Genomic DNA, 210,878 nt, shown 5'->3' on the forward strand with positions numbered 1-210,878 from the left:
GAAGAGATGGCTGAAATCCGGCAAATGGAAGCCAGAAACAGGCATTAACTGGACACAACGGGCCGTCCCGGGGGAGAGCCCATGACTACAGACTCTTTAGTCCACTTCAGCCACCGCCACCACCTGCTGGCGGTGAAGGGCTGTGAGGCAGGGCTCGACGTGCTGGCGTTTGAGGGCGACGAGGACCTGAGCAGGCCGTCCCGCTGACGATATTGATATTCCAACGCAGGGCCGTCTGCCGTCACAGGCTGCGCTGGTCGGAAAAAACTGCCGGCAGCAGGAGAGCCTGGAAAGGGCCTGCCGCAATAAACGCTGTCAGGCCGAAAACAGGCTGGCAGATATGCCGCACTGAAAAGTGCTGTAATGACCCGCCCGGTCCATGGGATCCCCTCTGCGGGCCGCAGCATTCAGTTTTTCCGCAAAGCTCTTCATCAGTCCTTTGGCAGTATCGAAAATAAGCTGAATAAAGATTTATCACGAGTGAAGATGATTTAATTCTGTCAGTCAGCGCCACAATGAAATTTTTTTAACTTTTACCCGGGCGAAAAAATAAAAGGGAGATAAGGATGAAGATAACGATATATAGCATGATGCTGGGTCTTTTTTTACTGAGCGGATGCAGTCAGCCCAAGGCTGAAGCGCAGACGCAAAGCGGAGGTACGGGAACAATAAAAGCCATTAACCACACCCGGTGGGCCATCAACCACTTCAGCGTCAACGGACAGTCGGGTATTGATATTATCGGCCCTTTTGATGGCGGCGGCGGTGGATGCTGCTACGGCGTGCCGGATGTCTGGAAGCCGGGAATGACAGTTCGAGTAGACTGGGAAACTGGACGTGGAGATACCGATGGGTTTCCTGGATTTGGAGATGACGCTAAGTATCTTGCTTGGGAAAAAAAAATGAAGGCCGAAAATCGGCAACATAGCAAAACAGTGCCGCTGCCTGATTATACCGGGCAGGAAACCTGCGGTATTACGGTCCACTTTTTGCCCTGCGATGAGGTCAAAGTCACCACCAGCTGCTGGTCCCCCGCCAGTGCTAATTATCCGATAAAACTGCCGCTGAAAATGAAGGAGCCGAAAGTATGTCCGAAGTAACCACGGATCGGGTCTGGTACCTGCCGGAATTTCCAACGCAGGGCCGTCTGCCGTCACAGGCTGCGCAGGTCGGAAAAAACTGCGGGCAGCAGGAGAGCCTGGAAAGGGCCTGCCGCAATAAACGCTGTCAGGCCGAAAACAGGCTGGCAGATATGCCGCACTGAAAAGTGCTGCAATGACTCGCCCGGTTTATGGGACCCACTCTGCGGGCCGCAGCATTCAGTTTTTCCGCAACGTTCTTCATCAGTTTTTTAGCAGTATCGAAAATAACCTGCATAAAGATTTATCATGAGTGAAGATGATTTAATTCTGTCGGTCAGCGCCACAATTAAATTATTTTAGTTTTACCTGGAAGAAAAAATAAAAGGGAAATAAGGATGAAGATAACGATATATAGCATGATTCTGGGTCTTTTTTTATTGAGCGGATGCAGTCAGCCCAAGGCTGAAGCGCAGACGCAAAGCGGAGGTACGGGAACAATAAAAGCCATTAACCACACCCGGTGGGCCATCAACCACTTCAGCGTCAACGGGCAGTCGGGTATTGATATTATCGGCCCTTTTGATGGCGGCGGCGGTGGATGCTGCTACGGCGTGCCGGATGTCTGGAAGCCGGGAATGACAGTTAGAATTGACTGGGAAACAGGGGTTGGAGGATCGAAAGGTTTTCCGGGTTTTGCTGATAGAGAAAAATACAAAGCTTGGAAACGCCAGATTGATTCACAAAAAAAGCAACATAGTACAGTTGCGTCAGTTCCTGATTATACCGGACAGGAAACCTGCGGTATTACGGTCCACTTTTTGCCCTGTGATGAGGTCAAAGTCACCACCAGCTGCTGGTCCCCCGCCAGTGCTAACTATCCGATAAAACTGCCGCTAAAAATGAAGGAGCCGAAAGTATGTCTGAAGTAACCACGGATCGGGTCTGGTACCCGCCGGAATTTCCAACGCAGGGCCGTCTGCCGTCACAGGCTGCGCTGGTCGGAAAAAACTGCCGGCAGCAGGAGAACCTGGAAAGGGCCTGCCGTAATGAACTCTGTCAGGGCGAAAACAGGCTGGCAGATATGCCGTGTTGTAAGACACTGCATATTAGTCTTTTCTTTGACAGAACCGGAAATAATCTGAACAACGATCTCTACAAGTCAGAAATAAAACACCCAACCAATATTGCTCGCCTGTTTCGTGCCTGGGCCGCCTGTTTATGCGCGCCGGCCAGATCAGCGACTGGACGTTTATTTCGCCCGAGGGCAGGCCACGACAGCGGTTTGATGAAGAGCGGTTTTTTGAGCTGATCGCCCGTCTGCTGCCTTAGCGGGTGAACAAGTCTATCTTTTACGGGTGATGACAAAAGGGTGAACTGGCGAGACGGTCCCGCAAATAAGGATATTAATAATGGATAGCGCGATAAAAAAAGTACTGCTTATTGTGTTGTTAGGTGTATTTGCCACGCTGCCGGCTGATGCGGCTCGTGGCAGGCAACCCTGTTCAGGCGCAAAAGGCGGCATAGCCTACTGCACATCGGATGGGCGTTTTATGTGTCATGACGGCACCCTGAGTCAGTCAAAACGGATCTGTTCCGGGTATGGTGGCGCAGGAAGTCGCCAGCCGGAAACTACTCGCAACGCGCTGAAAGCGCATAAGAAGAAGAGCACCGCCGTGAAAACGCAACAACAGCCGCGCGTAGTAGAAAATGAGCAGGCGGTCGATACGCCGCAGCTTCGACAACCTTCATGTGCGCCTGTTTATATGGCCAGCAAGCCCGGCTTCACCCATTTACCAGTCTGTTCCGGCGATCAATATTGAGCAATATTGCCGGGCTGGTTTTTACCGGATGGCTGCTATTTCGGAGATGCCAGAATAGCGGCAATTCGGCATCAGCGCCTTATCCTGTTGCCGCAACATCCGGGGAATCAGTAGTTGCCTGTCAGATTGATTTGCGAGGGGAAAAGGTCAAGATCCCTGCGCTCAGCGCAAACAAAAACGGACCTCCGAGGAGGTCCGTTCATATGAATTTTGGTGCCCGAACCCGGAATCGAACCAGGGACACGGGGATTTTCAATCCCCTGCTCTACCGACTGAGCTATTCGGGCAACGGGGCGCATTAAACCGTAAAGGCCGCGGGCCGTCAACGGCTTTCACTAAAAAACCCCGCAAAACGTGACTGATTGCCTGCTTTTCAGTCAAAGCGGGTAAAACCTCAGGCCAGCGCACCATTTTTCCGGCACAACGCGATGCTGTAAACATCCTCCGCCAGCCGCTGCGCGGTCGCCACATCCTGCACGTTACGCTTCACCAGTAACTTGCTGAGACAGCCTTCCAGGATCAGCTCCATCTGATCGGCCACCATGCTGGGGTTATCCAGCGCCTGATCCAGCAGGATGTCATGTGTAAACTGCCAGGAAGCGCGCTTCTGCTGTTCGGCCAGCTGATGGATGGGCTGGTCGGGCTGGGGATAGAAGCTACAGGCGGCGATAAACAGACAGCCCGGAAAGCGTCCTTTGCTGACATGCTCGCTGAGCACTTCATAACGCGCCATCAGCTTCTGCTCCGGCGACAGCGCCTCATTCAGCAGGATCTGACGTCGCCAGGTATCAATCTGCTGCGCGTGATAGCGCAGCGCATCATAGAGCAGGGCGTCGCGGTCGGGCCAGAACTGCCGGAGCTGTTCTGGTTTTAACTCCGCCCCTGCGAGGGTTTCCAATGAGAGGGTGGCGGCGAGGCCGTTCTGTTCAAGCACATTCAATGCATGCTCGAGTATCTGTTCACGCTGCAAGTGACTCTCCTCTGGTATGCAGGCCCGGCAATCTCACCGGGCAATGACCTGTCCAGTGTTGTTTACGGGGTGAGTTTCTGCAAATGCGCCTGGAAGTCGGCGGCATTGAGAAACCCGGTGATGCGCGAACCGGCGATTTCCCGGCCCTGCGCGTCAAAGAACAAAATAGTGGGTAAGCCCAGCACCTGAAGATGCTGCAACAGCGCATTATCGCTGGCGCTGTTGGCGGTGACGTTGGCCTGTAACAGCTGTAGCTGATCCAGGCGGTCACGCACCGCGCTGTTGCTGAAGGTATATTTTTCAAACTCTTTGCAGGCGACGCACCAGTCAGCATAGAGATCGACCATGGTGATGCGGCCTTTAGCCTGCTGAAGCGCGCTGTCCAACTGCTGCGGCGATCCCAGCGGCTGGAACGACAGCGATGCAGCGGCCTGCTGCGCTGCTGGCGCGCCAAAGGCCCAGTCCTGTAACGGACGGGCGCTGATCAGCGCAGCGGCCAGCATGGTAATCTGCACCAGCCGCCATTTACCGCCGCTGGCGCGCAGGCTTATGCTGAAGGCCCAGCCAAAGAACGCCACGCCGAGCAGACTCCAGAGCCGCACTCCCCAGGCTTCACCCAGCACCCGCTCCAGCAGGAACACCGGCAGCGCCAGGATGACAAAGCCAAAACCCTCTTTCACCGTCTGCATCCACGGACCGCTCTTTGGCAGCAGCTTATTGCCAAACAGGGTGACAGCGATCAGCGGTAATCCCATCCCGACCGCATAGAGCCAGAGCGTGCCGGCACCGGCCCACAGATTACCGCTCTGAGCGATATAGAGCAGGATGGCGCTGAGCGGGGCGGTAGTGCAGGGCGAGCAGATCAATCCCGCCAGCGCCCCCATGAAAAAGACGCCAGGCAGCGATCCGCCCTGCTGGCGATTACTCCACAGCGTCAGGCGGGTTTGCAGGCTGGCGGGCAGTTGCAGCGAAAACAGACCAAACATCGACAGCGCCAGCAGGATAAACAGCAGCGAGAGCGCCATCAGCACATAAGGATGCTGCAACGCGGCCTGGAAGCGCAGGCCCGCCGCGGCGACCACCAGCCCCAGCAGCGTGTAGGTCAGCGCCATCCCCTGCACATAGAGCATCGCCAGCGCGAACAGTCGGCCCAGCGAATAGTGGCGCGATCCGCCAAGGATAATGCCGGAGATCAGCGGGTACATCGGCAGCACGCAGGGCGTAAACGCCACGCCAATGCCGATCAGCAGCGCCCAGAGCGGCGAGAAGGGCAGCGGGCTGGCGGGCGCGGGCGATGCGCTGACCGGCGCGGCGACGGTGCTGCTGGCTGCCACCGCACTCAGCGGAACGCTGCGCGTCTCCGGCGGATAACAGAATCCGGCGGCGGCACACCCCTGATAGGTAACGCTGAGCGTGGCCCCACTGCCCGCCTGTTGCAGCGTCACCGGCAGCGTCAGATCCTGCGGGTAGATCTCACTTTTGCCAAAAAACTCATCCTCATGGGGCTGACCGGCTGGCAGCGTGAAAGGCGCGAGCGTCGCCTTCTGCGGCGTGATGTGGATCTGCTGACGATAGAGGTAATAACCCGATTTCACTTTCCAGTGCAGGTTGAGCTGCGCGCCCTGCTGGTCGAAGTCGAAAGTAAAGGCCTGATCGACCGGCACAAAGCGGCTGGCGGCCGGGCTGGAAAAGAGTGACGCCTGCGCCTGCATGCAGACAAACAGCGCCAGCAGTAGCGTAATTAAGCGAGAGATGCGTGCAGCCATGACAAGTATTCACTGTCTCCATGTTGAACCGGCAGCGCCAGCAGTTCGGGCACCACGTAAGGATGCGCGCCTTTAAGCAGATCACACAGCGCCTGCTGATGCTCGCTGTCACTCTTCAGCAGCATCTGCACTTCGCTGCTCTGCTCAGGCTGGCCCTGCCAGAGATAATATGAGGTCGCACCCGGCAGCAGTGTGACGCAGGCCGCCAGTCTGGCGGTCAGCGCCAGGTCAGCCAGACGCTGCGCGGTGGCCTGGTCAGGTGCGGTGCAAAGGATCACAACGGCGTTCATCCTGTGGCTCCTGTTTAAAAGAGCGCCGATGATAGCACGCTCAGTCAGCAAGGCGGTTATTGCGCTAGAGCATGATCCCGCCGAAGATAAACCCGGCCAGCACCGAAAGCGTGATGGCAAGGACGCCCGGAATGATAAAGGCATGGTTAAACACAAACTTGCCAATCCGGGTGGAGCCGGTGTCATCCATCTCGACGGCGGCCAGCAGGGTCGGGTAGGTCGGCAGCACAAACAGCGCCGAGACCGCGGCGAAGGAAGCGATGGCGGTGAGCGGCGTCACGCCCAGCAGCAGGGCGGCGGGCATCAGCGCTTTGGTGGTCGCGGCCTGTGAGTAGAGCAGCATCGAGGCGAAAAACAGCACCAGCGCCAGCGTCCACGGATAGGTCTTCAGCGCGTCACCCGCCAGCATCTGAATATCCGCCAGATGCGCCTTCACAAAGGTATCACCCAGCCAGGCGACGCCCATCACGCAGATACAGGCGCTCATGCCCGATTTAAAGGTGCTGGCGCTGAGGATCTCGCTGGTATCGAGTTTACAGGTCAGGCTGATCAGGGTGGCGATGGTCAGCATAAACACCACAATCGCTTCATTACGTGGCAGCGGCGGATTAGCGATCAGCCCGACGCTGGCGCTGGTGGCCGTGGCATAGAGCACCACCGCGACAATGCCTGTCAGAAATAGCAGCACCGATTTTTTCGCACCCGGTTTTGCCTGATAAACGCTGGCACCGCGCAGCATGACTTCCCCTTTGGCGAGCCGCGCCTGATAAACCTCATCATCCTTAAGCTCCTTGCCGAGAAAGTTGGTCACCAGCGCGGCCAGGAACAGGCCAACCATGGTTGAGGGGATGGCGATCGCCAGCAGCGTGATGTAGCTGACACCGCGCGGCTCCAGCAGCGTGGCGAAGAAGACCACCGCGGCCGAAATCGGCGAGGCGGTAATGGCAATCTGCGAGGCGATAACGGCGATCGACAGCGGACGGGAAGGGCGGACGCCCTGCTCTTTCGCCACTTCCGCAATCACCGGCAGCGTAGAGAAGGCGGTATGACCGGTTCCGGCCAGTAGCGTCATCAGATAGGTCACCAGCGGAGCCAGCAGCGTGACGTGGCGCGGATGGCGACGCAGCAGCCGCTCCGCCAGACTCACCAGATAATCCATGCCGCCCGCCACCTGCATGGCGGCGATAGCGGCGATCACCGCCATGATAATTTCAATTACATCAAACGGGATCGCGCCGGGTGCCAGACCAAAACCCAGCGTCAGAACCAGCACGCCCATTCCGCCGGCGAACCCGATGCCAATGCCGCCAAGGCGCGCGCCCAACCAGATCGCCATCAGGACGATAAGCAGCTCAACAACAAACATGAATGACTCCTGAAAATGAGGCCGGTGAAATCCGGGAGTGCTGTGTAGCAAAAAAAAAGGCACACCATGTTGATCGCGGTGTGCCTTTGGTTAAGCTGCGCCAGTTAAACCTTACTGCTCGTTTTCATCGGTATAACGTTTCGCTTTATAAACCGGGTACATCAGATTCTGTACCGAGAAAATATCGTCCAGTTCACTTTCGGTCAGCAGGCCGCGTTCCAGCACCACCTCACGCACGCTTTTCCCGGTTTCAGCACAGATTTTGCCGACGATGTCGCCGTTGTGGTGGCCGATGTAGGGGTTGAGGTAGGTGACGATACCAATGGAGTTGAAAACGTAAGCCTCACACACCGCGCGGTTGGCGGTAATGCCATTGACGCACTTCTCCAGCAGGTTGTAGCAGGCGTTGGTCAGAATGCTGATTGACTCAAACAGCGCCTGGCCAATCACCGGCTCCATCACGTTCAGCTGCAACTGTCCCGCCTCAGACGCCATGGTGACGGTAATGTCGTTGCCGATCACTTTGAAGCAGACCTGGTTGACCACCTCCGGCACCACCGGGTTCACTTTAGCGGGCATGATAGAGGAACCCGCCTGCAACTCAGGCAGGTTGATTTCGTTCAGGCCCGCGCGCGGACCGGAAGAGAGCAGGCGCAGATCGTTACAGATTTTGGAGAGCTTCACCGCCAGGCGTTTCAGCGACGAGTGCACCATCACATAGGCACCACAGTCGGAGGTCGCTTCAATCAGATCTTCCGCCGGCACTACCGGCAGGTTGCTGACCTCCGCCAGACGCTGCACTGCCAGGTGCTGATAGCCATCTGGCGTGTTCAGCCGGGTGCCGATAGCCGTGGCACCAAGGTTCACTTCCAGCAGCAGTTCAGCGGTGCGCAGAATACTTTTGGTCTCTTCGTTCAGCAGCACGCTGAAGGCGTGGAACTCCTGGCCGAGCGTCATTGGCACCGCATCCTGCAACTGGGTACGGCCCATCTTCAGGATGGTCTGGAATTCATCCGCTTTACGCTCGAACCCTTCGCTCAGCTGCGTGATGCCATCCAGCAGTTTCAGCAGCGAACTGTAAACCGCGATGCGGAAACCGGTCGGATAGGCGTCGTTGGTGGACTGGCATTTGTTCACATGATCGTTGGGGTTAAGGTACTGATATTCCCCCTTCTGGTGGCCCATCAGCTCAAGACCGATGTTCGCCAGCACCTCATTGGTGTTCATGTTGACCGAGGTACCGGCGCCGCCCTGATAGACGTCGACGGGGAACTGATCCATGCAGCGGCCCTTGTTGAGCACTTCGTCGCAGGCCTGAATAATGGTATCAGCGATATTGCGCGGAATGGTTTGCAGCTCTTTATTCGCCATCGCCGCCGCTTTTTTCACCATGACCATACCGCGGACAAATTCAGGTATGTCGCTGATTTTGCTGTTGCTGATGTAAAAATTTTCAATCGCACGCAGAGTATGAACGCCATAATAGGCATCCGCCGGAACTTCGCGCATACCCAGCAGGTCTTCTTCGATACGAATGTTGTTCGCCATGATAACCTTCTTGTTATTGCCGCTAACCCTCACACCGGAGGGGTTTATTTCGTCGTGGTGAGCCCGTGCCGACATGGTATCCATCTTCACATTGGCGAGCACGATCATATTCTGATGCACCAGAAAAGCACGCACGCAGATCGCTTAATGCTGCCGTCTGGTTAACGATATGTGAAGTTGGTTACAAAATTAACCCCACAGGATAAATTTGGCAGCATCGGTTGAAAAGGACGGCGCGAATGCCCATCTCTTTTCTTATCATCACTCAGATGAACGCTTTCTGCTGACCGGCACGCTGCCGTTCAGCCCTACTTACAGGAGAATACGGTGCGCTGGATACCGTTATTAGTTTTTTTTGTCCTCGCCTGGATTGAGATTTCACTCTTCATTCAGGTCGCCCACGTCATGGGCGTGCTGCTGACCATGCTGCTGGTGATCTTCACCTCCTGCATCGGGGTGTCGCTGGTCAAAAATCAGGGTATGAAGAACTTCATGCTGATGCAGGAGAAGCTGGCGCGCAACGAGAGTCCGGCCAGTGAGATGATCAAAAGCGTGTCGCTGATCATCGCAGGCTTCCTGCTGCTGCTGCCGGGGTTCTTTACCGATCTGCTCGGCCTGCTGCTGTTGCTGCCGCCGGTGCAAAAGCATCTGACGCTGAAGCTGATGCCGCATCTGCGCGTCTGGCGCGGACCGGGTGCCGGCCCGGACAGCGGCTACACCATGGATGGCGAGTTTGAGCGTAAAAACAGCGATCGGCTGGAACACCGTGACGATCCTGACGATCGCTGATTGCCGCCATGATCGTTCAGAACGCAACCTCCGGGTTGCGTTTTTGTTTCCCGCCGCCTTTCTGCCGCAATTGCTCGAAAAGCCATCACTTATCATTTCTGGTTAAAAAATTTGTTGTCGGCCCCCTTGAAAGTGGGTGGGGGCGGCCCTATCTCTTTGGTCACGAGGCCGGAAGCCATGCAGCCCGGTGTTCAACCCCAAAACTGAATGATTGGACTTCTCAAAGGAGAGCTATCAAATGAAAATTCGTCCATTGCACGATCGCGTTATCGTCAAGCGTAAAGAAGTTGAAGCTAAATCAGCTGGCGGCATCGTGCTGACCGGTTCCGCAGCCGGTAAATCCACCCGTGGTGAAATCCTGGCTGTCGGCAACGGCCGCATCCTTGAGAGTGGCGACGTTAAGCCGCTGGACGTGAAGGTTGGCGACATCGTGATCTTTAACGAAGGTTACGGCGCGAAAACCGAAAAAATCGATAACGAAGAGGTGCTGATCATCTCTGAGAGCGACATTCTGGCGGTTGTTGAAGCGTAATTTTTTCGCGTAATTCACTGAACGAAACGAATTTAAGGGATATTTAAAATGGCAGCTAAAGACGTAAAATTCGGTAATGACGCACGCGTAAAAATGCTGCGTGGCGTGAACGTACTGGCAGATGCAGTGAAAGTTACCCTGGGTCCAAAAGGCCGCAATGTGGTACTGGATAAATCTTTCGGTGCACCCACCATCACCAAAGATGGCGTTTCTGTCGCACGTGAGATCGAACTGGAAGACAAGTTCGAGAACATGGGCGCGCAGATGGTGAAAGAAGTAGCCTCTAAAGCGAACGACGCGGCGGGCGACGGTACCACCACAGCGACCGTGCTGGCGCAGTCTATCATCACCGAAGGCCTGAAAGCGGTCGCAGCGGGCATGAACCCGATGGATCTGAAGCGCGGTATCGACCAGGCGGTTATCGCTGCGGTTGATAAGCTGAAAACGCTGTCTGTGCCATGTTCAGACTCTAAAGCGATTGCGCAGGTCGGTACCATCTCTGCTAACTCCGATGAAACCGTGGGCGAACTGATTGCTCAGGCGATGGAGAAAGTGGGCAAAGAAGGCGTGATCACCGTTGAAGAAGGCACCGGCTTGCAGGATGAGCTGGACGTGGTTGAAGGTATGCAGTTCGATCGTGGCTACCTGTCTCCTTACTTCATTAACAAGCCAGAAACCGGTGCGGTTGAACTGGAATCTCCGTTCATCCTGCTGGCTGACAAGAAGATTTCTAACATCCGTGAAATGCTGCCAGTACTGGAAGCCGTTGCGAAAGCGGGCAAACCACTGCTGATCATCGCGGAAGATGTTGAAGGTGAAGCGCTGGCGACGCTGGTGGTCAACACCATGCGCGGCATCGTGAAAGTGGCTGCGGTTAAAGCGCCAGGCTTCGGCGATCGTCGTAAAGCCATGCTACAGGATATTGCTATCCTGACCGGTGGTACCGTGATCTCTGAAGAGATCGGTATGGAGCTGGAAAAAGCGGCGCTGGAAGATCTGGGTCAGGCAAAACGTGTCGTGATCAACAAAGACACCACCACCATCATCGACGGTGTGGGTGAAGAAGCGACAATCCAGGGTCGTGTTACCCAGATTCGTCAGCAGATCGAAGAAGCCACTTCTGACTACGACAAAGAAAAACTGCAAGAGCGCGTCGCGAAACTGGCAGGCGGCGTAGCCGTTCTGAAAGTGGGCGCAGCGACTGAAGTTGAAATGAAAGAGAAGAAAGCCCGCGTTGAAGATGCCCTGCACGCGACCCGTGCTGCGGTTGAAGAAGGCGTGGTTGCTGGTGGTGGTGTGGCGCTGGTTCGCGTTGCAGCTCAGCTGGCCGACCTGCGTGGTCAGAACGAAGATCAGAACGTTGGTATCAAAGTTGCGCTGCGCGCAATGGAAGCTCCACTGCGTCAGATCGTTTCTAACGCCGGTGAAGAGCCATCTGTGGTTGCCAACAACGTGAAAGCGGGCGACGGTAACTACGGTTACAACGCGCAGACTGAAGAGTACGGCAACATGATCGACTTCGGTATCCTGGACCCAACCAAAGTCACCCGTTCTGCTTTGCAGTACGCGGCTTCTGTTGCCGGTCTGATGATCACCACCGAATGTATGGTCACTGACCTGCCAAAAGGCGACGCACCTGATTTAGGCGGCGGCGCTGGCGGTATGGGTGGCATGGGCGGTATGGGCGGCATGATGTAATTGCCGTTGACTGCTTAAGTCAGCAGAAACCCCCGATCGGAAACGGTCGGGGGTTTTTCTTTTGGGCCGGAAAATAGTATAAGTAGTGGCGCAATCGTTCGTCTTTCCTCTCGATATTTCCCGCTGTCTGCACGCTGACTGTTATGGATTCACTGGTTTCATTCATTGTTTGAGACGGGCAGTTCCGCCAGCTGACAGCCGGTATGAAATATTGAGACGATATAACGGGAGTAAGGCAATGAATGTTCAGAAAAATAAGATCTTTTTCTGCTACGCTGCCACCCGACTCTGATGATAATAAATGGGGATTACAATGCGGATTAACCTCTTGCTCGGACTGACGGCTGGCGCGTTGCTGCTGGCGGGCTGTAGCAGCTCTACGCAACTCTCTTCGGCAGGCCAGCGCGTGACCTTTACCGATCAGCAGCCTGGCAACAACTGTCAGCTGCTGGGCAATATCACCGGCTCACAGAGCAACTGGCTGAGCGGGGCAGGTGGTGAAACCAGCGCGCTGCGCGGCGCGGCAAACGATCTGCGTAACCGGGCGGCGGAGATGGGCGGCAATGTGATTTATGGCGCAACCAGCCCGACGCAGAATCTGCTGTCGGCGTTCGCGCCACTCGACAGCAAAATGACCGGACAGGTCTACAAGTGTCCCTGAGATAGTACCCGCCAGCGCCAGCCTCTCTGGCGCTGACCTTCTTAGCGGGCCGCCTCGCGCCGGACCTCTGGTGTCGCGGGCACAAAGTCAGCACGCACAATCGCCCCCAGCGTCGGCACCACTTCCAGCCGGCTGACCTCCATTTTCGTCTCTTTCGCCATCGCTGAACTGTCCAGCGTGATGTTATTGACGCGCCACGGCGTCAGATAGCTGACCACCATGCGGCCCTGGCTATCGGTAGTGGTGCCGAACTGATTGTAAACTCCGCCCTGTGCGCTGGCGGGCATGGTCACTAACCCCATGGTTTCGCCCAGCGTTTGCCCGGCGGTGATACCATCCGCATGCCACATCAAACTGCCGCTCACGTCACCATGTAACAGACGCTGCCGGCTGCCATTTTCAAAACTGACGTTGGCTTCGCCCGCGTTATAGCGGTAACCCGCGTTGCCTGTGAGCCGCTCGCTTCCCTCGCGCGTGGTATAGGCACCCATACCATAGCGCAGGCTGAAATCCCGGAACGCCGTGCCGTCCAGTTCCACCCCCTGCGTCACCGCACCGGCCCGCTCTATCTGCGTGACGTGGCTGGCGGTAAGGTAATTGGTACCAAAGGTGAACGGCATGCTCAGGCTGAGCGCCAGGCTATTTTCGGCCAGCGCGTGGCCAAAACGGCTATGGCTGGCGCTGAGTGTGATGTCGACCTCGCCCCAGACGGCGCTGAGATCGAGGCTGGCGCTGCGGGTGTGGCTGCCGGGCGCTCGTCCTGACTGCTGCGCCCAGCCCAGGGTCAGCGTGGCGTCTTCAGTGAAATTACGACTGAGATTGAGTTCAGCGCGCCAGCGCCGGTTATCCAGGCTGTCGCTGCGATAACTCGCCTGACTGATCTTCTCTCCCAGCGTATGAAAGTGACTGCCAGCGGGATAGTAAGCCACCACACCATTCAGGCTGGTGTTGTTGCTGAAAAAGGCTTTGGCGTAGCGCAGACGCCAGATGCTGCCTTTACCCGCGGTCTGCTCGCTGCTGTCGCGGGACTGGGTCACATCAAATGAGAGAGTGCTGTCACTGCGCAGGGCGAGACCCATTCCGCCCGCCACGCTGTAATAGCCGGCAGAGGATTGCACGCCGCCAAACAGGGTTAAATCCTGGGCGACACCGGTGGAGAGTGTGCCCTGCCAGAACGCTGGCTGCGGCAGGCTGGTTTTGTAGGTGGTGCGGTAGTGACCCGCCAGGGCTTCGTAGTTAATGACGTCCTTATGCACCAGATTGGGCAGCGAGACCCAGGGCAGCAGCCGGGTATGCTCTGTCCCGTCACTCTCTTCAATTTGCAGGGTAATTGTGCTGCTACTGCTGGTACTGACGGGCAGGTAGTCACGGATAGTAAACGAGCCGGGCGCAACCTGGGTGCGATAGATCTGGGTGCCGCCCTGATAGAGCGTGACCGTTGCGGCGGAGCGCGCATACCCGGTGATCCACGGTGCCTGGCGTCGCCAGCTATTGGGATACATGCTCTCATCGCTGACCAGCGACACTCCGCGCCAGGGCAGTGAGGCAAACACCGCGTCAGAAGAGGTGGCGTCACCCAATGTCAGCCGGGCGCGCAACGGGGTAATGCTGCGCCAGAGTGCGGCCGAGCGCGTATAGGAGCCGTGATCGCTGGGGTCGTTCCACAGCGTATTCTGATAGCGTACCCGCCACGGACCCACGTTCAGACCACTGTTGAAATCCAGCGTCGTCGATTCACCGCCTTCATCCCACTCGCTTAATGCGCGCTGGCGATCGACGTTCAGGCTGTAACTGGTGAACAGGGCGTTGATACCATCATCCCAGCGGCTGGTGGTCACGCCGCCAAGCTGGGAGTCAAACCAGTTTTCCGGCAGCGTCAGCGTCAGCATGCTGAGATCGGCCCGGTAACGGAACACCTCATTTTCCAGCGCAGGTGAGTGAGGATCAAGACAGCCTTCTGCGGTCCAGATCGGTTCAGCCAGTTGAGTATCCAGCACATTCCACTCTTCCAGCAGTGCCCGCCGCAGACAGGGGCGCTTATTGATCACCTGCAACGCAACGTTCCCTTTATAGAGATGGTTGACGAAGATGGTGATTTTTGCGGCGCTATCGGCCATTGCACTCAGTGGCAACAGCAATAAAAGCAGGATGAGGGGTAACATGCTGAGCAGAATGTAAAAAACGGAAGCCATAGCTTCCGTTTTTGCCGTCAGACGCGGGATAATTAGCTGTTCAGCGCAGCAAGGCTGGCGCGAGCACTTTCCAGCTCAGAAGTGATTTGTTCAACTTTCGCCTGTTTTTCAGCGATTTTGTTCTGATATTTAACGATTTTGCTGGTTTTACCCTGAGCCTGAGCTTTCTGCAGGTCAGCCTGGGCTTCAGCCACTTCTTTCTGGGCTTTAACCAGTTTCTTCTCAAGTTTGGTCACTTTTTCCTGCGCTTCTTTCAGCTCTTTAGCTACGCAGCTGGTTTCGATATTGGCCAGTGCTTCTTCCAGCGCCGCGGCTTTCGCGGTGTTGCCATATTTATTGGCCATGGTGATCTCTTTCTTCAGCTTGGCGCTATTGATAGCGGTACAGGCTGAGACAGAGGCCTGTGCAGCGCTTGCTGCGCCCAGTGCCATAATAAGAGTCAGTGCAATAGCGGTTGATTTTTTCATGATCGTGCTCCTGATTAGGTTCCTTGAGGGCCACCCTGGCTTCCTCTGGTGAGCACGATAATAGGCGGCTGCCTGCGGCGTCTCAATGTCAGACCAGACTCACTTTGCTGTCAGACTCTCCCGGATTTTTGTAGTCTCCTCGATCAGTTCCTGACGCAATGCCCGGGTGATGCCGATCAGTTCCTCCAGCACTTCGGGTGGATAGCTGGGCTGCTGGCAGCAGGCGGCCAGCTGGGTTGCGCCCAGCAGCGAAACGCCACCATAGAGACGATGCAGCGTGGCGTTGAGAGGCGGCTCTCCGCTCTGCTGCCAGCGGGCCAGATCCTCCAGCGCCTCATCCAGCGCGGTGATTTGCATCTGAAGGAAGGGAAGATAATTCTCGCCAGAAAGCAGGGCGGCGGGCAGTGCGTCGGGCGACCAGAGGGTCGCCACAGGCTGAATGAAGTGATTCAGTTGCTGCTGTAGGGCTTCCAGCGTCAGCGGTTTGGCGAGACAGAGCGCCATACCGGCCGCCGCCGCCGCTTCCGGCAGCGGTTTATCGCGGTCGGCGGTTATCCCCCAGATGGTGAGGTTCGGCCAGCGCTGCTTCAGATTGCGCGTCAGCGTGAAGCCGCTGAGCTGGGGCATATGGCAGTCGGTGATCACCAGTTCAGGAGCGTAGCGGGTAACATACTCCGCCACGTGCTGCACATCGGTACATTCAATCGCCTTATGGCCCAGCCAGCGTAGCTGTTGCAGCAACAGAAACCGGTTCGCTGGCTGATCGTCCACCACCAGGACGCAGAGGGTACGCCGGGCTGAAGAGGCGGGAGAGGGTGGCGGAATAACCGACGCTGCGGTGTCAGACTCCTCCACCAGCCGCAGCTGTAAGGTGACAATAAAAGTCGATCCCGCTCCTGGTTCGCTTTGCAGGATGAGATCGCCGCCCATCATGCGGGCCAGTGATCGGGCGATATAGAGCCCCATCCCGCTGCCCTGAGCCGGCCCCTCGTTCTCCCCCTGAGAAAAAGGCTGAAACAGACGCTGGGCGGTGGCTGGATCGATGCCTGCGCCACTGTCCCGGACCCGTAGCGTGACGTGCAGCAGCCCCTGCGGCTGCTCATCGGCCAGTGCTTCCAGCCTGATGTCACCCGCTGAGGTAAATTTTATGGCGTTGCCCAGCAGGTTGATCACAATCTGCCGCAGGCGCAGGGGATCGGCCAGCACTTTAGGGTTCAGTGCGGCATCGATCGCCAGCAGCAGGCGCAGATTTTTCTGGCGGGCGATGGTCTCATAGATCGCCGCGATCGATTCCAGCAGCGCCCGCAGTGACAGCGGCTCCGGTCGCAGAATAAGGCGGTTCGCTTCCAGCCGGGTGAAGTCGAGAATTTCGCTGGTCAGACTCAGCAGCGACTCGGTCGCCTCATGAGCGACGCGCAGGGCGTCATCATCGCCGCGGGCTTCGGCACGCTGCTGACGCAGCAGCTCCAGCATCCCGCTAATCGCGCTGACAGGATTACGGATCTCATGGCTGAGCGTGGCCAGAAAAGCGTTTTGCTGGCGGATGCGATGCCGGGCCTGCTGCAACATCGTCTGCTGACGCTGATAACGCCAGAGCAGCCAGCTGACGCTGATTATTGCTGACAGCACGATCAGCAGCAGCCAGCCGAAGGGGATCGCGCGCGGCAGATGTAGCGCGGGTGCCGGGGCGGGCAACCGGGCGTTGTCACTGCTGATGATGGCGTTCATCTCCTCGGGCGGCAGGCTCATCAGCGTTTTGTCGAGAATACTGGCTAACGTATATTGTTTATCTGAGGTCGCCAGCACCAGCCGCAGCGGTTCATGCCACAACCCCTGCACCAGCCGGAGCTGTTTCGCGTAACGCGCTTCAATCAGCGGCTTCGCCACGATCAACGGCATGTGCATGGCATCGGCTTCGCCGCGCACAATTTTATCCAGCCCCTGCTGCCAGCCCTTTACCGCAATTAACTGGCTGGTGGGATAGTACTCACGCAATTTATCTTCCGGCTGCTCGCCATCCAGATAGACCAGGCGCCGGGGCGGGGCATCTGAAGCCGCGTCCTGGCGGACCACCAGAGTGCGGGAGGAGTAAAAGATGGCGCGCGAGGCCAGCAGGCCCTGCTGTTGCGCGCTATAGAGGGAGGTTCCCGCCAGCACCTGACTCTCATCCCTGCGTAGCGAGGTAAACGCATCGCTGAGATTTTTTTCGCGGTGAATCACAAACTCCAGGCCGGCGCGTCTCTGCACTGCCGCCAGCACATCGGCGATAATGCCCTGAAGCTGTCCCTGCTGGTCGGTGTAACTCAGCGGGAAGTTGTTATCGAGCACCGAAACCGTCACCTGCGGATGCTGGCTCAGCCATTTTTGCTCAAACTGACTGAGTTGCGGTCTGAGGGCTTTGCCGTCGCTGGCGGCCGATCCGCCACGCCAGCGCCGCTGAATTTCCGCCTGGGTTGAGGCAGGGATGCGGGCCAGAAGTTTGTTGATAATCTCGATCCATTGCCGCTGTTCCGGCAGGGCGGCAAAGGCAAAGGTCCGCGCAGGCGCACCGTCCCGGACCTGCATATCAAACTCTTTCAGGTTCTCCTGATTAATCAGATATTGCGTCGCGGTTCGGTTGCCGAGGTAGAGATCGATTTTGTCATACGTCAGCGCCTCCAGTGCCTCGCGCGTATAGTCAAAGGGAATGAAGCGGGCGGCGGGAAACCGCTTTTTCTCCTTCTCCGCATCGCTGTCATCGTGATCAACGCCGATCCGCAGCGCCGCGTTTGGCGTCGCATCGCTGCCTTTTCTGCTGACCAGCACCGGCAATGAGGTGCTCCACGGCTGGCTCAATGCCAGATGGGAAAACGGCGCGTCACGCTGGGCAAACGCGATCACATCGGCGGTACCGAGCCGCAGCGCGCGTAACGCCTCTTCACGGTTGTCATACAGCGTCACCGTCACCGGCAGACGTAGATTAAAGGCGATAATGCCGAGGTAATCGGCAACGATGCCGCTGTAGTCCTGACGTCCGGGGATCAGGGCAAAAGGGGGACTCACGGGCCGCCAGGCGGCATATCGCAGCGCCTTCTTGCTATAGATCCACTGCCATTCCTGCTGGGTCAGCCCCGGATTCTCCAGCGAGAGTTGCGTGTGCGACAGGAGCTGGCGTGGCTCGGCAGCCTGCGCCACGTGGCAAATGCATAACAGCAGCCAGAGCAGCACAATGCTTTTCATTATGACGCGCCATCCCCTTCAAGCCATGCCGTTAGCTGCTCAATTGAGCGCGCGCCGCTTTTTTCCAGCAGCCGGGCTTTATAGGTGCTGACGGTTTTATGGCTCAGGGCCAGCTGATCGGCAATCTCTTTCTGGCTTTTGCCCTCCTGTAACAGTCGCAACACCACCAGCTCGCGATTGGAAAACTTCGCCAGCAGCTGCTGCTGATCGTGCGTCGTGTCAGTCTGTGAGGTGAGGGCGATCGCCGCCGGGAAAACCGCATAACCATTCAGCAGCAGATGACAGGCCGGGACCAGGTGCAGCAGGGCAGTTTGTTTGCTGATAAAGCCATCGGCGCCAGCGCGCAGGGCGCGTTCCGCGTAGCATTGCACCGGCAGGCCGCTATGGATCAGGACTTTGCAGTCGGGATGATGCTCCCGGATACGGGGCAGCAGCAGCAGCCCATCTTCTTTATCCAGCGCGATGTCGAGGATAAGCAACTGGGGCGTCTGCTGATGGAGCTGGGAGAGCACCTGGCCTCCCCGCGACGTCACCACGGTAAAGCCCGGCTCTTTTTCCAGCACGGCTTTGACGGCAAAGCAAATTGCCGGATGGTCATCAATGACCAGAATTACGCACATAAACATCCTTGTTTAATCGGGCAGTACTGTAGCCGCCAGCGCGGCTACAGGGCAGTTACTCCTGACGTAACTGTAAATCTAACGGCGTTTTACTCGGCTCTCCACCGATTTCACGCGCCAGCTTCGGCACCAGGTAGCCTGATACCTGCGACAACAGGGCGCGGACCAGCTGACGGGCCTCTTCATCTGAGACAAAAAAATGCGCTGCGCCCTGCACCTTGTCAAGCACATGCAGATAGTAGGGCAGAATGCCGGCGTCGAACAGCGCATTGCTCAGCGCCGCCAGCGTCTGCGCGTCATCATTGACGCCGCGCAGCAGAACGCTCTGGTTCAGCAGGGTAACGCCGGCCCGCTTCAGGCGGCTCATCGCCTCGCGCAGCTCCTCATCAATCTCCTGCGCATGGTTGATGTGCGTCACCATGATCACCTGCAAAGGGGTGTGACTCAGCATGTCAGCGAGCCGATCGGTGACACGCGCCGGGATCACCACCGGTAAACGGCTGTGGATGCGTAACCGCTTCAGATGCGGGATCTGCTCCAGCGCCGCGATCAGCCAGGCGAGTTCATGATCTTTCGCCATCAGCGGATCGCCGCCGGAGAAAATGATCTCATCCAGTTCGGGATGATCGGCGATATAGTCCAGTGCCGCCTGCCAGTTGCGCTTGTTACCCTGATTATCCTGATAGGGAAAATGACGGCGGAAGCAGTAGCGGCAGTTGACGGCGCAGCCGCCTTTTACCAGTAGCAGGGCGCGGTTGCGATATTTATGCAGCAGGCCGGGGACAACGTTGCTTTGTTCATCCAGCGGATCGGTGCTATAACCTGGCGCATCGATGAATTCCTGGCGGCGGGTCAGCACCTGAAGCAGCAGCGGATCGTGGGCATCCCCTTTTTTCATCCGGCGGATAAACGCATGGGGAACGCGCAGGGCGAAAAGACGCCGCGCCTCCGCACCTTCAGCCAGTCCGGGGTGCTGATCAAGGGCTAAAATCCGCAGTAATTCATCAGGTTCAGTGACAACATCCGCAAGTTGCTGCAACCAATCTTCTCTGGAAGGTGTTTTTAGGGTTACAATGTGTGCCATTTTTTTGGCTTAGTACCAGTATCAATTTTCGTAGAGGGCCTTCATGGCGACTTATTCTAGCAACGATTTCCGTCCCGGTCTTAAAATCATGTTCGAAGGCGAGCCTTATGCCATCGAATCCAGTGAGTTCGTTAAACCGGGTAAAGGTCAGGCATTCGCACGTGTGAAAATGCGTCGCCTGCTGACGGGTTCTCGCGTTGAGAAAACTTTTAAATCTACCGACTCCGCCGAAGGTGCAGACGTAGTCGATACTAACCTGAACTACCTGTACAACGACGGTGAGTTCTACCACTTCATGCACCCGGAAAGCTTTGAGCAGTTCCAGGTTGAAGAGAAGACGGTAAACGATGCGGCCAAATGGCTACAGGATAACGCTGAGTGTATCGTGACGCTGTGGAATGGCCGTCCAATCGCCGTTCAGCCGCCGAACTTTATCGAAGCTGAAGTAGTTGAGACCGACCCAGGCCTGAAAGGTGATACCGCAGGTACCGGCGGCAAGCCAGCTAAACTCTCTACCGGCGCAGTGGTGAAAGTGCCATTGTTCGTGCAGGAGGGCGAGGTGGTGAAAGTTGACACCCGCTCTGGCGAATACGTGTCACGTGTGAAATAAGTTTCGCAGGCGCATCCTCTGATGCGCCTTTTTCTTGTCTGAGAGAAAAAATGATCAAGCTGGCAAAATTAATCGCGTTCGCGTTGCTGGTCTCCTCTGCGCTGAGCGCCTGCAACACATTCCACGGTTTTGGCGAAGATGTCTCCCACCTGGGTGGTGCCATCTCGCGTGCGGCAAACTGACGTTAACTGATTGTTACTTTTGTGGGGATGCCAGCGGCAAGCGTCGGAAATCCGGCTATGCTTAAAACGCTGTACTTTACATCCATCAAAAAGGACATTGTCATGTTAAAGAAAAGTATTGTCACAATCTTCTCTGTACTGGTGCTCTCTTCACTGCTGACGGCCTGTAATACCACTCGTGGTGTCGGTGAAGATGTCGAAGCGGGCGGCCAGGCGATTCAGAACAGCACGAAGTAACCTGTTATTCCGGCCGGTACGAAAGGCTTTTCATACCGGCTTGCCCGCCTCTGTACTATTTCTGTTTGACCCAGATTAACTCTTCGACCGGGAATCCATCCCGACGCGCCTGATCCACCAGCTTCTCTTTCACGCCCGGCTCCAGTTGTGGGGTGCGTGACAATATCCACAGATAGTGGCGATTCGGGCCGCAGACCAGCGCATAGCGGTAGTCGGGATCGAGGGCGATGACGTTATAGCCGCCGTAGAAGGGGCCGAAGAAGGAGACTTTCAGTGCGGCACGCTGAGGCTCACCGGTAAAGTAGGCTTTGCCGACGCTCTCCTGCCAGCGCTGTTTTTTCGGGTTGTAGCCGCGATTAATCACTTTCAGACCGCCATCTTCGCGCGGGCTGTAGTTTGCCGTCACCTGTTCCAGACCGCGCTCAAAAGGGTGGTTGAGGCGGGCGATCTCATACCACTGGCCGAGGTAGCGCTGGCTGTCGAAGTTTTCCACCACCGTGACGTTCTTTGGCGGCGTGGTGCTACAGGCGACGGAAAGAAAGGCGCTCAGGCTGGCAACAACTGTTTTCCATGGAGACATAGTGGGATTCCTTTGTGATTTAACCGCTTAAGTATAGAAGCCGACGCGCTGTTTTTGGCAGCGCGGGTGCGAGATTGTTTGCCGCAGGCATTGCAGGTAGACTTCCACCCCTTATTTGTATCAGGAGTCATCACCATGAGCGAAACGGCAAGCTGGCAACCAAGCGCATCTATCGCCAATTTGTTAAAACGTGCGGCGATTTTAGCGGAAGTGCGTCGTTTCTTTGCCGATCGCGGCGTACTGGAAGTGGATACGCCGGCGATGAGCCAGGCGACGATTACCGACATCCATCTGGTGCCCTTCCAGACTCGCTTTGTCGGGCCTGGTGCTGCGCAGGGGCGCGATCTCTGGCTGATGACCAGCCCGGAATATCATATGAAACGCCTGCTGGCGGCGGGCAGTGGTCCGATCTACCAGATGGCGCGCAGTTTCCGTAATGAAGAGGCGGGACGCCACCATAACCCGGAATTTACCATGCTGGAGTGGTACCGGCCGCACTATGACATGTATCGCCTGATGAACGAAGTAGATGATCTGATGCAGCAGGTACTGGAATGTGACAGCGCCGAGTCGCTCTCTTATCAGCAGGCGTTTATCCGGCATCTGGAGATCGACCCGCTGTCAGCGGATAAAGCGCAGCTGCGTGAAGCGGCAGAGAAGCTGGGCGAGGGCGAACTGGCGCGGGCTGAAGAGGATCGCGATACCCTGCTGATGCTGCTGTTTATGCTGGGCGTGGAGCCGAAGATTGGCCAGGATAAGCCCTGCTTCGTCTATCACTTCCCGGCCAGCCAGGCCGCACTGGCGGAGATCAGTACCGAAGATCACCGGGTGGCCGAACGCTTTGAGGTTTACTACAAAGGCATTGAGCTGGCGAACGGTTTCCGCGAACTGACCGACAGCCGTGAGCAGCGTCAGCGCTTTGAGCAGGATAACCGTCGTCGTGCGGCACGTGGCCTGCCGGTGCATCCTATTGATAGCTATCTGCTGGACGCGCTGGCTCACGGTATGCCCGCCTGCTCCGGGGTGGCACTGGGCATTGATCGTCTGATTATGCTGGCGCTGAAGGCGGAGTCACTGAGTGAGGTGATCGCGTTTCCGGTGGATCGTTGCTAGAGATTCGGGAGAAAAGGCAGGGCTGGCCCAGCCGATCGCAAAGGAAACCTACATCCCTGTAGGTCGGCCTCGCCATCCCTGGCTCGGACGCTTTGCTCTTCAGCCGGGCCAGCCCTGCCCGTCAGGCTATGTCATGGCTGTTAGCCTCAGACACGGCTATCAGTTGCTATTATCGGGAAACTCCTGAATCGTCACCGGCAGCGTCAGCTTCTGATCGTTACGCAGTACCTGCACATCAATCACCGAACCCGGACGAATCTCTGCCACCTGGTCCATGGTCTCCTGCGCGGAGATCGCCGGCTTACCGTTAACGCTCAGCAGCACATCGTTGGCCTGAATCCCCGCTTTATCTGCCGGTCCATCGGGTGTCACCTCGCTGACAATAATGCCCTGAACCCGATCCAGACTGCTGCCCTGGCCGTGCAGTGGCGGTATCTCGCGGCCGGTAATGCCGATGTAGCCGCGGATCACCCGGCCATCACGAATCAGTTTATCCATGATTTTTGAAGCTAAGGCGGTAGGGATCGCGAAGCCAATCCCTTCGGGCGTTTCGCCATCGTTACTTTTATCAAAGGTCAGGGTGTTAATGCCCATCAGCTCGCCAAGCGAGTTAATCAGCGCGCCGCCTGAGTTACCCTGGTTGATGGAAGCGTCGGTTTGCAGGAAATTCTGGCGTCCCGATGAACTCAGTCCCACCCGTCCGGTGGCGCTGATGATGCCCTGAGTCACCGTCTGCCCCAGGTTGTAAGGGTTACCGATCGCCATCACCACATCACCGATATGCGCCTGACGGTCGGGATTAATCGGGATAACCGGCAGGCTGGAGGCGGTAATTTTCAGTACCGCCAGATCGGTCATGCCATCGGAACCCACCAGCGTCGCTTCAAAGAAGCGGCCATCCTGCAACGCCACGATAATCTGGTCGGCATTATTGATCACGTGCTTATTGGTGAGGATGTAGCCTTTGGCATTCATGATCACCCCGGAACCCAGGGTGGTGATGCCACGATTGTTGTTGCCGTGGGCACTGCGGTTATAAACATTCACCACGGCAGGCACGGCGCGGCGCACCCCCTGATTGAAGCTGAAGGGCGTTTCGTCGTTGATATTTTCGTGGTTGTAGAGGGCGTTGCTGCCCATACGCAGCGCAGGCAGTGCAGCGAGCAAAATAGCCGCCACAATCAGGCCCAGCACTACGGCACGCAAAAGTTTAGGAAACATGGTGTTAAATCACGCCAGGGGAGATCGCTGGGCAGAATAACATGAGAGCGGCGGACACACACGCGCTTGTGTCCGCCGTAACGCGAGGTTTATCTCAGCAGCAGATAGATACTTTCATCGCCGCGCACCACATTCAGTGCCAGAACCGGCGGTTTACCTTCCAGAATTTTGCGCATCTCAGCGATGCTCTGAACCCGGTTGCGGTTAACGCCCACGATCACATCCTCTTTTTGCAGGCCAACCTGTTCAGCCGGTGTGCCTTTTTCGATGGAGTCGACTTTGACGCCTTTATCGCCGGTTTTGGTCTGGCCGTCGCTCAGGGTCGCGCCCTGTAACGCCGGTGACATCAGCTGGGCGCTGGCGGTGGTCTGGGCGCTCTGCTCCAGCGTCACGGTCACCGTTAACGGCTTGCCGTCGCGCAGCAGGCCGAGTTTGACCTGTTCACCTGGCGCGGTGGTGCCTACTTTGACGCGCAGCTCCGCAAAGCTGGTAATCGGCTTATCGTTGATCGAGGTGATAATATCGCCTGACTTCACGCCCGCTTTTTGTGCCGCCGACTGTGGCAGTACTTCAGAGACAAAGGCCCCGCGCTGCGCATCCACGTTGAACGCTTTCGCCATGTCGGCGGTCATTTCCGTGCCTTTGATGCCGAGCTGACCGCGCTTCACTTCACCATATTTAATCAGCTGCTGAGCGAGGTTGATCGCCATATCGCTGGGAATGGCAAAGCCGATACCGATATTGCCGCCGCTGGAGGCCAGAATCGCGGTGTTGATACCGATCAGCTCGCCGTTCAGATTGACCAGCGCACCGCCGGAGTTACCGCGGTTAATCGCGGCATCGGTCTGGATAAAGTTTTCCAGCCCTTCCAGATTGAGGCCGCTGCGGCCCAGCGCCGAGATTATCCCGGAGGTGGCGGTCTGTCCCAGGCCAAACGGGTTGCCGATCGCTACCGCGAAATCACCCACTTTCAGCTGGTCGGAATCGGCCACTTTCACCTGAGTCAGGTTTTTCGCGCCCTGGATCTGGATCAGCGCAATATCGGTCTGCTCATCATGGCCGATCAGTTTGGCGTCATATTCACTGCCGTCGCCAAGCTGTACGCTGATTTTATCTGCGCCGTTGACCACATGGTTATTGGTCAGCACGTAACCTTTGGCGGCATCAATAATGACGCCGGAACCCAATCCTTCAAACGGCTGAGGCTGACTGTTCCCGCCAGGCATCTGACCAAAGAAGCGTTTCAGCGGCTCAGGAATATCCTGCGCCTGCGCGCCCGAGTCGGTGCCTTCCACATGAACGCTGACCACCGCGGGCAGCACCTTCTCCAGCATCGGTGCCAGACTCGGCAGCGGCTGGCCCGCAATTTGTGCTGGCAGCGTCGCCATCGCGTCTGGCGCGGCGGCAAGGCTCATCCCAATACTCAGGGCTAATGCGCTAAACAGGCGTGCTTGTTTTTTCATTGTTACAACGCTCTCGCTACAAAAAGTGGGAGGAATAACTCAGTGTGACAGCCGTTTGAGGCCAGGGTTCGCAAAAACGCGGGGCGCAGATGGACTACGCCCCAAAAAGATTAGTCGCGGGCAGGGCGCTCGCCACGCAGTAAACCGGATGCACCTTCAGAGTAGTCACGCGGCATCTGTACCGGTGCCTGATCGTTGTCCGCTTCCGCTTCAGTCAGCTGATAGGCAAACGGATTTTTCTCGCCCGGCAGATTCGGCAGCAGGTCGTTAGAGCCTTTTGCCATATGCTGATAGAGCTGACGATAGTCACGCGCCATGTTGTCCAGTAACTCGGCGCTCTGCGCGAAGTGGTTGGTCAGCTCTTCGCGATAGTCAGCCAGCTCCGCTTTCGATTTTTCCAGTTCATACTGCATGCTGCGCTGCTCACGCAGTTTCCGGTTGCCAAAACGCATGGCGACTGCGCCGACAATAATACCTACCACTAAACCAATTAGCCCGTATTCCCAGGTCATAATGACTCCCGTGTTGTTTCCATTCTTCCGTACGGTATTGCACCATATTCAATAGTAGCCACTATACCCGTTAATCTTATGGTTGTGGAACTCCGCAGCAGCATGGCTTAGTGTAGAGCGGCCTTTTTTTCAGCTACCGTGGTACGCAACAGACACCATTCAGGGACTTTGAAATAACAATGCAAACCTCATCTCCGCTTGCCCGCTATGAGCAGGCGCTGTCGCAGGGTGAATTCAAACCCGATGACATACAACGTGAAGCCATCACCCGCTTAGACGCGCTGCAACAGGCGCTGGTTGCCCGACAACAAACGGCCGCGCCTGCCGCATCGGGCTTGCTGGGCCGCCTGTCGAAACTGATCGGCAAAGAGAAAAATGAGACGCCATCCCCGGTGCGCGGACTCTATATGTGGGGCGGCGTGGGTCGCGGTAAAACCTGGGTCATGGATCTGTTTTTTCAGTCTATTCCTGGCGATCGCAAACTGCGGCTGCACTTCCATCGCTTTATGCTGCGGGTGCATGAGGAGCTTACGCAGCTCCAGGGACAGAGCGATCCGTTACTGATTATTGCGGACAAATTCAAAGCCGAAACCGACATCCTCTGCTTTGATGAGTTTTTTGTCTCCGACATTACCGACGCGATGCTGCTCGGCACGCTGATGGAAGCACTGTTTGAACGCGGCATCGCGCTGGTGGCGACTTCGAATATCCCACCGGACGATCTCTATCGTAACGGTCTGCAACGTGCGCGATTCCTGCCAGCGATTGAGCAGATCAAAACGCACTGTGATGTGATGAACGTCGATGCCGGTATCGACTACCGGCTGCGCACGCTCACCTCAGCTCACCTCTGGAACTACCCGCTGAATGCGGAGACCCACACAGAGATGGACCGGATGTTTAAGGCGCTGTCGGGCAGCGAGCCGGAAGCCGCGCCGGTGCTGGAGATTAACCATCGCCAGATGCCGACGCTGGGCGTCAGTGACGGGGTGCTGGCGATCACCTTCACCACCCTGTGCGGCGAAGGGCGCAGTCAGCATGACTACATTGAGCTGTCGCGCCGCTTTCACAGCGTGCTGCTGTATGACGTGCCGGTGATGATCTACAAAACCGAAGATCAGGCGCGGCGTTTCCTGGCGCTGGTCGACGAGTTTTATGAGCGTCATGTCAAGCTGGTGGTCGCGGCGGAAACCTCGCTGACCGAGATTTATCAGGGCACGCGGCTGAAATTTGAATATCAGCGCTGTTTGTCGCGGCTTCAGGAGATGCAGAGCGAAGAGTATCTGGGTTTACCGCACCTGCCGTGAGAATAAACAGGATAAATAGCGAAATAGGGTTCGATTTTTGCAATCGACTTCTCTATAATCTTGCGACCCCACGTTACAGCAAAGGATTTTTTTCCCAAATCCTCTGTGTTCCAGTAACTCTATCCGAAGGGGTGGCTTGCTGGTCAAAATGGTCGTGTGAGCCTCATTCGTTTACTTAAGCGTTTGGGATTTCACCAACGTGTAACTTAATTTGGGTAAGCTTTTCGATGAAAACTTTTACAGCTAAACCAGAAACCGTCCAACGTGACTGGTTTGTAGTTGACGCAACGGGCAAAACTTTGGGTCGCCTGGCGACTGAACTGGCGCGCCGTCTGCGTGGTAAGCATAAAGCGGAATACACTCCGCACGTTGATACTGGTGATTACATCATCGTTCTGAACGCAGAAAAAGTTGCTGTAACCGGCAACAAGCGTACTGACAAGATCTACTATCACCACACTGGCCACATCGGTGGTATCAAACAGGCGACCTTTGAAGAGATGATTGCTCGCCGTCCTGAGCGTGTGATTGAGATCGCGGTTAAAGGCATGCTGCCGAAGGGCCCGCTGGGTCGTGCGATGTATCGTAAACTGAAAGTTTACGCAGGCAACGAGCACACCCATGCGGCACAGCAACCGCAAGTTCTTGACATTTAATCGGGATTAAAGGCAATGGCTGAAACTCAAAACTACGGCACTGGTCGCCGCAAAAGCTCTACCGCTCGCGTATTTATTAAGCCGGGTAGCGGTAACATCGTTATCAACCAACGTTCTCTGGAACAGTACTTCGGTCGCGAAACTGCCCGCATGGTAGTTCGTCAGCCGCTTGAGCTGCTGGACCTGGTTGGTAAATTCGATCTGTACGTCACCGTTAAAGGTGGTGGTATTTCTGGTCAGGCTGGTGCGATCCGTCACGGTATCACCCGCGCTCTGATGGAATATGACGAATCACTGCGTTCAGAGCTGCGTAAAGCTGGCTTTGTTACCCGTGATGCGCGTCAGGTTGAACGTAAGAAAGTCGGCCTGCGTAAAGCACGTCGTCGTCCTCAGTTCTCCAAGCGTTAATTGCTTGCGGCTCCGGCTGCGACAATTGGCACAAAAAACCCGCTTCGGCGGGTTTTTTATTTTCTGCCTTCCCGTCAGCGCTCTGTAAAAACCGTAACGCTGCGCTCAATTTACCCGCAAAGATTCATTCCACGCCCACAAGCAGCCTAAAATCTGGTAAACTCTGTGTCACTTTGCGCCCGCAGACCGGTGCGTTATGCGTCTTCCCGCTGTCGGAGCGTCAGGATACGGCGCAGCTAACGAGGATTGCGTGCGAGTTCGATGAGCAAGTGAGTCGCCGTGTGGTTGGCTATTCGCAGTATTCTTTTGTGAACAAACTTGGAGGTTTTCATGGCTGTCGCTGCCAACAAACGTTCGGTAATGACGCTGTTTTCTGGTCCTACTGACATTTTCAGCCATCAGGTACGTATCGTCCTGGCGGAGAAGGGTGTCAGCGTAGAGATCGAGCAGGTCGAAATGGATAGCCTGCCTCAGGATCTGATTGACCTCAATCCCTATCGCACGGTACCCACGCTGGTAGATCGTGAGCTGACGCTGTATGAATCGCGCATCATCATGGAATATTTAGATGAGCGTTTCCCGCATCCGCCACTGATGCCGGTCTATCCGGTTGCCCGTGGAGATAGCCGCCTGATGATGCATCGCATCGAACAGGACTGGTACAGCCTGATGCGGAAAGTTGAAAACAGCAGTGGTCAGGAAGCGGAAGCCGCACGCAAGCAACTGCGTGAAGAGCTGCTGGCTATCGCCCCGCTGTTTGGTCGTACGCCTTACTTTATGAGCGAAGAGTTCAGCCTGGTCGATTGCTACCTGGCTCCGCTGTTATGGCGTCTGCCTTCGATGGGCATCGACCTGATCGGCTCTGGCTCAAAAGAGCTGAAAGGCTACATGAACCGCGTATTTGAGCGTGACTCTTTCCTTGCTTCATTGACTGAAGCTGAACGTGAAATGCGCCTGCAAGCCCGGGCTTAACGTATGGAAATGTCGCAACTTACCGCACGTCGTCCCTATCTGCTGCGCGCCTTTTATGACTGGTTGCTCGACAACCAGCTGACGCCGCATCTGGTGGTCGACATTAATCTGCCAGGTGTGCAGGTGCCGCTGGAGTATGCACGTGATGGTCAGATTGTCCTGAACATTGCGCCACGCGCCGTCGGTAATCTCGATCTGGCTAATGATCAGGTGTCGTTTAACGCCCGCTTTGGCGGCGTTCCTCGCCAGGTTAACGTGCCGATGGCGGCGATTCTGGCGATCTATGCGCGTGAAAACGGTGCCGGAACGATGTTTGAACCTGAACCCGCTTACGAGCTGGGCACGCAGGAGGCGTCGGAAGGTCAGGAAGAGACCATGATGTCCGTGATTGATGGCGATCGTCCTGACGATGCCAGCGATGACGAGACGCCGCCTGATGACGATCCACCGCCGCGTGGTGGACGCCCTTCACTGCGCGTGGTGAAATAACCGCAAATACCCGTCTTTAAGACGGGTATTTTTTTGCCTCTCTGCCGCAAAAAAAATCCGGCTGCCTGGGCAAGCCGGATGGTTGTCAGCAGCATGCGCCCGTCATCAGTAGACGTCGCGCAGATAGCGCTTCTCTTTCTTCAGCTGATCGACGTAGTCAGCGGCACGCTCGGTGGAGAGGCCGCCAAACTGGCGCACCACTTCATACAGCGCATTATCCACATCTTTCGCCATGCGCGAGGCATCGCCACAGACATAGAAGTAAGCGCCTTCCTGAAGCCACGCATAAAGCTCTGCGCCCTGTTCCAGCATCCGGCTCTGGACATAGATTTTCTTCTCCTGATCGCGCGAGAACGCCAGATCAAGCCGCGTCAGCAGACCGCTATCCCGCCAGGCGAGTAACTCATCCTGATAGATAAAATCATGTTCCTGATGCTGATCGCCGAAGAACAGCCAGTTTTTGCCCTGGGCACCGGTTGCCTGACGCTCCTGCAGAAAGGCGCGGAACGGAGCGATACCGGTTCCCGGTCCCACCATGATCAGCGGAGCGCTGTTGTTGGCCGGCACGCGAAACGCTTTGTTGGGCGAGATGAAAATAGCCGGCTTCTCACCACGACGCACCCGCTCAGCCAGATAGGTTGAACAGACGCCGCCGCGATGACGGCCACCGCTGTGGTAGCGCACCGAGGCCACGGTCAGGTGAACCTGATTAGGATGGGCCTTCGAGCTGGAGGAGATGGAGTAGGCACGATGCTGCAACGGACGCAGCAGGGCGACAAACTCAGGCACGGAGAGCGTGCGCGTCAGCTCAAGCTGCAACAGGTCGAGCGTGTCTTTGCCCCACAGCCATACGCCCAGCGCGTCGCGGTCATCATGCTGCAACACGTGGCGCAGCTCCTGGTTGGTGGTGTTCTGCCCGACCCATTCGATCAGCTTGCGTGACGGTTCGGAAATTTCAAACTGATAGGTCAGCAGGTCGCCGAGGCTGCGGTCAAAGCCAGGCACCGGCGTCTGGTAGTCGGCGTTCAGCTGGGTCAGCAGCAGGCTGACCAGTGAAGGCTCATTGACCGGAATCACGCCCAGCGCATCGCCCGCTTCATACTTCAGGCCGCTGTCAGTGAGATCAAACTCGAAATGACGAATATCTTTGGCGGACTGCTCACCTGACAGACGCTTGTTGGTGATAAGTGCCGCAGCGTAGGGGTTGGATTTATTGCTGCCGGGGATCACCGGCGCTTCCGGTGCGCTCTCCAGCACGGTGCCACTGCTGCCAGCGCTGGCGGCAAACTGCGGCATCGAGCTGTTCAGCCATTCGCTGGAGGGCTCTTCGTAGTCAATATCGCAATCAATACGATCAACCACCCGTTTTGCACCGAGCTGCTCAAGGCGCATATCAATGAACTTGCCCGCCTGACAGAAACCGTCGTAGCCGGTGTCGCCAATCGCCAGCACGGCGAAGTGCATCTGCTCCAGACGCGGCGCGGTGCTGGCGGAGATGGCATCCCAGAACAGCTGGGCGTTGTCCGGCATTTCACCTTCGCCATAGGTTGAGGTGACGATCAGCACGTGGCGCATGGTGGCGAACACGTCGAGATCGACATCGCCCAGCGCCTGTACCACCGGCACCAGCCCTTTCGCGCGGGCAGATTTGGCAGCGGTCTGGGCCAGCGCTTCGGCATTGCCGGTCTGGGAGCCGTAAAGAATATGCAGCTGCGTGGTCGCGGCGGCACCGGTGCCCGCCGCGGGTTGCTGCTTATCTTCCAGTACCAGCAGACGGGAGTGAAGACCCGCGAGAAAGCCAGCCAGCCAGTATTTCTGGTCGCCATTAAAAGGTGCATCTTCTGGAATATAAGGAATTTTCATGGGTACTTTTGCTCAATCCCGTTCTTACCCGTCATAAGTGGCGTTGTCAGGCGAGGAAGCGGTTCCGCTGGCCCCGATCGCGCTATTGGCGACCGGGGTTAGCGGCTCTGCGTCTGCCCGGAACAGCCTATAATCCGGGTGATGATCAATTAATAATATTCAGTTCAGCCTGACGACTTTCCCGGTCAGGAGAGTTTACCCACTGCCGCCGCGATTTCCGGCAAGGCGGCACGCGCAAACAGCTCTTCGAAATCAGGCAGATGACCCAGCACTTCGCGGTTGCAGGCATCCTGATACATGATCCAGCCATAGGTTGCCAGACTGTCCATGGAGCGGATGTTACGTTGCTTCAGCGCCGCTTTGTAATCAGACATCCGTTTGGTGCCGATCAGGCTGGCCAGCTCATCATCGCTGTAGCTTTCAATGGCTGAACGGGCATGGCGTTGCAGCTTGCTGACCAGCGAGAAATCTTCAGTCATCAGCAGATTGCGTACCGCTTTCTCTACCGCCGCATCTTCAACCGGCGTACCTTTCGGCATTTTGTTCAGCGCCAGCTGTTGGGCAAAGCTCAGCACGGTGTAGTTGTTGAGCAGTACAAACATCTCCAGCGTGTCGGTCGCACCATAGGCCGGTACCGCACCGTTGGCGATGGTTTTCCCCTGACGCCACGCGGCTTTAAACTTCGCCACCTGATGGGCCGCCAGCGCCGTCGACAGCTCTTCGAGCAGCTCTTTGCGGCTTTTGGCTTTCAGGATCTCGCCGCTATCCTGATAGAGCAGCAGTGAGCGCGGCATGACGTAGACGAAGTGGTGACACTCGGTTTCCCAGTTCTCCAGCAGCCAGGCGGCGCGCGGCGATTTGGTCGCCTCCAGATGCCAGTTCAGCATGGTCAGCACCGCCTGCTTATGTACCTGGGCCATCTCATCCTGATCGGCAATCGAGCCGAACAGCACGGAATCGCCCGCGGCATGTCTGGCCAGTGAACCATAGGGATCATACTGGTAGGCAAAGCCGCCGCTCATGCCGTTACCAAATCCTTTACCAAAGGTGCCCAGGTTGAGAATGGCGCCGTTGGTCATATATTCGCAGCAGAAATCGCCCACGCCCTCAACCACAGCGGTCGCGCCGGAGTTACGCACCGCGAAACGGTCACCTGCCTGGCCCTGCACGAACAGACGGCCACCGGTGGCGCCAAACAGCGCAAAGTTGCCAATCAGCACGTTGCCATCGCCATCCTGCGCACCGCCACCCGGCGACATCACCACCAGTTCACCGCCACACTGTCCTTTGCCGACGCCGTCGTTACAGGTGCCGTAGTGGGTCAGCTGCATGCCGTCGTTGCAGAAGGCACCAAATGACTGACCGGCAGATCCGGTAGTGGCGATTTTTACGCTCTCCGGGGCCAGATAACGACGACCACGGTCGTCGGTCATCACCGCAGGCATCGCCTGTAACTGCTCCGGGCTCAGCTGATGGTTCAGCATGCGCTCAATATCGATAGCCAGCTGGCCGCCAACGCTCTTGTTGCGGTTATTCAGCACCACGTTATCGCCCAGTCTGACCTCAGGCTGACACTGCGCTACCAGGGCCTGCTTAAGCTGCTCCACCCAGCCATCATCCAGTTCAAAATCTTTTTCCAGATAAACCGGCTGGCTGATTTTCAGCTCAGGCACCACGGTCAGCATGGCGCGCAGGTCGAGCTTGCCGACTTCCAGTGGATGATCCATCAGGTGCAGCAGGTCGGAGCGTCCGCGCGCTTCACGCAGCGAACGCAGGCCCATGCGCGCCAGAATCTCACGCACTTCATGCGCCACGTTGAGGAAGTACTGCGCCAGCTGACGCGGATCGCCATCAAAGGCTTCGGCGTTGGTGGTTAAGCCGGCCGGGCATTTCACGTTGCAGTTTTTTGCCATCACGCATTTCAGCATCATCAGCGCGGTGGTGCCGAACTCAAAGCTGTCACCGCCCAGCAGGGCCGATTTCACCACGTCGCTGCCGGTTTGCTGCGCACCAGAGCAGCGCAGCAGCACTTTGTCGCGCAGGCCGTTGGCACACAGCGCCTGGTGGACTTCCGCGATGCCGATTTCGGCCACACGGCCGGTATATTTCAGGCTGGTGACCGAGGCCGCGCCGGTGCCGCCGGTGTTGCCCGCGACGTTAATCACGTCGGCACCCGCTTTCGCCACGCCCACGGCGATGGTGCCGATCCCTTCTGAGGAGACCAGTTTGACGATAACGCGCACCCGCGCCGCTTTACAGTCGTGGATCAGCTGCGCCAGATCTTCAATCGAATAGGTGTCGTGATGCGGCGGTGGTGAAACCAGCTCGACGCCCGGTGTACCACCACGGGCCGCGGCGATCTCCACCGTGACTTTGGCTGCCGGTAACTGGCCGCCTTCACCCGGTTTAGCGCCCTGACCAATTTTAATCTCCAGCTCTTCCAGCATCGGATCGGCGAGGTAGGCCGCCCAGACGCCGAAGCGACCTGAAGCCAGCTGTTTGATGCGAGAAGCGCGGATGGTGCCGTGACGGGAGTAGTGTTCCCCGCCTTCACCGCAGTTACTCATGCCGCCGACCATATTGGTGCCGTGTGCGACCGCTTCATGCGCCGGTGCCACCAGCGCGCCGTGGCTCATCGCACCGGAGGCAAAGGTACGGGTAATTTCACAGGCTGGCTGGACTTCGCTCAGCGGCAGTGAGGGCAGGGTAGTGAAAATGCGCGACAGGTACTCAGCCGCTTTGCCGTAAGCGGTGACTTTCAGGCCGCCGTCGACCACTTCGCTGCTCTCAATATCATCGCTGAAACGGAATTTCAGGGCGTTCGACAGATTATGCAGTCGCTCACTTTCTGGCTTCAGGCCCGCGATGGCATCGGTCAGGCGCAGCATAAAGTGATTCAGGCTGCCATCCACCGCTTCACACACCAGACCACGAATCGCAAAACCGTTGTTGGTCAGCGAGTAGCGGCCCAGCTTGCGACGGAACTCCGCCTCACTGTCGATATGGGTCAGGTCCGCCGGGAAGGCCAGGATGTCGCGCAGCGCCGCCGGGCGACGTTTACGCTCCTCATACATCAGGCTGGAGAACTGGCGATAATCGGCCGTGATAGCGAAATTGTTGATCACCTCATCCGGGATACGCTCAAAGCTGCTCTGTTTAAAGCTCTCTGGCTTGATACCAAAGGCGTTATCCAGTTTCGCCAGCGTCATCAGGCGGATAAAGTTGTCCTCTTCGCGTGCTTTATCAGCAAAGCGAATCGGCTCTTCAGTCATGTCGATGAAGGTGCGCACCGCGATGGTGCCGTAGGAGTGGCCTGCGCCTTCCGCACGCTCTTTGAACAGACCCAGCAACGGTACCTCAGATTCCCCCTGGATTTTCAGGGCGCTCTGGTGCCAGTCAACCGCCATCTGCGCGATAGTGGCGAAGCCCGCGCCGCCCACCGGCGTTCTGATATTCGGGAAATACTTTTTCAGCACCGGATCGTCAGTGTTGAGGAAGTTAGGCTCAAAGAACTCGCCGCAGCTGTAGCTTTCCACGGTACAGAGACCCACTTTGCCCATGGTTTTCATCAGCGCTTTTTCAGCGGCTTTAGCGTAGCGCTTAAAGGCTTTGTTGCCCTCTTCGCCTTCGCCAAATTTCTCCTCGGCACGCATCTGTACGCCCAGCGGGTAGATCGCCGATGCGCCAAAGCCGAGGGTGGCGGCAATGTGGTGCGAAGAGATACTCTGGCCGCTCTCCACCACCAGCGACACGTCAAGACGCAAACCTTCCTGCACCAGACGCTGGTTGATGGCGGAGACCACCAGCAGCATCGGGATCGCCGCCTGTTTCGAGGAGATGTGGCGATCGGTCAGGACCGCGATACCGCCCTGGCTGCGGGCGAAATCCACCACCTGCTGCGCCAGGTCATCAATCGCTTTTTCCAGCGCGTTGGCGTTGGCGGTGGTGCTCAGCAGATCTTTGCCGACCACCGGCTCATAGAGCATCTCAAAGCGGGCGTAAGGCGCGACGGTCTGCTCACGCAGACGCAACATATCCAGGTGGCTGAGGATCGGCGACGGCACCACAATCTGGCGGCCTTTGCTGCGACCGAGATGGGGTTTCGCGCCGAGCGCCACGCGCAGCGTCATGCCATCCACTTCGCGGATCGAGTCCAGCGGCGGGTTGGTGACCTGAGCAAAGCGCTGAGAGAAGTAGTGCGCCATGCCGCCTTCATGATCGGATAAACCATTGATGGCGTTGCCGTAACCCATTGCGGAGATCTTCTCTGCGCCGGTGTTCAGCATCGGGTCCATCATGAACTTGAAGCTTTCCTGGTTGTAGTAGTAGGCCACAAAGCGCTGATAGGTTTTCAGATCGCCACGATAGCGCAGCGGTGAACCCTGTTGTTCTGCCGGGATCGCGGGCAGATCGTCAAGGCCGACCCGCGCTTCGCGCAGCAGCGCCGAATAGTCCTTCTCAGCGGCCAGCTTTTCCAGCGCCTGTAGCGTGGTATAGCTGCGCTTTTCGCGGTGATCAAAATAGAGCATGCCGCCCGCTTCGATACGGCCGCGACGCAGCACGCTTTCTGGCGGAAAGGCGATCTGACCCGCTTCCGACATCGCCCCGATATACTCCGCGGTTTCGACAGAACGCAGCGGACGCAGGCCGAGGCGGTCAAGACGGGCGCCAATCACTTCGCCATTACCAAAAATCAACGCCGCAGGGCCGTCGTTCTTCTCTTCATACAGCGAGAAGTACTCCAGCATATCGCGCACTTCCGGCGACAGGTCGCTGTCGTTTTCCCAGGCGGGCGGCATCATCGAGACCACGGCGGTGATCAGGTCGAGGTTATCTTCCATCAGGCGGCTGTGGATGCTCTGGTCGAGCCGCGAGCTGTCCGACTGGCCTTTCGGCCGCACGATTTTTTTGCCACGCGCCAGCGCCAGCGCTGACTCGGCGATGCGGTTCTTACGGTCGGTGTTCAGCTCGCCGTTATGCGCCATCAGGCGGAACGGCTGCGCCATGGTGGTATGGGGATCGGTATTGGTGGAGAAACGGGTATGGAAAAACAGCCCGCGCACCTGATGATCGGGATCGGTCAGATCTTTGAAGTAAGGGATCACTTCATTGGAATTCAGACGCGCTTTAAAGACCTGGGTGCGCGAGGAGAGCGACAGCGGATAGAGACCGCCAAATTCGCTTTCGGTAAAGGCCCGCGCTTCAATGGTTAACAGGGCGCGGTAGATGCGTTGTTCGAAGTCGTTCTGATCGACCACGTCCTGCGGTGCAGTGAAAATCCACTGCAAAATCGGAAGCTGGAACGGGATGGCGGCCGGGCGGGTCACGCTGTTGTCGAGCGGCATGTCACGCTTCATGATCACCGGCAGACCAAAGCTGCTGAGCGTCTCATCCACCAGGCGTTCGGCGTTCGCGCGCAGTTCAGCATCTTTCGGTACAAAGAAGTTACCGACGCCGAAACGGCCCGCTTCCAGTGGCTGGCCGGTAATTTTGCGGAAAAAGTGCAGTGAGAGATCGACGTTGACCCCGGCGCCATCGCCGACGCCTTCCGCTGACATACCGCCACGGTGCGGCACGGTGCAGAGGGCGCTATGCGCCATCTGGAGGATCTCATGGGTCTGCTCGCCGTCCTTGCGCGTAATGAAACCTACACCACAGCTGTCACTGCCTGCTGTCGGGTCGTACAAGCCATAGGAATGAGGTTTTTTAGTGGACATTGAGGGTCTCCTTAAACTGCTTTGACATTACCTGCACTGTTTCAAATTCTGAGCGCAACGGGGCGCAGCTCTGTTTTCATCGCCATGCGCTGTTAAGCGCGCGTCATAGCCCTGAGCATTTCTCTCCAGACATCGGTCAAACGTCCTTAATTGAGCTGCTCTTTGATTTCCGGTCTCTTCAGGGAGATGACTTAAACCACGCGGGAGTCTTCTTGTTGCATAGATATGCCGAGAAACAGCCCCGTCAGGAAAGCATTCAGCGGATTTCCAACTTATCGGGAAAGCGTAATCAGGTCAAATAGGGGGCTCTGGCGGGGTTATTGTGCTGTTTGTCTGCTTAACTTTCTGAATTTAATAGTTTTATGGCTTTAAAATGTCTCCCTTTGCCCCCTGGTGATCGGCCGATAAATGTGAACTGACTCACTGTAGTGCAGCCGTCGGATCTCTGCACCATGCTGGTGACAGGGTCTTATACAGCATTAAATGCTGTTCAGCCCCCCTGATGCATAGCATGTATCTGTTTTTCTTATGTCCGGCTTTTTGAATGAAACTGTACAGGGTTATAAGAAAAATTAATCAGGAGGTGCATGCTTAAAACAGCATTAAAGATGAATGGATATTCATATAACAGGAGAGGCCTGCGCCAACGGACGTTGCCAGGATATTGAAAAAAGGCCATGCAGTGAGTCTGCCGCTCTGCTGGCGGCATTACAGATTATTCATTTGCCACAATCAGTCAAGGGTTTTAACCGCGTTCCCCCGACCCTGCCTGCACGCGCAGCGGAATGCACCATAAACGCGCACTGAATCACCCTCTGCCGCTCGACCTGCGACGACGCCAGCGGGCCAACTGCGCTATGATGAGGCTGTTTCTCTACCAGGGAGTTGTTATGAAACAAATTCGTCTGCTGGCACAGTATTACGTTGATTTGATGGTCAAGCTGGGTCTGGTGCGCTTCTCGCTGCTGTTAGCCTCGGCGCTGGTGGTACTGGCGATGATTGTCCAGATGGCCGTCACCATGGTGCTGCGTGGCCATGTCGAAAGTATTGATATGGTGCGTTCGGTCTTCTTCGGGCTGCTGATCACGCCCTGGGCGGTCTATTTCCTGTCGGTGGTGGTCGATCAGCTGGAGGAGTCCAGGCAACGACTGGCCCGGCTGGTGGATAAGCTGGAAGAGATGCGTACCCGCGATCTGGAGCTGAACCAGCAGATGAAAGAGACCATTACGCAGCTGAATCAGGAGATCAGCGATCGTAAAAAAGCGGAGCAGGCTCGCGAGCAGGTGATGGATAAGCTGCGGGAAGAGGTGACGCGGCGCGAACAGGCGCAGATTGAGCTGGAACAGCAATCCTCTTTCCTGCGCTCCTTTCTCGATGCCTCGCCCGATCTGGTCTTCTATCGCAACATTGATAAGCAGTTCTCCGGCTGTAACCGTGCGATGGAGCTGCTGACCGGCAAAAGCGAAAAACAGCTGATTGGCCTGACGCCACGCGATATTTATGACGACGAAGCCGCGACCAAGGTACTGGAAACCGACGAGAAAGTGTTCCGGCATAACGTTTCGCTGACCTACGAGCAGTGGCTGCAATATCCCGATGGCCGCAAAGCCTGCTTTGAGATCCGCAAAGTGCCCTATTACGACCGCGTGGGTAAGCGCAGCGGGCTGATGGGCTTTGGCCGCGATATAACCGAGCGTAAGCGCTACCAGGACGCGTTAGAGAACGCCAGCAGGGAAAAGACCACCTTTATCTCGACGATCAGCCACGAGCTGCGTACGCCGCTTAACGGCATCGTCGGCCTGAGCCGCATTCTGCTCGACACCGATCTGAATCAGGAGCAGCTGAAATACCTCAAAACCATCCACGTCTCCGCCATCACGCTGGGCAACATCTTCAATGATGTGATTGAGGTCGACAAAATCGAGCGGCGTAAAGTCCAGCTCGATAATCAGCCGCTCGACTTCACCGGTTTCCTCGCCGATTTAGAGAACCTCTCCGGTCTGCTGGCGCAGCCCAAAGGACTGAAGTTCGTACTGGCACCGCAACTGCCGCTGCCGCATATGATTTCCACCGACGGCACCCGTCTGCGGCAGATCCTCTGGAACCTGATTGGCAATGCCGTCAAGTTCACTCAGCAGGGTGAGATCGTGGTGCGGGTCGCGTATGAGCAGGACGAGACGCTGCGCTTTGAAGTGCAGGATTCCGGCATGGGGATCCGTCAGGAGGAGCAGGACAAGATTTTTGCCATGTACTATCAGGTGAAAGATCAGCATGGCGGTAAACCGGCCACCGGCACCGGCATTGGTCTGGCGGTGTCGCGCCGGCTGGCTCAGGCGATGGGCGGCGATATTCGCGTCCAGAGCGCGCCAGGGCAGGGCTCCTGCTTTACCGTCGAGGTCAAAGCGCCGCGCATTGCGGAAGAGGTGGAAGATGAAGGGGTGGACGATAGCCTGCCACTGCCTGCGCTTCATGTGCTGCTGGTTGAGGACATTGAGCTGAATGTGATTGTCGCACGCTCGGTACTGGAGAAGCTGGGTTGCAGCGTGGAAGTCGCGATGACCGGCAGCGAGGCGCTGGCGATGTTTGACCCGCTGGAGTTTGATCTGGTGCTGCTGGACATTCAGTTGCCTGACATGACCGGGCTGGATGTCTCACGGGCGATTCGCCAGCAGCATCAGGGAGCGGACCTGCCTCCGCTGGTGGCGCTGACCGCCAACGTCCTCAAAGACAAAAAAGAGTATTTCGACGCCGGGATGGATGATGTGCTCAGCAAGCCGCTGGCCGTACCGGCGCTGACGGCGATGATCAAAAAATACTGGGACCATCAGGCGGAGTCGGCAGCGGAAACGCCTGCGGTCGCTGAGGATAAAACCGCGACCCTGCTGGATGTCGCGATGCTGGAACAGTATATCGAGCTGGTCGGCCCTGGCCTGATCACCCAAAGCCTGACGATGTTTGAAAAGATGATGCCGGGCTACCTTGCGGTGCTGGAGTCGAATCTGATGGCACGCGATCAGAAAGGCATCGCGGAAGAGGGGCATAAAATCAAAGGTGCGGCGGGTTCCGTCGGCTTACAGCGTCTGCAACTGCTGGCTAAACAGATCCAGAGCCCGGAATTACCGGCATGGTGGGACAATGTGACCGAGTGGATTGACGAACTGAAACAGGAGTGGCGACATGATGTGCAGGTATTGCGCGACTGGGTAGCTAAGCAGGAAAAGTGACTCGCTGAAAAAAAATGACCCCAGCCGAGGCCGGGGTGCGCGAATACTGCGCCAACACCAGGGAAAACGTGGTGGCTGCTATGATTTGAGTAATAAATGCAGCCACCGGGTATTGGATAACGCTCTGTTTCATCACCTTAGCAAATTCATCTTCTCATGCGACAAGATTCATTAAAATGTGTGATGTGGAGCAGCGTTTAAATACAGAAAACATTAATTTGCCAACACAGTCAAGCAAGGAATCATTTTCCGCGCTGCATTGCCGTTATTTTAACCGAATCTCTCATTTTTTGTGCGCTTTTGGCATCGGTTCACCCTGAAATTGATCCCCGACAAGATCAAACCAGGCCGCGTTTCTGGCCCTGAGAGTAATGCGGCTAACACCCTGATATTGCACGCCCGGAACCGGAAATGACATGAATCATCCAAAACCTTTCGGAATGGTAAAAAAGAATCTCTGCCTTCCACTCTGGAGGGATTCTGCCAGGCGGGATAAAGAGGGTCTGAATCGGGTCAGATAGCCGGTTCTGAAATAGCATGAGTGCTGCTAATTTATACATCGCCTGGATAATTCTGATTAATAACGGAGAATATTCAGGTACAAATAAATATGACAGTTAAGTTTTTTGAATGATTGATATGGCGACACATTATCCATTACTGGCGCTTTATCTGGAAAGGTGTCAAAAATCCACAACTAATGGAACCGATTCCTTTTTTATGGAAGTGCTTGAAGTCATTCGATCTGTTGCTGCATATTGATGCAAAATAAGTGCCTGAAGTCTGGAAACAGTGCGGCTGATTTCACCGATAATAGCCGTGTGCGCATTTTTTTCGCGGTAATTACGCGACTAATTGATTAACGCCTGAAACAAGTGTGGGAAGATTTGATGAGCAAGCATAAAGGAAGCGTCGGGCAGCGTGTTAAGCGTTTTAAACGTATCGCTGGCTGGATTGTCCTGACGTGGCTGGGCGTATGGCTGGCAGGGATTTTACTCTTTTCGTTTTTACCGGTGCCGTTCTCGGCGGTGATGGCTGAGCGTCAGATCGGCGCCTGGTTACGCGGCGACTTCAGCTACGTGGCGCACTCGGATTGGGTAGGGCACGATGAGATTTCCCCCTGGATGGGGCTGGCGGTGATCGCTTCCGAGGATCAAAAGTTTCCGACGCACTGGGGCTTCGATGTGGCGGCGATTGAATCTGTACTGGATAACAGCGATAGCCGGATGCGCGGCGCGTCGACGCTGTCACAGCAAACGGCAAAGAATCTGTTTCTCTGGGATGGGCGCAGCTGGGTGCGTAAAGGACTGGAAGCGGGTCTGACGGTCGGACTTGAGACGGTCTGGAGCAAGCGGCGTATTCTAACGGTCTATCTCAATATTGCCGAATTCGGGCCCGGCGTTTTTGGCGTTGAAGCGGCTTCTCAGCGCTACTTCCACAAGCCAGCCAGCCGCCTGACCGCGGCGGACGCCGCTTTGCTGGCGGCGGTGCTGCCTAATCCGATCCGCTACCGCGCCGCCGCGCCATCTGGTTATGTCCGGCAGCGGCAGCAGTGGATACTGCGGCAGATGCGCCAGCTGGGCGGCGAGGGGTTTTTACAGCGTAACCGGCTGGATTAGCGGTTAATCCTCATCGAAACCCGCTTCGAATAGCTCAATTACCGCAGCCAGCGCCGGGATCTCTTCTGGTCCGCTGGCTTCGATTTCGATATGCCCGCCTTTCGCCGAATCGAGCATCAGCAGCGCAATCACGCTGCTGGCCTCAGCTTCCGTCCCGGCTTCGTTACGCAGCAGCACTTCAGCATCAAAGCTCTGCACCAGCTCAAAGAGTTTCATCGCGGGCCGCGCATGCATGCCCAGCTTGTTTTTGATTTCAACGGTTTGTTTGACGGTCATGATTTGCGCTTTTCCAGCGTACGATGGCGGGACTGTACATTCTTACCGCGCGAGCGGAAGTAATCCGCCAGCTGTTCTGCGATATAGACCGAGCGGTGTTTACCGCCGGTGCAGCCGATAGCCACGGTAAGATAGCTGCGGTTATTGGTTTCCAGCATCGGCAGCCAGAGTTCAAGATAGCTGCGCGTCTGGTAGATAAAATTATGCACTTCCGTGTGGCGGTCCAGAAACGCCGCCACCGGGCGGTCGAGGCCGGTCATCGGACGCAGCTTGGGGTCCCAGTGCGGGTTAGGCAGAAAGCGCACGTCGAACACATAGTCGGCGTCGATAGGGATGCCGTGCTTAAAGCCGAACGACTCAAACACCATGGTCAGCTCACGCTCACGCTTGCCCAGCAGACGGGTCCGCAGCATTTCGGCCAGCTCATGTACCGACATCTCCGAGGTATCGATGATCAGATCGGCGCGTGAACGCAGCGGTTCCAGCAGGTCGCTCTCTTCATCAATGGCGCTCTCCAGCGATAAATTTTTACTGGAAAGCGGGTGCAGACGGCGTGTATCGCTGTAGCGGCGGATCAACGTGTTGCGATCGGCGTCGAGAAACAGCAGCTGAGGTGAAAATGAGTCGGGCAGGTTATTCAGCGCGGTTTCAAACACTTCCGGGGATTCAGGCATATTACGCACGTCGATACTGACGGCCGCCGAAATATTGCGCTCCGCCAGCGAATTCGCCAGCTCCGGCAACAGCACCACCGGCAGGTTATCGACGCAGTAGAATCCCATATCTTCCAGCGCGCGAAGCGCCACTGACTTTCCCGAGCCTGAACGACCGCTAACGATCATCAGCACCATGACCTCTTCTCCCGTTTTAAAACCGACACCCGGCCGGTAAAGACGTGTTACTGCTCTGACTGCTCTTCTGTAATAATGGCATAAAGCTCTTCACTGCTCTGCGCCGCACGCAGACGACGGCAGACCGTTTTATCCGCCAGCCGTTTCGCCACCAGTGAAAGGGTATGCAGGTGAGTTTTGCACTGGTCAGCCGGCACCAGTAAAGCAAACAGCAGATCGACCGGCTGATTATCGACGGCATCAAAGGCAATCGGCTGCTCCAGGCTGATAAACACCCCCACAGCGCGCAGCGTATCCTCTTCCAGTTTGCCGTGCGGGATGGCGATCCCGCTGCCAATGCCGGTACTGCCCATGCGCTCACGGGTCAGGATCGCTTCGAAAAGCGTCTGGTGCGGCAGGTTGAGCTGCTTCGCGGCCAGTTCGCTGATGATTTCCAGCGCGCGTTTTTTGCTCTGGCAGTGGACGCCGCTGCGGGTGCAGTCAGGCGAAAGCACTGTGCTCAATTCCAGTGTGAGATCGTTGTTCATTTTCGTTTCACTTGCGAGTTCACCGGGCCATTCACCGCCAGCGCCGCCTGATGCTCAGGAGAGGCGACGCTTGCTCAGATGACAAAACGGGGCGGATCATCCGCCCCATCCTGTCGGCTCTGCGCGCGCCAGGCGCGCGTAGCTGCGTGAAGGTTAGTGTTTTTTCAGTTTATCTTTGTGTTTGGTCAGCTGACGGGAGAGCTTATCGATCAGCCCATCAATTGCCGCATACATATCTTCCGCTTCCGACGTGGCGTGCAGCTCGCCGCCGTTGATGTGCAGCGTCGCATCGGCCACCTGCGTGACCTTCTCGACCTTCAGGACAATATAGACCTGATTGATATGTTCAAAATAGTGTTCCAGTTTGGCAAATTTACCGCTGACGAAATCGCGCAGAGGTGCGGTGATTTCAACATTTTGCCCGGTGAGGTTCAGCTGCATAGGTCTTCCTTCTCATTTCTGTCAAACCAGCTGTTTACGCTGGTTCGATGGCGGGATGGATAAAGACTCGCGGTATTTGGCGACGGTACGACGGGCCACCATGATCCCCTGATCAGATAACATGGAGGTCAGTTTACTGTCGCTCAAGGGTTTGGCTGGATTTTCCGCCGATATTAATTTCTTCACCAGGGCACGAATCGCGGTAGAGGAGGCTTCACCGCCGCCTTCCGTATTGACGTGACTGGAGAAAAAATATTTCAGTTCAAAGATGCCACGCGGGCTGTGCAGATATTTCTGCGTGGTGACGCGGGAGATGGTCGACTCATGCATCTCAACCGCCTGAGCAATATCCGCCAGCACCATCGGCCGCATAAACTCTTCGCCCTGCTCGAAAAAGGCCTGCTGCTGCTCAACGATACAGCGTGTCACCTTCAGCAGCGTATCGTTGCGGCTCTCCAGACTTTTGATCAGCCAGCGCGCCTCCTGCAAATTGCTGCGAATAAACTGACTGTCGCTGTCGTTGCGTGTCGCGCCGCTCATCGCCGCATAGTGCTGGTTGATCTTCAGGCGTGGCAGACTGTCGGCGTTGAGTTCCACCGTCCAGCGGCTGCCAACTTTACGCACCAGCACATCGGGGATCACATATTCCGGTTCGCCGGTGTTGATCGACTGACCAGGACGCGGGTCCAGCGACTGAATCAGCAGCATCGCCTCTTTCAGCACCTCTTCTTTAAGGCGCGTCACCCGCATCAGACTGCGGAAATCGTGGTTCGCCAGCAGGTCGAGATGCTCGCTGACAATTAAGCGCGCTTCCGCCAGCATCGGCGTTTCCGGGGCATATTGCGACAGCTGAACCAGCAGACAGTCACGCAGATCGCGGGCACCCACCCCAATCGGATCAAACCGCTGGATGCGCTTCAGCACCGCTTCAACTTCATCCACTTCCAGCTCGTCGTCGCCGATACTGTCGAGGATCTCATCAAGCGAAACGGTGAGATACCCGGTATCGTCGATCGCATCGACGATTGAGGTGGCAATGGCGCGATCGGTGTCGCTAAAGGGTGTCAGTCCCACCTGCCACATCAGATAGTCCTGCAATGACTGGGTGGTTTCGCCCTGATAAACCGGTAACTCATCATCCTGATAATCGGTGCCGGTGCCGGAAGGCGTGCCCGCGGTGTAAATCTCATCCCAGGTGGCGTCCAGCGGCAATTCGTCGGGCATCTCTTTCTGCTCAAGCGCTTCGCGGGTATCCAGCGCCTCAGCTTCCGGCGACTCCCGTGAATCGATCTCATCATGCAGATCGGTCTGCTCAAGCAGCGGATTACTTTCCAGTGCAAGCTGTAGCTCTTGCTGCAATTCAAGCGTAGAGAGTTGCAGCAGACGAATCGCCTGCTGCAACTGCGGTGTCATTGCCAGCTGTTGGCTGAACCTGAGTTGTAAACCTTGCTTCATAGACAGGATGGTAGTTCCCAGGTAAACATCGGTATTAGCGCTACCTTATCAGAGTCTGAACTCTTCACCCAAATAAACCCGTTTAACCTGCTCATCCGCAAGAATTTCATTGGGTGTGCCATGGGCAATCAGGTGACCCTGACTGACGATATAGGCGCGTTCACACACCGCTAAGGTTTCACGCACGTTGTGATCGGTGATTAACACCCCAAGACCGCTGTCACGCAGGTGCTCGATGATCTTCTTGATGTCGATAACCGAGATCGGGTCGACACCGGCGAAGGGCTCATCCAGCAGAATAAATTTAGGATTGGCGGCCAGCGCGCGCGCAATCTCAACACGGCGGCGCTCACCGCCAGAGAGGGCCTGGCCCATGCTGTCGCGCAGGTGCTCGATGTGAAACTCCTCCATCAGCTCTCTGGCACGATCCTGACGCTGCTCTTCGGTGAGGTCGTCACGGATCTGCAATACCGCCATCAGGTTATCGTAGACGCTCAGGCGACGGAAAATCGACGCCTCCTGCGGCAGATAGCCAATGCCGCGACGCGCACGCGCATGCAGCGGCAGGATACTGATGTCTTCATCATCAATGATAATCCGGCCCGCGTCGCGCGGCACAATGCCCACCACCATGTAAAACGTAGTGGTTTTACCGGCACCGTTTGGCCCCAGCAGGCCGACAATCTCGCCGGATTTAACCTGGAGACTGACATCTTCTACCACGCGACGGCCTTTATAGGCCTTCGCCAGGTTTTCTGCGATTAATGTAGCCATAGCTATCAGTTACTCTTCTTTCCGCTGGTGGACGAACCTTTATCCTGAAGTTGCGACGGCACCAGCACGGTGGTGACACGCTTGTTCTGGCCCTGGCTGAAAGCCTGCATCTTCTGCTCTTTCACCAGATAGGTAATGCGATCGCCTTTGATATTGCTGTCCTGCTGCTCAATAAAGGCGTTGCCGGTCAGTTCAACAAAATCGTTGGCCAGTTCATAGTGCAGTTTTGACGCATGGCCCTGCACCGGTTTGCCGCTGTCCTGCATCTGATAGAAGGTGGCGGGATTACCATAGGCATCGACGATGGTTTTTTTGCTGTCGCCGCCCGGACGAGTCACCACCACTTTATCCGCCGTGATTTTGATCGAGCCCTGGGTCACGATGACATTGCCGGTAAAGGTCGCCACGTTGCCCTGTAAATCCAGCGCCTGGTTCTGCGAGTCGATATTTACGGGTTTGTCCGAGTCACCGGTCAGGGCCAGCGCCGGAACGCTGGTGGCCAGCAGCAGGCTGGTCAGCAAAAACTTCAGGCTATTTTTGTTCATTTTGAATTTCATAAGAGGTTTTGACCTTTTCGATTAACTCGGCGTTTTTTGTCCGTAAATTGCCGCGCATTTTCATGCCGGTGGAGTTAAAACTGCGGCCATACAACGTCACCTGGTCGTCAGAGGCGACGTCCTGAGTGACAAGATTGATCTGCGCGTTATCCGTTTTGATCCGCTCAAGCTGAGAGTCCTGCGTCAGCGTGTTCAGTTCCACATGCCCATACAGATAGAGCATACGATCTTTGGTGAGCTTTGCTTTGTCCGCGCGTAGCGTCCAGGTCGGCACCTTGTTCTCATCAAAAGTGGTCATGACCGGATTTTCAAACCAGCTCAGCTCGTCATCGGAGAAATAGGTCACTTTGTCAGAGACCAGTTTGTATGACAGCGCACCCTGCGGGTTGTACACCACCGTGTGTGAATCGGCACTGGTATAGGTCGGTGCCTGCGTGTTGCTGCCGGCCTGCGAGTCATCGTCATCCTGGTTGGTAAGATTCCAGCCGATCAAAACCAGTGCAATCAAGGTCAGAATCAGCGTTATCCAACGCCTGCTTTTACTCATACTGATTGCCCTTTGGCATCCTCAAATTTGTTCTGCGCCATTAAGATCAGGTCGCATACTTCACGTACCGCACCGCGTCCACCGGCGATGCGCGTGACATAGTGCGCGCGCGGCAGCAGCACCGGATGTGCATCCGCCACTGCTACGCTTAATCCCACTTTTGCCATGACCGGCCAGTCGATCAGGTCATCACCAATATAGGCGACCTGCTCGTCGGAAAGAGACAGTTTATCCAGAAGTTCGCGATAGGCCAAAAGCTTATCCGATTGTCCCTGATAAAGATGACGGATGCCGAGCGTTTTGCAGCGATCTTCCATCAGACGGGCATTGCGGCCGGTAATAATAGCCACTTCCACCTCTGAGGTCAGCAGGCAGCGGATGCCATAGCCGTCACGCACGTTGAACGCCTTCAGCTCTTCGCCATTGTTGCCCATGTAGATCACCCCGTCGGACATGACGCCGTCGACGTCGCAAATCAGCAGGCGGATCTGGCTGGCGCGCGTCATGACCTCGGCGCTGACCGGGCCATAGCAGGTTTCAATCGGGCAGGTTGCCTGTTGCATTTTCTCTTCCTGTTCAGACTACGCCAGCGCGCAGCATGTCATGCATATGTACCACACCGAGCAGGTGGTCGTCATCGGCCACCAGAATCGAGGTAATGTTTTTGGTCTGCATCAGATTCAGGGCTTCAACCGCCAGCATATTTGGCCGCACGCGGATGCCGCCTGGCGTCATCACCTCGCCGATGGTGGCGCGCTGAAAGTCGATGCCCATATCAAAGATGCGGCGCAGGTCCCCATCGGTAAAGATACCTTCGATCTTCATCAGATCGTCGACAATCACCGTCAGCCCCAGGTTTTTCCGGGTGATCTCCAGCAGCGCGTCGCGGAGTGAGGCGTCGCGCGTGACGTGCGGCAGTTCATCGCCACTGTGCATGATGTCAGCCACGTGCAGCAGCAGCTTGCGGCCCAGCGCGCCGCCGGGGTGGGAGAGCGCAAAGTCCTCCGCCGTGAATCCGCGCGCTTCCAGCAGGGAAACCGCCAGCGCATCGCCCATCACCAGCGTCGCGGTGGTGCTGGTGGTCGGAGCCAGACCCAGCGGGCACGCCTCCTGCGGCACATGAACACAGAGATGCACGTCGGCTACCCGGCCCATGGCGCTGTCAGGCCGTCCGGTGATGCAGATCAGCGCAATGTGCTGACGTTTTAACACCGGAATCAGCGCGAGGATCTCATTTGACTCACCGCTGTTGGAGATGGCGATGACCACATCATTTTTCCCTACCATGCCGAGATCGCCATGGCTGGCTTCGGCCGGATGGACAAAAAACGCGGGCGTACCGGTACTGGCAAAGGTGGCCGCCATTTTTTTACCGATGTGACCCGACTTGCCCATCCCCATCACTACCACTTTACCCTGACAGGCGTAGATCAGGGCGCAGGCGCGGGCGAAATCGTCATTGATATATTGATCGAGCTGTTCCAGCCCTTCACGCTCAATGCGCAGAACCGTTTTGCCCGCCTGCTGGAAATCAAATGCTGTTGGTTGCTGATATGACATAGTGAATCAGTCCTTGTTAGCCGTCCATGAATGCCGGCTGCATCCACAGCAGCGTCACCCAGACGAAGAAACCACAGAGTAAAAGGGTGCCCGCCGTACGACCCACGCGGCGGCGGCGTAACAGGCAGAGCAGGGCGAACAGTACGCTGACGCCCAGCATCACCCAGTAATCACGGGCGAAGGCATGATAATCGATATGGCCGGGATGGATCAGCGCCGGCAGGCCCAGCACGATGGCAATATTATAAATGTTGGCGCCGATCAGGTTGCCGATCGCAATATCATCTTCGCCTTTCAGCGCGCCAGCGATCACCGTCGCCAGCTCGGGCAGGCTGGTGCCCACCGCAATCAGCGTCAGCCCCATCACCAGTTCGCTGACGCCGAAGTAGTCGGCAAACACCGTGGCATTGTCGATCACCATCCGTGTCGACATCGGCAGAATAATCAGGGCAACCGCCAGCCAGAGAAAGGCCACCGTATTGCCGCTCTCATCACGCGGCAGCTCCGCCAGCTGCTCGCGGGTCAGCGTATCGTTGTTGTCCCGTTCTGCCTGGCGCGCAATGCGGATCACCACCAGCAGATAAATCGCGGCGATAACGATCAGCCCGATCCCATCCAGTCGACTAAGCTGATTATCAAACAGCATAAAACCGCTGAGCAGCGTCACCAGCAACATCAGCGGCAGTTCGCGGCGGATCAGATTCGAATGAACGCTCAGGGGATGCATTAATGCAGCCGCCCCCAGGATCAGTAAAATGTTGGTAATATTCGAGCCCAGCGCGGTGCCGACAGCAAGATCCATCTGGCCATGCTGCGCGGCGGAGAAGGAGAGGATCATCTCGGGCAGCGAGGTGCCGATGCTGACAACGGTCATGCCAATGATCAGCGGCGGAATGCCCAGCGATCGGCAGAGTATTGAGGCGCTAAACACCAGACGATCGGCTCCATAAGCCAGCAAAAGCAAACCGATAATCAACAGTGCAGAAGCTACGAACATGAAAAATCCTTGCATAAAAACCCTGTCCGGCATCTATATAGCTGACCGGTTTCAGGTTCTGTTTGGCGAGACAGGCGCTGATTTTGACCGTCTGGACGGCAAAAGTAAATTTAATGACCATTTTCGCCAAATCTTAGCGGTAAGTTTCTGTAAAGCTATCGAGAATCACGCCTGAACAGGCTAACATCTGAACCCCATGTTTACGCCCGATCCTGGCACGAGGTAATAATGATCCAGCAGCAAACGAATCTGGTTGAGGTTCGGGGCGTGAGTTTTTCGCGCGGAGATCGCAAAATCTTCGACGACATTTCGCTGACTGTGCCAAAAGGCAAAGTGACGGCGATAATGGGACCGTCGGGGATCGGGAAAACCACGCTGCTACGCCTGATTGGCGGACAACTCCAGCCGACCAGCGGCGAAATCTTTTTCCGGGGTGAAAATATTCCCTCATTGTCGCGCGCTAAATTGTATGAAGCGCGTAAAAAGATGAGCATGCTGTTCCAGTCAGGCGCACTGTTTACCGATTTAACGGTCTATGAAAACGTCGCCTGGCCGCTGCGTGAACACACTCGTCTGCCGCCACCCCTGTTGCATAGCACGGTTCTGATGAAGCTGGAGGCGGTCGGCCTGCGTGGCGCCGCTCAGCTGAAACCGGCTGAGCTGTCGGGTGGGATGGCACGGCGTGTGGCGCTGGCGCGTGCGATTGCGCTTGAACCAGAACTGATCATGTTTGACGAACCTTTTGTCGGACAGGATCCCATCACCATGGGCGTGCTGGTAAAATTAATCGATGAACTCAACCATGCACTGGGCCTGACCTGTATTGTGGTGTCGCACGACGTCCCGGAAGTGCTGAGTATTGCGGACTACGCCTATATCGTGGCCGGACAAAAAATTATCGCGCACGGCACCACGCCGGAACTGCGCGAAAACAACGATCCCCGCGTCCGTCAGTTTATTGATGGCGAAGCGGATGGTCCGGTTCCCTTCCGTTTTCCTGCCGGCGACTATCTCGCGGATTTAACCGGCTCAGGGAGTAACTAAGCAGATGGTGTTGAAGGCGCTGGCGTCACTAGGTCGTCAGGGAATTGAAACGTGCGCCAGCTTTGGCCGCGCAGGATTAATGCTGTTTCATGCGCTGGTTGGCAAACCCGCGTTTCGCAGACACTGGCCGCTGCTGATTAAACAGCTCTATAGCGTTGGCGTGCTGTCGCTCCTCATTATTGTGGTTTCCGGTCTGTTCATCGGCATGGTGCTGGGTTTGCAGGGCTATCTGGTGCTGACCACCTATGGCGCAGAGACCAGCCTCGGCATGCTGGTGGCGCTGTCGCTACTGCGTGAACTGGGGCCGGTGGTGACCGCGCTGCTGTTTGCCGGGCGTGCGGGATCGGCGCTGACGGCGGAGATTGGCCTGATGAAAGCCACGGAACAGCTCTCCAGCATGGAGATGATGGCGGTTGACCCGCTGCGCCGCGTGGTCTCGCCGCGTTTCTGGGCGGGCTTCATCAGCATGCCACTGCTGGCGCTGATCTTTACCGCGGTCGGCATCGCTGGTGGCGCGCTGGTTGGGGTGAGCTGGAAGGGGATCGATCCCGGTTTCTTCTGGTCCACCATGCAGAACGCCGTGGATTTTCGCAGCGACGTGGTGAACTGCATTATCAAGAGCGCGGTGTTTGCCGTCACGGTAACCTGGATTGCGCTCTTTAACGGCTATGACGCGATTCCCACTTCGGAAGGGATCAGTCGCGCGACAACGCGAACCGTAGTGCACGCTTCTCTGGCGGTACTCGGGTTAGATTTTGTGCTGACAGCACTGATGTTTGGGAATTGATGCAATGCAAAGCAAAAAAAGCGAAATCTGGGTTGGCATTTTCATGATTATGGCGTTGATTGCCGCGCTGTTTCTCGCGCTGCGCGTCGCCGATTTAAAGTCGATGGGCACGGAGCCGACGTGGAAGCTCTACGCCACCTTTGACAACATCGGCGGCCTGAAAGCCAGCTCACCGGTCAAGATTGGCGGGGTGGTGATTGGCCGGGTAACGGAGATTGAGCTGGAGCCGAAAACGCTGCTGCCGCGGGTCACAATGGAGATCAGCGATCAGTATGCGAATAAAATTTCCGATACCAGTTCGCTGGCGGTTCGCACTCAGGGGCTGCTGGGTGAGCAATTCCTGGCGCTGAATTTAGGTTTTGACGATCCTGAACTGGGCTCGGCGATGCTGAAAGATGGCGATACGCTGCGCGATACCAAATCAGCGATGGTGCTGGAAGATCTGATTGGTCAGTTCCTCTATAAGAGCGGCGACAACAAGCAGAACAGTGACAACAAGGATGCGCAGGAAGGCCAGAGTGGTGCGCCTGCGGTACCGGCTCAACCTTAAAAAAGAGGGTATACCATGTTTAAACGTTTAATGATGATTGCCATGCTGGCGATCGCTGTGCCCCTGACGGCCGCGGCAGCTGACCAGAGCAATCCTTACAAACTGATGAATGAGGCGGCGCAGAAGACCTTTACCCGCCTGAAAAATGAACAGCCGAAAATCCGGCAGAATCCCAACTACCTGCGCGAGATTGTACGCCAGGAGCTGTTGCCCTATGTGCAGATCAAATATGCGGGCGCGTTAGTACTGGGTCGCTACTACCGTGACGCGACCCCGGCGCAGCGCGAAGCCTATTTCAGCGCCTTTGGCGACTACCTGGCGCAGGCTTATGGTCAGGCCCTGGCGCTCTATAACGGCCAGAGCTACCAGATTCAGCCTGAGCAGCCGCTGGGCGATGCTAACATCGTCGCGATTCGCGTCACCATTATCGATCCCAATGGCCGCCCGCCGGTTCGTCTCGATTTCCAGTGGCGCAAGAACAGCCAGAGCGGCAACTGGCAGGCGTATGACATGATCGCTGAAGGCGTGAGCATGATCACCACCAAACAGAATGAGTGGAGCGACCTGTTACGTACCAAAGGCATCGATGGCCTGACCGCACAGCTGAAACGCTCGGCGGCGCAGCCGATTACGCTGGATAAACAACAATAATGCAGGAATCGTTACGCTGGGATCGGGATGCCGGCACGCTCTCACTGAAAGGCGAACTTGACCGCGACACCCTGCTGAGCCTGTGGCAGCAGCGTGAAACGCTGATCAAAGATGTGGATACCATCGACGTCGCCGCGCTGGAGCGGGTTGACTCTTCCGGTCTTGCCCTGCTGGTCCATCTGCGTGAAATCGCACGGGCGCAGGGCATCACGCCACGCTTTACCGGCATCAGCGATAAACTGCATTCGCTGATTACGCTTTACAATCTGCAACAGATTATTGTTTCTGCGGATAAAAGCGTCTGATTTCCTGTTGTTAAGCTAAGCCCCTGTTTTACACAGGGGCTTTTGCATATTTAAGAGTCAGCCGCTTTCCTCTACTATGTCACCCTTATTATTATCAAGCGAAGTTAAGAGCAATGGAAAACAGTGAAATTCAGGCCGTGCTGATGGCAGCGCTGCCTTTAGACGAAGTGCATGTGATGAGCAATGATGGCAGCCATTTTCAGGTCATCGCCGTTGGCGAACTGTTTGGTGAACTGAGCCGCGTGAAAAAACAGCAGGCTGTCTATGCGCCGCTGATGGAATATATCGCCGATAACCGCATTCATGCCGTCTCCATCAAAACCTACACCCCCGCTGAATGGGCACGTGACCGTAAACTCAACGGTTTCTGATCCCTCTGCGTGGTGAACTCGCCGTGGGCGAGTCCGACCTTTAGCTAGTTAATTGAGAGCCGTGTTAATGGACAAATTTCGTGTGCAAGGCCCCACCCGTTTAAGTGGTGAAGTAACCATTTCCGGGGCGAAAAACGCCGCGCTGCCTATTCTGTTTGCTGCCCTGCTGGCTGAAGAGCCGGTAGAGCTTCAGAATGTGCCGAAGCTGCGTGACATTGATACCACCATGAAGCTGCTGAGCCAGCTGGGTGTGAAAGTGGAGCGCAACGGCTCTGTACATGTTGATGCCAGTGCGGTGGATGTATTCTGTGCGCCATACGATCTGGTGAAAACCATGCGTGCCTCCATCTGGGCATTAGGCCCGCTGGTGGCGCGTTTCGGTCAGGGCCAGGTTTCCCTGCCAGGCGGCTGCGCCATCGGCGCACGCCCGGTTGACCTGCACATTACCGGCCTTGAACAGCTGGGTGCAGAGATCAAGCTGGAGGAGGGCTATGTTAAAGCCTCTGTCAACGGCCGTCTCAAAGGCGCACTGATCGTGATGGACAAAGTCAGCGTAGGCGCGACCGTGACCATCATGAGCGCGGCGACGCTGGCGACCGGCACGACCGTGATTGAGAATGCGGCGCGGGAGCCGGAAATTGTCGACACCGCCAACTTCCTGAACACCCTGGGGGCGAAAATCACCGGCGCCGGCAGCGATAAAATCACCATCGAAGGCGTAGAGCGTCTGGGTGGCGGGGTTTACCGCGTACTGCCAGACCGGATTGAAACCGGCACCTTCCTGGTGGCGGCGGCCATTTCGGGCGGCAAAGTGATCTGTCACAAAACCCAGCCTGATACGCTGGATGCGGTGCTGGCCAAACTGCGTGATGCGGGTGCCGACATCGAAACCGGTGAAGACTGGATCAGCCTCGATATGCATGGCAAGCGCCCTAAAGCGGTTAACGTGCGCACCGCTCCGCATCCCGGCTTCCCGACCGATATGCAGGCGCAGTTCACGCTGCTAAACCTGGTGGCGGAGGGCACGGGCCTGATTACCGAAACCATCTTCGAAAACCGTTTTATGCATATCCCGGAACTGATCCGTATGGGTGCGCATGCGGAGATCGAGAGCAACACGGCAATCTGTCACGGCGTAGCCACGCTGTCAGGTGCGCAGGTAATGGCGACCGATCTTCGCGCCTCTGCCAGTCTGGTACTGGCGGGCTGTATTGCTGAAGGCACCACCTTTGTCGATCGCATTTATCACATCGATCGTGGCTATGAGCACATCGAAGATAAGCTGAAAGCGATGGGTGCCAACATTGAGCGGGTCAGCGAGGAGTAATCCCGCCGCTGGCTGCATAAAGAACCAGCCCGTGCGGGCTGGTTTTTTTTCGCCGCAAGGGCGCTGACGATCTCAGCTGTTGTCGGGTTGATCGCCCGGCGATCGGATGCGTTTTTTGCGATCGAGCAGACAGTGGGTTTCGGGATCGTAATAGCGGCTGGGCCAGATCTCAGAAGGATGAACGTTGATCGCCTCAGCGATCAGCCACTCCCCCTTGGGCCACGGCCGCGTCAGGGCATTAGCCAGCGTCGATGAACTCAACCCTGCCGCACGTGACAGCGCCGCCAGCGTCATACCGCGCTTGTGCAGCGCGGCGATAATGTCAGCGGGATGCCAGTCCTCCATCCTTTTTTGCATAACCTGTTCTCCTTTTCCTTGTCATTGCGTCGTCCAGCGGACGTTGACTTTCCTTTTTACGCTTATCTGGAAAGATGGCTTTTTTTATAGCAAATAGTTTCCACTAATTTCCAGTAATATTTGGATCTCACACCGGGTCTGTGGGATGTGACGCAAAAGCGCTGCAACAGTGATGAGAGCGAATCAGGAGGGGAGAGCAGGATCATAAAAACGGAGCCTGGGCGGCTCCGTCGGGGATCAGAAATCGCGCTGAACGGACATATGGGCCAGCGACTCCAGCGCGCTGCGCCACGGCGATTCCGGCAGGATTTGCAAAGCCTCAATCGCTTTATCCGCCTCCTGTTCCGCCCGTCTGCGCGTCCACTCCAGCGAACCGCACTGGTGCATCGCTTCCAGCACCGGCTGCAACAGATGGCGTCCGTTACCCTGTTCGATCGCTTCACGGATCATCTTCGCCTGCTCAGGGGTACCATGTTGCATCGCATGTAACAACGGCAGCGTCGGCTTGCCTTCGCTCAGATCGTCGCCGGTATTTTTGCCGAGCGTTTCGCCATCGGCACTGTAGTCCAGCAGATCGTCAATTAACTGGAAAGCGGTTCCCAGATAGCGTCCATAATCCTGCAACGCTTTTTCCTCTTCCGGGGTCGCTTCCGCCAGGATCGCCGAGGCCTGCGAAGCGGCTTCAAACAGGCGCGCTGTCTTGCTGTAAATCACGCGCATGTAGCTCTCTTCGGTGATGTCCGGGTCGTTGACGTTCATCAGTTGCAGAACTTCGCCCTCCGCGATGACGTTTACCGCTTCCGACATCAGCGCCAGGATACGCAGCGACCCCATGCTGGTCATCATCTGGAAGGCGCGGGTGTAAATAAAGTCACCGACCAGCACGCTCGCCGCATTGCCAAACGCCGCGTTCGCGGTCGCTTTGCCACGACGCATATCGGATTCATCCACCACATCGTCATGCAGCAGCGTGGCGGTGTGGATAAATTCGATCAGCGCCGCATTGGTGACGTGCAGGTCGCCCTTGTAACCCATGGCCCGCGCGGATAGCACGGCGATCATGGGACGGATACGCTTGCCCCCGCCACTGATGATGTAGTAGCCCAACTGGTTGATGAGCGAGACATCCGAATCCAGCTGGTCGAGGATGGTCTGGTTAACGGCAGCCATATCCTGTGCGGTTAATTCATTAATCTGTTCTAAGTTCATTCGTCTTTTCAGCTATGACTCGTTATCTCTGCCATGGTAAGTGCTTTTACCCAGCCAGCGTTCAGGTAATCTGTTACTGATTGTACTTGAATTTTCTGGTTGAGAAACGGTTGCGTTCAGCCTGTGTTTTTTTTCTGCAAGAGTGTGCAAAGTGCTCTTGTCTTCTTCTGGAGTTTTGCGTAGAATTCGCGCCCTATTGTGAATATTTAGCGCGCCGCCTGATGAACTAAAAGGCAAGCGCAGAAGCGGAGTTTTATATGTACGCGGTTTTCCAAAGTGGTGGTAAACAACACCGAGTAAGCGAAGGTCAGACCGTTCGCCTGGAAAAGCTGGACATCGCAACCGGTGAAACCATTGAGTTTGACCAGGTTCTGATGATTGCTAATGGCGAAGACGTGAAAATCGGCGCGCCACTGGTTTCAGGCGGTATGATCAAGGCAGAAGTTGTTGCTCATGGTCGTGGCGAGAAAATTAAGATCGTTAAGTTTCGTCGTCGTAAACACTACCGTAAGCAGGCAGGCCATCGCCAGTGGTTCACTGATGTGAAAATCACTGGTATCACGGCGTAAGAGGAGATCTGACAAATGGCACATAAAAAGGCTGGTGGTTCGACTCGAAATGGTCGTGACTCCAATGCAAAACGTCTGGGTGTTAAGCGTTTTGGTGGTGAATCTGTTCTGGCAGGTAGCATCATCGTTCGTCAGCGTGGCACCAAATTCCACGCGGGTAACAACGTAGGTTGTGGTCGTGACCACACCCTGTTTGCTACCACAGACGGCAAAGTAAAATTCGAAGTTAAAGGTCCGAACAACCGTAAATACATCAGCATCGTTGCTGAGTAAGGTTGTCGTGACGCAGACGTTTAACGTCTGAACGCACGAATTAAAGGCCCCGCAGCTCCTGCGGGGCTTTTTACATTCTGCGCTCGGTCGCGGTAAAAGCGACGCATCACAAAAGATTGCTGTACACTTTATGTACGCACTGGCGAAAGCCAATCCTGATTTATCCGCCGCTGGTCAGCGCAGAAGACCCTGGCGGACCCGTTTGCAGAGTGCTGCGAACGATTGTGTGACGGAGAGTAAAAATGAAGTTTGTTGATGAAGCGACAATTCTGGTCGTCGCCGGTGATGGCGGTAATGGTTGCGTCAGCTTCCGCCGCGAAAAATATATCCCGAGAGGCGGCCCTGACGGGGGTGATGGTGGTGATGGCGGCGACGTTTATCTGGTCGCTGACGAAAACCTCAACACCCTGATCGATTATCGTTTCGAAAAATCGTTCCGTGCTGAGCGCGGGCAGAACGGCCAGAGCCGCGACTGTACCGGTAAGCGCGGTAAAGATATTGAGATTAAAGTGCCGGTCGGCACCCGGGTGATCGATCAGGGAACCGGTGAGACATTAGGCGACATGACGCGCCACGGCCAGAAACTGATGGTCGGCAAAGGCGGCTGGCATGGCCTGGGTAACACCCGTTTTAAATCGTCGGTCAACCGCAGCCCGCGCCAGAAAACCATGGGTACCCCAGGTGAAAAGCGCGATCTGCAACTGGAGCTGATGCTGCTGGCGGACGTCGGCATGCTGGGCTTACCCAATGCTGGTAAATCGACCTTTATTCGTGCCGTTTCAGCCGCCAAGCCAAAGGTCGCGGACTATCCGTTCACGACGCTGGTGCCAAGCCTGGGCGTGGTCCGTATGGACAGCGAGCAGAGCTTTGTGGTGGCCGACATTCCTGGCCTGATTGAAGGCGCAGCGGATGGCGCGGGTCTCGGTATTCGCTTCCTGAAGCACCTTGAGCGTTGCCGCGTACTGCTGCACCTGATTGACATCGCGCCGATTGATGAGAGCGATCCGGTTGAAAACGCCCGCATCATCCTGGCTGAGCTGGAAAAGTACAGCGACAAGCTGTTCAGCAAGCCACGCTGGCTGGTATTCAACAAGGTTGATCTGATCAGCGAAGAAGAGGCGCAGTCACGCGCTAAAGCGGTAGCTGACGCGCTGGGCTGGGAAGGGAAGTACTACCTGATCTCGGCCGCAAGCCGCACCGGCGTCAACGAACTCTGCTGGGACGTGATGAGTTTCATCAACGCCAACCCGAAAGAAGCGGAGCTTGAAGAGAAGCAGCCGGAAAAAGTGGAGTTCATGTGGGATGATTACCACAAGCAAGCCCTTGAAAACGCGGTGGAAGTGGAAGATGAAGAGTGGGATGACGACTGGGATGATGAGGACGACGAAGGCGTCGAAATTATCTACCAGCGTTAATCCGCGACTACGCGCTCAGCTCCCCGCGGGCTGATGCGCGATGCGCCCTTTTCGCCCTGAAAGGGGCGCATCCTTCTGCGGTTAACGCCTGACCGCCACGCTCTGGCATCCCATCGTTTTTCCCACCGTTCTGATTCTCTCTGACTGCGTTATCCCGATGCTGTAGAGGGCTGCTGCCCGACACGCCGCTATAACTATCAGGCTCCCAGCGTTGCGCCGCCGTCGACCACCATATCCTGCATCACCAGATGGCTGGCGAGATCCGAGGCGAGAAACAGTACGCTGGCCGCAATCTCCTGCGGCTGGGCGATCTTACCCAGCGGGATACCCAGCTTGAACTGATCCGGGAAACCGGCGATCGTCTGTTGCTCACCGGCGGGCGCGGTCCACAGACTGCGCTGCATCGGCGTGTCGGTAGAGCCCGGCGAAACGATATTACAGCGCACGCCATAGGGGGCCATCTCCAGCCCCACGGTGAGACAGAGGCTGCGCAGCGCTGCTTTTGAGGCACCATAAGCGGACATGCCACTACGCGGCACATGGGCGGCATTTGACGCGATGGTGACGATAGCGCCCGCCCGCTGCTGACGGAAAACCGGCAGTGTCTGCTGGAAAAGGTTGAACGCGCCGCCCGCGTTGACGTTAAGGCACGCCTGCCAGTCAGCGAACGACAGCGCATCGGTGGCACCCAGCCGTAAAATACCGGCCGCGTTCACCAGCACATCAAGGCGGGGTTGCGCCGCCAGCACGCGCTGGCAGACCGTGCGGACCTGCGCCGGATCAGCCACATCCAGTATGTGGCAGCGGAACGGGTAGTCATCACCCTGAAACTGTTGATCAAAGGCTTCAACCTGACCGCCAGCCTGATGAAACGCCAGCGCAGTATGATAGCCGATACCCTGACCGGCACCGGTCACCCAGATCACCTGGCCGCTGAAGTCAAAAGCGTGGCTCATTTCACCGACTCCCTGGCCAGTAACGTCCACCAGCCATCAATGCTCGGATTTTTCGCCAGGCTGATAAAGTCGATGTCACTATGTACCTGACGCCAGCGCGCTGCCAGCGCCATCACACGCACCGAGTCCAGTCCGTAGTCGAGCAGATTCTCACTGTCTTCCGGCACCTCATCATCTTCCAGCAGCGGCAGGATCAGCGCACGCAGATCCGCCTTGCTGAGCGGTACCGGCATCAGGTCGCTACTCATCACCACTTTGCCGCTGCGGCCCGCCGTGTAGGTCAGCGCCATCATATGCTCCTCGCGGCTGAAGTCAGCCAGCGCGTCGGCCACCATAAACGGCTGGATATTACGCATAAAGGCGTCGGTGGCGGTGGTCAGGCAACCGATATGCGCATAGACCCCGGTGATAATCAGCTGGTCGCGGCCCATCTCATGCAGGATCGCCTCCAGTGGCGAGCGGTGGAACGCGCTGTAGCGCCATTTAGTCAGCAGCTGATCCTCCTCATCGGGAGCCAGCGCATCGACGATCTGCTGTTGATCGGGATGCTTGTTCAGGCCTGGCCCCCACATATCGTTGAGCAGCGCCCGATCTTCATCGCTCTGCGCATTGGGCTGGGCGGTGTAGAACACCGGAATCCCCTGTGCTTTGCAGTAGCGACGCAGGCGGACAATATTTTCCACCAGTTGTTCAACCAGCGGGCTGTTATCGCCCCAGAAATGAAGGAAGTAGCGCTGCATATCGTGGATCAGCAGCGCGGCGCGGCCCGGCTCCAGCTTCCATTTCACCTTGTTAGTCGGTAACTCGGCGGCGGTGGGCAGCGGGTAGGCGGTCAGTTGTGGAATAGCCATAGAAAATCTCCGAACAGATCAGGCCTGAGTATGTTGATCGGTAAGTTGCTGGCGCAGACGTTTTTTATCTACCTTGCCAACCGGGGTCAGCGGCAGAAGATCCACGCAGGTAATACGGTCGGGCAGCTTGAATTCCGCTACGCCAAGTTCACGCAGGTGGCGACGCAGCGCCGCTGGTTTAACGGGCTGGCGCGCAACGATAAACGCACAGCTCTTCTCTCCCATCAGCGCGTCGCTCATCGGCACCAGCGCGGCCTGGATCACCGCGGGATGGCGTTGCAGCAGGTTTTCGATCTCTTCGGCGGCGATCTTTTCACCGCCCCGGTTGATCTGATCTTTCTCCCGGCCCTGCACAATGATGTTGCCCTGCGGGGTGATCGCAATCAGATCGCCGGAGCAGTAAAAGCCCTGCTCATCAAAGCTGGCAGCGCTATGTTCCGGGCTCTGGTAGTAACCGCGAAAGGTATAGGGGCCGCGCGTCATCAGGCGACCGGTGGCGCCGGGCGGCAGCGGATTGCCCTGTTCATCGGCCACCCAGACCTCATCATCCGGGGAGATTGGGCGTCCCTGGGTGGTGAGAATGGTCTGTTCATCGTCATCCAGCCGGGTGTAGTTGACCAGGCCCTCCGCCATACCAAACACCTGTTGCAGGCGACAGCCAATCTCGTTCTGAATACGCGCGGCCAGCGCTTCGCCGAGCTTCGCGCCGCCGACCTGCATCCGTTGCAGTGAGCGCAGCGGGGCGTTGCTGCCCGCCTCCTGAATCGCCTGTAGCCACAGGGTGACGGCGGGCGGCACCAGGCCGGTATCGGTGATCTGATACTGCTCAATCAGCGGGAAGCAGCGGGTAGCGCTGGGGTCGGCCGCCAGAATCACCTGTCCGCCAGCGTAAAAGACCCCCAGCGCGCCCGGTGAGCTCAGCGGAAAGTTGTGCGCGGCGGGCAGGGCGATCAGGTAACGGGTTTCAGCGGTGACGCCGCAGATAACGTCACTTTCGCGGATGCTGTAGTAGTAGTCGTTATGGGTCCGCGGGATCAGTTTGGGCGTGCCGGTGGTGCCGCCCGACAGCTGGAAAAAGGCCACCTCATCCGCTGCGACAGGGGTTGCCATAAAGTGGTCAGCCGGTTCAGCCAGCAGGGCGGCGAGGCTGTTTTCTGTCTGGCTTTCATTAAGCAGCAGCACCTGGCGCAGTGAGGCGTGATCGCGGCGGAGCTGCGTAATAAAGGCGTCATCGGCGAACAGCGGATGGTGGCGATCGGCAATCAGCAGGCGGGGGGCAATCTGGCTGGCGTAAGCGGTCAGTTCGGTACGCTGATGGCTGAACAGCGCGTTGACCGGCGCGACGCCAATCTTAAACAGCGCAAACAGCGTCAGGTAAAACTCCGCCACGTTGCCGAGCTGCACCAGCGCGGTATCACCCGGTTTAAGACCGCGACGCCGCAACGCCGCCGCCAGGTTGTCACTTAATCGGGCCAGCTGGCGATAGCTGAACTGCCGCTCGCCATCGATCACCGCCACGCTGTCACGCTGCGTGTGACGGTCGGGGATCTCGCTCATTGGCCGATCCAGCCAGTAGCCTTTTTCACGGTAGCGCGCGGCCAGATCGGCGGGCCAGCGGCTGTAGCAGAGGGTCATACAGGTTCCTTTATTGCAGTCCAAAAGCGCGCAGCATGGTGTCGAGTTTGACGCCGGTTTCCCGCCACTCCGGTTCCGGCTGGGAACCGGCGACGATCCCGGCACCGGCAAACAGCCGCACCCGCGTCCCATGCACCGTGCCGCAGCGGATAGTCACCACCCATTCGCCATTACCCTGGTCATCACACCAGCCGACGATGCCGCCAAACAGCTGACGCTCAAACGGCTCAAGCTGCTGAATCAGCGGCCAGGCTGCGTGATGCGGGAAGCCGCTGAGTGCCGGGGTCGGATGCAGCAGGCAGGCGAGCGACAGCGCATTTTCATGCGCATCCGCCACTTCTCCGCGAATCTCTGTGGCGAGGTGCCAGAGTGTGGCGGTGGTCAGCAGCGACGGCACCTCGGGCACGGCGAGTAACCGGCTACGCGGCTGTAGCCGGGTGCGCATCGCATCCGTCACCAGCTTATGTTCATGGCGATCTTTAGCGGAGTCCATCAGGCTGCGGCCTGCGTCCTGGTCGCGCTGCGCATCGCGCTGGCGCGGCGCAGAGCCTGCCAGCGGACAGGAGCAAAAGTGCGTGCCCTGCTTGCGGATCATCAGCTCAGGGCTGGCACCGACCAGCACGCCGCCGTCGGGCAGCGGCAGGTGAAAGTGATAGCTGTCGGGATTCTGTGCCACGACGCGCGCCATCAGCGCGACGGTATCAACCGGCTCTTCAGCCACAATATCCAGCAGGCGCGACAGCACCACTTTATCCAGCTCGCCGCGCCGGGTGGCGGCGACCGCCTGGCTAACCATCGCGGTGAAGATGGCATGATCCGGGATGGCCGCGCGGCGGCGTATCCGGGGCAGAGCGGCCTCATCCCTGAAGGCGCGGCGGTTCAGATCGCTACGATTAAAGGTCTGACAGGACTCAGGGATAAACAGCGCCGCAGGCTGAGTCACATCAAAGGGGATCGCGCCCACCAGCAGCGGCTTCGCAATGCCCTGTTTTCTGGCACAGGCAAAGTGGTGCCGCAGCTGCTGCTGAAAGTCGCCCGTCAGCCGATCGCCTTCAATAACCGGCGCGTTGAGCGTGGTAAAGCAGCCCTGAGTGGTGAGGCTTTGCCAGGGCGAGGTAAACAGAAAACCGCGACACAGCGCCGAAAAATCGTGCAGCTGGGGGTGTTCAAACGTCTGTGATTCCACCATAATTCCGCCTATAAATGATAAGGTAACTAATAATGATTATCATTTGTATTATTGTGATGTAACCTACGTCGATTAGCCGCAGCTGTCAATAATCAGGCGGAGATACGGCGGGCTTTCGCGGTTAAATCCGCACAAATAGCCGCTCTGGCTATCCGGGGGAAAGGGACGAAAAGTGATGACTAAAAGTGGTGTAACGTCGGCGATAACGCTGTTTTTTCTCAGCCTGCTCTGCTTTTCCATCAGGGCGGAGAGTGGCTGGCCGCGTACGGTAGCCAGCGCCAGCGGCAACGTGACGCTGAAACAGGCACCGGCACGTATCGTCTCGACCAGCGTGACCCTCACCGGTTCGCTGCTGGCGATTGACGCGCCGGTGGTGGCCAGTGGTGCCACCGCGCCAGGCAGCCGGCTGGCCGATGAAACCGGATTCTTCCGGCAGTGGGGCGCGGTGGCGAAACAGCGCGCGGTGAAGCGTCTCTATATCGGTGAACCCGATGCGGAAGCGATCGCGGCCGAAGCGCCGGACCTGATTGTGGTCAGCGCCACCGGTAACGATTCGGCGATAAAACTGGTTGATCAGCTCGCCGCCATTGCGCCGGTGCTGGTGGTCAACTACGACGATAAAAGCTGGCAGCAACTGGTCACGCTGCTGGGCGAGGCGACCGGGCGCGAAGCTGAGGCCGCTGCACGAATCGCGGAATTTGCGGCGCGGGCCAGGGCGTTAAAGGCCAGCATGACGCGGCCAGCGCAGCCGGTGTCGGCGCTGGTCTGGAACGGCGATGGCCGGGCGGTCAACCTCTGGACGGCGGCATCGGCGCAGGGACAGTTACTGCAACAGCTGGGCTTCACCCTGGCGACGCCGCCAGCCACGCTCCAGCGCGGCCACAGCATGGGCGCGCGTAAGGATATTATTCAGCTCTCCGGCGAAAATCTGGCGGCCGGGCTGAATGGTCAGAGTTACCTGCTGTTTGCCGCTGACCCGCAGACGGCCAGCCGGGTGATGAACAATCCTTTCCTGGCACAGACTCCGGCGGTGCGCGATCGGGCGGTTTATGCGCTGGGGCTGGATAGCTTCCGGCTCGACTACTACAGCGCCAGCAACCTGCTGACGCGACTGGAGGCGCTGTTTGTTAAACCATCCGGCGCATTTGCGCGTGAAGATAACCCATAACAGCTCTCACGATCTCAATGACGAGTGATGCCAATCGCTGAAGGTTTAAACGTTATGCCTCAACTCCGTGTGATAGCCGCTTCAGGGATGCTGCTGTTGCTGCTGCTGGCGCTCAGCCTGATGTTTGGCGCTAAAGCCATCCCCTTGCATGAGGTCAGCCGTGCTCTGCTGACCAGCTGCGCCAGCGCCGATTGCGTCATCGTGCGTGACGCCCGGCTGCCGCGAACCCTGGCCGGGCTGCTGGCGGGCATCGGTCTGGGCGTGGCGGGCGCGCTGATGCAGAGTCTGACGCGCAATCCGCTGGCCGATCCGGGTCTGCTTGGCGTTAACGCCGGGGCGGGGTTTGCGGTGGTGCTGGGGATCGCCCTGGCGGGGGCTGATTCACCGGCCGACTGGCTCGGCTTTGCCTTTAGCGGCGCGCTGCTGGCGTCACTGCTGGTGGCGCTGACCGGCGCGCTGGGCGGTGGCCGGGTCAGTCCGGTGCGGCTGACGCTGGCGGGCGTGGCGCTGGGCGCGGTGCTGGAGGGGCTGACCTCCGGCTTATCGCTGCTGAATCCTGACATTTACGACCACCTGCGTTTCTGGCACAGCGGCTCACTGGATATTCGCAGTCTGGCTCTGCTGCGCGCCACCTGGCCCGCGGTGGCGATCGGCAGCCTGCTGGCCCTGCTGCTGGCGCGTTCGCTCAACAGCCTGAGCATGGGCGGTGAGATGGCGACCGCGCTCGGCACCCGCGTGATCCGTACCCAACTGGTGGGACTGCTGGCGATTGCGCTGCTGAGCGGGGCAGCGACCGCCGCCGTCGGCCCAATCGCGTTTGTCGGCTTAATGACCCCGCATCTGGCGCGCTGGCTGATGGGCAACGACCATCGCTGGCTGCTGCCGGGGACCATTCTGCTGACGCCGTGCCTGCTGCTGGCGGCGGATATTCTGGGACGACTGCTGGTGCCAGGCGAACTGCGGGTGTCAATTGTCACCGCCATTCTCGGTGCGCCGATGCTGATTGTGCTGGTGCGCCGCAACGCCGGGAGAGGGCAGCGATGAGGCGGCTGAGGATCAACGCGCTGCTGCTGCTGGCTGCCTGTCTGCTGGTGGCGTTTCTCGGCATCACGCAGGGCAGATTACCGGTCTCTGCCGGTCAGCTATGGCAGATCGTCAACGGCGAGGCGGCGCGTCCTGTTCAGCTGGTGGTGCTGGAGTGGCGGCTGCCGCGCGTGCTGATGGCGCTGCTGATTGGCGCGGCGCTGGGCCTCAGCGGAGCAATTTTTCAGTCGCTGCTGCGCAACCCGCTGGGCAGCCCCGATATTCTCGGCTTCAATACCGGCGCTTACAGCGGCGTACTGGTGGCGCTGGTGCTGTTTCAGCAGACGATGGAGGGAATGACGCTGGCGGCGCTGCTGGGAGGGATAGCCACGGCGGGCGTGGTCTGGCTGTTTAGCTGGCGCAATGGGGTGGAGACCTTCCGCCTGATCATTGTCGGCATCAGCGTGCGCGCCCTGCTGATGGCGCTGAACAGCTGGCTGATTATCAGCGCCTCGCTGGAGGCGGCACTGAGCGCCGGGCTGTGGAGCGCGGGCTCGCTCAATGGCATCAGCTGGGCTAAAACCGTGCCGGTGACGACGGTACTGCTGCTGGCGCTGCTGGCGACAGCCCTGCTGGCCCGGCGTATGCGCCTGCTGGAGATGGGGGATGATACCGCCTGTGCGCTGGGCGTGCCGGTCGAACGCAGCCGCATCCTGCTGATGCTGACCGGGGTGATCCTCACCGCCGCCTCGACGGCGCTGGCGGGCCCCATCTCCTTTATTGCGCTGCTGGCGCCGCAGATAGCCCGGCGGCTCTGTGGCGGGATTAACGGCGCGCTGCCGCTGTCTGCCCTGAGTGGCGCGCTACTGTTAAGCGCCGCCGACTACGCCGCCCAGCACCTCTTCCTGCCTTATCAGCTGCCGGTGGGGGTGATCACGGTCAGCCTGGGTGGGATCTATCTGATGGCTCTGTTGATTCGGGAGGCGCGACGCCAGTGAAGGTAAAGACAAGGTTGCAGGGCGCGGCGCTGACGCTCGGTTATGACAAAAAGATTGTGGCGCGGGATCTCTCGGTGGCTATCCCCGAGGGTGAGCTGACGGTGATTATCGGGCCGAACGCCTGTGGCAAATCGACGCTGCTGCGCACCTTAAGCCGGCTGGTCGCGCCGTTACAGGGCGAGGTGATGCTGGATGGACAGGCTATTGCCCGCTACTCCACCAAAGAGGTGGCGCGCCGGCTCGGACTGCTGCCGCAAAGCCCGAATGCGCCAGCGGGCATCAGCGTCCGCGAGCTGGTGGCACGGGGACGTTATCCGCACCAGTCGCTGTTGGGGCGCTGGCGACAGGAGGATGAGGCGGCGGTGCAGCAGGCGATGCGGGCAACCGGCGTGGCGGAACTGGCGGAGCAGCCGGTGGATACGCTCTCCGGCGGCCAGCGCCAGCGGGTCTGGATCGCCATGGTGCTGGCGCAGCAGACGCCGCTGCTGCTGCTGGATGAACCCACCACCTGGCTGGATATCGCCCATCAGATCGAGCTGCTGGAGTTAATGCAGGATCTCAATCAGCAGCACGGCCACACGCTGGTGGTGGTGTTGCACGATCTCAATCAGGCGTGCCGCTATGCCAGCCATCTGATCGCGATGCGCGACGGAAAAATCATCGCTGAGGGGAAACCGGCGGAGATTGTGACGCCGGAACTGATCAGCACCCTCTACGGCCTGCGCTGCATGATTATTAACGATCCGGTGGCGGGAACGCCGATGATTGTGCCGCTGGGCCGGGCGACCGGCTGATCCCGCCTCTCCGTTGAGCGCGGCGGGAACCGGTCAGCCAAGCGGCTGGCCGGTTAACACGCCGCCAGCAGTTGCCGCAGCCGTGGCCCAATCTGTTCGAACATCCGCGGTGAGATAATTTCGACGTGGGCGCAGTCCAGCGGCCAGATGGTCAGTTTCCCGAGATAGGGTGCCCAGGCGCGACGGGCATCCTGACCCGGCTGCCGGGTCTGCTCCGCCAGAAACAGCGTGGCGTGCCCGTTAAAACGCGCACTGCGTGCCGTCGCCAGCAGCCGTACCGAGCTGGCATAGTTCGCCTCGATGGTGCTGAACAGCGCCTCCATGCCGTCACCCGCCTGCTGTCGCTGCGCCGCGATAAACTGCTCGCGCTCACGATTGACCTCTTCCAGCACCGCCGGATCGACCCGCTGTTCGCCGCACTGTTGCCAGTTCTGGCTTTCCGGCGGCCAGGTATCCAGCAGCCCGAGAAAGGCGACGGTCTCACCTTCCGCTTCCAGCCGGGCGGCGATGCCCTGAGCCAGCGTGCCACCCAGCGAATAGCCGAGGAAATAGTAAGGTCCGTGTGGCTGCTGCTGGCGTACCGTCGCCAGATGCGCCTCGCAGACGTCGTCCAGATGCTGCGCCTGATTCAGCGGGCCAGCGGGATCGGGCGACTGAATGCCGAGCAGCGACCAGTGACTCTCCAGATAACGCTGCAACACGCTGAACTGCCAGGCAAAACCTGACGCCGGATGGAAGCAGAACAGCGTCGGGCCGCTGCTGCGCCGCAGCGGGAGCACCGCTTCGAAGCCAGCACAGAGGCTGTCAGCCGACTCAGCGCTGAGCAGCCGCGCCAGCTTTTCAACCGTGGCGGCGACCATAATCTGGCCGACGGAGACTGGCTGGTTAAGCGTACGGCGCAGCTGCGCCGCCAGCCGCATCGCCAGCAGCGAGTGACCGCCCAGCGCGAAGAAATCATCCTGAGCGCTGACCGATTCACGTTCCAGCAGCACGGCGAACGCCTGGGCCAGGGTGGTTTCCAGGCCGGGATGCGGGGCGCGACCGCTCATCGTGGTCTGGGCCTGTGGCCGCGGCAGCGCTTTACGATCCAGTTTGCCGTTGCTGCTGAGCGGCAACGCCGCCAGCTGCACGATCGCCACCGGCACCATGTGGGGCGGTAACTGCGCGGCCAGCGCCTGGCGTATCGCCTCCGCCTCCACCGGCTGCGCCGCCACCACGTAGCCGACCAGCTGGCGGGCATCCCCCTGCTGATTGTCATGGCTTTCGCTCAGCAGCAGCGCGTGCGTCACCGCCTGCTCAATGCCCGGCAGCGCGGCCAGCGCATGGTCGATCTCATTCAGCTCGATACGCTGTCCGCGGATTTTGAGCTGATCGTCACTGCGGCCGAGATACTCCACCGCGCCATCCGGCAGCCAGCGCGCCACATCGCCGGTGCGGTACATCCGGCTGCCGTGACCCGCCGGGTCAGCGACAAAACGGCTGGCGGTGAGGTCGGGACGATCGAGATAGCCGTGCGCCAGCTGCACCCCGGTCAGCCAGAGATCGCCCGCGACGCCAGGCGGCACCGGTTGCAGCCTGGCATCCAGAATCCGTAAGCCGGTGTTCCACACCGGCAAGCCAATCGGCACGCTGGCCCCATCGACCGCCGCCAGCTCAGCGCCGCAGGCGGGGTAATAGCTGACATCAACCGCCGCTTCCGTCGGGCCGTAGAGATTATGCAGCGCCACCCCGGTCAGCGCCTGCCACTGGCGTGCCAGCCCGGTCGGCAGCGCCTCGCCGCTACAGAAGAGCTGGCGCAGCGAGGCACAACGCGCCAGCGCGTCGGCATCCTGTAGCGAGGCGACAAAGGCCGCCAGCATCGAGGGAACAAAGTGGCTGGTGGTGACGCGATAGCGGGCAAACAGCTGTTGCAGCGCCTCTGGATCGCGATGGGCATCCGGTGGGGCCATCACCAGCCGTGCACCGGTGATCAGCGGCCAGAAGAACTCCCACACCGAGACATCAAAACTGGCCGGGGTTTTCTGCAACACCACATCCTCGCCGCTGAGCGGGTAGCAATGCTGCATCCATAGCAGGCGATTGACGATCGCCTGATGGCTGACCAGCACCCCTTTTGGCCGTCCGGTTGAGCCGGAGGTATAGATAAGGTAAGCGCCATCCTGCGGGCGCGCGACCTGCGGCGGGGCGGTAGCGACCGGTGGCAGCAGCGCATCGTAAAACAGCGGCGCGACCGGAGAGAGGGCGGCGAGCCGATCAGCCAGCGCACGAGAGGTGATCACGGTTTTCGGTGCGGCATCGTCCAGCATCATCTGCAAACGCCCGTCGGGATAGCCGGTATCGAGCGGCAGATAAGTCGCACCGACGCTGACAATCGCCTGTAGCGCCAGCGATAAGAAAATGGAGCGCGGCAGGGCCACGGCGACGATAGCGCCAGGTTTTACCCCCTGCGCCAGTAAGCGCCGGGCCAGCGCGTTAACCTGCTGCTGCATCTGCTGATAGTTAAGCTGATGCGCCTCATCGGCCAGCGCCGGGGCCAGCGGGGTCCGCTGCGCCTGGCGGAGCAGCAGGCTGCTCAGGGTCTCGGGCGGTAAGGCTCTGTCAGTCTGATTGATCGCCGCCAGCTGCTGCTGCTCCTGCGGCAACAGCATATTCAGTTCGCCACAGGCGCACTCAGGCCGGGCGGCCAGCTGTGACAGCAGCAGGTCGAAACGGCGGGTGTGCTGCGTCAGACTCTCTTCACTGTAGCGCCCGGCATGGGCCAGTAGCTCCAGCGTCAGATCGCCCTGTTCGCTAAGGTAGAGGGCGATCTCCAGATCGCGCACCGGACCGGTCGCCAGCGGATGCGTGGTCGCCTCCAGACCGGTGAAATCGAGCGAATAGTCAAACATCTTGAGGTTAATCACCGGCCCATAGAGCGGATCGCCGCTGCCAGAGCGACCTGCGTCGCGCAGCACCTGCTCCGCGTCATAGCGCTGATGACGCCGCATCTTTTTAATTTCAGCCGCCAGCCGCGCCGCCAGGGCAGCCAGCGACTCTGCCGGATCGTAACGTACCGCCAGCGGCAGCACGTTGATCACCGGCCCGGTGGCGCAGAGCGCGGCGGAGCCGATGCGACGCATAAAGATGAAACCGGCGGCAAAATCGTTTTGCCCGCTGAGACGCGCCAGCCACAACGCCACCAGCGCCAGAGCGCAGTCCGCCGCGCTGAGATCCTGCTGTCGGGTTGAACTCAGCAGCGCCTGAAAAGCGCGGCGATCCACCGTCACCCGATGGCGCAGCAGATCGATCGTGGCGCTTTCACCAGCCAGCGGCTGAGGGGAGAGCGAGGCGGGCGCGGGCAGCTGCGCCACGCTCTCCCGCCAGAACTGCCGATCGCGCTGCCAGCCAGCGGAGTGCTGGTAACGCTGATACTCCGCCACGACCTCGCTGAACGGCACAAACGGCGTCGGTTCCGGCGTGTCGCCGCGAAGCCGGGCGTTGTAGATCGTGGCGATCCGGCGGGTCAGGGCGGCAAAGCTGAAACCATCGACCACCAGATGATGGTAACGCTGATACCAGTACCAGTGCGCCTCTCCCAGCCGTAGCAGGCTGTGATGGCAGAGCGCGGCTCCGCTCAGCACCCGCAGATCGCCAGCGAGGTCCCGCTGCATCAGGGCGCGCGCCGCCGCGTCAGGATCGGCCGCGTCACGCAGATCGATCACCTCAGGCGGGCGAAAAGAGGCGTCGGCTGGCCACTGGACAGGTTCGCCCTCCCGCTCGCCAAACGCCATCTTCAGCGTATCCGCCTCCTGCATACCCTCGAGGATCGCGCTGACCAGCAGTGCGCTGTTCAGTTCACCGCGCAGCTCGACAAAATGCGCCACTGCGTAGGCATTGGCATGGGGTGAGAGCTGATCCGCCATCCAGATCCCGGGTTGAGCCGCCACCAGCGGCAACGTTTGCTGTGGGTGCTGGCTGATCTCAGACATGGTCACTCCGGCTGGCGTCACCGATCACCGGGCGAATATCGTGCCACTGTTCGTTCAGCCAGCTCAGGCAGCGGCCCTGCGGCTGCGGACCAAATACCGGTCGCCATCCGGCCGGAATCGCCGCAAAGGCGGGCCACAGGCTGTACTGCTGGTGGTCGTTTATCAGTACGTGACAATCCTGCTGTGGATCGTCGAAAGGGTTGAGTTGCTGCATGTCGGTCTCCTGTCCGCAATATCCGGGCGAGCTCACGTCGCGCTTCTGTCGATTGCTGTGGCGGTCAGCGATGGCTAAAAGGCGGGGCGTCAGCGCGTTACCGCTGTGGCCACAGGGCTTTCAGCCCGGCCAGCACGCCTCCGCGCCAGCACAGCGCATCGTGACCGCCTTCAATCGGGTGGTAGCTGACCTGATGCCCGGCCGCCGTCAGGTCACGCTGAAACTGCTGGTTCGCCGCCAGGATCAGCCGCTCGCGGCGTCCCGCCTCCAGGTAAAAGCGGCGCGGGGGAGCCTGAAGCAGACCCTGCTGTAGCTGCTGCGACAGCCAGCCGCCCTGCTCGCCACGCGCGGGCCACCAGAACGAGCCAGAGAGAGAGACCGCCCCGCCAAAGGTTTGCGGCCAGCGCAGGGTGGCGTAAGCGGCAGCAAGGCCGCCGAAACTCTGCCCGACCACCAGCGTGTTGTCCCCGGCCTGGAACGGTGCCCACTGCTGAATCAGCGGCAGCAGTTCCTGCTGAACCGCCAGCCAGAAGTCGGGATCACAGGTCAGCTCCCGCGACCGCTGTTCGCGATCGATAACGTCGATCATCACGTAGACCGCGGGCGGCAGTTCGCCGGCGTCGGTGAGCTGCTGCAATGGACCGGCGACCGGCATGCTGTGCGCCCAGAACTGACCATCCAGCAGCAGTGCCAGCGGGCGAGGAGCGGCATCGGCGGCACCGGTGGTGTGGATCCAGATCTGACGCTGATTGCCCAGCCGTTCGCTGCGCCACCGCTGCGATTGCAGCGGGATACCGGCGGCATCACCCCGATCAACCGCGCGCCATACCGACTGGTCGGGCGCGTCCGGCAGATGCAGCGGAGAGATCGGCATCCCGCGTCCGCCTGACCAGCTGCGCAGCGGATTAAGCGGGTCACTTTGCGCCTGCGGAAATTTCTGACGCCACCACTGCCGCAGCGCCTGCATATCCGCCGGGCCGGTAAAGGTTTCCGCCTGACGGTCGGGTATCAGGCAGTAGCTGCCGCGCCAGTCGGCGGGCAGGGTGGTCTGCCACCACCAGAGATCGGTACCGGCAAGCGGTGTTAACGAAACGGGCGCGGCGCAATGATGATGATCGGTTACGCCAGTGATGTTGATCCAGACGCGCCGGGTCTCTGAGCGCCGCGCGTCTCCCTGTGGATCGCGCCAGAAAAAGGTGACCTGACAGCGGCCGTTTGCGGCGGGTTCAATCAGGGGAAGCCCCCGTTGCTGCTGCTGTTGCCACCAGGCCTCACTGCCGGTGAATGGGTTTAACCACGTCCTGTACGCCATCGTTCAATTGCCCCTGAGTAGGGTTATAAATGCTATAAGCAATAGTATTGATAATTATTTGCATTTGCAATAATCTGTTTCCGCTCAACAGGGAGCGCACGCATTCACTCTGCCGCACCCGCTTTCAGCAGGGGCAAAGCACAGCTGAAGCGGGCCTGAAGAGAGGCGGAATGCGTGGCAGGCAAGGTTATGACCTTTTCACCGGCGCGCTGGCAGTGGCATCTCCGCGGGTTATCCAGGAACAGAAAAATGACAAAGTTATCCCGGCTTTCGTTAGCCATTATGATTGCATCTGGTTTCACCACCTCTCTCCTCTCTTCCGGCACAGGCGCAGCCAGCCCGGACAGCACTGCTTCAGAAACTCCACACGAGAGCACCCTGCTGGTGACGGCGGCCGAGCAGACGCTTCAGGCTCCCGGCGTATCGACCATTACCGCGGAGGAGATCAAAAAACATCCCCCGGCGCGCGATGTCGCTGAAATCATCCGTACCATGCCTGGCGTTAACCTGACCGGTAACTCCACCAGCGGCCAGCGCGGTAATAATCGTCAGATCGACATTCGCGGCATGGGCCCGGAAAACACCCTGATTCTGATCGATGGCCTGCCGGTCACCAGCCGCAACGCCGTGCGGCTTGGCTGGCGTGGCGAGCGCGACACCCGCGGTGACAGCAGCTGGGTGCCGCCAGAGATGATTGACCATATCGAGGTAATCCGCGGTCCGGCCGCGGCCCGTTACGGCAACGGCGCGGCGGGCGGCGTGGTGAACATCATCACCAAAAAAGCGCTGGATAATCAGTGGCACGGTTCCTGGAGTGCCTATTACAACCTGCCGCAGCACAAGGATGAAGGCGCGTCGAGGCGCACTAACTTCAGTCTGGAAGGACCGCTGGGCGAGGAGGTCAGCTTCCGGCTTTACGGCGGTCTGGCAAAAACCCAGGCCGACGCTTACGACATTAACGAAGGCCATGCCGCGCAGCGCACCGGCAGCTATGCCGGCTCCTATCCGGCGGGGCGGGAAGGTTCGGTGAATAAAGATGTTCACGCGCTGCTGCGCTGGGCGTTTGCGCCGATGCAGGCGCTGGAGCTGGGGGCCGGTTACAGCCGTCAGGGCAACCTCTATGCCGGTGACACCCAGAACACCAACACCAGCGCGCTGGTAAAAAGTCAGTATGGTAACGAGACTAACCGGCTCTATCGCCAGAATTTCTCCCTGAAGTGGACCGGCGCCTGGGATAACGGCATCAGCACCACCAGCTATGCTCAGTATGAAAACACCCGCAACTCGCGGCTGAATGAGGGGCTGGCGGGCGGCACCGAAGGGATCTTCTCCAATAGCCATTTCAACACCATCCAGCTGGATGACGTGCTGCTGCACAGCGAGATCGCGCTTCCTTTTGAGTGGCTGGTGAATCAGACCGCCACCTTTGGCACCGAATGGAATCAGCAGCGGATGAAGGACCCCTCATCGACCAGCCAGGCGGCCAACTACGGATCGATTCCCGGCATCGCCACCACCGGGCGTTCGCCTTATTCGCAGGCGGAGATCTTCTCACTGTTTGCCGAAGACAATCTTGAACTGACCGACAGCACCATGCTGACGCCGGGGCTGCGGTTCGATCATCACTCGATTGCTGGTGATAACTGGAGCCCGTCGCTGAATCTGTCCCAGCAGCTGGGCGATGCGTTCACCCTGAAAATGGGGATCGCCCGTGCCTATAAAGCGCCGAGCCTCTACCAGACCAACCCGAACTATCTGCTCTACAGCAATGGCCAGGGCTGCGCCGCCAGCGTCGGGGCCTGCTACCTGATGGGGAATCGCGACCTCAAAGCGGAAAACAGCGTCAATAAAGAGATCGGCCTGGAGTGGAAACAGCAGGGGTATCAGGCGGGGCTGACCTGGTTCCGCAACGACTACCGTAACAAGATTGAGGCGGGTACGCTGCCAGCCGGTACTGCCTCTAACGGCAAGACCGACATCTACAAGTGGGAAAACGTGCCGAAAGCGGTGGTGGAAGGGCTGGAAGGCACGGTCAACCTGCCGATCTCCGGGCGCGTGACCTGGAATAACAACTTCACCTACATGCTACAGAGTAAGAACAAAGAGACCGGCGATCGGCTGTCGATCATCCCGGCCTATACGCTGAACTCGACGCTGAGCTGGCAGGCGATGCCTGATCTTTCGCTGCAAACCACATTCACCTGGTATGGCAAACAGCTGCCGAAAAAGTATGACTACAAAGGCAATCCGGTAACCGGCAGCGCCACCGATCCGGTCAGTCCCTATTCGGTGGTGGGGATGAGTGGCACCTATGAGGTCAGCAAATATGCCAGCGTGACGCTGGGTATCGACAACCTGTTTGATAAGCGTCATTTCCGTCAGGGCAACGCGCAGACCACCGGCAATGCGACCACCGGCGCATATCTCTACGGCGCAGGAGCGAATACTTATAACGAGTCGGGCCGGACTTACTATATGAGTGTGAATACCCGTTTCTGATGGCTCAGAAATAAAAAACGCAGCGGTCAGGTTAACCGCTGCGTTTTTTGATACCGCCTGATCAGTTGTTCTGATTGATATCGCGGTAGAGCCGGCTCTCAAACCGCACCAGCGGAATGCGGCGGGTGCGCTGATCTTCCGGCGGCACCGCATAGCCCGAGAGGAACTGAACAAACGCGACTCTGGCACCGCTGGAGGTGGTGATAAAGCCCGCCAGGTTATAGACGCCTTGCAGTGAACCGGTTTTCGCCGAGACTTTGCCATCCAGCCCCGCCTCATGCAGCCCGCCACGATATTGCAGCGTGCCATCATAACCGGCCAGCGGCAGCATCGAGATATAGTCCAGCGAGCTGTCATTTTTCGCAATGAACTGCAAAACCTGCATCATGGTTTGCGGTGAGATCAGGTCGTGTCGCGACAGACCGGAGCCATCAACCTGGATGCTGTTACCCATGTCGATATTCGCTTTGGCTTTCAGGATACGGCGCACCGCGTCCTGCCCGGCGCGGAAGGTGCCCGGTACGTTGAAGTAGTGATGGCCAATGGTGCGAAACACCGTATCGGCAATCATATTGTCTGACTTCTTCAGCATGGTGTGCAGCAGGGTATGCAGCGGCGCGGATTGCGTTGAGGCCAGCACCGTGCCTGGCTCCGTCACCTGCGTCTGGCGCACCAGATGGCCGCTGTAATCTATCTCCGATGAGCGCAGTTCCGCCTTGAGGATTTCTCCCGCCCAGGCCGCGCCATCCTGTACCGCAAACGCCAGCGGCAGCGGTTCCGCGCGCTGGCGCATACAGCCGGTCAGGGTGTAGCGGTTCAGCTCACCCGGCACCACATCCAGCTCACAATATTGCCCTTCACCGCTGTTGCGCCCGATGGTCCGCACCTGGCTGTACATATGCGCCGGATAGTAGGAGGCGATGCGCACAAAGGCGTTCTCACCCGGCGTGTTAGCGCTGTAGAGCGAGACCGAGAAGCAATTTTTATCGACAATCGCCGCGCCTGGCGGGGCGCTGAAGCACTGCGTCAAATCGTTCCACGGCCAGCCTGGGCCCATGTCATGACTGGCAAACACCGAGGTATCAATCACCAGGTTGCCTTTGATATGGTTAATGCCCTGCTTTTTCAGCGCGGCCACCATATTGCGCAGATCCTGGCGGCTCAGGGTGGGATCACCGGCGAAACGGGCGACTAAATCGCCGTTCAGGGTGCCATCGACAATGGCGCCCCGGGTCTCAAATGTGGTCTGAAATCGATAGTCTCCGCCCAGTTCCAGCAACGCCGCCAGCGCCGTCACCACTTTCATGGTACTGGCGGGCAGGGCCATCTGTTTTCCGTGATAATCGATGATAGGGGTTGATGCACCCACTTTCTGCACCATCAGCGCCAGGTTGGCACCGTCTGGCAGATACTGCATGTATTCATCAACGGGTGCTGCTTGTGCACGCAGCATAAATGCACAGGTTAATCCGGTAACAAGTCGTGAAAATCGCATAATCTCGCGGTAACTGGCAGGTGAAGCCGTCAATACTACGTCGCTGGGCGGTGGAAAGTAAACGATGACCCGCAGGGAACTCTGGGGTAAAATACGTATCAAATTGCAAAATCTTTTCTGGCCTGGAGGTCTCTCCGGGTCAGGATTCTTTTGTTTGCAAAAACGGGCAAATGCGCCGCAGAACGCTTTTTTCTGCAGTCACCGGTCAGGATGACACCGTTAAACAGGAAAGATGGCGAGGAGCTTAAATGAATCAGATTCCGATGACGTTAAGAGGCGCAGAAAGATTGCGCGAAGAGCTGAACGAGCTGAAAACCGTGAAGCGTCCGCGCATTATCGCCTCTATCGCTGAAGCGCGCGAGCATGGCGATTTGAAAGAGAACGCCGAATATCACGCCGCGCGTGAAGAGCAGGGCTTTTGTGAAGGCCGTATTCAGGAGATTGAAGCTAAACTCTCCAATGCGCAGGTGATCGACGTTACCCAGATGCCTAAAACCGGGCGGGTAATTTTCGGCGCCACCGTGACCGTACTGAATGTTGAGACGGATGAAGAGTCCACCTACCGTATCGTGGGCGATGACGAAGCGGACTTTAAGCAAAATCTGATTTCTGTCAATTCGCCTATGGCACGTGGCCTGGTCGGCAAAGAGGTCGATGACGTGGCCATTGTCAAAACCCCAGGCGGTGACGTGGAGTATGAAGTCCTGAAGGTGGAATATATTTAACCTGCGGCTGCGTTTTGCAACGCGCTGAAGCAGAATGTAAAGAAAGGAAAAAGGCCGCTTTGCGGCCTTTTATCTCAGGGGAGAGCGTGTCACTTTCTTTGCCCGCCTAGCGTGGCAGAGAAATTTTGCTCTCTTTAGACGGGCGATACAGCACCAGCGTTTTGCCGATTACCTGTACGTTGCTGGCGCCGGTTTCGCGCACGATAGCCTCAACGATCAGCTGCTTGGTTTCACGATCTTCCGAGGCGATTTTCACCTTGATCAGTTCGTGATGCGCCAGCGCCTGCTCGATTTCGGCCAGCACGCCTTCAGTCAGGCCATTGCCACCCAGCATGACGACCGGCTTGAGCGGATGGGCGAGGCCCTTGAGGTGCTGTTTTTGTTTGGTACTTAGATTCATCGTAGTATTTTACTTACTCAGGGATTGAAAACGGTTCATTCTACCGCCATCTCGGGTATATCACCAAATCGACGCAACCCATTGCGTGCAGGTTTATCGCTACGATGACGATTTAACTGGAAATATTATGACGGGTAAAAAGCGTTCGGCCAGCTCCAGCCGCTGGCTTCAGGAACACTTTAGCGATAAATATGTGCTTCAGGCGCAGAAAAAAGGGTTGCGTTCGCGTGCCTGGTTTAAACTTGATGAAATACAACAGGGTGACAAGCTATTCAAACCCGGTATGACGGTGGTAGATCTGGGGGCGGCGCCCGGTGGCTGGTCACAATATGTGGTACAGCAAATCGGGAGCAAAGGGCGCATTATCGCCTGTGATATTCTGCCTATGGATCCTATCGTCGGTGTCGATTTCCTTCAGGGCGATTTTCGTGAAGAATCGGTGATCAATGCACTGCTTGAGCGTGTTGGCGATCAGAAAGTTCAGGTGGTCATGTCAGATATGGCACCGAATATGAGTGGTACACCTGCCGTAGATATTCCCCGGTCGATGTATTTAGTCGAACTGGCGCTGGAGATGTGTCGGGATATTCTGGCACCCGGTGGTAGTTTTGTAGTGAAAGTGTTTCAGGGAGATGGCTTCGATGAATACCTGCGGGAAATTCGCTCCCTGTTTACGAAAGTAAAAATTCGTAAGCCGGACGCTTCACGTTCACGTTCACGTGAAGTGTACATTGTGGCGACTGGGCGCAAACTATAAGCTGATTGCTGGAGAAGTCCGCAGATTTGCTGCGATTCCATGTATGAAGGATCTATAGTACCCTACGCTATCTGTTAACACCGTTGTAATATGAGGTTAATCCCTTGAGTGACATGGCGAAAAACCTGATTCTCTGGTTAGTCATCGCGGTCGTGCTGATGTCAGTATTCCAGAGCTTTGGGCCCAGCGAGTCGAATGGCCGTAGGGTTGATTATTCAACCTTCCTGTCGGAAGTGAACCAGGATCAGGTCCGCGAGGCACGTATTAACGGGCGTGAAATTAACGTTATTAAAAAAGACAGCAATAAATACACGACCTACATTCCTGTCAATGATCCCAAGTTGCTCGATAACCTCTTGACCAAAAACGTCAAAGTTGTAGGCGAACCACCGGAAGAGCCGAGCCTGCTGGCGTCGATCTTCATCTCGTGGTTCCCGATGCTGCTGCTGATCGGTGTGTGGATCTTCTTTATGCGTCAGATGCAGGGCGGGGGCGGCAAGGGCGCGATGTCCTTCGGCAAGAGCAAAGCCCGCATGCTGACCGAAGACCAGATTAAAACCACCTTCGCCGACGTCGCAGGCTGTGATGAAGCGAAAGATGAAGTGGCTGAGCTGGTTGAGTATCTGCGTGAACCGAGCCGTTTTCAGAAACTGGGCGGTAAGATTCCGAAAGGCGTACTGATGGTGGGTCCGCCCGGTACCGGTAAAACCTTGCTGGCAAAAGCGATTGCCGGTGAAGCGAAAGTGCCTTTCTTTACTATCTCCGGTTCTGACTTCGTCGAAATGTTTGTCGGTGTGGGTGCGTCCCGCGTTCGCGACATGTTCGAGCAGGCCAAAAAAGCGGCACCGTGCATCATCTTTATCGATGAGATCGATGCGGTCGGTCGTCAGCGTGGCGCCGGTTTAGGCGGTGGTCACGATGAACGTGAGCAGACCCTGAACCAGATGCTGGTTGAGATGGATGGTTTTGAAGGTAACGAAGGCATTATCGTTATCGCCGCGACGAACCGTCCTGACGTGCTGGACCCGGCGCTGCTGCGTCCAGGTCGTTTTGACCGTCAGGTGGTGGTTGGCTTGCCAGACGTTCGTGGTCGTGAGCAAATTTTGAAAGTGCATATGCGTCGTGTGCCGCTGGCAACCGATATTGACGCGGCAATCATTGCGCGTGGTACACCGGGCTTCTCCGGTGCCGACCTGGCCAACCTTGTGAACGAAGCTGCGCTGTTCGCTGCCCGTTCAAACAAGCGTGTGGTGTCGATGGTTGAGTTTGAGAAAGCGAAAGACAAAATCATGATGGGTGCGGAACGTCGCTCCATGGTGATGACGGAAGCGCAGAAAGAGTCAACCGCGTATCACGAAGCGGGCCACGCGATCATTGGTCGCCTGGTGCCAGAGCACGATCCGGTGCACAAAGTGACGATTATCCCGCGCGGCCGTGCGCTGGGTGTGACCTTCTTCCTGCCTGAAGGCGACGCGATCAGCGCCAGCCGTCAGAAACTGGAAAGCCAGATTTCGACGCTCTACGGCGGTCGTCTGGCAGAAGAGATCATCTACGGAGCGGAACATGTCTCTACCGGTGCGTCGAATGACATTAAAGTCGCGACTAACCTGGCGCGTAACATGGTGACGCAGTGGGGCTTCTCGGAAAAACTCGGTCCGTTGCTCTATGCCGAAGAAGAGGGTGAAGTGTTCCTTGGACGTTCTGTTGCGAAAGCAAAACATATGTCTGATGAAACCGCCCGCATTATCGACCAGGAAGTTAAACACCTGATCGACAGCAACTACCAGCGCGCTCGCCGCATCCTGGGTGAGAACATGGACATCCTTCACGCGATGAAAGACGCGCTGATGAAGTATGAAACCATCGATGCACCGCAGATCGACGACCTGATGGCACGCCGTGAAGTGCGTCCGCCAGCGGGCTGGGAAGACCCAGGCAGCAACTCAGACAATAACGGTACGCCAAAAGCGCCACGTCCGGTTGATGAACCGCGTACGCCAAACCCAGGCAATACCATGTCAGAGCAGTACAACAAATAAGACGCCACATCGTCAGACAAAACCCCGGCTGGTCCGGGGTTTTTTACATCCAGATATTGATCAGCAAGGAGTTTCCGTCATGAAGTTGTTCGCCCGAGATTCCCATCTCGACTTATCCTTTCCCCATGTGATGGGTATTCTGAATGTCACGCCGGACTCCTTTTCTGATGGTGGTAAACATAACGCGCTGGTCGATGCGCTGACGCACACCAATGAGATGGTCAATGCCGGCGCGACCATCATCGATGTCGGTGGAGAATCGACCCGCCCCGGCGCCGATGAGGTGAGTGTTGAAGAGGAGCTGGAGCGGGTAATCCCGGTGGTCGAGGCGATTGCTCAGCGTTTCGAAGTCTGGATCTCGGTCGACACCTCCAAAGCGGAGGTGATCCGCGAAGCCGCGCGAGTGGGTGCTCACATCATTAACGACGTTCGTTCTCTCTCTGAGGCAGGCGCGCTGGAAGCGGCGGCGGCCACCGGCCTGCCCATCTGCCTGATGCATATGCAGGGCGAACCGCGCACCATGCAGCAGGCTCCTTCCTACGACAATATCTTAAGCGAAGTGGATACTTACTTCGCTCAGCAGATTGCCCGTTGCGAAGCGGCCGGCATTAAAAAAGAGCGGCTGATACTCGACCCGGGCTTCGGTTTCGGTAAAAATCTCAGCCACAACTATGAACTGCTGGCTCATCTGGGCGAGTTCCACCACTTCGGCCTGCCGCTGCTGGTGGGCATGTCACGTAAATCGATGATTGGCCAGCTGTTGAATGTCGGTCCGTCACAGCGTTTAACCGGCAGCCTGAGCTGCGCGGTGATTGCTGCCATGCAGGGCGCGCAGATCATCCGCGCGCATGATGTAAAAGAGACGGCCGAAGCGATGCGCGTGGTCGAAGCGACCCGAAGAGCAAAAGGAGCATCATGAGTAATCGTAAATATTTCGGTACCGATGGCATTCGTGGCAAAGTCGGTGAAGCGCCCATCACCCCCGATTTCGTTCTGAAACTGGGCTGGGCCGCCGGTAAAGTGCTGGCACGCCACGGTTCTAAAAAGATCATCATCGGTAAGGACACCCGCATCTCGGGCTATATGCTGGAGTCGGCGCTGGAAGCGGGCCTGGCGGCGGCGGGCCTGAGCGCCGCCTTTACCGGCCCGATGCCGACCCCCGCGATTGCTTATCTGACCCGTACCTTCCGGGCTGAAGCGGGTATCGTGATTTCAGCCTCGCACAATCCGTTTGATGACAACGGCATTAAGTTCTTCTCGTCGGAAGGCACCAAGCTGCCGGATGATGTCGAGGAGGCGATTGAACTGGAAATGGAAAAGCCGATTACCTGCGTGGAGTCAGCGCAGCTCGGTCGCGCCAGCCGTATCGTCGACGCCGCAGGGCGTTACATTGAGTTCTGCAAAGGCACCTTCCCCAGCGAGCTTAATCTGAACGGCCTGAAAATTGTGGTCGACTGCGCGAATGGGGCCACTTATCACATCGCGCCGAACGTTTTGCGTGAACTGGGTGCGACGGTGATTGCTATCGGTGTCCAGCCAGACGGAATGAACATCAACAAAGAGTGTGGTGCCACCGATCTCAGCCTGCTGCAACAGCGCGTGCTGGCGGAAAAGGCCGACATCGGGCTGGCCTATGACGGCGATGGCGATCGCATCATGATGATTGACCACCTGGGCGAGAAAGTGGATGGCGACCAGATCCTCTACATCATTGCGCGAGAAGGTCTGCGTCAGGGGCAGTTACGCGGTGGCGTGGTTGGCACCTTAATGAGCAACATGGGTCTGGAGCTGGCGCTGAAGCAGCTCGGTATTCCGTTTGCGCGCGCCAAAGTGGGTGACCGTTACGTGCTGGAGAAGATGCAGGAGAAGGGGTGGCGTCTTGGCGCGGAAAACTCCGGCCATGTGATCCTGCTGGATAAAACCACCACCGGTGACGGTATCGTGGCAAGTTTGCAAGTGCTCACTGCGATGGTGCGCAACCACATGAGCCTGCACGATCTCTGTAGCGGCATGAAAATGTTGCCCCAGGTGCTGGTTAACGTGCGCTTTGCGGGTGAGCACGATCCACTGCAAAGTGAGTCGGTGAAAACCGTCACCGCGGAAGTAGAAAAAGCGCTGGCTGGCCGTGGCCGCGTTTTGCTGCGAAAATCGGGCACCGAGCCATTGATTCGGGTCATGGTTGAGGGCGAAAACGAGGCGCAGGTCACCGAACTGGCTAACCGTATCGCCGATCAGGTCAAGGCGGTTTAAGGCGGTTTAAGGCGGTAACAGGCGGTTCAGAATGGGTGGAACTGCCTGTTATCTCACCGGAATGACGCTTTTTTCTGCGATCGATGTAGGTGATGAAAATTGCGCTTGCAGAGCCATGCGCCTTTGGTTAGTATTCACACCCGCTTCTGATGGGTGATGACGAGACTCCCCATCAATACTGGTTGAAGCTTTAACTGTACGATTACCGTGCAAGGAACAGGATGATATGTACCAAGCTCTTTTAGTAGTTTTCCTTATTGTAGCGATCGCCCTTGTGGGTATGATTATGCTGCAACAAGGCAAAGGCGCTGATATGGGAGCCTCATTCGGTGCAGGCGCATCCGGTACGGTGTTTGGTTCTTCGGGTTCAGGCAACTTCATGACCCGCACAACTGGCATCTTAGCGGCGCTGTTCTTCATCATCAGCCTGGTTCTGGGTAATCTGAACAGCAATAAAGCATCGAAAGGAAGCGAGTGGGAAAATCTTTCTGCGCCGGCGCAGTCTTCTCAACAGACTGAAAAGCCAGCTCAACCGGCAACCCCGGGCAGCGATATTCCTAAGTAAAGTCGTCAACACAACGCATCGTTGTGGTCAGTGTAGTGCCGTGGTGGTGGAATTGGTAGACACGCTACCTTGAGGTGGTAGTGCCCGATTGGGCTTACGGGTTCAAGTCCCGTCCTCGGTACCAAATCGTAGTATCACTTGCATTTTATGCAGGTCTGGCGTATTATTCGCCACGTTTTCGGACGCGGGGTGGAGCAGCCTGGTAGCTCGTCGGGCTCATAACCCGAAGGTCGTCGGTTCAAATCCGGCCCCCGCAACCACTTTCCCATTGAGTTCTTTTTCAAATATACTGTATGCATCGACGGACGCATTCACGGCTATTTTTTGAAAGAAAATTCTTTGGATGGAGTCCGGGCCGCATTGCGGCGTACAGGGTCCAGTGATTAAAAGCCCCGACTATTCGGGGTTTTTTGTTATTAGCGAATCGTAATACTGGGCTATAGGCCCTTTTTTTATGTCTTGGGGGTGGGCTTGTCCACATTAGAGCAAAAATTGACAGAGTTGGTATCGGCTCCGGTAGAAGCGCTGGGTTACGAACTGGTTGGCATTGAATTCGTTCGTAGTCGCACATCAATCCTGCGCATCTATATTGATAGTGAAGATGGCATCAATGTCGATGATTGCGCCGATGTCAGCCACCAGGTAAGTGCGGTGATGGATGTAGAAGATCCGATTACCGTACCTTACAACCTTGAAGTCTCTTCACCGGGACTCGATCGTCCTCTGTTCACCGCAGAACACTACACCCGTTTCATGGGTGAGGAAGTGAGTCTGGTGCTGCGTATGGCCGTTCAGAACCGCCGTAAATGGCAGGGAATCATTAAGTCCGTTGATGGCGAGATGATCACGGTGCACGTTGAGGGTAGCGATGAAGTGTTCGCGCTGAGTAATATTCAGAAAGCGAACCTGGTCCCCCACTTTTAAAAGTCCGGATTGAGGCTAACCAGGATGAACAAAGAGATCTTAGCTGTTGTAGAAGCCGTTTCTAACGAAAAAGCCCTGCCGCGTGAGAAAATCTTCGAAGCGCTGGAGAGCGCGCTGGCGACTGCGACCAAGAAAAAGTACGAGCAAGAGATTGACGTACGTGTCAGCATTGATCGCAGAAGTGGCGATTTCGATACTTTCCGCCGTTGGGAAATCGTAGAAGAGGTGACGCAGCCGACGCGCGAGATCACGCTGGATGCGGCCCGCTTCGAAGATGAAGCATTCAATCTGGGCGAATATGTTGAAGATCAGATTGAATCGGTCACCTTTGACCGTATCACCACCCAGACCGCGAAGCAGGTTATCGTGCAGAAAGTGCGCGAAGCTGAGCGCGCGATGGTGGTTGATCAGTTCCGTGAGCAGGAAGGCGAAATTATCACGGGCGTGGTGAAGAAAGTTAACCGCGACAATATTTCCCTCGATTTAGGCAACAATGCCGAAGCCGTCATTCTGCGCGAAGATATGCTGCCGCGTGAAAACTTCCGCCCAGGCGACCGTATTCGTGGCGTACTCTATTCCGTTCGCCCGGAAGCGCGTGGCGCGCAGCTGTTCGTCACCCGTTCCAAACCGGAAATGCTGATTGAACTGTTCCGCATTGAGGTGCCGGAAATTGGCGAAGAAGTGATTGAAATTAAAGCCGCCGCTCGTGATCCGGGTTCGCGCGCTAAAATTGCAGTCAAAACCAACGACAAACGTATCGATCCGGTGGGTGCCTGTGTGGGCATGCGCGGCGCGCGCGTTCAGGCCGTTTCCAGTGAACTGGGCGGCGAGCGTATCGATATTGTGCTGTGGGACGATAACCCGGCACAGTTTGTTATCAACGCGATGGCACCGGCTGATGTGGCGTCAATCGTGGTTGATGAAGATAACCACACCATGGACATCGCCGTAGAGGCTGGCAATCTGGCTCAGGCGATCGGCCGTAATGGCCAAAACGTGCGTCTCGCTTCGCAGCTGAGTGGCTGGGAGCTGAACGTGATGACCGTCGATGACTTGCAGGCTAAGCATCAGGCTGAAGCCCATGCAGCAATCGATATGTTCACCAAACATCTCGATATCGACGAAGAGTTCGCCACCGTACTGGTGGAAGAGGGCTTCTCCTCGCTGGAAGAGCTGGCATACGTGCCAATCAACGAGCTGTTGGAAGTTGACGGCCTCGACGAAGAGACCATTGAAGCCCTGCGTGAACGAGCAAAAAATGCGTTAACCACTCTGGCACTGGCGAAAGAAGAGAGCCTTGGTAATCAGGAGCCCGCAGAGGATCTGCTGAATCTTGAAGGCCTCGATCGTGCGCTGGCTTTCCGCCTGGCGTCGAAAGGCGTTTGCACGCTGGAAGATCTCGCTGAGCAAGGTGTTGACGATCTGACAGATATTGAAGGCATGTCTGATGAGCAAGCCGGCGCGCTGATTATGGCCGCCCGTAATATCTGCTGGTTCGGCGATGACGCGTAATAACAGGAAGGAACAGCATGACAGATGTAACCGTAAAATCGCTGGCCGCAGAAATTCAGACTCCGGTCGATCGCCTGGTACAGCAATTTGCTGATGCGGGGATCCCGAAGTCTGAAAATGACGCCGTGACCCAGCAAGAGAAAGAAACCTTACTATCTCACCTGAACCGTGAACACGGTCAGGTCGGTTCAGCTAAGCTGACGCTGCAACGTAAGACGCGCAGCACCTTGAATATTCCAGGCACCGGGGGTAAAAGTAAGTCGGTGCAAATCGAAGTCCGCAAAAAGCGCACATACGTGAAAGGTGATGCAGAGGCTGAGCAAGCTCAGGCAGAAGCGGAAGCCGAGGCGCAGCGTGAAGCGGAAGAGCAGGCGCAACGCGAGGCCGAAGAAAAAGCCCGTCGCGAAGCTGAACAGAAAGCGCAACGTGAAGCCGAAGATAAAGCCAGGCGCGAAGCCGCTGACAAGGCCAAACGTGCAGCAGCGGAAAATGAGAAAGTGACAAATCAACCTACCGACGAAGTGACCCGGGCCGCGCAGAGTGACAAAGCCCGTCGCGAAGCTGAAGCCGCCGAACTGAAGCGTAAAGCTGAAGAAGAAGCCCGCCGTAAGCTCGAAGAGGCTGCCCGCCTCGTAGCAGAAGAAGCCCGCCGCCTGGCCGAAGAGAAGGCCGCCGAGTGGGAAAAACCGGAAGAAGAGGATAAAGGCGACTACCACGTCACCACCTCTACCCACGCCCGTCAGGCGGAAGACGAGAACGATCGTCAGGTTGAAGCGGGCCGTGCACGTGCACGCACCACCGCAAAAGCAACCCGTCCGGCGAAAAAAGGCAACAAACACTCTGAAGCCAAAACTGACCGTGAAGAAGCGCGTGCGCAGGTTCGTGGCGGTAAAGGTGGCAAGCATCGTAAACCAAGCACCTTGCAGCATGGCTTCAACAAGCCCGCGCAGGCGGTTAACCGCGATGTGGTGATTGGCGAAACCATCACCGTAGCCGAACTGGCGAATAAAATGGCGGTGAAAGGTTCTCTGGTCATTAAAGCGATGATGAAGATGGGCGCAATGGCGACCATCAATCAGGTCATCGATCAGGAAACTGCTCAGCTGGTTGCCGAAGAGATGGGCCACAAAGTGACCCTGCGTCGTGAGAACGAGCTGGAAGAGGCGGTAATGGACGATCGTGATACCGATGCTGCGCAGGAGTCTCGCGCGCCGGTTGTCACCATCATGGGCCACGTCGACCACGGTAAAACCTCTCTGCTGGACTATATTCGCTCCACGAAAATCGCCTCTGGCGAAGCGGGTGGTATTACTCAGCATATCGGTGCCTACCACGTCGAAACCGATAACGGCATGATCACCTTCCTGGATACCCCGGGCCACGCCGCGTTTACCGCGATGCGTGCACGTGGTGCGCAGGCGACCGACATCGTTATCCTGGTTGTCGCCGCGGATGATGGCGTGATGCCTCAGACCATCGAAGCTATCCAGCACGCCAAAGCGGCTAAAGTGCCGGTTGTGGTTGCGGTGAACAAATGTGATAAGCCAGAAGCTGACCCGGATCGCGTTAAAAATGAACTGACTCAGTACGGTATCATCCCGGAAGAGTGGGGCGGCGAGAACATGTTCGTAAATGTCTCTGCGAAAGCGGGTACCGGCATTGATGACCTGCTTAACGCTATCCTGCTCCAGGCGGAAGTACTGGAGCTGACGGCTATTCGTGCCGGTATGGCGAGCGGCGTGGTCATCGAATCGTTCCTCGACAAAGGTCGTGGTCCGGTTGCTACCGTGCTGGTACGCGAAGGTACGCTGAACAAAGGCGACATCGTGCTTTGTGGTTTCGAATATGGCCGTGTTCGTGCAATGCGTGACGAACTGGGTCGCGAAGTCATGGAAGCGGGTCCTTCTATCCCGGTTGAGATTCTGGGCCTCTCCGGCGTGCCGGCTGCGGGTGATGAAGCGACCGTGGTGCGTGACGAGAAGAAAGCGCGTGAAGTGGCACTCTATCGTCAGGGCAAATTCCGCGAAGTTAAACTGGCTCGCCAGCAGAAATCTAAGCTGGAGAACATGTTTGCGAACATGACCGAAGGCGAAGTTTCTGAGCTGAACATCGTGCTGAAAGCGGACGTTCAGGGCTCTGTGGAAGCGATCTCCGACTCCCTGCTGAAACTCTCCACCGACGAAGTGAAGGTGAAGATTGTCGGTTCAGGCGTGGGCGGGATCACCGAAACCGATGCGACCCTGGCCGCTGCCTCTAACGCTATCCTCGTTGGCTTTAACGTGCGTGCCGATGCCTCAGCGCGTCGCGTCATTGACGCTGAAAGTCTGGATCTGCGCTACTACTCCGTCATCTATAACCTGATTGACGAAGTTAAAGCGGCAATGAGCGGTATGCTGGCACCTGAATACAAACAGCAGATCATTGGTCTGGCTGCGGTGCGCGACGTGTTCAAATCACCGAAATTTGGCGCAATCGCAGGTTGTATGGTGACGGAAGGTAACATCAAGCGTCACAATCCAATCCGTGTTCTGCGTGACAACGTGGTGATTTATGAAGGCGAGCTGGAATCCCTGCGTCGCTTTAAAGATGATGTAAACGAAGTGCGTAACGGCATGGAGTGCGGCATCGGCGTTAAGAACTACAATGACGTCCGTGTCGGCGATATGATCGAAGTCTTTGAAATCATCGAAATTAAACGCACCATCGACTAAGTCATTGCTGATGTGTTGCAATTTGGGAGGCCTCTGGCCTCCCGAATTATTTGGGAGAAATAATGATGGCGAAAGAATTTGGTCGCCCGCAGCGCGTGTCACAAGAGCTGCAAAAAGAGATTGCGATGATCCTGCAACGTGAGATCAAAGATCCCCGTCTTGGCATGATGGTCACCGTTTCGGGTGTTGAAGTGTCACGCGATCTTGCTTACGCAAAAGTGTTTGTCACTTTCCTGAATGACAAAGATGAAGACGCGGTGAAACAGGGCCTGAAGGCGCTGAAAGAAGCCTCCGGCTATATCCGCATTCTGCTGGGTAAAGCGATGCGTCTGCGCATCGTGCCGGAGTTGACCTTCTTCTACGACAATTCACTGGTCGAAGGGATGCGCATGTCCAATCTCGTCACCAGCGTCGTGAAAAACGATGCTGAGCGCCGTGGTCCAGACGCCACGGGCGATGACGAGGAGGCGTAATGAGCCGTCCGCGTCGTCGCGGTCGCGACGTCCATGGCGTGTTGCTGCTGGATAAGCCGCAAGGCGTCTCGTCGAATGATGTCCTGCAAAAAGTGAAGCGTATCTTCAACGCCAATCGCGCAGGGCACACTGGCGCGCTGGATCCGCTGGCGACCGGCATGCTGCCGATCTGCCTCGGAGAAGCGACGAAGTTTTCGCAGTACCTGCTGGATTCCGACAAGCGCTACCGGGTGATTGCCCGGCTGGGCGAGCGGACTGACACTTCGGATGCCGATGGCAACGTGGTGCAGACGCGCCCGGTCAGCTTCAGTCAGGCTGAGCTGGATAGCGCGCTGGAGAGCTTCCGTGGCGAAACGCTTCAGGTGCCGTCGATGTTTTCAGCGCTGAAGCATCAGGGGCGTCCGCTCTATGAATATGCGCGTCAGGGCATTGATATTGCGCGCGAACCCCGTCCGATCACCGTCTATGAACTGCAATTTATCCGCTGGCAGGACGATGAGCTGGAGCTGGAAATTCACTGCTCCAAAGGGACCTACATCCGCACCATCATTGATGATCTGGGTGAGAAGCTGGGATGTGGCGCACACGTCATTATGCTGCGTCGCGTACAGGTCGCGCGTTATCCCTTTGAAAGAATGGTGACGCTGGAGCAGCTCAATGCGTTACTGACCGAAGCCAACGAGGCTGGCATCCCGCTGGAAACGCAGCTCGATCCGCTGCTGTTACCGATGGACAGCCCCGCCTCTGACTTCCCGGAAGTGAATATTCCGCCGGCTGTGGCCGCCTTCTTCCGTCAGGGACAACCCGTGCAGGCCGCGCATGCGCCCGCCCAGGGCCTGGTCCGGGTGACGGAAGGGGACGCGGGTAAATTTATCGGCATGGCGGAAGTCGCTGACGATGGTCGCCTGGCGCCGCGTCGTTTAGTGGTCGAGTATCAGGATTAAGTCGCGCACCCCACTTTTCGCTGATGGGGCATTTGCGTTGCTATCGGGCGCAGAGTAGAATAGCGCGGCTTTAAAGCGGGATGCTGAATTAGAGATCGGCACCCATACATTCATTTTTTACTGGAGTTTATTATGTCTCTAAGCGTAGAAGCTAAAGCAGAGATCGTTGCTAAATATGGTCGTGGTGCTAACGACAGCGGTTCAACTGAAGTTCAGGTTGCTCTGCTGACTGCACAGATTACCCATCTGCAGGGTCACTTCTCTGAGCACAAAAAAGACCACCACAGCCGCCGCGGTCTGCTGCGCATGGTATCTCAGCGTCGTAAGCTGCTGGACTACCTGAAGCGTAAAGACGTTGCACGCTACAGCAGCCTGATCGAGAGCCTCGGTCTGCGTCGCTAAGTCTGAAAAATCTGATCGTCGCGGCATGAGGCAGCAGTTTGCACCCTGTACGGCTTACGATCAGATTTGTGCGAGTTTCGTGAAGAGGGGGCCTTTATGGCCCCTTTTTTCGAGCAATCGGCAGCAATCCGGCCCAAACTGATGTATTGTTGCTTAGTGTGATCTTTAGTTTGCAGAATTTCGCGCGGCTAATGAGAGGCTTTACCGCAGGGGCGGTCGAGGGTTGTCATTAGTCGCGAGGATGCAACTGAAGGTTGGTAATTAATGGCGGGCTACAGATAGCTCTGCCCCGAAGTTAAGGACTTTGATTTTGCTGAATCCGATCGTACGCAAATTCCAATATGGTCAACATACCGTCACGCTGGAAACCGGCATGATGGCTCGCCAGGCAACCGCTGCCGTGATGGTGAGCATGGACGACACCGCGGTGTTCGTCACCGTAGTAGGTCAGAAAAAAGCTAAACCTGGTCAGGATTTCTTCCCACTGACCGTCAACTATCAGGAGCGTACCTACGCTGCTGGTCGTATCCCAGGCAGCTTCTTCCGTCGTGAAGGCCGCCCAAGCGAAGGCGAAACCCTGATTGCGCGTCTGATTGACCGCCCGATTCGCCCGTTGTTCCCGGAAGGTTTTGTTAATGAAGTTCAGGTTATCGCCACTGTCGTCTCTGTGAACCCACAGGTTCACCCTGACATCGTTGCGATGATCGGTGCTTCCGCTGCGCTGGCCCTCTCTGGTCTGCCGTTCAATGGCCCAATCGGCTCGGCGCGTGTTGGCTACATCAACGACCAGTACGTCCTGAACCCGACCGCCGATGAGCTGAAACAGTCTCGTCTGGATCTGGTGGTTGCCGGTACGCAGAATGCTGTCCTGATGGTGGAATCTGAAGCTGAGATCCTGTCAGAAGAGCAGATGCTGGGTGCCGTGGTGTTTGGCCACGACCAGCAGCAGGTCGTTATCGAAAACATTAATGCACTGGTTGCCGAAGCGGGCAAATCGCGCTGGGACTGGCAGCCAGAAGCCGCCAACACCGCACTGATCTCTCGCGTCGCTGCCCTGGCAGAAGCGCGCATCAGCGATGCTTACCGCATCACTGACAAGCAGGAGCGTTACACGCAGGTTGGCGTCATCAAAGACGAAACCATTGCCGCGCTGCTGGCGGAAGACGAGACGCTGGATGGCGCAGAAATTGGCGACATCGTTCACAGCCTGGAAAAGAACGTCGTACGTACCCGTATCCTGAACGGTGAGCCACGTATCGACGGTCGTGAAAAAGATATGATCCGCGGCCTGGACGTGCGTACTGGCGTACTGCCACGTACTCACGGTTCTTCTCTGTTCACCCGTGGTGAAACCCAGGCGCTGGTTACTGCCACGCTGGGCACCACCCGTGATGCGCAGAACCTGGATGAGCTGATGGGCGAACGTACCGACAGCTTCCTGTTCCATTACAACTTCCCTCCATACTCTGTCGGCGAAACCGGCATGGTAGGCTCGCCGAAGCGTCGTGAAATTGGTCACGGTCGTCTGGCGAAGCGCGGTGTGTTAGCGGTAATGCCTAAAGCGGAAGAGTTCCCGTACACCGTACGTGTCGTCTCTGAAATCACCGAATCCAACGGCTCCTCTTCAATGGCGTCAGTCTGTGGTGCCTCTCTGGCGCTGATGGACGCGGGCGTGCCAATCAAAGCCGCCGTTGCCGGTATCGCAATGGGTCTGGTGAAAGAAGATGAGAAGTTCGTGGTTCTGTCGGACATCCTCGGCGACGAAGATCACCTGGGCGACATGGACTTTAAAGTAGCCGGTAGCCGTGAAGGTATCACCGCGCTGCAAATGGATATCAAGATCGAAGGTATCACCCGCGAAATTATGCAGGAAGCGCTGAACCAGGCCAAGGGTGCGCGTCTGCACATTCTGGGCGTGATGGAACAGGCTATCAGCACGCCGCGTACCGAGATCTCTGAATTCGCACCACGCATCTACACTATTAAAATCAGCTCTGACAAGATCAAAGATGTGATTGGTAAAGGCGGCTCAGTGATCCGTGCACTGACCGAAGAGACCGGCACAACGATTGAAATCGAAGATGACGGCACGGTGAAAATCGCGGCGACCGATGGTCTGAAAGCGAAAGAAGCGATTCGTCGTATCGAAGAGATCACCGCAGAGATCGAAGTGGGCCGCATTTACAGTGGTAAAGTGACCCGTATCGTTGACTTCGGTGCCTTTGTTGCCATCGGCGGCGGCAAAGAGGGTCTGGTCCACATTTCGCAAATCGCTGACAAGCGCGTTGAGAAAGTGACTGACTATCTACAGATGGGTCAGGAAGTGCCGGTGAAGGTGATGGAAGTCGATCGCCAGGGCCGCGTACGTCTGAGCATCAAAGAAGCGACAGAATCTAAGCCGCAGGCTGAAGAAGCTGCCGCGGTGGCCACGCCTGACGCTGAATAAGTCGTTGTTGATTTGCCCCTCTCTGCCAGGCAGAGAGGGGCGTTTGTATCATCGCGAGGGCGGGAATCCTTGTGCACAGCAGGCGGATGACAGGATGGTTATCCCAATGTTTGTATTCGGGAGTGGGAAATGAAGCCTTTTCTGCGCTGGTGTTTTGTTGCGACAGCTTTGACGCTGGCAGGATGCAGCAACTCCAATTGGCGTAAGAACGAAGTTCTTGCAGTGCCTTTACAGCCCACACTGCAACAGGAAGTGATTCTGGCGCGCATGGAACAAATTCTTGCCAGTCGTGCCCTGACCGATGATGAACGCGCACAGCTGTTATATGAGCGCGGAGTGTTGTATGATAGTTTAGGTCTGCGGGCATTAGCGCGGAACGATTTTTCGCAAGCGCTGTCTATAAGACCAGATATGCCTGAAGTGTTTAACTATTTAGGCATATACTTAACGCAGGCGGGCAACTTTGATGCCGCCTATGAAGCGTTCGATTCTGTACTTGAGCTTGATCCAACTTACAACTATGCGCATTTAAACCGTGGTATCGCCCTCTATTACGGCGGTCGATACAAGTTAGCGCAAGATGATCTGCTGGCGTTTTATCAAGACGATCCTAACGATCCTTTCCGCAGTCTGTGGCTCTATCTCGTTGAACGTGAGATGGATGCCGACAAGGCAAAAGTCGCGCTTCAACAGCGTCACGACAAAGCGGTCAGAGACCAATGGGGATGGAATATTGTCGAGTTCTACCTTGGAGATATCAACGAGAAAACGTTGATGGAAAGTCTCAAGGCGGACGCAACGGATAACACCTCGCTCGCTGAACATCTCAGTGAAACCAACTTCTATTTAGGTAAGTACTACCTAAGTCTGGGGGAGAAGGACGACGCGAAAGCGTTGTTCAAACTGGCGGTGGCCAACAACGTCAATAACTTTGTTGAACACCGATACGCATTGTTGGAACTGGCGCAACTCGGCCAGGCACAAGACGATTTATCAGAATCTGACCAGCAATAGCTGACGAACTTAATTTGCCTGTAAAACCTGTTAAGTCATCATCTTAAAGGATGAAGGCTTTTCTGTTCGTCAAAACTTCTAATTTGAGCCGGTTCACACTTTTTGATGAAAATGACTGAAAGTTTTCACGACGAGTTATGTAGACTGGCCGCCGCAATCTAAGAGGCACGTGTACTACATGACTGATATTCAAACCACTTTTGCTGACCTTGGCCTGAACGCCGACATCCTTGAATCACTGAATGGCATGGGCTACGTTAAGCCATCCCCAATCCAGGCTGAGTGTATTCCTCACCTGCTGGCGGGCCGTGACGTGTTAGGCATGGCGCAGACCGGGAGTGGTAAAACTGCGGCGTTCTCGCTGCCGCTGTTACACAACATTGACCCGACTGTTAAAGCACCGCAAATCCTGGTGCTGGCACCGACCCGCGAACTGGCGGTACAGGTTGCTGAAGCAGTTACCGAATTCTCTAAACATATGCGTGGCCTGAACGTGGTTGCCCTGTACGGCGGCCAGCGTTATGACGTGCAGCTGCGTGCACTGCGTCAGGGACCACAGGTTGTTGTGGGTACGCCTGGCCGTCTGCTTGACCACCTGAAACGCGGCACGTTAGACCTTTCTAACCTGCGCGGCCTGGTGCTGGATGAAGCCGACGAAATGCTGCGTATGGGCTTCATCGAAGACGTTGAAACCATTATGGCGCAGATCCCAGCCGATCATCAGACCGCGCTGTTCTCTGCAACCATGCCGGAAGCGATTCGTCGCATCACCAAACGCTTCATGAAAGATCCACAGGAAGTGCGTATTCAGTCAAGCATGACGACGCGCCCTGACATCAGCCAGAGCTACTGGACCGCTTATGGTCGTAAAACTGACGCGCTGGTTCGCTTCCTGGAAGCAGAAGACTTTGATGCTGCCATCATCTTCGTCCGTACCAAAAACGCGACGATGGAAGTGGCGGAAGCGCTGGAGCGCAGTGGCTACAACAGCGCCGCGCTGAACGGTGACATGAACCAGGCCCTGCGTGAGCAGACGCTGGAGCGCCTGAAAGATGGTCGTCTCGACATCCTGATTGCGACCGACGTTGCGGCCCGTGGCCTGGACGTTGAGCGTATCAGCCTGGTGGTTAACTACGACATTCCAATGGATGCCGAATCTTACGTTCACCGTATCGGCCGTACCGGTCGTGCCGGTCGTGCGGGCCGTGCGCTGCTGTTCGTTGAGAACCGCGAGCGTCGTCTGCTGCGCAACATCGAACGTACCATGAAGCTGACCATCCCTGAAGTTGAGCTGCCTAACGCAGAACTGCTGGGTGAGCGTCGTCTGGCTAAGTTCGCCGCTAAAGTTCAGCAGCAGCTGGAAAGCAGCGATCTGGACCAGTACCGTGGTCTGCTGGCGAAAATGCAGCCAGAAGATGAGATGGATCTGGAAACGCTGGCCGCCGCACTGCTGAAGATGGCACAGGGCGAACGTCCGCTGATCCTGCCACCGGAAGCGCCACGTCCTGCACGTCGCGAATACCGCGATCGTGACGATCGTGATGGCCGTCGTGACAGCCGTGAAGCGCGTGGTTCACGTGAAAGCCGTGATGGCGACCGTCCACGTCGTGAGCGTCGTGACGTTGGCGAAATGCAGCTCTATCGCATTGAAGTGGGTCGCGATGATGGTGTTGAAGTTCGTCATATCGTTGGCGCGATTGCGAACGAAGGCGACATCAGCAGCCGTTACATCGGTAACATCAAGCTGTTCGGTACGCACTCTACTATCGAGCTGCCGAAAGGCATGCCAGGCGATGTGCTTCAGCACTTCACCCGCACCCGTATTCTGAACAAGCCGATGAATATGCAGCTGCTGGGTGATGCACAGCCAAACGAAGGCCGTGGCGATCGTCGTCCAGCCGGTGGTGAGCGTCGTGGTCCTGCGGGTCCGGGCAACCGTGAAGGCGGTCGTCGTTTCTCTTCTGAGCGCCGTGAAGGTGGTCGTGAAGGCGGCGGACGCAGCTTCAACCGTGAAGGCAGCCGTGGTCCACGTCGTGAAGATGGCGCAGCCGCTCCACGTCGTCGTGACGCATAACGACAGCCTGTCGTAATAAAAAAGGGAAGCCATTGGCTTCCCTTTTTTTATGCGTTTCAGGCACCGCCGCTGATGATCACCCGCTCGCCGCTGACCCAGGCGGACTCGTCAGACGCCAGAAACAGCGCCACCTGCGCCACATCTTCCGGCAGACCAAAGCGGCCCAGCGGCGTGGCGGCCAGCAGCTGTGCCTTAAGCTGTGGACTCATCTTCTTCGCGGCCAGTAGCCCCTCCGTCAGAATCATCCCCGGTGCCAGGGCGTTAACCCGGATATTCATTGCGCCCAGCTCACGCGCCAGGCCCTGAGTCAGGGTATCGACCGCCCCTTTTGTTGCCGCCCACAGCACAGAACCTGGGGTACTGTTTTGACTGTTCAGGGCGCTGAGATTAATAATGCAGCCTCCCTGAGCGGGAAAATGGCGAACCGCCTGCTGACACACCATCAGCGTACCGAGCAGGTTGACGTTAATCTGCTGCTGCATCTCTTCTGGCGTCAGCGCCGCAAATTCACCGTGATGAAAACTGCCGGCATTGTTCACCACAATATCGGGGGGACCAAAATGCTGCTGCGTGGTGACAAACAGCCGCTCCACATCACGCAGCCGGGAGACATCCGCCTGCACGGCCACCGCCTCGCTGCCGAGATGGATAATATCGCTGACCACATCAGCCGCGCCCGCCTCATCCTGACGGTAGTTGACCACCACCCGCGCGCCGGCAGCCGCGAAAGCGATAGCAATAGCTGCACCAATGCCTTTTGACGCCCCGGTCACCAGCGCAATTTTATTCTCCAGTGCTTTCATCGTGTTGTTCTCCACCGTCATGATTGCGTCGACAGACTATGCGCGACAGCGGCGAAAAGCGGGTAGCGCAATCCTGCAAGCTTTTTGCACAATCCTGCAAAAGTGGGGTGGCGGGAAAGGCATCCCGCTCCGGGTCAGGTAATATCACCGCGGCAATCAGGTAACGGGTAGCAGGAGAACAGAGCGTGACAGAGAAAGATAAGTGGCAGGCGCTGGCAGAGTTAATCGCCCGTCATGCCCCGCAGGATGGGCGGCATAACAGCGCGATAGAGTGCCTCTTTTTTGGCCGCAGCTCGGCACCGACCCAACCGACACACATTGCCCAATGGGCCAGCTTTGCGCTGGTGGCGCAGGGCGGTAAAGCCCTGCACATCGGCGATGAGGTGCTGCACTATGGGCCGGGCGATCTGCTGCTGGTGACGCTGGATATGCCGGTGCGCTCCTGCGTCACCGCCGCCACGCCGGAAAAGCCCAACCTGGGGATCGGCATCACCATTAATGAATCAAGGCTGATGCGCTATCTCGACCAGTTTCCGCCGGCGCGGTTACCGGTGACGGCACGTAATGAACGCGGTGTCACCGTACATAAGATGTCGCCTCTGCTGGTGGATGCGGTGATCCGGCTGGTGCGGCTGCTCGATCATCCTGAGGATATTGCCGCGCTGGCCCCGCTGATTGAGCAGGAGATTTTCTATCGGCTGCTGACCGGACCGGAAGGGCCGCGCATCCTGAATATGGCGCTGGCCGATCGGCCCGGCAACCGGGTGGCGCAGGCGGCGCGCTGGCTGCGGGAAAACTTTCACCAGCCGCTGAGGATCGAGCAGCTGGCCAGCAGCGTTGGCATGAGCACCTCTTCCCTGCATCACCATTTTAAAGCGGTGACGGCGATGACACCGATGCAGTATCAGAAACAGCTACGGCTGAATGAGGCGCGACGGCTGATGAGGGTGGAAAAGCTTGATGCGGGAACGGCGGGCTACCGGGTTGGCTATCAGAGCGCCTCCCAGTTCAGTCGGGAATATCGGCGGTTTTACGGCCAGCCGCCAGCGCGCGATTGCGGTTAACAGGCGGTGAGCGCCACGCTGATGCGCTCACCGCGGCAGGGCTTAAAGGCTGCGGGCCGCCTCCATCGCAATGGCAAACGAACGCAGACGCGCCTCACAGTCAAAGATCTGACCATTGACCATGATCTCATCCGCCTGGGTTTCACGCATCAGCGAAGCCAGACCGTGACGCACTTTGTCACCATCACCCACCAGTGACATGCTCAGCGCCTGCTGCACGCCATACTGCTCGGAAGGCGACCAGAGGTTATCCATGTTCTCAACCGGTGCCGGTAGCGGGCCTGGTTTGCCGCGGCGCAGGTTAATGAACTGCTGCTGCTGCGAGGTAAACAGGAAGCGCGCGTCGCGTTCATTATCAGCGGCGACCACGTTGATGCAGACCATAGCGTAAGGCTTGTCGAGACGCGCTGAAGGCTGGAAGTTCTCGCGGTAGACATGCAGCGCCTGAAACAGCTGGTCGGGGGCGAAATGGGAGGCGAAAGCAAACGGCAGGCCCATTTTAGCCGACAGCTGCGCGCTGTAGAGGCTGGAGCCCAGCAGCCAGACCGGAATCTTCAGACCGACGCCCGGCACCGGCTGAACCGGCAGTTGTTCACCCGCTTCAGCATCGAACCAGTTAATCAGTTCGGCCACATCTTCCGGGAAGGTGTCAGCATGCAGGCTGGAGAGATGACGGCGCAGCGCCATCATCGTGCGCTGATCCGAGCCAGGCGCGCGACCCAGACCCAGGTCGATACGACCGGGATAGAGGGAGGCCAGAGTGCCAAACTGCTCGGCAATCACCAGCGGCGCATGGTTGGGCAACATAATGCCGCCGGAGCCGAGTTGCAGGGTCTCGGTGTTTGCCGCCAGATAGCCAATCAGCACCGCGGTGGCGGCGCTGGCGATGCCCGTCATGTTGTGATGTTCTGCCAGCCAGTAGCGTTGATAGCCCAGTTTTTCAGCCTGACGCGCCAGCGCCAGTGAATTATGGAACGCATTGCGTGCGGTCGCGCCCTGTGGGATCGGCGCGAGATCCAGCACGGACAGGCGAAGAGGTTTTTTATCAGACATGACTACTCCCGTTATATGGCGCAGGCGGGAAATCCTGCACCATTTAGTATTACGCATCATGTCTGATATTAAAACTGCTAACCTCGGCAGGGTATAGCCGGTATGTGCTTTCTGTTCAGGATGCCAGCGTCATCCCTGCCAGTTTGCGCCAGTAGCCGTTACAATCGTTGCCTTTCGCCACCATAAGCGGAGCCTGACCGTTTTCATTGGCGCGGAAGCGGTCGATCTCATCCAGCGTCGCGCTATCCTGCGGCGAGAGACGTACGCAATCGACCCAGTCACGCATGCCCGCCAGATCGTTACCGAGGTTGTAGCAGTAGCCGCTCATGGTCTGAATACCGTTCAGCACGAACACCTGCTGACCCTCCTGGGAGGTGACGCGGCGGCCGGTGGGATAGTTGATGCAGCAGGTTTCGCAATCATCTTTCGCCCGGTTTTCAGAGCGCGCGGTAAAGCAGCGCGCCGAGAGCGCCAGCGGCAGATGGCCGTAACCCAGCACTTCCGCCTCAAACTGCTGGCGGATACCGCGCGTTTCGCACTGCTGCAACAGCTGCAACAGCCAGTCACGCGACATCTCAACCGGCATACACCAGCGCGTCATGCCCTCTTTCACCAGCAGTTGCAGCGTATCCGCGTTATAGACATTCAGCGTAGGGCCAGCGACAAACGGCAGATGACGCTCAGCCGCCATGTTGACCGTGCCGAAGTCATTGGCTTCAATCAGAAACTCACCGTTCTCCACGTAGCGTTGCAGCTCTTTCAGCTCAGACGGCGACTGCAACAGCGCCAGCGTGCTCAGCACCACCTGTTTGCCGCTGGCCGCCACTTCACGCGCCAGCGCCATCCAGCGGGCGTAGGGGGTGGCGCGGCGTTTACTGCATACCGCTTCGCCGAGATAGATAATATCCGCACTGCTGCGGGCGGCCTGCTGATAGAACGCTTCCAGCGTGTCCGTTGGCCAGTACCAGAGCACCGGCCCAAGGGCATATTTCATCATCACTCCTTATTGCCATTCACGGTGATAGGCACCCAGCGTGGTTTGCGTGCCTTCCGAGAGATCGCCCAGCGTCCGCATCCACTGAGGCGCAACCTCAAACTGTTCCGGCTGCGCCTTGCAGCGGTCAATCGCCTGCCGCCAGACGCGCGCCACGTCAGCCACATAGGCGGGACTGCGCTGACGACCTTCGATTTTTACCGAGGCGATGCCCGCCCGCAGCAGTTCCGGCAGCAGCTCCAGCGTATTCAGGCTGGTGGGCTCTTCCAGCACGTGATAACGCTGATCGTCAACCTCATAGCGCCCTTTGCATAACGTCGGATAGCCCGCGCTTTCATCGGGGGCGTAGCGATCGATCAGCACTTCATTCAGGCGTGACTCCATGCCTTGCGGCGTCTGCTGCCAGCGCACAAACTTCGCCGGTGAGCAGGCACCCGCGCTGTTGGGCGATTCGCCGGTCAGCCAGGAGGAGAGATAGCAGCGGCCTTCCGCCATAATGCAGAGGCTGCCAAAGGCGAACACCTCCAGCGGCACCGGGCTGGTGCGCGCCAGCTGCTTCACCTGATGAATCGACAGTACGCGCGGCAGCACCACGCGCTGGAGATCGAAGTGGCGGTGATAAAAGCGAATCGCCTCGAGATTGGTCGCCGAGGCCTGCACCGACAGATGGCGCTCAACCTGGGGATAGCGCGTGGCGGCATACTCCAGCGTGGCGATGTCCGCCAGGATCAGCGCGTCGGCACCGTTTTGCGCCGCCACGTCGATCGCCCGCTGCCAGCGTCCCATGCCATCGGGATGAGCAAAGGTGTTGATGGCCACATGCAGTTTGCGGCGATGCTGGTGCAGATAGCGCGCCGCTTCCGCCAGTTTTTTATCGGTAAAGTTCAGCCCGGCGAAGTGGCGGGCGTTGGTGTCATCTTTCAGTCCCACATACACCGCATCCGCACCATTTTCGACGGCGGTACGAACGGCGGGTAGATTTCCTGCCGGACAAAGCAGTTCCATAGGTGATCCTCTCGACATGCAGATGGGCGTCGAGTCTAGGCATCTGACCTGAGTAGTGTGTTGATTTGAGGCAGTGAAATTCAAAATCAGCGGGGCGGGAGGCACTTTTTTTCCGCTGCCGACCGGGGTTTTTCTTGATCTCAGAGACGGCGCGCAGAAACGGATATGGCAAAATAGATAAAATTTCCCCAAGAGAGTAAAGAAAGTGTTAGAGCGGATCCATGCCCATTTTGTGAAAAATGCTCCTAAATTCTTAGGCTTACCTTCAGCGCTTGTTCCTTTCCCGCTTAAGCAGCGGGTTCTGCAACCGCTGCTGAACTGGCAATTTCGCGATGCTTTGGCTGAAGGTGAGTTAGACTTTCTGGACGGACGCTTGCTGGGTATCGACATTGCCGATCTCAATCTGCGATGGATAACCACGATGCAGGATGGCCGACTGGCGGTATTGCAACAGGGCGAAGCCGATGTCTGGTTTCGCGGCAATGCCAATGATTTGTTGCTGGTGGCAGCACGCAAAGCAGATCCCGATATGCTGTTCTTTCAGCGCCGGCTGGTGATTGAAGGTGACACTGAACTGGGACTTGAGGTGAAGAACGTAATGGATGCTATTGAACCCGAGGCTATGCCCACCGCGTTACGCACGGCCATTGAGCAGATGGCCGCATTTGTTGAAGCCGGAATGAAACAGGACGCGAAGACCGCACAGGCGCGCGCAGGTGCCGCATGTTGATCCGTAGTGAAATTGGGGTGGATGCCGCCGGCATCGACGCGCTGCTCAGACGCTGCTTCAGTAGCTCAGCCGAGGCTGAACTGACCCAGGCGCTGCGCGAAGATGGCCTGCTCACGCTGGGCGTGGTCGCCACCGATGATGAGGGACAGGTGCTGGGTTACGCGGCATTCAGTCCGGTCAGCGTCCAGGGTGAAGATCGCGGCTGGGTCGGTCTGGCACCGCTGGCGGTTGACGAGAGCCTGCGCGGTCAGGGGATTGCCAGCAAGCTGATTTATGAAGGTCTGGATACGCTGAATGAGTTTGGCTACAGCGCGGTGGTGGTGCTGGGCGATCCGGCGCTCTATAACCGTTTCGGCTTTGAACCGGCAGCCCGCTACGGCCTGCACTGCCGCTGGCCAGGCACAGAGGCGACGTTCCAGGTTTACCGTCTGGCGGATAACGCCTTTGACGGTGCGGAAGGGCAGATCGACTACGCCGAGCCTTTTAATCGTCAGCCTTAACCGGCACGCCGAACCAGCTCTCCAGGTCAGGCGGCTGATTCGCCACTAACAGCAGCTTCTGCTGGCGGGTCAGCTGCTTAACCTGATACTCCAGTCGGGAAGCAGTGGCGCGATCGCCCGCCTCACAGTGAAACACCAGATCCAGCGGGCCTTTACCGCGCAGCGCGCGCGCACCACGGCCACACTGGTGCTGTTCGACCCGGCGCGCCACGTCGGTGGTGATGCCGGTATAGAGGCTCCCTTTCGCGGTGCGGACCATGTAGAGTTGCCAGCGCTGACTCATCGTCATCATTTCTCAAAATAAGGTGCCGGGCAGTGTAGCGCGCTTCACTCTCCGGTGCACACTGCCAGGAGTTCACCTTGTCCGATCACGCCCATCTGGTTCGCTACCTCAGAAAACAGCATGTCCTTTCACTCTGTTCTGCCGCTGGCGATCAGCTGTGGTGCGCTAACTGCTACTACGTCTTTGATGAGGCGCGCATGGTCTTCTGGATCATGACCGAGCCGGAGACCCGTCACGGCACGCTGATGATGCAGAACCCGCAGGTGGCGGGCACGGTGAACGGGCAGCCGAGAACCGTGTTGCTGATCAAAGGGGTGCAGTATCGTGGTCGTATCAGCCGGCTGGATGAGGAGACCGAAACGGTGGCCAGAGCCGCCTATCAGAAACGTTTTCCGGTTTCGCGCAAAGTCTCTGCGCCGCTGTGGGAGATTGTGCTGGATGAGGTGAAGATGACCGATAATGCGCTGGGATTCGGCAAAAAAATTGCCTGGCAGCGGGAAGAGTAAAACGCCCTTTTCAGCGGAAAAGGGCGTGACCGTTCTACAGCGCTTCGAGGATCCGCAGGGATTCGCGGTTAAAGGCGGGTAAATCGGCTGGGGTACGGCTGGTCACCAGCTTGTCGTTGTCGACCACCACTTCTTCATCATGGAAGTCGGCACCGGCGTTAATCAGGTCAACGGCAACCGCCTTCACGGTGGTCATCTTGCGACCGCGCACGCCGTTAGCGCTGATCAGCAGCTGAGGGCCGTGGCAGATGGCGAAAATCGGCTTGCCGCTGGCGACAAACTCTTTGGTAAAGGCGACAAAGCGATCGTCGCCGCGCAGCGCGTCGGGCGAGTGGCCGCCAGGCAGCAGCAGAGCGTCAAATTCAGCCGGACTGACGTCGTCAATGCTGCGATCGATAGTCACTTCCGCTTCGCCTTGTTTCCCTTTAATGGTATTCCCGGCCTGTTTCTCAATGGTGACCACCTCAAAACCAGCGCGTTTGTAGACTTCGGCGGGTGAGGTAAATTCTGAGTCTTCAAATTCATGGGTAATCAAAACCGCAACTTTCTTGCTCATTTTTTTTCCTCCTTAATCGTGTGGAGCGCGAGAAGCGCTTTCCGGTAACGACTTAAGCCTGGTCGCTCAGGGTGAGAACGCAAGCCAGCCCGCGAAGATCAGCTATCTTTTAAGCTGTCAGCAGTGAAATAAGGACGAATCTGAGATGAATCGCGTATTACTGACCGGTGCCACCGGTTTAGTCGGGTCGCATCTGCTGCGCTTACTGGTTGAGGATCCGCGCGTCGATGAGATCATCGCGCCCACCCGGCGGCCACTGCCCGCGATGCAGAAAGTGGTCAATCTGGTTGAAGCCGATCTCACCGATGTGCTCGGGCCGCTGGAGAGTTCGCTGGATACGGTGTTCTGCTGCCTCGGCACCACGCGCCAGCAGGCGGGCAGTAAACAGGCCTTTATCCATGTCGATTACACCCTGGTGGTGGACAGCGGGTTATGCGGATTACGTCTCGGGGCGAAGCAGATGCTGGTGGTGAGCGCCCACGGCGCGAATCGCCACTCACCGTTTTTCTATAATCGCGTCAAAGGCGAAATGGAGAACGCGCTGCGTCATCAGGGCTGGCCGCGTCTGACGCTGGTGCGGCCTTCACTGCTGCTGGGCGAGCGGACGCAGACGCGCCGGGGTGAGAGTCTGGCGGGTCCGCTGTTCTCCCTGCTGCCGGGTAACTGGCGGGCCGTGACGGCGCAGGATGTGGCGCGCTGTCTGCATCAGCAGGCTTTCACACCAGGCGGCGAGCGCGTCACACTTATTGAGTCGGGCGAGATCCCGCGTCACTCAGCGTAGCTGCCAGATCACCTGGTTACGGCTGCCGCGCCAGGGCAGCGTGGCATCCTTCTCCTCTTCGACAAAGCGGCCATCAATCAGCACGTTGATATAGTCCAGTACGTCGCGCTGCGCCGCGTTCAGCTCCTGCATCCGGTAGCCGGTCCAGAGCCAGATGTCCTTGTCAGCGCACTCCTGTCGCACCCGCTTCACCAGACGGCGAATGTGCGGCACGTTATGCGGATGCAGCGGATCGCCGCCGCTCAGCGACAACCCCTGGCGCGGAATGCGCCTGTCCTTCAGGTCCGCCAGCAGCTGCTCCTCCATCGCCAGGGTAAAGGGCACACCGGAGTCGATCCGCCAGGTGCTCTGGTTGTAGCAGCCGCGACACTGATGCTCGCAGCCAGCGACAAACAGCGTACAGCGGGTGCCGGGTCCATTGACAATATCCACATCGTAGTAGCGATGGATATGCATCATCCCAGCGGCCCCTCCGCCAGATGTTTGACACGACGCTGCACTTCCTGCTGTTTACCGGCGTTAAACGGCCGCGCATCCGGGCTGCCCAGATAGCCGCAGACCCGCCGGGTAACGGAGACGCGCGCCGGATCGTGGTTGCCGCAGTTCGGGCAGGTAAAGCCGCGACTGGTGCAGGTGAACTCGCCGTTAAAGCCACACTCGTAGCACTCATCAATCGGTGTGTTGGTGCCGTAGTAGGGCACGCGGTCGTAGCTGTAATCCCAGACATCCTCCAGCGCCCTGAGGTTGTGCTGCACGTTCGGGTATTCGCCGTAACAGATGAATCCGCCATTCGCCAGCGGCGGATAGGGCGCTTCAAAGTCGATTTTGTCGTAGGGATTGACCTTCTTCTCGACGTCGAGGTGGAAGCTGTTGGTGTAGTAGCCCTTGTCGGTGACGCCCGGCACCACGCCAAACTGCGCCGCATCAAGCCGGCAGAAGCGATCGCACAGGTTTTCGCTCGGCGTGCTGTAGAGGCTGAAGCCGTAGCCGGTTTCCGCTTTCCAGCGTTCGGTGGCGTCACGCATAAAGGCAACAATTTCCACCCCTTTAGCGCGCAGCGCCGCGTCATCATAAGGATGGGCGTGACCGCCGCTCAGCGCGTTCAGGGTCTCATGCAGGCCGATATAGCCCAGCGACAGTGACGCCCGGCCATTACGGAAGATCGGTCCAATCTCATCATCGGCGTTCAGCCGCACGCCGCACGCGCCTTCCATATAGAGAATCGGCGCGACGCGCGCTTTGGTTTTCTCCAGCCGCGCCACGCGGGTCATCAGCGCCCGCTTAGCCAGCAGCAGACGGGCGTCAAGCAGTTGCCAGAAGCGCGCTTCATCACCGGCCGCTTCCAGCGCGATGCGCGGCAGATTGAGGCTGATCACCCCAATGTTGTTGCGGCCTTCGTGGATCTGCTCGCCGTTCTCCTCATAGACGCCGAGGAAGCTGCGGCAGCCCATCGGCGTTTTAAACGAGCCAGTAACTTTAACCACCTGATCGTAGTTGAGAATATCGGGATACATCCGCTTGCTGGCACACTCCAGCGCCAGCTGCTTGATGTCGTAGTTGACGTCACCCGCCCGGCGGTTGACCCCTTCCCGGATGCTGAACACCAGTTTCGGGAACACCGCGGTTTTACGGTTTTTGCCCAGCCCCGCCAGCCGGTTACGCAGAATCGACTGCTGAATCAGCCGCGCCGCCCAGTCGGTGCCCAGTCCAAAGCCAAAGGTGACAAACGGCGTCTGGCCGTTGGCGGTGTGCAGGGTATTCACCTCATACTCCAGCGACTGGAAGGCGTCGTAGCACTCTTTCTCCGTACGCTGGCGCGCATACTGCTCCGCCTGCGGAATCTGCCACTCTTCCGCAATCGCCACATGGCGGGCGTAGCTCTGCTCCACAAAGGGAGCCAGCACCTCATCGATGCGGTTAATGGTGGTGCCGCCATAAATGTGGCTGGCGACCTGAGCGATGATCTGCGCCGTTACCGCGGTGGCGGTAGCGATCGACTTCGGCGGCTCGATCTCGGCGTTGCCCATTTTGAAGCCGTTGGTCAGCATGCCTTTCAGATCGATCAGCATGCAGTTGAACATCGGGAAGAAGGGGGAGTAGTCGAGATCGTGATAGTGGATCTCACCGCGTTCATGGGCCAGCACCACATCACGCGGCAGGATCTGCTGCTGGGCGTAGTGCTTCGCCACGATCCCGGCCAGCAGATCGCGCTGGGTCGGGATCACTTTGCTGTCTTTGTTGGCGTTTTCATTCAGCAGCGCGGCGTTGGTCTGATCGACCAGCCCGCGAATGGCGTGATGTAACTGGCTCTGACGGTCGCGCGCGACATCACGATCGTGGCGGTATTCAATGTAGGCGCGTGCCAGTTGCGGGTAGGGGCCCGCCATCAGCGTCTCTTCGACCGCGCACTGGATCTCACGGATCTCCACTTCCGGGCGGTCAGCCAGCTGCGCGGCGACGCGCCGGGCGACCTGTGCACACCAGGCCGCATCCTCGATGCTGGCCGCCTGCGCCGCCGCTGCTACGGCCTGCTGAATACGCTCCGCGTCAAAGCCTGTGCGGCACCCGTCACGCTTGATTACCACCGTCGCCATTTCTCTCTCCATAAACTACATATAGGGGTCAGGTGAATTCTATCCACTACATATGGTGATTTCTGCGAATTAATACGCCTTAGTTTGACCTGAAACAAGGAAGCCTTAACCCGGTGGAAAATTCTGACCCGGCGGCAAAAAAGCGGCCGATGACGGTTTCATTTCGGGGTCTGGTGGGGAGAGGGTGCGCCGATCTGAGCGGAGTGGGGAGGGTGAAACGCGGATGGATCGCGGCGGCCCGCTAAACCGGCCGCCGCCGGTTCAGGCCGGGCCGCTGACCGAGTGGCGACGTACCAGGGTCGGGCTGAACATATGGGTCACTTCCGGCAGCGGCTGATCGTTGGCCAGCGCCAGCGCCAGTTGCGCGGCCTGCTGCGCCATGGTCACAATCGGATAGCGCACCGTGGTCAGACGCGGACGCACATAGCGCGAGACCAGCACATCATCAAAACCGATCAGCGACATCTCTTCCGGCACGCGGACGCCGTTGTCGCTCAGCACCGCCAGCGCGCCCGCGGCCATCGAGTCGTTGTAGCAGGCGACGGCGGTAAACTTTTTGCCGCGCCCCAGCAGTTCGGTCATCGCCTGCTCGCCGCCCACCTCATCCGGTTCACCCCAGGTGACCAGCCGATCGTTGCACGGCAGGCCGTGCTCTTTCAGCGCGTCGTAGTAACCCTGAAGGCGATCTTCGGCGTCGGAAATGGTGTGGGTCGAGCAGATAAAGGCGATATTCTGATGGCCGAGCTGAATCAGATGGCGGGTCGCCAGCCAGGCGCCGTAGCGATCGTCCAGCGCGATGCAGCGCTTTTCAAAGCCCTTGATCAGCCGGTTGAGCAGCACCATGCCCGGCACCTGCTTCATCAGCACTTCCAGTTCCGCGTCGGGGATTTTCTTGGCGTGAACCACCAGCGCCGCGCAGCGGTGACGCATCAGTTGTTCAATCGCCTGCCGCTCTTTCTGCTCATTATGGTAACCGTTACCAATCAGTAAAAAGTTACCGGTTTCGCCTGCCACCTCATCCACCGCTTTGACCATTGCGCCAAAAAAGGGATCGGAGACATCGCCCACGATCAGACCGAGCGTTTCGGTCGACTGCTGCGCCAGCGCGCGTGCGTTGGCGTTCGGGTGATACTGAAGCTGCTCCATCGCCTGACCTACGGCCTGTCTGGAGCTGTCGCTGGCTTTGGGAGAATTATTAATTACACGCGAGACTGTGGCGACAGAAACGCCAGCCAGTCGCGCAACATCCTTTATGGTAGCCATGCGTTGACCTGTTCCGGGGAAAACGTTTACACATCGCATCAGTGTTACGGAAAAGGGCGGGCACATCAACCCGACAGAATGTCAGCGCTGTCGCAAAAAGGGCGAAAACCGGCTGCTCAGGCCGCGCTTCTGCTGAGACGCTGCCCCATGTTATGCTCAATCTCCCCCCTTTCTGCCGTGAAAAACAACGATGAAAACCAAAGTGCCACATCTGGCGCACTGGGGCGCCTTTAGCGCCATCACTGAAAACGATCGCCTGATCGGCTGCGAGCCCTTCTTCGCCGATGCCGATCCGTCGCCAATGATCCACACCATCCCTGAACTGGTCTATTCCGATAAGCGCATCCGCCAGCCGATGGTGCGTCGCTCGTGGCTGAAGTCACGCGAGAACAGCGACCGCACGCTGCGTGGCCGGGAAGATTTTGTTGCGGTGGACTGGGAGACGGCGCTGGATCTGGTGGCGGATGAAAACCGTCGCATCCGCGAGCGCTACGGCGCGTCGGGCATTTTCAATGGTTCATATGGCTGGTCATCGGCGGGGCGCGTCAACCATGCGCGTACCCTGGTGCGGCGCTTCTACTTTCAGGGCGGCGGCGGTGTCGATCAGCAGGGCAACTACAGCTGGGGCGCGGCGCAGTTTTTCCTGCCCTATGTGATTGGCACCTACATGCCGCTGACCGGGCGCGTCACCGACTGGCCGCAGGTGGTGGAACATGCGGAGATCTTTGTCGCCTTTGGCGGGCTGGCGCTGAAAAACGCCCAGGTCGCCTCGGGCGGAGCCGGACAGCACAGTCTGAAACCGGCGCTGACGCAGCTGGCAGCCAAAGGCACGCCGGTGATCAATATCAGCCCGATGCGTGATGACTGCCCCGATTTCGTCAACGCCGAGTGGATCCCGATTCGCCCCAACACCGACGTGGCGCTGATGCTGGCGCTGGGGTATGAGATTACCCAGCGCGGCGCGGTCGACGAGGCATTTCTCGCCAGCCACTGCACCGGCTGGCCGCAGCTGCGCGCCTATCTGCTGGGCGAGAGCGATGGCGTGGCGAAAACCGCGGGCTGGGCCAGCCGCATCACCGGCATTCCGGCCGATCGCATCGTGCTGCTGGCGCAGCAGCTCACCGGCAAGCGCAGCTTTATCACCTGCTCCTATTCGGTGCAGCGCGCCCATCGTGGCGAACAGCCCTACTGGATGATGATTGCGCTCTCGTCGATGCTCGGTCAGCCGGGCCTGCCAGGCGCGGGCTTCTCGTTTGGCCACGGTTCGATGAACAGCGTCGGCAACCCCCGCCAGGAGGGGCCCGCTCCGATGATGAGCACCGGCCCGAATCCTGCCGGGCTGTCGATTCCGGTGGCGCGCATCAGCGACATGCTGCTCAATCCCGGCCAGCCCTACACCTTCCAGGGCGAAACCCTGCACTATCCCGATATTCATATGGTGCACTGGGCGGGCGGCAATCCGTTCCATCATCATCAGCAGCTCAACCGGCTGGTGGCGGGCTGGCAGCGGCCCGATACGGTGGTGGTGCAGGATATTGTCTGGACACCGGCCGCGCAGATGGCGGACATCGTGCTGCCGGCCACCACCACGCTGGAGCGCAACGACATCGGCGGCTCCTCGCGCGACCGCTTTGTGCTGGCGATGCATCAGGCGATCAAACCGCAGCACCAGGCGCGCAACGACTTCGATATTTTTGCTGATCTGGCGGAGCGGCTCGGCTACCGCGACACCTTCACCGAAGGGCGCAACGAGATGCAGTGGATCGCCCATCTTTATCAGCAGTGCGCCACGGCGCATCAGCGTAAGGGCATCGATTTCCCGGCGTTTGACGAGTTCTGGCAGCGCGGCTTTGTGGAGATCCCGGAGGGCGGCAAGCCTTATATTTTTATGGATGATTTCCGCGCCGATCCGCAGGCCAACCCGATCAACACCGCCAGCGGCAAAATTGAGCTGTTCAGCCAGACGATTGCCGATTATCAGCTGGCGGATTTCGCCGGTCATCCTGAGTGGCGTGAACCGCAGGAGTGGCTGGGGTCGCCGGTCATCCTGAGTGGCGTGAACCGCAGGAGTGGCTGGGGTCGCCGGTCAGCCGCGACTATCCGCTGCATATGATCTCTATCCAGCCTGCCGATCGGCTGCACAGCCAGCTGGATGGAACGGAAACGGTGCAGGGCAATAAAACCGCCGGGCATGAGACGCTCTATATGCATCCGCAGGATGCGGCGGCGCGCGGTATCGCTGACGGGGATGAGATTGAGGTCAGCAACGCGCGCGGCGTGATGCTGGCGGGGGTACGGCTCAGCGACGGGCTGACGCAGGGCGTGGTGATTATCGCCACCGGTGCCTGGTTTGATCCCGGTTTTGGTCAGGCGTGGCAGCCTTACGATCGTTCGGGCAACCCCAATGTGCTGACGCTCGACATCGGCACCTCGTCACTGACTCAGGGGCCAAACGCCATGAGCTGCCTGGTGGAAATCAAAAAACATCAGGATTGCAGAATAGCGTAAGGATCTCATGGCTGGTTACATTTTGCCGGTAACTGTTGCGTTTAGGCGATAGCAGCCGGTGAATGCGCCTTGCTACAGTCAGGATCCCAGAGGTATTGATGGGTGAACATCAATAAATTTTTTGATTACACCAGCCTGCGCAGATGCGCAGGTTTTTTTTATCCCCGTTTCCGCGCCTGATAACGAACTGATACACAGTTTTCCTGTTATCTGGTGAGCGCTTTCTTTATAACTGCTGGCTTCATCCCCCTTTTCTTTATTTTGCGCAGCGGATTGCCATGCCCCGGATTAAAAAATTACTGGGAAAAGACCAGATAAAAGCCCCGTTTAACCCTTTTCGTTTTCGCCTGATCTGCCTGGGTGTGGTGGGCTGTCTGGTGGTCCTGCTGGCGCGGGTGGCGGACCTGCAATTCCTGAACCAGCCGATGCTGGAGCACGAGGCGGATCAGCGATCGCTGCGTACCGTCACCCTGCCGACCAGCCGCGGCACCCTGCTGGATCGCAACGGCGAAGCGCTGGCGCTCAGCGTCCCGTCGCGTGATGTGATCGCCGATCCGCAGCGTGTACTGGAGAGCAACCCCGACTTTACCAGTGCCAAATGGGCCTATCTTGCCGCCGCGCTCAACACCCGGCCAGAAGATCTGGCGGCACAGATCACTGCCAACCCGAAACGCCGCTTCCTCTATCTGGGGCGTAAAGTGGAGCTGGGCATCGCCCGGGATATTAAAGCGCTGAAGCTGAAAGGCATCAGTGAAGTCTATGACGACAGCCGTTTCTATCCGATGAGTGAAGCCTCGGCGACGCTGATTGGTATTGTGGGGGCGGATAACGTCGGCCTGAACGGGCTGGAAAAAGGCTTTGATAAGGTGTTGCAGGGCGAGCCGGGCAAAGAGGAGTATCGTCAGGATGCGATGGGCAACATCATCGCGATGATCAACTATCAGCCGCCGACCCAGCCGCCAACGGTGCAGCTCAGCATCGACAAATATGATCAATACACCCTCTACAGCAAACTGCGCGACGGCGTGCTGATCAACAAGGCGGATTCCGGCGCGGCGGTGCTGGTGAAGATCGACACCGGCGAGATTCTGGCGATGGCCTCCTATCCGTCGTTCAACCCCAACAACTATGAAGGGGCGACCCCGGCGCAGATGCGCAACACGGCGATCAACGACAGCTATGAGCCGGGATCGACGGTGAAGCCACTGGTGGTGATGGAAGCGCTGGAGCGCCATCTGGTGCGCCCGGACTCGGTGATTGATACCACGCCCTACAGTGTGAATGGTCACCTGATCCGCGACGTCGGCCACTGGCCGCGTCTGACCATGACCGGCATTCTGCAAAAATCGAGTGACATCGGCGTCTCACATCTCGCGCTGGCGATGCCCGCCGAGGCGCTGGTCAACACCTACCACGCTTTCGGCCTCGGCAAACCCACCGGCCTCGGGCTGACCGGCGAGAGCGTCGGCTACTTCCCGCTACACCGTGCCCGCTGGGCGGACATTGAACGGGCGACCTTCTCTTTTGGCTACGGCCTGCGGGTCACGCCGCTGCAAATCGCCCGTGAATACGCCACGCTCGGTTCCTATGGCATCTACCGTCCGCTCTCGATTACCCGCGTAACGCCGCCGGTGCTCGGCAAGCAGGTGGCGAACCCGGAGACGGTCAAAGAGGTGGTGCATATGCTGGAGAGCGACGTGCTGCCAGGCGGCACCGGGATCAAAGCGGCCGTGCCGGGCTATCGGCTGGCAACCAAAACGGGTACCGCGGAAAAAATGGGCACCAGCGGTAAATATGATGGCGGCTACGTCAACTACACCGCCGGTATCGCGCCCGCCAGCCATCCTGAAGTGGCGCTGGTGGTGATGATTAACCATCCCACCGCGGGCGATCACTTTGGTGGCTCGGTAGCCGCGCCGGTGTTTGGCAACATCATGGGGCCGGTGCTGAAGCATATGAACATTGCCCCGGATGCCATCTACAGCAAACCCGCGGCGAATCCTTCGGATAAATCCTAGAAAAATCAGAGTGTAAGCGAGGCGTGCAGGATTTACACACCTCGTTGCACTTCCCCGAATTCGGTTGCGTTTTGCTGCTGTCTCCGTGCGGTCAATCAGTGCGAGGATAGAGGTCCCAGAGGTATTGATGGGTGTGAAAACAACCTCGCTTCGGCGTTGATGACCCTGTTATTACACCAACCCACGCAGATGCGTGGGTTTTTTTTTGCCTGCTGCGCCAGCGCCCGCTCATCACCCCGCGCCCGCGCCGTTAAATCATTATTGTTCTTAACAGAACCCTGACAGTTTGCCGCTAGAAAGGCGCGTCGCCTTTCACCGATAATGGCTGCCGTGATGCCTGGCGGCACGCTGCCCACCGCGCCGCGCCGCTCACTGCCGCATTCCGCACGTTCCGGGATTTCTTTTTCTGTTTACCTGAAGAGTTCGACAATGACCCACCTTTCACGCGCCGTCCGTTCTGGCGGGCTAAAATGGCTGCTCTTACTGCTGCTGGCCGCGATGGTCGCGGGTGTTATCTGGCGTCTGCTGCCCTCGGGTCATGGACCGGCGGGCGCGATGCCGCCAGGAGGACCGCCGGGCGGATCGATGAGGGGCGGCGGGGGAACCACGCTGGTGCACAGCGGCGTCGCCAGCACGGCGGATGTCCCGGTCTGGCTCAACGCGCTTGGCACGGTGATCCCCAGTGCCAGCGTGACGGTGACCAGCCGCGTCGACGGCCAGCTGCAACAGATCTACTTCACCGAGGGGCAGAAGGTCAGCGCCGGGCAGCTGCTGGCGCAGATCGATCCGCGCAGTTATCAGGCCACGCTCAGTCAGTATCAGGCGCAGCTCAGCGAAAACCAGGCGCTGCTGAAGAGCGCCGAGCTGACGCTGGCCCGTTACCGTAAACTGGCGGCGCAGGATGCGCTGGCGCGTCAGGATCTCGACAGCCAGATCGCCACCGTCGGGCAGTATCGAGGTGCCGTGGCGGCCGATCAGGCGCAGATCGCCAGCGCGAAGCTGAGCATTGAGTATGCCCGCATTACGGCACCGATCGGCGGGCGCGTCGGCCTGCGTCAGGTCGATCCCGGCAACATGATCCAGAGTTCCAGCAGCACCGGCCTGGTGACGATCACGCAGATGCAGCCCGCCGCTGTCACCTTTAGCGTGCCGCAGAGTGAAATCCCGACGCTGGTCAGCGTGCTGCATCAGGGCCAGAGCCTGCCCGCCATCCTCTATGACCAGGATAACCAGCAGCAGCTCGCCAGCGGCGAGGTGAAGTTTATCAGCAATCAGATCGACACCGCGACCGGCAGCGTCGAGCTGAAAGCGCTGTTCGCCAACCAGGATGAGTCGCTGTTCGCCAACCAGTTTGTCAATCTGCGCTTGCAGACCCGGCTGCTGAAAAACGCCACGGTGATCCCGGCGCAGGCATTGCAGTTAAGCAGCGACGGCAGCTTTGTCTTTGTGATTAACAAGGATAACAGCGTGACGCGCCAGGCGGTCACCACCGGTCCGGCGTTCGGGGACGATCGGCAGGCGATCCTCAGCGGCGTCTCGCCAGGCGATCGGCTGGTGACGGAGGGAATCGATCGGCTGACCAGCGGCAGCAAAGTGACGCTGGCGGATGAGACGCCCGCCGCTGCGGATACGGATACTGTGTCGAAATGAATCCGTCACGGCTGTTTATTCTGCGTCCGGTCGCCACCATCCTGCTGATGGTCGGCGTGCTGATCGCTGGCATCTTTGCATATAAATTCCTGTCGACTTCGGCGCTGCCGCAGGTCGACTACCCGACCATTCAGGTTACGACGCTCTATCCTGGCGCCAGCCCGGACGTGATGGCGTCGTCAGTGACCTCACCGCTGGAGCGTCAGCTGGGGCAGATGGCGGGCCTGAGCCAGATGAGTTCCACCAGCGCCAGCGGCTCCTCGATCATCACCCTGAAGTTCAGCCTCGATCTCTCGCTGGATGTCGCCGAGCAGGAGGTGCAGGCGGCGATCAACGCGGCGAATAACCTGCTGCCCGACGACCTGCCCAATCCGCCAACCTACAAAAAGGTCAATCCGGCGGACAGCGCGGTGGTGACGCTGGCGGCCAGCTCCGGCACCCTGCCGCTGACGACGGTGCAGGATCTGGTCAATACCCGGGTGGCGCTCAAGCTGTCGCAGATTTCCGGGGTCGGGATGGTGACGCTGGCGGGCGGCCATCAGCCCGCGATTCGGGTGCAGATGAACCCGAAAGCGTTAGCGGCCCATAACCTGACGCTGGAAGCGGTGAACACGCTGATTGGCAACAGCAACGTCAATGGCTCCAAAGGCGGCTTTGACGGTAAATATCATTCGGTCACCATTGATGCCAACGATCAGCTGCGCACCGCCGAAGAGTACGGCAACCTGATCCTCACTTACGAGAACGGCGCGGCGCTGCGCCTGAAAGATATTGCCCATATCGAACAGGGCCCGGAGAACAGCTTCCAGTCGGCGTGGGCCAATAACCAGCCGGCGATTGTGATCAGCGTGCAGCGCCAGCCGGGGGCGAACGTGATTCAGGTGGTGGACAACATCAAGGCGCAGCTGCCCGCGTTGCAGGCGGCGCTGCCCGATGGCGTGAAGATGACCATTCTCTCCGATCGCACCCAGACCATCCGCGCCTCGATCAGCGACGTGCAGTTTGAACTGCTGCTGTCGATTGCGCTGGTGGTGATGGTGACCTTCCTGTTTCTGCGCAACGTGGCGGCGACGCTGATCCCCAGCGTGGCGGTGCCGCTGTCGCTGGTCGGCACCTTCGGGGTGATGTATCTGGCCGGTTTCAGCCTGAATAATCTGTCGCTGATGGCGCTGACCATCGCCACCGGATTTGTCATTGATGACGCCATTGTGGTGGTGGAGAACATCTCCCGGCGGCTGGAGCAGGGCGAAACCCCGATGGAGGCGGCGCTGAAAGGCTCACAGCAGATTGGCTTCACCATTATCTCGCTGACCTTTTCGCTGATTGCGGTGCTGATCCCGCTGCTGTTTATGGGCGATGTGGTCGGGCGACTGTTTCGCGAGTTTGCCATCACCCTGGCGGTAGCGATTCTGGTCTCAATGGCGGTGTCGCTGACCCTGACGCCGATGCTCTGCGCCTATCTGCTGCGCCACATTCCGCCAGAAAAGCAGTCAACTTTTGCCCGCAAAGGTGGCGAGCTGTTTGATCGTCTGGTGCGTGGCTATGACCGGCTGCTGACGGTGGTGCTCAATCATCAGAAGCTGACGCTGCTGGTGGCGCTGGCGACCTTCGGCCTGACGGCGCTGCTCTATCTGATGGTGCCGAAAGGCTTCTTCCCGACCCAGGATACCGGGCTGATTCAGGGGATTAGCGTCGCCTCGCAGGATGTCTCCTTCAGCCGTATGGCGGCGCGGCAGCAGGCGCTCTGCGCGCTGATCCTGAAGAACCCGGCGGTGGAGAGCGTCTCCTCGACCATCGGCATCGATGGCACCAATACCAGCCTCAACAGCGGCCGGTTGCAGATCAACCTGAAGCCGTTCGCCGACCGTGACCTGAAGGCGGATCAGGTGATTAAGCAGTTACAGCAGGCGACCGCAGGGGTAGCGGGCATCCGGCTCTATCTGCAACCGGCGCAGGATCTGACGGTTAACGATCAGGTGTCGCCGAGCCAGTATCAGTTCACCCTCGACGACGCCGACAGTGAGAAGCTGGTGAAAGCCACTCCGGCGCTGGTCTCCGCGTTACAGCAGCGACCGGAGTTTAACGGCGTGGTGAGTAACCTTCAGGATCAGGGGCGCGTGGCCTATGTTGAGCTGAACCGCGACAAAGCGGCGCGCTACGGCATCACCGCGTCGGACGTCGATACCGCGCTTTACAACGCCTTTGGCCAGCGGCTGGTCTCCACCATTTTCACCCAGTCGAATCAGTATCGGGTGGTGCTGGAAGTGGCACCGGCATACCAGCAGGGACCGGCGTCGTTTGATGATGTCTGGCTGCAACCCTCCAGCAGCAGCAGTTCGGCGTCGTCGTCCGGCAGCACGACGTCATCTTCATCTTCATCTTCATCAACGTCGACCTCCACCTCAGCCTCTGGCACCACCACGGCCAGCAGCGGGATGGTGAAACTCACCGCCATCGCCACTATCCATCAGCGCACCGGCTCGCTGATGCATATGCGGCTGAATCAGTTTCCGGCGGTGATGATCTCCTTCAACCTCAATCCGGGCTACTCGCTGGAGGAGGGACAGCGGGCCATCGCAGAGGTGCGGCAGCAGCTGCATCTGCCGGAGAGCACCACGCTGCGCTATCAGGGAGAGACCTCCGCCTTTCAGAGCGCCACCGGTAACACCCTGTGGCTGATTCTGGCGGCGCTGATCACCATGTATGTGGTGCTCGGCATCCTCTATGAAAGTTTTATCCATCCGGTCACCATCCTCTCGACGCTGCCCTCGGCGGCGGTCGGCGCACTGCTGACGCTGCTGCTGGCGGGCACGGAATTCAGCCTGATTGCGCTGATTGGCGTCATCCTGCTGATCGGCATCGTGAAAAAGAACGCGATTATGATGATCGATTTTGCGCTGGAGGCGGAGCAGCGGCAGCATCTCAGCGCGCGTGAGGCGATTCATCAGGCCTGTCTGCTGCGCTTCCGGCCGATCCTGATGACCACCATGGCGGCGCTGCTCGGCGCGTTACCGCTGATGCTGGCCTCCGGTTCTGGCGCAGAGCTGCGCCAGCCGCTGGGGCTGGTGATTGTCGGCGGATTGATTGTCAGTCAGGTGCTGACGCTTTTTTCCACGCCGGTGATCTATCTCCTGTTTGATGCGCTGGCACAGCGCGGCAACGCTTGGGTGAAACGCCGTCAGCAGCAGGCGCGGAGCGGGCAATGAACCTGACCCGGCTGTTTATCTTTCGTCCGGTGGCGACGCTGCTGCTGACGCTGGCGATTCTGCTGCTCGGGGCGCTGGGCTACCGGCTGCTGCCGGTGGCCCCGCTGCCGCAGGTCGATTTTCCCACCATCATGGTTAACGCCAGCCTGGCGGGAGCCAGCCCGGAAACCATGGCGGCGACGGTAGCGACCCCGCTGGAGCGGGCGCTCGGCCAGATTGCCGGCATCAGCGAGATGACCTCCAGCAGTTCGCAGGGCTCCAGCAGCATCATTCTGCAATTTGAGCTGGACCGCGACATCAACGGCGCGGCGCGCGACGTGCAGGCGGCGATCAACGCGGCGCGCAGCCTGCTGCCGAGCGCGATGGCGTCACTGCCCACTTACCGTAAAGCCAACCCGTCAGACGCGCCGATTGTGATGCTGGCGCTGACCTCCGCCACCCGCACGCCCGGCGAACTCTACGATCTGGCGGAGAGCAAAATCGAACAGGCGATGGGTCAGGTAAACGGCGTCGGCGAGGTGTCGCTGATGGGCAGCGCGTTACCGGCGGTGCGGATCGATCTGCAACCGCTGAAGCTGACCCACTACGGTATCTCGCTCGACACGGTGCGCAGCGCGGTGGCCAACAGCACCACCAATCTGCCGAAAGGGATTTTGCAGGGCAGTGACCAGTCGTGGCTGGTGGACAGCAATGGTCAGCTGGATAAGGCGGCCAGCTATCGCGACCTGATCGTCAGCTATCAGCAGGGCAGGGCGGTACGGCTGCGCGACGTCGCCACGGTTTACGATTCGGTGGAGGATCGCTATCAGGCGGGCTTCCTCAACGCCACGCCCGCGGTGATGATCGGCATCAAGCGCCAGGCGGGCGCTAACATGCTGGAGACCATCGACGCGATCAAAGCGCAGCTGCCGCTGCTGGAGAAGAGCCTGCCCGCCGATAGCCAGCTGAAGGTGGTGGTGGACCGCTCGCCAGGGGTGCGCGCCTCGCTCTATGACACCGAAGAGACGTTGCTGCTGGCGGTGCTGCTGGTGATTGCGGTGGTGTTTATTTTCCTGCGCAACGTGCAGGCGGTGATCATTCCGGCACTGGCGCTGCCGGTGTCGCTGATCGGCACCTGCGCGGTGATGTATCTGCTCGGTTACAGCCTCGATAACCTGTCGCTGATGGCGCTGATTATCGCCACCGGCTTTGTGGTGGATGATGCGATTGTGGTGCTGGAAAATATCACCCGCCATATTGAGCGCGGGCTGAGCCCGCTGCGGGCGGCGCTGCGCGGGGCGCAGGAGGTGAGCTTCACCGTGCTGTCGATGACCGTGTCGCTGATCGCGGTGTTTATCCCGATCCTGCTGATGGGCAGCATTGTCGGGCGGCTGTTCCGGGAGTTTGCCGTCACGCTCACCGTGTCGCTGCTGATCTCGCTGTTTGTCTCGCTCAGCCTGACGCCGATGCTCTGCGCCCGCCTGCTGAAACCCAGGCCGCCGGTCAGCCAGCGTCCCCATCCGCTCTGGCAGTTTATTGAGAACGGGCTGAATCGCCTGCTGGCCGCCTACGGGCGCGGGCTGGCGTGGGTGATGCGTCACCAGAAGCTGACGCTGCTCAGCCTGCTGCTGACCGTGCTGCTGAATATTTTTCTGTTTACCGTGGTGCAGAAGGGCTTCTTTCCCAACCAGGACACCGGACTGCTGATGGGGGCGCTGCGCGCCGACCAGAACATCTCCTTTCAGGCGATGAAGCCGAAAATGCTGATGTTCACCCGGATCATTCAGGAAGATCCGGCGGTGGAGAGCGTGATGTCGTCGATGGGCAGCGGCATGTTTGGCTCGCGCAACAGCGCGAACTTCTTTGTGCGACTCAAAGATTTTGACCAGCGCGATGCCACCGCGTCGGACGTGGCGAACCGGCTGACGATGAAAACCCGTCATATTGCCGGCGCGCAGATGTTTCTGATGGCGGCGCAGGATCTGCACATTGGCGGACGCAGCGCCAACGCCACTTACCAGTACAGCTTACAGGCGGACGATCTCGACCTGCTGCGCATCTGGACCCCAAAAGTGCAGGCGGCGCTGGCGGCGATCCCGCAGCTCAACAGCGTTGACTCCGACTCCCAGACCGGCGGCCAGGAAGTAGAACTGACGATCGATCGCGACCGCGCCACCCGGCTCGGCGTGAATGTGAAGATGCTCGATACCCTGCTGAATAATGCCTTCAGCCAGCGGCAGATCGCCACCCTCTACCACACCCTGAATCAGTATCACGTGGTGATGTCGTTGCAGGATAGCGATACCGCCAGCCCGGAGACGCTGCAACAACTTTATGTGATCAACGATAGCGGCGATCGGGTGCCGCTCTCCGCCTTTGCCCGCTTCAGCGGCGGCAATGCGCCGCTGTCGGTGGCGCATCAGGGACAGTCCGCCACCAGCACGGTCGCCTTTAATCTGAATAAGGGCGTATCGCTGGAGCAGGCGCAGTTACTGATTAAGCAGGCGATGGCGAAACTCGGCCTGCCCTCGACCATTCATGCCGGTTTTGCCGGCACCGCCGCGGCTTTTTCTCAGCTCACCGTCACCATGCCGTGGCTGATCCTGGCGGCGCTGGCGGCGGTCTATATCGTGCTTGGGGTGCTCTATGAGAGCTATATCCATCCGCTGACCATTCTCTCGACCCTGCCGTCAGCGGGCGTCGGCGCGCTGTTACTGCTGCTGCTGACCAACACGCAGCTCACGGTGATTGCGCTGATTGGCATCATCCTGCTGATCGGCATCGTGAAAAAGAACGCCATCATGATGATCGACTTCGCTATCGACGCAGAGCGGCGGCTGGGCCTGTCGTCGCAGCAGGCGATCACCCAGGCGTGCCTGATGCGCTTCCGGCCGATCATGATGACCACGCTGGCCGCTTTCTTTGGCGCGCTGCCGCTGGCGCTCGGCAGCGGCGGCGATGCCGACCTGCGCAGCCCGCTGGGTATCGCCATCGCCGGTGGCCTGGCGCTGAGCCAGCTGCTGACCCTGTTTACCACGCCGGTGGTTTATCTCTGGCTCGACCGTCTGGGCCGGGCCACTCAACGTCAATGGCGTCGTCTGCGCCATTCGGGAGCCTGATTGATGAAGCCTCTTGTTCCACTTGTGATCACGCTGCTGCTGAGCGGCTGTAGTGTCGGCCCCGACTATCAGCGCCCGGCGGTGTCGATGCCGCTCCACTATAAAGAGGCCAGAGGCTGGCAGCCCGCGACCCCGCTGGATCAGCAGAGCAAAGGCGAATGGTGGTCGGTCTATCACGACGCCACCTTAAGCAGTCTGCTGAGCCAGGTGATGATTTCAAACCAGAACGTCGCGGATTATGCCGCTAAGTACCGCCAGGCGCAGGCGCTGGCGAGTGAGTCCCGCGCGGCGCTATTTCCCTCGCTGGACTATGACGGCAGCGTGACGCGCAGCGGCAGTCATGCGACCGGCAGCAATGTCCGCACCACCAGCAGCAGTCACCAGGCGGAGCTGAGTGCCAGCTGGGAGCCGGACTTATGGGGCAAGCTGCGGCGTACTCTGGAGGAGAATCGCGCCAGCGCCGCGGCCAGCGCGGCGGAGCTGGCTAATATCACCCTGAGTGCCCAGTCTGAGCTGGCGCAGGACTACTTCCAGCTGCGCATCATGGACCAGAAGATCGCGCTCTATCAGCAGAGTGTGGACGCTTATCAGGGCTACCTGAACGTGATCACCCGCCAGTATCAGGCGGGCACCGCGTCGCGCGCTACCCTGGCGCAGGCGCAGCTGCAACGGGAGAGCGCCAGCGCCTCGGCACAGGATTATCAGTGGCAGCGGGCGCAGCTGGAGCACGCCATCGCGCTGCTGATCGGCAAAGCGCCGGCTGACTTCAGCCTGGCCGCCGCGCCGCTGACCGCCACGCTGCCGGTGGTGCCCGCCGCTCTGCCGGGCCAGCTGTTGCAGCGCCGCCCCGATATTGCCTATGCCGAACGCAACATGGCCGCCGCCAATGCCGCGATAGGCGTGGCGGAGGCGGGGTACTATCCCGATCTGACCCTGAGCGCCAGCGGTGGCGTCAGTTCATCGCTGCTGCATTCGCTGTTTTCGCTGCCGAACCGCGTCTGGTCGCTGGGACCGGAACTGAGTGGCACGCTGCTCGACGCGGGGGCGACCGCCGCGCAGGTCGATCAGGCTCGCGCGGGCTGGGATGCCAGCGTCGCCAGCTACCGGCAGACGGTGCTGGCCGCGATGCAGGAGGTGGAGGATCAGCTGGTGGAGCTGAACAGCTTACAGGGGGAGATCGCCACTCAGCAGCGCGCCACCGCGGCGGCGCAGACCTCAGCGCAGGTGACACGAATGCAGTATGAGGCGGGGATGATCACCTACCTTGATGTGGCGACCACCGAGAACAGCAGCCTGAGCGCGCAGCAGAGTTTGCTGACGCTGCAAAGCAGCCAGTGGGTCAGCAGTGTGGCGCTGATTGCGGCGCTGGGCGGCGGCTGGCAGGCTGCCAGAACGTGACCGGTGACCATCAATAATTTGGTTGTCGAAGCGTGCCAAATCCTGCATCGTGAGGGCTATTTTTTCATAATGCTAAGGAGCTGGCATGCTATACACAATGTTGCGTCTGATATTCCGTCTGTTGTGGCGGGTCGAACTGCGCGGTGACGTCACCGGCCTGCATAAGCAGAAGGTACTGATTACGCCAAACCATGGATCGTTTCTCGACGGTATCCTGCTGGCGCTGTTTCTGCCGATCAAGCCGGTCTTCGCGGTCTATTCGACCATCAGCGAAAGCTGGTTTATGCGGCTGGTAAAGCCCTTTATCGACTTTGTCCCGCTCGATCCGACGCGGCCAATGGCGCTGAAACAGCTGGTACGGCTGATCGACAGTGGGCGTCCGGTGGTGATCTTCCCGGAAGGACGGATTACCGTGACCGGCTCGCTGATGAAAATCTACAGCGGCGCGGGCTTTGTCGCGGCGCGGTCAGGCGCGACGGTGGTGCCGATGCGGATTGAAGGGGCGGAGTTCACGCCGTTTGGCCGGCTGGCTGGCGTGTTTAAACGTCGCCTGTTTCCACGCATCACCCTGACCATTCTGCCCGCGACCCGCATTCCGATGCCGGAGGCGAAACGGGCGCGCGATCGGCGCGTGCTGGCCGGAGAGCATCTGCACCATGTCATGATGGAAGCACGCATGGCGGTCCGCCCGCGGGAGACCCTGTTTGAGGCGCTGCTGGCGGCACGAACGCGCTATGGCGCGTTTAAGCGCTGCATCGAAGATGTCAATTTCAAACCCGACAGCTACAACGGCCTGCTGAAGAAGTCGCTGGGCGTCGGCCGGATTCTGGAGCGCTACAGCCAGCCGCGTGAAGTGGTCGGGCTGCTGCTGCCCAACACCACCGTCACGGCGGCGGCGATCTTCGGCGCGTCGCTGCGCGGCCGCGTTCCGGCGATGCTCAACTACACCGCCGGGGTTAACGGCATGCGGGCGGCGCTGACCGCGGCGCAGATTAAAACCGTCTTCACCTCACGCCAGTTCCTGGATAAAGGCAATCTGTGGCATCTGCCGCAGGGGCTTGAGGATGTGCAGTGGGTCTATCTGGAAGATCTGAAAGATAGCGTGACCCTCCAGGATAAGCTGTGGATCCTTGGCCATCTGCTGCTGCCGCAGCGCGCGCAGGTGCCGCAGCAGCCGGAAGACGCCGCGATGGTGCTGTTCACCTCAGGATCGGAAGGCAATCCCAAAGGGGTGGTGCATTCCCATAAAAGCCTGCTGGCGAACGTCGAGCAGATTCGTACCGTGGCGGATTTTACCCCGCGCGATCGCTTTATGTCGGCGCTGCCGCTGTTTCACGCCTTTGGCCTGACTGTCGGCCTGTTTACCCCGCTGATGACCGGGGCGCAGGTGTTTCTCTATCCCAGCCCGCTGCACTATCGCATCGTGCCGGAGCTGGTCTATGACCGTAACTGCACCGTGCTGTTTGGCACCTCAACCTTCCTCGGTAACTACGCGCGCTTTGCCGCGCCCTACGACTTTGCCCGGCTGCGTTACGTGGTGGCGGGGGCGGAGAAGCTCCAGGAGAACACCCGCCAGCTCTATATCGAGAAGTATGGCATCCGTATCCTTGAAGGCTATGGCGTGACCGAGTGCGCGCCGGTGGTGGCGATCAACGTTCCGATGGCGGCGAAGGCGCACAGCGTAGGCCGTATTCTGCCGGGCATGGATTCGCGGCTGATGTCGGTGCCGGGGATTGAGCAGGGCGGACGGCTGCAACTGCGCGGCCCCAACGTGATGAAAGGCTATCTGCGGGTGGAAAATCCGGGCGTGCTGGAAGCACCGGCCGCCGACGATGGCGAAGGCAACCAGGAAGCGGGCTGGTATGACACCGGCGATATTGTCAGTTTCGATGAGGGCGGTTTCTGCCAGATTCAGGGACGCGCCAAACGCTTCGCCAAAATCGCCGGTGAGATGGTGTCGCTGGAGATCGTTGAGCAGATCGCCCTGAAGGCGTCACCGGACAAACAGCATGCGGCGTCGCTGCGCCCGGATGGTCAGCGCGGCGAGGCGCTGGTGCTGTTCACCACCGACAGCGATCTGGCGCGCGACAGCCTGCAACAGGCGGCCCGCGCGCTGGGCGCACCGGAGCTGGCGCTGCCGCGTGATATTCGGGTGGTGAAACAGTTGCCGCAACTGGGCAGCGGTAAACCCGATTACGTGACGCTGAAAAAGATGGCGGAAGAGGAGCCGGCATGAACATCGACCGCACCGCGCCGCTGATGTCACGCGGCATGATCGCCGTGATTGTCGCCCAGTTCTTTTCCGCCTTTGGTGATAACGCGCTGCTGTTCGCCACGCTGGCCGTGCTGAAAAACCAGTCCTATCCCGACTGGAGCCAGCCGGTTTTGCAGATGCTGTTTGTCGCCACCTATATTCTGCTGGCCCCGTTTGTCGGTCAGGTGGCGGACAGCATGGCGAAAGGGCGGGCGATGATGATCGCCAACAGCCTGAAGCTGCTGGGGGCGCTGGTGATCTGCTTCGGCTTTAATCCGTTCCTTGGCTACACCCTGGTCGGGGTCGGTGCCGCCGCCTACTCCCCGGCTAAATATGGCATCCTCGGCGAGATTACCCACGGCGAGCAGCTGGTCAAAGCCAACGGGCTGATGGAGGGCTCGACCATCGCCGCCATTCTGCTCGGTTCGGTGGCGGGCGGAGTGCTGGCGGACTGGCATCTGCTGGCGGCGCTGGGGATCTGCGCGCTGACCTACGGCGTGGCGGTGGTCGCCAACCTGTTTATCCCGAAATTGCAGGCGGCACGGCCGGGACAGAGCTGGCAGCTGACGGCGATGGTGCGCCGTTTCTTCCAGGCCGCCACGCTGCTGTGGCGTGACGCGGAGACGCGCTTTTCGCTGCTCGGCACCAGCCTGTTCTGGGGCGCGGGGGTGACGCTGCGCTTCCTGCTGGTGCTGTGGGTGCCGGTGGCGCTGGGCATTGATGACAACACCACGCCGACCACCCTGAACGCGATGGTGGCGCTGGGGATTGTGATCGGTGCGGCGGCGGCGGCGAAGCTGGTGACGCTGGAGACGGTGCGCCGCTGTATGCCAGCCGGGGTGCTGATTGGCGTGATGGTGGTGGTCTTCGCGCTGCAACATGCGCTGCTGAACGCTTATCTGCTGCTGATGCTGATTGGCGCGCTGGGTGGCTTCTTTGTGGTGCCGCTGAACGCGCTGCTTCAGGCGCGTGGCAAAGAGAGCGTGGGTTCAGGCAACGCGATTGCGGTGCAGAATCTGGGGGAGAACAGCGCCATGCTGGTGATGCTGGGGCTCTATACGCTGGCCATTAAAGCGGGCGCGCCCGCCGTGGCGACCGGTGTCGGCTTCGGCGTGCTGTTTGCGCTGGTGATCACCCTGCTGTGGCTGTGGCGACCGGCGAAACGGTAAAACATTCACCGCCTCTCTGCCGCGGAACGGTAGAGAGGCGGTGAGCGGTTCGCTTAACGGCGGACCGCAATCGCTTCAATTTCAATCTTCACATCTTTTGGCAGACGCGCCACTTCAACACAGGAACGGGCCGGGAAAGCGGCGTCATGGGCGGTGAAAAACGCCTCATAAGTCGCGTTCACCGTGGCGAAATCATTCAGATCCTTCACGAACACCGTGGTCTTGACGATGTCACCCACCTTCAGGCCTGCCGCTTCCACAATCGCCTTCACATTTTCCAGCGACTGACGCGCCTGCGCGGCCACATCGTCAGCGACCAGACCGGTTGCCGGATCGACCGGGATCTGACCGGATGTGATGATCATGCTGCCCAGATCGACACCCTGAACATAGGGGCCGATAGCGGCCGGGGCTTTTTCGGTACTGATTTCTCGGGTCATCATTGCTCCTTTTATTCTCTTAACAGGCGGTGATTCCGCCGCTCTTCACCATTATAAGGCTGGCCGGAGCGATTACCATTGACCCAAAACCACATGGCGGGCGAACTCTTTCTCGCAATATTTGCACTTCAGATGCACATCGTCGGCCCGCTGCTTTACCGCGAAGCTGGAGAAGACCGGCTCGCTGCGGCTGATACAGTTGCTGTTCGGGCAGGTCAGCACGCGCTCAACGTGGTCCGGCAGCGACGGGGCGATTTTCGCCACCACTTCATAGTCGTCGATGCGGTTGACCGTGGCGTGCGGCGCATAGACCGCCAGCTGATTGATCTGATCGTCGGTCAGGAAGGTGTTCTCAATTTTAATCAGATCTTTGCGGCCCATCTCGCCCGACGGCAGGTTGAGGCCAATGGTAATGCGCTGGTCGGTTTCGGTCAGCCGGAACAGTGACAGTAATTTAAAGCCGATTTGCGCCGGGATATGGTCGATCACCGTGCCGCGTTTAATCGCTTCAACCTGCAATTTGTTGTCCTGAGTCATGGGTGCCTCTCCTTACAGGGCGAGTTCGCTGTTGAGAACCAGTGCCAGCAGAGCCTGGCGCGCGTAGATGCCATTTCCCGCCTGCTGAAAGTACCAGGCGTAAGGGGTTTTATCGACATCGGTGGTGATTTCGTCGATGCGCGGCAGCGGGTGCAGCACTTTCATGTTATCGCGCGCCGTCGCGAGATCGGCGGCACGCAGAATGAACTGCGCTTTGACGTTGGCATATTCGGAGGGATCGAGCCGCTCTTTCTGTACCCGCGTCATGTAGAGAATATCGAGCTGCGGCATCACCTCTTCGAAGCTGTCGTGGCGTGACCAGGGGATGTTTTTCTCATCCAGCATGTCGGTGATGTAGGCGGGCATCGCCAGCGCGTCGGGAGCGATAAAGAAGAAGCGGTTGCCATCAAACTTTGCCAGCGCCTGGGTCAGTGAGTGGACGGTGCGGCCATATTTCAGGTCACCGACCATCGCCACATTCAGCTGATTCAGATGGCTCTGGGTCTCCTGGATGGTGAAGAGATCGAGCAGAGTCTGGGTAGGATGCTGGTTCGCACCGTCACCGGCGTTGAGAATCGGAATGCCGCCGGAAAACTCGGTTGCCAGCCGCGCCGCGCCCTCCTGTGGATGGCGCATCACAATGGCATCAACATAGGTGCCGATGACCGAAATGGTGTCGGCCAGGGTTTCGCCTTTTTTACCCAGCGAGGTGTTGCTGCCGTCAGCAAAGCCCACCGCTGACGCGCCAAGGCGATGGATGGCGGTTTCAAATGAGAGACGGGTACGGGTCGAGGCTTCAAAGAAGCAGCTGGCGATCACCTTGTGCTTCAGCAGTTCCGGCTGCGGGTTGGCTTTCAGCTCGGCGGCGGTGTGCAGCACCAGCTCCAGCTCTTCACGACTGAGGTCGTTGATTGAAATAATGTGCTTGCGGTATAGCGGGTTAGCCATAGCTGTCTCCTCTGCGCGGCCGGATTGCGGACAAAAAAAAGCCCCTGCTTAAGGGGCTTTTTTATGATCGGGTCGATGACCGAAAGAAACAGCAGCACCGCCTGCGGTCAGGCGTGATGGAGCGTCAAATTGTCCGCTGCGCTGTAGCATATTTCCTCCGGCAAATTGTGGCGCATTATACCCGTTCGCGCTGGGGCGGCAAGAGGAAAACGTGCCGGGCGAAAACGTTTGCGGCGCAGGGATCGCAGGGGAAACCAGCGGCGTGCGGTGCTGCCGGTCAGTGGCAGCACCGCACGCTGGCTGGGGGAATTACTGCCCGAGGGTGGCGACCATCACCGCTTTGATGGTGTGCATGCGGTTTTCCGCCTGGTCGAACACAATGCTGTGCGGCGACTCAAACACCTCGTTGCTCACCTCCATGCCGTTCGGCAGATCGTACTGCTCCGCCATCTGCTGGCCCAGCGTGGTCTGATCGTCATGGAAAGCGGGCAGGCAGTGCAGGAATTTCACCTGCGGATTGCCGGTCAGATCGAGCATCGCCCGATTGACCTGATAGTCACGCAGCAGGGCGATGCGCTCTGCCCACACCGATTTGGCTTCGCCCATCGACACCCAGACATCGGTATAGATAAAGTCAGCGCCGTTTACGCCGTCAGCAATCTGATCGGTAAGGGTGATTTTTCCGCCAGTCTGCTGCGCCACCTCACGGCACTGCGCCACCAGTTCCTCTTCCGGCCAGCAGCTCTTAGGTGCCACCAGACGCAGATCCAGCCCCACCAGCGCAGCCGCTTCCAGCATGGTGTTGCCCATGTTATTGCGCGCATCACCGACGTAGACCAGCGTCATCTCGCTGAGCTTTTTGTTCGGCAGATGTTCCTGCATGGTCAGCAGATCGGCCAGCAGCTGGGTCGGGTGAAACTCGGTGGTCAGGCCGTTCCACACCGGCACACCAGCATGTTCCGCCAGGGTTTCCACCAGCGCCTGACCGTAACCGCGATACTGAATACCATCGTACATCCGGCCCAGCACCCGCGCGGTGTCGCGCATCGACTCTTTATGACCGATCTGGCTGCCGCTAGGGCCGAGATAGGTGACGTTAGCACCCTGATCGTAAGCGGCAACTTCGAAAGAGCATCGGGTACGGGTCGAGTCTTTTTCGAAGATGAGCGCGATGTTTTTACCTTTCAGGGCAGGGACTTCGCTGCCGCTTTTTTTCGCCTGTTTTAATTCAGCAGAAAGGGTAAGCAGGTAATCAATTTCGGCCGGGGTAAAATCCAGCAGCCTGAGGAAATGACGCTGATACAACTGACTCATACAGCACTCCGGTGTTAAGCATAATGAATTAAAATTCAATTTAACCGTATGAATATTCATTTACAAGTGCAGCGAGAATAAACTTCTCGTTTTGTGTAGTGGCGCGACAGGCAGTGTGGGAAAATAGCGATCTATTGCCGAATTCAGAGAGGACATTGTCATGGCATATGAAGCATTGCTGGAAGAGCAGCAGGAAGAGACGCGGCAGATTATCGAAGAGCTGCTGGAGGATGGCAGCGATCCCGATGCGCTCTATACCATTGAGCACCATCTCTCATGCAATAATTTTGACTCGCTGGAGAAGGCGGCGGTTGATGCCTTTAAGCTGGGCTATGAAGTCACCGAGCCGGAAGAGCTGGAGCTGGAAGATGGCACCACGGTGATGTGCGTTGACATCATCAGCGAATCGGCGTTGAAGCCGGAACTGATTGATGCGCAGGTTGAGCAGCTGGTGAACCTGATCGGTAAGTACAACGTCGACTACGACGGCTGGGGCACCTATTTCGAAGATCCCGATGCCGAAGATGAAGATGACGACGCCATCGACGATGAAGATGATGATGGTGTTCGCCACTAAGTAGCCCGGGGCGGAGCCTTCTCCGCCTGTCACCCTCTTCACACCTGTTTTGACATCATGAACTACGCACCCTTACTTGAACCGATCTGTCAGTTTCTGCACTGCCGCACGCCGCAGGCCTGGATTGATGAGGCGCGCAAGCCGGAAAATCTGACGCTGCTGTTAACCGACCACCTGGTGTGTGAGCTGAAAGCGGCGCAGACCGCCGTCTGGCTGATCCGCAAATATGTGGCCGACAAACCCAGCGGTGAGGCGATTCTCGCCTGGCTGCAACCCTACGAAGATTTTATCTTCCGCGAAGTGGGCGACAGTGACTTTATTCATGCTCACCGCAACCTGACCAAACGCATTATCGTGCGCAATGCGCTGCCGTGGGCGGACGATCTGGTGGAGAAGATGGTGCTGCTGATTAAAGAGGAGCTGCATCACTTCTATCAGGTGTGGGAGATTATGCAGTCGCGCGGGCTGGTCTATCAGAAGATCACCTCCAGCCGCTATGCGAAATCGCTGCTGCGTGAGGTGACCACCCATGAACCGGAAACGCTGGTGGATAAGCTGATCTGTGGCGCTTATATCGAGGCGCGCTCCTGCGAGCGTTTCGCCAGTCTGGCACCCTGGCTCGACAAGGAGCTGGCGACTTTCTATCTCTCGCTGCTGCGTTCGGAAGCGCGCCATTATCAGGACTATTTAACCCTGGCGGCGCAGATCGCCACTTACGATATTGCGCCGCGGGTGCAGGCGATTGGCATCACAGAAGGGCGGTTAATCAGCGAACCCGATCACGAACTGCGCTTTCACAGCGGCGTACCGGCGTGGTAAGCCATCATTTATGACACCCTTTCAGGGTGTCTTCTTATTCTCCTTTTCCGGTTTGCCTTGGTTTTATCGGACTGTTTTATCTGAAGTAAAAGTTAAGTCGCTTTTTCTATCAAAACTCCCGCTTTTCTGGTGGGTTTTTTGTGCAGCGCCTCACATACCCTATTTTTTCTCTTGAACTTCACACTATAAATAAATACATTCCAGATATTGATATGGGATTGTTATTTTTCAAGCAAAACCCGACGTGTGACCTTTTACCAGAAGGTTATGCGTCGGGTTTTTTATTGGAAAATTAAATGGTCTGGCGGGTTTTTTATATCGTCTTGTATCTTGTTCGGGGAAGTTTTGATAATTAAGGAGGACGTCTTATGTCCGGTATCAATTTCAATAATCTGAAGCGCATTTCATGCAAAGAGTGATTTTCCTGACGTGTCTGCGCGATTGATCCAGCACAGACTCTGGCAGGGTATGTTCTTCGCGCTTTGACAAATAATAGCCGCGGACGTTTTAGTTCGCTGACCGCTGCTCGCAACGTTTACACGCAGAATAAAGAGAAGGCGTGGGGCGCATTAAGTCAGCATTCAATATCAACGGCCATAAAAAGCGGCATACAGTTCAGTTATTGTCGTTTTCATGGTGGTAATAAGCTGGTGAAAACCGGGGGCATTAATTAATCCGTTCAGCTACTGGTATCGAGTTTTAAAAAATCTCACCCTTGCAGCGGCATACAGAAAGGGTAAATGGACACCAGGATTGCGAATAAATATACATCTGGTGTTTTTTAATCAGGAGCGTAAAAAATGAAAATATTAATCAGAATTTTATTATTAACGATTGCAATAGCGATGGGCTTTTCAGGCGGGGCCTGGGGAGCCGATGTGATGCTGTATGTCACCCGGCATGGCAAGACGATGTTTAATACGGTACACCGTGCACAGGGATGGTCCGATACGCCGCTAACAGCCTCCGGCGCGGCGGTAGCGGAGCAACTGGGGCGGGGCCTGAAACCTGTGACGTTCGTCGCGGTCTGGTCCAGCGATTCGGGCCGGGCGAGAGAAACCGCTCAGCTCGCGATGAAAGCATGGAAAAAGGTGCTACCACTCAACGAGGATAAGGGGCTGCGGGAAGTCTGTTTTGGACTTTATGAAGGCGATTTGGATAAGAATATGATCACTGCTGCGGCGCGGCAGGCGGGTTATGCATCTGATGCGGCGCTGCTTGAGGCGTTTAGCAGCGGGAAAATTGATATAGGGGGTGTTATTGATGCTATCCATCAGGCGGAAGCATCAGGCACCTCATCGCTTGCCGGCATCAAATCTTCCGGTCAGGCCGAAACCTATCAGCAGGTGGCTAAGCGCATGCTGGAGAGCATCACTAAGATCGCAAAGCAGGCCCAGCAGCAGGGCGGTGGCAACGTCCTGGTTGTCAGTCATGGTATGGCTATCTCCGCTTTGCTGAAGGCGTTGGGCGATAGCTCTCACCCTACGCAACTCAACAACGCCAGCGTCACCCTGCTGCGCTACACCGATAACGGGGAGTTCAAAATTGAGGCCGTCAATGACATGCGCTACGTTGAGCGCGGATTATAGCGCTCTCAGCATCCGCACTTCGCAGTCGACATGGCCGGTGCAGCCCATCGCACCGTCGATATGCTCAAAGCCCAGTGACTCATAGAGCTTAATGGCCCGCGTCAGGCTGGCGGTGGTTTCCAGATAGCAGCGCCGGAAACCCTGGCTGCGCGCATGATCCATCGCCCGCAGCGCCAGTTCGCGCGCCAGGCCCTGACCGCGCACCGCGGGCAGAAAATACATCTTTTGCAGTTCACAAATATCGGGCGCGCTACAGGCGAGTGGCGCAACGCCGCCGCCGCCTACCACCTTGCCCTGGTATTCAACGACCCAGTAGGCGCTCTGGTCGGCGCTGTACAATTCAAACAGCTGATCGAGCTGCGGGTCAGATACGGTATAGCCTTTGTCCGCCGTCAGGCCGAACTCGGCGGATACGTCGCGGATCACCTGGGCGATATGCGGATTATCGGCAGCCGTAATCGGCCGCAGCAGAAGGTCAATACGCGGGGTGGCGCTGGTCGTCATCATCTCTTCCGGATTTGTACGAGGTCAATAAAAAAGCCGGGCAAGCCCGGCTTTATGAATAAGCTGTCAGCTTCGACGCTTACAATGCCGCAATGACCGCCTGCTGTTCAATCAGTTTTGTTTTTGACTGTTGCAGTTCGGCGACACGTTCGCGCTCTTTCGCGACCACCGCTTCCGGGGCGCGCGAGACAAAGCCTTCGTTTGCCAGTTTGGTCTCGATCTTCTCGATTTCGACCTCCAGCTTCACCAGCTCTTTCGCCAGGCGCTCCAGCTCGGCGGTTTTATCCACCAGATCCGCCATCGGGATCAGCAGCTCTGCGCCTTCCACAATTTTGGTCACCGACACCGGACCTTTCTCGCCCGCAGGCAGAATGGTCAGGCTTTCCAGACGCGCCAGGCGCGACAGGAAGTTGCGGTTAGCCTCAACCCGGCGCTGGGCCGCAGCTGAGCAGTCACGCAGCAGCACATCCAGCGGCTTGCTCGGCGCGATGTTCATCTCGGCACGGATATTACGCACCGCGACGATCGCCTGTTTCATCCACTCAATGTCCGCTTTCGCTTCGGCATCCTCTTTCGCCGCGTCAAACTGCGGGAAAGGTTGCAGCATGATGGTGTCGTCGCTGATATTTTTCAGCCCTTTGACGCGCTGCCAGATGGTTTCCGTGATAAACGGAATGATCGGGTGCGCCAGGCGCAGCAGCGCTTCCAGCACCTGAACCAGCGTATGGCGGGTGCCGCGCAGTTCAGACTCGCTGCCGCTGTTCATCACCGGCTTGGTCAGCTCCAGATACCAGTCGCAGAACTGGTTCCAGGTGAAGTCATACAGGATGTTGGCGGCAATATCGAAACGATAGCTATCCAGCGCTTCGCGGTACGCCTTCACCGTGTGGTTGAATTCGGTGAGGATCCAGCGATCCGCCAGCGACAGCGTCATTTCGCCGCCGTTCTGACCGCAATCCTGATCTTCGGTATTCATCAGCACAAAGCGGCTGGCGTTCCACAGCTTGTTACAGAAGTTGCGATACCCTTCCAGGCGCTTCATGTCCCAGTTGATGTCGCGGCCGGTTGAAGCCAGCGCCGCCAGGGTGAAGCGCAGCGCATCGGTGCCAGAGGGCTCGATGCCGTTCGGGAACTGCTTCTCAGTGCGTTTGCGGATCTTCTCCGCCAGCTGCGGCTGCATCATGTTACCGGTGCGTTTTTCCAGCAGCGCCTCCAGCGAGATGCCGTCAACCATATCCAGCGGGTCAATCACGTTGCCCTTGGATTTTGACATCTTCTGACCCTCTTCATCGCGGATCAGACCGGTCATGTAGACGGTTTTAAACGGCACCTGCGGTTTGCCATTTTCATCTTTGATGAAGTGCATGGTCAGCATGATCATGCGGGCAATCCAGAAGAAGATGATGTCGAAGCCACTCACCAGCACGCTGGTCGGGTGGAAGGTACGCAGCGCTTCGGTGTTTTCCGGCCAGCCCAGGGTTGAGAAGGTCCAGAGACCGGAGGAGAACCAGGTGTCCAGTACGTCATCATCCTGACGCAGCGCCACATCGGCGGCCAGGTTGTTCTCGGCGCGGACTTCCTCTTCGGTGCGGCCAACATAGACGTTACCGTCGTTGTCATACCAGGCCGGGATGCGATGACCCCACCAGAGCTGACGGGAGATACACCAGTCCTGAATATCGCGCATCCAGGAGAAGTACATGTTTTCATACTGCTTCGGCACAAACTGGATGTCGCCGTTTTCAACCGCTTCCACCGCGACTTTCGCCAGCGGGGCGGTACGCACGTACCATTGATCGGTCAGCATCGGTTCGATCACCACGCCGCCACGGTCGCCGTAAGGCACCGTCAGGTCATGCGGTTTGATCTCTTCCAGCAGGCCCAGCTCGTCGACGGCGGCGACAATCGCTTTGCGCGCCGCGAAGCGTTCCATCTGCTGGAATTGCATAGGAATTACATCACTATAAACATCTGAGTCTTCACCATTGTGATCAAGCACTTCAGCGTATGACCTTATAGTACCTTCGAAGGTCAAAATAGTGATCATCGGCAGCTTATGACGACGACCCACTTCGTAGTCGTTAAAGTCATGCGCCGGGGTGATCTTGACGCAGCCGGTGCCTTTTTCCATGTCGGCGTGTTCGTCGCCGACGATCGGGATCAGGCGACCCACCAGCGGCAGCATCACAAATTTGCCGATCAGATCTTTATAGCGCGGATCTTCCGGGTTAACGGCAACACCGGTATCGCCCAGCAGGGTTTCCGGGCGGGTGGTGGCGACCACCAGATAATCTTTGCCGTCGGCGGTTTTCGCGCCGTCCGCCAGCGGATAGCGGATATGCCACATCGAGCCTTTGCTCTCGCGGTTTTCCACTTCGAGGTCGGAGATGGCGGTGCGCAGTTTAGGGTCCCAGTTCACCAGGCGTTTGCCACGGTAGATTAGGTTCTCTTTATAGAGGCGCACAAACACCTCTTTCACCGCGTTTGACAGACCCTCATCCATGGTGAAGCGCTCGCGCTCCCAGTCCACGGAGTTGCCGAGGCGGCGCATCTGACGGGTAATGGTGCCGCCCGACTCTGCTTTCCACTGCCAGATTTTGTCGATAAACGCATCACGACCATAATCCTGGCGCGTTTTGCCCTCTTCAGCCGCAATCTTGCGCTCAACCACCATCTGCGTGGCGATGCCCGCGTGGTCAGTACCCGCCTGCCACAGGGTGTTTTTCCCCTGCATGCGCTGGTAACGGATCAGGGTGTCCATGATGGTTTGCTGGAAGGCGTGACCCATGTGCAAGCTACCGGTGACGTTCGGCGGCGGGATCATGATGCAAAAGCTTTCCTGGCTGGTGTCGCCATTCGGTTTGAAGTAGCCCTGCTTTTCCCAATGCTCGTAAAGCGGCTGCTCAATATCTTGCGGGTTATATGTCTTTTCCATTTCTGCTATGTCGTTTGCGGCTGTGGCGGCGTTGCCGTATTCAATTGGAAACCAACGCTGCGATACGCTTTATAGCGGTCGCGCGCCAGCTGTTTGAGAGCGTCTTCGTAAGGAACGAAGTCTATCACTTCATGGAAAGCAGTAGCAAAATCTGCGAAGTGCGGCAGCAGGCTAATCAGCAGGTCGCGCGAGGAACTGCCGCGACGCTGGGGCCAGGCCAGCTCGACCGGCGCACCGTAGCGCGGGCCTTCGCCCGCCAGGTTGTGCGGCACAAAGGCGTTAGCCGGCCGCTGCCACAGCGCTTCGTCGAGGCGAATCGCCTGCTGTTCATCTTCACAGGCGATCAATACCCGCTTTCCGGCCCGCCAGCGTGTTTCCGCCAGATTGCACACCAGCGCTTCGATAGCGCTCAGGCCATCAACGGGGGCATCGGTTTCCAGCACGTAGAAGGTTGCGTTTTTCATCGGTTTGCTCATCAGAAGATCAAGGGCGGAATCAGCTCCGCCCTTGTGTTGTCAGCATCGTCGGCGATCAGTCGTCGCCGTTCAATCCTGCCCGATTCAACAGGAACTGCGACAGCATCGGCACCGGACGTCCGGTGGCGCCTTTGGCTTTGCCGGAGCGCCAGGCGGTGCCGGCAATATCCAGGTGCGCCCAGTTATATTTGCGGGCGAAGCGCGCCAGGAAGCAGGCGGCGGTAATCGCGCCACCCGGACGGCCACCAATGTTCGCCATATCGGCGAAGTTGGACTCCAGCTGCTCCTGATACTCATCGGCCATCGGCAGACGCCAGGCGCGATCGCCTGACTGCTCCGAGGCGCTGATCAGCTCATGCGCCAGCGGATTGTGGTTCGACAGCAGGCCGCTGATGTGATGGCCGAGCGCAATCACGCAGGCCCCGGTCAGCGTCGCCACGTCAATCACCACTTCCGGGTCGAAACGTTCAACGTAGGTCAGGGCATCGCACAGCACCAGACGGCCTTCGGCGTCGGTGTTCAGCACTTCAACGGTCTGGCCAGACATGGTGGTCAGCACGTCGCCCGGACGCATCGCCCGGCCATCCGGCATGTTTTCACAGCCCGCCAGCACGCCGACCACGTTGAGCGGCAGATTCAGCTCCGCCACCATGCGCATCACGCCATAGACCGAGGCCGCGCCGCACATGTCATATTTCATCTCATCCATGCTGTCGGCGGGCTTGATGGAGATGCCGCCGGTGTCAAAGGTCAGTCCTTTACCCACCAGCACAATCGGGCGCGCATCCGCGTCGGGGTTGCCCTTGTACTCAATCACCGACATCAGCGATTCGTTCTGCGAGCCGGCACCAACGGCGAGATAGGCGTTCATGCCCAGCTCTTTCATCTGCTGCTCGCCGATTACCCGCGTGGTGACATTTTTGCTGAAGGCGTCGGCCAGCTGGCGCGCCTGTGACGCCAGGTAGGCGGGGTTACAGATGTTCGGCGGCATGTTGCCGAGATCTTTCGCCGCTTTCATTCCGGCGGCCACCGCCAGTCCATGCTGGATCGCCCGCTCACCGCTGGTGAGTTCACGGCGGGTCGGGACGTTGAACACCAGCTTGCGCAGCGGACGACGCGGCTCTGCTTTGTTACTTTTCAGCTGGTCAAAGTTGTAGAGCGCCTCTTTTGAGGTTTCCACCGCCTGACGCACTTTCCAGTAGGTATTGCGGCCTTTTACATGCAGTTCGGTCAGGAAGCAGACCGCTTCCATCGAGCCGGTGTCGTTCAGGGTATTGATGGTTTTCTGGATCACCTGCTTGTACTGGCGTTCATCCAGCTCACGCTCTTTACCGCAGCCAATCAGCAGAATCCGCTCAGAGAGGATGTTTGGCACATGATGCAGCAGCAGTGTCTGGCCCACTTTTCCTTCCAGCTCGCCGCGGCGCAGCAGGGCGCTGATATAGCCGTCGCTGATTTTATCCAGCTGCTCGGCAATCGGTGACAGACGACGCGGTTCGAAAACGCCAACGACAATGCAGGCACTGCGCTGTTTTTCCGGGCTTCCGCTTTTTACACTGAACTCCATGCACTCTCCTGAATCTTAAAGACAACGGCGGCGGCTGCCGCTAGAATGTAGCGCGCTCATGACCCATTTATTCATCGTGGCAGCATGACATTCTGCCGCTGGAGGTCATAATGAATCGGGGTGACAGGATGTTGTTTTTTCACCACCCAAGCACGTTTGTCATACAATTTTAGCGACGACAGCGGCCATTGATGAAGAAAAATGGCTGATAAGCGTTGAAACTAGCGATTTTCCTGCAAAAAGACAAGTTTTCACAGGCGTACTAAGCGTGATCATCATTAGATATCTGGTTCGGGAAACGCTCAAAAGCCAGCTGGCTATCCTTTTCATCCTGCTGTTAATCTTCTTTTGCCAGAAGTTAGTCAGGATCCTGGGAGCCGCGGTGGATGGCGAAGTGCCGACAAACCTCGTTCTGACCTTGTTAGGACTCGGCGTGCCTGAAATGGCACAACTTATACTGCCCCTTAGTCTGTTTCTGGCGATCCTGATGACGCTGGGACGGCTCTACACGGACAGCGAAATCACCGTGATGCACGCCTGCGGCCTGAGTAAGGGTGTGCTGGTAAAGGCCGCGATGGTCCTGATGCTGTTGACCTCCGCGGTGGCGGCGGTGAACGTGGTCTGGCTCGGTCCCTGGTCATCCCGCTATCAGGATGAGGTGACGCAGAATGCCAAGGCGAACCCTGGTGCGGCGGCGCTGGCCGCGGGTCAGTTCCAGACCTCCAGCGATGGCAGCGCGGTGCTGTTTATTGAAGATGTGAAGGGCAACCAGTTCGGTAATGTCTTCCTGGCGCAGCTACGGCCTAAAGGCAATGCGCGTCCGTCGGTGGTGCTGGCTGACAGCGGCCATATGGATCAGCATAAAGATGGTTCCCAGGTGGTGACGCTGGATAAAGGCACCCGCTTTGAGGGCACCGCGCTGCTGCGTGATTTCCGTATCACCGACTTCACCCACTATCAGGCGGTGGTAGGCTATAAAGCGGCGACGCTGGACCCGAACGATGCTGAGCAGTCGAGCTTCAGCGGCCTGTTCGGCAACGATTCGCCGGCCTTCCGCGCGGAGCTGCACTGGCGTCTGACGCTGGTGTTTGCGGTGCTGGTGATGGCGCTGATGGTGGTGCCGCTCAGCGTGGTCAATCCACGTCAGGGCCGGGTGCTGTCGATGCTGCCGGCGATGCTGCTCTATCTGATCTTCTTCCTGTTGCAGAGTTCGCTGCGGTCGAGCGGAGCGAAAGGGCGACTCGATCCCGCGCTCTGGATGTGGGTGGTGAATATCAGCTATCTGGTGCTGGCGGTGCTGCTTAACCTGTGGGATACGGTGCCGATGCGTCGGATTCGTGCCCGCTTCACCCGCGGAGGCTCGGTCTGATGTTTCGCGTACTCGACCGCTATATCGGTAAAACCATTTTTAACACCATCATGCTGACGCTGTTTATGCTGGTGTCGCTCTCCGGCATCATCAAGTTCGTCGATCAGCTGCGTAAAACCGGCCAGGGCAGCTATAGCGCGCTCTCCGCCGGTTACTACACCCTGCTCAGCGTTCCGAAGGATATTGAGATCTTCTTCCCGATGGCGGCCCTGCTGGGTGCGCTGCTGGGGCTGGGCGCGCTGGCGCAGCGCAGTGAGCTGGTGGTGATGCAGGCGGCAGGCTTTACCCGCATGCAGGTGGCGCTGTCGGTGATGAAAACCGCCATCCCGCTGGTGCTGCTGACCATGGCGATTGGCGAGTTTGTCGCGCCGTCAGGCGAGCAGATGGCGCGTAACTACCGGGCGCAACAGCTTTACGGCGGGGCGCTGGTCTCGACGCAGAACGGTCTGTGGGCGAAAGATGGCAACAGCTTCATCTTTATCGAGCGCATTAAAGGCGACAACGAGATTGATGGCGTCAGCATCTACAGCTTTAACGATCAGCGTCGGCTGCAAAGCGTGCGTTACGCGGCGACGGCGACCTGGGATGCGGCGAAGAAGCGCTGGATACTGTCCCAGGTGGATGAGTCGAACCTGACCGATCCGAAGCAGATTACCGGTTCGCAAAGCCTGAGCGGTGAATGGAAAACCAACCTGACGCCCGACAAGCTCGGCGTGGTGGCGCTGGACCCCGATGCGTTGTCGATTCGCGGTCTGTATAACTACAGCAAGTATCTCAAGCAGAGCGGTCAGGAGTCAGGACGCTATCTGCTGAATATGTGGAGCAAGATTTTCCAGCCGCTGTCGGTGGCGGTGATGATGCTGATGGCGCTCTCCTTTATCTTCGGTCCGCTGCGTAGCGTCTCGATGGGAGTGCGTGTTGTCACCGGTATCAGCTTTGGCTTCCTGTTCTACGTGCTGGATCAGATCTTTGGTCCGCTCAGTCTGGTTTACGGCTTGCCGCCGATTCTGGGGGCGATTCTGCCGAGCTTCGCCTTCTTCGCTATCAGTCTGTTTATGCTGATTAAGCGGCGTTAAGCGCAGTAAATGAAGTTAAAGAAAAGGCCGCGCAAGCGGCCTTTTTTGTGGCTGATGTACCGGCTCAGGGAGCATACGTTTCGGCATCGTCTGGAGGTTACGGTTTCAGCGGCGTCAGGCCACACGGCTTATCCAGTCCGACAGCATCGGTAACGCCGCAGGCAGCTGCGACAGCAGATAGAGGATCAGCCCGATGGTGCCGCCCACCAGGGTGCCGTTGATGCGGATAAATTGCAGATCCTTGCCGATATTGAGTTCAATCTGCTGCGACATATCGCGCGCATCCCAGCTCTTCACGGTGTCGCTGATGTGGCGCGTCAGGAAGCTGGCGAACTCCGGCGCGACGCTGCGGGCCGCCTGCTCCAGATGCTGATTCATCGAGTCACGCAGCGCCGGATCGGCCGCCAGGGTCTGACCGAGCCAGAGCGCCGCATCGCGCACTTTCTCCTGCACCCGCGAATCCTCACTGTTCAGGTCTGCTTTCAGCCAGCCGCGCATATCATTCCACAGCTCGCCGATGTAGCGGTTAAACGAGGCGTCCTCTTTCAGCCAGCCTTTGATCTCTTCGGCGCGCGCCGCCATCTCCGGGTCGTTTTGCAGCTTAACAATCAGCCGCTCAACCGCCCGGTTAAAGCCGAGACGCAGCTCATGGCCCTGATCCAGCGCCACATCATCCAGCAGCGAATCGACCGCGTTGGCCACCAGCTCGGCGCTGTGTTCACCCAGCCACTCTGTCGGTAACATTTTGGCTTTGATGGGATGTTCGCGTTTCAGCCAGCGCACCAGTTGCAGGGCGATAAACTCGCGGGTCGCGGGCTTGTGCAACAGCTTCAGCAGCTGTTCAATCGCCGCGTCCAGCAGCGCCTGATGACGGTTATTTTTAGTCAGGCTCTCCAGCAGCAGGGCGCTGGTCTGGCTGAGATCGACCTTATCAATGGCGCGATGCACCGCGCGGCGCATAAAGTTCTGGATGCGCGTGTCATCGGTGAGATCGAGAAAACCGCGCATCACCTGAAGCAGATGGCGACCGACGCGGTCAGCGTTACCCGGCGCGCTCAGCCACTGCGCCAGCAGCTGCGACGGATCGTGACGGCGGATCAGGTTCAGCAGCGAGTCGGTGTCCAGAAACTTCTCCTGCACAAAGCGACCCAGGTTCTCCCCGATGCGGTCTTTGTTGCGCGGAATAATCGCGGTATGGCGTGAGATAAAGGGCACCGGCACGCGCCGGAACAGCGCCACCACCGCAAACCAGTCCGCCAGTGCGCCGACCATCGCCGCTTCCGCAATCGCTTTGACGCCGCTGACCCAGAAGCCGGGCGGCAGAAAAAGGGTGACGATAAAGGTGGCGGCAGCCAGCAGCAGTAACAGCAGCGCCAGACGTTTAGTCCGTTTCAGTTCGTATTGTTTATCCATCATCTGATCTTAGCAGAGAGCCAGGCTCAGCGGCGACGGCCACCCAGCAGGCTGCCCAGTACGCCGCGAATGATTTGGTTGGTAATCTGGCGGGTGGCGCTTTTCGCCATCGTCTGGACCACACCGTCATGCTTACCGCCGCGCGGCCCGGTATGACCAAACAGGATCTCTTTCAGCCCGCCGAGAATGCCATTGTCCACCGCGACAGCCTCGCCTTTAGCCGCTGGCGCGCTGGCCTGCTCGCTGGCGGCCTGAAAGCCTTTTTGCAGCTTTTCAAACGCCGATTCGCGATCGATTTCGGTCTCATATTTGCCATACAGCGCGGAATGGTTGATCAGGCCGTTGCGTTCATCGCCTGTGATCGGACCCATGCGCGAGCCGGGCGCAATCACCATCGCCCGCTCTGTCACCGACGGGCTGCCTTTGGCATCCAGAAAAGAGATCAGCGCCTCGCCGGTGCCCAGCGCCTGAATCGCCTCCACGCTGTTAAACGCCGGATTGGCGCGCAGCGTATCCGCCGCGGTTTTCACCGCTTTCTGATCTTTCGGCGTAAAGGCGCGCAGCGCATGTTGCACCCGGTTGCCGAGTTGTCCCAGCACCCGATCCGGGATGTCAGACGGATTCTGGGTGACGAACCAGACGCCGACCCCTTTGGAGCGGATCAGCCGCATCACCTGCTCAATCTTCTCCAGCAGTACCGGCGGGGCGTCGGTAAACAGCAGATGCGCCTCATCAAAGAAGAACACCAGCTTTGGCTGATCGAGATCGCCCGCTTCCGGCAGATGCTCATACAGCTCCGACAGCAGCCACAGCAGGCTGGTGGCGTAGAGTTTTGGCATCTGGTAGAGCTTCTCCGCGGAGAGGATATTGATGACGCCTTTGCCGCTGCTGTCGACGCGCATCCAGTCGGCAATATCCAGCATCGGTTCGCCAAAGAAATGCTCCGCACCCTGCTGCTCCAGCGTCAGCAGGCCGCGCTGGATCGCCCCGACCGAGGCGCTGTTGATGTTGCCATACTGGGTCTGGAAACTTTTCGCGTTGTCACCGATGTACTGGGTCATGGCGCGCAGGTCTTTAAAGTCCAGCAGCAGCAAGCCCTGGTCGTCGGCGATGCGGAAAATAATCTGCAATACGCCGCTCTGCACCTCATTCAGGTTCAGCAGCCGCGCCAGCAGCAGCGGGCCCAGATCGGAGACGGTGGCGCGCACCGGGTGGCCCTTTTCAGCGAAGATGTCCCACAGCACCACCGGATTGCTCTGGGGCTGCCAGTCGGTGACGCCGATCTTCGCCAGCCTCTGCTGGAGCTTTTCGCTGGCCTGACCTGCCATCGCCACGCCGGTCAAATCACCTTTTACGTCGGCCATAAAGACCGGCACGCCGCTGGCGGAGAAGGATTCCGCCAGCTTTTGCAGGGTGACGGTTTTACCGGTGCCGGTGGCACCGGTGATCAGACCGTGGCGGTTTGCCATCTGGGGCAACAGATGAAGTTCGACGTCAGGCGTGCGGGCAATCAGTAACGGAGCGCTCATATCTTCCATTCTCAGGCAAAGGGTTATGCCAGAAGAATAGCAAGCGGCAGCTACACAGGAGGAGAACAATTCGTCAAAAGCGAGAGTTTGCCGGGCATTCTGGCGGAGTCTGATGCATCCCACGCCAGCGGCCGATAATGATTCCGCTTCGCCCGTATTATCGTTCCGCGTGAGGTTGCAGATCGGCCGATAAATACGTTGATGACGGTGAGTGATTATTTTGCGGTTATTCTGCGCAGCGCAGAAAATATTCAGAAACCGCACAGAACGTCACAAATCGGGCATGCTCTTATTGCCGCAACCGGGAAGCCGCTATAGGGTTAACAGACAGGATTATTCTCTGGTATGGAAGTATGATATTTTTTTATCGGTTATCGCAGGTGATGATGACCCGGAGAAAATATTCACCCGCAATGATCCGCTATAAAGGGTAATTACCCGATTTTTATGCGGTTTTATCCGTCCCTTCATCGCTCTGTATCTGTTACCTGCCTTTAACCTCTCAGCAACAGCATCATAAATTCTCATTAAAACATACTTCAAATTTAATTTTTACATTCAGACACATTTATATCCCTAATAGTATTGTGCTATTAACCGATATGTTCCTTTTGTCACCCATAAATAACTCTACCCGCCGTTGTCTGTTCTGCCGTCGTCTGTGCATGTTGCGTCCTTTACGCGGTGAATTCATCGCCTGCGCTCAGCCTTTCAGCCACATAACAACTATTACGGGTATTTAGCCGATGAGAGCCGTGCGGATATGCTGTTAGAAAAACCCACCACCAGGCGTAAATTTTTGCTGGGATCGCTGCTGGCGTTGCCATTAAGTGAACTGGTCTTTAAAGGCATTACCGCGGCGCAGGCTGCGGAGATGGCTGCGCCTGAACTGGCCGATTACCAACCGATTTTTTTCAGTGCCGATGAGTGGCAGTTCATTCTGGCCGCCACCGATCGTCTGATCCCGGCGGGCGGCAAAGGCAAAGCGCCAGGCGCGCTGGAAACCAACGTGCCGATCTTTATCGATCAGCAGCTGCACAGCGAAGCCTTCGGCAGCGAGATCTACCTGCAAGGGCCTTTCAATACTCAGGCACCCGCCACCATGGGCTATCAGATCCCGTTCCGTCCGCAGCAGATGTATCAGACCGCTATCCGGCTGATTAATCAGTGGTCGCAGAGCACGCATCAGAAAGCGTTTCACGCGCTGACGCTGGAGGAGAAGGACGCGGTGCTGACCCAGCTGAACAAAAACGAGATCGACTTTGCCGCGCTGGGCGAAGCCAGTCTTAAGCCTGCGCATTTCTTCAGCCAGCTGCTTTCAGATACCAAACATGGCTACCTGGCGGACCCGATGTATGGCGGCAATAAAGGCATGAAAGCCTGGATCGCCATCGGCTTCCCTGGCGCGCGTGCCAGCTTCACCGAATGGGTGAAACAGCACAACGTGCCTTACCCGCTGGGTCCGGTCAGTGTGAAGGGCGAACGCGCCTAAGACATCTCGAAATCAGGTATTTGAAACAGGATTATCATGGCACAGGTTACTAAAAAAGAAGTCGACGTCGTGGTCTGCGGCCTCGGCTGGGCAGGCTCGCTGATGAGCATCGAGCTGGCGCTGGCGGGGCTGGAAGTGCGCGCGCTGGAGCGCGGCGGCGATCGCGATTATGACGAATTCGCCTACCCGAAACCGGCGGATGAATACGCCTACGCGGTGCGCAACAAGGTGTTTGCTACGCCCGCTGAAGTGGCGGTCACCGTGCGCTACAACAGCAGCCAGACCGCACTCCCGACCCGTAAATGGGGCGCGTTTGCTCCCGGCACCGGCGTAGGCGGTTCCGGCCTGCACTGGACGGCGGTGCTGATCCGTCCGACCCCCACCGACATCAAACTGAAAAGCTATGTCGACGAGGCCTATAAGCCCGGCATCCTACAGGATGATATGCGGGTGATGGATTTCCCGTTCAGCTGGGAAGAGATTGAGCCTTACTACTACAAGTTTGAGCTGATCTGCGGACAGTCGGGCAACACCGGCAACCTGCGCGGCAAAATCCTGGAGGGCGGCGATCCGTTCGAAGGCCCGCGCTCTGAGCCTTATCCGTTGCCTGCGCTGGATGACACGCTGAATAACGTGATGTTCAAAGAGGCGGCCACTAAACTCGGTTATCATCCCTTCCCGAACCCGTCAGCCTGCGTGTCGCGTGCGTGGAAAAACCCCTATGGCAACCAGATCGCGCCCTGCAACTACTGCGGCTATTGCAGTAAATATCCCTGCCTGAACTACTCCAAAGCGTCGCCGCAGACCGCGGTGATGGATTCACTGAAGCGGATGCCGAACTTCTCCTATGAGGTGAACGCTGAAGTGATCAAAGTGGTGCTGAACGATGATAAGAAAACCGCCAAAGGGGTGATCTACATCGATGCACAGGGCAATGAGTGCTTCCAGCCGGCGAAAATCGTGGTGCTGAGCAGCTTCCAGCTCTACAACGTGCGCCTGATGCTGCTTTCCGGCATCGGTAAGCCTTACAACCCGATTACCGAAGAGGGCGTGGTGGGTCGTAACTACGCCTTCCTGTCGAACGGCGGCGCGACGCTGTTCTTTAAAGATAAAAACTTCAATCCGTATGCCACTGCGGGCGCGACCGGCCAGATGTTTAACGACATTTCGCCAGGCAACTTCGACGGTCCTGCGCTCGGTTTCCTCGGCGGCGCGAAGATCCACAGCTCCCAGGCGACCGGCACCCCTATCAGCACCGCGCTGCCCAAAGGCACGCCGAGCTGGGGCATGGGTTACAAAGAGGGTCTGGAGGAGTGGTATGGTCATTCGATGAAGATCAGCATCACCACCACCTGCCAGTCTTACCGTGATATTTATCTGGACCTCGATCCGAACTACAAGGATCACCGTGGCCTGCCGCTGCTGCGCATGACCTTCAACTGGAAAGAGAATGAGCTGAAGCTACAGCAGTATCTGAAAGGGATCGTTGGCAATATCGCCAAAGAGCTGAACCCGGACAGCATGAGCATGAGCTTCCTGCCGATGGGCGCGGATTTTGATCTGACCAAATATGTCTCTACCCACAACGTGGGCGGCGCGGTGATGGGCGATAACCCGAAAACCTCGGCGCTGAACAAGTATCTGCAAAGCTGGGATGTGCACAACGTCTTTGTGCCGGGCGGCAACGCCTTCCCGCAGAACTTCCAGGCGAACCCGACCGACACCATCGGGGCGATTACCCTGATGGCGGCACAGGCGATCAAGGATCACTATCTGAAAAATCCCGGCCCACTGGTACAGGCATAAGCGTATGAATAAGCTGAAACTGAAGTCTTTTATGTTCACCAGCGCGCTGCTGCTGGCCGGTGGTGTGACGCTCCAGGCGCACGCCGACGATGAGGCGCAGCTGATTAAGCAGGGCGAATATCTGTCGCGGCTGGGTGACTGCATGGCGTGTCACTCTTCTCCCGGCAAGCCTGACTATTCAGGTGGCCTGGCGATTGAGTCGAACCTCGGCACCATCTTCTCCACCAATATCACGCCCGATAAGCAACATGGTATCGGTAACTACAGCGAACAGCAGTTCTCTGACGCGGTGCGCAAAGGGATACTGCCGGACGGATCGCATCTCTACCCAGCGATGCCTTACCCTGATTACGCCAAAATCAGCGATGCTGACCTGCACGCGCTCTACCTCTATTTCATGAAAGGCGTGAAGCCGAGCGCGGAGCAGCCGCCGGAAACCGATCTGAGCTTCCCGTTCAGCCAGCGCTGGGGTATGCGCTTCTGGAACTGGGCATTCACCTCCGATAAGCCGTTCCAGCCGATTGGCGGCGCCTCTGAAGAGGTCAATCGCGGTGCCTATATTGTGGAAAGTCTGGGTCACTGCGGCAGCTGCCATACGCCGCGCGGCTTTGGCATGAACGAGAAAGCGCTGGATAGCCATGACGATAAATTCCTGGCGGGCGGCAGCCTGAACCACTGGGAAGTGCCGTCGCTGCGCGGTCTGCCTCGCTGGAGCGAGCAGGAAGTGGTGGACTATCTGCAAACCGGCCGTAACGACAAGGCGGCGGTAGGTGGCGAGATGACCTCGGTGATTGAGCACAGCAGCTCGCACATGAGCGACGCCGATCTCAAAGCGATTGCCGCTTACCTTAAGTTCCTCGGCGGTAATCCGGCGCTGCAAACCGCTGACCCGCAGGCGCAGCAGGCAACCGAAGCGAAACTTACCGCGGCGAAGAACCTGAGTGAAGGCGAGCGTCTCTATCTCGATAACTGTGAGGCCTGCCACTTTGTCACCGGTAAAGGCGCACCAGGGATTTTCCCGCAGCTGGATCAGGCGACTATCGTGAATGCCAGCGATCCTGCCGGGCTGATCCACACCATCCTTATGGGCGCGCAGCTGCCCTCCACCGACAAAGCGCCGTCAAAGCTGGCGATGCCAGGCTTTGCCCAGCGTCTGAGTGATGATGAAGTGGCGCAGCTGGCGACCTTTATTCGTCAGGGCTGGAGCAACAGCGCGCCTGCGGTGAGCAAAGATCAGGTTGCTGAGGTGCGTAAAACCCTGAAGTAATGGCTGGACTCACTCTGCGTCAGATGCCGGGCGGTAAAGGGCAGCGGACGCAGAGTGAGCCGCTATGCGGTGGCAACAGTGCGTGCGCTCACTTACGACCATTCAATGTTTTCAGGCGGGCCGGCAACGCCCGCTCTGTCTCTTTGCGGTGATAGGGCGAGAGCTTGCGCCACGCCTGCGTCTCCTGGCGGGTGCGTCCGCATCCTTCACACCAGCCGGTTTTACCGTCGAACACACACAGATCAATGCAGGGCGATTTAACTGCCATTAAAGCCTCCTGAGGCGGGTGAGTGAGAGCAACAGCAACAGTTGCAGTCAGCTAAAAAGCGCCGTACTCTGTTGCTGATATACTATACCCCAGTATAGAACCTAATCCAGCGGAGTGTAAAAATGGCCCATACGGCAAAGAACCAGAAAAGTCTGCTGACCCGCGTCCGGCGGATCAAAGGACAGGCGGCTTCTCTGGAAGTGGCTCTGGAGTCAGGCGAAGAGTGCCTGAAGGTGCTACAGCAGGTGGCGGCGGTGCGCGGCGCGATTAATGGCCTGATGAGTGAACTGCTGGAAGGGCATATCCGTGAACATCTGATGGATGATGACGCCACTCCGCAGCAGCGCAGTGAGGATCTGGAAGAGATCGTGGCGGTTATCCGCTCCTATCTGAAATAGGCTTACCGCCAGCTGTTCTGCCAACGCTTACGGGGAAACCATGCTCTGGCTCATCTCAAAATATGCCCTAACCGCCCTGATGGTGGTGCTGATCTCAGAAGTGGCAAAGCGCAGCGATCGGCTGGGCGGTCTGCTGGCGGCGCTGCCGCTGGTTACGGTGCTGGTGCTGATCTGGATGAAACTGGAAGGGCAGACGCAGGCCAAAATCGCCGCGCACGCCTGGTATACCTTCTGGTATGTGGTGCCGACGCTGCCGATGTTTATCCTGTTTCCTTTTCTTTATCAGCGTGCCGGTTTCTGGGGCGCGCTGGGCCTCAGCTGTGTGCTCACCCTGGTGCTGTTTATCCTCTGGGCGCTGCTGCTGAAGCGGTGGGGTATCGATCTTTGGTAGGGAGAAGATCTTCCCGCCTGACCGCGATCCGCCTTGCACAAAACAGGATCGCGTCAGGCAGAAGGCGATCCCGCCTTAGTGAAAGGTATGCGCCACTTCCAGCACGCCGTTAATCACAAACTGCACGCCCATGCAGACCAGCAAAAATCCCATCAGACGTGAAATCGCCTCAATGCCGCTTTTCCCGACCAGCTTCATGATGCCGCCGGAACTGCGCAGGGAGATCCACAGGATCAGACTGACCAGCAGGAAGGTCAGCACCGGTGCCACGCTCAGCACCCAGGCGGGAAAATCGACCCCGCTTTTCACCGTGGAGGCGGAAGAGATAATCATCGCAATGGTTCCCGGACCGGCGGTGCTCGGCATCGCCAGCGGCACAAAGGCGATATTCACCGGCTCTTTGGCGCTGTCCAGCTCATCCATCTTCTGATTTGCTTCCACCGAATGACCGGCCGGTCTGGCCGGAAACAGCATGCGAAAACCGATAAAGGCGACAATCAACCCCCCGGCGATGCGCAGACCCGGAATCGAGATCCCAAAGGTATTCAGCACCGCATTGCCCGCGTACCACGCCACCATCATAATGGCGAAGACGTAGATTGAAGCCTGGCGCGCCTGGCGGTTACGCTCTTCGTAGCTCATCTCACCGACCAGCCCTAAAAACAGCGCAACGGTAGTGAGCGGGTTGGCGAGTGGCAGCAGCACCACTAACCCCAGCGTAATCGCTTTAATTAACTCCAGCATGTCACTTCTTCTCCGTGCTGATTAGTGCTTGGGACGCTCCAGCGCCTCCAGCAGTTCCGGGAAGAAGTCCTGTAAAATTTCAGGCGTCATCAGTTCGGGATACTGCATCAGATGTTCACGGATGCGTTCGTTGACGTCCGGCAGCAGACGCTGAGCCGCCGCGCTGGCGGTGATTTTGTGCTTCTTCATGGCGCGCAGCAGATCGCCGGGCAACGAGTCTTCGTCATCGGCATCGTTGACCATTTCCAGCGCATCCAGTTCGTCAAACATCTCCATCAGCGCTTCGGTCTGTGGGGTGCGTGACTCATATTCGCGCGGATGTTCATCTTCCAGGAAACGCAGCATGGCGCGCATTGGCGTCCCATCCGGCGTCGCGGGCGGCTCGGCGGCGAACCAGCTCAGCAGCTGATGCATGGTGACCTGATGAACGCGATAACCGCTGTCGACCAGCTCATCGGCCAGCAGCTCGGCGCTTTCGTTTTCAATCAGGCAGATATGGGTGCGGTTTGGCTCATACTGATCCAGCCACTGATAGATCTCTTCAATCACGCCATCGTCATACTCGAATTTTTTGCTGAGATAGCTGTCGTCCTGTTGGTGAACGCAGGCCTGAATCTGATCGGGGTCGAAGTAAAGTGCGATGTTGATGCCTTTCATGCGTGCAGTCCTGTAGAAATCAAAACCACACTATAGCGCTCAACCCGCGGTTAAGGGAATGTCAGGGTTCACAGCATCGAGAGGCGATCTCAGGCGGGCGGAGAGCGCTCCCCTCAGCGGGAGGAGGGGAGGCTTGAATGGCGCGGATCAGGAGATAAAGTTTTTGCCCTGTTTCAGCACCACATCACAGGCTTTGGTTTTCAGTTTCTCACCCATCGGAGAGTTACTCAGGCTTTGCAGATTGAGCTGCTGACCATTGCCGGTATTCAGCAGACCCGCCACGCCCTGGGTGTAGTCGGTTTGCTGCTGCTGTGCGGTAGTGGTGTTCAGGCCGAGCTTGCTCAGCACCTGATCCTTCACCGACTGCACATTGTTTTTTACCACGTTGTGCTGGACGCAATACTGCATCACGCCAGCGGCGTTGGTCATGTTGTTGGCGCTGACCGCTTTATCGCCGCCGCCCAGCAGGCTGCTGATTGATGACAGCGACAGGCCGCCGTTCTGCTGGGTGCTGCTGGTGGTGCTGCCGTTGTTCTGCTGGCTGAGCTGCGACGCCGCGCTGCTCAGCTGATCCTGCCAGCTTGCCGCTGACGCACTGCCTGCGACCAGAAGTGCCGCCAGTCCCCATCCCCACACACTGCGTTGTGCTTGTTTCATCTCAACCTCTGTCTCTTATGGTGCTGCTGATTCAGTGTTGCTAAGAACGGCAGACCTACAGAAAGTTCCTGGAATTTTGCCTTAAAACGTGCTTTGAGAATCTTCTGTAATAGCGGGTTAATTCTGTTCAGTTGCGTGCTGATGTTATTATTTCGTGACGTGATTTTTTAAATCGTACCCTGCGACGTCTGTGCTGAAATATTATTTAATATTTATTCATGCTTTGATGGTTATCTGGCAGGAATCGTCCTGGTTTAATGCTTTTTTACCGCTTTGCTTATCCTGGTTTTTATATGCATTTATAACGTTTTGATGAATATTATTCTGAATGTACTGTTTTTTAAGTTATTGTATTTATTGTTATTTATATTTTTAGCGTAGCGGTTGTCTGAATGTTTTAATGGCTTTTTTTCTTGAGGTATTAAATTTAAGCAGGCTCTGTTTTTTATTATTCCGCCTTGCGCAATCCGCCAGAGTGTTCATGCTTAATCACTGTGTCAGCCAGATGTGGTGATGTGTTAAACCGACACCATTTATTTATTAATAACGGGAGCATAAATATGGCCGGCCAGCCAGACCACAATAACGATGCAGAGGTCACGCTCAGACTCGCGGAAGAGCAAATAGCAGTGACTAAGCAAAAGGTTGTGGATGGACAGGTTCGCGTCACCCGTTCCACAACTGAGCATGACGAGGTCATCAGTACACTGCTTAACCGGGAGAAGGTTGAGGTTGAGCATGTAGCGAAAGCACAGCCCGTTGAGACGATGCCCGAAATCAGGGAGGAGAACGGTGTACTGATTGTCCCGGTAGTCGAGGAAGAAATTCAAATCGTCAGGAAGCTGGTGCTTAAAGAGGAGATCCACATCCGAAAAGTGCAGGAAAAAGTTCCTTTTCAGGAGGTGGTGACCCGACGTGAGCAGCAGGTGACAGTTGAGAGAGATGACGATCAAAAATAGCTAACAGAGAGGAACCTATCATGGCACAGGAAAAAATCGTAACACTGTTCGATTCTGCAACGCATGCAGAGGCCGCGAAAAGAAATCTCGTGAAAGCCGGTTTTTCTGATCGGGACATCAGTCTTATCAGTGGCGCGCGTTTAGAGCAGGAAGGGCAGTCGATTCGCCATCCGAGCCTCTGGCAGCGTCTGTTTGGTCACACCGTCGATAAAGAGCAGGCAGATGTGTATACCCGGGCGATGGATAAAGGTGGCGTGGTACTGACCCTGCGTACCGAAGAGGAGAAGCTGGCTCGCGCCATGACGATTCTTCATTCGCATGACTCGGTGGATGTGCCGTCGCGGATGCAAAGCTCAGTAGATAATGACGCCAGCGCACCGGGCATCAACCCGACCGCAGGCAAGCAGTTCGCCGGTGAGACTAACGATCGTCAGGTTGAACCGCGTCGTACTTCCCTGACCGGCGACGAGAGTGAAGCGGATATTCTGCGCCTGGCGGAAGAGCAGGTGGAAGTAGGTAAACGTCTGGTGAGTGAAGGCTCGACGCGCGTACGTCGCTATACCGTGACTGATAATGTCTCTGAGGATATTTCGCTGCATGAGCAGCACGCAGACATCTTCCGCCGTTCGGTGAATGAACCGGCGCTGGCGGGCGAAGTGGACTGGTCAGAGACAACGGTCGAAGTCGCGGAGACTCATGAGCAGCCGGTGATCAACAAGACTACCCATGTGAAAGAAGAAGTGGTGGTGCGTACCGACGGTAGCGATCGTACCGAGACCATTAATGATACGGTGCGTCGTCAGGAAGTGGATATTGACCATGCGCGTGGTGGTCTGGAGAGCGAACTGCCGGGGACGACCGCCGGGGTTAAACCTGCGGCAGCAGGCGCAGGTACGCAGTCGCCGGGCGCGCATAACCGTGACCACAAAGAGAGCCTGACAGAGAAGGTGAGTGAGAAAGCCAGCGAAGTGAAGGATAAGGTAGAGAACAAACTCCATCACGACCATTCGCATTGAGGTGCTCATCCTGACAACGACAGGCGCTGATGAGTGCTGATGCCTGTGGCTGAGTATGCAGGAAAGAGCCAACCGTAAGGTTGGCTCTTTTGCGTTTGGGGGCAGGGTGGGGTGTGGGGAAAGCATGTGCGTTTATTGCGCTGCGATGGGGTGAGAGTGTGCGGTGGGGATGGATGGCCGGGCTCGGCGCGTTGTGCGTTTATAGGGATAATGACTGCTGGTGTGGAGAATGATGTGCTACGCTGCTTTTTTCACCGCTTGATGCCGGTCCTCGCCGAATTGGGTTGCGCATGGTGCCCGTAACGGTATAATCGCCCACGTTTTCCGCATCCCTTCAGTGCCGAAGTGGCGAAATCGGTAGACGCAGTTGATTCAAAATCAACCATCGAAAGATGTGCCGGTTCGAGTCCGGCCTTCGGCACCAGTATCCTGTCCATCCCCGTCCGGGGAAGTCCAAAAAGCCTTTAAAATCAAAATGCAGGCTGATTTTATCATCCGGTATCGTACGAGCACATCCGTTGCAATCCAGTCTATAGGGCATGGGATTGACCCCAAAGCTGAACAGAAAGAAGCCCAGCTGAAAATGCGGGGGCTTACACCTTTGAAACGATCGCCCGCGAATGGCACGCGAGTAACAAGCGCTGGAGTGATGACCATCGATTGCGCATTCTTCGCTATCTAGAGCTTTATATCTTCCCGTATATCGGTTCATCCGACATTCGCCAGCTCAAAACCAGCCATTTGTTAGCCCTGATTAAAAAAATTGATGCCAATGGTAAGTATGACGTCGCTCAGCCCTTGCAACAGCGTGTCACGGCTACTATGCGTTATGCCGTACAGAACGATTAAATCGACTCAAATCCAGCTAGTGATATGGCCGGTGCGCTATCGACAACCAAAGCGCGACATTACCCCGGCGCGACATTACCCCGCGTTACCCTCCAGCCGCTTCCCTGAGTTTCTTGCTCGTCTTGCTGCATATCGTGGCCGTGTAATGACGCGGATCGCGGTCGAGCTTTCCTTACTAACTTTTGTGCGTTCCAGTGAGTTACGTTTCGCGCGGTGGGATGAATTCGACTTCGATAAATCTCTTTGGCGTATACCGGCAAAACGAGAAGAAATTAAAGGCGTTCGTTACTCTTATCGTGGCATGAAGATGAAAGAGGAGCATATTGTTTCTCTCGGTCGGCATTCGATGGTTTTGTTAGAGCAGCTCAAGCAGATTAGTGGTGATAAAGAACTGCTTTTTCGGGGGATCATGACGTAACTAAATTTATGAGTGAGAACACAGTAAACAGTGCATTGCGCGCGATGGAATATGACACGAAAACTGAGGTCTGCGGACACGGCTTTAGAACAATGGCTCGTGGTGCGTTGGGAGAGTCGGGGCTCTGGAGCGATGATGCTATTGAGCGCCAGTTGAGTCACTCTGAAAGAAATAATGTCCGCGCTGAGTATATTCATACTTCTGAGCATTTGGATGAGCGTCGCTTAATGGTGCAGTGGTGGGCCGATTATTTAATGTCTAACATTGAAAAACATATTACGCCATTCGAGTTTGCTAAACTGAATGTTCCATTAAAAAATAGGGCCTGAAAGACCCTATTTTTTTATTTTTTCCAAACGTTACGGTAACCTGGAGAGTCGGACTCTGGTGGATAAGTCGGCTGTGCTATTTGAATTGTCATAGGGATGGGGAAATCTACTCCTACAAGCGCAACTTCACCTTGCTTTAAGCTTGGTAAAAATGAAGCCGCTGATTTATCTATTTCACCACAGGCTCTTTCCACTACATCTCGATCTCTATCGTTTGTTAATCTATGTACTAGTAACGTACCAATTTGGCTTAATACACCCTCGGTTATATCTCTAGGCCTTTGAGTTGTTAGACAAATATTTAGACCATATTTTCTTCCTTCCTTTGCAATCATCTCGAAGGCATCAAGCTTAATAGAATGGTCTTCTGATCCAACCCTTTTACCCAAGAAGTTATGAGCCTCGTCAACGATGACTAGAAGTGGCTTTTCTCTGAATTTTTCAAGCCTAGCGAGATTTAATAATTTTCTACCAATTACATTGGCTAATATTTCTCTCGCATAAAATTCATAGCTAAGATCGCATAGGCATAAACGAAGAACTCTTTTGTTTGAACTTAAAAATTCTTCTAGTATATCTCCCAGTTTTGCGATGTTTTCATCTCCATGAAAAACCGCTTTCAGTGAGCTTGCATATGTTACGGCTTGTATTCTGGTTAAAAGAGAAGAACAATAGCTCAAATCTTGCGTGGCTGCATTACCCCATGAGTCGTCGCCATTATCAAAACAGCACTCCTGAACTATCTGAGGAATTAATTTAGTTATATCAAATGGTTGAGAAGGATTATCAACTAGTTTTGAATTATTACCAGTATTCATTGAGCGACGATAATCAATTTTAGGTTGTTTTATTTTCTTTAAAATACCATTGGTTGCAATAGTAGGGTCGATCGCAACTAATCTTAAACTTTTAATCGCTTCCTTCAGTTTTGGTCCCTGAACTTTACCTGAAGGATCAAACATAGCGATAAAATCTGATTCCATAAAATCAGTTGGGGGTATTCTAAATTCTATAGAACCATTGGCTTTATTAATAGGTGAACCTAAATGATAATGATAACAGTCCTCAGAGTTAAAAGATCTATATTCGCTTGTAGCATCGAGAATTATAGTCTTTGAATTATTATAATTTGCACATTCTTCTAATATTTTTGCAGTTGTCCAGCTTTTCCCCCCACCTGTAGCTCCTAGTATTGCGCAATGGCGGCCAAATAGTTTGTCTGGCTCAACAGTAACAATGCTTGTGGAACCTCCTGATATATTACCTAACACTATACCTATTCGATTTTCACCGTCATCACTTAAACTTCTGTTTATTAGCTCGGGTATTAATGAAATGAAATCTAATGGTGCAGAATATACTCTATCACCTAATCGAGGGTAACATTTTATCCCCGAGTCGATACGAAAACTCGAGGCATCAATTGTGCCAAGAAGTTGTATAGTTCCAATTGCATCAACTTGTCTATTTCCCTGAGACTCTACTGATATCTCTCCTCTTTCGCGTTCAGGTAATTTGACCTCAATCAGTCTGCCTAAAACGATAGATTGTTGACCTTCAATTAATAAAATCTCACCGACTTCTCCTTTCCCATAACGATTTCCATCAATGTAGGCACCGCTAACTTCACCAGCATATACTAAATTAACTCTTGCAATTTGGGCAGAAATAGATGAAATAACTCCAACTTTCAAAGCACTTCTTAAAATACCGTTTTGTAAAAGTGAGCTATTCATTTTAGTTGTTGCCTCCTACATGCTTGATAGCTTTTGCTAACTGTTCTGCAGGTGTCAATGCTCTTAAGTTAGGTATTAAATTAACGAAATCTTTGAATGACGCATTCAAAAAATGAATATCATACCCCGACAATGAAAGCTCTTTAAGTAAACTCCAATATTTACTAGACCCATTCTCACCCTTGTTGTTTATATGTGTGGCGCATTTAAAATCCACCACAATTAATCTCATGCTAGGGTTGGATTTTATTGCTGAATAAATAGGTTCTGAAAGATGGTCATCGTTAAATCCAAAGCCAGAAATAATAAGACAGCTATTCTTTTTTCTGAGGAAATCAAGAAGTCTTGAAAGTAATTCAAGATGAGGTTGAATAAAAGCTTGTTGATATTTACCTTTCGCTGGATAGATCAAACAGGCATTTGTTGCTGTTGGGTTTTGATTTTCGTATATTTGTCCGTTTTTTCTTATCCAGCTAACAGAACCATGTAGTTTGAATAGGTTGAATACTCCATCAATGAATTCATGTTCATTTTCATCTCTATGAACTACATCATAATTAAAATATTTACCATCGAACCTTCTTACACCTGTATAGGAAAGTCCATCTACAACCATCATTCCTAATTCTGATGCGGCAGTCTCAAATGTTAAATCATAATTTGTTGTGAATACTTTTAGCCTTGGATCTCTTACTCTCCGCCTCCCCATTTTTTGTAGTAGACTTACATATGAGGAGAGATCGCTACTTCCATTTTCTAGGAAATATCTACACTTATTTAATATTATTGTTTTAACTTCATTTAAAAATTCAAGCACTTCACCGTCATGGTGGAATGCCAGAAAAGCTTCGCAATTTGAAAGGAAATGCTCAATGTTAGGATATTCAATATATTGGTATTTAACTTTTTCACATACATTTAATGCAATTGGTTTTAGATTGCCTTTTTCGTCTGTTGTTGGATCTATCCACATAGCACACTTCCATAGATCCCACATACTTGGTCCACCAACATCACCTAGAGAAGTACCGCTGCCTGCGAAAAATGATAAGTTAGGGAATTGTAATGATTTTAGAAAAAATTCATTTATATATTCTTGGTTTTCTTTTAAGTCTTTTTTTTCCACTTCAGATAATGGTAGCTCAGCAGGAATAGGAGTTCCTGCATCCTGTATAACTTTATTGGCCTGAAGGTCTCGCCAATAAAGATATGAGTCGTCGTTTAATGCTTTCCATTTATTGCTGCTTGGTTTTAAATATGAAACATACCCATCCGGTGTAGTAGGCATAGTCAGGATCCCTTGAAGATATAGTGGTTTTGTATTCATAAATTTACTACACAGGATGCCCCAAAAAAAAGGCGTCGATGTAAATGTTTTTATTGGCATCGCGCGCAATGCTATCTCCGCCACGCCTGCCCGCTTTATGCATCATTTTTCATGCAGGCGCATGATACGGGCCGGGCCGCGCCCGGCATGGTCTGAAAGGTGGAAAGCGGTGCATGTTTTTTCATGCAAATCCATGCAGGCTATGCGTGCATCACTCTCTACAAAGCGGCTGGCCAGAAAAAGGGCTTCAGAAAGACAAAGTACAGACATAAAAAGCCGCTGGTTGTGCAGCGGCCGTGGGGGATTAATGAAACTGGCGGAATGCTGAGCCGTAACGGCCCAGCGTTTGACGTTCTCTTACCGGTCCCGGTGGTGCTTCCGGTACGTTTTCCGGCTGTGGCGGTGCGGTAATGACCTTTCTGATGCTCTCATTCGTCTTGAAAGTGCAGGAGCAGTCCAGGTTAGTGCACTGGTGATAACGCTCTTTTACCTGTTCGGACATATAGCGACTCGATTTGATATGTGCCGCACTTTTGCAGTAAGGACAATGCATCATTTTCTGGCTGCCCTCCTGAAGTTTTGCATTCTGTGCCTGGATTGATTCAGCCAGCTTCTAACGGCGCAGAGGGCTCGTATAAAGCGCCATATCAATACCTGTCAGGGCCGGACGGTGCAGGCCGATATTCTCCAGCAGTGGAGCCTCTTTCAGCACACTTTCCGGCAGGGTCACAGCCGCCCACGTCAGTGCTTCACCAACCAAATAAGCTACGTCTTTGGTGCTGACGAACCGCTACGACTGGCAGCGGGAAAAGTATTCTGGCCGAAATTGCGACCATGCTTGCCGGGGAAGATAACGCCACGTCAGCCACCATCGAAACGCTGGAATCACCGCGTGAACGTGCTGCGCTTATAAGCTTCTTGCTGATCCGTTTGCCTGACCAGGAAAAGTGGAGCGGTGACGGGGCAGTGCTCAAGGCCATCACCGGCGGTGATTCTTGCCGTGAACGATAACCTGATGCGCTTCACCGACCGCAGCTGCGGTGTTTTCCGTCGCCGGGTGATTCTGCATTTCCCGGAGCAGATTGCCCCGGAAGAACGCGACCCGCAGCTCAAGAACAAAATCGCCCGCGAGCTGGCCGTGATTGTGCGCCAGCTTATGCTGAAGTTCAGCGACCCGATGACCGTCCGCACGCTGCTTCAGTCGCAGCAGAACTCCGGCGAAGCACTGAGCATCAAGCGGGACGCCGATCCGGCATTCGACTTCTGTGGCTATCTTCGAGCCCTGCCGGACGCTGACGGGATTTATATGGGTAATGCGAACATTATTCCGCGCCAGCCTCGCCTGTATCTCTATCACGCCTATCTGGTCTACATGGAGGCACACGGCTACAAGAACACCCTGAGCCTGACGATGTTCGGCAGGGTATTACCCTCCATACTAAAAGAATACGGCCTGAACTATGACAAGCGGCGAACAAATCAGGGATGCAGACTAACCTGACGCTTAAAAAGGAAAGCAACGGCGACTGGTTGCCGAAGTGCAATGACCTCACCGCGAAATAAACTACCCTGACCGGCAACTGCCGGTCTTTTTTTACTGGTAAAACAGCTAAAGTGAATAATCTGAATAGTTTTTCAAAAAAAATTTCTCATCCTTAAAAGTTATCAGGCCGCTCGATGTCAGAGGCGAACGTTAAAGTGAATAAGCGCATCTGTAAATCAGAGGCATGCTTCAAAAAGACTGGGACCTGACGAGCTGAGGGCTTGAAGCATAACCAATGTTAGTTCCTCGGAAAAGGAGATTTTATCTATAATAGCGTATCCGTAGGTCAGGAGACGTAACACATCACTTACTCAACAAAAGGGAATGGGCTTGTAGTATGAAAGAAAATCTTTATCGTTTGATTGCTGACTTTCAAGATAGTGTACAGGTAGCTTTAAAGCTAATGCATCGTTCTGGCATCCAAATGCCATCCAGTAGTTATGGATGGATTAAATCTGATATACCCAAGGTTGGTGAGTTAGAGGGGGGTGTTAAATATTATAAACATGGAGCTGGATGCCTGGTAGAACTGGATTCAGGTATCGTAGATTTTGATTTTGGGGAGCAGGGTGAGATAGGAGGGTTTAATTCTTGGTGGCTAACTAGCTTTGCTGGGAAGAATCTTACAGTCTACGGTTTCAAAAGTTATAATGATGTTGAGGAACATTTGAATAAAGCACTAAATGATGGGGAATTGATTTTCCCAGATCGCGATATGTATTATCTTGCTAATGCACCACACATCTACGCTATCGAAATAGATGGCCGAAACCCTGACGATATGCTCCCGAGTCGCAATCATGACCGTGTACTGACACTCCAAATTCATTATTTCGAAACGGCTGATCTTATGTTTAAAAATTACAATAATTTAAACCAGAAAATGAATGGTCATTTGAGTCATCGCGAACAATTTGATATGGGTATATATCTTTCTACATGGCTAGGTTTTTTAGGTGTTGTCTGCGAAGGCTTCCGATCGTTAAAAATACGACTTTTAGTTGAAAATGAACGCCCTAAAAATTTCAAAGAATTACTACCAATTTCAGATGGCATCGGAAAGTTGATGAAAGAACATTCGGATTCGTTGAGGGTATTTAGAAATAATGTTTTTCATCTTAGAGAGAATGCTGAGTTTATACACCAATTTTTTGATAAGGAAGTTGAGCGTCTTTCATGGGCATTTGAATTACATAGGGCACTTTCAGCTTTTTTTTCGAAGTATAGAGTTTTTTGCGAAACGCATTATATTTTGAATGGACGTAAGGGTGAGAGCGATTTGATAAAGGTAAAAGCATTACGCTCTAAGAAAATTAAAAATTGAGATTTTTTTTCTAATGAATGGAGCCATTCAATTTTAAAAACCATGAAAAGTATCAGTAAACAATGAGTAAACCACGTCAATCTTTGTTTCCTCGCATCCTCTTTATTACGATTAGATGGGGTATAACATGGTCTCGACGGCATCTGAATTTGCACTGGAAGTAGCTAATTTAATCTGGCCATAGAGTCGGTATTTTAGTTTGTTTTAATTTTTTAAATTATTTAGATTTTCAAAAGAGTTGCCACAGCGGTGTTTTGTGACGCAGGCCATATTGTCTAATATTCTGATGTGATATTATGAGATTATTGTTGCCTTAATTTTATGAGTAAGTATGAACAAGGAAATCAATACATTAAAGCTGTTGAATGAAATAGGGAATGCTCCATCATTTAGTGATGCTGTGGAGCAGTATGAATATTTCAAAAACGACTTAAAGGAGTGGAGGGTTATTTATTCGCACGAGTCTGTGAGTGGGCCGTTTTATCTTCCCAAAAAAGAGTTGTCACCAAAATGTTACCTCTTAACGCCATTTAAAGGGAATTCGCTATGTGTTATTGATAAAGAAGTGATTGAAAGTAAAGGCATAACAAAGCATTTCATTTCAACAGCAATATATGTTGATAGTAATACTGCTAGCTATATTCGTTCATTTGCCTATGAAGCTCAGCCATCAGAACGAGTTTATCAGGTCTGTAGCTCTATATCTGAAAGCATATCGCAAGATGATATTAATATCTTAAACATGGCATTGTATATGTCTGAGATAGAAAATAACCTGAAAGAAACTGATATTGAAAAGGTTAGAGAAACGGTCTCTGCTTTAAAATCAATTTCTATGGTGAACTCTCCCTTCAATTCATCGTGGAGAGAATTATTTTTAGAGAAATATAAGGATGTGTCTGAACGGGAAGCCGATGTACTTCTATTCGACTACTATAATAAAAGTGGATCCTCGTTTGGTCAGTTTTCGGAGATAGTAGACCTAATGGAGTTGTTGTTGTTAAAGACTAAAATAATTGAATATAGTTCAAAACGTTCCTCTGAGAATAAGTTAATGGACCTTTTGTCTATTATTGATAAAGAAATATCTATTTTAATGCCAAAGGAAATCGCTGTTTGTGTTGACGTTATTTTTCACAGGAATAAGTTGAAAACAACCAGGAAGCTTAATGGTCTTACAAATACACCTGAACCACTACAATTGATTAGAAACTGTGCTATGGATTTATTCATGGCTAGAATGTTAGATTTGCTGACTAATACTATTAGTGATGAAAATAATACACAATTTCATCTTGCACAAATATTAACTTGCGATGTTGATGTTTGGGATATATTGAACCTCACTGGGCTCAATGCGATTGCGGTTCATCGAGAATCACATAATACACTTCCAATTTATAGTAATGATTTCATGGAGTGGGTATTTGAGACCCTTGGAGCTAAAAAGCTAGAGAGCATATCAAGAATGTTTACGCTTCAAGGTGTGGTTGAAAGAAAAAAAAGGCGTTCTCATAACGAGATAAAAGATAACCTGTATAGATCTCGTAAAGAGTTAGTTCAATTATTGAGAAGCAAAAGAAAAATATGAGTTGCCACAGTTTTGTTAGATGCGCATGAGTCAGGCTGACCTTGACATTCTGAAATCTGAAGATAACGGGGATGTATAAGCGTTAGTTCTTCGTTCACAGCAGATTTCAACGGATACATCTATAAGCATGCGTAGGTGAATAGTAAAGTGTTCACTATTCACCAACCATTCACATGGTAACTTATTGAATATTAATTATGAAAATCACGAGTGAACAGCATGGACAGTTTTTCATAAAAAAACTTTTATACTCCATATCTGAAGGAGTCAACTTTGGTATCTAGTGGGAAGAACTCATTAGAATTAACGACCTAATGTTGGATGGTTCCGGTTAGAATCCGGTACACGGAATCTAACCAAAGAAAACTTGGTGGCTTACAATTCGGTAATGGGCAAAAAAACGCTTGGGGACACAAAAGAGAGCACTTATTATTATTTTTCTTTTATATTCAAGGCATTACAATTAGTTATTTAATGATTCGAGTCCGGTCTTCGCACCATATAATACAAATTTAAGCCGCTTAAGAACAAATTTTTATGTCTAAACCGGCAGACCACTCCCCCTCCAGGCAACACAGCTCACTCTACTCATCCTTATTATCTCCAGTGAACTGCGACTTGCTCGCTGGTCAGAGATAGATTTCAAAACGTCAATGTGGACGATCCCACCTGAACGAGAGCCTGTTTGATCCGGTTCATTTGCATAATGCGATTTACTCAGTTTTTACCCAAGGTTTCACTGGTCACGCTTTCAGGACGGTATCAGAGCGCTTCAGGCCCCGCCTCATTATTCCTGTGCGTAATTCTCAGGCTGGTGGAAGGGTGACTATCGAATCATTCATAACCCTCGTTTTAGCTTGCACCCGGCTTTTTACAACAAAATGACCCGCCTTAAACCAATATGCGGATGCGTATTTTTATCATCCACACAGTCTGAACATCTGTGTCCCTTAAAAAGAATAACTCTCAAAAATGAGAAGCCGATCGTTTGAGCAGGACTTTTGTCCTCCGTACCTACCTTACGGCAGGATACACTTCCAGCATATGTTAACTAATAAATTCTGGAGCTGTTATGACTGCACATATTAATGCCAAATCCGGCGATTTTGCTTCGACTGTTATTATGCCTGGCGATCCGCTGCGCGCTAAATTTATCGCTGAAAACTATCTTCTGGATTATCAGGAGGTGACTAACGTTCGCAACATGTTGGGATACACCGGTTCTTATTTAGGAAAGCAAGTATCGGTGATGGGGCATGGGATGGGAATCCCGTCAATGACGCTTTACGCTCATGAACTGGTTAATGATTTTGGCGTTAAGAGGATCATTCGCGTAGGTAGCCTGGGGGCGACTCAGCAACATATTAAAATGCGCGATATTATATTGGCTGTTGCCGCCGGGACAGATTCTGTCACAAACCTGAAACGCAGTTCAGGTTATTCAATGGCGGCATCCGCTGATTTTAAACTGCTGCATCAGGCATGGTTAATCGCGCAAAAAAGTGGCATTGACATAAAGGTTGGTAACGTCTTTAGTGGCGATCTCTATTACGACCCGGATGAAAATCTGATCCCCGCGCTGGAGAAATTTGGAGTGCTGGGGATTGATATGGAAGTTGCCGGGCTTTATGCCTTAGCACATCAGTTTGCAATTGAAGCCCTTGCCATTTTAACGGTCTCCGATCATTGCCTCACCGGAGAAGATACCACAGCGGAAGAACGGCAGTTAACTTTTAATAATATGATTGAACTGGCTCTGAATACAGCGATTACAGCTTAGCTTTCGTTCAATTGATACCAGAAGGGATGCTTTATATGAAAAATAAACTCTCACTCACCCTGATTAGTTTTCTGGCAAATTTTATTATGGCGGGATTTGCCAGCCAGTTTGGCATGCTGATTGAACCCATTGCAGAGCATTATAATGCGGACATCAACGCGGTTGCGTCTGTTTTCTCTTTGCTTAACGGCGGAGCACTGGCAGGGACGGTAGCCGCATTTTTCCTTATTGAAAAAGTCGGCGTAAAACGCATGACGCTGATTATCTACTCAGTTGTTTTCCTTTGCGCGCTGGCGATGCATGTGAGCAGCACATTGTGGCCGGTTATGGTGGCGATGACTCTGGTGGGGCTCTGCGGCGGCATTGGCCTGTGCGTAGCGGGTACCATCGTGGTTTCCGTCTGGCAGGACCGTATCCAGAGCACGATGCTGGTGGTGCAGGATGCTACCTTTAACGTTGCGGGCGTGGTCTTCCCGCTGATCACCACTTTTGCCCTGACGCACAACATGTCATGGAGTTACAGTTACCTGAGCGTAGGTATGGTGGCGCTTGTCACGCTGGGTATTGTGGCTCTGACCCGCTTTAATGCCTGTGAAGCAGCACCCTCTTCAGGACCCTCTGACCCGGTAAAATCTGAGTGGAACCCTGGAATCATCAGCGGCGGGATTGGCCTGTTTCTCGGTATGCTGGCGCTTTATACCTTCCTGACCTGGGCACCGCTGTTTGTGAAAAACAAATTCGGCATTCCCTTTGAAGAGGCCGGAAACATCATTACTCAATATTGGGGAGCTGCGCTGGTCGGGGCATTAGTTTCAACCGTTATTGTAGCACGGGTAAAGATACACTATTTCCTGTTAAGCATTATTCTACTGGCCTGCGTTATTACGACGATTATTGTCACGAAAGAAACGCTTTCTGGCTTAGATTACCTGGCTTACAGCTATGGCTTTGTATGCGCAGCACTTTACAACTCATTTATTGCCTATGGCGTATCTTTTGTTAAGCGTGCCAGCAGTCAGAATGTCTCTTTTATATTAATTAGCGGAAGCGCGGGTGCCATGTTTAGCCCGGCGATCAGTGCGTTAATGGAAAAGACGATGGGTCTACAGAAAATCATGTATGCGATGCCTGTTTTATATTTCATCATCTTTGTCATGCTGATTGCTACCCTCAAATTAAAGCGTAAAGCAGCATAATCAATTCATCTCTCTCTTTTAGTTTAACCTTGTAGCATTGCTCCCTTTCAGGAGCAATGAGGCTCAGGCTTTATCAAAGGAATGGAATATGTTCAATGCCAAAAAAACAGTGTTAGCAATGATAATCAGTGTTGGCTGTTCTCAGGCAGTAGCTGCGGACTATCGTGACGGCAATATCAGAAAGAACGATTTTAGCTGGATGCAAATGAATTTAATGCAGAGCGTTGATGCTAAAGTCCCCTACGGAATTCGTAATGACACTTATCTTGAAATGGAGTTTGGCGCGCGATCGGGTATTGTCGATCTTTACGGTTATGTTGATATTTTTGATCTGTTTGACAGCAAGCAAGACGATCGCCATGGCGGGGATAATTTTTTTGCTAAAATATCACCACGTTTTTCGCTGGATGCCATTTTCAACAAAGATTTATCCGTAGGCCCATTCAACGAGTTCTATATCGCAACGGTCAATAACATTGGCGATCGCGAACTATTTGAGCACTATATAGGGCTTGGGACGGATGTGAAAGTCCCCTGGTTCGGCATGGTCGGGATGAATATCTATGCTCACTATGTGCGGGAAAACTATGGCACCGAAAACGAAGGCAAGTGGGACGGATATATGTTCTCCACGAACTGGTCAACACCCTTTTACCAGTTTGCCAATGGCAGCCATTTAAATTACCAGGGGTATTTCGATTATCAATTCGCCGCGAATAAAAATAGCGATCGCTCGCTTTACAGTAACAATGCGATTGAATGGTATAACGGACTCTACTGGCAGACAGAAAAGTATGCGGTAGGCTACGGCTTAAAATATTTCCGCAACATGGCGCTGATGCAAAACCACGGCGGGGCAGGCCGTACCACCGGGCTCGGGCACTACTTTAGTCTCAGCTGGAAGTTTTAATCGGATTTGAATGGCGCGCCAGACAGGCTTCCGGCGCGTCATTCGACAATATCGTTGCCGACAAACTGCCGCAACCCCTCAAGATCCTGAATGACAAGCCCCCGTTTAGTTCGTACCACCAGGCCGGCATCAATAAGCGCTTTAACCGCACGTCGATAGACGCGGTCGGTAGTGCCGAATCTTTCCGCTTCCTGATAATTCTTACTGAATCCATCCATGGGCTGCTTGTTCAGATGCTGCCGGTAAAGGTCATAGGCAACATTATGAACAATGGGGTAGAGCATGCGATGCAGGAAGATTTCCAGCGTATCCTGGTAGTCTACCGCTATGGCGCTGGCAAAAAATATCGCCAGCCTGGGATGTTGATTCAGCGCTTCTTCGAGCCGTTCGCAGCTGCATACCGCTACGGTAAGCGGTTCTTCCGCCACAATATCCAGCTGGCAGCGATAGCCTGTAAAAAACTCCATTTCTCCGAAGAGTTGCTCATCGCATTCCATTGCGCCCAGCTGGAAGCGGCGGCCGTTTTCCGCGCTGTAACGCAGGGATATTCTGCCTGATTCGACCATGATTAAACGGTCAATAAATTGGCCCTGATGATAAATATGCTCATTTTCGGCAATAACCTGCTTATCTGAGAGCAGTTCGCGAAAGGTTCTCTCGATAAAGGCATTGTCCTGTTGCCAGATGCTATGAAAACGACCTTTGATGAGTGGCTTTAGCTGCATATTTTGCTATCCGTGAGGAAGCGAATTCCTGCTTCTGGATGACATTCGTAGAGGCTGATGGCATTAAGTTAATTGTGCATTCTACCCAACCGCGACGGTAAAAAATATCAATAACGGGATGTCGCGCTGTCGGGAAATCATCATGGGCATGAAATGACTGGCTATCAATGCGATGGATTTTCATATCGGGTACAGCCGCCGCCAAAACAGCATCTTGTCAGGACACCGGCGTGCACCTGAAGAAAAGAGCAGATTGGACAGAGGTTCAGTACGTTCTGAACGTGACAAACCCCTGACCCGGTGCAGTTTCCTGCTGGCAGGGCCGAGTGACGCGCAATTTCAGTGGAATAAACTAGTAGAAGAACTGTTCAGCTGTTTTTCCTTGCTGCGGTAGCGTGACATCCCATTGGATCCACCTCCAGCTATGTAAGCTGTATCGGGGCGGTACATAGGCAAGTAATAGAGTATGCGCGACGTGGTTGAACAAGTTGAGATACATCATCTGACTGTCAGGTCGGCTTAAACCGATCTGATTACGGCAATGATCTGATGCTCAGTAAAACGCGCTCTAAACATAGCAATCTCCTTTACTGGCAAAACGAGTCTGCCGGAAAATCGCTAAATGCGAATGGAACAATTACACAGGATAATTACAACATAGTGATCTTCACAAAATTCAATAGAATGGAGCATATTCCATGCTCCATCAGTGCCAGCTCGTTTTACTTCAGGTATGAGGACCGAGGAATCGGTCCCCATTCAGATGGATCATATGTGTAGGTGCACCTGCGACCCAAACCTCTGTTTCCCATGATAGATCTATCAGGTATTTAGCCATTAATTTACGGTCAGGGAACGCTGTAACATAAACCAATCCGGGTTTTGCATCCGCGAATAATTTCGCTAATTCACCGTGGCGTTTTGCATCAACCGGGCCATGAGAGGTGACTGACTCGATAAGCAGTAACCAGTTACGTTTTTCCCAATAGAGCACCACATCAGGCAGCTTTCCTTTACGGTTTACTGTTACTCCCAGTTCGGCAAGTCGCTCCTTACGGAAGTAATCTTCTTTAGCGCCTGTATCACCGATATAGATAACCTCAGCTTCTGGAGCAAAGCGGGGGCCAAACTCAACAATAATATCCTTGATCAACTGACTGTGGGCACCCGGACTTAAGATGAGATCCGTTCCATCATTCAGCTTCAAAGGGATCATTTCCATTTGTCTTGCCATTGCATACTGTTCGACTAAGGTAGCAATGTTTCCCAGATGTTTTTTAAGTGACTCATCCCACTCAGGAGTGCCATACGTCAGCAGAACGGTATGCAGTTCAGGAGCTATTTGATAGCAGGCTTTGGGCGAATTAACCGCACGGCTGGGTTCATCAGGATTATATAAAGCTATTCCCCCATCACAAAATTGATGGAGTGTCTGGCGGCGGAACGTTTCACGTGTATTTGGTGCATATTCTTTTCCATATACGTCCCGACACCAATCCATGATAGGCGTTACTCCCCTCATTGGCCGTTCTATTGTTGACCAGCATCCATCAGGATGAAGGTCAAGCAGCGCAAGTAAGGTCAGCGCTGAACGTTCATTTATCTGAGTACGTGGCATCCCTAATAAGCGCAATATTTCAAGGGCTTGTTCAATTTTTTCTTGCGCTTTAAGTGGATCGCTCTTTTTTCCTTCGGTCATCAGATCTAATTCCCTGCTGATTATTTCATCAATCTGGTTCTGCGTAAGTATGTCATCGCCTGACTCACTGCCCATTTTTCGCAAAATTTCCAGCGAAGGATAATGGATCGATCTCAGGTCTGAGGCATTTATCTGTGTGTGACCGCCGAACTGGCGATAATATTTATCCAGCAAGGTACAGTTTAAATAGATATACAGCCCACGGGCAAGAGCTGCGTCCATACCCACTTTTCTGGTATGAAAAACATTGGTTTTATTTTCAAAACCGATCAAATCACCCGGCAGTGATGAATCATACAACGTTGCTACAATCCGACGTTTTTCTTCTTTACTGCTAAACCTTTTCACGATCAAAAAGTAGCCTTCATTTTTCCAAAGCCATGGACGTGATGACTCTGAAACCCTTATAGCATTTGGCTTTTTTCCATCGAGTGGCCAATGAACTTTTCCATTTAAATGCTGAGGGAAAAGCAGCGGGACCGACTCTGCATCTAACGTTTCGCGCAGGTCTTCCCGAAGTCGAAAGTTTACCACAGGCCCGGTACTGACCTGAATTTTCAGATCGTCTAAGGTTGATGTGAATGGTGATAATCTTTCAATTATATCCTGTTCACGCGGGCTTGCTGCAATATGTATGAATTTCTGTTTGTCTTCAGGCTTTACTATTTGATCTATGGAAACCTTACGATGGGTCATATCGGTCACTGTTATTTGTCCGGTTTCGTCATCAAGGTGAAAATCAGCCGTCGGACTTGACGTGATCGTGACCTCTTCCTGAGCAACACCTTTTATGCAGTGAATAATGATATTTTCCTGTAGAACCTCATCTTCTGAAAAAGCAGTGCTGCGCGAGTCGAAAATGTGGATGTGCCTGATGGATGTCTCAGAAAGCAACTGTTCACGAAAAGGCTGATAGTAAGGGCCATTGCAGAAGGAACGAGGGATGATGGCGACTAACTCTCCGCCAGGCTTCAGCTGTTTTAATGCCAAAGCGACGAAGCCTGAATATAAATTGACGGTTTCAATCCCTGCATTACTCATCGAGATTCGGTGCGAACTGGAGGAGGTAATTTTCTTATAGGGAGGGTTTATAATTACATGGCTGTACTTTTCAGTCCCTTCGGATAAGAAAAGGTTTTGTATGCGCAGGCTTGCCTCAGTTATGTAGTCTTTTTTATTAATTTTATATGAGAGGTTGTTGCCAAACTCATTTGCACATGATTTAAGTGTGTTTTCCAGGAAAGGAAACATCACCTCTTCAATCTCATAGAGATCCAGCTCTATTTTTTCTACTCCCAGAGATAGGGCTCGATCTGCAAATGCAGCAGAAAGCGATCCGACCCCACAGCCCGGATCAAGTAATTCTACGTTACTTCCGATGTTTTCGAACAGGCTTGCCATAAACAGACAAATCGGGGCAGGCGTCATAAATTGACCGAGTGCTGATTTAGTCTTCGGGTTAAGTAGCTTATTCGCTTCTTTTCTGTTTTTCTCAGCTAATTCCAAAAGACGCATCGTATTTCCACTGGTTATTAAAAAAATTCAAAAGCTGCGTTTTGGTCTTATCTATCGAATTTAACGCTAACAATCAAAACGCATCACAAGAGGGCAATATTACTACAAAATTTTCTGGTTGGCTGTCTCCTGCTGCCTGATTAAATGTGTGGTGATGTTGTTCGCGTCTGCCGCAGGCCCACACAGGGTGATGGTGATTACTCATCATAAGAGCACCACGCATCGTTTCTTTGCTTGGGTAAAAAGGATGAGCCGGACTCCTTCATCAGCAAAGAGCAGGACGATGCGCAGTCGGTGGTCCGGCGACTTCAGAAAGCGTAGCGGTGAGTTACTGACGAGAGACAAGGGCTAAAAACCGCGTTGTACTTCGCTGAGCTGCATGACAGAGCTATGCTTTTATTCACAACAACAGCGCCCCTGCACCATCTCCCCTAAAAAAACAGCAGATTCACAACCAGCAACGTCACCGACCCCGCGGCCCAGAGGATGGTTGAGGTGACGCTCCAGACGCGGATCTGCTCCTGCACCTCGGTGATGCCCAGCGAGCGGTTGACCACCCAAAAATAGGCGTCGTTGAAGTAGGAGAACATAAAGGAGCCGACGGTACATCCCAGACCGGCAATAATCGGATCGACGCCCAGCGTGCCGATCATCGGCGCGGTAATGCTGGCGGCGGTGATCATCGCCACCGCGCCGGAGCCCTGAATCAGGCGGATCAGCGTGGAGAGCAGCAGCGGCAACAGCACGCCCGGCAGGCCGACCTGAACGATATAGCTGGCGATTATTTGGGCCGCGCCGGAATCACGCAGCACCATGCCCAGCGCGCCACCGCCGCCAATCAACAGCAGGATAATACCGGCGGAGCGAATGGCGTTATCCATGCCCTGCGTCACCTCCTCGCGGGGGAAATAGCTGCCAAGCCCGATAATGGCAATCAGTAAGCCGCAGCCAACCGCCACCACCGGATGGCCGATGGTGATGCCCATTTTAGCCAGCGTCCCCAGCCACTGACCGCTGTAGGTGGTGGCCAGGCCGGTCTCGCGGCAGAAGGTGGCCAGCAGAATCAAAATAATCGGCACAATCAGCGGCGCGAAGGAGATGACCGCGCCGGGCAGCCGCTCCTGCTGCTGCTCGCTCTCAACCAGCGGCCGCTGAGGTTCACGGGTAAATCCCTCGCCGTCGGCGGTTGGCACAATATAGATACGTTTACCCAGCCGCGAGGTGTAGAGAAAACCGCACAGCGTGACCGGGATGGCGACCACCATGCTCCAGAGCATAAAGGTTCCGATGGGCATATCGAACTGCGAGGCCACGCCAAAGGGGCCAACCGCTGGCGGGATCATACTGTGGCTGATGACCAGTCCCGCCGCCAGGGTCGCGCCGAGTCCGACGATCGATTTACCGCTGGTGCGTGACAGGGATTTCACCAGCGGCGTCAGGACGATAAAGGCGGAGTCGCAGAAAACCGCCATCGAGACCATCAGGCCGATTAACACCAGCGCCAGCTCTTCACGCTCTTTGCCGAGGAAACGAATAAAGGTCAGCGCCATCCTGCGGGAAGCGCCGCTGAGCTGGAGCAGCGCCCCCATCATCACGCCGAAACCAATCACAATGCCGATATTTCCCAGCGTGCCGCCAAATCCTTTGGTGATCGACTGGATCATTAAGTCGCTTTTCATGCCGCCCAGCGAGCCGGTAATAATGGCGGAAATAATCAGGGCGGGAAAAGTGGAGATGCGGGTTTTTAAAATCATAAACAGCAGCGCCGCAATGGCGATCAGCAATCCCGCGATAACATGCGAACCTTCCAGCTCTGCGCGGCCATGACTGCCAATATAAAATATCACTAAACCAATAATAACGACGGCAATGCCTTTCAGTACAGGGCGTGCGGCGTCGCGCCCTGGTAATGGGTTTTTTCCAGACATAATTTTATCCTTATTAAATGCAGAGCGTGCCGCATTTAATCTGTCCCGATAAATAAGGCCCGCCACAGCGGGCCTTATTTTCCATGGCTATCTGCGAAAGCAGGGCGCGTAGAGAGCAGCGAGCCTGACGGCTTCGATCATACTGACCGGATCGGCAATCCCCTTACCGGCAATATCATTCGCGGTGCCGTGATCGACCGAGGTGCGTAATATCGGCATACCGTTGGTGATCGAGATGGTGCGGTGGAAATCCACCATCTTGGTGGCGATGTGTCCCTGGTCATGATAGGGCGAGAGAACGGCGTCATACTTGCCCTGTAGCGCGAAGTGGAACACGCTGTCGGCCGGTTTAGGGCCGGTGATGTTAATCCCGGCGGCTCGGGCCAGCTCACTTCCCGGCAGCAGAATATCGTCATCTTCCGAACCAAACAGACCATGTTCGCCGCCGTGCGGGTTAATCGCGGCGATAGTCAGTCGCGGCTCAGCCAGCCCCAGTTTCTGGAGCGCGCGGGTGCAGCGAATCGCGTAGTCGCATACCTTTTCAGGCGTCAGGCTCTGGATGGCTTTCACCAGCGACATATGGCGGGTCAGGAAGAATACGCGCAGGTCGCGCACCTGAAACATCGTCAGTGGATCGGGCGTGCCGGTGAGTTTGCCGAAGATCTCAGTGTGACCAATAAAATCAACCTGACCTGCTTTCAGCGATTCTTTATTTATCGGCGTGGTCGCCACCGCGTCAACCTCACCGGCCATCGCCATCCTGATCACTTCTGCGATGCAGTCGTAAGCGGCTTTACCGCACTGGCCCTGAATTTCGCCCTGACGGAAGGTGCTGAAATCGATATTGCCGCGCTCAATAAGATTCAGAATACCGGGCGCGTCATTAAATTCGCTCAGATGGCTAATTGTCTCAATCTTTAAGCGAATGCCGGAAAATTCACAGGCGTTCTCCAGCACCCGTTTATTCCCGACCACCACCATTCGGGCATATTGTTGCGCCTCCTCAGAAGCCAGCGTTTTTACGGTAATTTCCGGGCCGATGCCAGCCGCATCCCCCATTGGAATAGCAATCAACGGTTTCATAACGCGATCCTTTTGGTTTTATTTAAGCAGCGGTTGTTTCTGCTTTCTGGGTGGAAACTTTCGCCGCCAGATAATCGATGCAATGAACGAGCGTATTATCATCCCCGACAAATCCGCCCTTGGTAATTATCGGTATTTCCCGGCATAAACCGCCGGTGAGATTTCCATATACCGTTAAGGGTTCAACTTCATCTTTTAAAATAACGCCATTGCCCTGTAACCGGCGGGTAATCGCCACCACCACGTCGCCGCCGCTGCTGTAGAGCGCGCTGACGGGCGAGTTGTCCCGGGTTAATACCTGAGCGGTGACTTCGGCGATGCCTTTATTAATCAGACAGGTAATTTCATGTTCATCAAGCGCGTATTTTTTGCTGAGGGTTCGCAGGCAGCTGATATGTTCGGGTAGCTCAACGGTATCAATGCCGGTCACGTCATACTGAGCGGTTTTGGCCGTCAGGCTTTCCGCCAGCTCCGCCGCCGCTTCCGGGTGCAGGGCATAGTCAATCAGGGTCTCTGCCGACAGCGTTTCAATATAGACCTGACGTTCGTAGCGAAGTTTGCGTATCTGCCGCTGGGTCAGCTCAGAGACGCTGCCGATGGCGACAAAAATTTTATTGGTGCGTTTCCTGCCGCTGGAGTAGCGCAGCCAGCAGAGAGAGGCGGTGAAGACCCCAGGATCGACGCAGAAAAAAGGGATGCCGGCCTGGATTACCGCTGAGGCTATCTGCTGAATATCTTCTTCCGTGGTGGCGTCTATCACCACAATACGAACGTTTTTCTGGTAGAGGCTCTTCAGCTCGCGCGTGACCGCCTTCTCTCCGGCCAGCACGTCACACAGTGAAATGGTGCCGAGGTTTTTATTGGTCTGCTTGCGGAACAGCTCAACCACCGAGGATTCGGTCATGGGATTTTTAGGATCGTGGCGCATCGCGGTGTTCTGCAACGGAATGCCATTCACCAGCAGCGAACCACCCACGCAAATCCGTCCGCTGGAGGGGTAGGCCGGAACCACAACGGCCATAAGCTGCGGATAACGATCGATAATCGCATCCACTTCCGCGCCAAGGTTGCCCCGCAGCGTGGAGTCAATGCGCTTGCTGATGGTGGTGATCTCAGGATCGATGAGTTCAAGATAGCGCGTAACCCGGTCATAGGCCTGCTGGGGCGGCACTGAGCGTGAATCGGTAGAGAAAGAGACAACGTCGTAATGTTCTGTCTCGCCGGGATTATCGAGACAGGTTAAGGTTGTGAATCCCCGGGTGCTTAATAAGGCTGCTGTGGCATTCGCTCCTGTTAAATCATCAGCAATAATGGCAACTTTCATTTTATTCTCTCCTGGGAAGAGGGTGATGTTATTCAGTCATCATCGATTATTACTTCATTAAAAAATTCAAGGTCGGCAATTTTATATTTACAGAAAACGTTCTGCTTGCTGCTGTCCACCAGCAGTGCCGAGGTCGTCGCCCGGCTGGCGGCCATCCATTTACAATCCGCTTTAACCTGGCTGGTGGTCATTGCGCCATGATCTTTGCTGAAACCATCTGCGCCAATAAAGGTAATGTCAAAATAGTGATCGGAGAGAAAACGCAGCGTTTCGCTGCTGTAGGCGGATAAACTTTCGCGTACGATCTCGCCCGGACAGAGAATAAGCCTGACGTTGCTGTTCTCATTTAAAATGCTGGCGGTGCTGATGTCATTGGTCATTACGCTCAGCGGCATATCGATCAGGCCAGCCAGCTGCTTTACCGTGGTTCCGCCATCCATGAATATCGTCATGCCGGGCTGAAGTAATTTATACGCCTTCAGCGCCACCGCGACTTTGGCATCCGTATGTTCCCGCGACTTATTACTGTATTCGGGGCTGGTTTCAATAAAGTTTTTAACGATCAGGCCGCCAAAAATAACTTTTACCAGTCCCTTTCTCTGTAACTCTTCAATATCCCGGCGAATCGTCATATGGGATACGGAAAAATAATCGGCAAGATGACTGATGGTAACGTCATTCTCTTTTCCAACTATTTCGATAATACGGTTAACCCGGTCATTTTTATTGTATCTGGCCATAAAACATCTCTCGCGGCGGGTCAGCCTTACTATGTCGTAAGGCTAAATGAAGTCCTCAATCCTGAATGTGAACCCAATCACAAATTCACATCAAAATCACACTTTAACATCTGAGTTCACATAACCTGTGATGACGCAGGCAGGCTACTTACTCAAGGGAGGTATTATGCCATCAGAAATGCACCACGCCTCAGCGGACATCATCCACCAGGCGCGCGCTATCCTGACCAGCGAGGCGCAGAGCCTGCTGGACGCGGTTCCGCGCATTGACGAAACCTTCGCCAGCACTCTTCGTTTGCTGCTGGAGACGCGCGGGCGCGCGATCCTCACCGGGATGGGAAAGCCCGGTTACATCGCCCATAAAATTGCCGCCACCCTGGCCAGTACCGGTACGCCCGCTTTTTATCTGCATCCTGCGGAGGCGGCGCATGGCGATCTGGGCATGGTGACGGCGGCGGACGTTATTCTGATTCTGTCTAACAGCGGTGAAACGCCGGAGGTGCTGGCGATGCTGCCGGTGCTGAAACGCATCGGGCTGCCGATTGTCGCGCTATGTGGCAACCCCGATTCGACGCTGGCGGCGCACAGCGATATTTTTCTCAACGCCGGGGTAGCGCGGGAGAGCTGTCCGCTCAATCTGGCACCGACCAACAGCACCACGCTGTCGCTGGCGATAGGAGATGCGATTGCGGTGGTGCTGATGCGTCTTCGCGGATTTAAAAAAGAGCATTTCGCGCTTTACCATCCCGGCGGCGCGCTGGGCAAACGCCTGCTGACGACGGTGGGCGACCTGATGAAGTCGGGAGAATCGTGCTGCGCAGTCGATCAATCGGCCTCGATTCTTGAGGCCCTGTTCGCCATGACCAGCTGTAAATCGGGTGCCGTCTCGGTCATCAACGGGAAGCGGGAGCTGATCGGCATCGTGACGGATGGCGATATTCGCCGCTACGTGATGTACAACAATCTGTTTCTGAATAATGGTGTGACAGAGGTGATGACCACGGCACCGCACTGGGTCTATCAGGATGAGCTGATTGATACCGCACTGCGAAAAATGGAGAGCCATTCACCTTCGCCTGTGGCGGTGCTGCCGGTCCTCAACCGGGCGCGGCAGGTGACGGGCCTGCTTAACCTCACCGACCTGCTGAAACAGGGGGTGATCTGATATTGCCGTCGCGGCGAATCGGCGGGTGAATATAATGGCTGCACATCAGGCCGCAGATGGCATGATGCTGTGGTGGTAAACGCTTCCCCACTATAAACCCCTGTTGCTGAGGTTGACCCTGCATTGAATCACTTAACCAGACGCGACCCGCAGCTCAGAAAATTGTTATGGCGATGCCGCTTGCTGCCGCTGGTCATCGCGCTGCTGCTGGTGGGTTGCGCCCGCTCTGACGCGCTGTGGACGGTCACGCATGATCTCTGCATGACTAATTATCACTACCGGCGCGATCCGGCACCCTGCCAGCAGGTCTATCTGCCGCAGGACAGCACGCAGGGCTTCAGCATCATCCAGAATCCTCGCTACAGGCTGCACTTTATTCTGGTGCCCAGCGTGGCGATCTCCGGCATTGAGAGTATCACGCTATCGCGCCCCGGCCGTCCCGACTATTTCGGCTACGCCTGGCTGATGCGTTATCAACTGATGGCGGCCTATGGGGCCAGCGTGCCGGAGGATCGGCTCGGCATGGCGCTGAATTCCGCTTATGGCCGCAGCCAGAATCAGCTGCATATTCATCTGACCTGTCTGCGGGAGGATGTCTATCGCCAGCTCCAGGCGGAGCGTCCCTATATTCAGGATGCGTGGCGGCCCTTGCCCGACCGCCTGCTGAAGCATACCTACTATGCCCGTCGTGTTATGCAGCCGACGGCGATGGGGATCTATCCTGTCAACTCCGTGGCGCGCGATTTCCGGCTGTCGCCGCCGCAGCTGGCCGAATCGGGCGTGGCGCTTATCCCGACGACGTTCTCAGGAGAAAAAGGCTTTATCCTGCTGACCACCCGGCGCGGCTGGGATAAGGGCAATCGGGCCTCCGTTGAGTCGCTGCTGGATAAGCGCTGCGCGATCCTGTCAACGCCGCCAGCAGCGGTTTCAGCCAGCGATTAGCCCTGCGCCACTATTCCGCCTCCCTAACCTCACCAAACCTTCTGAGCGCCGGAACCAGGCTGACGGCCAGGGTGACAACAACGATCGCCAGCGCAGAGAAGATCAGCACATGGCTCATGCCGTAACGAAGGGCCAGCGGTCCGGCGACCAGTTCGCCAAAGGGGATCGCCACGAAAGAGCCCATCGCATCATAGGCGTAGACCCGTGCCAACCTCTCTGGCGGGATATGCGTCTGTAACGCATGGGCCCAGCTCACGCCGAACAGCCCAAACGTCGCTCCGGCCATAAAGAACCCGGCAATCAGCCAGGCCGGCCCGGCAGGCTGACTCAGCAGCAGCGTCGGCAGGGCGCAGATCCCAACCAGCAGGGCGCCAATCAGCAGATCGCGGCGTGGACGCCAGCGCAGCGCCAGCAATGAACCGGCGATCAGGCCCACACTCTGGACGGCAACCATCATCCCCCAGCCGGTCCGTCCAAAAGAACGGTCCGCAATCACCGGGCCGAGCACCATGACCACGCCACTGAAGGCGGCGTTAATCACCGTGAACTGGGCGACGATAGCCCACACCCAGGTGCGGCTGGCAAATTCCCGCCAGCCCTCTTTTAAATCCCGCAGGATATTTCCCTGCGAGGCGCCTGCCTTAACCGACGAAACGCGAATGAAGAAGTAGAGCGGGGCTGAGACCAGAAAACCCATCGCATCAATCGCCAGCCCCCAGCCCGGACCCACCGCGCTGGTCAGTATCCCGCCCAGCGACGCCCCCAGCACGGTGCCGCCATAGACGCCGAGCTGGATTAATGCGTTGGCTTCACGCAGGCTGCGTGCCGGAACCGTCTGGGGCACCAGCGAGGAGGAGGCGGGTAAGGCGATACCGGCCGCGGCACCGTTCAGCGCGCCCAGTAGTGCCAGGTTCATTACCGAGGCAAAACCCCCCAGTACCGACCAGGCAACCACAGCCTGAGAAAGCGCGGCAACCACGGAGGAAAAAATCAACACCCGGCTGCGGGAGTAACGGTCCGCCAACACACCGCCCAGCAGCAGAAAGGCGACATTAACCAGCGAGCGGGACGCCACTACCACTCCTAAATCAGAGGCTGATCCGCCAATATCCAGCACCGCAAAAGCCAGGGCGATCGGTGCGATACCATTGCCGAGGACGGTGAGAAAGCGGGCGAGAAAGAGAAAGCGAAAAGATGAAAAGTGAAAAGCGCGAACGCGCTCAGTTCGGTTCAGCGGCATGGATCACTCCACGCCAGGTATAAAACGCAGGGCGCGCTGACGGCAGAGACGCCGCCGGGCATCTTTTCGCTGATCATACGCTGGCTTCGCTCTATGGCGTGCCATGCGGGAAAACAGGGCTGCCGCTTTTGTTCATCCCGGTCAGTGGCAGTGCGCCCGGTACACGTCATAAACATCCTCTCCTGAACAGATCCATCGACAGCGTGAAACTTCTGGTAGAATACCATCAAAATGAAACATCGTTTCAATTTTGTAAAAACTCATCGGAGGCAATATGTCCAAAAATGCAGCATTACTGCTGGCCACAGGATTTGAAGAAGCAGAAGCGTTTATTACTCTCGATATTCTCAGCCGGCTGGGTATCAACGTCACCACCGTTGCCTGCCAGCCGCAGCGCGAGATCGTCAGTTACCACGGTGCCGTGATTAAAACAGATAAGCTGATTGAAGAACTTCAGGACGCGGATCTGTTCGATGCGCTGATCATGCCTGGCGGACCGGAGGGGTCTAAGAACCTGGCCGCCAGTGCGGCGGTCGCCGCCTTAATCCAGCGGCATGATGACGCGGGCAGGCTGATTGCGCCAATCTGCTCTGCCGCCGCCCGGGTGCTGGGGGGAAATAACCTGCTGAAAGGCCGTCGCTATACCTGCTCAGGTGAGCTGGGGCTGGAGGTAAAAGATGGCGAGTATCTGATGGAGGATGTGGTGGAGGATGGCAATCTGCTCAGCGGCCGGGGTCTGGGTGTCGCCTTCGATTTTGCCCTCACCCTGGCTCTGCGCCTGACCGGGAATAAGGGCGCGGTCGATTTCCAGGCTGAACATATCTATTATCGCCCGTGGCTGAACAGGCAGCCTCGCTAAACGCGCCCGAATTGCAGCCAAAAAAGAGACACCGAATCCTCAGTGTCTCTTTACCGCCCCGCCGGGTGCCACCCGCGGCGGGCTTACCGGTACAGCGCCGCTTTTCCCACCGAACTAAACAGCGCCATCTTCGCGGCGATCACCTCACCTGCTGCCTGCATCGGCTTCACAAACAGGGCGTTAGGCTCGTGCCCACCCTGTTTCAGCTCCTGCTCCAGCGCCACAAAGAAGGCTTTCTTCATATCGCTGGAGATATTGATTTTACCGACGCCGTAACGGATCGATTCGGCGACTTCGCTGTCTTTATTGCCGGAACCGCCATGCAGCACCAGCGGAATATCGACCACCTTGCGGATCTGTTGCAGACGCTCAATATCCAGCTTCGGCTGTTTGCCTTTGGGGTAGAGGCCGTGCGAAGTGCCAATGGCGACGGCCAGCGTGTCGGTGCCGGTTTCGCGCACAAAGGTTTCCGCCTGCTGCGGATCGGTATAGAGAATTTCATCGCTGCCGCCTTCGCCGCTGCCCTCCGCGACGCCAATGGTGCCCAGCTCCGCCTCCACCGAAACATTGACGGTATGCGCTATCTCAACAATCTTCTTCGTCAGCGCGATGTTCTGTTCAAAAGGGTGGGAGGAGGCGTCCATCATCACCGAGGTAAAACCGGCGTAAATCGCTTTCATCACCTCGTCCAGCGTCCGGCCATGATCCAGATGGATCACCACCGGCACCCGCGCCTGAATCGCCAGGGTGCGCAGATAGCCGATAAATTCCGGGCCGGTAAACGCCATCTCGTCAGGGTGAATCTCCAGAATCAGTGGCGAATCGAGCCTTTCGGCGGTTTCAACCGCCACCCGGCCAAACTCCGCGCTGGCGATATTAAACGCGCCGACACCAAACTGATGCTGCCGGGCCACGCTGAGCAGATCTTTCATGTTGTAAAGCATAGGTTTTATCCTTGTTGTTCAGGAACGGAAATATCTTTCTTCAGAAACAGCAGGATCAGGGCGGTCAGCAGACTGCCGGCGGCAATCGCAAACAGATACCCCATCACATTGCTGATGACGTTAGGAATGAAGATGACGAAAATGCCGCCGTGTGGGGCGCGTGAGGCGCAGCCCAGCATCATGGAAAGGGCACCGGCTAACCCGGAGCCCGCCACGATGGCCGGAATGACGCGCAGCGGATCGGCCACCGCGTAAGGGATCGCGCCTTCGGTAATAAAGGACAGGCCGAGGATATAGGTCACTTTGCCGGTTTCCCGCTCCTGCTCGGTAAACTTACGGCGGAAGAGGGTGGTCGCCAGCGCGATCCCCAGCGGAGGCACCATGCCCGCCGCCATACAGGCGGCAATCGGTCCATAGATGCCGCTCGACATCAGGCCAATCGCAAACATACAGACGGTTTTATTCAGCGGGCCGCCCATATCAAACGCCACCATCATGCCAAACAGCAGGCCGAGGATCGCCGCGTTGGTGTTTCCCAGCGAATTAAGGAAATCAGTGAGCCAGCCGAGCAGCATTTTGATCGGCTCACCAATCAGCAGCACCATCAACGCACCGGTCAGCAGCACGCTGAGCAGCGGCACAATCAGGATCGGCTTCAGCCCGGCGATCGCTTTGGGCAGGCGGATATGATTGTTAATCAGCAGCGTGATGTAGCCCGCCAGGAATCCGGCAATCAGCGCGCCGAGAAAGCCGGAGCCGGTGTGGATCGCCATCATCCCACCCACCGCGCCCGCCACGATGCCCGCTTTGCCGCTGATGGACTGGCTGATGCCCAGCGCCAGAATCGGCAGCATCAGGGCAAAGGCCGAGCCGCCGCCAATGTCCGAGAGCATCTTCGCGATCGGGCTGAAATGCGCGTCCCCTGGTGTGGCCGCGGTAATCCCGAATGAAAAGCTCAGGGCGATCAGAATGCCGCCAGCCACCACAAACGGAATCATCAGGTTGACGCCGGTGATCAGATGCACATAGATCGCGGAGATAAAGGAACGGGATTCGGTCTCCGCTGGGGCTGGATTAACCGGTTCAGCGTGGCGGGCCCCGGCTGCCGGACTGAGGCGTCTGGGGGCCAGTTCCCCGCTGACAATGGCGTTTAACAGCCCCTCGGCATCTTTCGCTGCGCGGGTAACCGGCACTTCAATCACCTGTTTCTGTTGAAAGCGCGCCATCTCGACCTTTTTATCCGCGGCAATCAGCACCAGATCGGCCTGCTGAATATCGTCGTCGCTAAAAATATATTCGCTCTCAATCGCGCCCTGGGTTTCAACTAACAGATTCAGCCCCAGCTTTTTAGCCGCTTTTTTTAAATTACCTTCGGCCAGATAAGTGTGGGCGACACCTGTGGGACAGGCGGTAATGGCAATAATGTTCATAAACGTTCTCCGGTGAAAGGAAACGAATTTCTATTTATGATTTTTACTTGATGAAAAAGAGTTTCAGGGGATGCGTGATCCTCTATTTATTTCATTATTTTCTTCCTGTTTATTCAGGCTCCCGAACGGGACAGCAGCAGATGAAACATCTCTTCACGATGCGCCACCGTCAGTAACTGCTCAACTACTTCTTCATCCCCCAACGCGATGGAGATTCTGGCAAGCATTTTTATATGGCCGACATCTTTATCAGACTCTTTTACCGCGAAGAGAATCACCAGCCGCACCTCGGTGCCGTCGATGGTCTCCCACGGAATATCGTGGCGCAGACGGCCGACGGCAATCCGGGTTTTAGCCACGGCGGCGGATTTGCCATGCGGAATAGCAATATGATTTTCAAATCCGGTGGAGCCTAACGCCTCACGCAGATAAACATCTTTCAGAAAGGCGGCTTTATCCGTGACGGCACCGCTCTGACAGAGCAGATCTGTCAGCTGAGAAATAATCTGCTCCTTACTCTGGCAATCGACATCCAGAATAATGCACTCTTCCTTCAGCACTTCGTTAATAGCCACGGCAGTTGTCATCTTATTTCTCCGTTATCATTAATTAATCGAATTCGAAACCAGACACTCTGTTACCCTGGCAATATCTTTGGCCGAAAAGAGCGCCGAGACATAGACAACCGGTTTCTCCAGCGGCTCCAGACGAATGGTGGAAATCACCACATCACACTCATGGCGTTTCAGGGAGTCGGCGATATTTTTCCCCGGCACGATGTCAATAATCTTCCAGTCGGGAAAGGCGCGGATAATCCGGCCATAGAGCAGCTGCGAGGTGCCCAGGCCGCTGGAGCAGACCAGCAGCACCCGTTTTACCCGGATGCTGTTTTCGATTGCCGCCTGAATATGCACCGTCAGGTAAGCGACCTCGTCATCACTGATCTCATCCAGGCGATACTCCTGGGTCAGCCCACTGATGACCGCTTTCACGGCGGCAAACACCGTACTCAGTTCGGTCTGAATATCGTGCAGCAGCGGATTTTTAATGCGGATGCGGTATCTGAGGCGGTTCAGCATCGGTTTGATATGTGAGCAGAGCGAAGCCAGCAGCGTCGGGTCGGTGGTGATGGCGATGTTGATCCGCTCTGCCACCCGGTCAATCAGCGCTTCGGCAAAGCGGGTTTCACGTTCCGAAATCAGCGTGTCATCGCAGAGTGGTGTCTCGCCGCCCGCTTTCCCGGAGGAGACTAAATACTGGTAGATAGAGTGCGACTCTTCCGCCACCAGCAGCGTGTTGTAAGCGGTTTCGATGCGTTCAATCACCGCCAGTGACACCTGCCAGGCGTCAGGATCGCTGATCCGGCTGAGGGAGACCGCGCGGGCATCTGGCCGGGCTACCGGTGAGTGACTGCGGTGGATCAGCACCAGAATATGGGTAAATAAATTAATATAGTAAGGATCGCTAATCGTATATTGCAGCTGCTGTTCAATAAAATTAATTAACTGGAGGGTAAAATGGACAGCCTGCTGGCCAAACTTCTCTGAAAGCTCCTGCAATGTGCTCTCATCCAGACGGCTTTCCATCATATCCTGATGGTTATAAATCGATTTCAGCACCAGCGCTTTCATCGCCAGGCGAATATTGTGATCGCTGCCCTTAATACTGGTGCCGGCACGGCTTTTTAATAAGGTTAAGTCAAACTGATGTAACCAGGCTTGCAGTGTTTTCAAATCATTCACTATCGAAGCACGACTGATAAAATATTTATCCGCCAGCTCGCTGACAGAAGAGCTTTTTGGCGACAGCATCAACAGATCAGAGGCTATTTTCAGCATTCTGAAGTTGCTGCTGAAATCATCCGCTTCGGCAGAGAAAATCCGCCGCGCGGCTATTTCCGACTGAGAATTCGCGAATTTAATTGTGATCCCTCTCCCACTTTTTCCACTCAGGCTGATCCCCTGGTCAGAGAGTTTATCGTTAATATCGGCAATGTCCCGGCGTAGCGTTCTGACGGGAATGGTCGTTTTTTCTGAAATAGCTTGCAGGCTCACATAACTGTTATGAGAAATAAGCTGTCGCATAATCGTCAGTTGCCGCTCAGTCAGCGTCTTCATCATCGTCAGGGTCCGCTTAATCCGTTATTCACTCTGTCAGCATTTATCTAAACAAAGGCCCCTGGCTAAGTAAATATTAAAAGGTGGCCACAACCTGGCGGGCAGGCTGACCATCAGATGACGGTGGGCGGAAATAATTGCGGGCGTGTGAAACAATAAAAAACGCAGGGAAAAGAGGACGTCCGGCAGCGCATAACCGGGCAAGGCGCATAGTGGCGAAAATATTAATGGATGTGGCCTGCGGTGGAAAAAGCAAAAGCCTGGGTAACTCAGGCCGTCGGCTTGCAGCAAAAAAAAGCCCGGTAAACACCGGGCCAGAGCGGAGATTTACGCGGCTTTTAACCGTTGCAGCCGTTTTTCGCGGCGGATTTTACGCTCTTCCATCACCGCGACCAGCGCCATCAGGCAGATACAGGCGATAGCCGCCGTATCCAGCGCGGCAAAGGTGCCGGCCCAGCCGGTCAGGCCGAAAATCGGCGTGCCGTCGGCGATCATGCCAAGCCCCAGTTTGGCGAAGCTGTCGCCAATCAGATAGGCGAAAGTCCCTTTGATGCCATCTGCGGCACCGATCGCTTTTTTCGGCACAAAGCCGACCGCGGCGACGCCAATCAGCAACTGAGGACCAAAGACCAGAAAGCCCAGCGCGAACAGCGAGGCCAGATAGATATACTGGTTGCTGGCGTGCTGATAGATCCCCAGCGTGGCGATAATCAGCGCCAGGGCGACACAGGCCACCAGCCCACGACGGCCATTGGCCAGATCGGACAACCAACCCCACAGCAGCGTGCCGACCAGCGCGCCCACTTCAAACAGGGTAAAGCCCTGAATCGCCACCTCTTTAGAGAGCTTCAGCTCCTGAAAGGCATAGACCGTTGACCACTGGTCAATGCCGATGCGCACCACATAGAGGAAGATATTGGCGAAGCAGAGCAGCCAGATCACTTTGTTCTTCAGCACGTACTCGACAAAGATCTGCCATTTGGTCATCGACTCATCTTCAGCCTCTTTGTCCTCTTCGCTCAGCTCCTCGCCAAACAGCTCTTCCGCTTTGCCCAGACCATAAGATTCCGGGGAGTCACTGCCGTAGCGCAGGCCGATAAAGCCGACAATCAGCGCGATCACTGACGGGAAGATAAACATCCCGATAACGTGACCGTCAAACAGCACATTGGCACCAAACAGCGCGACGCCCGCCGCTCCGGCACCACCGAGGTTGTGAGAGATGTTCCACATCCCCAGATAAGTGCCACGCTTGCGGCGCGGGGTCCATTTGGTGATGGTGGAGTAGCTACAGGAACCGCCGGTACTCTGGAAGAAGCCGCTTAAGGCATAAAAGGCGATCATCAGAAACAGGCTGACGGAACCGGTGCCCATGCTGGCGCTGAAACCCAGCATACAGATGGCGGAGAGGATCAGCATAAACGGCAGAAACTGCTTGGTATTTTTGCCGTCGGCGTAATAGGAGACCAGGGTTTTCCCGACGCCATAGGTGATGGAGAAGCCAAGGCCGATCATCCCCAGCTGCGTCATACTCAGCCCGTAGGTGGTGATCATATCGTTCTGCGCAATGTTAAAGTTTTTGCGGATCAGATACATGGTCAGGTAGCCGATAAAGACCACCAGATAGGACTGCATAAAGGGCTTAAACCACATCTTGCGCCGTGTTTCGAGCGGCAGATCCAGCGTCGGTTTGCGCACCTGTTTGAGTAAGGCCAGCATGGAAGGGGATTCTCCTGGTTGGAAAAGCTGCCAGCGGCAGCGAATGGCTGGCATTGTAAAAACCCTTCGCCAGCGTGGCCTGAGACAGCATCCAGGCGAAACCAGGAAAATTTCTTAGTTTTGCCCCACTCAGGGCAAAAAGGAGAGGCGTATCACGCTTCAGGCCGGGAGCGCGGGGCCTGAGCGTTTAAAAATGGCAATAGCAGCAGGGCAGAGATGCCCGCGGCGGTGGCAATCACCGCAAAGAAGCCGCTCCAGTGCCAGATGTCGATCACCCACGCCAGCGGCCAGCCGGAGAGCGATGCGCCGAGATAGGCGAACAGGCCGACAAAGCCGGTAGCCGCGCCCGCGGCGTCTTTATGCGAACATTCCGCCGCCGCCATGCCAATCAGCATCTGCGGGCCGAAAACAAAAAAACCGGTGGTAAAGAAGCAGGCGGCCTGCATGACATAGCTGGTGAACGGCATCAGCCAGAGTGAGCCGACCGAAAGCAGAATGCCGGCGGCGAAGATCAGATTCATCGGTCCGCGATTGCCATTAAACAGCTTATCCGAGCCCCAGCCCGCCACCAGCGCGCCGATGACTCCACCCAGCTCAAACAGGGTAACGGCTGAATTCGCTGTCACCAGATCGACCCCCAGGGTTTCGGAGATGTAGAGATTGCCCCAGTCGTTGAGCGCCGCCCGGACCACATAGACCAGCACGTAGCAGAGCGAGAGCAGCCAGATATAGGGGTTGAGCAGCACATAGCGGGTCAGGATCTCTTTGCGGCTCAGGCCCGCGCCCTCCTGCTGCTGAGCCATCTCCATCTCATCCTGTCGCCAGTCGCCAACGGCGGGCAGTCCCACGGTCTGAGGCCGGTCGCGCAGACGCCAGCAGAGCAGCAGCCCGGCGAGGATCGCCAGGCTGCCGGCAATCATCATCCCGATGCGCCAGCCATAGTGGAGCGCCACCGCACCAATGACGATCGGGATAACGGCTCCGCCGACATTGTGCGCGGTGTTCCATAACGCCCACCAGCCACCGCGCTCGTTACGCGAATACCAGCTGGTCAGCAGGCGCGCGCAGACCGGCGCGCCCCAGCCCTGGAAAAAGGCGTTGAGGGTCCAGAGCAGGGCAAAAGCCCACAGCGAGGTGGAGAAGCCAAACAGGATATTGACCACGCCGGTGGCGATCAGCCCCAGCCCCATAAAATAGCGGGCGTTGGAGCGGTCACTGACGATACCGGAGAAAAACTTCGACAGGCCGTAGGTGATGTAAAACAGCGTGGCCAGCAGGCCAATATCGGTACGCATCATCACGCCGCTGGCGATCACTTCCGGGGCCGCTGCGTTAAAACTTTTACGGGTAAAGTAGAACAGCGCATAGCCGATCCAGATGGTTGCCATGATATGCCGTCGCCAGTAGCGATAGCGGCTATCGATCGCCTGCTTATCCTGCAAAGGTGGCGCATTAATGGGGGTTTTCAGAAAGTTAAACACAGAGGCTCCTCAGACCGGGCGCAGCGGCAGCCGCACGCTGACGCGGGTGCCAAAGGTACAGGAGATCGTCAGCGAGCCGCCCAGCACGGTGACACGTTCGCGCATCCCGGCCAGCCCGAAACCCTGCTGACCCGACCCTGGCGGCAGGCCGCAGCCATCATCTTCAAGTTCCAGCATTACCCGCTCATCCTGTTGCCAGACGCTGAGCGTCACGGCGCTGGCGCTGGCATGTTTAACGATATTGTTCAGCCCTTCCTGACAGACGCGAAACAGCGTGATGCGCTGCACTTCGCTCAGCAGCCTCTCGTTGATGCGCCAGTCGAGATGGGTGACGATGCCGTAGTCTTCCAGCTCCATCTCACGCATCAGGGAACGGACCGCCTCCTCCAGCGACAGGTCATCCAGCTGACGCGGCCGCAGCCGACCCAGCAGACGCCGCACCGAATCGTAGACGCCGAGTGACAGCTGCTCGATGTGCGCGCCACTCTGGATCACCCGGTGATTATCGGGCGCAAGACGCTGCACAATGCCCGCCTGGGTGCGGATCGCCGTGATGGTCTGGCCAATATCATCGTGCAGCTCACGCGCCACCTCCTGACGCACATGCTCCTCGGTTTCCACCAGCCGCTCAGCCAGACGGCGGTTACGCGCCAGCTCACTTTGCAGCGACTGATTGAGTTCACGCAGCCGCTGGATACCCGCACCCAGCAGCAGCCCGGTCAGGCTCTGGGCCAGCAGCGAGAGCAGTAAATCGACCGGATGATCGTGCCAGGTCTGGCTGGCGATCAGCGCGATGGCGTTCATCAGCGTGGCGATCAGCGCTCCCTGCCAGCCGTAGTGCCAGGCCAGCGCGATAATCGGCAGCGCCAGGCAAAATGGCGTAAAGCGCGACAGCTCCGCGGGCAGGCCAAGCTGCAACCACAGGCTGATGACAAACAGCAGCAGATACCAGATCAGATGGCGGGCACGCCAGTTTACCGGCTGCGAAATCAGCGCCGGACCCAGCGGCTGCCAGCGGGTACTGGTGAGATAGTGCCAGATCACCAGGCAGGTCGGGGCCAGCGTCAGCCCGCCGGTGAGCGTCAGCAGCAGCACGGTCAGCATCGCCTGCTGGCCCACCCACGGCAGCGATTGCAGCAGGGCGGCGGCCACCAGTGCGGCACCCTGGCTCAGCAGGGTGCGCCAGTCACGCTGCTGGCGGTAACGGGAGATCAGCGCCACCGGCAGCAGCGTCAGCACGCCACCCGCGATCAACAGCGGCAGATGCGCCAGCGCCACCTCATGCGCCAGCCAGATCAGCATGATCCACTCCGCCAGCAGCAGCACTGGCCAGTAACCGCGCGGACATTGCAGCATCAGCCCCAGCCGCAGGCCAAACGGGAACAGCAGCACCGCCAGCTCCGGGCGCTCCACCAGATGCAGGCTGATGCTCCACAGACAGAACCAGGCCGCCGAGAAGATGAAATAGCTGGCGACAACCGAGATCAGCCGCGAGAAGAACGGGCTCATTGCCAGCCGTCAAACATGCGGCGCGCCAGCTCAACATCGTTGCTGACGCCAAGTTTCTCCATCAGGTTGGCCCGATGGACATGCACGGTCTTTGGCGACAGCCCCAGCTCAACGGCGATCTCTTTGACCGCCATGCCCTGGGCGAGTTTTTCCGCCACCTGACGTTCGCGCCGGGTCAGCGGATCCTGGCGGCCGGTGGCCAGCTTAATCGCGATCTCCGGCGTCAGATAACAGCCGCCGGTAGAGACGGTGCGCACCGCCGCGATCAGCTCATCGGGATGGCAGCGTTTGGAGAGAAAGCCGCGCGCACCGGCGTTGAGCGCCTGCTCCACCAGCGCCGGGCTGTCGTGTACCGACAGCATGATGGTGGCTAATCCCGCTGGCAGCTGGCTCAGCAGCGCCAGCCCGGAGAGATCCGGCATCGAAATATCGCAGATGCAGACCTGCACGCCACGGCCCGGTAAGCCCGCCAGCGCCTCACGGCCGGAACCAAACTCCGCCACCACCTGGAAATCAGCTTCCAGGCTCAGCAGCTGGGCGAAGCCGGAGCGGACGATAAGGTGATCGTCAATAAGCGCGATGGTGATCATGTTTCATTCCTGGCGGGTAAAATCGCGCTTACCTTAGCGATAAGCGTGAGGCTGTTCAAGTCTTGAACAGTGATTCAGATAAGCGTGGGGAAGGGGTGAGGCAGTCACGATCGACGCGGATCGGCGGGTAATACCAGCCGGGCGGAACAGCCGCCCGGCCGATGGTGCGGTAAGGTCAGCGATCAATGCAGACAGCACTGCTTATACTTTTTGCCACTGCCGCACGGGCAGGGATCGTTGCGGCCTGGCAGCTTCTCTACCGCGATCGGTTTCTGCGGCTCCGGCACCGCTTCCGGCTGGGAGATCCAGTGGTCGTGCAGCGCCAGCGCCGCCGGGCGGATCGCCTCAATACTTGCTTCCATCTCGTCTGGTGACATGGCGTCGAGTTTTTCGAGGTTCTCTTCCACGCCATGTAAGGCGATGGCATCCAGCGCAGGCTGCAAATCTGGCGGCAGAGCTGACCAGTCGGTGAGGGCCACGCCGCGCATATAGCCGAAGCACCACTCTTCCACCACGGTAAATTCCAGACCTTCCATTTCGCGGATGCCAAACAGCGGTTCGAACTGCTCAGGGAATTCAGATAAGCGGTCAGCAACGTCATTCATGTGCTGAAAACAGAGCGACATAAAGCGCGTCATCTCACGTTCATTGCTCCATTTCGGGATCTGCTTTTCGCCACCCCACAGCGCCACCAGCCAGCGGCTCGGCTCCACCGTGACCGGACCGGAGAGCACCGCGGTCAGCAGACCGTCCAGCTCGGAGACATCGAGAATCGACGCTTCACTGCCATATTTTTCCAGCATATCTTCCAGCCATTGCAGCTCTTTCTCGGACAGTGGGCCATCTTTCATGCGGTTGCCTCCCGGGCGTGTCAAAAATTTTAGCAAGGCGTTGAGCCATAAAGCCGCAGCAGTGTACACCCTTGTGGGCCGCAACACAGCTAACCCGCAGCCTTTACCGCCCGTAACGTCACGGCGCTGAAGCGCGGTTTAACCCCATTTTCCCTCGCTGAGCGGCTATCCGCCGCGCGCGCTGGGTCACACGGGCGATCGGCCGAAATTTACCCGCCGGGGTGAACTGACTCCCGACTGGCATTTTCCCGGCAACATGGTGGCGGTAGCCCGTCTCTACAGCAGCGCACGGGATCGGGCGTTTGCGGCGGTTAACCAGTCATGGTAGCTGAAGGGCACTCAGAGCCAGAATATCGCCTGGGCCACCGACCGCGTGGCAGGGCAGCCGATCCCCTGGCTGGTGGGCTATATCGGCGGCTATTCCGGTTTTATCGGCTACGATAAACTGAACGGCAATGCCATCGTAGTGCTACAGCACGCCTTTAACTGGAGCCACTATTCAGGCATTGCGCTGTTGGTCGATCTGGCAACTCAGGATAGAGTAGTCGGGCAGTGACCCGCGTGCCGTAAAGTAAATAGCGGTGTTTTTCCTTGCACTTAGCGTCAGCGCTCAGGAACTGTATGGCTATAAAGAGTGTCTTTAGCCTGTCTGTCAAAATTTAACGTGGAAATCATTATGCGCAGGACTCAACGTCTACTTTTCTCAATGGGATTACTGGTTGGCTCGCTGAGCCTGATCCCTGGTGTACAGGCCGCTGGCGAAGCAACAGATAATGTTCCGCCACCGCCGCAGATTCAGCCCGCTAATCCTGATGCCCAGCCTGCGACACCGGATGCCGGTGCCGCGCAGAGCCAGGCCCCGACCAGCTCACCGTCCAACGATGGGATCACGCCGACCACGCCGTCTCCCTCTAATGGCGCGCACCCGAGCTACGATCTCAGCACCATTATCATCGACTACAAAGAGTACAAAATCGGTGATACGGTGCCTCAGAAGTACATGGAGAAAACCTACACCATCGGCGAGTGGCAGAAACGTAATCTGCCTGCACCGCAGGAAAATACCCACTGGGCCTATATCAACGCCAACTACATTCTGATCACCAATGACACCGGCAAAATCGTCATGGGTAAATCGGGCGATATTTTCTTCCGTGGTTAAACCGATCGGCCGGTCATGATGACCGGCTTTTTTTTAGCTGAACCGCTCCGCGTTAAAGCTGGCCAGCATCGGATGCGGCTCGCCACTGACGATCTCTTCCGCCAGTAACTCACCGACAATCAGCGCCAGCGTTGCCCCCGAATGGGTGAACGCCACATAACAGCCTGGCACCTTGCGCAGTTGTCCCAGCACCGGATCGCCATCCCCCGGAATCGGCTTCAGACCCATCTTCCAGCTCTCGACGTTCAGCGGCTCGTCGCCCCGTAATAGCCGGCTCGCCTCCTCAGCCAGCTTTGCCACCACCTGCTGGTCAATATGGTAATCGCCTCCCGCCAGCGGCTGGATATCAGCCTCATACCAGTCATGATCAAGAGCGTAACGGTTGCCGGGATTGGGCCGCACGGCGGCGCGTGGGGTGTTCAGCACCGCCCTGAGCTGGTGTCCGGTTGGTTCCGTGATCACCAGCATCGAGACCGGCGATCCGTTGGGAATGGTCACGCCCAGCGGCGCCACCACATCCGGGGTCCAGGGGCCGCAGGCGACCACCACCGCATCTGCCCGCTGTTCACCCCGCTCGCTGCGGATGCCGCAGGCGCGGCCCTGCTCGGTGATCACGCTGGCTTTACCGGCGTGTTCGATCACTTCACCCCCCAGAGCCCGGAACTGATCCACCAGATACTCTGTCAGGTGGGGCAGGCTGACCCAGCCTTCACCGGGGTTAAATATCGCCTGCGACGGCAGCGCGTCGGGATCGATGGTCGCGTCCGCCTGCGCCACGGTAGCCGCGGTCATAAGCTGCGAATCGTAACCGTGTGCTTTCTCATAGGCGTGCCGCGCCTCTGTTCCGGCGGCATCGTCGCTGAACCAGCAGACCCCGCCATCAAAACGCAGCCAGTCGAGGGTGGGATGTTGAGCAAACAGGGTGCGATAGCGATCGATACCCGCCATGCGCAGCGCGTGATAGGGCCGGGAGCGCTCACCCGCCGAGTTGAGCCAGGAGAGTGAACGCCCTGATGCCCCGGAACAGAGCGCAGCTTCGGTCACCAGCGTCACCGCTGCCCCCCGTTTTGCCAGTTCCAGCGCCGTCGAGACACCGATGACGCCACCACCCAGTACCACCACTTTCATTTCAGTTTTTACCGCCATTATCAGGTTCCTTGCTCAGTTACAGCACTTCAGAGAGAAAACGTTGCAGGCGTGGCGACTGCGGTGCATCAAAAATGGCGCCTGGCGGCCCGGCTTCAACAATCTCGCCTTCGTCCATAAACACCACCTGATCCGCCACTTTGCGCGCAAAGCCCATTTCATGTGTCACCACCACCATCGTCATGCCGCGACGACAGAGATCTGCCATCAGCGTCAGAACACCTTTCACCAGTTCGGGGTCGAGCGCGGAGGTCGCCTCATCAAACAGCATCACCTCAGGGTCCATCGCCAGCGCGCGGGCAATCGCGACCCGCTGCTGCTGGCCGCCGGAGAGATCGCGTGGCCGGTGATCGGCGCGCTGACCCAGGCCCACCTCTTCCAGCCGCTGACGCGCAATCGCCATCGCCTGCGCTTTGGGCAGACCTTTGACCCGCCACGGTGCCAGCGCCACGTTCTCCAGCGCGCTGTGATCGGGGAAGAGATTAAAGTGCTGAAACACCATGCCAATCCGCAGCCGCAGCGCATCAGGCTTATCGCGCAGCACGGACCGATCAGCCAGCAGCACATCCCCCGACTGCGGCTCATGCAGCCGGTTGATGCCGCGCAGCAGTGTCGATTTACCCGAGCCGGATGGCCCGATAATGCAGGTGGTACTGCCAGGTGCGACCCGCAGCGAGACGTTACGCAGCACCTCAATCGGGCCGTAGGCCAGCGTCAGGTTGCGCAGCTCCAGGCTGGCACCGTGCCAGTTCGCGCCGTTCAGGTTATTCATGGTTGCCTCCGAGCCGGGGCTGAGTGACCAGCGCGCCGCCGGGCACGCTGACTTCATCCACCTCTTTTAAGCCGCTTTGCGGTGCGGTCAGACGACGCCGCCCGGTGCGATAACGCACATCGACATAGTTGACCATGTGCGTCAGCGGCACAGTGATAATCAGATAGAACAGTCCGGCCAGCATCAGGGGTGACAGGTTGCCGCTGAGCACCGCCGCGTCCTGGCCCACGCGAAACAGTTCCCGCTGCTGGGTCATCAGGCCCAGCAGGTAGACCAGCGAGGAATCTTTGATGATGGCGATGAACTGATTAACGATGGCGGGCAGCACGCGGCGGATCCCCTGTGGGATCACCACCCGTCGCATTGCCCGGCCATAACTCATCCCCAGCGCGCGGCAGGCTTCCATCTGGCCGCGTTCAACGCTCTGAATACCGGCGCGAAAAATCTCGCCCATATAGGCGCTGGCGATCAGACTAAGGGCGAAGATCCCCAGCGGGTAGGGCGTCGGACCGAACAGCTGGTAGCTGAAGCGCGCCAGACCCTGACCAATCAGCAGAATGGTCAGAATCGATGGCAGACCGCGGAACAGATCGGTATAGATCCGGGCTGGCAGGCGCAGCCAGCGCGAAGGCGAGATGCCCATCAGCGCCAGCAGCAGCCCGAACAGCGTGCCGAGCAGGGTTGCTGCCAGTGAGATAATCACCGTGTTGACCAGCCCGGTGGTCAGCATCTGCGGCAGTACTTCCATCATGGATGGAAAATCAAAGAAGGTGCGGGAAAGAATTGTGAGCAAGTCCATCGCCGTCTCCATGCAGTGCGGGGTCTCCCCCGGTTAACTCAGGACGCGAACGTCCGCCTCTTTACTGCCCGCCAGGCAGATACTGTTTTGGCATCGGGGAGCCGGGGAACCACTTCTGATAGAGCCGCTGCCAGGTGCCATCCTGCATGGCGGCTTTGATGGCCTTGTCCAGCGCGGCTTTAAAAGCGGGTTTGCCTTTGGCAATGGCGATGCCAGCCGGGGCATCAAACGAGGGAATGTCGGCGGCGGAGACTAACTTAAAGCGTGCGGCGTAGCTTTTTGCCGCCTCGTAGTCGAGGAAGGTGGCGTCGAGTGTGCCGTTGTTTAACGCGGAGACGGCGCTGTTGTTATCCGGGAAGCGCACCAGATCGGTCTGGGGGAAGTGCGCGACGGCATAGCTCTCCTGCAATGTGCCCTGAACCACGCCGAGCCGGCGTTTTGCCAGGCTGGCGACATTCTTCACGCCGCTGTCGGGGCGGGTCAGCACGGTGAGAAATCCCGCCAGATAGCCGGTGGAAAAATCGACGGTTTTTTCACGCGCCGGGGTGATCCCGATAGCCGCCACCGCCGCGTCATACTGACCGTTGGCGACCGCCGGCATGATGGCCGAGAAGTCCTGACCAATAAAATCGACCTTATCGATGCCGAGCCGATGGGCCACGTTTTTGAAGAATTCGACGTCGAAGCCGGTGAACTGACCTCGGGCATCGGTGAAGGTATAAGGTTTGGAGTCGCCGACGCTGGCGATGCGGAGCTGACCCGGTTCAATCAGCCCATAGGGATTGTTGTCGCTGGCAGCCAGCGTAGAGAACGACAGAGAACAGAGTGCGAGCGTGGTGCCGAGCAGTTTGCCCAGTGTGATTTGCGATTTCATAGCTCATCCGTTTTTGCAGGTTTAAACATCAGAGACTGTTGAGCCGGCGATTATAATTGAGACCGGTCTCAACGCAGGTGACAACTTAAGACGTGGGCGTTGTGAGACCGGTCTCAAGGAGTTACAATGAGTTTAAGCACAGCCTTTTTTCGGCGTCAATATTCCTGTCATCAACCTGTGATTCAAAATAATTATGACGAGTCAGAAACGACAATCGAAAGCGCCTACCGTGGCGGATGTGGCGCGCGCAGCAAAGGTCTCCAAAGCCCAGGCGGCGCGTGCGCTGGGAGGCTATGGGGCGGTCAGTGATGAGGTGCAGGAGCGGGTCAACAGCGCGGCCTCCGCGCTGGGCTACCGTCTGAATGCCCTGGCCCGCAGCATGAACACCGGACGTTCCAATACCATTGGGGTGATTGTCGGCGATATTGAAAACCCCCATTTTGGCCTTGCGCTGCGTGGCATGGCGGATGTGGCGCGTACCGCCGGTTACCATTTGCTGCTCAGTAACAGCGACGAGAAGTTGCAGGCAGAACAGGACGCGGTGCGGGTGATGCTGGAAAAGCGGGTTGATGGCATTATCGTTGCGCCCTGCTGTTCAGAGCATCAGCACAACAGCCACCTGATCCAGGTCCGGGAAGAGGGGAGGGCGCTGAAGTTTTTTGATCGTGCGGTGAACGATCTGGATGTGGAGGCGATCTGCTGTGAATTTACCCAGGTGGCTGCTGAGGCAACCCGCCGGTTACTGGAAGCGGGCCACCGCCATATCGCCTATATCACCAGCATGGCTCTGGCGACCGACTACCGCACGCCCGGCGATTTTGGCCTGACACCGGTCGCTCAGCGCGTTGGCGGCATGATGCAGGCTTTTGCCGCCGCGGGTGTGGAATTTGATCCGACGCTGGTGAAAGTGAATGCGCTGGACGAAGCGGAGATCGCCCGGATCGTGGCCGAACTGTGGCAGCGCCCGCAGCCACCGACGGCGCTGGTGGCCTCTGACAGCGTGGTGGCGATGTGGCTGCTGCGGGAAGTGACCCAGCGCGAACTGCGTATCCCTGCCGATCTCTCTTTTGTGATGTATGACAACTTCCCGTGGAGTGAGATTGTCACACCGCCGCTGACGGTGGTGGCGCAACCGGTGTATGAGATGGGCCGTGAAGCCGCACGGCGGCTGATTGCGGAAATTCGCGGCGAAGCCGTCGGGCCGATGCCATGCTTTGATGCCCGTCTGATGCTTCGTCACTCCATTGCCGCTCCGCCCAGCCCTGGCCGCGCGGAATAACAAGCCCGGTAGTTTAGCTGCTGGCTGGCTATGCAGTGCCGACGGTCAGCCGCGTGGGAAGCGTAAGGCGCTGACCGGGCCGCTCCGGTATCAGATGAAAATCTCTTTCAGGGCGGCTACCAGCAGGGTGGTGGTCATGAGGATCGATAACCGTTTTATCCAGCGCATATCCGTTGTCAGGGTCACCACATCATTTCTGAGATTTTCCATAACCGCCGCCATGCGGGTGATAGCGACATCCAGCGTATCGACTTTGCTCTCCAGCTGAGTAAAGCGTATCTCCAGCTGAGTAAAACGCATGTCCAGCTGATCGACTTTACTTTCCAGCTGAGTCAGGCGGACATCCAGTTTATCGACTTTGCTTTCCAGCTCATTAAAGCGGGTGTCCAGCTTATCGACTTTGCTCTCAAGCTGAGTAAGGCGGGCGTCCAGCTTATCGACTCTGCTTTCCAGCTGAGTAAAACGGAAGTCCAGCTTGTCGACTTTGCTTTCCAGCTCATTAAAGCGGATGTCCAGTTTATCGACTTTGCTCTCCAGCTGAGTAAAGCGGATGTCCAGCTTATCGACTTTGTTTTCCAGCTCATTAAAGCGGATGTCCAGCTTATCGGTTTTTCTTTCCACGCTGCTGAGCTGCTCGTGAGTCTGATCAGCTTTGGTCTGAAGCTGACCTAACTGTTTCCTGACCTCTCCGGCTGGCTCAGCCTGCTGCATCTCTGTAAAGATCTCCACCATCGCCTCCGCTTGCTGCTCTTCGATCCCTGCCCGTTGCAGAGCTTTAAAAGCCTTGTGGGTACTCATCACTGCGCTTGTCATGCTGGCCTCTCCCTGGGCAATACGGCGATAACAGCATGATGACAGAGAAAAGTGGCGTCGCCATCAGGCCGGTTATATTTTGCGCGCCATGCTGAAAAATATCAATTAGTACAACAAGTAACGTGCAGCAGCGTGCGAGCGCTGTCGCAATATTTAGCAGAGGGGGGAAGGCGGTGCCTCTGCGGTCAGCCGCAGAGGCACCGAGAAAAACAGCGGTTAAGACTGAGGCACAATTTTGATCTCGACCATGCCGATGCCCAGCTTGCGTGGGTCCTGGCCGGTGATATTGCCGACGTTACTTATCTGCGGTTCGGGGGGCGCAATCACCAGGCTATGGCTGGCGTCCGGGTTGTCAAAATGCAGGGTATGGGTAGATATTTCTTCGCCCAGCGACAGCAGTTGTTGTTGATTGCCCACCCGGACCGGAATCGCCTGATGCGCATTCGCGCCATAGGCACGGGCGGTAATCACCAGATCGAACTTAGCGGGCAGGGCATCGACATAATCGATCCGCACTTCAGGCGCGAGGTTGGCGTTAGACCAGCGCCCCCAGCTTTCAGGCCGCGAGATGCCGCTAAAGTTTTTGACGTTCTGCGGCGCGCCAGGGACATCGAGCCGGAAGCTATCGGCGCTGTAGCGAATGTTGTTATCTTCAATGCGGATCTGCGCCAGGTTCTGCTGATAGCGCTCATTGCTGGTGGCCCCCGGCGGAAACTGCACGCTGCCTTTCCACTGCGGTTTATCGATGTGCGTGACCTGTGGCGTGCTCCCCAGCTGACCCATCGCCACGCAGAGATCCCCTGAGAGCGCCAGCGAAGGCTGCCACAGGCGCGCCATTTTGAAACAGCGATCCACCCAAAGGAATTTATCCTCTGAGGCGAAATCGGCCAGCTGATAGCGCAGCGGTGCCGAATACTCCCCTTCCGGCATCGGCTCGATATGTTTATCACCGATGCGGAACAGAATCGGTAATTTAAAGGTGGTGCCTGAGAAACTGAAGGTGTTCTTCGCCTGATCCACCGTGAAGCTGTCCATCTTCTTCGGGAAGTTCCACAGCTGGATAATATCGGGCTTCCAGCTCGTCACCTTACTCTTCATATCGTCAAACTGGGTCGAAAGGGAGAGCGAAGAGAGGCTGCTGCGGCCCAGGCCAATGGCGTTATCACCACCGAGAATATCCAGCAGCGTCGCGCCGTTATCCAGCGTGCTGCGCTTCGCCTCAATCCGTTCCGCCTGCGGTTTATCACCCCGGATCACCATAAACAGATTACGTCGCGGCTGTTTAATCAGCCACGGATGCGCGGTGTTGTTCATCGCCAGATGATCGGAGGTCACCACAATCACGGTGTTTTTAAACCACGGCGACGCTTTGATGCGCTCAATCAGCCGCGCCACATGCTCCTGCGAACAGGCGACCGCGCTGAAGGACTGGTTAGGCTTCCCCTCGATGCTGTAGCTCTTGTGCTCACAGCTGCGCGAAATAAAGCCGTCGGGATGATGGGTATCAACGGTCAGGGTAAACAGCGCAAAGGGCTTCCCGGCCTGTGACAGCTCCTGATATTTCTCAAACACTTCTTCCATCACCGTATCGTCGTAGTAGCCCCAGTTATTGCGGTAGGCGGGATCGGCGACGCGGCTTTTCAGCTCCTGCGAACCATAGAGGTTAGCGGGATCGAAGCCGTGCGATTTCAGGAACAGATCTTTTCCGGCGAAGCGCAGATCGGCCCCCTGAATAAACCAGTTTTCATAACCGGAGTTTTTCAGGATGTCGCCCAGGCAGACATTCTGCGGATAGAAACTGGAAAGTGAAGCAGACGCATTGCCGTCAAACGGCGCGAACAGCGGAATGCCGCACTGTGAGGCGACCATGCCCGCAATAGTGTAGTCGGTGCCTGGCAATTGCTCGGTCTGGCTGAAATCGATGCTCTGATCTTTCAACCGGCTCAGCTCCGGGGCCAGGCCGGGAAAGGCGATGGGATCAAAATAGGTGCGCTCTAAACTTTCGCCATAGATATAAACCACGTTGAGTCGCGGCTGTTCAATGCGTTTGCGCGGCACCTTGTAAAAGGTGTCGAAGTCGGACCCGGCCAGCTGGGTGTGCGAGCGGATCAGGGAGGTCACCTGACGAAAAGCCGGGGTAGTCTGCACCGAGCCGAGCGCGCAGATCGCCGCCAGCAGCGACCAGCCGATATGGTGCGGATGCTGACGCCGTCGCAGCAGCCACGACAGCAGACAGAACAGCAGAAACAGCACAATAATCAGCCCAATCGCCGGCACCACATATTTACTGACACCCGCGCCGGTCAGGCTGTTGGTCAGGGTGTAGAGCACCGCATCATTGATGCCGTCGCCGGTGAAATAGTTGCTGGCATAGAGCGTGGCGTTCAGCACCACAAACAGCACCAGCAGGATTAACACCAGCGTGAACCAGAATTTGTTACGCCCGGCTTTACAGGAATAGATTGCAATAGCGGCCAGAAACAGTACGACTGACACGAATTCGGACAACGGTAAATCCTCTCTTTGCAGGGTGACGCGGGGCTTCACGTCACCGGCCATCTTCGGGGGATGGTTTTTCGACAATCTATATTGGCTGTCACCGGGCTGCAACATATCGGGGCCGAATTGTGCGGTAATCGGCAGATCAAAGGCGTGTCATTACAGAAGGGAAGTTATCAGGCGTGACGGTGGCTGGCGGCCACCGTCGGGCGTGCGGCAGTCCGGGGCGATTTCAGAGTTTGCCGGTGAGATATTGGGCCTCGCCGTCAGCAAAACTCCAGTCGCCTTTGTCATTGGTGATAAAGCTGATCATTAAATCGTTGCCCTCTACGCCGCAGTGCTCCCGCAGTTCACGCGCCAGCTCAGCCATAAACTGCTGCTTCTGTTCGCTGCTGCGCGGGCTGGTGTAAACCCTCACCATCACCAGGTTGTCGCTGCGGCTGAATCCCAGGCCAGTGTCCTGAAAAACCATCTGGTAACGCTTGTTTTCATGAACAATCTGATAGCGATCGCGCATCGGTACTTTAAACGCCGTCAGCACGGCGCGGTGAGCTGCATCCAGCAGCGTACGCAGTTCTGACTCTGAACGACCCTGAATAACATCGAATTGCAGCAGTGGCATAGCGGACTCCTCCCGGTAAATAAGAGCCCTATGTTGACGGCTTTATCCGCTGAGAAAAAGCGCGTAGGCTGAAATGATTATTCACTATGCTGAACAATAATCATGAAAGAGATGAAAACTGATGCGCTGTGGGATCATCTGCACTGGCTGACGGTGCTGGCGGAGCAGGGCAGTTTTACCCGCGCGGCGCAGCGGCTTGAGGTGAGTAAGGCCGCCATGAGCCAGAAAATTAAAGAGCTGGAAGAGATAGCTGGCGTGCTGCTGGTGCAGCGTACCACGCGCAGCGTGCGGCTAACCGCCGCGGGCGAGAAGCTGGTGGAGGAGCTGCGCGAGCCGTTTGCCCGCATCGAACAGAGCTTTTTCGGGGTGCGTGACACCGCCGGGCCGGTACGTGGCCTGGTTCGTGTCACCGCGCCGGTGGCCTTCGCCCGTCAGCAGCTGGTGCCGCTTATCGGGGATTTTCTGCGCGACTATCCGCAGGTGCGCCTGCAACTGGAGGTGACCGATCGCATTGTGTCGCTCAGCAGCGAAGGGTTTGATCTGGCGATCCGCCACAGTGACCAGCTGCCGGAGACCCATGTGGCGCTGCCGCTGTGCGAAACCCGGACGCTGCTGGTAGCGTCACCCGCCTATCTGAAAGCGCAGGGCACGCCGCTGACGCCGCCGGATCTGGCGCGGCATAACTGCCTCTACTATCCCCGCGGCGTGGAGTCACCGCGCTGGCGTTTTATCACCACCGCGCAGGGCGAACCGGTTCAGGTGCGTATTCAGGGCAGCTTCGCTACCAACAACAGCGAGTCGATACGCGATGCGGCTTTGCAGGGGCTGGGGATTGCCATGCTGCCTGACTTCAGCGCCCGCGAAGCACTGGCCGCCGGTTCACTGATCCAGGTGCTGCCAGCGTGGCAGCCAGTCGAAGCGTTTGCCAGCCGTTTATGGATAGTGCGGCCCTGGGCGGCGCAGGTGCCACGGGCGGTGACGACCTTCACCCACTGGCTACGCGCGCGCTTTGACGGTTAACGGCAGTCCCAGCGCCGCGGGCGCGGTGTGCATCATCTCACCCATCAGGCTGCGGCGGTTGTAGAGGCCAAGCCGCAGGTTAAAATCGAGATGCAGCCGCTCGTTGCCGGTTAATTTGATAATCGGCGGCGGAGTCTGCGGTCGCTGCTGAAACAACACTGACCGGGCAAAGGCGCTGCTGCTGTCAGCATGCAGGCGCTGGTAGTACCAGGCGCTGGCCTCACCTTTCCGCAGATAGAGATTGGCGCGTCGGTATTCACGCATCGCGACCTGCTGCGCCAGCGACAGCAGCTGGCGTGAGGGATTGTCGATATTCTGCACCAGCAGCGGAAAATCATCGCGCTTCTTCAGCTCATGAACATAGTTCTGGATGCCGAGGTTTTTAACCGGTGCCAGCTGTTTCAGCCATTCGCGGATAAAAGGATTGTGCGGCGCGGCCGCCAGAAACCAGCTCTCCGTGACGGGCGCGAGCAGATTCAGCGTCGATTGCTCACGGTAGTAGCCGATCAGATCCATCGGACGCGCCTGGTGAACACGATGCACCCAGCTGAGATCCTCAAACAGCAGCGTGCTGCAATCGATGCCGATGCCGCCATAACGGTGAATCAGCTCCAGCCGGATGATTTCACTTTTGTGCGCCAGCGTCAGGTCAGCAGAGATAAAGTCGAGATCGGGCAGCCACTGCGCCAGGGTGCGCTGGGTAATCAGATGAAGCTGGTGATCGGGATTATCCCGCCGGATTTTACTGATATTCAGCGCCATGGAAGTCGGCAGATCATCGTTATGCCAGTACATCCAGACGATTCTGGGGATCTCCGGTAATGTTTTTGGCTGGGCGAACAGCACGACATTCTCTTCCTGGCCGGGATCATATTCCGGTGCGCTGAGCTTACTCTGCTGTTTTTTATTCCATAGCATCTGGCTACTGAAGGATATTCTCTTCCAGCTGCGCCAGATTTTATGAGCCGGGCGTTGGCGATGTGAAGTCATGGTTCACCTGTTATTTTTATATTCCCGCGCTGTTGCAGGCGCTAAATGCTGCACCGATCGCGTCGTCAGATGGTGTTGCACGCGGGCTGCAATCTCTTTGTCTGCGGGATGCGATGATCGGTTTTCCCTGATGGTGACGCAGTGTAAAAGCGCGCGATAGTTTCCTCACGGCTATTTAAATTGCACTGCACCTTTTTAATAAAACATTATTTATCGCGTAGCTATCTCTTTTTTCGACTTTAGGATAATACGGAAACAAACGGGTCAGATAATAAATTTACCGGCGTTAATCAATGACAAAAATAAGATCCACCGGTGAATTAAGGAATTTCTGAATATCACCCCAGCGGGTTTAGCTATGCTGCGGTGTGGCTGCTAAAGCCCGCAGAGATTGCGGTTAAAGCGCTGTGTTAGCCAGGCTCATCAATCGCTGGAATCAGACAGCGCAGAAGCGATTGTCTACGCTTAAGAGGAACTTACTGAGAAAGGAGCGCGCATGCAGAGTGCATCTTACGGTTTACTGGCGGTCGATAAGCAGGGCAACCGCGTCCTGTTTCTCAACCCGGAAACGTTCGCGGTCGAGCGGGAGCTGAACGCTTTTCCGCCGCGACCGCATGAACTCCTGATGCTGGCCCCCTGGAATAAAGCCTATGTGCCGATTTATGGCGACGGCGTGCACGGCAACAACCCGCATCCCGGCCATAAAGTGGCCGTGATTGATTTACAGCGGCGCGAGATCAGCGGCTTTATCGATCTGTCGCCGCTGCGGTCGCCGCACAGCGGCCAGCTGGGTCGCGATGGCAAAGTCTATCTCTGCTGTGAGCAGAGTGCGGCGGTGGCGGTGATCGATCCTGAGAGCGACAAAGTCGAAAAGATCATTCCGATCCCGTCGCACAACGCCCATCGCCTGACGTTGTCGCCCAGCGGCCGTAAGCTGTTTACCGATAACGAAGAGGACGCCACCATCACCGTGGTGGATCTGTGCGAAGCCGAAGGGCGGGTGATTGATACCATCCTGCTGCCGGGGCCGATTGCCGGCATCGCCGCCTCACCAAAGCATCCCTACTTGGTGGCCAGCGCGGCCGACGCGCCGTTGCTCTATGTGATCGATCGGCAAAGCCACCGTATTCGCCAGCGCCTGACGCTGCCGGGGCATCAGCGGCCCTGTCAGGTGGTGCGCTTCAGTGCCGATGGGGAACAGCTGGTAGCGATTGGCGATCAGGAGCCGTTAGTGACGCTGTTTGACGATCTGCTGAATCCACTGGGCGACATCAGGGTCGGCAATATGCCGATGGATGGCTGTTTCACGCCGGATCGGCAACAGCTGCTGATTGCGAATCAGGATGATGGCACGCTGAGCGTGATCGATCTGACACAACGTAAGGTGATTGCCACGCCGCGGGTCGGCACCGGCTGTGAGGTACTGGGCTACTTTCCGCTCGGTCAGATAAACGGGCGGTGATAGATGGCGGAACTCCAGTGACGGCTGCTGGCATGTTTTTCCGCCTGCCAGCCACGTTTACGCAGTTCGCGCGCAATCATCTTGTTCATGATGCCATGACCGAGCAGCAGCACCGTGCCGCGCTGTGAGTGGTCAATCAGCTTCTCCGCCGCCGCCGAGGCGCGGCTGCGCGCACGTCGCAACGACTCCGCTTCACCCGCATAGCCGCAGAACCACAGCGTCCGCAGCAGGGCCAGCCAGCACAGGGTTGGCAGCTGCACGGCGCTGGCGCGCAGCAGCGGGAGCGCCACTTCGCTGAACAGCTCATCAATCTCGTGCGGGTGCAGGCCGAGCTGACTCAGCGAGGAGCGCGCGCGTGGTAGCGGACTACAGACCACCACCGCCGCCTGACGGGCGATATGGATGCTGCGCGCCGGGGGGCCATCGCTGACCGCGGAAAGATCGTAGGCTTCGCACCATGCCGCCAGCGCCTGGGCGCTCAGACGCCCTGTGGCAGGATGATCGGGTTTACCGTGTCGCATCAAGATAATCGTCATAACGTCCCGGTCCGGTTATTTAAGGTAACGCCATGTTGACGCAGAGGCTGCCCGCTGTCACACGCCGTTCACAGAACTGTGCGACAACGTAGCGCGATGAGCAGGGTTAGCCGTTCCCTCGCTGTTAATCATAAGCGAAAGTGCTGACTTACCCTCAGTGGTGAACTATTTTTGTGCGATTATCTGCAATTAACTGGCTGAATTTGCGACAAAAATGCGTGATGACGCCGGGTGATAGTGAAGTTTAACTAACATTTTTCGGCAGGGTGACTTGATTTATCTACGCGCGTAGATAAACTAGGACCCCAGTGATTGCTCACGGTGCCCGATGTACGGCAGGCTCCATTGATTGTTAAGTTACATTTGCTCTGTTTAAGCGACCGATGAAAAATACATCGGCGAACGGGAGCGGTGAATATGATTCCAACACCAGGGAATCCTTTAACCTTTCATCATGGTTAGTCCACTGAACGTCGTCACCGGGAAATTCCCTTTTTTATCAGGGAACCGACCCACGGACGGGCGTTTATCGATCTGCACAAGCACTCAGGGATAGGATTATGACGGCACACAGCTCCGTTAATCAGCAGGCATCACTGCCTTCCTCCTCAGCCGCCGATGAGCGGTTCAACACCTCTTCAGGCCGCAAAGATTTCTGGCGCGCCACTTTCTCATGCTGGTTAGGCACGGCAATGGAGTATGCGGATTTCGCGCTCTATGGTCTGGCCGCCGGTATTATTTTTGGTGACGTCTTCTTTCCAGAATCGACCCCGGCGATGGCGTTGCTCTCCAGCTTCGCCACCTGGTCAGTCGGCTTTGTCGCCCGGCCTATCGGGGCGCTCTTTTTTGGCTGGCTCGGCGACCGTAAAGGCCGGAAAGTGGTGATGATCGCCACCATTATCCTGATGGGGGCCTCCACCACCTTTATCGGGTTAATTCCCAGCTACGCCTCGATTGGCGTCTGGGCGCCGGCCTGCCTGGTGCTGCTGCGCTTCACCCAGGGATTCGGTGCCGGTGCGGAGTTGTCCGGTGGCACGGTGATGCTGGGAGAGTATGCGCCGGTCGCACGCCGCGGGCTGGTCTCGTCGGTTATCGCGCTGGGCTCTAACAGCGGCACGCTGCTGGCTTCGCTGGTCTGGCTGCTGGTGGTGCAGATGGATCAACAAAGCCTGCTGGAGTGGGGCTGGCGTATTCCGTTCCTCAGCAGCGCGCTGATTGCGCTGGTGGCTCTGTGGATTCGACGTCATCTGCGCGAAACCCCGGTGTTTGAGCGCAGAAAAGCGGAAATGGAAGCGGAACGCGCTGGCGTGCTGGCGGCGCCGGTGGTGGATCAGCGCCCCTTCTTCCAGCGTACCCGCGCGTTCTGGACTATGGTCGGCCTGCGCATCGGTGAAAATGGTCCCTCTTATCTGGCGCAGGGATTTATCGTCGGTTATGTCGCTAAAGTCCTGATGGTGGATAAGTCGGTGCCGACCACGGCGGTGTTCCTCGCCTCACTGTTGGGCTTTCTGATTATTCCGTTTGCGGGCTGGCTGTCAGACCGTTTTGGTCGCCGGGTGGTCTATCGCGCCTTCTGCCTGTTACTGATGTTCTACGCCTGGCCCGCCTTTACGCTGCTGGACACCCGTGAACCGATGCTGGTGATCCCGGTTATCGTGGTCGGCATGGCGCTGGCATCACTGGGTATCTATGGGGTGCAGGCGGCTTGGGGCGTGGAGATGTTCGGCGTGCATCATCGCTACACGAAGATGGCGTTTGCCAAAGAGCTGGGCTCAATTCTGTCCGGTGGTACAGCACCGCTGATTGCCGCTGCTATGCTCTCCTATAGCGGCCACTGGTGGCCGATTGCGGTTTACTTCTCGGTGATGGCCGCCATCGGGTTCTTTACCACCTTTGTTGCCCCGGAAACGCGAGGGCGGGATCTCAACCTGCCCGACGATGCGATTTAGCCGGGCAACGCAGCAAAATCAGCAGGCCGTGTAATGCGGCCTGTTTTTTTATGGAGGAAAGTGATGTGCCTAAGTCGTTAACGGGAAAAGTGACCCGCAGTGAAGTAGCGAAAGCGGCAGGCACCTCAGTAGCAGTCGTCAGCTATGTGATTAATAACGGACCCCGGCCGGTCGCCGATGCAACCCGGCAGCGGGTGCTGGAGGCGATTAAAGCGACCGGTTACCGGCCCAACGCCGCCGCCCGTGCGCTCGCCTCCGGTAACACCAAAACCTTCGGCCTGGTCGTGCCGAACATCAGCAACCCTTTTGTGGCCTCCATGGCACACATGCTGTTGCAGGAGTCGATGAACAACGGTCATGTCATGCTGCTGGGCGACGCGGGCGATGATCGCCAGCGCGAACTGGAGTTAGTGCAGGGCTTGCTGAACCGGCAGGTGGACGGGCTATTTTATAACAGCGTGGATCGCCATCCTTATATCGACCTGATCAAAGCCAGCGGCACGCCACTGGTGATGCTGGAGCGGGTTGCGCCGCAGCCGGGCGTCAATATGCTGCGGGTCAATGAACGTCAGGCCGCCTGGCAGGTGACCTCGCATCTGCTGAGCCACGGCTATCAGCAGGCCGGCATCATTACCGGTCCGGTCGAGATGCTGAATGCGCAGGATCGTATTCAGGGCTGGCGGGATGCGATGCAGGAGCATGGTCTGGTGGTTGATGAATCGCTGATGGTCGCGGCCAGTTACACCCCGCAGGGCGGCTATGCCGCCGCGCAGACCATGATTGCCCGGCAATCTGTGCCGCGTGCGCTGTTTACCAGTAACGAAGGTCAGGCGATTGGTGCACTGCGGGCGTTTTCCGAACACCAGATCCGCGTTCCTCAGGATGTGGCGCTGGTCTGTTTCAACGGCACCGATCATTCCGCTTTTCAGGTCCCGACCTTAACGACCGTGCGTCAGCCACTGCGTGAAATGGCGCGCTCCGCCATTCATATGCTGAAAGAGGGGCAGAGTGAAGCGCAACTAAAGGAGTTTCCACACTATCTTGAAATTGGTGAATCCTGCGGCTGTAAGCCGTAAACCCAGAGTTAACTTATAAAAATATGAAGAGAATTATTATTGATTGCGATCCCGGCAACGGTATCGCGGGTGCCAACACCGATGATGGGCTGGCGATTGCGCTGGCCTTAGCTTCACCAGCCCTGTCGCTGGAAATGATCACCACCGTCGCGGGCAATACGCCCAGTGCCGTCGGGGCCAGGGTCGCTAAAGATCTGATCACCCGGCTGGGATTGTCGATCCCGGTGGTGCAGGGGGCGACGCAGGCGCTGCGGGAAGATCCCGCGCCGTGGCGTGAAACGCTGGATAACCGGGTTAATCAGCTGGCGCTGGGTCAGCTGTGGCAGAATGTCCGGCAGCCCGACGATCTGCCTGCTGACGCGGATGATGCGGCTGACGCCATCGGCAAACTGATCTGCGATAATCCGGGCGAAATTACCCTGGTGGCGATTGGTCCGCTGACCAACGTCGCCCTGGCGATGCAGCGCTATCCGGCGATGGCGGAATCGGTGGCGGAGATTGTGATCATGGGCGGCGTGTTCGCGCTGGATGATTACATCAAAGACACCAATTTTGGCCTCGATCCTGAAGCGGCGCATCAGGTGCTGCACAGCGGGGCCGCGCTGACGCTGGTGCCGATGGATGTCACCACCCAGACGCTGCTGACCCAGCAGGATTTAACCCGCCTGACCGCGGTGGATCATCCGCTGACCCGATTTGTGCGTGACACGCTGCGGCCGTGGATCGACTATTCGATGCAGACCCGCCAGCTGGCAGGATGCTGGATCCACGATGCGCTGGTGGTCGCCTGGCTGCTGAATCAGCGGGTGGCCTCGGGCATCGACTACCGGGTCGATATTGAACTGCGGCCAGGAGCGACGCGAGGCAAAAGCTGGCGTTATCGTCAGCCGCTGCGGGTCAGCGTCGGGGTGCCTGACAACTGTGGCGCGTCTGTGCATCTGCTGCACAAGGTGGACAACGACCTGCTGCTGTCAATTATCGAACAGGCATTCAGCCGTCTTACCGCCTGATGCCACCGGGGAAGATCGCGCCCGCTGGCTGGCGGGCGTTGCCGGGGCGCTGCGCGGCATGCGGTTTAAATCGCTTCGCAGACATCTACCCAGCGGGCGCCGGTCAGCTCGGCCATCTGCTGCGGAGTAATGCGGACGGCGCTATGGATAGCGCCAGCGGCGGGCAACACCTCAGCAAAACTGCGCAGTGAGACATCGCAGTAAACGGTCAGCGGATTCTCCAGCCCGAAAGGGCAGACGCCGCCCACCGGATGGCCGGTCCAGTTAATCACTTCGTCCACGCTTAACATCCGTGCTTTCGCCCCCAGCGCCGCCTTGAGCTTCCGGTTATCCAGCCGGGCATCGCCGCGCGTAACGATCAGCACCACATCATTTTTCACTTTCAGGGACAGCGTCTTGGCAATCTGGCCTGGCGTCACGCCGTGGGCGCGGGCCGCCATCTCCACCGTCGCGGTGCTGACAGGCAGTTCAATAATTTCAATTTCAGGGGCGTGTTCGGCAAAGAACTGGCGCACAGACTCCAGACTCATCTTTCTCTCCAGGCTGATCGAAGGCGTAGAAATTGCCATAAGCCTCAGAAGCTGTAAACGAGATAAACGGAGATTTCGTCAGTTCAGAACAGGTTTAGCTGCCGCTCAGGGTGCAGTTGCCACATTGCTCTACGTCGGGAATGCGGTAACGCTGGCAGCAGCTGCGGCGTACCAGTTCGCCGTTGCGCGGGATCATGGTGCGATAGAGGGGATTATCGCTGCCATCCAGCAGCCGCTGAGTGAAGAACAGCGCCTGCTCCAGTTGCAGCACCAGCGACTCATCGATCTGCGTTTTCAGCTCGCCGAGGAACCACTGGAATGAGTAACCCATATTGTTCCAGATGAGCCTGGCGTTGATGTCACCATGCTGGGTGATGCCATTCACCACCGGGATCAGATGCTGCTGTATCAGCCGATCAATGCGCTGCCGCGGATTAAGATAGTGCGCCTCTTCATCTTCCTGCACCTCAATCCAGAAGATAGCCGGATGACCATGCGGGTGGAATCCCACCCGGATATGCTCTGGCGAGCAGTCCAGCGCGCGTGATTCCTGGAGCAGAGCCATCAGCAGCGGCGGGAGCAGCAGGCCAAAATACCACTGCGCCCAGAGTGAGAGCACCGGTTTCGCTTCACGCACCGCATCGGGGTGATCGCGATAAAGATAGTCGCTGTAGCGCTGGATCAGCGGGGCAAAGGCGTCGGTGCGAGACCATTCGGCCAGGGTCTGACTGTCGGACGGGGCAGGCTCGCTGAGTCGGGTTGACTCCAGCAGATAGCTGCGCTGCTGTTGCAGCCGCTCCTGCAAACTTTCCGCCAGCGGGCGGTCGTTTTGCCGGAAGATCATCGTCTGTGCGCTGAAACGCTGTGTCTGAGCTGTTACGGTTGCCATGCCGATCCGCCAACGTGTAGATAAGAAAGCAAATGATAATCGTTATTGATTAACTCTACAAGTCGTACAGAAAAACAGCCATCCCTGGCAGCGGAGAGGCGGCAATCAGATCCGCAGGCAGAATAAAACGGGTGAGCCGGAGTCCAGGCTCGCTTTATCCGCGGAGGGGTGTTGCGTAATTACTCCAGTTCGCTAAGGGGCTGAGGCGATTTGCGGGGTAAATCTTCCCAGGCGAGCAGCGTGTTTCGCCCCTGATTTTTAGCCACATAGAGCGCGCTGTCCGCATTAGCCACCGCCTGATCAAATTCATGATCGTAAATAGGCGCAATGCCAGCGCTGATAGTGACGTGGGTTGAGACGGTTTCATTGAAACGATGGGGAATTTCCAGGTCAGCCACATACTGACGGATCCGCTCTGCCAGCTTCATGGCGATCGAACTGTTCACGTTGGTCATCAGCACCAGAAACTCCTCACCGCCATAGCGGGTCACCACATCCCGCGAACGCACCGCATCCCGGATCGCGACTGAGACCCGCGCCAGCGCCTGGTCGCCCATGGCATGACCATAATTGTCGTTATAGGCCTTGAAGTGATCAATATCCAGCAGCAGGACATAGTGGCTGCCTGCATGGTTATGCAGAATATTGTCGAGCCGGTTCTTCAGGCCGCGGCGGTTATAGAGCCCGGTGAGCGGATCGAGCATGCTGAGATCGCTGAAGGTCTCTTTTTCTTCATACAGCTGGTGCATCAGGCGCAGGGTAAAGTTGTCGGCGCGGCGGCGCATCAGATGTTGCAGCGAGAAGCCAATCAGCGGCAGGGTGATGGTCAGCAGGATCAGCGGCAGATGCTGGCCCTCATCCAGCAGCAGCACGGTCACCACCGGCGGTGTGACATGCAGCCAGAAAGCGACCAGATAATCGCTCAGGGCGATGGCGCTGATAAATAACACGCTGATTAAGCTGATAATAAGAAAGCCCCCATCGAAATAGAACACCTGATGAAAGCGATAATTAATATGCCAGGCCCAGAATGCTCCCAGCAGCAGCGCTACCGGATTTAATAACGGAAGTTTTGCTTTATTCCAGATTAAATATGAGGTCAGCATGACACCACTGAAAGCCGCGATGCAGATAACCGGCAGGGTCGTGCCGCTCCCGTCACTGCTCATGGCAGGCAACAGATAAAACAGAGAAACGGCAATATTTAAAAACAGAAAAAGCAGCAGCGAAAGACGATATTTGCTGTGTTTTAGTTCTTCATAGGATTGTAATTTCATTATAAATACTCGTGACGGCCCTGAAATATCAAAGCGCAAGCCGGCAAAAAAGGCGTGCCGGACAGTGAGCAAATTATTGCTGTTATTAAAAGTGTTATCGGCCGCAATCTAGCATTTTCCAACGGATCTGTCATCTTCGCCGCCGGGCCAGAAAAAAACAGGCTGCGGGGAGCAAAAAACTATCATATGATAATGGGAATGCTTATCATTTGAGGTTGATGCTATGGGGATGGCCATCATTGCCGCCTGCGGCCTGTGGGGAGTGAGCTGGATACTGGGGAAGAAACTGGATAGCGGGTGGGGTGTGTTACTGCCTTGTGCCGCGCTGCCGCTGTTTGCGCTATGGGAACCGAGCTTTAATCAGTGGCGGATAGTGATGGTGATTACGCTGTTGCTGACTATCGGGATGCTGTTTACCCCGCGTCTGCGCCATTATCTGCTGCTGCCATCCTGTCTCGCCTTAGCGGGCGGCATGGCGGCTATCTCAGTGAATTTTCATCTGAGTTAAAAACGAAAAAGGGGATAGGGCGTCTGACAAAGAGAATTAAAAGGAGATGAATAATCACAGCGGGAAAAACAGAGGAGTGACAACGTTGGTGCGAAGAGAGGGACTTGAACCCTCACGTCCGTTAAGACACTAACACCTGAAGCTAGCGCGTCTACCAATTCC

The 210,878-nt window shown here is 56.7% G+C and carries 183 protein-coding genes, 4 tRNA genes and 6 pseudogenes; 100 read left to right on the forward strand and 93 right to left on the reverse strand.

What is annotated here, in order from left to right; genetic code table 11:
- The first annotated feature begins 566 nt into the window (after positions 1–566).
- The 5 genes and pseudogenes from ACCW71_RS12125 (at position 567) to ACCW71_RS12145 (ending at position 2,902) form a co-directional block, all read left to right on the forward strand.
- Entirely contained in the window at positions 567–1,100 is a 534-nt protein-coding gene (locus tag ACCW71_RS12125; RefSeq protein ID WP_436371661.1) for a DUF3304 domain-containing protein, read from the forward strand.
- The gene (locus tag ACCW71_RS12130; protein ID WP_436371663.1) at positions 1,088–1,264 is read left to right on the forward strand and encodes a hypothetical protein; all 177 of its coding nucleotides are present in this window, start codon (positions 1,088–1,090) and stop codon (positions 1,262–1,264) included. Before ACCW71_RS12125 ends, ACCW71_RS12130 begins: the two co-directional genes overlap by 13 nt.
- 213 nt (positions 1,265–1,477) lie before the next feature.
- The gene (locus ACCW71_RS12135) at positions 1,478–2,011 is read left to right on the forward strand and encodes a DUF3304 domain-containing protein (protein WP_436371664.1); all 534 of its coding nucleotides are present in this window, start codon (positions 1,478–1,480) and stop codon (positions 2,009–2,011) included.
- A pseudogene (locus tag ACCW71_RS12140) lies at positions 1,999–2,286 on the forward strand (DUF2235 domain-containing protein); the annotation flags it as partial. The gene ACCW71_RS12135 and the pseudogene ACCW71_RS12140, both read left to right, overlap by 13 nt.
- A gap of 205 nt (positions 2,287–2,491) precedes the next feature.
- Entirely contained in the window at positions 2,492–2,902 is a 411-nt protein-coding gene (locus tag ACCW71_RS12145; RefSeq protein ID WP_436371666.1) for a hypothetical protein, read from the forward strand.
- A gap of 211 nt (positions 2,903–3,113) precedes the next feature.
- Here ACCW71_RS12145 and ACCW71_RS12150 read toward each other — a convergent pair.
- The 6 genes from ACCW71_RS12150 to aspA form a co-directional block, all read right to left on the reverse strand.
- Positions 3,114–3,189: transfer RNA gene (locus ACCW71_RS12150), tRNA-Phe, on the reverse strand.
- Positions 3,190–3,296: 107 nt separating this feature from the next.
- Positions 3,297–3,872, reverse strand: coding sequence for a division control transcriptional repressor DicD (gene dicD, locus ACCW71_RS12155; protein ID WP_436371668.1), 576 nt, complete (start codon positions 3,870–3,872; stop codon positions 3,297–3,299).
- Between the two features lie 62 nt (positions 3,873–3,934).
- Positions 3,935–5,638: a protein-disulfide reductase DsbD gene (locus ACCW71_RS12160; protein WP_436371670.1), complete on the reverse strand. Its 1,704-nt coding sequence runs from the start codon at positions 5,636–5,638 to the stop codon at positions 3,935–3,937.
- Positions 5,614–5,928 (reverse strand): divalent cation tolerance protein CutA, encoded by a 315-nt coding sequence (gene cutA, locus ACCW71_RS12165; RefSeq protein WP_436371672.1) that lies wholly within the window; start codon positions 5,926–5,928, stop codon positions 5,614–5,616. Before cutA ends, ACCW71_RS12160 begins: the two co-directional genes overlap by 25 nt.
- 64 nt (positions 5,929–5,992) lie before the next feature.
- Positions 5,993–7,294 (reverse strand): anaerobic C4-dicarboxylate transporter, encoded by a 1,302-nt coding sequence (locus tag ACCW71_RS12170; RefSeq protein WP_436371674.1) that lies wholly within the window; start codon positions 7,292–7,294, stop codon positions 5,993–5,995.
- Positions 7,295–7,405: 111 nt separating this feature from the next.
- Complete coding sequence (aspA, locus tag ACCW71_RS12175; RefSeq protein WP_436371676.1) at positions 7,406–8,842, reverse strand: aspartate ammonia-lyase; 1,437 nt, start codon at positions 8,840–8,842, stop codon at positions 7,406–7,408.
- A gap of 327 nt (positions 8,843–9,169) precedes the next feature.
- On the opposite strand from aspA, the gene ACCW71_RS12180 reads away from it, so the two are divergent.
- The 4 genes from ACCW71_RS12180 (at position 9,170) to ACCW71_RS12195 (ending at position 12,522) form a co-directional block, all read left to right on the forward strand.
- Positions 9,170–9,631: an FxsA family protein gene (locus ACCW71_RS12180; protein ID WP_436371678.1), complete on the forward strand. Its 462-nt coding sequence runs from the start codon at positions 9,170–9,172 to the stop codon at positions 9,629–9,631.
- 238 nt (positions 9,632–9,869) lie between these two features.
- Positions 9,870–10,163 carry a co-chaperone GroES gene (locus ACCW71_RS12185; RefSeq protein ID WP_436371680.1) on the forward strand — a complete coding sequence of 98 codons (294 nt, stop codon included), beginning with the start codon at positions 9,870–9,872 and terminating at the stop codon, positions 10,161–10,163.
- 48 nt (positions 10,164–10,211) lie between these two features.
- Complete coding sequence (gene groL / locus ACCW71_RS12190) at positions 10,212–11,861, forward strand: chaperonin GroEL (RefSeq protein WP_436371682.1); 1,650 nt, start codon at positions 10,212–10,214, stop codon at positions 11,859–11,861.
- A gap of 313 nt (positions 11,862–12,174) precedes the next feature.
- On the forward strand, positions 12,175–12,522 hold the full coding sequence (locus ACCW71_RS12195) for a DUF4156 domain-containing protein (protein WP_008925394.1): 348 nt from the start codon (positions 12,175–12,177) through the stop codon (positions 12,520–12,522).
- A 41-nt stretch (positions 12,523–12,563) separates the two neighbouring features.
- Here ACCW71_RS12195 and ACCW71_RS12200 read toward each other — a convergent pair whose 3' ends face one another.
- From ACCW71_RS12200 to epmB, 5 genes are all read right to left on the reverse strand, one after another.
- Positions 12,564–14,714 (reverse strand): fimbria/pilus outer membrane usher protein, encoded by a 2,151-nt coding sequence (locus ACCW71_RS12200; protein ID WP_436371684.1) that lies wholly within the window; start codon positions 14,712–14,714, stop codon positions 12,564–12,566.
- A 32-nt stretch (positions 14,715–14,746) separates the two neighbouring features.
- Positions 14,747–15,181 carry a DUF1090 family protein gene (locus tag ACCW71_RS12205; RefSeq protein WP_436371686.1) on the reverse strand — a complete coding sequence of 145 codons (435 nt, stop codon included), beginning with the start codon at positions 15,179–15,181 and terminating at the stop codon, positions 14,747–14,749.
- A gap of 99 nt (positions 15,182–15,280) precedes the next feature.
- Positions 15,281–18,400, reverse strand: a complete 3,120-nt coding sequence (locus ACCW71_RS12210; RefSeq protein WP_436371688.1) for an ATP-binding protein — start codon at positions 18,398–18,400, stop codon at positions 15,281–15,283.
- On the reverse strand, positions 18,400–19,020 hold the full coding sequence (locus ACCW71_RS12215; protein WP_436371690.1) for a response regulator: 621 nt from the start codon (positions 19,018–19,020) through the stop codon (positions 18,400–18,402). Before ACCW71_RS12215 ends, ACCW71_RS12210 begins: the two co-directional genes overlap by 1 nt.
- 55 nt (positions 19,021–19,075) lie before the next feature.
- A complete protein-coding gene (gene epmB / locus ACCW71_RS12220; RefSeq protein WP_436371692.1) occupies positions 19,076–20,104 on the reverse strand; it encodes an EF-P beta-lysylation protein EpmB in 1,029 nt (342 codons plus the stop codon).
- A 43-nt stretch (positions 20,105–20,147) separates the two neighbouring features.
- On the opposite strand from epmB, the gene efp reads away from it, so the two are divergent.
- The 3 genes from efp (at position 20,148) to ACCW71_RS12235 (ending at position 21,133) form a co-directional block, all read left to right on the forward strand.
- Positions 20,148–20,714, forward strand: coding sequence for an elongation factor P (gene efp / locus ACCW71_RS12225; RefSeq protein WP_436371694.1), 567 nt, complete (start codon positions 20,148–20,150; stop codon positions 20,712–20,714).
- Positions 20,715–20,764: 50 nt separating this feature from the next.
- On the forward strand, positions 20,765–20,896 hold the full coding sequence (locus tag ACCW71_RS12230; protein WP_436371696.1) for an entericidin A/B family lipoprotein: 132 nt from the start codon (positions 20,765–20,767) through the stop codon (positions 20,894–20,896).
- A gap of 102 nt (positions 20,897–20,998) precedes the next feature.
- The gene (locus tag ACCW71_RS12235; RefSeq protein ID WP_436371698.1) at positions 20,999–21,133 is read left to right on the forward strand and encodes an entericidin A/B family lipoprotein; all 135 of its coding nucleotides are present in this window, start codon (positions 20,999–21,001) and stop codon (positions 21,131–21,133) included.
- Positions 21,134–21,188: 55 nt separating this feature from the next.
- On the opposite strand, the gene ACCW71_RS12240 is transcribed toward ACCW71_RS12235, so the two are convergent.
- Positions 21,189–21,713 (reverse strand): lipocalin family protein, encoded by a 525-nt coding sequence (locus ACCW71_RS12240; RefSeq protein ID WP_436371700.1) that lies wholly within the window; start codon positions 21,711–21,713, stop codon positions 21,189–21,191.
- A 135-nt stretch (positions 21,714–21,848) separates the two neighbouring features.
- On the opposite strand from ACCW71_RS12240, the gene epmA reads away from it, so the two are divergent.
- Positions 21,849–22,826, forward strand: coding sequence for an elongation factor P--(R)-beta-lysine ligase (gene epmA, locus ACCW71_RS12245; protein WP_436371702.1), 978 nt, complete (start codon positions 21,849–21,851; stop codon positions 22,824–22,826).
- Positions 22,827–22,985: 159 nt separating this feature from the next.
- Here the strand turns inward: epmA and degS are convergent, their stop codons facing one another.
- The 3 genes from degS to zapG all read right to left on the reverse strand — a co-directional run bounded on the left by degS (position 22,986) and on the right by zapG (position 26,022).
- Positions 22,986–24,047 carry an outer membrane-stress sensor serine endopeptidase DegS gene (gene degS, locus ACCW71_RS12250; RefSeq protein WP_436371704.1) on the reverse strand — a complete coding sequence of 354 codons (1,062 nt, stop codon included), beginning with the start codon at positions 24,045–24,047 and terminating at the stop codon, positions 22,986–22,988.
- Positions 24,048–24,136: 89 nt separating this feature from the next.
- A complete protein-coding gene (degQ, locus tag ACCW71_RS12255) occupies positions 24,137–25,510 on the reverse strand; it encodes a serine endoprotease DegQ (protein ID WP_436371706.1) in 1,374 nt (457 codons plus the stop codon).
- A gap of 110 nt (positions 25,511–25,620) precedes the next feature.
- Entirely contained in the window at positions 25,621–26,022 is a 402-nt protein-coding gene (gene zapG, locus ACCW71_RS12260) for a Z-ring associated protein ZapG (RefSeq protein ID WP_111142165.1), read from the reverse strand.
- A 179-nt stretch (positions 26,023–26,201) separates the two neighbouring features.
- Here zapG and zapE point away from each other — a divergent pair, with 179 nt between their 5' ends.
- From zapE to sspB, 5 genes are all read left to right on the forward strand, one after another.
- Positions 26,202–27,329 carry a cell division protein ZapE gene (gene zapE / locus ACCW71_RS12265; protein WP_436371708.1) on the forward strand — a complete coding sequence of 376 codons (1,128 nt, stop codon included), beginning with the start codon at positions 26,202–26,204 and terminating at the stop codon, positions 27,327–27,329.
- A 227-nt stretch (positions 27,330–27,556) separates the two neighbouring features.
- On the forward strand, positions 27,557–27,985 hold the full coding sequence (gene rplM / locus ACCW71_RS12270; RefSeq protein ID WP_008925400.1) for a 50S ribosomal protein L13: 429 nt from the start codon (positions 27,557–27,559) through the stop codon (positions 27,983–27,985).
- 15 nt (positions 27,986–28,000) lie between these two features.
- Complete coding sequence (rpsI, locus tag ACCW71_RS12275; protein ID WP_269293065.1) at positions 28,001–28,393, forward strand: 30S ribosomal protein S9; 393 nt, start codon at positions 28,001–28,003, stop codon at positions 28,391–28,393.
- Between the two features lie 330 nt (positions 28,394–28,723).
- Complete coding sequence (gene sspA, locus ACCW71_RS12280) at positions 28,724–29,365, forward strand: stringent starvation protein SspA (RefSeq protein WP_436371711.1); 642 nt, start codon at positions 28,724–28,726, stop codon at positions 29,363–29,365.
- Positions 29,366–29,368: 3 nt separating this feature from the next.
- A complete protein-coding gene (gene sspB / locus ACCW71_RS12285) occupies positions 29,369–29,854 on the forward strand; it encodes a ClpXP protease specificity-enhancing factor (RefSeq protein WP_256844422.1) in 486 nt (161 codons plus the stop codon).
- A gap of 105 nt (positions 29,855–29,959) precedes the next feature.
- Here the strand turns inward: sspB and ACCW71_RS12290 are convergent, their stop codons facing one another.
- Positions 29,960–31,717 carry a sulfite reductase subunit alpha gene (locus ACCW71_RS12290; RefSeq protein WP_436371713.1) on the reverse strand — a complete coding sequence of 586 codons (1,758 nt, stop codon included), beginning with the start codon at positions 31,715–31,717 and terminating at the stop codon, positions 29,960–29,962.
- Between the two features lie 185 nt (positions 31,718–31,902).
- On the reverse strand, positions 31,903–37,434 hold the full coding sequence (locus ACCW71_RS12295; protein WP_436371715.1) for a glutamate synthase-related protein: 5,532 nt from the start codon (positions 37,432–37,434) through the stop codon (positions 31,903–31,905).
- A gap of 890 nt (positions 37,435–38,324) precedes the next feature.
- On the opposite strand from ACCW71_RS12295, the gene arcB reads away from it, so the two are divergent.
- Both arcB and mtgA read left to right on the forward strand, forming a co-directional pair.
- A complete protein-coding gene (gene arcB, locus ACCW71_RS12300; protein WP_436371717.1) occupies positions 38,325–40,658 on the forward strand; it encodes an aerobic respiration two-component sensor histidine kinase ArcB in 2,334 nt (777 codons plus the stop codon).
- Positions 40,659–41,548: 890 nt separating this feature from the next.
- Positions 41,549–42,277, forward strand: coding sequence for a monofunctional biosynthetic peptidoglycan transglycosylase (gene mtgA, locus ACCW71_RS12305; protein WP_436371719.1), 729 nt, complete (start codon positions 41,549–41,551; stop codon positions 42,275–42,277).
- 3 nt (positions 42,278–42,280) lie between these two features.
- Here mtgA and npr read toward each other — a convergent pair whose 3' ends face one another.
- The 11 genes from npr to ACCW71_RS12360 form a co-directional block, all read right to left on the reverse strand.
- Positions 42,281–42,553 carry a PTS phosphocarrier protein NPr gene (npr, locus tag ACCW71_RS12310; protein ID WP_436371721.1) on the reverse strand — a complete coding sequence of 91 codons (273 nt, stop codon included), beginning with the start codon at positions 42,551–42,553 and terminating at the stop codon, positions 42,281–42,283.
- Complete coding sequence (gene rapZ, locus ACCW71_RS12315; protein ID WP_436371723.1) at positions 42,550–43,404, reverse strand: RNase adapter RapZ; 855 nt, start codon at positions 43,402–43,404, stop codon at positions 42,550–42,552. The genes npr and rapZ overlap by 4 nt, the downstream gene beginning before the upstream one ends.
- A 47-nt stretch (positions 43,405–43,451) precedes the next feature.
- Complete coding sequence (gene ptsN / locus ACCW71_RS12320; RefSeq protein ID WP_436371725.1) at positions 43,452–43,931, reverse strand: PTS IIA-like nitrogen regulatory protein PtsN; 480 nt, start codon at positions 43,929–43,931, stop codon at positions 43,452–43,454.
- A 153-nt stretch (positions 43,932–44,084) separates the two neighbouring features.
- Positions 44,085–44,372: a ribosome hibernation promoting factor gene (gene hpf, locus ACCW71_RS12325; RefSeq protein WP_436371727.1), complete on the reverse strand. Its 288-nt coding sequence runs from the start codon at positions 44,370–44,372 to the stop codon at positions 44,085–44,087.
- Between the two features lie 21 nt (positions 44,373–44,393).
- A complete protein-coding gene (gene rpoN / locus ACCW71_RS12330; protein ID WP_436371729.1) occupies positions 44,394–45,827 on the reverse strand; it encodes an RNA polymerase factor sigma-54 in 1,434 nt (477 codons plus the stop codon).
- 48 nt (positions 45,828–45,875) lie between these two features.
- Positions 45,876–46,601 carry an LPS export ABC transporter ATP-binding protein gene (gene lptB, locus ACCW71_RS12335; RefSeq protein ID WP_003851107.1) on the reverse strand — a complete coding sequence of 242 codons (726 nt, stop codon included), beginning with the start codon at positions 46,599–46,601 and terminating at the stop codon, positions 45,876–45,878.
- 5 nt (positions 46,602–46,606) lie between these two features.
- The gene (lptA, locus tag ACCW71_RS12340) at positions 46,607–47,158 is read right to left on the reverse strand and encodes a lipopolysaccharide ABC transporter substrate-binding protein LptA (RefSeq protein WP_436371731.1); all 552 of its coding nucleotides are present in this window, start codon (positions 47,156–47,158) and stop codon (positions 46,607–46,609) included.
- Positions 47,133–47,705: an LPS export ABC transporter periplasmic protein LptC gene (gene lptC / locus ACCW71_RS12345; protein ID WP_436371733.1), complete on the reverse strand. Its 573-nt coding sequence runs from the start codon at positions 47,703–47,705 to the stop codon at positions 47,133–47,135. Before lptC ends, lptA begins: the two co-directional genes overlap by 26 nt.
- Positions 47,702–48,268 carry a 3-deoxy-manno-octulosonate-8-phosphatase KdsC gene (kdsC, locus tag ACCW71_RS12350; protein ID WP_436371735.1) on the reverse strand — a complete coding sequence of 189 codons (567 nt, stop codon included), beginning with the start codon at positions 48,266–48,268 and terminating at the stop codon, positions 47,702–47,704. Before kdsC ends, lptC begins: the two co-directional genes overlap by 4 nt.
- A gap of 13 nt (positions 48,269–48,281) precedes the next feature.
- Positions 48,282–49,265 carry an arabinose-5-phosphate isomerase KdsD gene (gene kdsD, locus ACCW71_RS12355; protein WP_436371737.1) on the reverse strand — a complete coding sequence of 328 codons (984 nt, stop codon included), beginning with the start codon at positions 49,263–49,265 and terminating at the stop codon, positions 48,282–48,284.
- A gap of 16 nt (positions 49,266–49,281) precedes the next feature.
- Positions 49,282–50,262 carry a calcium/sodium antiporter gene (locus ACCW71_RS12360; protein WP_436371739.1) on the reverse strand — a complete coding sequence of 327 codons (981 nt, stop codon included), beginning with the start codon at positions 50,260–50,262 and terminating at the stop codon, positions 49,282–49,284.
- Between ACCW71_RS12360 and ACCW71_RS12365 the strand changes: the two genes are divergently transcribed.
- From ACCW71_RS12365 to murA, 8 genes are all read left to right on the forward strand, one after another.
- Positions 50,261–50,437, forward strand: coding sequence for a hypothetical protein (locus ACCW71_RS12365; RefSeq protein ID WP_436371741.1), 177 nt, complete (start codon positions 50,261–50,263; stop codon positions 50,435–50,437). The two genes, ACCW71_RS12360 and ACCW71_RS12365, sit on opposite strands and share 2 nt — an antisense overlap.
- Before the next feature lie 53 nt (positions 50,438–50,490).
- A complete protein-coding gene (gene mlaF / locus ACCW71_RS12370; RefSeq protein ID WP_436371743.1) occupies positions 50,491–51,306 on the forward strand; it encodes a phospholipid ABC transporter ATP-binding protein MlaF in 816 nt (271 codons plus the stop codon).
- A gap of 4 nt (positions 51,307–51,310) precedes the next feature.
- Positions 51,311–52,093 carry a lipid asymmetry maintenance ABC transporter permease subunit MlaE gene (gene mlaE, locus ACCW71_RS12375; protein WP_436371745.1) on the forward strand — a complete coding sequence of 261 codons (783 nt, stop codon included), beginning with the start codon at positions 51,311–51,313 and terminating at the stop codon, positions 52,091–52,093.
- A gap of 4 nt (positions 52,094–52,097) precedes the next feature.
- Positions 52,098–52,643, forward strand: a complete 546-nt coding sequence (mlaD, locus tag ACCW71_RS12380) for an outer membrane lipid asymmetry maintenance protein MlaD (RefSeq protein WP_436371747.1) — start codon at positions 52,098–52,100, stop codon at positions 52,641–52,643.
- A 15-nt stretch (positions 52,644–52,658) separates the two neighbouring features.
- A complete protein-coding gene (mlaC, locus tag ACCW71_RS12385) occupies positions 52,659–53,294 on the forward strand; it encodes a phospholipid-binding protein MlaC (protein ID WP_436371749.1) in 636 nt (211 codons plus the stop codon).
- On the forward strand, positions 53,294–53,599 hold the full coding sequence (gene mlaB, locus ACCW71_RS12390) for a lipid asymmetry maintenance protein MlaB (protein ID WP_436371751.1): 306 nt from the start codon (positions 53,294–53,296) through the stop codon (positions 53,597–53,599). The genes mlaC and mlaB overlap by 1 nt, the downstream gene beginning before the upstream one ends.
- Positions 53,600–53,712: 113 nt before the next feature.
- Complete coding sequence (gene ibaG / locus ACCW71_RS12395; RefSeq protein ID WP_009092456.1) at positions 53,713–53,970, forward strand: BolA family iron metabolism protein IbaG; 258 nt, start codon at positions 53,713–53,715, stop codon at positions 53,968–53,970.
- Positions 53,971–54,037: 67 nt separating this feature from the next.
- Complete coding sequence (gene murA, locus ACCW71_RS12400) at positions 54,038–55,297, forward strand: UDP-N-acetylglucosamine 1-carboxyvinyltransferase (RefSeq protein WP_436371753.1); 1,260 nt, start codon at positions 54,038–54,040, stop codon at positions 55,295–55,297.
- Positions 55,298–55,369: 72 nt separating this feature from the next.
- Here murA and ACCW71_RS12405 read toward each other — a convergent pair whose 3' ends face one another.
- Together ACCW71_RS12405 and ispB are read right to left on the reverse strand one after the other, a co-directional pair.
- Complete coding sequence (locus ACCW71_RS12405) at positions 55,370–55,654, reverse strand: helix-turn-helix domain-containing protein (RefSeq protein ID WP_436371755.1); 285 nt, start codon at positions 55,652–55,654, stop codon at positions 55,370–55,372.
- A 237-nt stretch (positions 55,655–55,891) separates the two neighbouring features.
- Complete coding sequence (gene ispB, locus ACCW71_RS12410; RefSeq protein WP_436371757.1) at positions 55,892–56,863, reverse strand: octaprenyl diphosphate synthase; 972 nt, start codon at positions 56,861–56,863, stop codon at positions 55,892–55,894.
- 257 nt (positions 56,864–57,120) lie between these two features.
- Between ispB and rplU the strand changes: the two genes are divergently transcribed.
- The 3 genes from rplU (at position 57,121) to cgtA (ending at position 59,120) form a co-directional block, all read left to right on the forward strand.
- Positions 57,121–57,432 carry a 50S ribosomal protein L21 gene (rplU, locus tag ACCW71_RS12415; protein WP_008925416.1) on the forward strand — a complete coding sequence of 104 codons (312 nt, stop codon included), beginning with the start codon at positions 57,121–57,123 and terminating at the stop codon, positions 57,430–57,432.
- A 15-nt stretch (positions 57,433–57,447) separates the two neighbouring features.
- Entirely contained in the window at positions 57,448–57,705 is a 258-nt protein-coding gene (gene rpmA, locus ACCW71_RS12420) for a 50S ribosomal protein L27 (RefSeq protein WP_063878150.1), read from the forward strand.
- A 242-nt stretch (positions 57,706–57,947) separates the two neighbouring features.
- Entirely contained in the window at positions 57,948–59,120 is a 1,173-nt protein-coding gene (cgtA, locus tag ACCW71_RS12425) for an Obg family GTPase CgtA (protein ID WP_436371760.1), read from the forward strand.
- Positions 59,121–59,317: 197 nt separating this feature from the next.
- Here the strand turns inward: cgtA and dhbA are convergent, their stop codons facing one another.
- The 4 genes from dhbA to ACCW71_RS12445 are packed head-to-tail and all read right to left on the reverse strand — an operon-like array spanning position 59,318 to position 63,751.
- A complete protein-coding gene (gene dhbA, locus ACCW71_RS12430) occupies positions 59,318–60,076 on the reverse strand; it encodes a 2,3-dihydro-2,3-dihydroxybenzoate dehydrogenase (RefSeq protein WP_436371762.1) in 759 nt (252 codons plus the stop codon).
- Positions 60,073–60,927: an isochorismatase family protein gene (locus ACCW71_RS12435; protein WP_436371764.1), complete on the reverse strand. Its 855-nt coding sequence runs from the start codon at positions 60,925–60,927 to the stop codon at positions 60,073–60,075. The genes dhbA and ACCW71_RS12435 overlap by 4 nt, the downstream gene beginning before the upstream one ends.
- An 18-nt stretch (positions 60,928–60,945) precedes the next feature.
- On the reverse strand, positions 60,946–62,562 hold the full coding sequence (locus ACCW71_RS12440) for a (2,3-dihydroxybenzoyl)adenylate synthase (RefSeq protein WP_436371766.1): 1,617 nt from the start codon (positions 62,560–62,562) through the stop codon (positions 60,946–60,948).
- Positions 62,563–62,572: 10 nt separating this feature from the next.
- Entirely contained in the window at positions 62,573–63,751 is a 1,179-nt protein-coding gene (locus ACCW71_RS12445) for an isochorismate synthase (RefSeq protein WP_436371768.1), read from the reverse strand.
- A gap of 175 nt (positions 63,752–63,926) precedes the next feature.
- Here ACCW71_RS12445 and fepB point away from each other — a divergent pair, with 175 nt between their 5' ends.
- From fepB to ACCW71_RS12465, 4 genes are read left to right on the forward strand one after another with little or no spacing between them, the layout of a single operon-like run.
- Positions 63,927–64,919 (forward strand): Fe2+-enterobactin ABC transporter substrate-binding protein, encoded by a 993-nt coding sequence (fepB, locus tag ACCW71_RS12450; RefSeq protein WP_436371770.1) that lies wholly within the window; start codon positions 63,927–63,929, stop codon positions 64,917–64,919.
- A 54-nt stretch (positions 64,920–64,973) separates the two neighbouring features.
- Positions 64,974–65,963, forward strand: a complete 990-nt coding sequence (gene fepD, locus ACCW71_RS12455; RefSeq protein ID WP_436371772.1) for a Fe(3+)-siderophore ABC transporter permease — start codon at positions 64,974–64,976, stop codon at positions 65,961–65,963.
- Positions 65,960–66,940 carry an iron-enterobactin ABC transporter permease gene (fepG, locus tag ACCW71_RS12460; RefSeq protein ID WP_436371774.1) on the forward strand — a complete coding sequence of 327 codons (981 nt, stop codon included), beginning with the start codon at positions 65,960–65,962 and terminating at the stop codon, positions 66,938–66,940. Before fepD ends, fepG begins: the two co-directional genes overlap by 4 nt.
- Positions 66,937–67,734, forward strand: a complete 798-nt coding sequence (locus tag ACCW71_RS12465) for an ATP-binding cassette domain-containing protein (RefSeq protein ID WP_436371776.1) — start codon at positions 66,937–66,939, stop codon at positions 67,732–67,734. The genes fepG and ACCW71_RS12465 overlap by 4 nt, the downstream gene beginning before the upstream one ends.
- Before the next feature lie 53 nt (positions 67,735–67,787).
- Here the strand turns inward: ACCW71_RS12465 and ACCW71_RS12470 are convergent, their stop codons facing one another.
- The 3 genes from ACCW71_RS12470 to fes all read right to left on the reverse strand — a co-directional run bounded on the left by ACCW71_RS12470 (position 67,788) and on the right by fes (position 73,228).
- Complete coding sequence (locus tag ACCW71_RS12470; protein WP_436371778.1) at positions 67,788–71,702, reverse strand: enterobactin synthase subunit F; 3,915 nt, start codon at positions 71,700–71,702, stop codon at positions 67,788–67,790.
- Positions 71,695–71,916: an MbtH family protein gene (locus tag ACCW71_RS12475; protein ID WP_436371780.1), complete on the reverse strand. Its 222-nt coding sequence runs from the start codon at positions 71,914–71,916 to the stop codon at positions 71,695–71,697. The genes ACCW71_RS12470 and ACCW71_RS12475 overlap by 8 nt, the downstream gene beginning before the upstream one ends.
- 97 nt (positions 71,917–72,013) lie before the next feature.
- Positions 72,014–73,228 (reverse strand): enterochelin esterase, encoded by a 1,215-nt coding sequence (gene fes, locus ACCW71_RS12480; protein ID WP_436371782.1) that lies wholly within the window; start codon positions 73,226–73,228, stop codon positions 72,014–72,016.
- Positions 73,229–73,477: 249 nt separating this feature from the next.
- Here fes and ACCW71_RS12485 point away from each other — a divergent pair, with 249 nt between their 5' ends.
- Positions 73,478–75,727, forward strand: a complete 2,250-nt coding sequence (locus ACCW71_RS12485) for a TonB-dependent siderophore receptor (protein ID WP_436371784.1) — start codon at positions 73,478–73,480, stop codon at positions 75,725–75,727.
- 61 nt (positions 75,728–75,788) lie between these two features.
- Here ACCW71_RS12485 and dacB read toward each other — a convergent pair whose 3' ends face one another.
- Positions 75,789–77,222 carry a serine-type D-Ala-D-Ala carboxypeptidase gene (gene dacB / locus ACCW71_RS12490; RefSeq protein ID WP_436371786.1) on the reverse strand — a complete coding sequence of 478 codons (1,434 nt, stop codon included), beginning with the start codon at positions 77,220–77,222 and terminating at the stop codon, positions 75,789–75,791.
- 248 nt (positions 77,223–77,470) lie between these two features.
- Between dacB and greA the strand changes: the two genes are divergently transcribed.
- Positions 77,471–77,947 carry a transcription elongation factor GreA gene (greA, locus tag ACCW71_RS12495; RefSeq protein ID WP_436371788.1) on the forward strand — a complete coding sequence of 159 codons (477 nt, stop codon included), beginning with the start codon at positions 77,471–77,473 and terminating at the stop codon, positions 77,945–77,947.
- A 106-nt stretch (positions 77,948–78,053) separates the two neighbouring features.
- On the opposite strand, the gene yhbY is transcribed toward greA, so the two are convergent.
- Positions 78,054–78,347, reverse strand: coding sequence for a ribosome assembly RNA-binding protein YhbY (gene yhbY, locus ACCW71_RS12500; protein WP_008925418.1), 294 nt, complete (start codon positions 78,345–78,347; stop codon positions 78,054–78,056).
- Positions 78,348–78,474: 127 nt separating this feature from the next.
- Between yhbY and rlmE the strand changes: the two genes are divergently transcribed.
- The 17 genes from rlmE (at position 78,475) to ACCW71_RS12585 (ending at position 96,458) form a co-directional block, all read left to right on the forward strand.
- Entirely contained in the window at positions 78,475–79,104 is a 630-nt protein-coding gene (gene rlmE, locus ACCW71_RS12505; protein WP_436371988.1) for a 23S rRNA (uridine(2552)-2'-O)-methyltransferase RlmE, read from the forward strand.
- A 113-nt stretch (positions 79,105–79,217) separates the two neighbouring features.
- A complete protein-coding gene (ftsH, locus tag ACCW71_RS12510) occupies positions 79,218–81,143 on the forward strand; it encodes an ATP-dependent zinc metalloprotease FtsH (protein WP_436371791.1) in 1,926 nt (641 codons plus the stop codon).
- 79 nt (positions 81,144–81,222) lie between these two features.
- Positions 81,223–82,062 carry a dihydropteroate synthase gene (gene folP, locus ACCW71_RS12515; protein WP_436371793.1) on the forward strand — a complete coding sequence of 280 codons (840 nt, stop codon included), beginning with the start codon at positions 81,223–81,225 and terminating at the stop codon, positions 82,060–82,062.
- Complete coding sequence (gene glmM, locus ACCW71_RS12520) at positions 82,059–83,393, forward strand: phosphoglucosamine mutase (protein WP_436371795.1); 1,335 nt, start codon at positions 82,059–82,061, stop codon at positions 83,391–83,393. Before folP ends, glmM begins: the two co-directional genes overlap by 4 nt.
- 226 nt (positions 83,394–83,619) lie before the next feature.
- Entirely contained in the window at positions 83,620–83,958 is a 339-nt protein-coding gene (gene secG, locus ACCW71_RS12525; protein WP_436371797.1) for a preprotein translocase subunit SecG, read from the forward strand.
- Between the two features lie 37 nt (positions 83,959–83,995).
- Positions 83,996–84,082 (forward strand) — tRNA-Leu (locus ACCW71_RS12530).
- A 59-nt stretch (positions 84,083–84,141) separates the two neighbouring features.
- Positions 84,142–84,218, forward strand: a tRNA-Met gene (locus ACCW71_RS12535).
- A gap of 211 nt (positions 84,219–84,429) precedes the next feature.
- On the forward strand, positions 84,430–84,882 hold the full coding sequence (rimP, locus tag ACCW71_RS12540) for a ribosome maturation factor RimP (RefSeq protein ID WP_337011216.1): 453 nt from the start codon (positions 84,430–84,432) through the stop codon (positions 84,880–84,882).
- A 24-nt stretch (positions 84,883–84,906) separates the two neighbouring features.
- Entirely contained in the window at positions 84,907–86,394 is a 1,488-nt protein-coding gene (gene nusA, locus ACCW71_RS12545; RefSeq protein WP_436371799.1) for a transcription termination factor NusA, read from the forward strand.
- A 17-nt stretch (positions 86,395–86,411) separates the two neighbouring features.
- Positions 86,412–89,105 carry a translation initiation factor IF-2 gene (infB, locus tag ACCW71_RS12550; protein WP_436371801.1) on the forward strand — a complete coding sequence of 898 codons (2,694 nt, stop codon included), beginning with the start codon at positions 86,412–86,414 and terminating at the stop codon, positions 89,103–89,105.
- A gap of 65 nt (positions 89,106–89,170) precedes the next feature.
- Positions 89,171–89,578 carry a 30S ribosome-binding factor RbfA gene (gene rbfA, locus ACCW71_RS12555; RefSeq protein WP_436371990.1) on the forward strand — a complete coding sequence of 136 codons (408 nt, stop codon included), beginning with the start codon at positions 89,171–89,173 and terminating at the stop codon, positions 89,576–89,578.
- The gene (gene truB / locus ACCW71_RS12560) at positions 89,578–90,522 is read left to right on the forward strand and encodes a tRNA pseudouridine(55) synthase TruB (protein WP_436371803.1); all 945 of its coding nucleotides are present in this window, start codon (positions 89,578–89,580) and stop codon (positions 90,520–90,522) included. The genes rbfA and truB overlap by 1 nt, the downstream gene beginning before the upstream one ends.
- A 132-nt stretch (positions 90,523–90,654) precedes the next feature.
- On the forward strand, positions 90,655–90,924 hold the full coding sequence (gene rpsO / locus ACCW71_RS12565) for a 30S ribosomal protein S15 (RefSeq protein WP_003851063.1): 270 nt from the start codon (positions 90,655–90,657) through the stop codon (positions 90,922–90,924).
- A 310-nt stretch (positions 90,925–91,234) separates the two neighbouring features.
- Positions 91,235–93,370, forward strand: a complete 2,136-nt coding sequence (pnp, locus tag ACCW71_RS12570; RefSeq protein WP_436371806.1) for a polyribonucleotide nucleotidyltransferase — start codon at positions 91,235–91,237, stop codon at positions 93,368–93,370.
- A gap of 129 nt (positions 93,371–93,499) precedes the next feature.
- Positions 93,500–94,384 (forward strand): lipoprotein NlpI, encoded by an 885-nt coding sequence (gene nlpI / locus ACCW71_RS12575; protein ID WP_436371808.1) that lies wholly within the window; start codon positions 93,500–93,502, stop codon positions 94,382–94,384.
- 105 nt (positions 94,385–94,489) lie between these two features.
- Positions 94,490–94,546, forward strand: coding sequence for a protein YrbN (gene yrbN, locus ACCW71_RS12580; RefSeq protein ID WP_098053093.1), 57 nt, complete (start codon positions 94,490–94,492; stop codon positions 94,544–94,546).
- Positions 94,547–94,562: 16 nt separating this feature from the next.
- Positions 94,563–96,458, forward strand: a complete 1,896-nt coding sequence (locus ACCW71_RS12585; protein WP_436371810.1) for a DEAD/DEAH family ATP-dependent RNA helicase — start codon at positions 94,563–94,565, stop codon at positions 96,456–96,458.
- 56 nt (positions 96,459–96,514) lie between these two features.
- Here the strand turns inward: ACCW71_RS12585 and ACCW71_RS12590 are convergent, their stop codons facing one another.
- A complete protein-coding gene (locus tag ACCW71_RS12590; protein ID WP_436371812.1) occupies positions 96,515–97,261 on the reverse strand; it encodes an SDR family NAD(P)-dependent oxidoreductase in 747 nt (248 codons plus the stop codon).
- A 185-nt stretch (positions 97,262–97,446) separates the two neighbouring features.
- Between ACCW71_RS12590 and ACCW71_RS12595 the strand changes: the two genes are divergently transcribed.
- Positions 97,447–98,325 carry an AraC family transcriptional regulator N-terminal domain-containing protein gene (locus tag ACCW71_RS12595; RefSeq protein WP_436371814.1) on the forward strand — a complete coding sequence of 293 codons (879 nt, stop codon included), beginning with the start codon at positions 97,447–97,449 and terminating at the stop codon, positions 98,323–98,325.
- A 42-nt stretch (positions 98,326–98,367) separates the two neighbouring features.
- On the opposite strand, the gene ACCW71_RS12600 is transcribed toward ACCW71_RS12595, so the two are convergent.
- The 3 genes from ACCW71_RS12600 to ubiU all read right to left on the reverse strand — a co-directional run bounded on the left by ACCW71_RS12600 (position 98,368) and on the right by ubiU (position 101,377).
- Positions 98,368–99,378, reverse strand: coding sequence for a luciferase-like monooxygenase (locus ACCW71_RS12600; protein ID WP_436371816.1), 1,011 nt, complete (start codon positions 99,376–99,378; stop codon positions 98,368–98,370).
- A 115-nt stretch (positions 99,379–99,493) separates the two neighbouring features.
- Complete coding sequence (locus ACCW71_RS12605) at positions 99,494–100,372, reverse strand: U32 family peptidase (protein WP_436371818.1); 879 nt, start codon at positions 100,370–100,372, stop codon at positions 99,494–99,496.
- Between the two features lie 9 nt (positions 100,373–100,381).
- Positions 100,382–101,377 carry a ubiquinone anaerobic biosynthesis protein UbiU gene (gene ubiU, locus ACCW71_RS12610; RefSeq protein ID WP_436371820.1) on the reverse strand — a complete coding sequence of 332 codons (996 nt, stop codon included), beginning with the start codon at positions 101,375–101,377 and terminating at the stop codon, positions 100,382–100,384.
- Positions 101,378–101,582: 205 nt separating this feature from the next.
- Here ubiU and ubiT point away from each other — a divergent pair, with 205 nt between their 5' ends.
- Positions 101,583–102,107 carry a ubiquinone anaerobic biosynthesis accessory factor UbiT gene (gene ubiT, locus ACCW71_RS12615; protein ID WP_436371822.1) on the forward strand — a complete coding sequence of 175 codons (525 nt, stop codon included), beginning with the start codon at positions 101,583–101,585 and terminating at the stop codon, positions 102,105–102,107.
- Positions 102,101–102,607: a GNAT family N-acetyltransferase gene (locus ACCW71_RS12620; RefSeq protein ID WP_436371824.1), complete on the forward strand. Its 507-nt coding sequence runs from the start codon at positions 102,101–102,103 to the stop codon at positions 102,605–102,607. Before ubiT ends, ACCW71_RS12620 begins: the two co-directional genes overlap by 7 nt.
- Here the strand turns inward: ACCW71_RS12620 and ACCW71_RS12625 are convergent.
- Complete coding sequence (locus tag ACCW71_RS12625) at positions 102,591–102,890, reverse strand: GIY-YIG nuclease family protein (protein ID WP_436371826.1); 300 nt, start codon at positions 102,888–102,890, stop codon at positions 102,591–102,593. The two genes, ACCW71_RS12620 and ACCW71_RS12625, sit on opposite strands and share 17 nt — an antisense overlap.
- A gap of 77 nt (positions 102,891–102,967) precedes the next feature.
- Here ACCW71_RS12625 and ACCW71_RS12630 point away from each other — a divergent pair, with 77 nt between their 5' ends.
- Positions 102,968–103,396 carry a YhbP family protein gene (locus tag ACCW71_RS12630; RefSeq protein ID WP_436371827.1) on the forward strand — a complete coding sequence of 143 codons (429 nt, stop codon included), beginning with the start codon at positions 102,968–102,970 and terminating at the stop codon, positions 103,394–103,396.
- 34 nt (positions 103,397–103,430) lie between these two features.
- Here ACCW71_RS12630 and ACCW71_RS12635 read toward each other — a convergent pair whose 3' ends face one another.
- Positions 103,431–103,952 carry a type 1 glutamine amidotransferase domain-containing protein gene (locus tag ACCW71_RS12635; protein WP_436371829.1) on the reverse strand — a complete coding sequence of 174 codons (522 nt, stop codon included), beginning with the start codon at positions 103,950–103,952 and terminating at the stop codon, positions 103,431–103,433.
- Positions 103,953–104,097: 145 nt separating this feature from the next.
- Here ACCW71_RS12635 and ACCW71_RS12640 point away from each other — a divergent pair, with 145 nt between their 5' ends.
- Entirely contained in the window at positions 104,098–104,733 is a 636-nt protein-coding gene (locus ACCW71_RS12640; RefSeq protein WP_436371831.1) for an NAD(P)H-binding protein, read from the forward strand.
- Here the strand turns inward: ACCW71_RS12640 and nrdG are convergent.
- The 3 genes from nrdG to galR all read right to left on the reverse strand — a co-directional run bounded on the left by nrdG (position 104,725) and on the right by galR (position 108,590).
- Positions 104,725–105,189: an anaerobic ribonucleoside-triphosphate reductase-activating protein gene (gene nrdG / locus ACCW71_RS12645; protein ID WP_436371992.1), complete on the reverse strand. Its 465-nt coding sequence runs from the start codon at positions 105,187–105,189 to the stop codon at positions 104,725–104,727. The two genes, ACCW71_RS12640 and nrdG, sit on opposite strands and share 9 nt — an antisense overlap.
- A complete protein-coding gene (nrdD, locus tag ACCW71_RS12650) occupies positions 105,189–107,327 on the reverse strand; it encodes an anaerobic ribonucleoside-triphosphate reductase (RefSeq protein ID WP_436371833.1) in 2,139 nt (712 codons plus the stop codon). The genes nrdG and nrdD overlap by 1 nt, the downstream gene beginning before the upstream one ends.
- 261 nt (positions 107,328–107,588) lie before the next feature.
- Complete coding sequence (gene galR / locus ACCW71_RS12655) at positions 107,589–108,590, reverse strand: HTH-type transcriptional regulator GalR (protein WP_436371835.1); 1,002 nt, start codon at positions 108,588–108,590, stop codon at positions 107,589–107,591.
- Between the two features lie 190 nt (positions 108,591–108,780).
- On the opposite strand from galR, the pseudogene ACCW71_RS12660 reads away from it, so the two are divergent.
- The 8 genes and pseudogenes from ACCW71_RS12660 (at position 108,781) to lplT (ending at position 125,891) form a co-directional block, all read left to right on the forward strand.
- A pseudogene (locus ACCW71_RS12660) lies at positions 108,781–111,098 on the forward strand (molybdopterin guanine dinucleotide-containing S/N-oxide reductase).
- Between the two features lie 278 nt (positions 111,099–111,376).
- Positions 111,377–113,116, forward strand: coding sequence for a penicillin-binding transpeptidase domain-containing protein (locus tag ACCW71_RS12665; RefSeq protein ID WP_436371837.1), 1,740 nt, complete (start codon positions 111,377–111,379; stop codon positions 113,114–113,116).
- A 429-nt stretch (positions 113,117–113,545) separates the two neighbouring features.
- Positions 113,546–114,766, forward strand: a complete 1,221-nt coding sequence (locus tag ACCW71_RS12670; protein WP_436371839.1) for an efflux RND transporter periplasmic adaptor subunit — start codon at positions 113,546–113,548, stop codon at positions 114,764–114,766.
- Entirely contained in the window at positions 114,763–117,972 is a 3,210-nt protein-coding gene (locus ACCW71_RS12675) for an efflux RND transporter permease subunit (protein WP_436371841.1), read from the forward strand. The genes ACCW71_RS12670 and ACCW71_RS12675 overlap by 4 nt, the downstream gene beginning before the upstream one ends.
- A complete protein-coding gene (locus tag ACCW71_RS12680) occupies positions 117,969–121,070 on the forward strand; it encodes an efflux RND transporter permease subunit (protein WP_436371843.1) in 3,102 nt (1,033 codons plus the stop codon). Before ACCW71_RS12675 ends, ACCW71_RS12680 begins: the two co-directional genes overlap by 4 nt.
- Before the next feature lie 3 nt (positions 121,071–121,073).
- Complete coding sequence (locus tag ACCW71_RS12685) at positions 121,074–122,468, forward strand: efflux transporter outer membrane subunit (protein ID WP_436371845.1); 1,395 nt, start codon at positions 121,074–121,076, stop codon at positions 122,466–122,468.
- Between the two features lie 85 nt (positions 122,469–122,553).
- Positions 122,554–124,704, forward strand: a complete 2,151-nt coding sequence (gene aas, locus ACCW71_RS12690; protein ID WP_436371847.1) for a bifunctional acyl-ACP--phospholipid O-acyltransferase/long-chain-fatty-acid--ACP ligase — start codon at positions 122,554–122,556, stop codon at positions 124,702–124,704.
- Positions 124,701–125,891, forward strand: coding sequence for a lysophospholipid transporter LplT (lplT, locus tag ACCW71_RS12695; RefSeq protein WP_436371849.1), 1,191 nt, complete (start codon positions 124,701–124,703; stop codon positions 125,889–125,891). Before aas ends, lplT begins: the two co-directional genes overlap by 4 nt.
- A 53-nt stretch (positions 125,892–125,944) precedes the next feature.
- On the opposite strand, the gene ridA is transcribed toward lplT, so the two are convergent.
- From ridA to argF, 4 genes are all read right to left on the reverse strand, one after another.
- Complete coding sequence (ridA, locus tag ACCW71_RS12700; protein WP_436371851.1) at positions 125,945–126,331, reverse strand: 2-iminobutanoate/2-iminopropanoate deaminase; 387 nt, start codon at positions 126,329–126,331, stop codon at positions 125,945–125,947.
- 72 nt (positions 126,332–126,403) lie between these two features.
- Positions 126,404–126,868: an aspartate carbamoyltransferase regulatory subunit gene (gene pyrI / locus ACCW71_RS12705; protein ID WP_436371853.1), complete on the reverse strand. Its 465-nt coding sequence runs from the start codon at positions 126,866–126,868 to the stop codon at positions 126,404–126,406.
- A gap of 12 nt (positions 126,869–126,880) precedes the next feature.
- Entirely contained in the window at positions 126,881–127,816 is a 936-nt protein-coding gene (gene pyrB, locus ACCW71_RS12710; RefSeq protein ID WP_436371855.1) for an aspartate carbamoyltransferase, read from the reverse strand.
- 309 nt (positions 127,817–128,125) lie between these two features.
- Complete coding sequence (gene argF / locus ACCW71_RS12715; protein ID WP_436371857.1) at positions 128,126–129,130, reverse strand: ornithine carbamoyltransferase; 1,005 nt, start codon at positions 129,128–129,130, stop codon at positions 128,126–128,128.
- A gap of 160 nt (positions 129,131–129,290) precedes the next feature.
- Between argF and rraB the strand changes: the two genes are divergently transcribed.
- The 3 genes from rraB to ACCW71_RS12730 all read left to right on the forward strand — a co-directional run bounded on the left by rraB (position 129,291) and on the right by ACCW71_RS12730 (position 132,115).
- Entirely contained in the window at positions 129,291–129,707 is a 417-nt protein-coding gene (rraB, locus tag ACCW71_RS12720) for a ribonuclease E inhibitor RraB (RefSeq protein ID WP_436371859.1), read from the forward strand.
- Positions 129,708–129,764: 57 nt separating this feature from the next.
- Complete coding sequence (gene miaE / locus ACCW71_RS12725) at positions 129,765–130,526, forward strand: tRNA isopentenyl-2-thiomethyl-A-37 hydroxylase MiaE (RefSeq protein ID WP_436371861.1); 762 nt, start codon at positions 129,765–129,767, stop codon at positions 130,524–130,526.
- An 800-nt stretch (positions 130,527–131,326) separates the two neighbouring features.
- Positions 131,327–132,115, forward strand: coding sequence for a histidine phosphatase family protein (locus tag ACCW71_RS12730; protein ID WP_436371863.1), 789 nt, complete (start codon positions 131,327–131,329; stop codon positions 132,113–132,115).
- Here the strand turns inward: ACCW71_RS12730 and ACCW71_RS12735 are convergent.
- The 4 genes from ACCW71_RS12735 to pepA form a co-directional block, all read right to left on the reverse strand.
- Positions 132,110–132,619 (reverse strand): GNAT family N-acetyltransferase, encoded by a 510-nt coding sequence (locus tag ACCW71_RS12735; RefSeq protein ID WP_436371994.1) that lies wholly within the window; start codon positions 132,617–132,619, stop codon positions 132,110–132,112. The two genes, ACCW71_RS12730 and ACCW71_RS12735, sit on opposite strands and share 6 nt — an antisense overlap.
- A 79-nt stretch (positions 132,620–132,698) precedes the next feature.
- Entirely contained in the window at positions 132,699–135,554 is a 2,856-nt protein-coding gene (locus ACCW71_RS12740) for a valine--tRNA ligase (RefSeq protein WP_436371865.1), read from the reverse strand.
- Between the two features lie 5 nt (positions 135,555–135,559).
- Positions 135,560–136,018 (reverse strand): DNA polymerase III subunit chi, encoded by a 459-nt coding sequence (locus ACCW71_RS12745; RefSeq protein WP_436371868.1) that lies wholly within the window; start codon positions 136,016–136,018, stop codon positions 135,560–135,562.
- A 67-nt stretch (positions 136,019–136,085) separates the two neighbouring features.
- A complete protein-coding gene (gene pepA, locus ACCW71_RS12750) occupies positions 136,086–137,597 on the reverse strand; it encodes a leucyl aminopeptidase (protein ID WP_436371870.1) in 1,512 nt (503 codons plus the stop codon).
- A gap of 268 nt (positions 137,598–137,865) precedes the next feature.
- Here pepA and lptF point away from each other — a divergent pair, with 268 nt between their 5' ends.
- Together lptF and lptG are read left to right on the forward strand one after the other, a co-directional pair.
- Positions 137,866–138,966: an LPS export ABC transporter permease LptF gene (lptF, locus tag ACCW71_RS12755; protein ID WP_436371872.1), complete on the forward strand. Its 1,101-nt coding sequence runs from the start codon at positions 137,866–137,868 to the stop codon at positions 138,964–138,966.
- Positions 138,966–140,042 carry an LPS export ABC transporter permease LptG gene (lptG, locus tag ACCW71_RS12760; protein WP_436371874.1) on the forward strand — a complete coding sequence of 359 codons (1,077 nt, stop codon included), beginning with the start codon at positions 138,966–138,968 and terminating at the stop codon, positions 140,040–140,042. Before lptF ends, lptG begins: the two co-directional genes overlap by 1 nt.
- A 114-nt stretch (positions 140,043–140,156) precedes the next feature.
- Here the strand turns inward: lptG and ACCW71_RS12765 are convergent, their stop codons facing one another.
- Together ACCW71_RS12765 and ACCW71_RS12770 are read right to left on the reverse strand one after the other, a co-directional pair.
- Positions 140,157–141,455: a DUF445 domain-containing protein gene (locus ACCW71_RS12765; RefSeq protein ID WP_436371876.1), complete on the reverse strand. Its 1,299-nt coding sequence runs from the start codon at positions 141,453–141,455 to the stop codon at positions 140,157–140,159.
- Between the two features lie 26 nt (positions 141,456–141,481).
- Positions 141,482–142,984, reverse strand: coding sequence for a helicase HerA-like C-terminal domain-containing protein (locus ACCW71_RS12770; RefSeq protein ID WP_436371878.1), 1,503 nt, complete (start codon positions 142,982–142,984; stop codon positions 141,482–141,484).
- A gap of 763 nt (positions 142,985–143,747) precedes the next feature.
- Here ACCW71_RS12770 and ACCW71_RS12775 point away from each other — a divergent pair.
- The 3 genes from ACCW71_RS12775 to ACCW71_RS12785 are packed head-to-tail and all read left to right on the forward strand — an operon-like array spanning position 143,748 to position 147,549.
- The gene (locus ACCW71_RS12775) at positions 143,748–144,476 is read left to right on the forward strand and encodes a gluconate 2-dehydrogenase subunit 3 family protein (RefSeq protein WP_436371880.1); all 729 of its coding nucleotides are present in this window, start codon (positions 143,748–143,750) and stop codon (positions 144,474–144,476) included.
- A gap of 36 nt (positions 144,477–144,512) precedes the next feature.
- Positions 144,513–146,282: a GMC family oxidoreductase gene (locus ACCW71_RS12780; protein ID WP_436371882.1), complete on the forward strand. Its 1,770-nt coding sequence runs from the start codon at positions 144,513–144,515 to the stop codon at positions 146,280–146,282.
- A 4-nt stretch (positions 146,283–146,286) separates the two neighbouring features.
- Complete coding sequence (locus ACCW71_RS12785) at positions 146,287–147,549, forward strand: c-type cytochrome (protein ID WP_436371884.1); 1,263 nt, start codon at positions 146,287–146,289, stop codon at positions 147,547–147,549.
- An 88-nt stretch (positions 147,550–147,637) separates the two neighbouring features.
- Here the strand turns inward: ACCW71_RS12785 and ACCW71_RS12790 are convergent, their stop codons facing one another.
- Complete coding sequence (locus ACCW71_RS12790; protein WP_436371886.1) at positions 147,638–147,817, reverse strand: DUF1289 domain-containing protein; 180 nt, start codon at positions 147,815–147,817, stop codon at positions 147,638–147,640.
- 122 nt (positions 147,818–147,939) lie between these two features.
- On the opposite strand from ACCW71_RS12790, the gene ACCW71_RS12795 reads away from it, so the two are divergent.
- Both ACCW71_RS12795 and ACCW71_RS12800 read left to right on the forward strand, forming a co-directional pair.
- On the forward strand, positions 147,940–148,215 hold the full coding sequence (locus ACCW71_RS12795) for a metal/formaldehyde-sensitive transcriptional repressor (RefSeq protein WP_436371888.1): 276 nt from the start codon (positions 147,940–147,942) through the stop codon (positions 148,213–148,215).
- Between the two features lie 40 nt (positions 148,216–148,255).
- The gene (locus ACCW71_RS12800) at positions 148,256–148,606 is read left to right on the forward strand and encodes a DUF3147 family protein (protein WP_436371890.1); all 351 of its coding nucleotides are present in this window, start codon (positions 148,256–148,258) and stop codon (positions 148,604–148,606) included.
- A 75-nt stretch (positions 148,607–148,681) separates the two neighbouring features.
- Here ACCW71_RS12800 and ACCW71_RS12805 read toward each other — a convergent pair whose 3' ends face one another.
- From ACCW71_RS12805 to ACCW71_RS12815, 3 genes are all read right to left on the reverse strand, one after another.
- Entirely contained in the window at positions 148,682–149,350 is a 669-nt protein-coding gene (locus tag ACCW71_RS12805) for a MarC family NAAT transporter (protein ID WP_436371892.1), read from the reverse strand.
- Between the two features lie 21 nt (positions 149,351–149,371).
- Positions 149,372–150,007, reverse strand: coding sequence for a hypothetical protein (locus tag ACCW71_RS12810; protein ID WP_436371894.1), 636 nt, complete (start codon positions 150,005–150,007; stop codon positions 149,372–149,374).
- A 147-nt stretch (positions 150,008–150,154) separates the two neighbouring features.
- The gene (locus ACCW71_RS12815; RefSeq protein ID WP_436371896.1) at positions 150,155–150,664 is read right to left on the reverse strand and encodes a DUF2501 domain-containing protein; all 510 of its coding nucleotides are present in this window, start codon (positions 150,662–150,664) and stop codon (positions 150,155–150,157) included.
- Positions 150,665–151,224: 560 nt separating this feature from the next.
- Here ACCW71_RS12815 and ACCW71_RS12820 point away from each other — a divergent pair.
- The 4 genes and pseudogenes from ACCW71_RS12820 to ACCW71_RS12835 all read left to right on the forward strand — a co-directional run.
- Positions 151,225–151,623: a DUF2382 domain-containing protein gene (locus tag ACCW71_RS12820; protein ID WP_436371898.1), complete on the forward strand. Its 399-nt coding sequence runs from the start codon at positions 151,225–151,227 to the stop codon at positions 151,621–151,623.
- Positions 151,624–151,643: 20 nt separating this feature from the next.
- Entirely contained in the window at positions 151,644–152,639 is a 996-nt protein-coding gene (locus tag ACCW71_RS12825) for a YsnF/AvaK domain-containing protein (protein ID WP_436371900.1), read from the forward strand.
- 339 nt (positions 152,640–152,978) lie between these two features.
- Positions 152,979–153,063: transfer RNA gene (locus tag ACCW71_RS12830), tRNA-Leu, on the forward strand.
- Positions 153,064–153,177: 114 nt separating this feature from the next.
- A pseudogene (locus ACCW71_RS12835) lies at positions 153,178–154,235 on the forward strand (tyrosine-type recombinase/integrase); the annotation flags it as partial.
- A 14-nt stretch (positions 154,236–154,249) separates the two neighbouring features.
- On the opposite strand, the gene ACCW71_RS12840 reads toward ACCW71_RS12835, so the two are convergent.
- The 3 genes from ACCW71_RS12840 to ACCW71_RS12850 form a co-directional block, all read right to left on the reverse strand.
- Positions 154,250–155,971, reverse strand: coding sequence for an ATP-binding protein (locus ACCW71_RS12840; protein WP_436371902.1), 1,722 nt, complete (start codon positions 155,969–155,971; stop codon positions 154,250–154,252).
- Position 155,972: 1 nt separating this feature from the next.
- Complete coding sequence (locus ACCW71_RS12845) at positions 155,973–157,259, reverse strand: SIR2 family protein (protein ID WP_436371904.1); 1,287 nt, start codon at positions 157,257–157,259, stop codon at positions 155,973–155,975.
- Between the two features lie 343 nt (positions 157,260–157,602).
- Positions 157,603–157,854 (reverse strand): ogr/Delta-like zinc finger family protein, encoded by a 252-nt coding sequence (locus ACCW71_RS12850; RefSeq protein ID WP_436371906.1) that lies wholly within the window; start codon positions 157,852–157,854, stop codon positions 157,603–157,605.
- Between the two features lie 230 nt (positions 157,855–158,084).
- Between ACCW71_RS12850 and ACCW71_RS12855 the strand changes: the two are divergent.
- From ACCW71_RS12855 to ACCW71_RS12885, 7 genes and pseudogenes are all read left to right on the forward strand, one after another.
- Positions 158,085–158,861: pseudogene (locus ACCW71_RS12855) on the forward strand (primase-like DNA-binding domain-containing protein); the annotation flags it as partial.
- A 317-nt stretch (positions 158,862–159,178) separates the two neighbouring features.
- The gene (locus tag ACCW71_RS12860; RefSeq protein ID WP_436371908.1) at positions 159,179–160,165 is read left to right on the forward strand and encodes a DUF6896 domain-containing protein; all 987 of its coding nucleotides are present in this window, start codon (positions 159,179–159,181) and stop codon (positions 160,163–160,165) included.
- Positions 160,166–160,496: 331 nt separating this feature from the next.
- Entirely contained in the window at positions 160,497–161,756 is a 1,260-nt protein-coding gene (locus ACCW71_RS12865) for a hypothetical protein (RefSeq protein ID WP_436371910.1), read from the forward strand.
- A gap of 545 nt (positions 161,757–162,301) precedes the next feature.
- Positions 162,302–162,442, forward strand: a pseudogene (locus tag ACCW71_RS12870) (integrase); the annotation flags it as partial.
- 386 nt (positions 162,443–162,828) lie between these two features.
- A complete protein-coding gene (gene deoD / locus ACCW71_RS12875) occupies positions 162,829–163,536 on the forward strand; it encodes a purine-nucleoside phosphorylase (protein ID WP_436371911.1) in 708 nt (235 codons plus the stop codon).
- A gap of 35 nt (positions 163,537–163,571) precedes the next feature.
- Complete coding sequence (tsgA, locus tag ACCW71_RS12880) at positions 163,572–164,732, forward strand: MFS transporter TsgA (protein WP_436371913.1); 1,161 nt, start codon at positions 163,572–163,574, stop codon at positions 164,730–164,732.
- 88 nt (positions 164,733–164,820) lie between these two features.
- Complete coding sequence (locus ACCW71_RS12885) at positions 164,821–165,642, forward strand: outer membrane protein OmpK (RefSeq protein WP_436371915.1); 822 nt, start codon at positions 164,821–164,823, stop codon at positions 165,640–165,642.
- Between the two features lie 38 nt (positions 165,643–165,680).
- On the opposite strand, the gene ACCW71_RS12890 is transcribed toward ACCW71_RS12885, so the two are convergent.
- The 6 genes from ACCW71_RS12890 to ACCW71_RS12915 all read right to left on the reverse strand — a co-directional run bounded on the left by ACCW71_RS12890 (position 165,681) and on the right by ACCW71_RS12915 (position 174,656).
- Positions 165,681–166,367, reverse strand: a complete 687-nt coding sequence (locus tag ACCW71_RS12890; protein WP_436371917.1) for a Crp/Fnr family transcriptional regulator — start codon at positions 166,365–166,367, stop codon at positions 165,681–165,683.
- 727 nt (positions 166,368–167,094) lie between these two features.
- A complete protein-coding gene (locus ACCW71_RS12895) occupies positions 167,095–169,581 on the reverse strand; it encodes a BsuBI/PstI family type II restriction endonuclease (protein WP_436371919.1) in 2,487 nt (828 codons plus the stop codon).
- A 431-nt stretch (positions 169,582–170,012) separates the two neighbouring features.
- Positions 170,013–171,509 (reverse strand): GntP family permease, encoded by a 1,497-nt coding sequence (locus ACCW71_RS12900; protein ID WP_436371921.1) that lies wholly within the window; start codon positions 171,507–171,509, stop codon positions 170,013–170,015.
- Positions 171,510–171,596: 87 nt separating this feature from the next.
- Positions 171,597–172,592 carry a 4-hydroxythreonine-4-phosphate dehydrogenase PdxA gene (pdxA, locus tag ACCW71_RS12905; protein WP_436371923.1) on the reverse strand — a complete coding sequence of 332 codons (996 nt, stop codon included), beginning with the start codon at positions 172,590–172,592 and terminating at the stop codon, positions 171,597–171,599.
- Positions 172,593–172,614: 22 nt separating this feature from the next.
- Positions 172,615–173,916: a four-carbon acid sugar kinase family protein gene (locus tag ACCW71_RS12910; RefSeq protein WP_436371925.1), complete on the reverse strand. Its 1,302-nt coding sequence runs from the start codon at positions 173,914–173,916 to the stop codon at positions 172,615–172,617.
- 32 nt (positions 173,917–173,948) lie between these two features.
- Complete coding sequence (locus ACCW71_RS12915) at positions 173,949–174,656, reverse strand: DeoR/GlpR family DNA-binding transcription regulator (protein ID WP_436371927.1); 708 nt, start codon at positions 174,654–174,656, stop codon at positions 173,949–173,951.
- 166 nt (positions 174,657–174,822) lie between these two features.
- On the opposite strand from ACCW71_RS12915, the gene ACCW71_RS12920 reads away from it, so the two are divergent.
- Entirely contained in the window at positions 174,823–175,821 is a 999-nt protein-coding gene (locus ACCW71_RS12920) for a KpsF/GutQ family sugar-phosphate isomerase (RefSeq protein ID WP_436371929.1), read from the forward strand.
- Positions 175,822–176,001: 180 nt separating this feature from the next.
- Positions 176,002–176,763, forward strand: coding sequence for a CDP-diacylglycerol diphosphatase (locus ACCW71_RS12925; protein ID WP_436371930.1), 762 nt, complete (start codon positions 176,002–176,004; stop codon positions 176,761–176,763).
- A gap of 10 nt (positions 176,764–176,773) precedes the next feature.
- Here ACCW71_RS12925 and ACCW71_RS12930 read toward each other — a convergent pair whose 3' ends face one another.
- Entirely contained in the window at positions 176,774–178,003 is a 1,230-nt protein-coding gene (locus ACCW71_RS12930) for an MFS transporter (RefSeq protein WP_436371931.1), read from the reverse strand.
- A gap of 274 nt (positions 178,004–178,277) precedes the next feature.
- Between ACCW71_RS12930 and ACCW71_RS12935 the strand changes: the two genes are divergently transcribed.
- Positions 178,278–178,862, forward strand: coding sequence for a DJ-1/PfpI family protein (locus tag ACCW71_RS12935; protein ID WP_436371932.1), 585 nt, complete (start codon positions 178,278–178,280; stop codon positions 178,860–178,862).
- A gap of 83 nt (positions 178,863–178,945) precedes the next feature.
- Here ACCW71_RS12935 and ACCW71_RS12940 read toward each other — a convergent pair whose 3' ends face one another.
- The 9 genes from ACCW71_RS12940 to ACCW71_RS12980 all read right to left on the reverse strand — a co-directional run bounded on the left by ACCW71_RS12940 (position 178,946) and on the right by ACCW71_RS12980 (position 189,503).
- Positions 178,946–179,806, reverse strand: a complete 861-nt coding sequence (locus ACCW71_RS12940; protein WP_436371934.1) for a ketose-bisphosphate aldolase — start codon at positions 179,804–179,806, stop codon at positions 178,946–178,948.
- 5 nt (positions 179,807–179,811) lie between these two features.
- Entirely contained in the window at positions 179,812–181,236 is a 1,425-nt protein-coding gene (locus tag ACCW71_RS12945; protein ID WP_436371935.1) for a PTS fructose transporter subunit IIC, read from the reverse strand.
- Between the two features lie 113 nt (positions 181,237–181,349).
- The gene (locus ACCW71_RS12950; RefSeq protein WP_436371937.1) at positions 181,350–181,823 is read right to left on the reverse strand and encodes a PTS sugar transporter subunit IIA; all 474 of its coding nucleotides are present in this window, start codon (positions 181,821–181,823) and stop codon (positions 181,350–181,352) included.
- A gap of 18 nt (positions 181,824–181,841) precedes the next feature.
- Positions 181,842–183,356, reverse strand: coding sequence for a BglG family transcription antiterminator (locus ACCW71_RS12955; protein ID WP_436371939.1), 1,515 nt, complete (start codon positions 183,354–183,356; stop codon positions 181,842–181,844).
- A 324-nt stretch (positions 183,357–183,680) separates the two neighbouring features.
- Complete coding sequence (uhpT, locus tag ACCW71_RS12960) at positions 183,681–185,072, reverse strand: hexose-6-phosphate:phosphate antiporter (RefSeq protein WP_436371941.1); 1,392 nt, start codon at positions 185,070–185,072, stop codon at positions 183,681–183,683.
- Positions 185,073–185,224: 152 nt separating this feature from the next.
- Positions 185,225–186,553, reverse strand: a complete 1,329-nt coding sequence (locus ACCW71_RS12965) for an MFS transporter (protein WP_436371943.1) — start codon at positions 186,551–186,553, stop codon at positions 185,225–185,227.
- Positions 186,554–186,562: 9 nt separating this feature from the next.
- A complete protein-coding gene (gene uhpB / locus ACCW71_RS12970) occupies positions 186,563–188,062 on the reverse strand; it encodes a signal transduction histidine-protein kinase/phosphatase UhpB (RefSeq protein WP_436371945.1) in 1,500 nt (499 codons plus the stop codon).
- The gene (gene uhpA / locus ACCW71_RS12975; RefSeq protein ID WP_436371946.1) at positions 188,059–188,652 is read right to left on the reverse strand and encodes a transcriptional regulator UhpA; all 594 of its coding nucleotides are present in this window, start codon (positions 188,650–188,652) and stop codon (positions 188,059–188,061) included. The genes uhpB and uhpA overlap by 4 nt, the downstream gene beginning before the upstream one ends.
- A 182-nt stretch (positions 188,653–188,834) precedes the next feature.
- Complete coding sequence (locus ACCW71_RS12980; RefSeq protein ID WP_436371947.1) at positions 188,835–189,503, reverse strand: YecA family protein; 669 nt, start codon at positions 189,501–189,503, stop codon at positions 188,835–188,837.
- Positions 189,504–189,657: 154 nt separating this feature from the next.
- Between ACCW71_RS12980 and ACCW71_RS12985 the strand changes: the two are divergent.
- Both ACCW71_RS12985 and ACCW71_RS12990 read left to right on the forward strand, forming a co-directional pair.
- Positions 189,658–190,059, forward strand: a pseudogene (locus ACCW71_RS12985) (serine hydrolase domain-containing protein); the annotation flags it as partial.
- A gap of 120 nt (positions 190,060–190,179) precedes the next feature.
- Positions 190,180–190,665 carry an RcnB family protein gene (locus ACCW71_RS12990; protein ID WP_436371949.1) on the forward strand — a complete coding sequence of 162 codons (486 nt, stop codon included), beginning with the start codon at positions 190,180–190,182 and terminating at the stop codon, positions 190,663–190,665.
- A 33-nt stretch (positions 190,666–190,698) separates the two neighbouring features.
- Here the strand turns inward: ACCW71_RS12990 and ACCW71_RS12995 are convergent, their stop codons facing one another.
- The 4 genes from ACCW71_RS12995 to ACCW71_RS13010 form a co-directional block, all read right to left on the reverse strand.
- Entirely contained in the window at positions 190,699–191,811 is a 1,113-nt protein-coding gene (locus ACCW71_RS12995; protein ID WP_436371951.1) for an NAD(P)/FAD-dependent oxidoreductase, read from the reverse strand.
- Positions 191,812–191,830: 19 nt separating this feature from the next.
- Positions 191,831–192,583: an amino acid ABC transporter ATP-binding protein gene (locus ACCW71_RS13000; RefSeq protein ID WP_436371952.1), complete on the reverse strand. Its 753-nt coding sequence runs from the start codon at positions 192,581–192,583 to the stop codon at positions 191,831–191,833.
- The gene (locus ACCW71_RS13005; RefSeq protein ID WP_436371954.1) at positions 192,576–193,382 is read right to left on the reverse strand and encodes an amino acid ABC transporter permease; all 807 of its coding nucleotides are present in this window, start codon (positions 193,380–193,382) and stop codon (positions 192,576–192,578) included. The genes ACCW71_RS13000 and ACCW71_RS13005 overlap by 8 nt, the downstream gene beginning before the upstream one ends.
- 61 nt (positions 193,383–193,443) lie before the next feature.
- The gene (locus ACCW71_RS13010; RefSeq protein WP_436371956.1) at positions 193,444–194,256 is read right to left on the reverse strand and encodes an ABC transporter substrate-binding protein; all 813 of its coding nucleotides are present in this window, start codon (positions 194,254–194,256) and stop codon (positions 193,444–193,446) included.
- 193 nt (positions 194,257–194,449) lie between these two features.
- Between ACCW71_RS13010 and ACCW71_RS13015 the strand changes: the two genes are divergently transcribed.
- Positions 194,450–195,535 carry a LacI family DNA-binding transcriptional regulator gene (locus ACCW71_RS13015; protein ID WP_436371958.1) on the forward strand — a complete coding sequence of 362 codons (1,086 nt, stop codon included), beginning with the start codon at positions 194,450–194,452 and terminating at the stop codon, positions 195,533–195,535.
- A 90-nt stretch (positions 195,536–195,625) separates the two neighbouring features.
- Here the strand turns inward: ACCW71_RS13015 and ACCW71_RS13020 are convergent, their stop codons facing one another.
- From ACCW71_RS13020 to ACCW71_RS13030, 3 genes are all read right to left on the reverse strand, one after another.
- Positions 195,626–196,348 carry a hypothetical protein gene (locus tag ACCW71_RS13020; RefSeq protein WP_436371960.1) on the reverse strand — a complete coding sequence of 241 codons (723 nt, stop codon included), beginning with the start codon at positions 196,346–196,348 and terminating at the stop codon, positions 195,626–195,628.
- A gap of 216 nt (positions 196,349–196,564) precedes the next feature.
- The gene (gene opgB, locus ACCW71_RS13025; protein ID WP_436371962.1) at positions 196,565–198,856 is read right to left on the reverse strand and encodes a phosphatidylglycerol--membrane-oligosaccharide glycerophosphotransferase; all 2,292 of its coding nucleotides are present in this window, start codon (positions 198,854–198,856) and stop codon (positions 196,565–196,567) included.
- Between the two features lie 223 nt (positions 198,857–199,079).
- Positions 199,080–199,469, reverse strand: coding sequence for a tautomerase family protein (locus ACCW71_RS13030; protein WP_436371964.1), 390 nt, complete (start codon positions 199,467–199,469; stop codon positions 199,080–199,082).
- A gap of 102 nt (positions 199,470–199,571) precedes the next feature.
- Here ACCW71_RS13030 and ACCW71_RS13035 point away from each other — a divergent pair, with 102 nt between their 5' ends.
- A complete protein-coding gene (locus ACCW71_RS13035; RefSeq protein ID WP_436371966.1) occupies positions 199,572–200,489 on the forward strand; it encodes a LysR substrate-binding domain-containing protein in 918 nt (305 codons plus the stop codon).
- On the opposite strand, the gene ACCW71_RS13040 is transcribed toward ACCW71_RS13035, so the two are convergent.
- The gene (locus ACCW71_RS13040; protein ID WP_436371968.1) at positions 200,466–201,479 is read right to left on the reverse strand and encodes a glycosyltransferase family 32 protein; all 1,014 of its coding nucleotides are present in this window, start codon (positions 201,477–201,479) and stop codon (positions 200,466–200,468) included. The two genes, ACCW71_RS13035 and ACCW71_RS13040, sit on opposite strands and share 24 nt — an antisense overlap.
- Positions 201,480–201,975: 496 nt before the next feature.
- Between ACCW71_RS13040 and ACCW71_RS13045 the strand changes: the two genes are divergently transcribed.
- The gene (locus ACCW71_RS13045; RefSeq protein ID WP_436371970.1) at positions 201,976–202,941 is read left to right on the forward strand and encodes a WD40 repeat domain-containing protein; all 966 of its coding nucleotides are present in this window, start codon (positions 201,976–201,978) and stop codon (positions 202,939–202,941) included.
- Here ACCW71_RS13045 and ACCW71_RS13050 read toward each other — a convergent pair.
- Positions 202,923–203,477, reverse strand: a complete 555-nt coding sequence (locus tag ACCW71_RS13050) for a histidine phosphatase family protein (RefSeq protein ID WP_436371972.1) — start codon at positions 203,475–203,477, stop codon at positions 202,923–202,925. The two genes, ACCW71_RS13045 and ACCW71_RS13050, sit on opposite strands and share 19 nt — an antisense overlap.
- Positions 203,478–204,037: 560 nt before the next feature.
- Between ACCW71_RS13050 and ACCW71_RS13055 the strand changes: the two genes are divergently transcribed.
- The 3 genes from ACCW71_RS13055 to ACCW71_RS13065 all read left to right on the forward strand — a co-directional run bounded on the left by ACCW71_RS13055 (position 204,038) and on the right by ACCW71_RS13065 (position 207,512).
- Positions 204,038–205,426, forward strand: coding sequence for an MFS transporter (locus tag ACCW71_RS13055; RefSeq protein WP_436371974.1), 1,389 nt, complete (start codon positions 204,038–204,040; stop codon positions 205,424–205,426).
- 65 nt (positions 205,427–205,491) lie between these two features.
- Positions 205,492–206,502, forward strand: coding sequence for a LacI family DNA-binding transcriptional regulator (locus ACCW71_RS13060; RefSeq protein ID WP_436371976.1), 1,011 nt, complete (start codon positions 205,492–205,494; stop codon positions 206,500–206,502).
- 23 nt (positions 206,503–206,525) lie between these two features.
- The gene (locus ACCW71_RS13065) at positions 206,526–207,512 is read left to right on the forward strand and encodes a nucleoside hydrolase (RefSeq protein ID WP_436371978.1); all 987 of its coding nucleotides are present in this window, start codon (positions 206,526–206,528) and stop codon (positions 207,510–207,512) included.
- Between the two features lie 65 nt (positions 207,513–207,577).
- Here ACCW71_RS13065 and ACCW71_RS13070 read toward each other — a convergent pair whose 3' ends face one another.
- The 3 genes from ACCW71_RS13070 to ACCW71_RS13080 all read right to left on the reverse strand — a co-directional run bounded on the left by ACCW71_RS13070 (position 207,578) and on the right by ACCW71_RS13080 (position 210,208).
- A complete protein-coding gene (locus ACCW71_RS13070; protein ID WP_436371980.1) occupies positions 207,578–208,042 on the reverse strand; it encodes a YbaK/EbsC family protein in 465 nt (154 codons plus the stop codon).
- Positions 208,043–208,136: 94 nt separating this feature from the next.
- Complete coding sequence (fhuF, locus tag ACCW71_RS13075) at positions 208,137–208,931, reverse strand: siderophore-iron reductase FhuF (RefSeq protein ID WP_436371982.1); 795 nt, start codon at positions 208,929–208,931, stop codon at positions 208,137–208,139.
- A 179-nt stretch (positions 208,932–209,110) separates the two neighbouring features.
- Entirely contained in the window at positions 209,111–210,208 is a 1,098-nt protein-coding gene (locus tag ACCW71_RS13080) for a diguanylate cyclase (protein ID WP_436371984.1), read from the reverse strand.
- A 223-nt stretch (positions 210,209–210,431) separates the two neighbouring features.
- On the opposite strand from ACCW71_RS13080, the gene ACCW71_RS13085 reads away from it, so the two are divergent.
- Positions 210,432–210,716 carry a DUF1435 domain-containing protein gene (locus tag ACCW71_RS13085; protein WP_436371986.1) on the forward strand — a complete coding sequence of 95 codons (285 nt, stop codon included), beginning with the start codon at positions 210,432–210,434 and terminating at the stop codon, positions 210,714–210,716.
- The last annotated feature ends 162 nt before the right edge of the window (positions 210,717–210,878 follow it).

This window comes from Pantoea sp. C2G6, from assembly GCF_051336815.1.
Taxonomy (GTDB): Bacteria; Pseudomonadota; Gammaproteobacteria; order Enterobacterales; family Enterobacteriaceae; genus Pantoea.

What these genes read in the sequence shown, in the direction of transcription:
- ACCW71_RS12125 (WP_436371661.1), top strand. Translation starts at nt 567, where the DNA reads ATGAAGATAACGATATATAGCATGATGCTGGGTCTTTTTTTACTGAGC.
- ACCW71_RS12130 (WP_436371663.1), top strand. Translation starts at nt 1,088, where the DNA reads ATGTCCGAAGTAACCACGGATCGGGTCTGGTACCTGCCGGAATTTCCA.
- ACCW71_RS12135 (WP_436371664.1), top strand. Translation starts at nt 1,478, where the DNA reads ATGAAGATAACGATATATAGCATGATTCTGGGTCTTTTTTTATTGAGC.
- ACCW71_RS12145 (WP_436371666.1), top strand. Translation starts at nt 2,492, where the DNA reads ATGGATAGCGCGATAAAAAAAGTACTGCTTATTGTGTTGTTAGGTGTA.
- ACCW71_RS12160 (WP_436371670.1), bottom strand. Translation starts at nt 5,638, where the DNA reads ATGGCTGCACGCATCTCTCGCTTAATTACGCTACTGCTGGCGCTGTTT.
- cutA (WP_436371672.1), bottom strand. Translation starts at nt 5,928, where the DNA reads ATGAACGCCGTTGTGATCCTTTGCACCGCACCTGACCAGGCCACCGCG.
- ACCW71_RS12170 (WP_436371674.1), bottom strand. Translation starts at nt 7,294, where the DNA reads ATGTTTGTTGTTGAGCTGCTTATCGTCCTGATGGCGATCTGGTTGGGC.
- aspA (WP_436371676.1), bottom strand. Translation starts at nt 8,842, where the DNA reads ATGGCGAACAACATTCGTATCGAAGAAGACCTGCTGGGTATGCGCGAA.
- ACCW71_RS12185 (WP_436371680.1), top strand. Translation starts at nt 9,870, where the DNA reads ATGAAAATTCGTCCATTGCACGATCGCGTTATCGTCAAGCGTAAAGAA.
- groL (WP_436371682.1), top strand. Translation starts at nt 10,212, where the DNA reads ATGGCAGCTAAAGACGTAAAATTCGGTAATGACGCACGCGTAAAAATG.
- ACCW71_RS12195 (WP_008925394.1), top strand. Translation starts at nt 12,175, where the DNA reads ATGCGGATTAACCTCTTGCTCGGACTGACGGCTGGCGCGTTGCTGCTG.
- ACCW71_RS12200 (WP_436371684.1), bottom strand. Translation starts at nt 14,714, where the DNA reads ATGGCTTCCGTTTTTTACATTCTGCTCAGCATGTTACCCCTCATCCTG.
- ACCW71_RS12205 (WP_436371686.1), bottom strand. Translation starts at nt 15,181, where the DNA reads ATGAAAAAATCAACCGCTATTGCACTGACTCTTATTATGGCACTGGGC.
- ACCW71_RS12210 (WP_436371688.1), bottom strand. Translation starts at nt 18,400, where the DNA reads ATGAAAAGCATTGTGCTGCTCTGGCTGCTGTTATGCATTTGCCACGTG.
- ACCW71_RS12215 (WP_436371690.1), bottom strand. Translation starts at nt 19,020, where the DNA reads ATGTGCGTAATTCTGGTCATTGATGACCATCCGGCAATTTGCTTTGCC.
- epmB (WP_436371692.1), bottom strand. Translation starts at nt 20,104, where the DNA reads ATGGCACACATTGTAACCCTAAAAACACCTTCCAGAGAAGATTGGTTG.
- efp (WP_436371694.1), top strand. Translation starts at nt 20,148, where the DNA reads ATGGCGACTTATTCTAGCAACGATTTCCGTCCCGGTCTTAAAATCATG.
- ACCW71_RS12230 (WP_436371696.1), top strand. Translation starts at nt 20,765, where the DNA reads ATGATCAAGCTGGCAAAATTAATCGCGTTCGCGTTGCTGGTCTCCTCT.
- ACCW71_RS12235 (WP_436371698.1), top strand. Translation starts at nt 20,999, where the DNA reads ATGTTAAAGAAAAGTATTGTCACAATCTTCTCTGTACTGGTGCTCTCT.
- ACCW71_RS12240 (WP_436371700.1), bottom strand. Translation starts at nt 21,713, where the DNA reads ATGTCTCCATGGAAAACAGTTGTTGCCAGCCTGAGCGCCTTTCTTTCC.
- epmA (WP_436371702.1), top strand. Translation starts at nt 21,849, where the DNA reads ATGAGCGAAACGGCAAGCTGGCAACCAAGCGCATCTATCGCCAATTTG.
- degS (WP_436371704.1), bottom strand. Translation starts at nt 24,047, where the DNA reads ATGTTTCCTAAACTTTTGCGTGCCGTAGTGCTGGGCCTGATTGTGGCG.
- degQ (WP_436371706.1), bottom strand. Translation starts at nt 25,510, where the DNA reads ATGAAAAAACAAGCACGCCTGTTTAGCGCATTAGCCCTGAGTATTGGG.
- zapG (WP_111142165.1), bottom strand. Translation starts at nt 26,022, where the DNA reads ATGACCTGGGAATACGGGCTAATTGGTTTAGTGGTAGGTATTATTGTC.
- zapE (WP_436371708.1), top strand. Translation starts at nt 26,202, where the DNA reads ATGCAAACCTCATCTCCGCTTGCCCGCTATGAGCAGGCGCTGTCGCAG.
- rplM (WP_008925400.1), top strand. Translation starts at nt 27,557, where the DNA reads ATGAAAACTTTTACAGCTAAACCAGAAACCGTCCAACGTGACTGGTTT.
- rpsI (WP_269293065.1), top strand. Translation starts at nt 28,001, where the DNA reads ATGGCTGAAACTCAAAACTACGGCACTGGTCGCCGCAAAAGCTCTACC.
- sspA (WP_436371711.1), top strand. Translation starts at nt 28,724, where the DNA reads ATGGCTGTCGCTGCCAACAAACGTTCGGTAATGACGCTGTTTTCTGGT.
- sspB (WP_256844422.1), top strand. Translation starts at nt 29,369, where the DNA reads ATGGAAATGTCGCAACTTACCGCACGTCGTCCCTATCTGCTGCGCGCC.
- ACCW71_RS12290 (WP_436371713.1), bottom strand. Translation starts at nt 31,717, where the DNA reads ATGAAAATTCCTTATATTCCAGAAGATGCACCTTTTAATGGCGACCAG.
- ACCW71_RS12295 (WP_436371715.1), bottom strand. Translation starts at nt 37,434, where the DNA reads ATGTCCACTAAAAAACCTCATTCCTATGGCTTGTACGACCCGACAGCA.
- arcB (WP_436371717.1), top strand. Translation starts at nt 38,325, where the DNA reads ATGAAACAAATTCGTCTGCTGGCACAGTATTACGTTGATTTGATGGTC.
- mtgA (WP_436371719.1), top strand. Translation starts at nt 41,549, where the DNA reads ATGAGCAAGCATAAAGGAAGCGTCGGGCAGCGTGTTAAGCGTTTTAAA.
- npr (WP_436371721.1), bottom strand. Translation starts at nt 42,553, where the DNA reads ATGACCGTCAAACAAACCGTTGAAATCAAAAACAAGCTGGGCATGCAT.
- rapZ (WP_436371723.1), bottom strand. Translation starts at nt 43,404, where the DNA reads ATGGTGCTGATGATCGTTAGCGGTCGTTCAGGCTCGGGAAAGTCAGTG.
- ptsN (WP_436371725.1), bottom strand. Translation starts at nt 43,931, where the DNA reads ATGAACAACGATCTCACACTGGAATTGAGCACAGTGCTTTCGCCTGAC.
- hpf (WP_436371727.1), bottom strand. Translation starts at nt 44,372, where the DNA reads ATGCAGCTGAACCTCACCGGGCAAAATGTTGAAATCACCGCACCTCTG.
- rpoN (WP_436371729.1), bottom strand. Translation starts at nt 45,827, where the DNA reads ATGAAGCAAGGTTTACAACTCAGGTTCAGCCAACAGCTGGCAATGACA.
- lptB (WP_003851107.1), bottom strand. Translation starts at nt 46,601, where the DNA reads ATGGCTACATTAATCGCAGAAAACCTGGCGAAGGCCTATAAAGGCCGT.
- lptA (WP_436371731.1), bottom strand. Translation starts at nt 47,158, where the DNA reads ATGAAATTCAAAATGAACAAAAATAGCCTGAAGTTTTTGCTGACCAGC.
- lptC (WP_436371733.1), bottom strand. Translation starts at nt 47,705, where the DNA reads ATGAGTAAAAGCAGGCGTTGGATAACGCTGATTCTGACCTTGATTGCA.
- kdsC (WP_436371735.1), bottom strand. Translation starts at nt 48,268, where the DNA reads ATGCAACAGGCAACCTGCCCGATTGAAACCTGCTATGGCCCGGTCAGC.
- kdsD (WP_436371737.1), bottom strand. Translation starts at nt 49,265, where the DNA reads ATGTCATATCAGCAACCAACAGCATTTGATTTCCAGCAGGCGGGCAAA.
- ACCW71_RS12365 (WP_436371741.1), top strand. Translation starts at nt 50,261, where the DNA reads ATGAAAAATCCTTGCATAAAAACCCTGTCCGGCATCTATATAGCTGAC.
- ACCW71_RS12360 (WP_436371739.1), bottom strand. Translation starts at nt 50,262, where the DNA reads ATGTTCGTAGCTTCTGCACTGTTGATTATCGGTTTGCTTTTGCTGGCT.
- mlaF (WP_436371743.1), top strand. Translation starts at nt 50,491, where the DNA reads ATGATCCAGCAGCAAACGAATCTGGTTGAGGTTCGGGGCGTGAGTTTT.
- mlaE (WP_436371745.1), top strand. Translation starts at nt 51,311, where the DNA reads ATGGTGTTGAAGGCGCTGGCGTCACTAGGTCGTCAGGGAATTGAAACG.
- mlaD (WP_436371747.1), top strand. Translation starts at nt 52,098, where the DNA reads ATGCAAAGCAAAAAAAGCGAAATCTGGGTTGGCATTTTCATGATTATG.
- mlaC (WP_436371749.1), top strand. Translation starts at nt 52,659, where the DNA reads ATGTTTAAACGTTTAATGATGATTGCCATGCTGGCGATCGCTGTGCCC.
- mlaB (WP_436371751.1), top strand. Translation starts at nt 53,294, where the DNA reads ATGCAGGAATCGTTACGCTGGGATCGGGATGCCGGCACGCTCTCACTG.
- ibaG (WP_009092456.1), top strand. Translation starts at nt 53,713, where the DNA reads ATGGAAAACAGTGAAATTCAGGCCGTGCTGATGGCAGCGCTGCCTTTA.
- murA (WP_436371753.1), top strand. Translation starts at nt 54,038, where the DNA reads ATGGACAAATTTCGTGTGCAAGGCCCCACCCGTTTAAGTGGTGAAGTA.
- ACCW71_RS12405 (WP_436371755.1), bottom strand. Translation starts at nt 55,654, where the DNA reads ATGCAAAAAAGGATGGAGGACTGGCATCCCGCTGACATTATCGCCGCG.
- ispB (WP_436371757.1), bottom strand. Translation starts at nt 56,863, where the DNA reads ATGAACTTAGAACAGATTAATGAATTAACCGCACAGGATATGGCTGCC.
- rplU (WP_008925416.1), top strand. Translation starts at nt 57,121, where the DNA reads ATGTACGCGGTTTTCCAAAGTGGTGGTAAACAACACCGAGTAAGCGAA.
- rpmA (WP_063878150.1), top strand. Translation starts at nt 57,448, where the DNA reads ATGGCACATAAAAAGGCTGGTGGTTCGACTCGAAATGGTCGTGACTCC.
- cgtA (WP_436371760.1), top strand. Translation starts at nt 57,948, where the DNA reads ATGAAGTTTGTTGATGAAGCGACAATTCTGGTCGTCGCCGGTGATGGC.
- dhbA (WP_436371762.1), bottom strand. Translation starts at nt 60,076, where the DNA reads ATGAGCCACGCTTTTGACTTCAGCGGCCAGGTGATCTGGGTGACCGGT.
- ACCW71_RS12435 (WP_436371764.1), bottom strand. Translation starts at nt 60,927, where the DNA reads ATGGCTATTCCACAACTGACCGCCTACCCGCTGCCCACCGCCGCCGAG.
- ACCW71_RS12440 (WP_436371766.1), bottom strand. Translation starts at nt 62,562, where the DNA reads ATGACCCTCTGCTACAGCCGCTGGCCCGCCGATCTGGCCGCGCGCTAC.
- ACCW71_RS12445 (WP_436371768.1), bottom strand. Translation starts at nt 63,751, where the DNA reads ATGGTGGAATCACAGACGTTTGAACACCCCCAGCTGCACGATTTTTCG.
- fepB (WP_436371770.1), top strand. Translation starts at nt 63,927, where the DNA reads ATGACTAAAAGTGGTGTAACGTCGGCGATAACGCTGTTTTTTCTCAGC.
- fepD (WP_436371772.1), top strand. Translation starts at nt 64,974, where the DNA reads ATGCCTCAACTCCGTGTGATAGCCGCTTCAGGGATGCTGCTGTTGCTG.
- fepG (WP_436371774.1), top strand. Translation starts at nt 65,960, where the DNA reads ATGAGGCGGCTGAGGATCAACGCGCTGCTGCTGCTGGCTGCCTGTCTG.
- ACCW71_RS12470 (WP_436371778.1), bottom strand. Translation starts at nt 71,702, where the DNA reads ATGTCTGAGATCAGCCAGCACCCACAGCAAACGTTGCCGCTGGTGGCG.
- ACCW71_RS12475 (WP_436371780.1), bottom strand. Translation starts at nt 71,916, where the DNA reads ATGCAGCAACTCAACCCTTTCGACGATCCACAGCAGGATTGTCACGTA.
- fes (WP_436371782.1), bottom strand. Translation starts at nt 73,228, where the DNA reads ATGGCGTACAGGACGTGGTTAAACCCATTCACCGGCAGTGAGGCCTGG.
- ACCW71_RS12485 (WP_436371784.1), top strand. Translation starts at nt 73,478, where the DNA reads ATGACAAAGTTATCCCGGCTTTCGTTAGCCATTATGATTGCATCTGGT.
- dacB (WP_436371786.1), bottom strand. Translation starts at nt 77,222, where the DNA reads ATGCGATTTTCACGACTTGTTACCGGATTAACCTGTGCATTTATGCTG.
- greA (WP_436371788.1), top strand. Translation starts at nt 77,471, where the DNA reads ATGAATCAGATTCCGATGACGTTAAGAGGCGCAGAAAGATTGCGCGAA.
- yhbY (WP_008925418.1), bottom strand. Translation starts at nt 78,347, where the DNA reads ATGAATCTAAGTACCAAACAAAAACAGCACCTCAAGGGCCTCGCCCAT.
- rlmE (WP_436371988.1), top strand. Translation starts at nt 78,475, where the DNA reads ATGACGGGTAAAAAGCGTTCGGCCAGCTCCAGCCGCTGGCTTCAGGAA.
- ftsH (WP_436371791.1), top strand. Translation starts at nt 79,218, where the DNA reads ATGGCGAAAAACCTGATTCTCTGGTTAGTCATCGCGGTCGTGCTGATG.
- folP (WP_436371793.1), top strand. Translation starts at nt 81,223, where the DNA reads ATGAAGTTGTTCGCCCGAGATTCCCATCTCGACTTATCCTTTCCCCAT.
- glmM (WP_436371795.1), top strand. Translation starts at nt 82,059, where the DNA reads ATGAGTAATCGTAAATATTTCGGTACCGATGGCATTCGTGGCAAAGTC.
- secG (WP_436371797.1), top strand. Translation starts at nt 83,620, where the DNA reads ATGTACCAAGCTCTTTTAGTAGTTTTCCTTATTGTAGCGATCGCCCTT.
- nusA (WP_436371799.1), top strand. Translation starts at nt 84,907, where the DNA reads ATGAACAAAGAGATCTTAGCTGTTGTAGAAGCCGTTTCTAACGAAAAA.
- infB (WP_436371801.1), top strand. Translation starts at nt 86,412, where the DNA reads ATGACAGATGTAACCGTAAAATCGCTGGCCGCAGAAATTCAGACTCCG.
- rbfA (WP_436371990.1), top strand. Translation starts at nt 89,171, where the DNA reads ATGGCGAAAGAATTTGGTCGCCCGCAGCGCGTGTCACAAGAGCTGCAA.
- truB (WP_436371803.1), top strand. Translation starts at nt 89,578, where the DNA reads ATGAGCCGTCCGCGTCGTCGCGGTCGCGACGTCCATGGCGTGTTGCTG.
- rpsO (WP_003851063.1), top strand. Translation starts at nt 90,655, where the DNA reads ATGTCTCTAAGCGTAGAAGCTAAAGCAGAGATCGTTGCTAAATATGGT.
- nlpI (WP_436371808.1), top strand. Translation starts at nt 93,500, where the DNA reads ATGAAGCCTTTTCTGCGCTGGTGTTTTGTTGCGACAGCTTTGACGCTG.
- ACCW71_RS12585 (WP_436371810.1), top strand. Translation starts at nt 94,563, where the DNA reads ATGACTGATATTCAAACCACTTTTGCTGACCTTGGCCTGAACGCCGAC.
- ACCW71_RS12590 (WP_436371812.1), bottom strand. Translation starts at nt 97,261, where the DNA reads ATGAAAGCACTGGAGAATAAAATTGCGCTGGTGACCGGGGCGTCAAAA.
- ACCW71_RS12600 (WP_436371816.1), bottom strand. Translation starts at nt 99,378, where the DNA reads ATGTCTGATAAAAAACCTCTTCGCCTGTCCGTGCTGGATCTCGCGCCG.
- ACCW71_RS12605 (WP_436371818.1), bottom strand. Translation starts at nt 100,372, where the DNA reads ATGAAATATGCCCTTGGGCCGGTGCTCTGGTACTGGCCAACGGACACG.
- ubiU (WP_436371820.1), bottom strand. Translation starts at nt 101,377, where the DNA reads ATGGAACTGCTTTGTCCGGCAGGAAATCTACCCGCCGTTCGTACCGCC.
- ACCW71_RS12620 (WP_436371824.1), top strand. Translation starts at nt 102,101, where the DNA reads ATGTTGATCCGTAGTGAAATTGGGGTGGATGCCGCCGGCATCGACGCG.
- ACCW71_RS12625 (WP_436371826.1), bottom strand. Translation starts at nt 102,890, where the DNA reads ATGAGTCAGCGCTGGCAACTCTACATGGTCCGCACCGCGAAAGGGAGC.
- ACCW71_RS12635 (WP_436371829.1), bottom strand. Translation starts at nt 103,952, where the DNA reads ATGAGCAAGAAAGTTGCGGTTTTGATTACCCATGAATTTGAAGACTCA.
- ACCW71_RS12640 (WP_436371831.1), top strand. Translation starts at nt 104,098, where the DNA reads ATGAATCGCGTATTACTGACCGGTGCCACCGGTTTAGTCGGGTCGCAT.
- nrdG (WP_436371992.1), bottom strand. Translation starts at nt 105,189, where the DNA reads ATGCATATCCATCGCTACTACGATGTGGATATTGTCAATGGACCCGGC.
- nrdD (WP_436371833.1), bottom strand. Translation starts at nt 107,327, where the DNA reads ATGGCGACGGTGGTAATCAAGCGTGACGGGTGCCGCACAGGCTTTGAC.
- galR (WP_436371835.1), bottom strand. Translation starts at nt 108,590, where the DNA reads ATGGCTACCATAAAGGATGTTGCGCGACTGGCTGGCGTTTCTGTCGCC.
- ACCW71_RS12665 (WP_436371837.1), top strand. Translation starts at nt 111,377, where the DNA reads ATGCCCCGGATTAAAAAATTACTGGGAAAAGACCAGATAAAAGCCCCG.
- ACCW71_RS12670 (WP_436371839.1), top strand. Translation starts at nt 113,546, where the DNA reads ATGACCCACCTTTCACGCGCCGTCCGTTCTGGCGGGCTAAAATGGCTG.
- ACCW71_RS12675 (WP_436371841.1), top strand. Translation starts at nt 114,763, where the DNA reads ATGAATCCGTCACGGCTGTTTATTCTGCGTCCGGTCGCCACCATCCTG.
- ACCW71_RS12680 (WP_436371843.1), top strand. Translation starts at nt 117,969, where the DNA reads ATGAACCTGACCCGGCTGTTTATCTTTCGTCCGGTGGCGACGCTGCTG.
- ACCW71_RS12685 (WP_436371845.1), top strand. Translation starts at nt 121,074, where the DNA reads ATGAAGCCTCTTGTTCCACTTGTGATCACGCTGCTGCTGAGCGGCTGT.
- aas (WP_436371847.1), top strand. Translation starts at nt 122,554, where the DNA reads ATGCTATACACAATGTTGCGTCTGATATTCCGTCTGTTGTGGCGGGTC.
- lplT (WP_436371849.1), top strand. Translation starts at nt 124,701, where the DNA reads ATGAACATCGACCGCACCGCGCCGCTGATGTCACGCGGCATGATCGCC.
- ridA (WP_436371851.1), bottom strand. Translation starts at nt 126,331, where the DNA reads ATGACCCGAGAAATCAGTACCGAAAAAGCCCCGGCCGCTATCGGCCCC.
- pyrI (WP_436371853.1), bottom strand. Translation starts at nt 126,868, where the DNA reads ATGACTCAGGACAACAAATTGCAGGTTGAAGCGATTAAACGCGGCACG.
- pyrB (WP_436371855.1), bottom strand. Translation starts at nt 127,816, where the DNA reads ATGGCTAACCCGCTATACCGCAAGCACATTATTTCAATCAACGACCTC.
- argF (WP_436371857.1), bottom strand. Translation starts at nt 129,130, where the DNA reads ATGAGTCAGTTGTATCAGCGTCATTTCCTCAGGCTGCTGGATTTTACC.
- rraB (WP_436371859.1), top strand. Translation starts at nt 129,291, where the DNA reads ATGGCATATGAAGCATTGCTGGAAGAGCAGCAGGAAGAGACGCGGCAG.
- miaE (WP_436371861.1), top strand. Translation starts at nt 129,765, where the DNA reads ATGAACTACGCACCCTTACTTGAACCGATCTGTCAGTTTCTGCACTGC.
- ACCW71_RS12730 (WP_436371863.1), top strand. Translation starts at nt 131,327, where the DNA reads ATGAAAATATTAATCAGAATTTTATTATTAACGATTGCAATAGCGATG.
- ACCW71_RS12735 (WP_436371994.1), bottom strand. Translation starts at nt 132,619, where the DNA reads ATGACGACCAGCGCCACCCCGCGTATTGACCTTCTGCTGCGGCCGATT.
- ACCW71_RS12740 (WP_436371865.1), bottom strand. Translation starts at nt 135,554, where the DNA reads ATGGAAAAGACATATAACCCGCAAGATATTGAGCAGCCGCTTTACGAG.
- ACCW71_RS12745 (WP_436371868.1), bottom strand. Translation starts at nt 136,018, where the DNA reads ATGAAAAACGCAACCTTCTACGTGCTGGAAACCGATGCCCCCGTTGAT.
- pepA (WP_436371870.1), bottom strand. Translation starts at nt 137,597, where the DNA reads ATGGAGTTCAGTGTAAAAAGCGGAAGCCCGGAAAAACAGCGCAGTGCC.
- lptG (WP_436371874.1), top strand. Translation starts at nt 138,966, where the DNA reads ATGTTTCGCGTACTCGACCGCTATATCGGTAAAACCATTTTTAACACC.
- ACCW71_RS12765 (WP_436371876.1), bottom strand. Translation starts at nt 141,455, where the DNA reads ATGGATAAACAATACGAACTGAAACGGACTAAACGTCTGGCGCTGCTG.
- ACCW71_RS12770 (WP_436371878.1), bottom strand. Translation starts at nt 142,984, where the DNA reads ATGAGCGCTCCGTTACTGATTGCCCGCACGCCTGACGTCGAACTTCAT.
- ACCW71_RS12775 (WP_436371880.1), top strand. Translation starts at nt 143,748, where the DNA reads ATGCTGTTAGAAAAACCCACCACCAGGCGTAAATTTTTGCTGGGATCG.
- ACCW71_RS12780 (WP_436371882.1), top strand. Translation starts at nt 144,513, where the DNA reads ATGGCACAGGTTACTAAAAAAGAAGTCGACGTCGTGGTCTGCGGCCTC.
- ACCW71_RS12785 (WP_436371884.1), top strand. Translation starts at nt 146,287, where the DNA reads ATGAATAAGCTGAAACTGAAGTCTTTTATGTTCACCAGCGCGCTGCTG.
- ACCW71_RS12790 (WP_436371886.1), bottom strand. Translation starts at nt 147,817, where the DNA reads ATGGCAGTTAAATCGCCCTGCATTGATCTGTGTGTGTTCGACGGTAAA.
- ACCW71_RS12795 (WP_436371888.1), top strand. Translation starts at nt 147,940, where the DNA reads ATGGCCCATACGGCAAAGAACCAGAAAAGTCTGCTGACCCGCGTCCGG.
- ACCW71_RS12800 (WP_436371890.1), top strand. Translation starts at nt 148,256, where the DNA reads ATGCTCTGGCTCATCTCAAAATATGCCCTAACCGCCCTGATGGTGGTG.
- ACCW71_RS12805 (WP_436371892.1), bottom strand. Translation starts at nt 149,350, where the DNA reads ATGCTGGAGTTAATTAAAGCGATTACGCTGGGGTTAGTGGTGCTGCTG.
- ACCW71_RS12810 (WP_436371894.1), bottom strand. Translation starts at nt 150,007, where the DNA reads ATGAAAGGCATCAACATCGCACTTTACTTCGACCCCGATCAGATTCAG.
- ACCW71_RS12815 (WP_436371896.1), bottom strand. Translation starts at nt 150,664, where the DNA reads ATGAAACAAGCACAACGCAGTGTGTGGGGATGGGGACTGGCGGCACTT.
- ACCW71_RS12820 (WP_436371898.1), top strand. Translation starts at nt 151,225, where the DNA reads ATGGCCGGCCAGCCAGACCACAATAACGATGCAGAGGTCACGCTCAGA.
- ACCW71_RS12825 (WP_436371900.1), top strand. Translation starts at nt 151,644, where the DNA reads ATGGCACAGGAAAAAATCGTAACACTGTTCGATTCTGCAACGCATGCA.
- ACCW71_RS12840 (WP_436371902.1), bottom strand. Translation starts at nt 155,971, where the DNA reads ATGAATAGCTCACTTTTACAAAACGGTATTTTAAGAAGTGCTTTGAAA.
- ACCW71_RS12845 (WP_436371904.1), bottom strand. Translation starts at nt 157,259, where the DNA reads ATGCCTACTACACCGGATGGGTATGTTTCATATTTAAAACCAAGCAGC.
- ACCW71_RS12850 (WP_436371906.1), bottom strand. Translation starts at nt 157,854, where the DNA reads ATGATGCATTGTCCTTACTGCAAAAGTGCGGCACATATCAAATCGAGT.
- ACCW71_RS12860 (WP_436371908.1), top strand. Translation starts at nt 159,179, where the DNA reads ATGAAAGAAAATCTTTATCGTTTGATTGCTGACTTTCAAGATAGTGTA.
- ACCW71_RS12865 (WP_436371910.1), top strand. Translation starts at nt 160,497, where the DNA reads ATGAACAAGGAAATCAATACATTAAAGCTGTTGAATGAAATAGGGAAT.
- deoD (WP_436371911.1), top strand. Translation starts at nt 162,829, where the DNA reads ATGACTGCACATATTAATGCCAAATCCGGCGATTTTGCTTCGACTGTT.
- tsgA (WP_436371913.1), top strand. Translation starts at nt 163,572, where the DNA reads ATGAAAAATAAACTCTCACTCACCCTGATTAGTTTTCTGGCAAATTTT.
- ACCW71_RS12885 (WP_436371915.1), top strand. Translation starts at nt 164,821, where the DNA reads ATGTTCAATGCCAAAAAAACAGTGTTAGCAATGATAATCAGTGTTGGC.
- ACCW71_RS12890 (WP_436371917.1), bottom strand. Translation starts at nt 166,367, where the DNA reads ATGCAGCTAAAGCCACTCATCAAAGGTCGTTTTCATAGCATCTGGCAA.
- ACCW71_RS12895 (WP_436371919.1), bottom strand. Translation starts at nt 169,581, where the DNA reads ATGCGTCTTTTGGAATTAGCTGAGAAAAACAGAAAAGAAGCGAATAAG.
- ACCW71_RS12900 (WP_436371921.1), bottom strand. Translation starts at nt 171,509, where the DNA reads ATGTCTGGAAAAAACCCATTACCAGGGCGCGACGCCGCACGCCCTGTA.
- pdxA (WP_436371923.1), bottom strand. Translation starts at nt 172,592, where the DNA reads ATGAAACCGTTGATTGCTATTCCAATGGGGGATGCGGCTGGCATCGGC.
- ACCW71_RS12910 (WP_436371925.1), bottom strand. Translation starts at nt 173,916, where the DNA reads ATGAAAGTTGCCATTATTGCTGATGATTTAACAGGAGCGAATGCCACA.
- ACCW71_RS12915 (WP_436371927.1), bottom strand. Translation starts at nt 174,656, where the DNA reads ATGGCCAGATACAATAAAAATGACCGGGTTAACCGTATTATCGAAATA.
- ACCW71_RS12920 (WP_436371929.1), top strand. Translation starts at nt 174,823, where the DNA reads ATGCCATCAGAAATGCACCACGCCTCAGCGGACATCATCCACCAGGCG.
- ACCW71_RS12930 (WP_436371931.1), bottom strand. Translation starts at nt 178,003, where the DNA reads ATGCCGCTGAACCGAACTGAGCGCGTTCGCGCTTTTCACTTTTCATCT.
- ACCW71_RS12935 (WP_436371932.1), top strand. Translation starts at nt 178,278, where the DNA reads ATGTCCAAAAATGCAGCATTACTGCTGGCCACAGGATTTGAAGAAGCA.
- ACCW71_RS12940 (WP_436371934.1), bottom strand. Translation starts at nt 179,806, where the DNA reads ATGCTTTACAACATGAAAGATCTGCTCAGCGTGGCCCGGCAGCATCAG.
- ACCW71_RS12945 (WP_436371935.1), bottom strand. Translation starts at nt 181,236, where the DNA reads ATGAACATTATTGCCATTACCGCCTGTCCCACAGGTGTCGCCCACACT.
- ACCW71_RS12950 (WP_436371937.1), bottom strand. Translation starts at nt 181,823, where the DNA reads ATGACAACTGCCGTGGCTATTAACGAAGTGCTGAAGGAAGAGTGCATT.
- ACCW71_RS12955 (WP_436371939.1), bottom strand. Translation starts at nt 183,356, where the DNA reads ATGATGAAGACGCTGACTGAGCGGCAACTGACGATTATGCGACAGCTT.
- uhpT (WP_436371941.1), bottom strand. Translation starts at nt 185,072, where the DNA reads ATGCTGGCCTTACTCAAACAGGTGCGCAAACCGACGCTGGATCTGCCG.
- uhpB (WP_436371945.1), bottom strand. Translation starts at nt 188,062, where the DNA reads ATGAGCCCGTTCTTCTCGCGGCTGATCTCGGTTGTCGCCAGCTATTTC.
- uhpA (WP_436371946.1), bottom strand. Translation starts at nt 188,652, where the DNA reads ATGATCACCATCGCGCTTATTGACGATCACCTTATCGTCCGCTCCGGC.
- ACCW71_RS12980 (WP_436371947.1), bottom strand. Translation starts at nt 189,503, where the DNA reads ATGAAAGATGGCCCACTGTCCGAGAAAGAGCTGCAATGGCTGGAAGAT.
- ACCW71_RS12990 (WP_436371949.1), top strand. Translation starts at nt 190,180, where the DNA reads ATGCGCAGGACTCAACGTCTACTTTTCTCAATGGGATTACTGGTTGGC.
- ACCW71_RS12995 (WP_436371951.1), bottom strand. Translation starts at nt 191,811, where the DNA reads ATGGCGGTAAAAACTGAAATGAAAGTGGTGGTACTGGGTGGTGGCGTC.
- ACCW71_RS13000 (WP_436371952.1), bottom strand. Translation starts at nt 192,583, where the DNA reads ATGAATAACCTGAACGGCGCGAACTGGCACGGTGCCAGCCTGGAGCTG.
- ACCW71_RS13005 (WP_436371954.1), bottom strand. Translation starts at nt 193,382, where the DNA reads ATGGACTTGCTCACAATTCTTTCCCGCACCTTCTTTGATTTTCCATCC.
- ACCW71_RS13010 (WP_436371956.1), bottom strand. Translation starts at nt 194,256, where the DNA reads ATGAAATCGCAAATCACACTGGGCAAACTGCTCGGCACCACGCTCGCA.
- ACCW71_RS13015 (WP_436371958.1), top strand. Translation starts at nt 194,450, where the DNA reads ATGACGAGTCAGAAACGACAATCGAAAGCGCCTACCGTGGCGGATGTG.
- ACCW71_RS13020 (WP_436371960.1), bottom strand. Translation starts at nt 196,348, where the DNA reads ATGACAAGCGCAGTGATGAGTACCCACAAGGCTTTTAAAGCTCTGCAA.
- ACCW71_RS13030 (WP_436371964.1), bottom strand. Translation starts at nt 199,469, where the DNA reads ATGCCACTGCTGCAATTCGATGTTATTCAGGGTCGTTCAGAGTCAGAA.
- ACCW71_RS13035 (WP_436371966.1), top strand. Translation starts at nt 199,572, where the DNA reads ATGAAAGAGATGAAAACTGATGCGCTGTGGGATCATCTGCACTGGCTG.
- ACCW71_RS13040 (WP_436371968.1), bottom strand. Translation starts at nt 201,479, where the DNA reads ATGACTTCACATCGCCAACGCCCGGCTCATAAAATCTGGCGCAGCTGG.
- ACCW71_RS13045 (WP_436371970.1), top strand. Translation starts at nt 201,976, where the DNA reads ATGCAGAGTGCATCTTACGGTTTACTGGCGGTCGATAAGCAGGGCAAC.
- ACCW71_RS13050 (WP_436371972.1), bottom strand. Translation starts at nt 203,477, where the DNA reads ATGACGATTATCTTGATGCGACACGGTAAACCCGATCATCCTGCCACA.
- ACCW71_RS13055 (WP_436371974.1), top strand. Translation starts at nt 204,038, where the DNA reads ATGACGGCACACAGCTCCGTTAATCAGCAGGCATCACTGCCTTCCTCC.
- ACCW71_RS13065 (WP_436371978.1), top strand. Translation starts at nt 206,526, where the DNA reads ATGAAGAGAATTATTATTGATTGCGATCCCGGCAACGGTATCGCGGGT.
- ACCW71_RS13070 (WP_436371980.1), bottom strand. Translation starts at nt 208,042, where the DNA reads ATGAGTCTGGAGTCTGTGCGCCAGTTCTTTGCCGAACACGCCCCTGAA.
- fhuF (WP_436371982.1), bottom strand. Translation starts at nt 208,931, where the DNA reads ATGGCAACCGTAACAGCTCAGACACAGCGTTTCAGCGCACAGACGATG.
- ACCW71_RS13080 (WP_436371984.1), bottom strand. Translation starts at nt 210,208, where the DNA reads ATGAAATTACAATCCTATGAAGAACTAAAACACAGCAAATATCGTCTT.
- ACCW71_RS13085 (WP_436371986.1), top strand. Translation starts at nt 210,432, where the DNA reads ATGGGGATGGCCATCATTGCCGCCTGCGGCCTGTGGGGAGTGAGCTGG.